This window comes from Rubripirellula amarantea, assembly GCF_007859865.1.
In the GTDB taxonomy this organism is placed as follows: domain Bacteria; phylum Planctomycetota; class Planctomycetia; order Pirellulales; family Pirellulaceae; genus Rubripirellula; species Rubripirellula amarantea.
This window is the reverse complement of record NZ_SJPI01000002.1, coordinates 346,029-516,650: the sequence shown is the minus strand read 5'-3', so window position 1 is coordinate 516,650 and position 170,622 is coordinate 346,029. Positions and strand designations below refer to the sequence as shown.

At 54.6% G+C, this 170,622-nt stretch carries 92 protein-coding genes, 2 tRNA genes and 3 pseudogenes (1 of these 97 cut by a window edge); 44 read left to right on the top strand and 53 right to left on the bottom strand.

Annotated elements, in window-relative coordinates; genetic code table 11:
- Together Pla22_RS25710 and Pla22_RS15260 are read left to right on the top strand one after the other, a co-directional pair.
- On the top strand, positions 1 to 187 hold a 187-nt coding region (locus Pla22_RS25710), incomplete at its 5' end, for a hypothetical protein (protein ID WP_456239039.1).
- A 1,176-nt stretch (positions 188 to 1,363) separates the two neighbouring features.
- A complete protein-coding gene (locus Pla22_RS15260) occupies positions 1,364 to 2,374 on the top strand; it encodes a DUF1573 domain-containing protein (RefSeq protein ID WP_146515702.1) in 1,011 nt (336 codons plus the stop codon).
- A 49-nt stretch (positions 2,375 to 2,423) separates the two neighbouring features.
- Here Pla22_RS15260 and Pla22_RS15255 read toward each other — a convergent pair whose 3' ends face one another.
- The 3 genes from Pla22_RS15255 to Pla22_RS15245 all read right to left on the bottom strand — a co-directional run bounded on the left by Pla22_RS15255 (position 2,424) and on the right by Pla22_RS15245 (position 7,150).
- Positions 2,424 to 3,557, bottom strand: a complete 1,134-nt coding sequence (locus Pla22_RS15255; RefSeq protein ID WP_146515701.1) for a hypothetical protein — start codon at positions 3,555 to 3,557, stop codon at positions 2,424 to 2,426.
- Positions 3,554 to 5,470: a hypothetical protein gene (locus tag Pla22_RS15250; protein ID WP_146515700.1), complete on the bottom strand. Its 1,917-nt coding sequence runs from the start codon at positions 5,468 to 5,470 to the stop codon at positions 3,554 to 3,556. Before Pla22_RS15250 ends, Pla22_RS15255 begins: the two co-directional genes overlap by 4 nt.
- Positions 5,471 to 5,611: 141 nt before the next feature.
- The gene (locus Pla22_RS15245) at positions 5,612 to 7,150 is read right to left on the bottom strand and encodes a carboxypeptidase M32 (RefSeq protein WP_146515699.1); all 1,539 of its coding nucleotides are present in this window, start codon (positions 7,148 to 7,150) and stop codon (positions 5,612 to 5,614) included.
- 227 nt (positions 7,151 to 7,377) lie between these two features.
- Here Pla22_RS15245 and Pla22_RS15240 point away from each other — a divergent pair, with 227 nt between their 5' ends.
- The gene (locus Pla22_RS15240) at positions 7,378 to 7,956 is read left to right on the top strand and encodes a hypothetical protein (RefSeq protein WP_146515698.1); all 579 of its coding nucleotides are present in this window, start codon (positions 7,378 to 7,380) and stop codon (positions 7,954 to 7,956) included.
- Positions 7,957 to 8,092: 136 nt separating this feature from the next.
- Here Pla22_RS15240 and Pla22_RS15235 read toward each other — a convergent pair whose 3' ends face one another.
- Both Pla22_RS15235 and Pla22_RS25540 read right to left on the bottom strand, forming a co-directional pair.
- Positions 8,093 to 8,956 carry an ATP-grasp domain-containing protein gene (locus tag Pla22_RS15235; RefSeq protein WP_146515697.1) on the bottom strand — a complete coding sequence of 288 codons (864 nt, stop codon included), beginning with the start codon at positions 8,954 to 8,956 and terminating at the stop codon, positions 8,093 to 8,095.
- Between the two features lie 47 nt (positions 8,957 to 9,003).
- Positions 9,004 to 9,954, bottom strand: coding sequence for a hypothetical protein (locus Pla22_RS25540; protein ID WP_207310390.1), 951 nt, complete (start codon positions 9,952 to 9,954; stop codon positions 9,004 to 9,006).
- A gap of 397 nt (positions 9,955 to 10,351) precedes the next feature.
- On the opposite strand from Pla22_RS25540, the gene Pla22_RS15225 reads away from it, so the two are divergent.
- From Pla22_RS15225 to Pla22_RS15215, 3 genes are all read left to right on the top strand, one after another.
- Positions 10,352 to 11,203 (top strand): RluA family pseudouridine synthase, encoded by an 852-nt coding sequence (locus tag Pla22_RS15225; RefSeq protein WP_146515696.1) that lies wholly within the window; start codon positions 10,352 to 10,354, stop codon positions 11,201 to 11,203.
- 533 nt (positions 11,204 to 11,736) lie between these two features.
- Positions 11,737 to 13,167, top strand: coding sequence for an FG-GAP repeat domain-containing protein (locus Pla22_RS15220; RefSeq protein ID WP_146515695.1), 1,431 nt, complete (start codon positions 11,737 to 11,739; stop codon positions 13,165 to 13,167).
- A 182-nt stretch (positions 13,168 to 13,349) separates the two neighbouring features.
- Complete coding sequence (locus Pla22_RS15215) at positions 13,350 to 14,663, top strand: tetratricopeptide repeat protein (protein ID WP_146515694.1); 1,314 nt, start codon at positions 13,350 to 13,352, stop codon at positions 14,661 to 14,663.
- A 53-nt stretch (positions 14,664 to 14,716) separates the two neighbouring features.
- On the opposite strand, the gene Pla22_RS15210 is transcribed toward Pla22_RS15215, so the two are convergent.
- Positions 14,717 to 15,556, bottom strand: coding sequence for an ABC transporter ATP-binding protein (locus tag Pla22_RS15210; protein WP_165440693.1), 840 nt, complete (start codon positions 15,554 to 15,556; stop codon positions 14,717 to 14,719).
- A 364-nt stretch (positions 15,557 to 15,920) separates the two neighbouring features.
- On the opposite strand from Pla22_RS15210, the gene Pla22_RS15205 reads away from it, so the two are divergent.
- From Pla22_RS15205 to Pla22_RS15195, 3 genes are read left to right on the top strand one after another with little or no spacing between them, the layout of a single operon-like run.
- Entirely contained in the window at positions 15,921 to 17,231 is a 1,311-nt protein-coding gene (locus tag Pla22_RS15205; RefSeq protein ID WP_146515692.1) for an FMN-binding protein, read from the top strand.
- A 1-nt stretch (position 17,232) separates the two neighbouring features.
- Positions 17,233 to 18,294: a non-reducing end alpha-L-arabinofuranosidase family hydrolase gene (locus tag Pla22_RS15200; protein WP_146515691.1), complete on the top strand. Its 1,062-nt coding sequence runs from the start codon at positions 17,233 to 17,235 to the stop codon at positions 18,292 to 18,294.
- Positions 18,295 to 18,296: 2 nt separating this feature from the next.
- Positions 18,297 to 20,654 carry a 4Fe-4S binding protein gene (locus Pla22_RS15195; RefSeq protein WP_146515690.1) on the top strand — a complete coding sequence of 786 codons (2,358 nt, stop codon included), beginning with the start codon at positions 18,297 to 18,299 and terminating at the stop codon, positions 20,652 to 20,654.
- Positions 20,655 to 20,768: 114 nt separating this feature from the next.
- On the opposite strand, the gene Pla22_RS15190 is transcribed toward Pla22_RS15195, so the two are convergent.
- A complete protein-coding gene (locus tag Pla22_RS15190; protein ID WP_146515689.1) occupies positions 20,769 to 22,232 on the bottom strand; it encodes a sulfatase family protein in 1,464 nt (487 codons plus the stop codon).
- Between the two features lie 198 nt (positions 22,233 to 22,430).
- Between Pla22_RS15190 and Pla22_RS15185 the strand changes: the two genes are divergently transcribed.
- Positions 22,431 to 22,646, top strand: a complete 216-nt coding sequence (locus tag Pla22_RS15185) for a hypothetical protein (protein WP_146515688.1) — start codon at positions 22,431 to 22,433, stop codon at positions 22,644 to 22,646.
- Between the two features lie 78 nt (positions 22,647 to 22,724).
- On the opposite strand, the gene Pla22_RS15180 is transcribed toward Pla22_RS15185, so the two are convergent.
- The 7 genes from Pla22_RS15180 to Pla22_RS15150 form a co-directional block, all read right to left on the bottom strand.
- Positions 22,725 to 24,230 carry a hypothetical protein gene (locus Pla22_RS15180; protein WP_146515687.1) on the bottom strand — a complete coding sequence of 502 codons (1,506 nt, stop codon included), beginning with the start codon at positions 24,228 to 24,230 and terminating at the stop codon, positions 22,725 to 22,727.
- 215 nt (positions 24,231 to 24,445) lie between these two features.
- Entirely contained in the window at positions 24,446 to 33,247 is an 8,802-nt protein-coding gene (locus Pla22_RS15175; protein WP_146515686.1) for an Ig-like domain-containing protein, read from the bottom strand.
- A gap of 310 nt (positions 33,248 to 33,557) precedes the next feature.
- Positions 33,558 to 39,995: an Ig-like domain-containing protein gene (locus Pla22_RS15170; protein ID WP_165440692.1), complete on the bottom strand. Its 6,438-nt coding sequence runs from the start codon at positions 39,993 to 39,995 to the stop codon at positions 33,558 to 33,560.
- 466 nt (positions 39,996 to 40,461) lie between these two features.
- On the bottom strand, positions 40,462 to 40,752 hold the full coding sequence (locus tag Pla22_RS15165; RefSeq protein WP_146515684.1) for a hypothetical protein: 291 nt from the start codon (positions 40,750 to 40,752) through the stop codon (positions 40,462 to 40,464).
- A gap of 579 nt (positions 40,753 to 41,331) precedes the next feature.
- Positions 41,332 to 46,017: a GEVED domain-containing protein gene (locus tag Pla22_RS15160; RefSeq protein WP_165440691.1), complete on the bottom strand. Its 4,686-nt coding sequence runs from the start codon at positions 46,015 to 46,017 to the stop codon at positions 41,332 to 41,334.
- 211 nt (positions 46,018 to 46,228) lie between these two features.
- On the bottom strand, positions 46,229 to 47,839 hold the full coding sequence (locus tag Pla22_RS15155) for a sulfatase family protein (protein WP_146515682.1): 1,611 nt from the start codon (positions 47,837 to 47,839) through the stop codon (positions 46,229 to 46,231).
- Positions 47,840 to 48,113: 274 nt separating this feature from the next.
- On the bottom strand, positions 48,114 to 48,557 hold the full coding sequence (locus tag Pla22_RS15150) for a site-specific integrase (RefSeq protein ID WP_146515681.1): 444 nt from the start codon (positions 48,555 to 48,557) through the stop codon (positions 48,114 to 48,116).
- Between the two features lie 246 nt (positions 48,558 to 48,803).
- Between Pla22_RS15150 and Pla22_RS15145 the strand changes: the two genes are divergently transcribed.
- Complete coding sequence (locus Pla22_RS15145) at positions 48,804 to 49,262, top strand: hypothetical protein (protein WP_146515680.1); 459 nt, start codon at positions 48,804 to 48,806, stop codon at positions 49,260 to 49,262.
- 310 nt (positions 49,263 to 49,572) lie between these two features.
- On the opposite strand, the gene Pla22_RS15140 is transcribed toward Pla22_RS15145, so the two are convergent.
- From Pla22_RS15140 to Pla22_RS15120, 5 genes are read right to left on the bottom strand one after another with little or no spacing between them, the layout of a single operon-like run.
- Positions 49,573 to 50,367 carry a hypothetical protein gene (locus Pla22_RS15140; protein ID WP_146515679.1) on the bottom strand — a complete coding sequence of 265 codons (795 nt, stop codon included), beginning with the start codon at positions 50,365 to 50,367 and terminating at the stop codon, positions 49,573 to 49,575.
- Positions 50,364 to 51,299 (bottom strand): ABC transporter ATP-binding protein, encoded by a 936-nt coding sequence (locus Pla22_RS15135; RefSeq protein ID WP_146515678.1) that lies wholly within the window; start codon positions 51,297 to 51,299, stop codon positions 50,364 to 50,366. Before Pla22_RS15135 ends, Pla22_RS15140 begins: the two co-directional genes overlap by 4 nt.
- 2 nt (positions 51,300 to 51,301) lie before the next feature.
- Complete coding sequence (locus Pla22_RS15130) at positions 51,302 to 52,294, bottom strand: ABC transporter permease subunit (protein ID WP_242632078.1); 993 nt, start codon at positions 52,292 to 52,294, stop codon at positions 51,302 to 51,304.
- On the bottom strand, positions 52,281 to 53,258 hold the full coding sequence (locus Pla22_RS15125; protein ID WP_146515677.1) for an ABC transporter ATP-binding protein: 978 nt from the start codon (positions 53,256 to 53,258) through the stop codon (positions 52,281 to 52,283). The genes Pla22_RS15130 and Pla22_RS15125 overlap by 14 nt, the downstream gene beginning before the upstream one ends.
- A gap of 7 nt (positions 53,259 to 53,265) precedes the next feature.
- On the bottom strand, positions 53,266 to 54,216 hold the full coding sequence (locus Pla22_RS15120) for a DUF4097 family beta strand repeat-containing protein (protein WP_146515676.1): 951 nt from the start codon (positions 54,214 to 54,216) through the stop codon (positions 53,266 to 53,268).
- Between the two features lie 311 nt (positions 54,217 to 54,527).
- Between Pla22_RS15120 and Pla22_RS15115 the strand changes: the two genes are divergently transcribed.
- A complete protein-coding gene (locus tag Pla22_RS15115) occupies positions 54,528 to 54,959 on the top strand; it encodes a hypothetical protein (protein ID WP_146515675.1) in 432 nt (143 codons plus the stop codon).
- Positions 54,960 to 54,992: 33 nt separating this feature from the next.
- Here the strand turns inward: Pla22_RS15115 and Pla22_RS15110 are convergent, their stop codons facing one another.
- The 8 genes and pseudogenes from Pla22_RS15110 to Pla22_RS15075 all read right to left on the bottom strand — a co-directional run bounded on the left by Pla22_RS15110 (position 54,993) and on the right by Pla22_RS15075 (position 72,092).
- Positions 54,993 to 57,251, bottom strand: coding sequence for a glutamine synthetase III family protein (locus Pla22_RS15110; RefSeq protein ID WP_146515674.1), 2,259 nt, complete (start codon positions 57,249 to 57,251; stop codon positions 54,993 to 54,995).
- 1,400 nt (positions 57,252 to 58,651) lie between these two features.
- Positions 58,652 to 59,926: an FHA domain-containing serine/threonine-protein kinase gene (locus Pla22_RS15105; protein WP_165440690.1), complete on the bottom strand. Its 1,275-nt coding sequence runs from the start codon at positions 59,924 to 59,926 to the stop codon at positions 58,652 to 58,654.
- Between the two features lie 83 nt (positions 59,927 to 60,009).
- Positions 60,010 to 60,801 (bottom strand): formylglycine-generating enzyme family protein, encoded by a 792-nt coding sequence (locus Pla22_RS25705; protein WP_261343155.1) that lies wholly within the window; start codon positions 60,799 to 60,801, stop codon positions 60,010 to 60,012.
- A 2,148-nt stretch (positions 60,802 to 62,949) separates the two neighbouring features.
- A pseudogene (locus Pla22_RS25700) lies at positions 62,950 to 63,828 on the bottom strand (serine/threonine-protein kinase); the annotation flags it as partial.
- Positions 63,829 to 64,058: 230 nt separating this feature from the next.
- On the bottom strand, positions 64,059 to 64,661 hold the full coding sequence (locus Pla22_RS15090; protein ID WP_146515670.1) for a sigma-70 family RNA polymerase sigma factor: 603 nt from the start codon (positions 64,659 to 64,661) through the stop codon (positions 64,059 to 64,061).
- 584 nt (positions 64,662 to 65,245) lie between these two features.
- Positions 65,246 to 66,085: an alpha/beta hydrolase gene (locus Pla22_RS15085; protein WP_146515669.1), complete on the bottom strand. Its 840-nt coding sequence runs from the start codon at positions 66,083 to 66,085 to the stop codon at positions 65,246 to 65,248.
- A gap of 367 nt (positions 66,086 to 66,452) precedes the next feature.
- Complete coding sequence (locus tag Pla22_RS15080; protein ID WP_146515668.1) at positions 66,453 to 68,768, bottom strand: endo-1,4-beta-xylanase; 2,316 nt, start codon at positions 68,766 to 68,768, stop codon at positions 66,453 to 66,455.
- A gap of 54 nt (positions 68,769 to 68,822) precedes the next feature.
- Positions 68,823 to 72,092, bottom strand: coding sequence for an alpha/beta hydrolase-fold protein (locus Pla22_RS15075; protein WP_146515667.1), 3,270 nt, complete (start codon positions 72,090 to 72,092; stop codon positions 68,823 to 68,825).
- Positions 72,093 to 72,612: 520 nt separating this feature from the next.
- Between Pla22_RS15075 and Pla22_RS15070 the strand changes: the two genes are divergently transcribed.
- Complete coding sequence (locus tag Pla22_RS15070) at positions 72,613 to 73,296, top strand: transposase (protein WP_146515666.1); 684 nt, start codon at positions 72,613 to 72,615, stop codon at positions 73,294 to 73,296.
- Positions 73,297 to 73,384: 88 nt separating this feature from the next.
- On the opposite strand, the gene Pla22_RS15065 is transcribed toward Pla22_RS15070, so the two are convergent.
- Positions 73,385 to 74,266, bottom strand: coding sequence for a helix-turn-helix domain-containing protein (locus Pla22_RS15065; protein WP_146515665.1), 882 nt, complete (start codon positions 74,264 to 74,266; stop codon positions 73,385 to 73,387).
- 423 nt (positions 74,267 to 74,689) lie between these two features.
- Here Pla22_RS15065 and Pla22_RS15060 point away from each other — a divergent pair, with 423 nt between their 5' ends.
- The 5 genes from Pla22_RS15060 to Pla22_RS15040 all read left to right on the top strand — a co-directional run bounded on the left by Pla22_RS15060 (position 74,690) and on the right by Pla22_RS15040 (position 80,014).
- The gene (locus Pla22_RS15060) at positions 74,690 to 75,376 is read left to right on the top strand and encodes a PEP-CTERM sorting domain-containing protein (protein ID WP_146515664.1); all 687 of its coding nucleotides are present in this window, start codon (positions 74,690 to 74,692) and stop codon (positions 75,374 to 75,376) included.
- Between the two features lie 372 nt (positions 75,377 to 75,748).
- On the top strand, positions 75,749 to 77,176 hold the full coding sequence (locus tag Pla22_RS15055; RefSeq protein ID WP_146515663.1) for a TonB-dependent receptor: 1,428 nt from the start codon (positions 75,749 to 75,751) through the stop codon (positions 77,174 to 77,176).
- A complete protein-coding gene (locus Pla22_RS15050) occupies positions 77,176 to 78,243 on the top strand; it encodes a potassium channel family protein (protein WP_146515662.1) in 1,068 nt (355 codons plus the stop codon). Before Pla22_RS15055 ends, Pla22_RS15050 begins: the two co-directional genes overlap by 1 nt.
- A 254-nt stretch (positions 78,244 to 78,497) precedes the next feature.
- Positions 78,498 to 78,731, top strand: a complete 234-nt coding sequence (locus Pla22_RS15045; protein WP_146515661.1) for a hypothetical protein — start codon at positions 78,498 to 78,500, stop codon at positions 78,729 to 78,731.
- Positions 78,732 to 79,336: 605 nt separating this feature from the next.
- Positions 79,337 to 80,014 (top strand): PEP-CTERM sorting domain-containing protein, encoded by a 678-nt coding sequence (locus tag Pla22_RS15040; RefSeq protein ID WP_146515660.1) that lies wholly within the window; start codon positions 79,337 to 79,339, stop codon positions 80,012 to 80,014.
- Positions 80,015 to 80,381: 367 nt separating this feature from the next.
- Here Pla22_RS15040 and Pla22_RS15035 read toward each other — a convergent pair whose 3' ends face one another.
- On the bottom strand, positions 80,382 to 82,781 hold the full coding sequence (locus Pla22_RS15035; RefSeq protein WP_146515659.1) for a mechanosensitive ion channel domain-containing protein: 2,400 nt from the start codon (positions 82,779 to 82,781) through the stop codon (positions 80,382 to 80,384).
- Positions 82,782 to 83,140: 359 nt separating this feature from the next.
- Here Pla22_RS15035 and Pla22_RS15030 point away from each other — a divergent pair, with 359 nt between their 5' ends.
- Complete coding sequence (locus Pla22_RS15030) at positions 83,141 to 83,875, top strand: CPBP family glutamic-type intramembrane protease (RefSeq protein ID WP_165440689.1); 735 nt, start codon at positions 83,141 to 83,143, stop codon at positions 83,873 to 83,875.
- Between the two features lie 58 nt (positions 83,876 to 83,933).
- Here Pla22_RS15030 and Pla22_RS15025 read toward each other — a convergent pair whose 3' ends face one another.
- The 7 genes from Pla22_RS15025 to Pla22_RS14995 all read right to left on the bottom strand — a co-directional run bounded on the left by Pla22_RS15025 (position 83,934) and on the right by Pla22_RS14995 (position 93,116).
- Complete coding sequence (locus Pla22_RS15025; protein WP_146515657.1) at positions 83,934 to 84,356, bottom strand: hypothetical protein; 423 nt, start codon at positions 84,354 to 84,356, stop codon at positions 83,934 to 83,936.
- A 40-nt stretch (positions 84,357 to 84,396) separates the two neighbouring features.
- Positions 84,397 to 85,173: a hypothetical protein gene (locus Pla22_RS15020; protein WP_146515656.1), complete on the bottom strand. Its 777-nt coding sequence runs from the start codon at positions 85,171 to 85,173 to the stop codon at positions 84,397 to 84,399.
- A 45-nt stretch (positions 85,174 to 85,218) separates the two neighbouring features.
- On the bottom strand, positions 85,219 to 86,061 hold the full coding sequence (locus Pla22_RS15015) for a hypothetical protein (protein ID WP_146515655.1): 843 nt from the start codon (positions 86,059 to 86,061) through the stop codon (positions 85,219 to 85,221).
- 354 nt (positions 86,062 to 86,415) lie between these two features.
- Positions 86,416 to 89,490 carry a dockerin type I domain-containing protein gene (locus Pla22_RS15010; RefSeq protein ID WP_165440688.1) on the bottom strand — a complete coding sequence of 1,025 codons (3,075 nt, stop codon included), beginning with the start codon at positions 89,488 to 89,490 and terminating at the stop codon, positions 86,416 to 86,418.
- A 716-nt stretch (positions 89,491 to 90,206) separates the two neighbouring features.
- Entirely contained in the window at positions 90,207 to 91,130 is a 924-nt protein-coding gene (locus Pla22_RS15005) for a hypothetical protein (RefSeq protein ID WP_146515653.1), read from the bottom strand.
- Positions 91,131 to 91,347: 217 nt separating this feature from the next.
- Entirely contained in the window at positions 91,348 to 91,548 is a 201-nt protein-coding gene (locus Pla22_RS15000; protein ID WP_146515652.1) for a hypothetical protein, read from the bottom strand.
- A complete protein-coding gene (locus Pla22_RS14995) occupies positions 91,545 to 93,116 on the bottom strand; it encodes an adenylate/guanylate cyclase domain-containing protein (RefSeq protein WP_146515651.1) in 1,572 nt (523 codons plus the stop codon). The genes Pla22_RS15000 and Pla22_RS14995 overlap by 4 nt, the downstream gene beginning before the upstream one ends.
- A gap of 290 nt (positions 93,117 to 93,406) precedes the next feature.
- On the opposite strand from Pla22_RS14995, the gene Pla22_RS14990 reads away from it, so the two are divergent.
- The 5 genes from Pla22_RS14990 (at position 93,407) to Pla22_RS14970 (ending at position 101,080) form a co-directional block, all read left to right on the top strand.
- Positions 93,407 to 94,279, top strand: coding sequence for an ABC transporter permease (locus Pla22_RS14990; RefSeq protein WP_146515650.1), 873 nt, complete (start codon positions 93,407 to 93,409; stop codon positions 94,277 to 94,279).
- Positions 94,272 to 95,012 (top strand): P-loop NTPase family protein, encoded by a 741-nt coding sequence (locus Pla22_RS14985; protein WP_146515649.1) that lies wholly within the window; start codon positions 94,272 to 94,274, stop codon positions 95,010 to 95,012. The genes Pla22_RS14990 and Pla22_RS14985 overlap by 8 nt, the downstream gene beginning before the upstream one ends.
- Entirely contained in the window at positions 95,005 to 96,108 is a 1,104-nt protein-coding gene (locus Pla22_RS14980) for an MlaD family protein (protein ID WP_146515648.1), read from the top strand. The genes Pla22_RS14985 and Pla22_RS14980 overlap by 8 nt, the downstream gene beginning before the upstream one ends.
- Positions 96,109 to 96,257: 149 nt before the next feature.
- Positions 96,258 to 97,424, top strand: coding sequence for a hypothetical protein (locus Pla22_RS14975; protein WP_146515647.1), 1,167 nt, complete (start codon positions 96,258 to 96,260; stop codon positions 97,422 to 97,424).
- Between the two features lie 299 nt (positions 97,425 to 97,723).
- Positions 97,724 to 101,080, top strand: coding sequence for a dockerin type I domain-containing protein (locus Pla22_RS14970; protein ID WP_146515646.1), 3,357 nt, complete (start codon positions 97,724 to 97,726; stop codon positions 101,078 to 101,080).
- Positions 101,081 to 101,228: 148 nt separating this feature from the next.
- On the opposite strand, the gene Pla22_RS14965 is transcribed toward Pla22_RS14970, so the two are convergent.
- Positions 101,229 to 101,843 carry an N-acetylmuramoyl-L-alanine amidase family protein gene (locus tag Pla22_RS14965; RefSeq protein ID WP_146515645.1) on the bottom strand — a complete coding sequence of 205 codons (615 nt, stop codon included), beginning with the start codon at positions 101,841 to 101,843 and terminating at the stop codon, positions 101,229 to 101,231.
- A 490-nt stretch (positions 101,844 to 102,333) separates the two neighbouring features.
- On the opposite strand from Pla22_RS14965, the gene Pla22_RS14960 reads away from it, so the two are divergent.
- The gene (locus Pla22_RS14960; protein ID WP_165440687.1) at positions 102,334 to 103,059 is read left to right on the top strand and encodes a PEP-CTERM sorting domain-containing protein; all 726 of its coding nucleotides are present in this window, start codon (positions 102,334 to 102,336) and stop codon (positions 103,057 to 103,059) included.
- 32 nt (positions 103,060 to 103,091) lie between these two features.
- A complete protein-coding gene (locus tag Pla22_RS14955; protein ID WP_146515643.1) occupies positions 103,092 to 103,616 on the top strand; it encodes a hypothetical protein in 525 nt (174 codons plus the stop codon).
- A 292-nt stretch (positions 103,617 to 103,908) separates the two neighbouring features.
- On the opposite strand, the gene Pla22_RS14950 is transcribed toward Pla22_RS14955, so the two are convergent.
- Positions 103,909 to 104,385: a hypothetical protein gene (locus Pla22_RS14950; protein ID WP_146515642.1), complete on the bottom strand. Its 477-nt coding sequence runs from the start codon at positions 104,383 to 104,385 to the stop codon at positions 103,909 to 103,911.
- 479 nt (positions 104,386 to 104,864) lie between these two features.
- Complete coding sequence (locus tag Pla22_RS14945) at positions 104,865 to 105,047, bottom strand: hypothetical protein (protein ID WP_146515641.1); 183 nt, start codon at positions 105,045 to 105,047, stop codon at positions 104,865 to 104,867.
- Between the two features lie 965 nt (positions 105,048 to 106,012).
- On the opposite strand from Pla22_RS14945, the gene Pla22_RS14940 reads away from it, so the two are divergent.
- From Pla22_RS14940 to Pla22_RS14920, 5 genes are all read left to right on the top strand, one after another.
- On the top strand, positions 106,013 to 106,246 hold the full coding sequence (locus Pla22_RS14940; protein WP_146515640.1) for a type II toxin-antitoxin system Phd/YefM family antitoxin: 234 nt from the start codon (positions 106,013 to 106,015) through the stop codon (positions 106,244 to 106,246).
- Complete coding sequence (locus Pla22_RS14935) at positions 106,243 to 106,629, top strand: type II toxin-antitoxin system VapC family toxin (protein ID WP_146515639.1); 387 nt, start codon at positions 106,243 to 106,245, stop codon at positions 106,627 to 106,629. Before Pla22_RS14940 ends, Pla22_RS14935 begins: the two co-directional genes overlap by 4 nt.
- A 610-nt stretch (positions 106,630 to 107,239) precedes the next feature.
- The gene (locus Pla22_RS25265) at positions 107,240 to 107,617 is read left to right on the top strand and encodes a type IIL restriction-modification enzyme MmeI (RefSeq protein ID WP_165440686.1); all 378 of its coding nucleotides are present in this window, start codon (positions 107,240 to 107,242) and stop codon (positions 107,615 to 107,617) included.
- Entirely contained in the window at positions 107,607 to 109,706 is a 2,100-nt protein-coding gene (locus tag Pla22_RS14925) for a GNAT family N-acetyltransferase (protein WP_146515637.1), read from the top strand. The genes Pla22_RS25265 and Pla22_RS14925 overlap by 11 nt, the downstream gene beginning before the upstream one ends.
- Positions 109,707 to 109,709: 3 nt before the next feature.
- Positions 109,710 to 110,150, top strand: coding sequence for an ASCH domain-containing protein (locus Pla22_RS14920; RefSeq protein ID WP_146515636.1), 441 nt, complete (start codon positions 109,710 to 109,712; stop codon positions 110,148 to 110,150).
- A gap of 283 nt (positions 110,151 to 110,433) precedes the next feature.
- Here Pla22_RS14920 and Pla22_RS14915 read toward each other — a convergent pair whose 3' ends face one another.
- The 4 genes and pseudogenes from Pla22_RS14915 to Pla22_RS14905 all read right to left on the bottom strand — a co-directional run.
- The gene (locus Pla22_RS14915; RefSeq protein WP_146515635.1) at positions 110,434 to 110,850 is read right to left on the bottom strand and encodes a YbbN family protein; all 417 of its coding nucleotides are present in this window, start codon (positions 110,848 to 110,850) and stop codon (positions 110,434 to 110,436) included.
- A gap of 381 nt (positions 110,851 to 111,231) precedes the next feature.
- A tRNA-Arg gene (locus Pla22_RS14910) sits at positions 111,232 to 111,305 on the bottom strand.
- 531 nt (positions 111,306 to 111,836) lie between these two features.
- A pseudogene (locus tag Pla22_RS25960) lies at positions 111,837 to 113,051 on the bottom strand (dockerin type I domain-containing protein); the annotation flags it as partial.
- A 972-nt stretch (positions 113,052 to 114,023) separates the two neighbouring features.
- A pseudogene (locus Pla22_RS14905) lies at positions 114,024 to 136,745 on the bottom strand (CARDB domain-containing protein); the annotation flags it as partial.
- Positions 136,746 to 141,224: 4,479 nt separating this feature from the next.
- Here Pla22_RS14905 and Pla22_RS14900 point away from each other — a divergent pair.
- Positions 141,225 to 143,852: a dockerin type I domain-containing protein gene (locus Pla22_RS14900; protein WP_165440685.1), complete on the top strand. Its 2,628-nt coding sequence runs from the start codon at positions 141,225 to 141,227 to the stop codon at positions 143,850 to 143,852.
- A 169-nt stretch (positions 143,853 to 144,021) separates the two neighbouring features.
- Here the strand turns inward: Pla22_RS14900 and Pla22_RS14895 are convergent, their stop codons facing one another.
- Complete coding sequence (locus Pla22_RS14895; protein WP_146515632.1) at positions 144,022 to 144,585, bottom strand: hypothetical protein; 564 nt, start codon at positions 144,583 to 144,585, stop codon at positions 144,022 to 144,024.
- Positions 144,586 to 144,727: 142 nt separating this feature from the next.
- Between Pla22_RS14895 and Pla22_RS14890 the strand changes: the two genes are divergently transcribed.
- Complete coding sequence (locus Pla22_RS14890; RefSeq protein WP_146515631.1) at positions 144,728 to 145,414, top strand: RsmE family RNA methyltransferase; 687 nt, start codon at positions 144,728 to 144,730, stop codon at positions 145,412 to 145,414.
- A 24-nt stretch (positions 145,415 to 145,438) separates the two neighbouring features.
- On the opposite strand, the gene Pla22_RS14885 is transcribed toward Pla22_RS14890, so the two are convergent.
- The 3 genes from Pla22_RS14885 to Pla22_RS14875 all read right to left on the bottom strand — a co-directional run bounded on the left by Pla22_RS14885 (position 145,439) and on the right by Pla22_RS14875 (position 146,893).
- Positions 145,439 to 145,511: transfer RNA gene (locus Pla22_RS14885), tRNA-Arg, on the bottom strand.
- 84 nt (positions 145,512 to 145,595) lie between these two features.
- A complete protein-coding gene (gene clpP / locus Pla22_RS14880) occupies positions 145,596 to 146,183 on the bottom strand; it encodes an ATP-dependent Clp endopeptidase proteolytic subunit ClpP (RefSeq protein ID WP_146515630.1) in 588 nt (195 codons plus the stop codon).
- A gap of 113 nt (positions 146,184 to 146,296) precedes the next feature.
- The gene (locus Pla22_RS14875) at positions 146,297 to 146,893 is read right to left on the bottom strand and encodes a ClpP family protease (protein WP_390620291.1); all 597 of its coding nucleotides are present in this window, start codon (positions 146,891 to 146,893) and stop codon (positions 146,297 to 146,299) included.
- 1,698 nt (positions 146,894 to 148,591) lie between these two features.
- On the opposite strand from Pla22_RS14875, the gene Pla22_RS14870 reads away from it, so the two are divergent.
- Complete coding sequence (locus Pla22_RS14870; RefSeq protein ID WP_146515629.1) at positions 148,592 to 151,435, top strand: ELWxxDGT repeat protein; 2,844 nt, start codon at positions 148,592 to 148,594, stop codon at positions 151,433 to 151,435.
- A 101-nt stretch (positions 151,436 to 151,536) separates the two neighbouring features.
- On the opposite strand, the gene glgX is transcribed toward Pla22_RS14870, so the two are convergent.
- On the bottom strand, positions 151,537 to 153,615 hold the full coding sequence (glgX, locus tag Pla22_RS14865) for a glycogen debranching protein GlgX (RefSeq protein ID WP_146515628.1): 2,079 nt from the start codon (positions 153,613 to 153,615) through the stop codon (positions 151,537 to 151,539).
- Between the two features lie 829 nt (positions 153,616 to 154,444).
- Here glgX and Pla22_RS14860 point away from each other — a divergent pair.
- Positions 154,445 to 155,065, top strand: a complete 621-nt coding sequence (locus Pla22_RS14860) for a hypothetical protein (RefSeq protein WP_242632077.1) — start codon at positions 154,445 to 154,447, stop codon at positions 155,063 to 155,065.
- 104 nt (positions 155,066 to 155,169) lie between these two features.
- Positions 155,170 to 156,141: a serine O-acetyltransferase gene (locus tag Pla22_RS14855; RefSeq protein ID WP_146515627.1), complete on the top strand. Its 972-nt coding sequence runs from the start codon at positions 155,170 to 155,172 to the stop codon at positions 156,139 to 156,141.
- A 24-nt stretch (positions 156,142 to 156,165) separates the two neighbouring features.
- Here Pla22_RS14855 and eno read toward each other — a convergent pair whose 3' ends face one another.
- Positions 156,166 to 157,449, bottom strand: a complete 1,284-nt coding sequence (gene eno / locus Pla22_RS14850) for a phosphopyruvate hydratase (protein ID WP_146515626.1) — start codon at positions 157,447 to 157,449, stop codon at positions 156,166 to 156,168.
- Positions 157,450 to 157,592: 143 nt separating this feature from the next.
- Here eno and Pla22_RS14845 point away from each other — a divergent pair, with 143 nt between their 5' ends.
- From Pla22_RS14845 to Pla22_RS14835, 3 genes are all read left to right on the top strand, one after another.
- The gene (locus Pla22_RS14845; RefSeq protein ID WP_146515625.1) at positions 157,593 to 158,183 is read left to right on the top strand and encodes a riboflavin synthase; all 591 of its coding nucleotides are present in this window, start codon (positions 157,593 to 157,595) and stop codon (positions 158,181 to 158,183) included.
- A 157-nt stretch (positions 158,184 to 158,340) separates the two neighbouring features.
- Positions 158,341 to 159,243, top strand: coding sequence for a 16S rRNA (adenine(1518)-N(6)/adenine(1519)-N(6))-dimethyltransferase RsmA (rsmA, locus tag Pla22_RS14840; RefSeq protein WP_242632076.1), 903 nt, complete (start codon positions 158,341 to 158,343; stop codon positions 159,241 to 159,243).
- Positions 159,244 to 159,319: 76 nt separating this feature from the next.
- Positions 159,320 to 159,913, top strand: a complete 594-nt coding sequence (locus Pla22_RS14835; RefSeq protein ID WP_146515624.1) for a hypothetical protein — start codon at positions 159,320 to 159,322, stop codon at positions 159,911 to 159,913.
- Between the two features lie 56 nt (positions 159,914 to 159,969).
- On the opposite strand, the gene Pla22_RS14830 is transcribed toward Pla22_RS14835, so the two are convergent.
- On the bottom strand, positions 159,970 to 161,016 hold the full coding sequence (locus Pla22_RS14830) for a DinB family protein (RefSeq protein WP_146515623.1): 1,047 nt from the start codon (positions 161,014 to 161,016) through the stop codon (positions 159,970 to 159,972).
- Between the two features lie 78 nt (positions 161,017 to 161,094).
- Here Pla22_RS14830 and queA point away from each other — a divergent pair, with 78 nt between their 5' ends.
- From queA to Pla22_RS14815, 3 genes are all read left to right on the top strand, one after another.
- Positions 161,095 to 162,180: a tRNA preQ1(34) S-adenosylmethionine ribosyltransferase-isomerase QueA gene (gene queA, locus Pla22_RS14825; protein WP_146515622.1), complete on the top strand. Its 1,086-nt coding sequence runs from the start codon at positions 161,095 to 161,097 to the stop codon at positions 162,178 to 162,180.
- Between the two features lie 472 nt (positions 162,181 to 162,652).
- On the top strand, positions 162,653 to 163,429 hold the full coding sequence (locus Pla22_RS14820; protein ID WP_146515621.1) for an outer membrane lipoprotein-sorting protein: 777 nt from the start codon (positions 162,653 to 162,655) through the stop codon (positions 163,427 to 163,429).
- A gap of 218 nt (positions 163,430 to 163,647) precedes the next feature.
- Positions 163,648 to 164,586, top strand: coding sequence for a potassium channel family protein (locus tag Pla22_RS14815; protein WP_146515620.1), 939 nt, complete (start codon positions 163,648 to 163,650; stop codon positions 164,584 to 164,586).
- A gap of 24 nt (positions 164,587 to 164,610) precedes the next feature.
- On the opposite strand, the gene Pla22_RS14810 is transcribed toward Pla22_RS14815, so the two are convergent.
- Complete coding sequence (locus Pla22_RS14810; protein WP_242632075.1) at positions 164,611 to 165,456, bottom strand: class I SAM-dependent methyltransferase; 846 nt, start codon at positions 165,454 to 165,456, stop codon at positions 164,611 to 164,613.
- Positions 165,457 to 165,764: 308 nt separating this feature from the next.
- Here Pla22_RS14810 and Pla22_RS14805 point away from each other — a divergent pair, with 308 nt between their 5' ends.
- Positions 165,765 to 167,081, top strand: a complete 1,317-nt coding sequence (locus tag Pla22_RS14805; protein WP_146515619.1) for a hypothetical protein — start codon at positions 165,765 to 165,767, stop codon at positions 167,079 to 167,081.
- 445 nt (positions 167,082 to 167,526) lie between these two features.
- On the opposite strand, the gene Pla22_RS14800 is transcribed toward Pla22_RS14805, so the two are convergent.
- Positions 167,527 to 168,405, bottom strand: coding sequence for a class II aldolase/adducin family protein (locus Pla22_RS14800; protein WP_146515618.1), 879 nt, complete (start codon positions 168,403 to 168,405; stop codon positions 167,527 to 167,529).
- A 203-nt stretch (positions 168,406 to 168,608) separates the two neighbouring features.
- Here Pla22_RS14800 and Pla22_RS14795 point away from each other — a divergent pair, with 203 nt between their 5' ends.
- Positions 168,609 to 169,877, top strand: a complete 1,269-nt coding sequence (locus Pla22_RS14795) for a DUF1559 domain-containing protein (protein ID WP_146515617.1) — start codon at positions 168,609 to 168,611, stop codon at positions 169,875 to 169,877.
- Positions 169,878 to 170,039: 162 nt separating this feature from the next.
- Here Pla22_RS14795 and Pla22_RS14790 read toward each other — a convergent pair whose 3' ends face one another.
- On the bottom strand, positions 170,040 to 170,622 hold the 3' portion of the coding sequence (locus tag Pla22_RS14790) for an ROK family protein (RefSeq protein WP_146515616.1). 479 nt of this gene lie beyond the right edge of the window; only the last 583 of its 1,062 coding nucleotides appear in the window; the start codon falls outside the window, past its right edge; the stop codon is at positions 170,040 to 170,042.

The window sequence follows — 170,622 nt, the reverse complement described above, 5'->3', positions numbered from 1 at the left end:
GACGGAGTACCGGCCCAAACCGATGGTTGAAATTGGCGGCCGACCGATTCTGTGGCACATCATGAAGATGTACGCCCGCTGGCCTTTCGAGCTCAGCGTATTCCCCACTCCGAACTCTTGTACTCGTCATTCCGCATTCACGCACCCCGCACTCCAGGGAGGAAACGCTTCGCAAGGGTCAGGCTAGCGTCAGGAAACGCTTCGCGAGGGTCAGGGAAACGCTTCGCGAGGGTCAAAACGCTTCGCGAGCAAAACGCTTCGCGAGGGTCAGGCTAGGTTTTCGGTTTTCAATCGAAAAGGACTGCCCGGCGACGACACGAAGTCGTCGCAAACTTCGGCACGATGCCGCCAAACGCAACCGACCGCGCACACTTGCACGCACCGGAGCGACCGAACGGGCGACGTAGGCACGATGCCGTCATCCGCTCATAGAGTACGGTAGCGACTGCGAACGAGCCTCAGCGAGTGAACGGGGAGGCGGCGAAACACCACTCGCGTCGGATGGTCGATTACGCAATGACAAAGCGTTTCCAAATCCGAAAGGTCGCGGAATCGCTCAAGGAGCATTCAAGCGACGCAAACGCCTTGGACTTGCTGACATTGGTGGCCGCAAGGTGGAGAGACCGCCTGAGGGCTTGGGTATCCAGGAAGAGTCGCTTGACTTTGGTGGCGACCCAAAGGCTGAACGTTTTGACGCACCCCCGCCGCACGACCTCGGTTATTGCAGAATCCCCTAACGGCACGAACGGCTTTGGTTTTGTAATTCTGTTCGTCGTAACTGCGAAGTTAGCCATGGCTATTGAGAGTACCTGTGCGTTTGCAGTAGGGACACGGGGGGCATTTGAGCAGCACGAGGGTCCCATCACGCTTTTGCTCTGATTGGAAAATCTGCTTCAATCACCTGTCCATCGATTGCGAACCAAGTAACTTGGGTGTAAATGGAGGCGGGTTAGAAGCGAGGTACGATGAATTTGGTCAAAGAAGCGAATTTGGTCAAAGAAGCGGGGAGCAACGTGCAGTTGTGGGGCGGGTGAAGTTGTACCGATATCAATGCGGTAAGAATCATGCGCAGCTCCGCTGTCAGTTTGGTCCAAAACCGGCGGGTTCTACGACCAAAGCTAAGTCGGTAACACTTACGCCCCCTCGCGGCGGCCTCGCAATACCCGACCGTTGTCACTGACTTTCCCCCCCAAGTTTGCGGTTTTTACGGTTGTTCGCATTAAAAGAATTGGTAACTTTGAATCTGGGAGAAAAAGTAGCCCGCTGCGATAATTACTTAGCAATCTTGCCTGCTTTGCTATCATAGGAGATAGCGTCTTCCCATCTTCTCTCAAAGTTGCCTCCCTTCCCACCGGGAATCCCCATGTTGAACCGCATCGGCGTTGCCTTGCTGCCCTTTGTCGTCTGCGCCCTTACGTTTGTCGTCAATCCGATCGTTGCCAGCGGCCAAAACTGGTACGACGCGGCTTTCCCTACCCAGCATCATGACTTCGGAACGGTCGCGGTGGGTGCGAAGACGGAGTTCATGTTTCCGGTAACCAACACGCTTTCGTCGACGATGCACTTCCAGTCGATTCGCGCGTCATGTGGATGCACCACTCCCACGATCTTGAACGACTACCTGGAACCAGGTCAAACGGGGTTCATTAAAGCCAAGTTCAACACGGACACCTTCCGTGGCAAGAAAGGGGCGACGCTGACGCTAGTGATGGACCAGCCGTTTTACAGCGAGATTCGCCTGAAGGTGGACGGCTACATTCGCAGCGATATGGTGTTTCACCCCGGATCCATTGACTTCGGCCAGGTTTCCCAGGGTGACGTTGCCACTAAATCGTCCAAGGTCCTGTACGCCGGGCGTTCCGATTGGCAAATCGTTGACATCCGCAGCAATCGCCCTTGGCTCATGCCGACTTTGAAAGAAACGGTACGCCGTGGCGGGACGGTCAATTACGAGATCACCGTCGACGTTCGTGAAGACGCACCGACCGGCCCGTTCCAAGACGAATTGGTCGTTGTTACGAACGATCGCAACATGCCCGAAGTACCGCTTCGGGTCACTGGCAATGTCGAGAGCGCGTTAACAATTTCGCCGGTGGCGCTTGCCCTCGGTTCGCTCAAGCCAGGCGAACAAGTCTCGGCACGGTTCGTGTTGATCGGAAAGACCGCTTTCGAGATCGACTCCATTACCGCCGAAGGTTGGGACGTGGATTTTGATCCTTCGACTGAGCCGAAGAAGATGCACGTGATTGAACCTCGATTGACCTACACCGGCAATCAAGGCGGTCCGCAAAAGGCTTCATTGGTGATCAAAACGACTGGCGAACAGTCCGTCACGGCCAAAGGCTTGATCACCGCCGACATCCGCGGCAACTAGAAACGCGACGCGGGAACGAGAAACGCGACGCGGGAACGACGTCGGAGCATCAATTCTTTGGTTCTTCACCGTCGCTTGACCACCACTCGCGTACTTGGCTCCACGCCTTGCCGAACACTCGTCCGGTAAGGATTTCCACGGTCCAAGTTTCTCGCTCCGCTTCAAAATTCTGCCACACCGCTTCGACGTAAGGAGCGGATGCATTGGACAGAGTTTCGTAGAGCCCTTGTTCGCGGATTTCCGACAACGCGTCGAAGTAATGCTGGACCAAGTGCTCGTCGAGCAGGTTCCCCGCCACCCGTACACTCGACAACGCACCGCGGGTGGTGAGTGTGACACGGTTCATGGCGAACATTGTCATCGTGGCGCTAACGTCCCACAAACTCGCGTCCGACGCGGTGGCGGCAGATTCCATTTCCAGCCACATTCGTTCTATTTCTCCTTGAGGCAGCAACGTTCGCGGATCCACTTTCGCGACTTCCTGTCTGATTTCGGCAATGGTTTGTTGCATCGCGTCGATGCTGATCGGCGGCGCCTCAAGTGCTCCGCTAGCCCGCGTGCTGGACGACCGCATCGCTTCGATCAAGTCCGCGGCATGGTGAATCGTCGATGACTCGTCGATCACCCCTTCCCGTTTTAGTTCCGCGGTCAGTTTGTTCAGGTACACGCTCGAACCGTACGCCACGTCGTTGAAAACCGCCAAGACGGTCATCGGTGATAAGTGAAGCGTCGCTCCCCCAGCAACGTCAAGCAGACTTCCAATCGCTTTTCGAGCAAGTTGCGATTCCTGGGCCGCATCGGCTTTGGTTGCGTCTGTGGTTTGTTCGGGTGTAGAGGTGGAATGCCCGTTAGAGCCGTCACCCGACTTGGCGACGCCCGGCTTGGCGACTCCGCCTACGTCGTGAATCATCACGTCAAGCGCTTGTTGGATGAAGACGTCGTAACTCTTCGACGAGCGAAAGGCAGCAGGAATCAATCTCGCCGCCGACTCACCGACGATTCCGCCAACGATCGCCGACGTGCTGCGTACGGTTCGTTCGGGAATCGACATCCCATAAAGAAGTGTGTCGATCAAAGACCCAGTCGATTCTCGATCCGCTTGCGAATCAGCTTGCGGTTGCAAACTAGCTTGCGGTTGCGAATGATGTTCTGCATCTAGTTCTCCCCCGATTTCTTCACTCACTCAGCCGACTCCACAGCTAGGATTTCGACGCGAGGTGTTTCGCTCACGTCAACGATTTTGCCCAACGCGATCACGCGTCCTTCGGGTAACACTGTATCGCCCTGGATCGACACGATGCTTCCCGAATCAAACACAATGGTCTTGCCTTGACTGTTGGCCCCCGATTTTCCAAGCAGCAGAATACCGTCAGTTTTGCGAACTTTAGCACGAATCCACGCGCCAGCATTCTTCGCGTAAAGACCCTTCGCATCAGAATTCAAAATCTTGGCAAACAATTCGCCAACCTGTTCGTTTCCTGACGGAACGAGTGGCAAGTCGCTGGCGACCTCCGCGATTTTCTTGTACGCCTCGGCAAGAGCATATCGCTGCTTCTTAGAATCGGGAACAGACAAGGCGGCGTCTAGCTGTTGCGTTGCCGATTGAAGTGCCTCGATGGACGAAGCAGAAAGCGACGAGTTCGTTGACGAAGGTTTCGGCGGAGCGTCCCCCAACACATCATCGTTCGCGAAAGCGTCATCGCCGTTTGGGTCATCGCCGTTTAGATCATCGCCCGATAGTTCGTCACCTGCCGGCATTTTGTCTGCCGCAGCCACTGATTCGTCAGCAGGATTGTCGAGACCTAACGTGGGAAAGTCTTCACCATCCTCGGCCAACTCCATCTCTTGGGGAGTTGATTCGAGCGGATCAGAGATATCGGAGCCCGCCAGATCTGGAATCTCCATCGCTGCGTTTTCACTGCCTGCTTCTGCGGCAGCCTCAAACCCCGACGTTCCCGAGTCGGGTACGTCCAACGAATCGGTTGCCAAATCGCCACTAAGTTCAAGTTCGTTGGCCGAGGGCGATCCAAGTCCACTAATTGAATTGTCCGCGGGCTCGCCAGCTTGATCCATCTCGGCATTGATGGCAGCCACTTCGGCGGGCAATTCAAGCGTCTGAGGTCCCGGTCGTTGCGATTGAGATGGCTGAGGTCTTGGTCGGTCCTGAATGGGCGAAGGCAATGCCGCACGATTGCCACCGCCAATCGAGCTAGTCTGGGAATCACCTACGAACGGCCAAAAACCTAAATCAATTGGCAACGGCTTTCCGACCGACGTCAGTATCGCAGCACCAATCGGAACCGCGATCAATCCACCACCAATCACCTTGGCAACCATAGCGATGGGCGAGTCGCCTTTCTTTTGCGGACGTGGACCTCGCGATTTGACTTTCATGGGTGCGACTTCCGACGCTCCAAAGTCATTCGTCGGTGCGGCCTGTACCTCGATGGGCCAATCATCCGAAACAGCATCGGCGGCGATCGTGGCATCGTCGGTGAAGACATCAAACTCTTCCACCATCTCAAGCTGACCATCGGCGTCCTCTTGAACCGCCGCCGCGCTCGAATCGTTTGCCTGAGCCGGATCCAACGAATCGGTTTCTGCAGGCGTTTCACCTTCTTGCCACGTGTCTTCGACCAAGGTTTCGTGAGCAATCTCGAAAGGATCCTCGATCTCATCACCGGGCAAATGTCCGACCGCGATATTGCCACCGGCTGGATTGCCGCCAGCCAGATCATCACCGGAAACGTCCAAATCGAGTTGACCTTCGTCGTCCGCTGAATACGGCGGAGTTGATTCCAAGTCTGCGATTCCGCCCAAGTCATCGCCCGGCGCACCGCTCAGCCCATTCTTCAACTTCGATGCAGCGACCGCTCCCGCGGCCGCTATGCCGGTCGCCGCGGCCGCCAATTGCTCTAGCGGAAGGACAGAACCATCAGACGCCAGGACGTCTAGCATCGGTGGCAACTTTTCGTTCAGCTCCGCTACGGCAAAGGTTTCTTGACACCAAGTGCATCGCAGCATTGCGTCATCAGGAATCTCAACCGGGGGAACTCGGACAGGGTCGCCACATCGTGGGCAGGGAATCGCGTTCATGAACTTGCTTTGGACTGGGAAAAAACGTCTGCCGCGATTGTAATCGAAAACGCGGCTTTGGCGTCCCGCATACCACCCTTGCCCCCATCACTTACATCGTCGCAATATCATCCCCGCAGCCTCCTCCCCCCGCTAGGGATTCTAGATCCCGTAGAGAGGTGCGAGCTTTCCACGCAGGTACGCAATCAAGGGCTCTGCCGACAGTGGTTTACCGGTGGCGTTTTCGACCAATTCCAACCCCGAGAAGCACCGCCCGTGACGATAGACGTGTTCATTTAGCCAACCGGCAAGCGGCGCGAATTCGCCTCTTTCGAACATCTTCGACAAATCCCCCAACGACGCTTCCGCCGCATCGTACAACTGAGCCGATGCTAGGTTGCCCAGCGTATAAGTCGGAAAATAACCAATCAGTCCCGCCGACCAATGAACGTCTTGCAGCACTCCGTTGGCGTCTGATGGTGGCGTGACGCCGAGATCGTTTTGGTAGCGAGCGTTCCAAGCTTCCGGCAATTCGTCAACGCTAAGTCCACCCTCGATTAGCTGACGCTCTAAATCGAATCGAATCAAAATGTGTAAGTTGTAGGTCGCTTCGTCGGCTTCAACTCGGATCAGGCTGGGGCGGATCGTGTTGATCGCGAAATAGAAATCATCTAAAGGCACGTCACTTAAGTTCGACGCAAACGTTTTCTGAGCATCCGCGTACAGCCAGCTCCAGAACGCCTTGCTTCGCCCCACTTGGTTTTCCCACAACCGAGACTGTGACTCGTGCATTCCCAGCGATACGTACGAACCCGGTGGCAATCCAAACCAATCATCACGCAACCCTTGTTCGTACATCCCGTGTCCTGCTTCGTGGAGCGTGCCGAACAATCCACTCGGCAACCAATTCGATTCATAGCGGGTCAGGATTCGAATATCGCGCGGCCCCAGCGTGGTACAAAACGGGTGCGAGGTTTCATCGAGGCGGCCGCGTTGGTAGTCGAACCCAATTGCCGAAGACACTCGAGTACCAAAAGCCCGCTGAGCATCAATGTCGTAGGATCTTTCCAATAGCGAGACATCAGGCTGGCGAGGTGCATCGGCGATCGCGGCGATTAATTCAACGAGGGGTCCTCGCAGCGAATCGAAGGTCGCCTGCAATTGGTCAACTTTCGCATCAGGCTCGTATTCGTCCAACAACGCTTCGTAGCAAGACCTTTGCGTTGCTGCGCCAATCAAATTGCCACTCTCTCTTTTGAGATCGACGACTCGTTGCAGCGAATCTCGGAACAACGAAAAGTCATCTGCTTTGCGAGCAGCATCCCAAGCTTGTTGTCCGCGCACCGTCGCTTCCGAAGTTGCACGCACCAGTTCCGTTGGCAAACAGCGGTCTCGCATGAAGTCTCGATGCAGGCCTCGGATGGTCGCAGTCACGTCATCGTGCGCGTCCTTGTCATCTAGAGTTTCATAAAGTTCTTCGACCAATCCGCCAAACTCAACGTCGGTGCGTCGTTTGTGCGTTTCAGCTCGCAGCAGCGAAACCTGTGACGCTCGATAGTCGCCTGCCGCTGCAGGCATCCGAGTTCGTTCGTCCCATTCGAGGGTATCTGCCGAAGTCTGAATCATCATCGCTTCACGCGCGATCGTGCAGACCCGGTCGAACTTCTGTTGGTCAATGTTTTTGAGTTGGTCAGTATTCATGAGCTCAAACCTAGCGATTTTCGAGCGGCGCGCTAAGCATCGCGCGTAATTTTGAAGCCTGACTCAGGCAGCCAATGGGCCAGTGGTAGCGAAACGAGTGCCGCTCAACAGATTCCCTGGCCGAACAGCCCGCACAACCGGTTCGATTGGATCGCGTCAAGGATCTACGATGAAATATGAACAGGTTCAGATTGAGCATAGGCTCTCGCCCGATCATCCTGGGAATCATGAATGGGCAGAATCTTATCGTTGGCGTTGGACTCGGATCTCGGTCCCGCCTCCTTTCTTTCGCAAAACTATCGCGGATTGCTGCGGCGATCACGATCGGCATGGCAACCTGCCATGGCTACGCCGACACGGCATTGCAGAAGTTCACCGTTCACGTTCCCGAGAGCGTCGCGACGACGACTCCCGCTACGGACATCGTCAACCTCGAACTCGTTGCTGGATCGAACGCCTTTCCAACCCAGCTTTGGAACGTGCACAGCAACGCCGACGATGGAGTGATCGTTGATTTCGCTCTCGTGGGAGCGTTCACGCATCAAACCCTTGCCGATGTCAACGTGGACGCCCAAATCGGTATCTCAATTCCCGCCACAACAGGGCTCGCGAACTGGGAAATCACACAAGCCAACGCGACGGCGTCGGTACGAGAGAACAACGAACATGCCTTCGTACAGGCGATGTCCGACGGCACAGGTAGCGCGGTCATAGGGCTAGACCTTAGCTTTGTCGAATCATCGCTCGACGTTGTTCCAGCGGGGACTTACAACACCGAAGTCGTCTGCACGATCACCGTACCTTGATTCGCTAGCGGTATCGTAATGCGACAGCGAAATGCCGCTTGAGCGCTGACACCTTATCGCTGGCACCTAAAGTCTGAAGATGACTTCAAGCGTCCGACGACTGGCACGCAATACCTATCGTCCAGATCTCGCGTTGTTACGCTCCGAAGCACAAAAACTTCAACATAGCGTCAGCCAGACAATTCTGACCGGCGTCATCAAACCGAACGAACATCGGAAACGAGTTCACTTCTAAGAAGACGGGATCGTCCATGCCGCTTCGACATCGAAAATCAAGCGCGCAGTAATCAAAGCCGATCTGTTTTGCTAGTTCACCCGAAAGCACACGTATTTCCTCGGGAACGTCCACCTGCACGACTCCCACGCTCGCATCGTCGCGATAATCAAGCGATTGAGTTTGCAAGTGGAAGCAAAACAATTCTCCGCCAATCGAAAAGACCCGCAAGTTCTCACCGGCAAGCTTCTCCTGAACAAACATTGGCCCGTAGCCAGCCAGCTTCTCGACGTCTTGATGAACGTCGCCAACACTGACCGTGTGAGCTCCACCGCTCAATGGCTTCATCGCACGACGATCTGGTTCGGGGATGCTCGACAATGGCGTTAGATCACCCATCACCACTGTCTCGGGAATCTGGAACCCCAGATCCAAAGCCAACCTCAGGTTCTTGGATTTGTTATTGCCGTCGGTCATCGTTCTTCGATTGAGCACTTTGATCGATCGCCACGCCAATACGTACGCCTGGATCATTTCAAATGCTGCAATGTTCCGTTTGGGATCACCTTCGAACACGTTATATCGAAGGAAGACTGACGTCGGGTCAATCGTTTGATCCCCCAGGTCCAAACGCGACGATTGGTAATCCCAAGCGATTCGATGCGCATCGTCGCGATCCGTATTCCAAAACGAATACGAAACCTCTCGCAGGTGAGCCTGATCGACGACACGCTGCGTATTGGGATCGGATTCACCACCCACGATTAATAACAGCGACTGAGACATCAATTCACATTGCCCAATGATCAGGATTCACGGTAGTAGCCCCAGGCCTACCACCGACGGAAGCTTTTCCACACTTTGGGAATCTGGTTCCGAATTGTCGATTCGATTCGCCGACCAGGGTTGATCGTGCGTCCCGAACCGTTTCCTCCTGAACCGTTTCCTCCTGAACGATGATCATCGTGATGCCCGTGATCATCGTGATGTCCGTGATCATCATGATGTGCTGGGGGAGGAAGCGTTTGGCCTTCTTCACCGTAGGCTAAGGTCGTTGCTGAATGCTCTTCACCATGAGCCTGAGTCGTCACTGGCCGTTGCGATTCTTCGCCGTAGGCCTGCGTCGTTGGATTGCGTTCGCAGTAAGGTTGCGGCGGTTGTTCTTCGCCGTATGCCTGGGTCGTATAGACAGGCGGCTGTTCTTCGCCAACCGCGTACGTTGTTGCTGTCGGAGGTGCTTCTTCGCCGATCGCGCGGGTTGTTGTCGTGATTTCCTCTTCACCTACCGCGTAGGTGGTCGGCGGATTCCCTTCTTCACCAATCGCACGAGTCGTCGCGGTTGGTGGCCCTTCGCCATACGTGTAGGTCGCGGACGTTTCCTCACCCACGCGCGCCGTTGTCGCAGGAGGTCCGGTGGTGGATTCTTCCCCCAGAGCTCGCGTGGTTACGTTGCTCGGCGGAATCGGCCTGTCTTCTTCGCCCACAGCCATCGTCGTCGGATGAGAATGTGGTGGTGAAGGCGAAGGCGAAGTATGCGGCAGGGAGGGTTGCGGCATCGAGGAATGAGGCGGCGACGCCGTTTCCTCACCCAACGCCTGGGTGGTCATGTTCTGAGCTGACGCGCTGGTTTGCCCAAGCAACGAGTAAGCCATCGCCGACGAAACGCCTGTTGCTACCGCGCGGCGAAGGAAGTCACGACGCTCTAAGTTGCCGCTACGTAACTCTTCGACCAGACCGTCAATCGGGGTTGATGGTTCTGACTGAGAGGATTGAGGAACGTTCATTGCTGGTACCAGAGAAGTGGAACGGGGCACATTTTCAATAGGCGCGCCTTTAAACCTACTTTGCTAAACGGCGGGCCGCCAACGAAACAGAGCTTGAAAGCCATGGAAAACGCCATGCCATGCACATATGCACATCAATCTGGCAAAATTGAGCGTGAACAATGGCTTCACCGGCACCTGCGAGAACTCGACCTCAATGCCTTAACTGTTTTTGGTGAATCTTGGTAATTCAACACAAATGGCGAAACGATCGGCTTCTGCGGCAATGGCTCGGCTTCCTTTGGCCAGTGGTTGCTCTGCGGTTCTAAGCGAAGTACTGTTCGCGAACCGGTCGAGTCAGACTACGACTGACGGTTTTGATTTTCCTAGTTCCTATTGATTGCTCAACGAGTCATCCATGGCCGCACGACGGTTGCCCAGTCCCAGCCAACCGACCGGTTTGCTTGTTCATTTGATCGCGGTGCAAAGCGACACCAAGCGAACGCGAGTCAAAGAGGTTCTGCGGAGCGGTCTCGTTCATGTCAACGGTGTCTCCACAACCCAGCACGACACTCAGGTCGGGCCGGACGATGCAGTAGAAATTCGCAACGAACGAGCACCGGCCGTGCGAGACCTCCCGTTCGAGGTCCTCTTTGAAGACGCGAGCATCTTTGTGCTCAACAAACCCAACGGATTGCTCACCGTCGGCCACAAGCGAGAAAAGAATCGCACGGTGGAATCCATCGTCAATCAAGCCTTATCGGAACATCGGCAGCGATGCTTCATCGTTCAGCGACTCGATCTGTATACTTCCGGCGTGTTACTGCTAGCTAAAACGGAAGCCGCGCAAAAGAAGATCAAAGATAATTGGGGCGCCTCGGAAAAGTTCTATCACGCGTTAGTGGAAGGCATTCCCGATCCACCCCATGCCACGCTAACGCACTTCCTTAGCGAAGACGAACGATTGCTCGTTCACGCTTCCGATTCCCAAAACAGCGGCGGGGTCAAGGCAACGCTTTCCTACGAAACTGTTAAGCAGCATGACGCTCATACACTGCTTCGCATTCAGCTCAAGACAGGCAAGAAGAATCAAATTCGCGCACAAATGTCAGCGATCGGACACCCGATCGCAGGCGACGCCAAGTACGGCGCGACAACCAATCCGATCGAGCGACTTTGCTTACACGCATCGAGCCTGACGCTGAAGCATCCCAAAACGAATCAACGCATGTCCTTCACGGCACCCTTGCCAGCCGGCATGGACATCTAGCAAGGGCAGTCAACCACTAGCAGCCGTGCTACGGCCATGGTTCCAAGGCAACTGCTTTCCAGCAAACTCAAAATTACCACTGCTATTTAGCGTTATTCATCACCAGTGAGCAAAGCGTGAAGTGCCAAACCTTCGCCCTCTTTTACGCACCGTGCACTTGCTTGCACCCGAGAGACGCAAGTCTTCGAAATGTTAGCGCGGGGCGGAGATGGATGCCGACCTCACGCGGGCGGTGATGCTGTCTTGAGCGACGAAACATTTTTTTACAGCAGAACATTTAGTGGTTCCTGTGGTTAGTCCATCATTGGACAAGATTTTTCGACCGTTGCGGGTTCTGTGATTGTCGCTAGACTTCGACCGGATTCCGACGTCCCATCAACGCACAGGCGACTTACTTGGAAATTTTTTTCGCAAGGGCGTCAATCCATAAGATTGATCGCTCTCATTTCGCATCGCTGTTTCTCGCACTGCACGTTTTTATCGCGCCGCTCCTGTTTATCGCACTGCTCCTTGGAATTCAATCACATTCAACCGTGGCGGCAGTCGAAGCCAACTCTGCTGCGTTGGATACGAGGGCTCCGACTTCCGATGTTGCGATTACGACGTTCTGCGGAGCGTGCCACGTCTTCCCTCAACCCGAAAGTTTCCCAGTCTCGAGATGGCGAGATGAGGTCGAACAGGGCTTTCGTATCTATGGTGACTCGGGCCGCAACGACTTAGTGCCTTCCGATGTCGAAGCAACTGTGGCGTGGTTCGAACGCCATGCGAAACCGGACTACGATTTCTCTGGTACCGCGATGCCTTCGCAGCCTGATCGTCTCTTCAAGCAAATTAAGATGGCACCGGAGCCTTCCAATGTATTCGGATGCGTCACTCATATTCGCTCACTTGCGCCAGCGAATTTCCTGAAAACGGATACGCTGATGGGTCTCGTGTGGAAGACTTCGTTCGACGGAAAAAACTTTCAACGTGAAGTGATTGGCGAGGCTGCTGACCCGGCTCACGCGGAACCTACCGACTTGGATGGCGATGGCAAGGTCGACTACGTGGTTGCCGACTTGGGAAGTTTCAATCCAGCGGAAACGTTTCGCGGGTCGTTGTGGTGGTTCCACGAAACGCCTACGGGTTGGCAACGAATAGCACTGCGATTGGGAATGTCCAGAGTGTGTGATGTTCGTCCGCTCGATTACGACGGCGATGGTGACCAGGACCTCGTCGTGGCCGAGTTTGGCTTTCGCTTCGTTGGCTCGATTCACTTGCTGACAAACCAGGGCTTGAAAAACGGCGTCCCTCAGTTCGATTGGAAGGTTATCGATGATCGAAATGGTGCTGTTCACGTTCCCGTAGTCGACATCAACCAAGACGGCAAACCCGACATCGTGACTCTGGTTGCTCAAGAACACGAGGCCATTGAAGTTCACCTGAATTCCGGTGACTCAACGATGGTGCGCAAGCAGATCTACCAAGCGCCCGATCCTTCCTATGGATCCAGCGGAATCGACATCGCGGACATGGACGGCGACGGTGACTTAGACATCCTGTATACCAATGGCGACACGATGGACGATGCGCTGGGCAAACCATTCCACGGGATTCATTGGCTCGAAAACACTGGTGAATACCCGTTCAAACATCATTCGATCATGAACATGCCGGGCGTGTATCGTGCTGTCGCCGGCGATATTGACTTGGACGGCGACATGGATATCGCTGCGGTAGCATTGCTAAGCCAACCGTTCATGGACACTTGTCCGGACGTGCAATTTGATGGCATCGTTTGGTTGGAACAAGACGCCGGAAAGTTTTCCAAACATATCATCGAATCTGACCGATGCGATTGGGGATCTTGCGTGTTGAATGATGTAGACGACGACGGTGACTTGGATCTCATCTCGGGACATTTCCCTAGTGATTCACAAATCACTCGTCCTATCACGGTGCACCGTAACCAAACAAAGCCGTAACCAAACGAAGCCGTAAGTAACGAAGCCGTAGGTAACGAAGCCGAAATCAAACTCAGACGTAATCTATAGAATTCGCGGCGACGCGATTTCGGCCGTCTTTATCCGCTGCAACCGTCAGAACATCGTCTGCGGATGCGGCGTCGCCTCTACGCTCTCCCAGCTTTCTCGAATCACCCGGATTGATGCCTAAGCCTGCCCCCCGCGTCCATCACGACCCCACCACGCCGACAAAACTTGATCGCAAGCGATGGACGTTCGTTGCTGCTGTCGCCAGCCTGATCGTGCTGGTGGTGTTTGCTGCTTGGTGGCTCATACCTCAGCGAAGCATTCGCGCGGCGGAAACAGCGATCAGGTCAAGACGCTTTGAGGAAGCGACGGTGCACGTCGAGAGCTATCCCTGGTGGGGACCTCAAATCAAACACGCGTTTTTCATGCGAGGCCGAATCGCTCGAATGAGTGGCAACTGGGTCGAAGCGAATCGGTTGCTAGGACAAGCCTTGGGGATGGGATGCGACCCCGCGTTAATTGACCGCGAACGAAAACTGGTGCTAGCGCAAGGTGGTGCCGCTCCCCAATTTCCTGATCTGTTGTACCAGTATATCAGCGATGCTCCCGACGATGCCTCAGCAAGCTTCGACGCGTTCGCGATCGGCTACCTTGCTGCGGGAATGCCGGAAAAGGCGGATCAAATCGCCGCCCGCTGGCAATCAATCGATCCTTCTGACCCGCGATCGTCTTTCTATCGAGGTATCGCTGCTCAACAAACCGGCAAACGCGAAGTTGCTCTGGATCATTTCGCTCAAGCTACCGCTCTAGAACCGCGGTTCATTGAATCGCATTTTGCCTCCGCTTCACTCCTGAAAGAACTCGGCAGAAATCAAGAAGCGTACGAAACCTATCGCACGATTCATTTGCAATTGCCAGAGCGTGTTGATGTTCGCTTGGCTTTGGGTGAGACGCTTTGGGTGCTCAACCGTCGCGATGATGCGGTCGAAGCTCTTAAACCAATTGCCAAAGCAGACCCGTCAATCTATCGAGCTGGCTACCTGATCGGCGAGCAGGGCGTTCGCACTGGCGATGCCGAAGGAATCATCGAGTTCGTAGAGCCAATGATGAAACACTTTCCCGAAAACGGCCCGTTGAACTACCAACTCGCCGTCGCGTATGCGCGACAAGGCGATGACAAACGTCACGCCAATGCGATGGCAGCGTTCATGGAAGCCAACGGAATGCTGGATCTGCTGCGGTTCCAAAGCTTCGCAGCAGAATCGAGAATGGATTTTGCTCAGCTAATGGATATCGCGGAAAAGTACTATCGGTACCAATGGCAAGGCGGTCCGGAATGGTACGCCAAAGCTATGGCAGTCAATCCCGGTCATCTTGCACCACGCCAAGCGTTGCTGCGATACATGTTGCAAAGTGGAGCTTTCGAACAGGCGAAAGTCGAACAACGCATCATCGAATCGGTATTGCAAGGCCAACCGTTGGGCGGTTAGCACCGCCTAAGTTGCCATTGCGTTTCCTCATAACGCTGAACTTCAAAACCCGTTCACCTGCTCGAAGCGATACTCGCCGAATACCATCCGCTGTCCGAATGGTTGACCTCGATGGGAACGTCGAACACACCGCTAAGTCGCGCCTCGGTGATTGCTTCGCGCTTGTTTCCATCGAACACCACTCGCCCCGACTTCAACCAAACCACGTGGTTGATTTCTGGCAATAACTCTTCGATGTGGTGGGTGACCAACAACATCGTTAAATCGGACTCCGACGCCAACTGGCGTAATTGGTCCAGCAATAAATGTTGAGCCGCGATGTCCAATCCGCTGGTTGGCTCATCTAGCACCAAGATGGAAGGTCGATGAACCATCGCTCGGGCGATCAACGCTCGCCGACGTTCACCCGTGGAAAGTGTGTGCAATTGACGCTTCTGCAGTGACGCGATTCCCAGACTTTCGGCCGCCTGATCAACCGCCTGAATGACTTCAAGTGTCATTCGCGGACCGAAATGAGAAAGTTCGTTTGCCGTAAACCCGCTGGCGATTGCTTGCGTGACCGTCATTCGTCCGGTTCGACCATGCAAAAAGTTCTGGTCCAACGCCGACGACACCACGCCCATCTTTCGACGCAGTTCATCAACGTGCCAAACTTCTTGGCCAAGAATGAATACGCGTCCTTGGTGGCCATCTTTGGTGATCGACGGATAGAACTGCCGCAGCAATAGCTTCAACAGCGACGTTTTTCCTGATCCGTTGGGACCTAACACGGCTGTATGTCGGCCCGTCGGTACGTTGAGCGAGATGCTATCGAGAATACAAGTCGATTCGCGCCAAACCGTGACCTCCTGGAGGTCCAATAACAGCGGTGCGTCGTCATTTTTCAAAGTCAAAATTTATCCATCTGAAAAGCGAGGCTTGTGGTTGAAAGCGGCTATCGATCGTTTCCATTCAAGAATCGAAATCGAGGCGGTGAAACCGTCCGTCTGCATCTCCGCGGGTTTATACATTCTGCGAGCCTTCTCGCGAACCAGCAGCACGCTATTTTGCAGGGCGACACCCCTGACCAACGTGCTTGGGAATCCTGGAAAACGACTGGTTGCAACCGGTTCAATAATCGACATCACACTGCAATCCGCTTCGCGTCTTAAGTCTGTGACGACTCGCAACGAAAACGGTGCCCCGCGTCCTACGAGATAGGTTTGATCGCATACAATCTTTGGGAACTATCAAACTTCTCTCCATGGGAACCGTTCCATGCTATGCCTTTCCGCGTCGTCTTTATCTTTTCGCGTAGCCGCCATCGTTGCCATCTGTGGCTTGACCTCTTTTGTCCAAGCCTTCGCTCAGGACACCATCGAGTTCGCCAATGGTTCGGTCATGAAGGGAGAAATCCTCGAGATTCGCAAATCCGATCGCGAGTTTGATTTCTCTTCGACAATCGGTGGAAAGACTTTCAAACGCACTTACAGCTACGACAAGGTTCAAGCCGTTACTTACAACGGAAAACGATTTGTGTTGAACGAGGCGGGCGGCTCCAATGCCGACGACTCTGCGACCGGGTCGGATGGCGAGGTCACTCGCACGAAAGAGGAAGTTCTCGCCTTCATTGAGTCCGTCGGCAGCACCGATCCAGATTGGCTAGCCTCGACGCAGCTCAATCATCCGAAGTCGCTTGAACTTGCTTGGCCCATGAAGGCAGAAGGCCCCTGGAACGAATCTAAGAACGTGGGCCAGTACATCTGGGGACGAGTGAATCCGAACGAGTCGCGTTGGAAACCGGGGGTTAAACTGATTTACGAATGCATGAAGCTGCACGAAAATGATTCAAAGTTGCTTCGTCGCGACATGGAAAAGTTGGGCGATATGTATTTCACTCTGTTTCAAGACTATCCCCGCGCCGCGTACTGGCTTCAAAAGGCGAATGTGTCCGCCACAGGCCCGCCAGGCATATTCTTGGCCGAATGCTATTGGCGACTCGGGTGCAAGCCGATGGCGATGTCTCAATTGCGTGGAAAGTCACTGCACTTCAGTGCGATCAAATTGTTTGGTGACATGGGCGAACTAAAACGGGCAACAAGCCTGACGAGAACCTACAGCAAGTCGAGCGTGTTCAACGAAGCGTTCTTGAATATGGGCGACGCGCTTCGAGGCGCCGGACAAATGGACCAAGCGGTCAACTACTACCAACAAATCATTGACCGCAACCAAGCTCGAAATGCTGAGTACTTAGCCCGGTACAAGGGGCGGGCCCAAGACGCTATCGAAGCAATTGAGTTGTCCGAAAAGGCAGACGTGCAGCGGGTTGCGGATGGATCCTACACCGCGTCAAGCATGGGTTACAACGGTCAACTCGAAGTGGAAGTTCAGGTCGCATCACACAAGATCACTCAAGTTCGAGTGACCAACCATCGAGAAAAGCAATTCTACGCCGCACTTAGCGACACTCCCAAACAAATCCTTGCTCAACAGGGCGTTCAGGATGTCGATGGCACCAGCGGCGCGACAATCACCTCCCAAGCTATCATCGCATCCACCGCGAAAGCACTAGCTCGGGGAGCGAACTGAGATGGCTTGGTTGCGAACTGAGATGGCTTGGTTGCGAACTTGGGTGTTGATGGGTGCCGTCATGGGGATGGCTTGCCCGTCATGGTCAGCCGACCCGTTTCAAACGGGCGACTTTCGCTGGACCGTCACTCGACCGTTTCTATCGGTAAATGCCCAACGCTTTCCGCCTTCGGAAGATCACCCTTGGCTAGCGATCAAAGACCCCAGCATTGTCCGGCACGACGGCCGATGGCATCTGTTTTGTACGCTGCGTAAGCAGATTGAAGGCGACGGTCGCATTCGTATTGGCTACCTGTCCTTTGAGGATTGGGACGACGCTGTCGATGCCGATTGGAGCGTGCTTGATCTGACCATGGGATACCATGGAGCTCCCCAGATCTTCTTTTTTGAACCGCACCAAACGTGGTACCTTGTCTATCAAGCGGAAGACTCGACTCGCGAATTGAAGTACGGACCGTGTTATTCAACCAATCCCGACATCACGAACCCCGCCGGCTGGACCTTGCCCGAGCCTTTGTACGTCGTGAAGGAAGGGGCCAGGGCCGGGCTCGATTATTGGGTAATATGCGATGACGCAAACGCTTATTTATTCTTCACCACACTCGACGGACACATGTGGCGATCACGAACCGCCATTGATCGCTTTCCGAGTGGTCCGTGGACAGATCCCACGGTCGCTCTAAAAGCTGACCTGTTCGAAGCAAGCCACACGTATTCGCTACACGGTCGAAACCAATTCTTGACCGTGGTCGAAGCTCAAGGCGATCAACGTCGCTACTTCAAAGGATTTCTTGCCGACTCGCTTGATGGTCCTTGGAAACCGTTGGCTGCTACGCCGAAACATCCTTTGGTTTCGCCCAAGAACGTTGTGAATCAAAGCGATTCGTGGTCGACTTCCTACAGCCACGGTGAGTTCATCCGAATGGGTATCAACGAGCATCTTGAAGTCGATCCCAACGGTTTAGAGCTTCTATTCCAAGGTGCTAACGACCAGGAATATCGACAGCCTGACTACGGCCAAATTCGGTGGCGGTTGGGTCGACTTATGTTGCAAGGAAGCTAACGATGCTCAACTCCCGAACTCTTCGACGTGCCCGATACCGCGTGCTGGCCTTTGCTATGTGCTTGCTCGGATCGGTAATCGTTGCAGCCGCTTTGACGAAGCATGACGCTTTTCACAAAGTCTTTGGTGATCGAATTGAAATTGCATTCTCGATCGCCGGCGTGCTTATCTTTTCGGCCGTTCTGATCTTCCTGACGACGTTTGAATTTGGCCGTTCGCGAGCACTGTTGCGGATGGAATGGTTTGTTCCGACCATGCGGAAACGCAAGAGCAACCTGGCACTTTCATGGACACTTCCCGGTCGAGTTCTGCGGATGATTACTCCGCGATGGGTTCAATCCGAACATGTAACTAAACGTCGAGGTCTGCTTCGAAAAACTTTGCGCCGTTTGGGACGATCTTGGTTGGCATCACCCGTGCGCCGAGTTTGCCAAAGCGTTTGCTTGGTCACTTTCTTAGCGCTGTTCTTTTATGTTTGCTGGCCCTACAGCGCCAAACCCGCGCCCCCGCCGCTCACGTCGTCGAACTGGGCATTCGAAACGATTGACGAGGACACTGGATATTTCGTTCTGGCACGGTCGCCTGAATCCAACAACGCATCAGACGATATCGAATCGTCCGAGGAAAGCTCAAGCGTGACCGACGATTGGGTTAACGATCGAAAAGGAACGCTTTACGTCGCCGATGAAGCAATCGCACGGGCTGCATCTCGCGATGAAGACGTGACGTGCATCGCTGCGTTCGAGAAGGTCGGCGGCGGACGAGAACAGGTGTGGTTGAACTTACAGGGTGAACTGACACCTGAAGTCATGGACGCGTTCTTCACCGGATCAGGATCGTTTCGCCTTTACGAACGAGAACCTCAAGCGTGGCCGTCTCACTACGCCAATAATCTCGCCGACAAAGAGATCGTCCACGCGGAAACGTTCTTGATCATCGATCCGCTGGTCAGCATCTCGACTGCGATCGCGTCACGCAGTTGGGTTTGGTCGTTGGCGTTTGCTGCGGTGATCCTTATCGTTTGCGTCTTGATCCCGCGAGGATTCTGTGGCTACCTGTGTCCGCTCGGAACGACCATTGATTTGTTTGACTGGGCAATCGGTAGTCGAACGAAACGGTTTCGAGTTCCCGGCGATGGCTGGTGGGTTCACATCAAGTACTACTTGCTCGCGGGCACGCTGGTGGCGGCCGTTTGCGGTGTTTTAGTGTCGGGTTTGTTCTCTGCGATTCCCGTAATCACTCGGGCAATGCTGTTCGCGGTGGACCCGTTGGTCAGTGGATCGACGCGTGGTTGGCACTTGGTGCCTGCGATCGGTTGGGGCCAGGTCCTGTCCTTGGTGATGTTTGCCGCCGTGTTAGGCCTCGGTTTCCTTCGTCCCCGATTTTGGTGCAAGTACGTGTGTCCAAGCGGAGCCGTTTTTTCACTAGGCAATTTGTTTCGCGTGACCGAACGAAAGGTGGAATCGTCATGCATCAACTGCAACAAGTGCGTTGAGATATGTCCCTTTGATGCGATCAAGCCCGACTTCACGACTCGGACGTCGGACTGCACGATGTGCCAATCCTGCGGCGGCGTTTGCCCCACCCATGCGATCAAGTTTGTTGAGCGATGGAACGTGGTGGAACTGAAGATCGAAGATGATCCCCCCACTCATGAAACCGCGCTGGGTCGTCGCGGATTTCTTTCGTTGGCCGCAGGCGGCACGGCCGCATCGGTCGGAGGCATCACGATTGCTGCAACGGCCAAAGCGTTTGGCGCAAGTCTCGACGATCCTGATTCGGTGCGTCCAGTTCGACCGCCGGGTAGCGTTCCAGAAAAAGAGTTCTTGGAGATGTGCATTCGTTGCGGCGAGTGTTTCAAGGCCTGCCCCAACAACGTGCTGCAGCCCGAGGGATTCGAGCAGGGACTTGAAGGGTTGTGGGCACCGTTGGTGAACGCTGACTGGGCTGGTTGTGAATCGAGCTGCAATGCGTGCGGTCAAGTTTGTCCAACCGGCGCCATTCGGCCTCTTCCCATCGAGGAAAAGAAGGTCACGCGAATGGGGCTAGCGATCGTCAACGAAGCCACCTGCTTGCCCTATGCCGGCACCGGTGATTGCGATTTGTGTGTCCAGGAGTGCAACGCCGCAGGCTACCACGCCATTGAGTACACCCAGGTGGGAACGCAGACCGACGAAAATGGTCTGCCCATCGAAGGCACCGGATTTCTAGCTCCCATCGTCCTAGAGGATGCTTGCGTCGGGTGCGGCCTTTGCCAAACACGTTGCTACGCCGTTAACGTGAAGGCCGAGAAGCTACTCGAACATTCCGCCATCGTGGTCGAAGCGGGTGAGGGCAAAGAAGACCGTCAAATGAAGTGATCACTCACTCAATTACGCTCGCTACGATGAAATTAGGTGGCGACGCGTGTCGATTGCGACCATCGTGAGCAGCGAACAAACTCGAATCACTCATCGCGACAACGACCTTCTCGACTACTCAATTACCTTATCAGCCGGCGGTAGTGTCCGGTCGAACAACACTCCATACCGTTGGTAATCGTTGTACGGAACCGCGTTGCGTTTCCACTTTTCAAGTTCAACGTCATAGCGAGCTCGCATGTCACGAAGTGAGATCTCTGCCCCCGAACTGCCGGCGAGATTAACCATCTCGTAAGGATCAGCATCAGAGCTAAACAGTTCCTCCGACGGGGGCATCTGCGGTTCCGAATACCACCAATACGTGTACTTCATCTGCTTGGTAAAAACGCTCAAGCAACTTGTCTTTAGATCAAAAACGTTAATGAACGCCAACTGTTCTCGAACGTCCGCAGTCGTGTCCTTCAGTAGCGGCAATAGACTGACACCGTCCATATTTTCGGGGACTGGCAATCCAGCAAGTTCCAGTATCGTTGGTGCGAAGTCGATGTTCCCAGTCAGTGCGGCACATCGCTGTTCTTTCCCCGAGGTGGGACTGCGAGGATCAAAAACGATCAGTGGCACACGCGAAGACTCCTCCATCGGCAATTCCTTGGATGCGTATCCGTGCGACCCGCAAATGTACCCGTTGTCGCTGGTGTAAATAATAACGGTGTTGTCAGCGATGCCTTGCCGGTCCAACTCATCGCGAATCATCCCCACGGCCACATCAATGGCGTAAACCTGTTGAAAGTACTTCGCCATTTCACCATCGTAGTCCGTGTCGTATTTCCATTCAGTGAACTGACGGAACTCACGCCCCAACTTGCTTTGTGCAGCAAGGTGTTCGCCTGCTTCGCGGCCGAAGTTCGCGGGCTTGGTGAACGACTTGCCGGCGTAAACGTGATCAAACCGTGGGTCGGGGGTGGCTGGTTTGTGAGGAGCCTTGAAGCTGATCGACAGGCATAGCGGTTTTTCTTGCTTGATCGCTTCTTTAATCGCATCTTGCCCGAACGCTCCGTAGGAAAGCGTCGAATGAGGATACTCTTTCGCGTACTTCGCCATCGATTCATTCTTCTTGGTGACGTACGACGATTGCCCGGGTGCTCCGCCCCACAGATCAAAGTCAACTTCGCAAAGACCACGACCTTCGACTTCGATCCCAAACTTGCCCGCGAAAGCGGTTAGGTAGCCTGCCTCTTTCAACAGCACCGGATAGGAACGTTCCCAAACTTCCTGCTTCATGTCGCCATGGAGAAAGTTCGTTCCCGTCTTGTACTCGTACATCCCGGTGAAAATACTTGCGCGGCTGGCCATGCAGATGGATGTTGTGTTGTAGTGCCGATCAAACACAACGCCATCTTTTGCCAACCGATCCATCTGTGGAGTTTGAACTTCCGGATTGCCGTAGCACCCCGCCGACAATGTATTCTGATCGTCCGCCAATAAGAAAACGATGTGAGGACGCTCCGCCGCATTCAATACAGGCGAAAGTGCGGCAAATGCTAACGCGACAAGGATAAATCGGTGAAGAGTTAGCATGATGTACTGACTCGAAAGAGTAGAAAGACTGCAAAAGACGCGTTCGACTGCGACCACCAATACTGGCAACGCTCGCTCATTCTAACTCACGTTTGCCACTACGTTGGCCCCGATGAGCGGCTCGTCTCTTCGGTTCGCATCCGTCAGCGTGAGTGGCTATGATTTCTGAAGACTCGCCCGCACCTCCGGATCAACCCCATGAACCGCGCAAAGAAAAGCACACTGATTGCATCCAACGCAGCTCTTTTGACCGCTGCCATGCTTGCCTCATTTGTTTTGCCGCTGATCACCGACAGCATCACCGAAGGTCGCGCCAACTTCCTTCGCATGCTCGCTCATACCTTTCCATTGTTCGTCGCCATCGCGTTCTCATCATTACTGATCAACAAAGCCGTCGGCGAACCCGTTGACTAGCCAGATTGAGATTTCGTGTCCCAAGACACATACGAGGCGCCGTGAATGACGCGATCAAACCACACGATTGGCGTGAACTCAATCCAGCTCTGGTGAAACCGAGCCATAGTCCCAAGCGCTGCTGCGAAAGGGTGGGGCAGGACTGCGTTTGGGAATTTCGCCGGGCGATAAAGCCGACGCCAGCTCGATCGCGGCATCCACCATTTGACTACCTGCGGTGATTTCCAAATTGCTGTAGCTGGTCAAGCGAGTTTCGTAGCCTCCGCCCCGTTTGCCAAAGGCCTCTTGAGTCGGCACATAGCCTACGCAGCCGTTGGCAAGCGAAACGGGAAATGTAAACGGAAAGTGACTGCGAGCTTTGATATCCAACCCAAACTGACAAAAGAACTCCGCCGGGTCCGTCAAAAACACCGCTGGGCCGATTTGAATCGCCTGCACTTCAACCTCGACTTCCGGTTCCTTCTTGAGCTTCGCATCGAGCAGCACGATCTCTTTTGCAAACGTCCAAACTGTCTTTCCAACCGCACTGGGTTCTTGCGAAACAAGTTCGTGACTACGAGCCACTCGTTCGGCACTTGGCGGGCGACGCTTTATAATCAGCAACTTCGATTGGAACGCCAAGTTCGCGTTATCGCCACGAGGTTCGCGAAGCAGCACCTTAACCGCTTCGGCACCGACACTGCCGCCGACAAAGCGAGACGAATCCGCGGGATCACGCGCCACCTGCGTGGCCATGTTGTCAACCTGAGTGACATCGCCTGAGGCACCAGCCAGGAACACGAGCACGCAATCATCGCCAAAGGTGCCGCGAATTACCTTTTCAACGAAGTAGATGTAGTTCGCGGATATTCCCGGGGGACTGGTCGTTGCATGGCAGACGAAATTGACAATACAACCCTCGAGATTGCCTTCGCGGTCCCACACGCCGATTACTCCCACTTCGGGGTCAGTCGGACCAGCGACGCCAAGAATGTCTGGGTTACCCGGCCTCGGGTGCGTTTGAGTGATCCCGTTGGCCATGAAAAAGCGACGATTAAATGCCACTTGTTCTTCATGACCGCGACCAATGCTGTAGGTGCATTCTTCGCGATTTGCATCCGCATCGACGACACAGTCGACGATTTGGTTTTCGACATGCTGAACGTAGTCCAAGTTTGCGGTGGACGATTGACGATATGCCAGATCTTGGACCATCGGCGATGCATGATCATATTCGCCCGGGTAAATCATCCCCGTTGGTCCCGACGAATGCGAATGAGTTGCATGGATCAGAATCGCTCCTGCTTCGATTCCGCACCTCGTTTGAATTCGCTCACGAGCAGCATGCACTAGCACACGATGAATTACCAACGCATCGACGCAAACGATGGCGACTCGTTTCTCGCCGTCATCAAACACTGCGGCACGAACCTTGCAAGGATCATGCAAAACCCGATGAAATGCTTTGCCATAGCCGCCGGGACATTCCATCCCAATCTCCGGCGTAATATCACGCTCCGCAAATCCAGACTTCAAAGGACTCATCGCATTAGCGACACCCACCACAACCAACCAAACCACCAAACAACTCAAAGAACGTCTCATGCATTTCACCCAGGAATACGAAAGCAAATATCGCAGAAGCCATTGTAGCGAACTTGACTTATCTGAAGTGATTGGGGACTTTGTTGCCCCGATAGCCAAACGCACCAGTCACCCAGGTTGGGTACGAGCACTGGCGACATAGAGACACGAATTGATCAGACGTTGCGAGATAACAAACGCTCAATCGGCCTATTTAATTTGTATTAGAATTGACTTTACCAAAAAAACTCTAATCCTAGCGCAACGGCACTAAGAAGGACGACATTTTCTTCTCGGGTGTCAATTGCATCCGACGTGAATAGGAAGTCGACCTGTTCTGCTTCAAGAGGTTTCATGGCTTGATGCCTCAATGGCTGGTTAGTCGCGACTGGCGACGCCTGCGCATCGGACAAGACCGACATCACCAGATCATCGCTTTCGCCACCAGCCAAATTCGACGATACGACTGATGGCACCTCAGACGGAGGTGAAGAGACGTCAACCGTGACGGTCGCGGTGTCGGTGCGAAGGTCAAACGCGTAAGCGCCACCAGAATTGTTGACCGGTCGATTGTCTAGCCACGATCCGACGATCGCCATGTCGCCGTCTAGAGCGATGCTGACACCGTACTCGTCGGCGGTCGTGACTTTGTCGTTGACCAGCACTCGCGTTTGCGACCATGTGCTAGCGACGTTTTCAAACAGGTAGGCGCTACCCGAACGGTCGCCACCGATGTCGGCTTGAATGGCGCCCGAGACGATCCGATTACCGTCAATGGCGACGGACCATCCCAAGCGATCACCGGCGACTGGGTTGGCCGTCAATAGCCGTGCCGTTTGTCCCCAGTTGTTGGTTCCGCCTTGGTTTTGACTGATCACATAGACCGATCCGGTTTGGTTCTTGCCAGGTTCGTCATCGAGCGGGGTTCCGATAGCTATCACGCCGTTTGACACGGCTACCGAATAGCCGAAGTAGTCGACTGCGCTTGCATCAACTGCGTAAACCGCCTTTTGCTCACCCCAGTTATTCGCGCCGCCAGTATCCCGGTCAAACACAAACACGGCGCCCGCGTTGTTGGCGACAACGTCATTTTGGAATGCTCCCACGACGATCGTGTTGTTGTCGATCGAAACTGATTGACCAAAGCGATCGCCAGCGGCTTGAGTGCTGCCGACCAGTTTCTTTGTCTGGCCCCAAGCATTCGTACCGCCTTGATTACGTTGGAACACATACGCAGCGCCAGCGGCTGCACCCAACGAACCACAGATACTTGCACCGACGACGATGGTATCGCCGCTGATGTCGATGGATCGACCGAAGTAGTCGTTTTTGTCTGTGTCACTACCATAAATCTTGGCAACACGGCCCCAGTTGTCTGCCCCGCCTTCGTTGCGATCAAACACGTAAACCGCACCCGCTTTGAAGCCATTGTCTCGGTCCGCTTGCGCACCAACGACCACCGTGTCGCCACTGATCGCAACACTCCAACCGAAATAGCTTTGGGCGTCATCTACGTTCAGGTCGCCGTTGAGCAGTTTGACTTGAGTCCAAGTGGTGGGACCGGTGCGACGGTAGATGAACACCGAGCCCGCGTTGGTTCGCCCGCTCGGATCGTCAAGGTAGGCTCCCACGACTGCGTAGTCGCCATCAACGTCGACGGAATACCCAAACCGATCTCCACTGCTGGCAGCCGAACTGACAAGTTCAGCGTCCTGCAAAGCCATCGTGTAGTCAAACGAATCAGTTCCAGTAAAGCCTGGGTTGGATGTGTATACGACATCGCTGCCAACGACCGTGACTGAACCATTGGCAGCGTTGGTAGCACCGATCACTTGCAGCACACCACTTGGGATATCATTGTCGAGTACCGACACGTAGGCTGGAAGTGCGGTGCCAGCAAATTCAGAGTCATTGACAGCAACAAAAGCAGACACCAGTGAGATTGACTTTGCGTTCGAATCAGTATCCGCGCCGCCGTTGGTCACTCCACCATCATCTTGAACCTGGAACATAAAGGTCGCTGAACTCGATCCTATCGAGGTGAACTTGAATTTCCCGGTAGCGATGTCGCTGACCAAGACACTAGTCCCAGGTGTGACCGCAACGTCGTTGTTGGTCAAGGCTCCTGAGCTCGGAAGCGTTGTGATCTTGACCGCCAAGAACGAGTCAGCCGGCGAATCGTTGGGATCGCTGAACCCAAAGTCGTTGGCGACGAACGTATAAACGCCAGTAGCCGACAGGTTGATGACGTTTGATGTTCCCAGCGGTGCGTCATTGACTGACGTGACGTTCAACGAAAACGCTTTAGGCGTTGAATCCAAGTCGATTCCTCCGTTGGCCGTTCCACCGTCGTCTTGCACTTGGAACGTGAAGCCTGCGTAGGACGTTCCATTGGCGTTTGGCACCGGAGTGAACTTGAGTTTACCGGATACGATGTCGCTAACTGATACATTATTACCCGCCACGACAGGAACGTTGTCGTTGGTAATGCTTCCCACAGCCGGGATCGTTGTCAACTTTACCGCGAGCAGAGCGTTGGCAGGATTGTCCGACGCTTCGGCAAAGGTGAAGTCGCTGAGACTGAAGGTGTAGCTCGTGTCCTCAGGCAATAAAACGGAGGTTGCGACGCCCATGGGTGCATCGTTGACCGATGTCACGGTGACCGGAATCGTGACCAACAGTGTATCGACACCGCCATTGGTCGTGCCGCCGTTGTCTGCAACGGAAACCACGAAATTGTCCGCACCGTTTGCATTGGAAAGTGGCAGGAACTTCATGCCTTGAATTTGCGAGATGCTATAGGTGCTATTGAGCACCACCGCCGTGGTGTTGTCGCTCAAGTAGACGCCACCGATCGACGCGGGAATTTCCGTTACTTTGTAAGTCAGCGTTTGAGTCGATTCATCGCTACCGCCACCAGCCCCAAACGTCAATCCAGTCAGTCCAAAGGTCGTGATCGGGGAATCTTCAAGCACACTTAACGGCGATACCGTACCAGCGGTTTGTACCGGTGGATCATTGACGGGTGCGACCGCGATGGACACCGTTCGAGCCGTTGGGTCCAAGTCTAGTCCGCCGCTTGCTGTTCCCCCGTTATCTTGAATTCGGAACGTAAAGCTGGCGTACGTCGGGCCACTCGCATTGATTGCGCTAGTGAACTTAAAATTGCCAGCCACAATGTCGGCCGCCGAGACACTGTCTCCAGCGACAGCGGCAACGGAGTTGTTGGTCAATACGCCTGCGGCAGGCAGCGTCGCTATCTTGACGGCTTGCAATGCGTGAGCGGGAACGTCGCCCGGGTCGGTGAAGGCAAAGTCGGCGACTGTGAACGTATAGGCAGTGTCTTCGAGTGCCGTTTTGCCAAACGAGGCACCGATCGGCGCATCACTTTGCGGACTTCCCACTACACCGGTGACGTTGGAAAACTGTGTGACGCCCGTGAGGATGCTACCGGCAAGATCCACCACCACTCCGACAGTACTTGCGGAGTAGTTGATGGTGGCACCGTTTGCGCCGCCGTCGATGCTGTAGACTGTCGCTGCGTTGCCAGGACTAAACGTATCAAGACCTGCGCCACCCAACAGCGTTAGATCGGGGTTGCTGCCTGAGTAGCTAAACGTATCTGCCCCGGATCCACCGTTAACGCTGCGGCTTTCGATGTCCGCCACCAAGTTGGAAACCGAGCCCAGGTTGACTTCCGTCGGCGTGATTGCGAAAGCATCCGCGGCGCTGGTTCCGATCACGCTAAGCGAATCCGTGTCAGCCTTGCCATCAAGCGTCAACGGTTCGACACCGTACAGCGTTCCGGCCAGATAGCCGTTCAGATAGACATCACGTGTCGTAGCACCGAGGTACTCAACCACCATCGAATCGCTTCCAGGGGTTCCCCAAAGTTGACGATCGTCATCGCTGACGCTGCGAACATTGAACGAGAAGCTCTCGGTGCCCGTCGAAAAGAGGCTTCCCTGAACCACCAACGTGTACATGCCCGTCGAATTCATGTTGATGCGACTAAGATCGTTGCTCAAGTAGCTGTTCGACGCCACAACGGCACCGAATTTGTCCACCACGATCCACGATGCGGTGTAGCCATTGGGATCATTCGTAGTGTCGCTAATCGAATCAACAAATACGCTCGTTCCGGCGGTTCCCGCGAACTGATATAGTTTGGTCACGGGACCGACTATGCTATCGGTGACGGGCAGCCCTAAGGTCAGGTTCGTTGCTGCGGCATGATCCAGCAAGTTAAACGCGAACGCTCCAAGGCTGTCGTCGGGCCTCGAGACTTCTAACACGTAGTCACCTGCTGGCATCAATCCGATGACCTGGTCATCGTAGCTAAAGTAGTTAACTGCGACGACGGTTCCTTGCGGTCCCTTAAGGCTCCAAACGATTTGGCTGGCATCGTCCGTTCGGCTATCAAACCAGAGCTGCTTCGGCGTCGAGAGCGTGAACGTGTATCGGCTGACCTGAGCAGGCTCGGTAATGCTACCCGTGACGGGAGTGCCCAACGTCAACGGTGACGTCTGGTCCGTCACCGGTTGAACTTTGAAGGCGAAGTTCGCCGTGCTTGTCGCATAGCCATTGCTTTGGATGGCAACGGTGTAGTCACCTGTCGACGGAAGTTCAAAACGGCCAAGGGCGTTGGGCATCGTCGCGTTTGACAATTGATTGCCATAAGGATCAAACAAAGCCCACTCGGTCGTAGTCGAATTCGTGGTGGAACTGAGGTAGACGTTGTCTCCTTCGGTGCCGCCGAACTTGTATAGCTTCGCCGTACGAACTGCTACCGAACTGCTGGTGGTCGCGCCAAGCGTCACGCTGGTCGCCGCACCGACATCGAGCATGTTGAATGCGAATGGGGTGCCGGAGGGTCCAGAGACTTGCAATGCATAAGTACCAGCCGGCATCAAGCCGATCGATAAATCACCTGTGCTTTCGTTGTAGGGGCCAAAGTAGTAGGAATTGACCACGGTACCTTGGGGACCAATCAAATTCCAAGTCAGATTGTTGTCAGCGGTCCGACTATCAAAGAACAGCCGAGTCGGACTCGCAACCGTGAACTTAAAAAAGCTAGTCAAACCAGCCGGAATCGTACCGGTTCTGGCGGTTCCCAACGTAATCGTCGTGCCTGGAATGGCGGGTGGGGTGACGTTGGATTCGTAGTTGATTTGGAAACTGAACGCTGGCGAAATCGTGTTGCCCAGTTGGCCAGTCATGACCAACGTGTAGGTGCCACTAGCGGTCATGATCACCGTGCTTTGATCGTTAGCAATACTGTCGTTGAAGACAACATTGTTGTACGGATCCAGCAAAATCCAGTTGGCCGGATTGCCCGAGTTGGTGATGTTGTTGAACAACAAGCGATTGCCTGCGACGCCAGTAAATTTGTAAGCCTTGGCCGATTCCGCAGGATTCAACGAACCCGATACCGTGGGTCCAGCCGGAGTGCCCGAGGTGCCGGTGGTAATCGCGGTTGCATTGGCGAAGTCAAGCATGTTGAAGGCATAATTTCCGGTGCTGTCGTCGGATCGCTCCAGCGTCAACGTGTAGTTGCCAGCAGGCACTAATCCGATCACTTGATCGTCGTAGTAGAACCATGTTTGATTGACAACTTGTCCTTGTGGTCCGGTCAAACTCCAATAAAGACTGGTGTCGTACGTCTGGACGTCAAAGTAGAGCGAGGTGGGGGCACCGAGGGTAAACGTGTACTTGTTCACTTGCCCTGGCATCGCTGTATTGCCAGTCGCAGCGCTGCCCAGTGTCAGGGGCGTCGTCGAGTCGGTGATCGATGAGACATTGAACGTGAAAGTTTCGGTTCCCGTGGAATTGTAGTTGCCCTGGATGACCACCGTGTACGTTCCCGTCGTTGGCAGGTCGATGCGGCCGATGTCGTTGGCTAGATACGATGCTTGTCCGACAAGCGTTCCGTACTGATCGTAGACTTTCCAGCCAGCAGTGTATCCATTGGGATCGTCAGTCGTATCGCTAATTGAGTTGCCAAACACGCTCGTACCAGCCGTGCCAGCAAACTGATAAAGCTTCGTCGCCGGACCAACGAGGGTGTCGCTGACGGGGGTACCCAGCGTTAGGTTCATCGCAGCGGCGTAGTCCAACAAATTGAATGCGTAAGTCCCAGTGGCTCCGCCTGATTCATTCACTTCCAGCGTGTAGTCACCCGCCGGTATGAGGCCGATGATGTGATCGTCGTAATTGAAGTAGGTGCTACTTACCACGTTGCCTTGCGGCCCGACCAACTGCCAATTGGTTTGATAGGCAGTACCCGACTGACTATCGAACCAAAGCTGAGCCGGAGCGCCGAGCGTGAACGTGTATTTGTCGATCTGACCAGGCGTTGCAATGTTTCCTGTGACCGGTGTTCCCAAAGTCAGCGCCGTGGTTGTGTCGGCGGTGCTTGAGACCTTAAATGCAATCGACTCGGTGCCGATGGAATTCAGATGCCCGATCACCGCAAGTGTGTACGGCCCGCTGGTTTCAAGATCAAAGCGTCCAAGGTCATAGATAAACGCATTTGTGACTAACTGAGTTCCATAGGGATCGTACAAACACCATGACGCCGCGTATCCGTTGGGATCATTTGTCGAATCACTGACGGAATCAACATACAGACTCGTCCCCGCTGTTCCCGTGAACTTGTAGAGCTTGGTGACGGGACCAACCAGAGTGTCGTTCTGCTGCGTTCCAATCGTAAGACTGGATGCTGTAGCGACGTCAAGCAGATTGAAGCTAAAGCTGCCGGTCGTGTTGTACGATCTCGTTAACTGCAACGTGTAGTCGCCCGCTGGTTGAAGACCGATGTCTGTGTCGTCATAGGCAAACCATGTGCCAGCGACAACGTTGCCCAGCGGTCCGATCAACTGCCAATAATTTTCAAAGCTGTCTACCGACTGAATATCAAACCACAATCGCGTGGGCTGCGTTAACGTAAAGCTATAGTCCTTCACTTGGGAAGGCACTGAAATAGTGCCGGTCACGGGAACACCCAAGGTTAACGCCGTTGTTGTGTCAACGACGTTCTCAACGTTGAAGGTAAAGTTTGATGATCCTGTCGCGTAAAGATCGCTTACCGCGGCAAGCGTGTAGTCACCAGTTGCGAGTAACTCAAAACGCCCCACCGAGGTTGCCGGTCCCTCAATCGGAACCACATTTCCAAACGGGTCGTACAACCTCCATTCGAGATTGTTTGAACTTGTTGTTACATCAACATAAACGGCGGTGCCAGCAGTGCCCGCAAATCGATAGAGCTTGGTTGCGCGTGCCGATACCGAACTACTCACTGGAGTATCAAGGGTGACGCTCGTTGCCACGCCCACATCGAGCATGTTGAATGAAAAAGCAGTCGAAGCGGGTCCAGCGATTTGCAGCGCATAGGTGCCTGCGGGCATCAGCCCGATGAAAACATCGCCGGTGTTTTCGTAATAGGCACCTAATGGGTAAGAGTTGATCACGGTTCCTTGCGGCCCGATCAAGGTCCAGCCGAGACTGGTGTTGTCGGTTCGAGCATCAAAGTACAACTGCGTGGGACTGGCTAGCGTGAACTTATAAAAACTAATGCCACCAGCAGGAATGGTTCCATTTTTGACGGTTCCGAGTGTGATGACCGTTCCGGGAATGGTTGGTGGCGTGGTGTTCGATTGATAGTTGATTTGGAAATCAAACGACGGCGCAACCGTGTTGCCAAGGTATCCCGCCATCACCAACGTGTACGTGCCACTGGCCGAGATCACAACGTTGCTTTGATCGGTGCTCGTGTAGTCATCGAACACGACGTTGTTGTATGGATCGAGCAGTATCCAGTGTGCACTGTCGCCCGAGGTGTTGATGTTGTTGAACAACAAGCGATTGCCAGCGATACCCGTGAACTTGTAAGCCTTGGCCGATTCAGCGGGGCTCAGTGTTCCCGTGACCGTCGGACCGGCCGGGGTGCCTACGCTTCCGGTCGTAATCGCGGTCGCATTTGCCAGGTCGATCAGATTGAATGCGTAGCCGCCCGTGGTTGCGTCGTTGCGATTGACGGTCAGCGTGTAAGTGCCCGCTGGCATCAGGCCGATCACATTGTCGTCGTAGTTAAACGAAGTTGGACTCACCACGTTTCCTTGTGGCCCCTTCAGACTCCAGTGAAGGCTGCCGTCATTGGTTTGGCTGTCGAAGTACAGACTGGTGGGTGAGGCGAGAGTGAACGTGTACTCATTCGCTTGGCCGGGAGCCGTCGTGTTGCCCGCTACGGCGGTGCCAAGCGTAAACGCCGTCGTTGTGTCAGCGACAGAATAAACTTTCAACGCGTAAGTTTCGGTTCCCCCTGTCGCATTGATATTGCCTTGAATGGCAATCGTGTACGTCCCCGTAATTGGCAAGTCGATGCGACCGAGGTCATTCGCGAAGTAATAGTTGGAAGCCAACTGAGTACCATAGTGATCGTAAACGTACCATGATGCCGTATAGCCATTGAGATCAGTAGTCGTGTTGCTCAGCGATTCGACGTAAACACTGGTCCCGGCCGTCCCAGCAAAACTGTAAAGATTAGCGGTGATGGTTGGGTCGACGACTCCATTGATCGTTGTATCCACGGCGATCGAAGTCGCTAAGGTTGACATTTCCAGAACACAAAACGCATAAGAACCGGTGTAGTCAGCGTTGCCCGAAACGGTGACCGTGTAATCGCCTGCTGGTTGAGTGCCAAAGACCTGGTCGTCATTCGAGAACGCATACGATGCAACTGCCCCTTGCCCACCTTCCATGGACCATGAGATGTTTGCGTCATTGGTGAGCGTATCAAACCACAACTGTTGCGGCGCGGCCAACGAAAACTCAAACGTGTCCGTTTGACCAGGATTCGCGATTGCACCAAAAAATCGGTGGTCTCCTGTCGCGGCCGTTAAAAGCTCACGAGATTCCAACATTTCGATAATCATCAATCGCTTGATGCGTTTGATAGGTTTGATCGGAACCAGTGACTTGCTAACGGAACAGAAATCTCTTTTCGAGCAAGAATTGCGCAGCGCGGATACGATCGACATGGAAAGGCCTTGGAAAAATAGGAAACGCAAAAAACGCAACCTAAGATGGACCTTGCCTACCAGCTGTTTGGCATCAACGCGGAGGAGAAGTGTTCAAGATAGGAGGTAGCCGAAACAAGTTAAACTACAACTTCGATTCGTTACGTCATCCACTCTATCGCTGGCGTTCGCCGAATCAATGGCCGACGAAACATTTTTCTCGTTTGCGAATGCTTTCCCACACAGAATCCTTCAAATGCATAAACGAGTATCCCGGCCAACGTGGTCAGACCGACAATTCCCGCCAAACTATTCGCACTGATCGACCGCCTCAATTCGCGATGCCCAGATCTCGCAACGCTTCGGCATTTATGTTGTCCGCATCCAACAGAACGTTTGGATCTGCGCTACCACTTCTTTGAACGAACTTTGTGAATACTTCGTCGACGCTATGAGAATTGAGAGCTGAACCTCTTCGCTTCCGATCGCTCCATGGTTCCCAGGCATCCTTTGATTGCACAACCAATTCGGGCGCCACGTTCCGTTCGCTCTCATCCTTCGCCAATACAATATTAGAAAAATTGAACTTCACGAGCGCGGTATCAACTTCCACCCACACTGTTGCCGTGTCGGTGCGTAGGTCAAACGCATAGGCGCCGCCAGTATTATTGCCGGGTCGATTATCTAGCCATGATCCAATCACTGCCACATCGCCGTCGATGGCGATGCTGACACCGTACTCGTCGGCCTTGGTGACTTGTTCGTTCGTCAGTACACGGGTTTGCGTCCAGGTGTTGGCCGCGTTTTCAAACAGGTAAGCGCTGCCCGAACGATCGCCACCGATGTCGGCTTGGATCGCACCGGAGACAATCCGTGAACCGTCAATGGCGACTGACATTCCCAAACGGTCGCCTGCCGCACCGTCGCTGGCGAGCAATTTGGTGGTTTGGCCCCAATTGTTGGCACCACCTTCATCCCGCGAAAACACGTAAACGCTACCGAGTTGATTCGAGCCACCGGTATCGTCCAAGGGCGCGCCCACCGCAACCAAAGTTCCATCGACGCTGACACTGAAGCCAAATTGGTCGTTTGCTGATCCGTCACCCGCTTCAAGGGCTGCGACCTCACCCCAGTTTTCAGTTCCGCCCTGGTCGCGATCAAAGACATAGACAGCACCGGTATCGCTCGCCGATCCGTTATGGCGGAATGCCCCAACCGCGATTCGGTCAGCGTCGATCGAAACCGATTGACCAAACCGATCGCCGGCCAATTGGGTACTTCCGATCAGCTTTTTGACCTCTCCCCAATTGTCCGTGCCGCCATGATCACGCTCAAACACATAGGCCGCTCCAGAGGAGATACCGACGGGATCGGCGACGCTTGCCCCGACGACGACGGTATTGCCAGAGACGTCGACCGATCGACCAAACAGGTCACGTTTGGCGGTATCGCTGCCAACAATCTTTGTGATGCGGCCCCAATTGTCGGCACCGCCGATATCGCGTCCAAAGATATAAGCGGCGCCGGAGCGGAACCCGATGTCGCGATCCGCTTGGGCCGCGACAACGACGACATCTCCATCGATCGCGACACTCCAACCAAACTGTGATTGAGCGTCGGTGGAATCCAGGTCGCCGTTTAGCTGCGCAACCTGCGTCCAACTGGCATCACCGGTTCGCTGGTAAACGAAAGCAGAACCGGCGTTGGCTAAGCCATTGGGATCGTCCAGGTAAGCGCCGACAACAGCATAGTCTCCATCAATATCGACAGAGAATCCAAACCGATCACCGCTACTTGCCTCCGATCCGATCAACTCAACGTCATTCATCGCGATCGTATAGTCGAACGAGTCAGTGCCAGTAAAGCCGACGTCCGGTGTGTAGGTGAAGGTGCCATCGCCATTGCTCACTACCGCACCATTTCCCGGTGTTGTGTACTCGATGATCTCTAGATCGCCCGCGGGTTCGTCGTTTGATAACACTGAAACGACAACAGGATTCGCTTCCGTCGTGATCGCCAGGTCATCCACTGCGATTGGCAGATCGAGCTCGAGGTGCAAGTCAAGCTGATTGCCTTCGACGACCAGGGCCCATGTTTGTCCTGCTTCTGCGAAGGGAAGATCGACGGAATTAAAGGATCCTGAAAATCCTGAGGTTGCGGTCATCAAAGTGAATGAGTCACCCACATTTGGTACGTATTGGTCAATCAAAGAAACGGACAGATTGCCGCTCAACGTGACGCTGCCGTTGTGATTGACCTGATCGTGATCGACGCCTGGTACTAAACCACCGACCTCCATCAACGTGTTGCTGGTTGCCGTGTATTCGACGCTACCATTGCTAACCTGCGCTGGACTAGCGCCGGGGCTGTACGTGCCTGTTAACCGCACATTGCTTAGTGAACCGATACCGTCCAGGAAGCCGGAAATAGTCACAGGCTCGGCAAGACTGTTCCCTACGATGGAACCATTGTTGCGTATGCGTTGACCAATCTGATCCGGGGAATCAAGAGTTCCGTATCCACTGACCGATTGTCCGGCTAACAACGCGAAACCGTTGGCTGCGACCACGGTTGCACTATTCCCTCCGCCTCCCAGCGTTGTTTGCATCCCGAGTTCGACAGCATTGGAATCCAGAAGCTCAAGGGTCGTGTTTCCCGCGACCACCAATTCCCCCAGCATCTCAAAACCATTCGGCGAAGCCGCGTCTCCGATGAAAGCATCGTCGGTGACATTCAACTGCGACCCAGCGGCGCCTTCGAACCTGGCAGATATCATGCCTCCATTTGCCGTGATCGTTTCGCCGGATTCTAACGATAAGGAAGTCGCACTTAGCGTTCCGCCCGCGTCAATCGTCGTTAGCCCCGAAAGGTTTAGCGATGTCGCTGAACTGACAACGAGTGAGTCCGATCCAACATCGAGAGTTCCGGTGACCTCAAAGGACTGCACATTGGACACCTCGATTGGCTCGATGCCAGTGAACGCGATCAGTGATTGCTGGGCCCCGTTCTGCAACACCAAACTCGCGTTGCCAAGCGTGCTGCCCGCCGATTGGTAGGTTGCCCCCGACGCACCGGTTCCCACAACGACCAGTTCATCCGTTCCACTTGGATCGTTGAACGCTATTCCATCACGAAAGCGAAAGAAGCCAGACGAAAAGTCGAAGGTAAGAGTATCGTCTTGGTTGCCACCGTTGATCACCAGGGAGTGGGCAGATGCAAGTGCGACTGAATCAAGCACGCTGCCCCCATTTGAATTGTCAAGGATCTCAACGTCGCTGCCGTTGAGTGTTACGGTAACGTCGTTGCTACTGCCGCTTGGAAGATTGACGGTTACTTCACCTGGCAACACAGGATTTGATTGCGAAAGCAACTGATAATCCCCGTCACCCCCTTCTGCTTGCACGACAATCGTATAAACACCCGCCGTGACGGCGGTGAAAACAACTTCGGCATTTCTGCCGTCCACCGTATCAGCATCATCAGCGACCACGGTGGCTTGATCCGGCGCGATGATCGTCAGTCTCGGATCCAGCGAATTGCCAACCGACTCGAACTGATCAAGTGGCGTTGCTGTCCGAACGAGCAGCGTCTCATTCGCAGCGAGCGAAACAGAATACCGGTCTTCTGCATCGGTGCTTGCACTAAGCGATCCCATCGCATGTCCATCACTCGGTACGGTTCGGAGTGCAGACACTGCGTCATTAGGCTCGGTATCGACCACCACGGACTCGGCAACCGTAATCGAATACTCCGATTGCAACGCCGCACTAAGCCGAACGTAATAAACACCATCGGCGGGAACAACAAAGTCGAAAATTGCCAAGTCATGATCCGTCGAAACGCCGGCGCTCAAACCGTCGCTCACACCCGAGGCCAATACGGTCGTGCCATCGGGACCAATGATCTGCAACTCGGCGCCTGCGTAACTCTCGGTGCCAAGTGCTTCCAAGACGACATCGACTGTCGTCCCCACCTTGCCAGTCCAATCAATAGAGTACGCATCCACATCTGGTTCTAGCGCGAACTGAACGTCCACGACGTCTCCGTCATTAAGCGACGCAGAGTTTGTACTAACTGAGACGGCTGTCGTGCTATCAGACTGAAAGCCCACCGTAGCCGAAGCTCCTTGATCAACACTTGCATTCCCAAAGAACACGTCTTGATAGGCATACTTAGCCAAGAGGGGACCGCTATCAAAGACCTGAACTTGGAACGTTACCGCGCCACCGAAACTGCGATGCGGACGATCCTGCCATTGAACCACAAACGCAGGAATTCCGTCGATTACGATCTCGTCGTAGTAAATAAGGCTTGCATCGAGATCGTCCCAAAACGGGATCATGGCAGTGTCGATCCCTGAGTTCGGAATCGCGGTGTTGTCCTGAAACAACGGGATCGTTAAGTCGGTTGTCGGAATCAAACTGCCATTGTCATACATCTTCCACACTCCCGCAGGGAAGACCTCGTTACCCACTGAAATCGAAGTCGACAACGATGAGTTGTTGTTAAGCATGAACGTGTTGGACGCGGGCAGCAACGACAGGTCAACAAACTCGGTTGGCGCGCTTCTTTGGACTAACTCAACGGTCGTTCCCGGCGCTGCCTCTGATTTGCCAATGACCCCATAGACCGCCGCATTGTTCGGGTTCACATCGACCACACCTAAGCCAGCCACAAGAGGCAAAGGGGTGGCCATACTTGAATCACTATGCAGGTCTTCTAAAACAGCATTCCGCCAAGCATCCAGAGTGAAATCGGTCGCGCCACTTCCAGTCACCTTGAGTTGCTGCACCCCCGTCGATAGCGCCACCGTCGAAGTCATGACGACGTCGGATCCTGGTGCAGGCGAACTAACCGGCGGTGATACTCCCAGCCACTCTACAATGAGCGTTTCGTTGGTGTCCGGTTGAGCCGTCACTGCGAGAGTTTCCCCCGCGTTGAGTTCAAAATTGAAAAAACGAACGTCAGTTGCATCTGAAAGCGAACCTTCATTGCCAACGCTCTTGAGAATTTGCCCCGCGTCTGGCGCTACCGGTTGCCAACTGCCCAGTTCGTTATCGTCGATGCTCACTTGCAGCGGCGCGACACTAAGTGAAAGCGGATAGTCCGTTTCATCGAAAGTGGAAGTGATTTGATGCTGGATGGTTCCGGTGTGGCTTCCTTCAAAAATGTTGTCATCGACGGCACGAACGAAGATATCGATGGGTGTTTCATCGTTCGCAATCACCGTCAATGATTGCGAGAACTCGATCGCGTCCAGGCTGATCTCGAGCTGATCATCCGCCGTCGCGGTCACTTCCACTTCGCCGTTCGGAGTCGTGCCTAAGAATAGTTGATACGACTCCACGGCCCCGCCCTCGCGCAAATTCGATCCCGCGACGTCAGGTCGAACGTTGACTGCCGGTGTCGTCACTACGTCGATCGATAGTTCATAGAACTGAGCCAGCGCGGTCTCGGTAGAAATCGCAGCATGATAGGTTCCTGCCTGAGGCAAGATTGAATTGATCGACTCAGCCCCTCCGAGACCGCTGATGTCACTACTCGAGATCACGTTTCCGCTGGCGTCGAGCAAATCGAGAATAAGATCTGCACGAGTGAGCAAATCGTAGGGTGCCTGAACACCGCCCTGCGGGCCTTCGTTGTACGTCGGTCCGACTGGCGTGACTGTCACGGTCACATCAGACGCTGCATCAATCGTGAAAGCATACATGTCGAGATCGGATTGGTCGTCGACCGTTAAGAATCCCGTATCAGAAATATCGACCACCGTATCGGTGGCATCACCCCCAAGATCGATGGAACCGCCCGTCGCTATCACTCCGAGGTCGGTGGCATCCGATAGCGAATCATTTGGTTCGAGCGCATCGCCATAAAGACGTTGGATGCCGTAGATGTCATCAAGCTGCGGACCATCAAATCCAACATTCAAAGATGGCTCCATCAGAAACGACGCGTTATTCGAAACGACGTGACTGAGCCCAAGTCCGTGGCCGTGCTCATGGGCAACAATCGTTCTTAGCCGCCGTGAGTTCAACGACGTATTGCTGTAGACCGAATCAGTGGTGTCGATGACCATGTCACCGAGATTCGGACTGCTGTTGTAGGCAAGCACATTGGAATTGCCGTCCAACGCATGGCCAGAGAGACGAATATCGGGACGAACGCCTAGCACTCCTGGTGAACCAGGGAACGACGCACCATCATCGTTCGGTTCGTAAACGTAGGTCACCCCGGAAAGTTCTTCCCAACGATCAAAGGTCGACTCAATCAGTGGAAACCATGGCTCATCCTGATAGTTCGTATCGTTCGTGGTAACTCCATAGATCCCGCCGAGAAATGCAATCAGGTCACTCGGAGCCGTGACCTCGCCTGGAACAGCCCCCCCGGGAATGCTAGTCCCGTCATTGACGAATCCCCACGTCAATGTCGCCGGGTCGCCGAAGGTTAGCCCGCTTCCGTCAGTTGCCGTGGTCGTAAAACGACCGTTGGCTCGGTAGAACTCGATGCCGTCGGACAACGCCACGGCCTCTAGATCACCGAACTCTTCGTGATGGTGTTCATCGTGATGGTGAGAATCAGGGTGGCCTTCAAAGTAGAGATCATCCTCGTCGGACGAATCAATCATCAGCTGAATACCGGCGTTCAACGAGGCTGAGTCCGCGGCAAAGTATTGAGACTCGACGGCGGATACAACGAAGGTTTCGCCGTGATCGGAATCGGGGCAAAACGACTCGAGCGATCCTGCTAAGAGATCTCGACGCTCCAGCAATTCACATTTCAGTGCGCGCCGAAATGGCAGTGCGTGACGAGCTATCAGTGCGCGGCGATATCGTTGACGCCGAACTAGTTTGATTGACCGAGGTGCCATCCCAGAGATCCCAACGTGTCTTGAAAAGGTTTTGCCCGTAAACCCGAACTACAGCTTAAAGCCCGTACACTATACCCCCCCTCCGCTAGCAATGTACCCCTGTGGGAGGCAGAAACGCGAAGCGCGTACGACAGCTGTTCAAGACGTTTTCACGAGCGAGTGCTCGCGGATTCGAAGATCGCATGGCAAGTAAAATCCGCGTGAAAGCAGCATGCAGTCAAAGCGTTTTGTCGCTCGAACTTTCAAACTTTCACTTCGGCCATGCAAACTGTGAGACCAGCCAACGAGGAAGTTTGCTTGTCGGCCTATCTCTCGGCAGTAAACCAAGAAGTCTCTTCGTTGCAACTTACCCGACGATTTCGGCAAGTTAGCCGACCATTTCGCGGACGGCTTTGCGGATTCTTGGGGGCATGATGTAGCGTGGGTTACCTGCTTGATCGTCGCCGCCTTCTTCGGCCAAGCGCAGGAAGCGGATGTCGAAGCGGTTTTCTAGCTTTGCAAAGATCGCCTTGGTGGATCGCATTTTGTTCGGCTGCAGTGACAGTGCTTCATCAAGTTCAGCAAGTGAACGAGGCGTCTCGTCGAGTCGGGCGATGCCTGAGATGAACCGCCAAACCCCGCGCTGACTGATGCGATGCAATTTTTTGTTCAGCGGCAACGCGGCCGGTCCCTGCTTGTCCGCAGATGTTTTGTTGCCGCCAACGAAAACTCAAATGTGTCGGTTTGACCAGGATTCGCGATCGCACCAAAAAACCGGTGGTCTCCTGTCGCGGCCGTTAAAAGCTCACGAGATTCCAACGTTTCGATAATCATCAATCGCTTGATGCGCTTGCTAAGCTTGGCGGGAACCAGTGACCTGCCTTGAGACTTGCTAACGGAACCAAAACTTTTTTCGAGCAAGAATTGCGCAGCGCGGATACGATCGACATGGAAAGGCCTTGGAAAAATAGGAAACGCAAAGAACGCAACCTAAGATGGACCTTGCCTACCAGCTGTTTGGCATCAACGCGGAGGAGAAGTGTTCAAGATAGGAGGTAGCCGAAACAAGTTAAACTACAACTTCGATTCGTTACGTCATCCACTCTATCGCTGGCGTTCGCCGAATCAATGGCCGACGAAACATTTTTCTCGTTTGCGAACACCTTCCCGCAAAGAATCCCTCAAAGGCCTAAACGAGTATTCCGACAACGTGGTTCGACCGACAATTCCCGCCAAACTGTTCGCACTGATCGACTGTCTAATTCGCGATGCCCAGATCTCGCAACGCTTCGGCATTTATGTTGTCCTCATCCAACAGAACGTTTGGATCTGCCCTACCACTTCTTTGAACGAACTTTGTGAATACTTCGTCGACGCTATGAGAATTGAGAGCTGAACCTCTTCGCTTCCGATCGCTCCATGGTTCCCAGGCATCCTTTGATTGCACAACCAATTCGGGCGCCACGTTCCGTTCGCTCTCATCCTTCGCCAATACAATATTAGAAAAATTGAACTTCACGGACGCGGCATCTACGTTAACCCACACTCTTGCCGTGTCGGTGCGTAGGTCAAAGGAGTACGCACCGCCGGAGTTGTTGTGGGGGCGGTTGTCGAGCCAGGAACCGACCAGGGCGATGTTGCCATCGAGCGCAACGCCAATTCCGTATTGATCCCGCAAGCTGACTTCGTCACTGCTCAGTATTCGTGACTGAGACCACACGCCATTGATCTTGCTAAACAAATACGCTCTTCCGGACGAGTCGCCAAACACGTCAGCCAGCGGAGCGCCCGTTATCACCCGCGTCCCATCAAAGTCGACGGACCAGCCCAGGCGATCGCCGGCCGTAGCATCGCTCGCGAGAAGTTTGGTAACTTGGCCCCAGTTGTTGCTGCCGCCCGTATTCTGTCCCAGCATGTAGACAGAGCCGACTTGATTTTGACCACCTTCATCATCAAGCGGCGCACCGACCGCGAGGCTCCCTCCCTTGATCGAGACGCTGTATCCAAAGTTGTCCGCAGCCGCTGCATCGGGAGCTTCGATGGCAGAAAGTTCACCCCAATTGTCTGCACCGTAGCGGTTGCGAACGAATACGTAGGCCGCCCCGCTATCTGTTCCAGCCCCATCATGCCGGAATGCACCGACTGCGACGCGATCATGGTCAATGGATACCGATTGACCGAATCGGTCACCTGCGGCTTGCGTGCTACCGAGCAGTTGCTTGGTCTGTCCCCACGCATTAGATCCACCTTGATTGCGATCAAACACGTAGGCTGAACCAGAGGCCGCGCCCAATGGTGATGCGATGCTAGCGCCAACAACAACCGTGTCACTATCGATGTCGATGGACCGACCAAAGAAGTCGCTCTTGTCGGTATCGTCGCCATAAACTTTAGCGACTCTTCCCCAATTGTCCGTCCCACCCTCGTTCCGGTCAAAGATGTAAGCGGCGCCCGAGCGAAACCCCTTGTCGCCATCGCCTTGAGCACCGACGACTACGGTGTCGCCACTGATCGCGACACTCCAACCGAAGTAACTCTGTTCATCATCGGAATTCAAGTCTCCATTGAGCTGCGCCATCTGAGTCCAGTCCGAGTTGCTTGTGCGATGGTAGACGAACGCAGTGCCCGCATTCGACAATCCATTCGGGTCATCGTAATACGCTCCCACGATGGCGTAATCTCCGTCGATACCGACCGAATAGCCGTAGCGGTCACCGCCGTTGGGCGTAGGGTTGATCAGTTCGGCATTGGTAAACGCAACCGTGTATTCGAACGAATCTGTACCAACGAAGCCCGGATTGGCTTGGTATGTAAAAGTGCCATCGCCGTTTTGAATCAAAGTTCCGTTCGTGGGTGAAGTCGCCGCCACAATCTGCAGCTGATCCGAAGGTTGGTCATTCGCCAGTGCTGAAATTTCCACGGGCGCTGTTTCGATAGTCGTGGCCACGTCATCCTTAGCGAAGAAATCCGCGATCGTGACCAGATAGTCTTCAACCTCGCCATCGGGGGCGAATCCGGTGGGTTCTAAGTCACCCGCTGAACTCACTCGCACGCGAGCGTACGTATCACCGATCAGCGCCGTTTCGGGAACCGCGAAAGTGAGCGTTTGTAATCCGTTAGAAATCTGCGTGCTGTCAAAAATTTGTTCTGAGGCATCCCAGGTTCCGTTGGAATCAAAATCGATCCAAGCATCCAGCATTGCGTTCGGCTCGCCTTGCAAGTCGATGTCGACTTCCGCATCCACATTGCCAATGCGTAGCAACCCAAAGCTCACTCCGTCTTCGTCCGCACCATCACCGTCGGCCGCGAGCGTTGGTTGACCATTCGCTTCGACGTCGCGACTAGGTCCCAAAAGGGGGCCGATGGCTAGGTGATGAGCACCGTTGTCTTGAAGAGTCGTTGGATAAACATTAGGTGCATCGCCAAAGTCGTTCTCAGTGACGGGAACGTCAGCCCGGACAACGACGTCGTCCACATACCAACCCTCGTTTGTGATGCTGAAGTCGGAGGTGAACCGAAAGGCAACCTGAATTGTTTCGCCAACGTACGCGGATATGTCAAGCGAAAGGCTCTCAAAACCCGAAGTGGCTATCGGAAGTGTCCCATCACCCGACTTAGCGATCAGGTGCTCCGTCCCGGCTTGGACAATGCTGACGGAGGCAAAGTCATAGCCGGCTTCCGATTCCAGGAAGTGATTGAAGCTCAACTCGGCTATCGTTGCTTGGGTCAGGTCGATTAGGGGCGATGTAATAGTGCCGTCTTGGTCATTGGCGTAGGAACCTCCTCCGGTCGCACCTTCGCCAGATCCGAAGTAAAAGCTGTCGTCGCTACTGTGCCCCGTGTCCGATCCACGGCCGGTCGAAAGCTCCCACTGGTTTGCACTACCCGAGATTGCAAATCCTTCGTCATCAGGATCTCCAATCTCATTGGAGAAGTCAGCGTTGAAAACAACGTCGAACTCCAAGAAGGTAGCGCTATCGTCAACCACCGCAGGGTTGCCAGTGCCGTCGTCGGCATCCGAATAGGTGACCGTGACTACATCTTCACCCGCTGCTTCCAAACTTCCATTGTCCTGGACGATTGCACCAGACGTCGAAGCTATTGTTCCAATAAATGTGCCGCCGGATTCCGTCAGAGTTATCGTTTCTGAATCGCCCGCGTCGGTTGTCACGACCACGTTGACGGTTCCGCTGCCGCTTAGATCCGTATCTGCGACTTCGATCGTTAACGTATCGCCGACGTCATAGGTGTCACGATCCAAGCTTACAATCCCGGCTGGCGTGGCTTGCAGTATCCCGCGTGATAAAAACACCTGTCGAATCACCGCTTGGTTGACGCCGCCGTTCAAGTTGGCGTCGGCTGTTAGCATCGCCTGCGCAGCAATCGGCATCGTGGCACCTGCGGGTAAAGCAAAGTGGTGCTCCAACACGAGCTGGTCGGTTATCAACGCTCCAAGGGCAGCGCGGATTTCCCAAAGCGCAGCAGACCAAATTTCACCGTCGGCGTGGACCTGGCCAACCAAGTCGTCGGGGTACATCTTGTTGCCATCGACGCGTCTTAGGCAGGGAGGGTTTGATCCACTATACGAAGTCGCGTCCCACTCGCCCACGCAGGCTTCATCACTCGACTGATAGTTGGAATCCCCCGCACCAGCATAAAAACTTGCGGCTAGATAGTCGCCGAACCCTTCCCCCATCGCCCCCATTTCGCCGCCACCCCAGTTGGAGTTTTGGTCGTGTTGAATTGCATGACCATATTCATGCGCAATGATGTCAGCATCCTCGCCATCGTCAACACCTCCATCGCCAAAGTGAACTGCATCATCCGCTGTGGAGTAAAACGATTGATCGTCGTTGTCCCAATGAGCGTTAGCCAACGTTGGAAAATCACGGATGCCGTTGGGTGTCCCGACGTCATCATCAAACCCAAGCGAGTGGATGTACGCTTGAATGGAATCAATCGCGTGATAAATCACCACTTGTTCGAAACGTGGATCATCCCGATCGTACTCGTAAACTCGCGTCGCTTCGTCGGCGTCAACATCGGCAAGTGTTGAACTATTCAACGTCGATAGGTCAACCCATTCACCTTTAAGCAATCCGGTTCCGGCATCAAGTCTTTCAAGCGTTACGGAAACAAGCTGTGATGACAACGCTGCACTATTCGCATCGCTATTGTCTGCCAGTCCGCTACCACTGCCTTGGGTTTGATACGGATTGGGTAAGAATACGTCTCCAGTCCCCGTTGCAAATACAGCTCGATTCTCTTTAAACAGCACTTCACCCGTGTCGGCGCTGACCACTGTATGGAAATCGCCTACCGGCACACTGGACGTGATTGTAGTTTCCCACGCTAACATCGCACCGCCATCCTTTGCCGGATACCACACCAAGTTGCCGGTAGTTGGTGAGCGAGTGGTGATTACGCCGTTCTTATTGATCGCGATCGCGGTCGCATTTTCAATGTCAAGCTTCGGTGTCTCTACTTTCAGGCTCGCCAACTCCGGCCGCGCATCAACATGCAGAGTTTGCACTTCTCCATCGCGCCCCAGGTGCACAGACGCAAACGAACCGTACACTGGTATGCCATCAACAACTTGTTCGAACCTTGCGTGACTGCTGGCTATTCCATGCTTGACCTCCACGAGTCGAAACTCACTGTCGGGTTGAACAATCGCCAATATCTCTATTCCCGCTTGCGCCGGTTCTTTTCGATCTCCTCGATACGAAACGTCGCTATACGTTAAGCGATCATTAGATCCGGGGATAACACTTTCGAATGCGGCGAGCGAGGGTTCGCCTGCAATGGAATCCAGAATCTCGGCAGCCAAAAGCCTCCGAGGTTCAAGCGTTTCGAACGCTGCAAGACGAATTCGCGGTGATTGCCGCGACCGTCGCGATGAATGGAGTGAGCGAGAAAACCTTCGATCGCGAGCACTATTCATGGCACACCTACGGTATACAAAGTATTTGGAAGCCAGCTCACGCATCGACGTAGGCGCGAACAACTCACCCTGGCAGGGGGATACTAACGCTCCACTACGTTCAAGGCAAGCGATTGTTGCTCAACTGACCTCGATTGAACGATAGCCTTCCACTCAGCTTGCGCAGCCTCGCCGATCTTCCCCTTATGACCTACGAGCTTCGATGCAGGATCTAATCAGCCCTCTTCGAGTGCTGCTTGACTTGAGCGGGTTCGGTTGCCTGGGGAATCCAGGTGAGTTGTGGCCAGTGCTTGAGACCGTCGTTGAGTTGAGGGCTTCCCGGTGTGCTGCGTCCGTCCCCAACAATCTGGGTGGCTATTGATGTTAGTCGCGCAACAACGTCAGGGTGCTGCGCACATACGTCGTTCGTTTCGCTGACGTCTTTTTCTAAGTCGTACAACTCAAACGGTTGTTCCCCTGGGCTGGTCTTACCAAAAACTGGCTTAAGACTTCCGCCTGAACCGCGAAACAAATTTAGCTTCCAACGCCCTTCGCGAATGGCGAAGTGGCCGCTTCCCGAGTGGTGCATCATTGGTCCACGCAGTGGTTTCGGATAGTCGTCGCTTCGCATCGCCGGTAGTAGGCTGACACTGTCTTCGCCTGCATCATCAGGCAGTTCAACGCCTAGTAAGTCGGCGCAAGTCGCTAACAAATCAATTTGCCCAACCGGTTCGTCGCAGGTTCGTCCTGCCTTGATCACGGTTGGCCAGCGCATCAAAAACGGGACACGGTGACCTCCCTCGTAGATGTCACGCTTGCCACCTCTGAAGTTTCCTTTGCTGGAATGACCGTAAGGTTTTAGCCGCTTGTCATATCCGTTTTCGGCACCATTGTCGCTGCTGAAAAATACGAGCGTGTTATCAGTCAAACCATGTTGGTCCAACGCTTCGAGCACTTCGCCTACTCGGTGATCGGTTTCCATCATGAAATCACCGTACGCTCCCACCTTGCTCTTGCCGATGAACTCCGGCGACGTGCAGTGAGGTAAGTGTGGCGAGTTCAACGCAAAGTACACAAAAAACGGGCTACCGGATTTGGCTGAGCCCGATTGTCTTTCGATGAACTCTACTGTCTTTTCAGTGCATACCTTCAAACATATGTCGTCGCGAAACGACGGAGCGACTTCGATGTCCGTTTTGCTTTGGCGGTGCGTGTCGTACGGGGGCATGAAGCGAAACGTATCTCGCCCGCGCGATGACTTCTTGTGAGTCCAAAGTGACGGTGGTTGAACCACATGACTATTCTCGACGAAGGCGAGAACACCGAAGTTCATCGAAGCAGGAATACCAAAGAAGTGGTCAAATCCGTGCTCGTTGGGCCCGTCAGTGATCGGCTGAGTCCAATCACGTTTGCCGAAGGTTCCGGGAAACTGCATCTGCAGGTGCCACTTACCAAACATCGCGGTTTGGTAGCCGTTGTCTTGAAATAGCGAAGCAACGGTCATTCGATCTTCGGCGATCAAACAATCACCATCGGAACCCAGGACACCTCGCTTCAGCGTTGTCCGCCAACTGTAACGCCCCGTTAGCAAAGAGTACCGCGACGGTGTGCAAACCGTATCGGAACTATGCCCGTCGGTGAACACCATCCCCTCCGCAGCCAAGCGATCAAGATGGGGTGTTTGAAACCGGGATCGCGGATTGGTTGCACTGATGTCCCCGTAACCTTGATCGTCCGTGTAGATCACGACAACGTTGGGCGGCGGAACCTCAGCGGCAAGCACCTTTCCTACGAAAGATGCCGACAACCCTAAACCGACAACCACTACCAACGCAAATTTCATCGTTCGTTCCGTGATGCAAAATGAATGCGGCGGGTCACGCCAGGGCTTTGAAGAACGATTTGCTTCACGCGGCGGACCGTCTTTGTGAGCGAGCGTCTATGAGAGCGAGCGCATATGTAAGCGACTGTCTATAGAAGCGACCGGCACTATTAGCTAGCGACGCAAGGAGCCAGTCGGATCCACTTGGGACATCATACACCGTCGCTAGTAGCCCATGCTGCGATCGACCTGTACTCAATCTTCAGCAACAAACTTCAACGACAACGCTTTTGAACTAACCCGCCATTTCGCGTACGGCTTTGCGAATCCGCGGGGGCATGATGTAGCGAGGATTGCCTGCTTCGTCATCGCCCGCTTCTTCAGCCAATCGCAGGAACCGGATATCGAATCGGTTCTCCAGCTTCGCGAAGATGGCTTTCGTCGACCGCATCTTGTTGGGCTGCAGCGATAGCGCCTCGTCGAGTTCAGCGAGCGAACGAGGGGATTCGTCGAGTCGGGCGATGCCAGAGATAAACCGCCAGACCCCGCGCTGACTGATGCGATGCAATTTTTGGTTTAGTGGCAACGCGGCCGGTCCCTGCTTGTCCGCAGATGTTTTGTTGCCGCCTTTGTCCCCTGGCTGTGGATCAACACCGGCACGCCGCAGTCGCTCGCGTAATTGTCGGACTCCGCGTTGGCAATCGCCAAGGTCGTCGAGGTTGATCATTAAGAATGGCATAGCGTGTTTTCCGTAAAGGCTTCGTGATGTTCTACATCAGCATATCCCCGACGTCCCCCGCACGCAAGCCGTCCGTGCTGCGTCGCTTTTGCGTGATCAATATTCTGAGCTCGGGATACTCGCCTTTCCCAATCTGTGCCAGACTGCTGCGAATCACCTCAACCGAGAGTGAATTTAGCTCCACGCAAACAACCGCATGGCTCACCTGCGCGGGGCGGCAGAATTTCACAGCGCTAAGGAACACCGATGGGACACCTCGACGAAGTAGGCGAAGCGGATGGGTGGCGATGTTGGTTGTGCGATGAACCGGTCGACCGCGACATGGCAACGAATGATCCGCGCAGTGCCACGGTAGATTCGCGACTCACCAAGGCCCGTGCCAAGAAATTGAAACAAGACAAGTCTGCTTTGCCGCCTGATCGACTCGCTCACAAGAGTTGCAATACGGGCAAAGGGACAAGCGATCCGGTCGTGAAGTGGCCTGACCACCTGATCGTCGTGGACCCAGCGTCCATCATCGCGGCTACCGACCGACTCGAACGCAAGGGCGGACGCGAAACCATGGCTCGCTGCCCGACCAAAGCCGACGCCGAAGAAACGGCTGCATGGTTGATTGATCGAATCTCAAGGTTATCACCCAACCTAAGCTTGACCCACCAAATCACGTCGAGCGGTGGCCAGTACCTCGTCGTCCTGAAAGCTTGACGCGGCGATTGTTGCGATGAATGGATTGGTCGTCCTTGCCGAGACCTTGGAACGAAAACTATCCTACGCAGCGTCGAAGTCGGTCACCGCGGGTCAGCATAAACAAGAGCGGATTGCTTCAACCCTAGTCCACCCGCACCGGTTCCCACTTTGGCAACTGCAGTCTTGCCAACAAAAGGAGCTCTTGAAAGAACGTTCGACGATCGCCGTCCCAACCGCCGTGTAGCTCGAGCTCGATTCGCTGGCTGTGTTACATCTCGCTTAAACGGTTTGCGAGTTGTCAGCCTATGACTCGCTCGCGTTTCAGCGGTCATCCTTCTTGCTGAGTCGGATACTCTGCATGTTCGACTCGATAGAGCGCAAGACCGAGCATCGTCACCGTGAAGGCGGCCAGCACTAACAAGTGAGTCGATGAAGGCTCAGTTCCAAAGATGTTCTCTGCGTTGGTACGCACATCGTCCCACTCCATTCCGTTCGCCAATAAGCCTCGCAAGCGATAGTTGATCGTGAACTTGTTGACCAGCGCGGGGACGAACGACAAGCCGTACTCGACTACCATCGTGTACACCACCGCGCTGACCATTGTGCGTCGATAAAAGAAGGTTCCGATCAGCAGAAAAATGGCGGCGTGCGAGAAACAAGAAAGCACTACCAATCCGCTCATCACCCACCACATCTTCATCATCTCGGGCGTGCCGATGATAAGGACGCAGACCGCCGTGGCGATCAATGCCGCCGACAGGGTCCAAGCCACCGCAGTTAAATACTTTCCAAACAGGACCACTCGCCGGCCGGACCGACGCATGGCGAGATAAATCCAGGTCTGGCCTTCAATCTCGGTACTGATCGCGGGAGTTGCCCACAGTAGCAACCCTAGCAAGCATGTGACTTCGGGAACCAAAAAGTAGAGCGTAAAGCCAAACGGTTCTATGAAATCAGATGGGTCGGCTCTGTCCGCTAATGCTGCGTTGGCGATCCCACGCATCGCCGCAACGATTGCGATCGGGAAAGCGACAAGCACCAACCACATCGCCATTCGTCCCGGTGTGAACGAGCGACGAAGCTCAAACCGCATGATGTCCAAAGGAAGCGTCAAACGATTCATGGAGCCTCTCCCCGATGTCGGCGCAACAGTGACTCAAAGACTGCTTCCAAGTTTCCATTGGGTGTTCGCAACTGGGAAATGGTTAACCTATCGTCACGTATCCACGTTGCGATCCGATCGTAGAACTCCATGGGCTCTCGCAGCGATACTCGCAATTCGTCCTTGGTTTGATTCCAATCCATCGCATCCACCCAATCGACGTCGGCGAAGCGGTGTATCAACTTAGCGACGTCGTTTCCGACCAGGCAAATTTCTTGAGGAGTCTCCGCCAGCAACGATTCAATCTCATCAGCCGTACCCGAAGCGAGTAGACGACCGCCGTGGATCAGCAAGAACGACGACGTCACCGATTCGATCTCTTGCAACACATGACTGGCAAAGATTAACCCGCGTCCGTTGTCGGTCCATTCCTTCAGTAACCGTGTCATGTCGTTGCGACCGACCGGATCGAGCCCGTTGTAAGGCTCATCCAGAATCAGCAAATCGGGATCATGCGCGATCGCCTGGGCAATCTTCGTTCGTTGACGCATGCCCAACGAATACGTCCCCATCGGTCGATGCATCGCGTCCGTCATACCAACAGTTTCAAGAGCCGTTTCGGCAAGCGATCGGCTTTCGGTTCGGGCAATGCCATGCAGCCTCACTTGATAGGTCACCCACTCGATTGCCGAGACGTTGGGGTACAGCACATCGGACGCCGGACACAGACCGATCCGCCTGAGCAAACGACGATCGCTGGCGGGATCGCAATCGAATACGCGAAGGGTTCCCAAGGTCGGACGGAAATGACCAATTAGTAGGTTAATCAGCGTCGTTTTGCCCGAACCGTTCGGGCCAATCAATCCGAACGCTCCCGTTGGAATCTCGAGCGTTAAGTCGTTAACTCCGACGACGTTTCCGTACATCTTGCTGACATGGTTCAACTCAATCATCACTAAACACTTAGCCTCGCGATGACTCGACGACGGACCATCCAAAACGAGATCACGGTGATCGCTACCAGCACTAGGACCGCCGGAACGACGCTCGCCGCAGACGTGTCCAGACCGAACACCCAAGATTCGACCTTCCCCAAGGTGTGGTAAGGAGATAGCAATCGGTAACGATCGGCGTCGAACTCTATGTTTTCCCACCGACGTCTTCCCCGCGTTCGATTCTGCTCCGCCGACGCTACCACGGCGGTCGTTGAAGTCAGCACCTGATAAGCAACGAACCCCATCGCCCAAGTGGCGAACCAAGCGAACGTGGCGTAACGGCTTTCCGATGTCAACGACGAATACGCGATCGCCAGCGCCGTTGTGGGAATCATCAAGACCGCCGACGCACCAAGAATGCGAAGCGGCACGTCCCATGTCTGCATCACGACCGAAAGATCGGGCGACAACAGCACTCCGAGCACATAAACCAACAACGCAGGCAACGTTGCAATCATTGCCAGCAGAAACCAAATCACCGCGGACTTACCAAGGATGTATTGCGACGGAGATAGCGGCCGCGAAAAGTACATCAAGTAAGCTTTCGTCCGTAGATCGTATGAAACCAACATCGGTGCGATCAACCCGATCAACACTACCATCGCAACCAATTGAGGATACCGAAAAAACGTCAGGATCAACGACGACCAAACTTGGTGCCTGGCCTCTTCAGGATTCTCGATGATCTGCTGAGCAAGCTCAGGTTGATTGAGCGGACCACGGGCGATCTGGAAAATCGCACGCTGCATGCCGGGATCTGTCGATGAATACTCGAACGCAAAAATTCCCAACGCGGGAAAAACCACCGGCAGCCAAGCAAGCATCAACATTGTTCGTAACCAACGACGTCGCCAAACCAATGAAATGCTGCTGCGAGCGACCACCCATGGCCTTAGCCAACGAGCCATCCGCTGGCCTCGCCACGGGCGATAACCGAGATCATGAACAGGCATCGTCGGCCTCCGCAACCATCGACGCAGGCGTCACCGAACTACCGGTCGCGACGTCCATGAAAATTTGGTCGAGCGAATTGACCGCTGGTTCGAGCCGACGAATGCCCGTGTTTGTCTCAGCCGCCAGTTCCCAAATCTTGCTGGCGTTTTTCTGCTCAATGCCTTCCACTCGCAATCCATAACTTTCGGTGTCTTGATGAACGGTGTATCCCGCAGTCTGCAATCGCGAGATGAGATCGGTTGGATCGTTGACGGTCGAAACATGCATGGTGGGTTCCGCGGGTCGACTGAGCTGTTCAAGCGAACTTTCAACGCGAACCGTTCCGCCGACCAGGATGACCACGTGATCACAAACACTTCGAACATCGGGCAAAATATGAGTGGACAGGATCACGGACTTGCAGTGCTCGGTCGCCAAGTTTCGAATCCGACGCAACATTGCGAGACGTTGATCGGGATCGAGCCCCGTCGTCGGCTCATCCAGAATTAACAGCGGCGGGTCATGAACCAACGCCTGCGCAAACTTCAATTTTTGCCGCATGCCGGTCGAATACGATTCCACTTCGCGGTAGCGTTCTTCGCCAAACCCGCAGTAGTCCATCATTTCGTGCGAACGCCGTAGGCCTTCCTTCGACGATAGCCCGGATAATCGTGCCATCAGCGTGACCGACTCAATCCCCACGAGACCCGCGACGTAGCAATCATCCTCGGGAAGATAGCCAATGTGATCGCGTATGATCCTGGCATCGCGAGGCCATTGAAAATCGAGCACCCGACCGTGGCCTGTTTGAACGTGCAACAGTCCCAGCAACGACTTGATCAACGTACTCTTGCCCGACCCGTTGGGACCAAGCAACCCTGTCACTCCCTTGGGAATGTTCAGCGACACATCACGCAGCGCGTCGATGTTGCCGTATCGTTTGCTGACGCCTTGAAGCTCAACAATTCCGCTGGATTCGCTCAATGCTGATCTATTCCGCTACAACCGAAGGAGTAGCCGGCGGCGCAGGAGCGTCGGGAGCAGGGGCGAGCGACTTCGAATGATCTGCGTTGTCAGCGTTGTCAGCGGTTTCTGAGTTTGCAAGTTCGCTCGGTACCGAGGATACATCAATCGAACCGTTGCTGGTGGTGAGCCGCAGCGTCGCAGCGGTCTTGCCTTCTGCGAGTTGATGGCTCGATCCCGATTTCACTTTCGATCCGTTAACGATAACTTTACCGTTGCTCGTCGTTGCGGTCACACTCGTCGCCCCCTCCGGCGACGCTCCTTCGAACAGTCTAACATGAATCGCTCCATTGCTTGTATTCACCGAGTGATCACCAGGCTCGAGGTTTCCCGAAACCTCCACCCTGCCATTGCTGGTTTGAACCTGCAGGTCCTTCAAATGATCTCCGTCAACGGTGATATTGCCGTTGGACGAGTTGGCATGCACGACACCTTTCGCATTCTTGATTTCGATCTTGCCGTTGCTCGTCTTGGCCGTCATTCCCCCCACGATTCCGTCTGTCCGGATCGCTCCATTGGTCGAAGTTGCCTCGACCTCTAACGACTTAGGCAACGTGACCACCAACGACGCTCCGCCACTAATCCCAATGGGAACCGCAACGCGAATGAACGCTTCGCCGTCGTTGACGCCCGTTTGCAATTCAATCAGATCAAGATTCTCTTGGGCTGCTTCGATCGTACGGCCTCGACCATGGACCACCGCCTGAACCTCGATCGCATCGACGTCTGACCAAAGGCACTCAATTCCGCCGTTGACCGTCTTGATGACGCACTTGCCAGACTCGGGCAACGGAACTTCGATTGACTCGGTCCGTTTCGCCGTTTCAGCCACCATGCTTGCTATCAGCCCACATCCCACCGAACTTAATGCCAACCAAACGGTGCCAACGTGGAGGGCAAAGACAGAGGATTTTTTCATCGGGACGCCATTCTCGGAGCAAAATCGAAGACTGATAATGTTGATCAATGTAGGTCTTTCGAGCGCCGGCCCCGTTTCTTGGTTTGCGATTAGCCTTTTCCCGATAACGGTTCGGCCGACGTGAGAATCGTATCAGAAAACTCCTGATCGAGCGTCTCAAGGGTAGAACTCGACGGTCCCGGCGTTGGGCGATTCCAAGTCGAACGCACCGCTGAAACGATGTACACACCTCATCCGTTTGCGTTCGCTTCTGGACGATTCGTGTTTGCTCACCCAGTTTTGCTCACCGGTTGCCACCTGGTTGCTACCTCATGGTTGCTAGCCCGTACTTGATCCAAGCGAACGTTCAACCCGCCAAGGCGGAGTTTTCGCTTCTATCAAGCCTTACCGGTTTCACCAGCACTGACGTGATCGACAGCATCAGCGGTACCGCGGCGGCTGCAGGATTGATCACCGGAACGGGCACCTTTGACTTCTCGGGCGCGAGCGGACTGCAAAACGTTGCCGCAGGAGACATCGCCGAATTCCGAATCTATGTTCACAACTCCGGTGCCAATCCCATGACCCGCATCGGCATCGGCCAAGCATTCGGCACCAATGGCACCGCTGACCTAACGCTCAACGGAACCATTAACGCAGCAGCAGTGCCTGAACCGAGTTTGCTGGCACTGCTCGGGTGCATGGGACTGTTCGCGATTGAGGTGCGACGACGAAAAGCCGCCGCAGCAAGTCGTGCACATTAGGCCCGTCGTGCACATCAGGCCAATTTGCGAACGCTATTTGATGAATAGCATTTCCTGGTAAGTCGGCAGCGGCCACAAATCGTCAGCCACAACGCCTTCCAAGGCATCGACACACTGACGAACGGCCAGCATCGACGGCAACACCACGTCACAGCGATGACGTACTTCGTCGGCCATCGTGCTAGCCTGCTCATCGGCTACCGCGTACTCGAGCGCCGCTACGCTGTCTTGCAACGCTTTGACGAGCGAAGTCAACGAGTCCAAGGTGTCGGTATCAAACTCGTACCCGACCAACTTCAGGTTCGCACACGTGGACGCCAATTCCGACTGGTAACGGATCGCCGCTGGGAAAATCTGGCGTTTGGCCATGCTGATTACCAGGTTGGCTTCAACGTCCACCTTTAAACAGTACTGTTCTTGATACGTCTCAAAGCGACTATGCAATTCACGCTTAGACAACACGCCGTACTTCTCGAACAAGTCTTCGACTACTGGCTTCACCAATTCGGGAAACGCATCGGCAGCGGTTGGCAGATTCTTCAACCCGCGACGAGCGGCCTCTTCGTGCCACTCTTGGGAATACCCGTCGCCATCAAACAGAACACTTGAACATTCGGTGATGATCTCAGTCAGCAGAGACTGGATCGCTTCGTTAAGAGCATCCGGATCTCCCTGCGTCGCCTCTTCGAGTTTCGTTGCGCAGTAATCCACCGACTCCGCGATGATGGTGTTCATCGCCACCAACGGACCGGCGATGGATTGCTCGGAACCGACCGCGCGAAACTCGAATCGGTTTCCGGTGAACGCAAACGGGCTAGTGCGATTTCGATCTCCCGAATCCTTTGGCAATGGAGGCAGTACATCGACTCCCACGGTCAAGGTTCCCGATTTGATCGACGAGCTTGCGCCCCCGTTCTTGATCTGGTTAAACACATCAGTCAACTGGTCACCCAAGAAAATAGAGATGATCGCCGGAGGAGCTTCGTTGGCGCCGAGTCGATGATCGTTGCCAGCGGACGCAACGACCGCTCGCAGCAATCCTTGATGTCGATAGACCGCTCGAATCACGGCAGCACAAAAAACGAGAAACTGTGCATTCTCATGAGGTGTTTCTCCGGGGTCGAGCATGTTGCCTTGCGAACTACTGCCCAACGACCAATTGACATGTTTGCCAGATCCGTTCACGCCTGCAAACGGCTTCTCATGCATCAAGCAAGCCATGCCGTATTTCTCAGCCGTCTTGGTCAACGTGCTCATCATTTGCTGCTGGTGATCGGCCGCCAAGTTCGCGGATTCAAACACCGGCGCAACTTCGAATTGCCCTGGCGCGACTTCGTTGTGCCGTGTCTTGACCGGAATCCCAAGCTTGAACAACTGCCGTTCGGCATCCAACATGAAAGCCAGCACGCGTTCAGGGATGTGGCCAAAGTAGTGATCGTCGAACTCTTGTCCCTTGGGTGGCTTACATCCAAACAGGGTTCGCCCGGCAGTGACCAGATCGGTACGAGCGAAGTAGAAGTGACGATCGATCAGGAAGTATTCCTGCTCGGGACCAGCCGTCGAGGCAACGAAGGCACCATCGGCGTGACCAAACAGCTTCAATACACGCTGAGCTTGCAAGTTAAGTGCTTGCATCGAACGAAGCACCGGCGTCTTCTTGTCCAACGCTTCGCCAGACCAAGAAACAAACGCCGTGGGAATACAAAGCGTCGTCCCGTTGGGATTTTCAAGAATGTAGGCGGGACTGGTGACGTCCCAAATCGTGTAGCCACGCGCTTGCGACGTCACACGAATTCCGCCGGTTGGAAAACTCGATCCGTCCGGTTCACCCTGCACGAGTTGTTTGCCGCTGAATTCACTCAGCGTGCTGCCGTCACTTGTCGGCGACAGAAAGCTGTCGTGCTTTTCGGCGGTTGATCCGGTGAGTGGGTAAAAGATGTGCGCGTAGTGAGTGGCACCTTTCTCGACAGCCCAATCCTTCATCGCCGAAGCGACAATGTCAGCGGATGATGGGTCAAGCTTCTCGCCTGATTCGATCGTCATCATCAACGACTTGTAGACCGACTTGGGCAACCGATCTTTCATCACTGACTTGGTAAACACGTTGGCCGCGTAGTATTCCTGCGGCGGAACGTCTTCAAAGTCTACCGGCGGCGAAGAAATCGCGTAGTTGATTGCGGCGGCCAGAGCGGATTGGCGAGGCGACCCGGCACCGTTGGCATGGTTGGTGCCGGACGCTGAACCTGAGAATGCTTGGCCAGACTTTGCCGGCGGAGTAAGTGTCGTACTCACGGGAGACTCCTGATAGAAAATGGGCGGGGAACCAGCTTCAAACTCAAGCGAGTCTCAGCTCAGGTTGACCCCGAGTGCGGGAGCCTTCTTTAAACGCAAACGTCGGGCCCGTCCCCGGATACCCAGCGACGCAAGATCCAATCCATTGCGATTCGTTGCGGTCACTCACCAACGCAACTTGAGGCATTCCGACCAAATATCGTCATAATTCCCAGGGAATTCCATGAGTGTGCCGACGGCACCCAGGAAGCCATCAAGATGAATATCTGTCGCAAAAAATCGATTGATTTCCTTCAACCGCTAGAAGCAGACACCCTCGCCCTGGCAACTGCATAGATCTTGCGCACGCGAGTGCCCACCGCAATGGCACTACAGCAAACCGCCAACCATCCGCATTTCACGTCACAACGATCCAAGCGATTACTCCACCTCCACTTAACCACGTCCACATAACCACCGCCACTTAACCACCGCGACGCAGTTCAGCGACCATTGCGAACACGCGTCAATCAAGATCGCGAGCGCCCCTCATCAAACGATGGTGAACAAACGGTACCGGACACCTTTTCTTCACCCGGTACCGGACACCTTTTCTTCACCACACCTTTTCTTCACCAATCCATTGCGATTCGTTGCGGTCACTCACCAACGCAACTTGAGGCATTCCGACCAAATATCGTCATCATTCCCAGGGAATTCCATGAGTGTGCCGACGGCACCCAGGAAGCCATCAAGATGAATATTTGTCGCAAAAAATCGCTGGATTTCCTTCAACCGCTAGAAGCAGACACCCTCGCCTTGGCAACTGCATAGATCTTGCGCACGCGAGTGCCCACCGCAATGGCACTACAGCAAACCGCCAACCATCCGCATTTCACGTCACAACGATCCAAGCGATTACTCCACTTCCACTTAACTACGTCCACATAACCACGTCCACATAACCACCGCCACATAACCACCGCCACATAACCACCGCCACATAACCACGTCCACTTAACCACCGCGACGCAGTTCAGCGACCATTGCGAACACGCGTCAATCAAGATCGCAAGCGCCCCTGATCAAACGATGGTGAACAAACGGTACCGGCCACCTTTAATTGGGCCACCTTTAATTGGGCCAACGTCCTAGCAGTTAGCTCGGGTCGAAGGCGGCTCTAACCTGCGTTCGGAGTGACACACCCAATCGCATTGATAGAGTTCCAAAGACAAGTTCGGTGCGTGCTCACCACGCATCTCCACGCTTGTTTGTGGGTATTAGGTGGATCGTGCGTGACGAGCACTCGCCCTACCCGAACTCTCCCTCAATCTTCAGTTCTCGCGGCAATATGCGAGACGAGAGAAGCTGAAAACCGAAGACCAAAACCTGACACCGGCTACAGACTCTGCAGCACTTTGCTAGACCGAGACGTTCTCGTATTGCGCCACCCGTTGAAATTCACGAAGCAATTCGGCTGCGCTGGGGTGCCGGTCGTCAGGGCGCTTCTCCAACATTCGCATCACTGCACCCTCAAAGAGCGGTGAAACAGACAGGTGATGGGTAGTTGGCGGTTGTGGTTTTTCGACTTCGATCCACTGCATCGTTTCGTTGCGGTTGCGACCTTCTAAAGGCGGTCGTCCGGTCAGCATCGCGTACAGTGACGCACCGAGACTATAGATGTCACTGCGTGCGTCGAGTGGTCGTTCACTGGTCAACTGTTCGGGCGACATGTAGAGCAGGTCGCCTAGCAATTCGCCAGCTATCGTGAGTTTTTCTCCGTGGGTTGAGTTGACTGCTTTCGCAATGACCAGATCGTTCAGTTTGACGGTGTCGTCTTGTGTGCGAATGAGCAAATTGCGGGGCGTTATATTGCGATGTAGAAGTCCATGGGCGTGAGCGGCGGTCAGTGCTTCGGCCGCATCGATTCCAATCCGCAACACGCGTCGCCAATCCAGCATGCCGCAGATGCCTATCCGCCCGATCAGAGCCGACACCGATTCACCGATGACCAATTCGCTTGCTGTGAAGCAAGTACCGCGGTGTCGGCCAGCATTGAGAACACGGACGACTTTGGGATGATTCACCTCGATCGCTGATTTCATTGCTCGTACAAAGCGTGTTCGCTCGTTCGGGCGAATGAGTAGCTGTGGCCAGAATATTTTTAACGCAACCACTTGATTGCTCACCGTGTCGAGAGCTTCAAACGTGGCTCCGGTGGCTGACGTTGCGATGAGGCGAATCAGTTCGTAGTTCAGATACGAGTTTCCCAGTAGCGCAAGAACTTGCTCGTCATCACGAAGGGCGTCTTCTGAAGCGGTTTGCGATTTCGCGACGTGATTCGTCGTCCGTGTCGCCGTGTGGTTGCGCCCTAAGGGAAAGACCGTCGACCTGTTCGCCTCGGTATCACTGTGGGTGACCAGCAATTCGGTTTCACCAACAAGCACTCGATCCCCGATGGCCAGCATCCGCTCTTCGACCTGCAATCCATTGACGAACGTCCCCCAACGGCTATCGGCATCTCGAAGCAGGGTGGTGCCATCGATGGTTTGCAAATGACAGTGCACCCGCGAAACGGCAGGATCGTGAAGTTGGAAATCGCATTCGGGCGATCTTCCAAGAGAGATGGAGTTGGAAAACCCGCCGTAGATGCAGCGCCCCGTATCACGGCCCTGACTGACAATAAGTCCAGCCATTGAAGTGTTGGAATGATGAAACATGTAGGGTTGCTGTTGCACGAGTGGTCGATTGATTCGGAATCAGATGGAAAACCTAAACCCTATTTTGGATCCTTGGGACTCGCGACGCCGTCGGATACCTTCTTGACCTCAAGAACAAGGCGAAAGCCCCTTTGGTCACCCGAGGTATAGCCACCGTTGCGCATGTAGGGGAATCCTCCGGAGAACTTCGAAGCAGCTTGGGGGCGTGTCGAACGAGCCGCGGATCGATAAGTCGATGCGTCTTTCTTTCGGTCACCTCCACGTAGAACCACGCCGCCTGTTTTCGGGCCAGAAGGATTTACCAATTCAGACTCGACGTAGTAAGTCTTGCTGTAGAGGTCACTGCAGTATTCTTGGGCGTTCCCGTACATATCAAAGATGCCAAAGGGGTTTGGTTTCTTCGTTCCAACGGGGTGTGAAAAGCTGTGGATGTATCGGTAGTCGCTGTTGTACCCGGTCGATTTTACATGCCCGTACTGATTAAGTAACGCAGGGTCGTCCCCGAAATGATAAGCCGTTGCTGTTCCCGCGCGACACGCGTACTCCCACTCTGCTTCGGTCGGCAAACGGTAACTCTCGTCCTTACGACTTAGCTTCTTACAAAACGTCAATGCGTCGTTTTTGTAGATCGTTCCTACAGCAATGTTCATCAACCCCGAAGCAAGCAAGCGTCTCTTCCAACTTGCGGTCGACATGACTTCCACCCATTGGCCCTGGGTTACTTCTGTCACACCCAAGTAAAATGGTTTGGTGATTCGAACATGATGTTGTTGCTCGTCACTTTTTCGATTGGCCTCCGATTCGGGCGATCCCATCAAGAACTCACCTGCCGGAATCAGCCGAAACTTCATCCCAATCGAATTGGTGTATTCAATAGGGATTCCAAGATCTTTAGCAGCAGCTTCCTGTCGTCGCTTCGCTTCAGTCGCATCAAACGGCCACAGATCTGGTGAGGGTTGTGTGTCTCTCGATTCAAGACTTGGGACATTTAGCGGAGGAACGCTGGGTTGTTTTGTAGAATCGCCATTCATGTCAGAGGCACTTCCTCGCTCCTCTGCCTCTAGCCACATCACACTTGGGAGCTCCCACAAGTGAACCGAACTATCAACGTTGATGTACTTCTTTTCTGGCGAATCTGGATCATCATATCCAATGCCGGTGGTGACGGCGTATCGGCCGTTTGGGGATACGGCTGTCCGCCAGCGTGGCGTAATTCCGACGGCTTCCTTAGGAAGCGGGAGAAGCGAGACGAGCTCGCTACTCTGAATGCTAAAGATGCCGAGTCCCAGTCCATCTACAACTCCAAGAAGGTGCTTCTCGTCTGGATGCAACTCGAGTCGTTCTGCATCGATTCGCAAGGTGCGAAGGATGTCACCACTCTTGACGGATCGAACGTACCATTTTTCTCCCCCCGGATGCTGGAGGAAACTCTTATGATCGGATGAAATTCGAAGATTAAAACAAAAGCTTTGCGACAACTCGGGGTGAGGCAACGTTGCCGATTTGATTTTTTCGCCCAGCGAGACAATCTCGAATGGTTTTTCTGATCCGGCGATCAGAAAACGTGGTGGATCGTGAATGTAGGCAACGGTGTGTCCATAACTCTGTCTGGGAATGATGTGAGCCAATTGATACGCGCCGTCTGCTCTCTGCGTCCAAATTCTGGCGGGCTGTCTGCTTGAAACCATTGCCAGGTAGCGTCCATCCGGTGAAACGGCAGCATTGCAATTAAAAGTCCTCGGATACTCTAATGACTCCCTGGTTTTCATTGTCGCAAGATCAATAATCTTTAACGACGCGTGTGTAGGGACGAACAGCCGATTATTTGCCGACAACGCCGTTCTTGCAGCTTGAGCATTCTCGAGACGGACGGCATGAAGCTGTTCGCCAGTCTGCGTGTCCCAAACGTAAATCTCTTGTTTGGGTTCACTCACACCCACGATCATCTTGCTATCGTGGCTAAAGGCCGGTGACCACAAGGGGCCATTCTGGCCTTTTAACACTCCCAAGTATTGCGCGTCATCGAACGAAAGGTTGCGGGAGTCGTTGGCTTCGGAATCCTCCGCGAGGAGACCTGGAGAAACGATGGGGCTAGGGGCGCTTTTCGCTTTTCCAATTTCAGCATGGGGTTCGGACGCACCATGGGAAGTCGCCTGTGACTTCTCTCGTGGCAACGGAGATTCGTTTTCCATTGCTGTTTCGGTGTCGCCACCTTCGAGCCTTTCATCAGTCCCCCTGGTCGCTACTCTCTGCTTGCCGTTTTGGTTGATGTAGATCGTGACGGCTGCGGCGGTCGCGATCGCGAAGAGGCCAAAGACGAGAGTGGCGATCCCGATCCATTTTCTTAGGAACGGTTCTTCGTAAGTAGGGCGAGTGACTTGCAATTGTGTGGGAGCGAAGGCGTCGGCGAGCCAACCAGCGGGTGCCCCGAACCGCGACTGCCATTTGTATTTGCGAAACAAGTGCTGGGCGACCAGGTCGTCAGGCTTGAGTTCGAGAAGTCGCTGCAAATGTGGAAGCGTTTCACTTAGCCGGCCGTTGCTTAGGTTACGGTAGATTTGCTTGAATAAAGCGTCGACTTGCGTTTGAGCTTCAATCGCGTTTTTCAGCAGCGTATTTGCTGCAGGCGTTCGTACTGACTTCGGTGTGCTTGAAATTAGCTCCATTGCACCAACGTAGTCGTGCCGCTTCATCCTAGACTGGGCTTGTTGGAAAGCCGCGTTTCCTTGAATCCGCTTCTGGTTCAATGTCTCACGCACCGTGACTAATTGCTCGGTCGCCCATGCCGCGTAGTTGGCCGCGATCGGTGATTCATTGGATTCCATCTGGACAAGCAATTGTTCAGCTGCAGGCCAATTCGATGCTTTGATCAAGGAGTGAACTTGGTCGGCCTGCGCCTTGAGTTGATCGCCAGTGAGCGGTGTCGTGGTGACAACGGTTTGGTCACCACCTCGCAACAAGGCCGCCAGCGTTTCTGCCACTTCGTGCATGGACTTGTATCGTTGGCCGGGTTGCTTGGCCATCATCTTCAAACAGACTTCTTCAATCGCCGGTGAAAGATCCGAGCGAATGGTCGTCGGTCGGCGTGGTGGCTTGGTTGCGATCTGGTGCATGACCGAGAGGATTGTTCCCTGGAAAGGGATTTGGCCGGTTAGCAGCTCGTAAAAGACAACACCGAGGCTATAGATATCGCTGGCGGCCTTGACTTTGCTTTGCACCCCGTCGACCTGTTCGGGTGACATGTACGTCGGAGTGCCGATGATCGTTCCGTCTTGTGTAAGCTTTTCTTCGCCGTCGTTATTGATTTCGCGAGCGAGTCCAAAGTCCATGACAATCGGCTCATTCCGCTGATTGATCATCACGTTGCTTGGCTTCAGGTCGCGGTGGATGATGCCGCGATCGTGGGCTTAGGCCAACGCCAAGGTGATCTTGCGAATGAAGTTGATCGCTACGCGAGGACTCAGTCCGTTGGTACCTCGAATCAATTCACCGAGCGGTTTGCCGGTGACCAACATCATGGCGATGAAGGATTGCCCTTCATGTTGGCCAACTTCATAAACCGGACAGATGTTAGGATGCTCGATCGCGGCGGCCGAACGAGCCTCGCGAGCGAAACGCTCCAACATGGTGCTGGAATCAGCGTCGCCGGAGAACTTGGGAATTTTGATTGCAATCTTGCGTTTCAGTTCCGGATCTTCCGCCAGATAAACACAACCCATTGCGCCGCGTCCCAGTAGTCGCTCAAGCGTGTACTTTCCGAACGGGCGAGGAAGTCGATCGTCCAGTTCCGCAGCGACCGAATGGCTCGAATCCAATGTGCGAGAAGCATCATACTCGGGTCGATTCGGACGGGTGGCGTGTGTTTCGTCGACCGCCATGGACGGCGTCGTGTCTTGTGAAGCCTCCGCTTCGGGTTGGCTCTGCTCCGTCGCGATCACATCCGCAAGTTCGGCGTTGCGCAGATAAGCATGGAATTCGTCAGCGAGCTCAGGATAAGGCTTGAGAAACTCTTTGACATTCACTTCGACACTGTCGTCGAGCTGGCTGATGTACTCAGCGATCAAGATGTCGAGCTGGCTTTGTCCAGCGGAGTCTTGCGGTGGATTGTTCATTGCGTCTTTGATGAGTTCGTGCCGTCAAAGTGTTCTCGGAGCGTTTTCAGTCCGCGTTTCAAAAGACCCGCAACGGCCGCAGGGCTTCGGTCGACAACCTCAGCGATTTCCTTCAATTTCATGCCGTCCATATGCCGCATTCGAATGACCTGTGCTTGGTTTTCAGGGAGAGCGTCGAGTGCGTCCAACACCGCTTGGCGGTCCTCTCTCTGGATCGTCCATGCTGATCCGGTTTGTTGCCGTTCATCGCGAAAGACAAGGTTGGAACCGGAGGTTTCGCGGCGGGTGGATCGCTTGTCACGGTCGATGTGATCGCGGCGAATGTCTTGCAAATTGTCGTGATGTAGCTTCGTCAGCCAAGCGATGAACTCGGCCGGATCATTTCCATCGAAATTCTTGATGCTGCGGATCGCCGATAGGCACGACACTTGGACCGCATCGGAATTTCCGACACGAGGCTGGAGGTCGTTGGGTAACTGCTGTTGGGTCATCCGGGTTAACAAAGGCCGATATTGCTCGAGAAGTTGGCCCAAAGCTGAGTCGTCACCCGCTGTGGCGAGTGCCAGAAGGCATCGGATTTCATCCTCGTTCATAGTCATCAACAATGGTCCTCATTCTTATCAATCGCTGTCACGCCGTAATTGGGGCGCGGATACTGCGTGATAACAGGAAAAAGATTCTTAGAGCAAAAGTGGGCTTAGGCCGGACAATTGTAAGGCTACTCAGCGACGGTTTGTGAAAGTGAGGACACTCCATACTGTTGTGCAACCACGAAAAGCAATGAAACCGGGATCCATTCATCGAACAACGTTGCTTCTGCTCGGGTGAGGGTCAAGTTGCCGGGACTATCGGCAGCCGATTAGTCATCGGCGATCAGAGGTTGCGAGGCGACATCAGTCGTCGCTATGGAACGGTTCCATCCTGATCGACGGAAGTAGGCGTCGATCGAATACTTGTCCCACTGGGCAATGTAGTCCGCATCATAGCGGGGAGGCAGTTGCTGTGGTCAGGTTTGTGCAGGAGGCTGTGTCCGGGTAGAAAAAAGGTGTCCGGTACCGTTTTGGGGAAGAGAAAGGGGAAGAAAAGGTGTCGCGGTGATCGTTCCAGGGGCGTCCGGGCTTCCCCAGCCACCACTCGCTATTGACTGAAGTTAAGCCAGCCGCTGGCACCTAATATCTAAGTCCTAGCTCGCCGGCTTCAGATAACCATGCATTCCGAGCCATCGTACATAGGCATCGAACCATCCGGTGCTGGTAGTGGATTTCTGGTACATGCCAAAGCCGTGCCCGCCTTGTTCGTAGTAATGCAATTCAACAGCGCGATTTGCTTTACGCCAGTTCTCAATCAGGCCAAAGCCAACAGGGAAAAGTGGGTCATCGGCTGCAATAGCAACGAATAGGGGCGGTGCATCGGCGGGAACTTCAACCGCATTCAGTCCGCCATAGATGCTGGCGATGAATGCGGGCTTGCTTTCCCCTTCGCTCAGCGTTGTTGTCATGGTGAGCATCGCGCCAGCAGAGAATCCGATCATGCCGATGCGGTCTGGATCCACATGCCATTTCTCGGAATTCTCGCGAATGAGCGCGAAAGCGGCGTTCGCATCGGCGACTTGCGGTGCAATACGAGCGGTCATCTCTGTCGGTGTCGGACGCCCTGACCGCGGCCCACTCCTAGGCCGGGGGCGAGTAGGATCTGCGAACTCATTTAGATCCGCAGCAGTCTGGTTAAGACGATACTTGAGCACAAAAGCCGCCACGCCTTTGGCGGCGAGCGCCTCGGCGACCTGCCAACCTTCATTTTCCATTGACAACGTCCTGAAACCTCCTCCTGGTGCAACAATCACAGCCGCGCCGGTCGCCTTCCCAGGATCAGGTAGAAAGGGAGTCAACGTGGCCACAGTAACGTTGCGCGCGAACTTGCTACCGTATTGACTGTGCCAGGACTCGGGCGTTTCGGCGCCGGGCAATGGACCAGTTCCCAACTCGATGGCGTTGGGCTGTGCGGGGATTTCGATCGACGTCATGGCATCTCTCGGAGTGTTTTGCTCCGGTGCATTTGGACTTGCCGCTTCCTGAGCTATTGCTGGCGCAAGTATTGAGAGAAAGCACGCTGACGATAACGACACACAGTACAAAGTTGTCTTGACCTTTCTAAACAAGCGAAAGTCTACGATTCTTGTATTTCGATTTTTCACAGATGACTCCAGTACTTAAATGGTCTATTCGAGGGAATGCCAACGTCGGATCTAGGACCGCCCAATCAGATTGTGGAGTATCCGATAAGTCGGTCGGTCTAGCAGATTCTGCAGCTGCGGCATGCCGCCTGAATAGTAATGAAGCAGGCCCAGATTCCTGCTCATAACGCTGCATGATCATTCAGATTGATGCGGGCTACTGTTCCAAGTTCTTCGTGTCGATCGTCCAATCCGGATTGCGTTTCAATTGACTATCGTCGCCAACGAACATCTTCGCGGAAGCCTTATCGTCTTTGAGCTGCCAGTTGAGCCAAGCGAGGGCAACGGAGGAGTATTCGCCGCCGTGCGGCTGACGGTAGGTTCCTTCGTGCCCGACGTCTAAGTTGGTCATTACGATGGGCACATGATCGACTCGGGAAAAATCGTCCATCGCGTTCTTGTAGGCGATGTCGGAAGGGCCGCCCATAATGTACAGGACGGGACCGTGAAACTTTTTGAGGTCTTCCTTCGTCAGGATCGGCATCGCAGCCATCGGTGAGCGAGAGGGTAATACGCCACTGTTGCAAACAACCGTCGTTGTGACTCGGGGATCGTCCGAGATTTCGATGGCTTGCAGTCCACCACATGACATTCCCATCGCGGCGACTTTGGTCGTATCAATCTTTCCGCAGTAGATGCTGTTTTCATCGGTGTCCTGTGCGATAATCCAGTCCAAGGCAGCAACCAATTGAGAAGAATTCGTCCGCTGACGAGATGTCTCGTTTCGCTGTTGCAACTGATCCAGCGGTCCAATGCCGAGAACAATGAATCCGTGCGATGCAATCTCGCTGAGAAAGTTCTTGTGTTCCTCCGTCGTGTTCGCACACGCTCCATTTCCCCATAGAAGTACTGGCAGCTTCTTTTCGCCTGCAAAAGCAGACAAATCCTCCGGGCGATAAATCGTCATTCCTGCAAGTGTTGGTGCTTCCGTTACGATCGCTGAATAATCACCCTGACCACCGTCTTCAATCTTCACGTTCTTGGGCGGTTCGGGGGCTTTCTTGGCAGCATCGTCATCGCTATCTGCCAACGCCACAATACTGGCATACGCTGGCTTAGGATTGTTGTTACCGTCAAAGAGAAGCGGATGTTGCCCCCACCGCCAAGTTCGTCGATCGTTCAAGCCCCAGAAAGTAACGCGTTCGATGACGTCTTCGTGCTTTTTGAAGATCGCAAACAGGCGGGCATAGTCATCAGCTTGGGCATTCAAATCGTTGAGTGAAGGAGGTGTAGAACTTCGAAACCGTCGTCTTCCGAATTGTCCGCCGGATTCACCACGGATTGTAACGTCGAGTTCCGTGATACTGACTTTCAGTCCAAGCGATGCATAGTCGGTGATCGCTTTTTCGATGTCTTCGAAAGGAACCCGCCCGCTTCGCCAATGCCCTTGTATGCCGACGGCATCGATGGGAGCACCATCGGCAACCAGTCGTTCAAGCAGCACCATCGAACTTGCATGCTTGGGTCCCGATTCGATGTTGTAGTCGTTGTAGTAGAGCACAGCATCGGGATCTGCCTGTCGAGCAAACTTGAATGCCAAAGTGAGAAACTCGGGGCCGAGCGTTTGCAACCAATCCGAGTTGCGTAGATTCTCTGTCTTCGCGGTTTCAGAGTTCCCACCATCGTTGATGGCTTCATTGACCACATCCCAACTCTGCAACTTCCCTTTGTACCGTCCCGCAAGCGTTTCAATATGTTGTTTCATCCGCCGCTTGACCGTCTCGGGATCACGCCCCTCGAAGAACCAATTGGGCGTCTGCGCATGCCAAACCAAGGTGTGGCCGTGGATGGTCATGTCGTTCTTTTCGGCCCACTGCACCAAAGCATCGGTCCGCTCAAAATCCCAACGATCTTCGGCCGGGTGAACTCGCTCGGGCTTCATGCAGTTTTCGGGAGTGATCGCGGCGAAATGCTCTGCCGCTAGTTTCAACTCCTCCTCTGAATAACGCGAAGGAAGGTCACCGGCCATGCCGACCAAGAACGAGTCTTTGAATGCGTCCTTGATAAGGCGATCGATTTTGACTTCGACCACCGGAGCAGGATCTTCTTTCGGTGGTGGCTTGGGAAGCTCACGCGTGGCAAGCGACTTCTGGCCGCCCCGCTCTCCAAACGACCTCGTTATCGCGAGGTCCTTTTTTTTGCGTTCGCCGCTGTACTCAATACGAAACACTTGGTCGCCGAACTGCCGTACCTCCGCAAAGCTGAGTGAATCGTTGTCGACCTTCACATTGACGAACTCGACTTTCCGCACTTCGTCGCGAGCATCTACTTCCGCGTGCGCTGTTGCATCGCCGGCGTCATTAATCGCAACATGGAGGTGGTAAGTCTGCAACCCGAACGGTGAATCGAATTGGCAATGCCACGTGCCTGTCAAACTTTCGGAGCTTTGCTTTGGCGAAGTATTTTCTTGGCCCAGCGTGAACGTGGCGGACAACGCGATGCAGCAAAAGAAAACAATCGATTGAAATAACATACGGCGATATCCGATGTGGTTTGGGAAGTTGCAGTGATCTATGGGCGAGATGGCTTATTCGGCAACAACGCTCTCTGAAGCCAACAGTGAGAGCATTGCAACAGCATATCTCTTACCAAACTCGCGAGAGCCTTCCGGGTTAAAATGCAGTTTGTCGTCGGTCGGCAAACCTGCTGACGATATCACCCGAGCACCCGAGATTGATTCCGGTAAGGTCGCGATGATCGCGTTGTGACTTGCACATCGGCCTCCCTGATCAGCGTGCACCATCTCTCCGGCCAACAGAGGCACCTCGCTTGGATCTAAATCGAGGTCCTTCATCAAGTCGTCATAGACGGACTTGACTTTCTCGGGCCACTCTTTGTCCCCGGTGTTGGATTCGCCCTGATGGAGAAGAATTCCTTTGATGACGCCGTGCTTCTTCGCCTCTCTGGCCATGTCGACAAGGTACTGATAAGGATTTCCCTCGTAGGCTTTGACGATGTTTTTCAACCAGTCTCTCTCGCCGTCGATATAAGACTGAAACGACTGCTTCTGATACATTTCGATTTTGCATCCGGGCACACAAACCTTGATGATTCCAACGCGGACGTCGTCTGGAAGCGAATGAACCATCACTTTGCCGAATGAATCGACCATGCAAATGCCTCGCCCTCGCGCGGCCAGCGGTGGAACGGCGTGGTACCAATTTCCTTTCTGCCAGCCCCTTTGATCGTTGTCAAAGTCGGCCATCACCAGCAGACGCTCGGGAACGTCACGGTCAGCGTCATTCATCCGCCCGCCGCTATCCATGTTGGATTGGCCGAAGCAGAGATAAATGTGGAAGTTTGGGTCGACCGAGTCGGCCATTGCGACGGCCTGTTGTCGCTGAGCATCGGCCCGACGCTGCATTGATTCCTTTACGTTTTCGGAGACCAAGTCGTCAACGGATTTCGATTTCTTCGCCGTTGCTTTCTCCGTTGCGAAGTCGCCTACCTTTCGCGAAAACAGGATCGTGTCGCCGTCGATCTGCCCCTCGTATTCAATACGAATTTCGTTTCCACCAAAATTCAGGTTTTCGACGAACGAGATGGTATCGCCGGTCCGTTTGACCTGCTCAAAGGTAACGTCGCGTGAGCGACCATTGACTTCAGCTCTCGCCGTTGCGGAGAGTTCGCCGCTTTCCTTGCCAAAGGTCATTGCATAGCTTTGGACGCCGATTTGAGTATCAAAGTCGACCTTCCAGTCGCCTAACAGGCTGTCCTCAGGCTGAAACAACAGAGGCGCGAATTCTTTCAAACTGCGTCGCCAAGTCTGCCATTCGTGGGCGGTTTCGGGAGACAGGTAGTAGTGGGCATCGATTCCCATCTCCTTTAATTGCTTCACTGACTCGGCGGGATTGCCACCACGACGCGTCCGCCCGCCTCCAACCTCCTTGCTTCCGTAGCTAACGAACACGAGTTCAACTTTGTCTTTGAACCCTTCCGTGTTCTCGAAAACTTGTTTTCCAATCGTGGCTCCACTAAACAGCCCGATGTGCGAAAACTTGTCAAGGTTGCGTAGCGTGATTGACTTCGTTTCCATGCTACCCATCGACAGTCCAGCCATGGCACGATTGGGTTGATCGGTCAAAGTGCGGAAGTTCTGATCGATATGGGGAACGAGTTCATCAACGAGGACCGTTTCAAAATCCTTGATGTCAAAGTTGCGAAGCCCGCCCATGCGAACTTCGTTGGTCATGCCATAGGTCATGACGATGATGAAGGGCTTTGTCTTTCCTTCCGCGATCAAATTATCGATGATCAGACCTGCGTGGCCTTGGACGCTCCAGCCGTATTCGTTTTCTCCCCAGCCGTGCTGCAAGTACAGCACTGGGTAGCGTTCGTCTTGATTGCTGTCGTAGCCCGGTGGTGTGTAAACGAAAGCTCGCCGCTCGGAATCCGTGCTCTCTGAATGGAAGTAGATCTCTCGAACCTGGCCGTGGGGAACGTTTTTCAGTGCGTAGAATTCACGATCGTGGGCAGGAATTTCGATGCCGCTCCCCCAACGCATTGCTCCGAAATAGTATTTGCTGTTGGGATCCGGTACGTGGGCACCGTCGATGATCAACTCATAGTAGTGGAAGCCTTCGTCAAGCGGACGTGAGTAGCCGACCCAAGCCCCATCTTCACCTTTTACGAACTCAGTACTGTCACGAAATGTCGTTGCCACGCTCTTCGCTTCCGGCGCGACGACGCGAAACTTGATGCGACCTTGGGAATTGACCTGCGGGTAGTCCTTTCCAGCTTGATTGGTAGGCGCCGGCTTGAAATCATCTTTGATGCCTTCAGGAACATTACTTCCAGCAGCCGCGTTCTCATCTTTGCTCGCTGAAGGTTGCTCGTTTGAATTGGTCGTCGTGTCTTCCTGTAGCTCTGAGGCCTTCGATGTTTCCTGAAATACCAATTGAGCAAAATAGTACAGATTGTTTCGCCAGTGGGTCGGATCGTGTCCGTGCGAGTCGACGTTCCAGATGTGTGGAATGTCGTGCTCATTCAAATAACGCTGCAGACGTTGACTAATTCGGATCATTCCGTCTTTGTTTCCACATGACAAGTAGAGTAGCTCGAGTTGTTCCTTCGCCTGTTCTGGGTCGGGGACCAATTCCTCTGGGGCCTTAGTATTGGGCGCGGACGAGAATCCGCCGACCCAGGCAAACGTGTCCAGGTTGGTCAGTCCGAAGTTCAGCGACTGGCCACCGCCCATCGACAAGCCGGCCAGGGCTCGATGTTCTCGATCGGCCTGAACGGAATAACGCGACTCGATGGTGGGAATGACGTCAACGAGCAAGTCTTTCTCAAAAACGGCAAATGCCGGAGCACTCGCCATTACATTGCCTTCGGCGCGGTCATTTTTCTGCGCGCGGCCGTTCGGCATCACCACAATCATCGGAACCGCTTTGCCATCCGCGATCAGGTTGTCAAACAACACATCAGGTGTCGCAAAACGCTGCCACTCGGTTTCGTCGCCGCCAATGCCGTGCAACAAATACAAGACAGGGTACTTCATCTCGCTCGAGTACCCCGGGGGCGTGTAGACGTTCATCTTGCGAGTCGTGCCGACCGTCTTCGACTCATAGTCGATCATCTCCAACTTGACGTGCGGAATGTCTTCCCGCTTTGAAACGATGCTATCGGCAGGATCGGGATAAGTTTGCTTGTCGTCGGGACCAAGTTCGATCGGGCCGCCGAATCCGCCTCCGCGACCACCTTGGCGAGGACGTTCCGGGTCTTGCTCCTGTGCTTCGGCAACGGCACTGGCAAGCTGTAGCATGCCGAGCAGGACGAGAAGAACTAATTTTCTCATGAGAGGGTCTCGATTCAGAAGAAGAGGAGAAGGAACGTCAACGAATCACCACCAGGTTTAGTTACCATCACCTGCCCGGAATCTTCAAGTAGCGGATTTGCTTGCCGTTGGCTTCAATTGCCTTCTTCAATTCCGGCACATCCTCTGACGGCACTGTTGCGTTATAGCCGCATCGAGTTCAATGAAAATGAGGAATTGCGCACCTGCACAGTGATATTTCACAAGTTCGCAGCAGATCCGCTCGGCAGAGAACCGTGCGTACATGCAAAAACCACGGGCCGGTTTGAAAGTTCTGCAAATCGGTGATCCAACTCAGATTATTCAGGTATATTTCGATCCCATCGGGGAACGACAAGTTCGAATACTTCACGCTCTAACGGGCGTTCGGTTTGCACTGATCGAGTTATGAAAAAAGGTGTCCGGATGAAAAAAGGTGTCCGGTACCGTTTTTTGGCCAGCGAGGTCGTTTCGTTTAAGCTGGGTGTTGATACATCATTTCCCTCTTGCTGGACTTTGTCTCATGGGACGCCCCAAGCGCGCCGATGCCGCTGGACACTGCTATCACATGCTCAATCGAGCGAACCTTCGGGCGACCATCTTTGAAAAAGATGCGGACTACGAAGCGTTTGAGAAGATCCTCGATGAGGCTTTGCAGCGATTCAATATTGAACTTTTTTCGTACTGCTTGATGCCAAACCACTATCACCTCTTGGTTCGCCCGGGTGAGGACGGTGAAATGGGCCGCTTCGGCCACTACATCGGATTGACTCACACTCAAAGGTATCACGCCCACTACAAGACAACCGGAATGGGGCATGTCTACCAGGGTCGGTTCAAGTCGTTCCCCGTCCAAGACGACGAACACTTTCTGACGGTCGCTCGGTACGTCGAGCGAAATGCATACGCAGCAAAACTGTGCAAGAAACCCGAAGACTGGAAATTTGGCAGCTTGCACCACTGGCAACATAAGACGAAGCCATTCTCGCAGCGGATGTCTTCCTGGCCGATCCGCCGAACGCCCAAATGGGCTCAGGTCGTTGCGACGAAATTCAGTGAACCGGAGCGAACCCAGCTAGACTGGAGTGCCAAACGGGGAGTCCCCTTCGGAACGGAAACTTGGGTCGAGCACATCGCCAGAACGTTCGATTTGGAGTCCACCATGCGTCCTCGCGGACGCCCAAGGAAGAATCCGATCAAGAAATGATGTCGCTGAAACCCAGAAACGGTACCGGACACCTTTTTCGAATCTGTCGCTGAAACCCAGAAACGGTACCGGACACCTTTTTCGAATCCTAGGTGACGACTCGAAAGTTTGATCGGTATTCTCGGGGCGTCATCGACCGCATTTGTTGAAAGCGACGATTGAAGTTGGACAGGTTCGAAAAGCCCGATTGGTGACAGATGGACAGTATCGTGTCGTCGGTATCCGTAAGAAGACGGCACGCCAAGCCAATTCGCAATTCACCGATATAGGCCGACGGTGTCCGCCCGGTCGATTGCTTGAAGAACCGTGTGAACGCCGATGAGTTCATCCCCGCCAATTCAGCAAGACTTTTTAACGTGAGTTCGGGATCGTCCAAACGGTCTCCGATGTGATCACAAACTTTCTGGATTCGTGTTTCCCTTGCACTGCCAGTCGCTGCACCCGAGCTAACCCGGAAAGCTGCCGTCGCCAAAGCTACCGCGTCAGCACAACGCGATAGTTCGTCCAAGATGCTAATCAGCAAGAGCAACCTTGCCGCACCTTCGCTGGCGATCAACTTGTCAAGCTTCTGCCCAACGGACGCCGCAACTTTGGGAGGAAACCAAATCCCCCGCTGAGATCTTTGCAGCAACCCAGCGACTTGCGTCATTTCCCCACAGGCAAAGAATTCAAAACCTAGAAATTCGGGATGGAATTGCGTCACGATCGCATGGTGTCGATCGTAGGTCTGTCCGAGGTACTCATCGGAAGTCCACGTGTGCGGAAGCTCTGATCCGAGCAGCACTAAATCACGATCGGTGTAACTGTCGATATGATCGCCCACAATTCGAGATCCCGAACCACGGGGCACGTAGGTCAATTCTATCTCGGGGTGTCGGTGCCACTTCGCAGGCGAACTCAATTCCGATCGGTCGAAGCAGCGGAATGATTCACCACTTCGTGGAACTAGTTTTTCAAACGCTGGTTTCATCAGTTCGGCTGATTCACAGAATTGGCTTGGCGATTACGCAAAAGCGACAATGCTTTCACATAAGCGTGACATAATGGGCAGCATGACGATGGGCGACTCTGTTTAGCTCGCCTGATCATTACCCTTTGCACCCTAAGAACGATATTAACTTAATAAAAATGGTTCCGCGCACAAATCGTATTGGAATCCGCCTCATTCGATGGGGACGAACCCACGAAGGCAGATAAACTAACCAAAGTGAACTGCTACGAGGCGAGTGTTTTCTAAGCACTCTGTTCTTGGTGACACTGTTCTTAGTAGTTGTTCACGAACCTGCTGCTGATTGCTTCTCGACAAAGCTTGAATCAATTTGATTAGGCCGAGTCATGAAGCGTCCATTTCTCAGTAGCCGAGAACCGAATCCTCAGATCAGATCAATAGTCCATGCTAAAAAAACTCTCTCTCTGTGCAGCACTTGCCGCCAGCGTGTTCGCGTCGAATAGCTCTTACGCTGACGTTATCTATGAACTCGATTACAACAGCGGGTCAAACGCTAACTACGACCAAGCTGACCCGGGTGGTATCTCTACTAAGTCATACACGGCTGCCACTGGACTCGATGGATCGACGGCACTGCAGGTTGATTTTGACACCACCGGCAACCCGTTTTCGGTTAGCTACTTCACAAATCTATCGTCATCGGCTGTCAATGTAGCAACCTCTGGCAATGCGGCCGATTATGACCTGTCGTTCGATATTCGCGTTGAAGGACTCGATACAGGCGTTTTCTCAGTTAGTACTCAATACGATCTCGTCCTCAACGATGTAACATTTCGAGGAACGCTGAACAGCACAACGGCTTACCAACCGTTCTCGGTTAATCTGGCCACATTGACAAACGTGGGCAGCGGAACATTTGATCTCGCTGATATTGGTAGTGGTACGCAACAATTCCGAGTTGCATTGCTCAACGCTGGTCAGAGGTTTGGCAACGACACGAATAACTCTTACTTTGTCGATAACGTACGTCTCACCGAATTGACGGCAGTCCCCGAGCCGTCTTCCCTGGCGTTCATGAGCCTGGCCATGCTCGGTGGCGTTACCTGCTGGCGAAAACGACGAAGCTCGTAATCTTTGCCCGACGGAAACCTTCCGTTTGCCACTGATCCCATCTAACTAAGCCGGTCGAGTTTCGACCGGCTTTTTTCGTGCCGCTGCTTACCAGCCTTAACCGTGCCGTCTCAAGACGCAGCATGGTAGCGACCATGACAGACCGCTCGTTCAGCAGAGTCAGCTCTCCCGCCAGCCCTTTCGTGCATAGGAATCGGGCACATTCATGCCTGAAATCTCGGCAGATCGACCATTTGCATGCTGCTCAATCGCGGCTAAACCTTGAATATCGTTACGATTGGGAATCTCCAATTTGACGGCACGATTAGTGCTATCAATTGCACGCATGCTGGCCGCCCGCTACCCAGGCAACGACACTGCGTCCCCAACGACATGCACTTTTCATCGGCAACGAGCCCCACTCCTCCCACACTAGACACGCACAAAAAGGCGCTCGACGTCAATCTGGACGCGCGGCGTTACGGCACGTTTGCCGAGATCGGCGCGGGCCAGGAGGTCGTTCGTTGGTTCTTCCGCGTCGGGGCGGGTGCCGGAACGATCGCTAAGAGCATGTCGGCTTACGACATGAAGGTCAGCGATGCGATCTACGGACGAGCCTCACGCTACGTCTGCCGCGAACGGTTGCAAGCGATGCTCGACTACGAGCATGAGCTAAACCTGGAACGACTGCGCGATGTCCGTGGCGATACGACCGCCTTCTTCGCGTTTGCGGATACGGTTTCCGCTCGCAACTATCACGGCACCAACGAGTGCCATGGCTGGATGGGCATCAAGTTCCAAGCTCACCCTCGAGACGAAGACAGCGAAATCATCATCCATGTGCGAATGCTCGATGACGAAGCTGCCTTGCAACAAGAAGCGCTCGGCATCGTTGGAGTGAACCTGATTCATGGTGCGTTCAATCTTTATCACGAACCAGAGCTTCTGGTGAACGCGTTGCTTGATGGATTGTCGACATCGCGAATCGAAATCGACATGATCGACTTCTCAGGAATCGCGTTTCGCCACGTCGACAATCGCCTGATGAGTCTCAAGCTGGTGGAACTAGGTCTGACTGGCGCGGCCATGTTTTCGGCTGCCGGTGAAGTACTTCAACCCTCTGAGTTCTTTTACCGCAAGCCAATCTTGGTCGAGCGAGGAAGTTTTCGGCCGGTGTGCAACGTCAACTTAGACATGCTGAAATGTGCCCACGATGAGTTTTCGCAGCTCCCCAATGTGAAGGACAAAGAAGTCGTTCAAGTCATGGAATTGACGATGAACAACTTGAAGTCGACCGGTTCGATTGACATGCGAGACTTCTTGGCTCGCGCCGATGTGATGGCGTCATGCGGCATGCCGGTCTTGATCTCAGACTACTTTCAGTACTTCCGCCTTGCGGCCTATCTATCGCGTTACACCAAAGAGAACATCGCGATCACGATGGGCGCCGGCAGTCTGATGGACCTCTTCGACGAACAGTATTACACGGGACTGCAGGGTGGAATCCTGGAATCGTTCGGAAGGCTATTTAAGAACGACCTGAAGATCTACGTCTACCCGCTGCTCGATTCAGAAACCGGTGAACTAATCACGTGCGACAATCTCGAGATCAAACCGGAATTGAAGAACCTGTACAACTACCTGAAAGATCGTGGCGGAATCTCGGCACTTCATAATTACGACCCCGAGTGCCTGAAAATCTTTTCTCGTGATGTGCTGCAACGAATCAAGAACGGGGATTCGACTTGGGAATCGATGGTACCGTCCTGTGTCGCCGCCGTCATTCGAGAAAAGAACTACTTTGCTTTCCGACCCGCGTGATGCACGACACGTCTTCGTTTCGCAAAATGCTTGTCGGCGCGGGCTTCTTTTGCGCAACCTGCATCGCCGCCGTGATCGGATATTCGATCGCAGGATGGTCGCTTGTCGATTCTCTGTACATGGTCGTGATCACGATCTTTGGCGTGGGCTACGGCGAGGTGCAGCCGATCAACACGCCGAGCCTAAAGTTCTTCACCGCGATCATCATCATCGCGGGCTGTTCTTCGGGAATTTACGTCGTGGGTGGGTTTGTGCAGATGATCGCCGAAGGAGAAATTCAACGTGCTTTGGGAGTCAGAAGAATGAGTCGCGGAATTGAACAAACGACCGGTCACGTCATCATCTGTGGCTTTGGAAGAGTCGGCCAAATGCTGGCGAGCGAATTGAAGGAACTCGACGAACCGTTCGTGTGTGTCGATTCGAACCCTGAGCGGATCGCGATGGCCGATGAACTCGGTTACCTCGTTGTCACCGGAAACGCCGGTGAAGAAGAAACGCTGGAACGGGCCGGCATTGAACGAGCCAGAGTGCTGGCGACCGTATTGCCCGACGACGCTGCGAACGTATTCATCACACTCACCGCTCGTGAACTGAGCGAAGAGATTGAAATCATTGCCCGAGGGGAATCCACGGCCACGCAGCGCAAACTTGTTCGCAGCGGAGCCAACCATATTGTCCTGCCTGCCGCGATTGGTGCCTCCAAGATCGCCAACATGATTTCCTGTCCTAACGCGGCTTCGTTGCTGACGGATCCTAAGCAAAGCGAACGATTGCGGTCGGACTTGCATAGCCTTGGCTTGTCGATTCACGAATACCCCATCGACTCAGCCAGCAACGTGATCGGCAGTTCGCTAAGTGAACTGCAATCCTCGTGCGAAGGAGGAATGATGGTCGTCGCCATCCAACGCGCAGACGGCACGTTGCTGCGGAATCCTGAAAGCAACCAGGATATTCGAGCGGGCGATACTCTATTCATCGTCGCGGATTACACCCAGCGAGTCACACTCACGAAAGCCACCCAAATGAAGCGTCCCGAGATGCGATACCGCGGCCAACACACTTCGTAGCCAAACGCTTCGCCGCACGACCGCCAGATCGTCTTAACCGATCAACCACAATCGAAAGAACGATTTGCCGCGTCCTCATCTAATCCGCATTACAGCTTTCCCTTTGCAACACCGGTCCTAGCAGTGTCCCTAGCAGTGCCCCTAGTCCGGCGCTGAACAGCTGAGAGTAAAACTTTGCTCACGCTCACATGGACAGGCTCGGTAGTTAGAATGTGCAGGCGTCAGATTGTTTTCGAGACACCCTCAACCGACAGATGGCGTGCGCGTGTGAACTCGCAAGTCAGGTTTGCAGCGAGGCGATGCAAGTGGAACTGCAACGGGTTGCAGCCTTGGTTCACTTGGCCAAGGGAGAACACCTTCATGCCGCGTGGCATTTCGACAAAGAAGCCAAGCACTTACGAAGAGCCGGAACTTACCGCGAAATTCCAAACACCCTGGATCTAGCAGCCGCTGCTTACGAACAAGCAGGTTTGCCGCGCTACGGCTGACTCGGGTTGCCAAGATTTGGTCGGGGCGAGGTGACACGAAACGCGCTTGGTCATACGTCCTGCAGGCCAACGTCCAAGCCGAAATCGCCTGTTGCGATTCCATCACCACTCGGCTCGCGCTTATTCCCAAACAAATCCAAGAAGCATTGCTCGCGAAAGGCGAACCTCTTTCGACCCTATCCCCGATCATTGACTCCCAAGATCAGCTAAGCGACTACGAGCCAATCGACTCCTCATTGCCGCTTGAACCGCTCACCTTTCCCCTTCTCAACGTGGTCAACGCGAACTGGCTACCGCAATAAGCAAAATTTCTCAAACTTTTTTTTCAGATGCGCATATCACATGGGAAATCGACATCGACCAGAACGTGAGTTCCATACCCTCAATCCTGCCCCGTATCTGATGGCTTGGGAAAGCGACCTTCCCTTGCCAAAGTGACTACGGCACTTCCGTACACTCCTGCACGTTCGCACCCATCGTTAAGAGTTAGTGAATAGGTAGGTTACATGCAATATAACGCTTGTTCAGCATCCTGAATCGAATATTCTGGGGGACGACGAGGAAGAATTCTTTCCTACGAGCTCGCGCACCCTAGGAGTATTGAGATGAAACGATTTTTTATGGCCATGGCGGCAATCGCCATGCTTGCCAACACCCATGCCTCAGCAGCCCTGGTTATATCAGGAGTTGTTGACGGCACCCAGTCGGGGGGAATCCCGAAAGCCATCGAATTGTATGCCACTTCCGCAATCGCGGATTTGTCGGTCTACAGCATCGTTCGTGATACGAATGGTGCCGGCCCTTTCGACAGTAATGTAGTGTTGCCATCGCTAGCCTTGGCTGCGGGAGACTACTTCTATGTGTCTGGAGGTGGTACTTCGACAACAATCCTGAACGGTTTTGGATTCACCGTCGGTCTTGAAGACGGCATTGCCAATGTCAATGGCGATGACATTCTCGGGATCGCATTCGCAGCTGACACCAGCCTCGATGACTACAGTAACATCCAGGATTCATTCGGAGTGGTCGCTCAAGGCGACACCAACTTCTATGAGAATAGCTTTGCTATTCGTACCGGTAGCAGCCCCGCTGCGAACCCCGCTGGAGTAGTTGACGCAGGTAACTTCACGATTACTCCCTACACGGACAGTGATTTCTCAGGCCCTAACGGGTTTGGCACCTTCTCCGCGGTGAGTGCTGTTCCTGAACCAAGTAGCTATGCGGTACTTGGATTGATTGGAGTTGTCGGCCTCGTCTTGCGTCGACGCAAGCAAGTCGCTTAGTTCAAGCATCAAAGCCAACTAATTTGAAAGCGGTGATCCCCAGGATCACCGCTTTTTTTTTGCTTAAGCTTCCAGGCCAAAACCAAACTCAATGAAGCTCGCTATCGATTGCTCTTTGCTAATCCTCATTGATCATCATTTCTTCGAATCGATTAATCCAGCACCAGCTCAACCGGCAAGTTCCAAGTTGGCCGAATACCGAAGTAATCGACGGGACAGGAACAGGAGTTGGACACCTTTTCTTCTTCTAAGAGAACGAACCTCACCTTGAACTGATCGTTAACACTTAGGTCCAACACCAGTCCCTTACTTAGCATACCCACGTCCAACATTGCTCGCCTTGATTCGATCACCGGACCACGACTCGTTAGGCTGCTCTTGAATGTGAATCGGCGTCGTCTGGTCCGGATGTAACCAAGCGAAAGTCGATCGGTCGTGGCGACTGAATATGCAAGTCACGTTGCGGGAACGCAATCACGATTTCAGCTTCGCGGAACATCGCGTCAATTTTTAATCGTACGCCCGTTTCGATCATACGCATCTGCGATAGGTTCTTCGCCTGAACCCAAAAGTGAACTTGAAAAACGAGCGAGTTGTCGCCGAAGTCATTGAACCAAACCATCGGCTTGGGTCGTTCCAATACGCCACTTTGTTCCGAAGCCGCTCGCGCGAGCAATCGCAGCACGGCATCCAAGTCCGATCCGTACGCCACACCAATGGTGATCGAGGTTCGTTGTCGATCGTCTCGGCGAGTCAGGTTAGTAACTTCATTTTCCAGAAAGCTACTGTTCGGAACAATGATGTCTTGATTGTCACCGGTACGAATCTGTGTGCTTCGTGCTCCGATTTTGGTGACGTTGCCGTGCGTGTCACCAATTTTGATCAGGTCACCCACTTTGATTGGGCGTTCAGCCAGCAGGATCAAGCCACTGATGAAGTTGTTTAGAATGTTCTGGCTACCAAAACCGATTCCGATTGCGATCGCACCGCCTAGAAACGTGAAAACGGTCAATGGCACATTGGCGTAGCGAAGCGCCGTTAGTCCCAGCGTGATTAACAACGCGTAAAAGCTAAGCGATTCAATAGCATCAGCAGCAGCTTCGTCGACGCCCCACTTCGGGAGCCGACCGCCCACCCAATGACTCAGCCATCGTGCCAACAGAAACCCGAAGAACAGCATCAAAATACTGCTGCATACCTTGCCCACGGTGAGCGAAGTATCTTCGATGGAGGTGAGTTCGTAATTCCAAAGGCGTTTTGCCTGAGTCCATGTATCTTCAGCGATCTCACCAACCGATCGCCCGGGCTCGCCTTCGATCTGGGTTTTCAGTCGTTCAAGGGTACGTCGAGAACTATCAAGTGCCAGCAGACTCTTGCTGTACACCTCGGCTTGTTTGTCATAGGCGTCTCGTTTGGCCCTTAACCAACGCGCCACCTCTTCATTTCCATTGGCTGCATCGATCTTCGCGTCGACCGTTGATTGGCTCACTCGCAACTCATCGAGCTTCAACCGGCGAGTTTGACGATCCTGAGCGATCTGCTCGAGTTGTTCATTCGTCTCATCCGCCCAATCATTGCGTTCCTTGCGTTGGACTTGGTTAGCCACGACAAGAAATCGGCGTTCCCAAGCCTTCTTCAATAAGGGAAGCCGCTGCAAACGTTGATTCGTCAACGACATTTCGTTCTGAATCGCCATCTGCGAAATCTTCAAAGAGTCGACCCGCTCGATCAACTCGGGGCTAAGCACGGATGAAGCGTCAGCTTCTTGGCGAGCCGCAAGCCATCGGCGCTCGGCAAACTGCAATTCGGTTTGCAGACGGGCAGCCTGTTGTTTCAGTTCTACTTCGCTCTTATCCAAATCGGCGAGCTTTGACGTCAAATCCTCTTGCGTGAAAACGATGCGATCACCAACGATCGCAATCTTTTTCTCGTCGATTTCAAGTTGCAACTTCGCGACCACTTGGTTCGCTTCGGCGATGGAGAGCTCTTGACGCCGCAAGACAAGCATCTCTTCGGCTAGCTTTTGTTCCAATTCTGCAATCTGGACCTCGGCTTCATTGGAACCATCAGCTTTTTCCCGCAGTTGTCGCAACGACGTAGCACGTTCTTCCGCCGTCGTCTTCGCCGTCTCGGCGGCGCCTCGCGCCGACACCACCGATGACTCGGCCGAAGCTAATTTCGATTTGGCGTTGCGAGCCGATTCCTTCAACCCGTCAAGCAGTATGATGGAATAGGGTGGCTTGGAATCAAGTTCACCATCGGCCAAGCGGGTCAAAGTGGACTTCAAAGCTTCCACTTGCGATGAATGATCTTCACTAGACGACGTAGCCGACTGCTGTTGAGCGATGACCACGTCGATTTGTTTGAGGAGATCCACTCGACTCGCGTCGGCGGTTGGCAACTTGGAATCGTCGCCATCGCTGGCTGCGTTTTGCTCTTCCTGCAACATTGCGATACGTAGCTCAGTCGCGACCTCAACCTGCTTCTCTTCAAGCACCTCGGCTGACGTTTCGGTTGTCAGGTCGCCTTCGCCCGACACTTGAGTGACTTGCGAAACGGACTGGCTCGGTTCGTCAAGCAAGGCCTCACTAGATCGTTGATGCTCCGCGCGTTTAATGGCATTGGCGGGCGGCTCTAATCGAACGGTCGATACAACAGTCGCTTTGGGCACCACTTGCAGTGCCGCGCCCTCCGCAACGGTAGTCGTCGCGTGAGGTTCCGAAGATTCATTTTCGACTGCAAATACAGGCGCGACCAAGAAGATCATGATCGAGCTCGCGGCGAAAATCGTGCGAGTTCTTAAGAAGGTCATTCCACGAGCCCTTGCTGCTAGATCGTTTCCTATGACAAATACGTGTTGTTGTGAACGAACGTCAAGGCAATTATCTGCGTTACAAGGAAATCGTTTTCGTCGAAGTACGCTGACCTATCGAATTGGTGAGTTTCACAACCCCAGTAGATGGTTTCCCACAGGGAACGTTTAGCCTCAGTCAAAACTGAGCTAGATTTACCGGCACACGTCATCGCAGAACGGTAGGTCGAGTTAGACTGGGTCGCGAGTCAGGTTTACGTTTCTTAAGAACCAATCAACCAACGTCGCGGAGCAATTTCAGGATGGAGAACCAAGTGAGCGAGACGAACCAGAAAGTCGAATCTAGCTATTGGCCCTACATATTGCCTTTGGTCTCGTTCCTTGCGTTAGTGGAATTAAGTAACCGAACTCCTGAAAGCTGGCAGTTCGCCATGCTGGTCGCTCGAGTCATCGTCCCGTTAAGCATGTTGACCTACTTTTGGAAACGAGGCGATTACCCCGAGTTGAAGATTCGATTCTCTGCGATGACGGTCGTCGATCTACTACTTGGTATCTCGTTGGCTGGACTTTGGATCGCACCCTACGTTTGGTTTCCAAGCTTGCGTCCCGATTCCGATAGCAGTCCGTTCGATCCTGCGATGGCGGGTGCCGCGATGATTCCGGCGGTGTTGTCCATTCGCATGGTTGGCTACGTCTTGGTCACGCCGGTGATGGAGGAGCTTTTCATGCGCAGTTTTCTGATTCGGTTCGTGGACGTCTTCGACGACCCAGCCAAAGACTTTCGCGACATCGCCATCGGCAAGTTTGGTTGGATGAGTTTCGTCGCGGTCATCTTTGTATTTCTGGCCACGCACGTTCCGTGGGAATGGTACGTCATGTTCCCGTGGGCAGTCATCACGACCCTGTGGCTCTACGTTCGCAAAGATCTGTTCGCATTGATTGTGGTGCACTCGGCCACCAACGCTGCAATTTTGTTGTCGGCCATTTTCTTTAGCGATACATTCAGCGATGGATCTGGTGGAACTCTGCCACTATGGTTCTTCGTCTAGCGTTTCTCAGCGATAGCCCTTTGCGATGATCGGCGCAAAGATGCTTAAGGAAGTCACGCTAGCTCTTGCCTGACTCTAAATCTATCAAAGGCCCCGAGCTTGAAACGACTTGCGCAAGGAACTCCGCCCCGGTTTGGGTATCGTACTCATCCCGTAGCCGTTCAATGCGACCTTCATTGAACAGGAAATGCAAGTTCACCCAGATCGGCGGGCTTGTGTAGCCGCGAGCAACGACAACCTCTTGGTAAGACACCACAACCGATTGCCCCTGGGTGAAAAGAGTGGGGTTCAATTGATGGTTAGTCGAACGAGTGAAAATCCCGAAGAAGGTATTTAACCAAGTTTGGAATCCAGACAACGATTGAAATGTTCCTGCGATCGGGTTCGCTTGAGTGCCAGCACAGACAAACACAAAATCTTCAGAAAAGAATTCCGCGCAGTGACGCAAAACGTCTTGGTGGTACTCCTCAAAGAGTCTCATGAATTCGCGACAAATCTGAAGCTGGCAAAACACCAACTCATCATCCGTGAAGCCAATCGCCAAAGAACGACTTGAGGCTTGCTCTGCCAAGGTTTCTACCAACGTCTCGATGGTCGATAAACTGATCGGTATTCAATGTGATGTTGGTCGACACACGGACCGAATGTTGCCCGACGCCAGAATCCCGATAGCTAGCTCCCCAAGATCCCGTGGCAGCAATCGTAGACGGATCAACTAACGAACCGCCGACGACACCAAAAGTTTCATTGGCCAGTGATTGCGACATCAGCGATGTTGCAACCGACGCGGCATCGACATCGCGTGCAAAATGAATGAAGCCTACTCGGCCCACCGAAGAAGCCGAGGGGACGACGTCAACCGTTGACGTCGCTTCGACTTCGACAAGACTACCGACGCTGGCCACCACTGAAGCGCTGATGCCCACGGCCGATTGAGTGTCACCTGATTGGCCCAGCCCCGATCGACCGCCATAGCTTGTTAGTGAAACATCGAGGAGGCTGTTCGTGCCTGAAGATTCAGCGAAGTTGGCGATCGCATCGCCAGCAGCGCCAGCTTGTCCATCGGTCGTATCACCGCCTGTCCCCGCGGCAATCGTCCGTCGAAGGACGGCGCTACCAACGCTGTCGAGTTGCCCTGATAGGGAAGCGACATTTACCGTTCCGCCATCGCCGCCTGTGCTACTCGAACTTGACCCACCGGTCCCACCCTGCTGAGTGAGCCGAACAACTAGATCGCCGCCACCGGTCGAGGCAACCCGAGCCGTAGCAATATCCGCAGTCCCACCGTTGCCGGTCATACTGCTGCCACCGTTTCCACCAATCGAGTAGATATCTAGAGTCAGTTAGCCTGTGTCAGCAATGTTTACCGTCGCTGAAGCTTCGGCTCCATCGGCACCATTGTTCGTAGAAGAACTTCCTCCATTGCCGCCCGTCAAAGACAAGTTGAGTCGGCCGTCACTACCAAGCTCATTTAGGTTCGAGTTATTGTGACTGATGGATGCTACGCCACCGGCCCCTGCGATGCCGCCAACCGTGTTGCCACCCGATCCACCGACTACCGATTGATCAATATAGGCGGTGTCAAATTCGACGCCTGCAACCGCGTCGGAGCCATTGGCTTGTACTGAAGCACCGTTCCCGCCGTTGCCGTTTTCATACGCGTTGCCACCATTGCCTCCTATCTTGTAGATGCTCGCGCTGACACTAGAACTGTCCGGCACGGTCCCCCGCGCACTGACCGCTCCATACAAACCGCCAGGCACCGATCCCGGGAAACCCTCTGATCCACCCGCGCCACCAGATCCATCCGCACTAGCACTGTCCCCTCCAATTGTTACGGCTGCGGTCGCATTGCCGGTGCCCCCATTCCCTCCGTTTCCCCCGTTTCCACCTGGAGCGTTTGGATTTAGAGAATTCCATCCGTTGCCACCTGCCCCACCATTTCCGCCAACGACGGTAGCTCGGTTGTTCGAGTCAAGCGGATCAACGGCGGCCCCGGTTGAGTTGCCCCTAGCGCCGGCATTCGTACCATTCGATGGCGGATCTCCATCGCTTCCATCAGAACCATTCGAACCAGGCGAGCCCAACGTTGATACGACACCCGCGTTGGCTGGAACCATGACCAACAGCGAGAGAACGACGAACAAGTGTACTAGTAGGTGGCATTGAGTTTGCTTGAGGAACACGGTGAGCGACCTTAGTGTGTGCACAAAGAGATATTCCTTCGGGCAGATCTGCCAGAAAGCAGCTCAGATCCTAATGGGTGGATCGTAAGCCGTACCGGCACGCGATCGGCACGTTCCCCGCGCGATGCCTACTTACCGATTGCAGAACGATCGCCGAACTTGGGCGAACGGGAGAGAGAGGCAAGGTGAGCATGCAGATCGGACGCCCCATTTCCGCCTGCACCGCAAGACCGCATCGCAAGACCGCATCGCGCCGCAAGACCCAGTACGAAACACCTTGCACGAAGCACCCCGCCCAAGGCGATTCGCCTGTCATCCCGGCATTGAATCGGACGCTAGCACGCGAGTCGGACGTTAGAACAGACGTGAGTCATGACTGAGTAGGGTCAATAAATCGTCGTCAGTTTCGGTGCCATTTTCGCCAACGCTATTGCCGTCGATATCTGCAACGCCCCGCTCGCGACTAAAGCGATTGATCACCACCAAGGCATCGAGTGCCGTAACCGCGCGATCACCATTGACGTCCATCGGCGAAAATCCAGCTGGATCAGTATGCATCGCATTGATAATCATCAATGCATCGACCGCTGATGTCTTGCCATCGCGATTCACATCCGTCGACTCAAACGATGCGTCTGCCGCCCAAACGACCGCTTCCGACTCACCAGACTCATCGACAAAATTTTGAGGTTCGACCTGGAACGTCGTCGCTGCGAAGTACTTGGGGTCCGACGAATGTGAACCAGACAAATTGGCGATCCGCCGCGTTCCTCGACTTGTGCCATCGGAAGTGTATAGCTCTCGTTGACCATTGCCTTGAACAGCAGAGAACACCAATCGCTCCGAGACTTCCGTCAAACCCTTTGGGTCGGAACTGACGTTGCCAGAAAGGTCTTTGACACGATACGTCTGCGAAAGCGTCGGATCCGAAGCAAGTAATTCAACTTCGCCGCTGGGGAACACTACCGTGAAGAACAATCGGTCGCCAGCTGCAGTCAATTGCTGCGGATCTGAGCTAACCGTACCGAAAAGGTCGCGTACGACTCGCGTAGAACCGCCTTCTACATCACTGACCATCAGCTCCCGATTCGCCGGTGGAATATTTGCCGTGAAGAACAATTGATCGTCTATGACGGTCAACGATTCTGGGTTGCCTCGCAACTCGGGTCCTTGAGCGACCACATTGGTCGACACCGTGCGGCCATCGTTACTTAACACCGCTCGCCGAATGGTGAGCTTGCCTTGCTCGTCCGCGGCGGTAAAAAAGAGACTGTCGTCCGAACGGACCACTGGTCCCACGACTGCGAACACATCTCGTGACTCGCGAGCGAACCTTCGTCCCGAGCCCTCATTCACCAATGCGTGAATGCGACGCCCCGCCGACGTCCGGACCACGGCGGCAACGCTACTGCCAAAGGGAATGAGCTCTTCGACAGGAGGATTGATCTTCCAAGATCCGCTTCTTACTCCATTTTCAAAAAAGGCATAAACGCGTTGCTGCGATGTATCACGCTCCCGACCTAGAAAGCAAAGCTGGTCTTCTACCGCAAACAGGTCTTGAGGTTGACCAATGCTTGTTGCCGAAACCGGCACCGTGCTGCTTCGAGATCCCGTCGTTTTGTAAACACGATCTTCGCCATTGCGTTGGGTCATCACAAAGAACAGCGTGTTTCCCACAACGGTCAATTCACGAGGATTGCTGCTTGAAGTCCCCGCGAGGTTCGATACCAGCGCCGTCGTATCCGCCGTTCCATCGCTGCGAAATAACTCGCGTTCACCACTGGGAAGCACTGCCGTGAAAAACAGCCTGCCACCTATCGAGGTCAGGTCGCGGGGATCTGATGAATGTTTGCCTGAAAGGTCTCGCAACAGCCGCGTGCCCGCATCGGTACCGTCGCTAACGAATAACTCACGCTGGCCATCGGGCAACTCCGCCGTGAACGCAAACTCAAAGGGCGGGGGAACCCGGTATTTTTCGGCCGCCTGCACCGCAACGTCGGCATTGATTACGCCATGCCCATTGACGAAGTCGAAACCGGTTGGCCCAATGTCCTTTGCAGTCTCCTCGAGAACCTGGCGCACCTGCTCAGGCGACATGCCGCCCTCGGACGCCTCAAGCATCAACGCGACCAAGCCCGCAGTCTTCGCGGCTGACGCTGAAGTGCTGTAGAATTGCTTGGAATCTGGAGCTGACGTAACGTTCCACTCCGGTCTTAATGTGAACAGCTCGTCGCCGTCGGGTGCAAGTATATTGGGCTTCGCATAGGTCGCACCGATGTAGTCAATCGTCCCATAATCACCGTGATCTGCATGAGTGGGATCGTATAGCCACTCAATTTCCCGGCCACCAATGCTTGAATAACTTCGAGCTTGAGCACTGCCGCGCGACGCTCCGACAGTAATCACCGATTCCATCGTTGATACGCCTAGTTGAGGTGACGAGTGCGTCTTGTACTCGAACGAATCAAGCGCTAGTGACTCGTTGGCGATGATGGAAATGACTGGATTCGCTAAGAACACATTCTGAGCTTCACCGACAATCAAATTCAGTGTTTGGGTACTCTGCGTTTCATTGTGATAAGAGACTTGTCCAACGAAGTAACCATTGCCGTACCAAAAAGGAAAACTCTCGTCGAGCACGTTTTGCCCCGCTTCGTCAGTTAAGAACAATTGATAGGACGTGTCGAGATACTCATCACTAGGCGATCCAGTTGGCAGATAATAGGGGCTACCATTCCAACTCAGCGTAATGGCGATGGACTGACCCGCCGGTAAAGTAAACGACTGAGTCACGTCTACGTTCGGACCGCTGTCAAAGTCATGCAACGGAATGTCGCCGATCGACGCCGGAACGTCACCAGGGCGCGACGAGAGTTCGACGGACTCGAACGGAGCAAGATATCCGGTATCACCCGCGTTACCGGCAGCGGCGATCACGGTAACGCCTGAGCTTACAATTTCTCGGATTCGTTCGTCGATGTATGACTCAAGAAACGCATCGCCCGCTGGGTATTGCATATCCGTGACAATCACATCCGCACCGGCGTGGACGAGCGCGGACATGGTGCTCGCAATCCCGTAGTAGGTACTAGGTGCCGCATGAAAAATTAGTGATGCCGCGGGTGCCACATCGTGAATCAATTCAGCGATACCGCGACCGCGGTCTTGCCTCGAGTATGTAGCTTCGCTAAGCACTTCGACCGGAGTATCGAAGCCATTGGGGTTGTCGCGGCCAGGCAACTCACCCGCCATCACTGCCGATCGAATTCCACCATGAGTGTTGAAACTATCCGAGATGATCCCCACGGTGATATCATGTCCGTCAAAGTCGATCGACTCCAACCCCGGTAACACGGCCAACAGACGTCGATCTTCTAAACCTTGAATCTTTAAACGACGCCGAAGTTTGGCGTGCCGTGATGGGAACATGTTCACGATCGTATCCAGTGGATTAGGGGGTGCCGAATTAAAAAAGATCCAGACCATCCGTCGGTTTGAAAGGACGCACGCAAGAACTCCGCTGCAACGGTGTGTATTGAACGGTTTTTGGACAACTACGAATTCGTTCCCACGCGGGAAAAAGTGGCTGTGCCATTTGCGGATTAAGTACGGCTAGACCAACTATCGAGCCGTGGCTCGGATTCATTAAATTGGACCACTTCGCTGCACTGCGACGCTGACGCGAGCCAATCAAAGGGTCCGCCTGTAAGTCTCTTGTGAGGGCGATACTTATCAGATCGGGAACAAAGTTAGCCCGAGGACGTTGTCTTGACCGAAGAGAAGCATCTCGTCGATTGACCATACCCGTGGACTGACTTCGTGCTACCCATCGCCGTGTAGCACTGCTCACAGTTATCACGCCAACGACCCCCTTGATCAAGGGGGTGCAGGGAAATTCTAGAAGTTTTGCCGACGTAGTGCGGGGAGATGCAACCTTAGTTTTGCATCACTACCGAAGGATTCTATCAAAATCAAACATTCGTCCAGCAGACTCAGCTCAGGCCCGGTATCGCCGATGCCATTAAAGCTGATCACAGTTCAATTCAGGAAGAGCTGAGCCCCATTGCTAGAGCGCGGGTGCCGGCAACCCGCTCGCGCACGAGAGATCAGTTCGTGAAAAACTATCAAGTCGCAATATTCAGCAACTAGTTTTCAGTGGGGACTACGGTTGCCTCGGGTGCAGTCTGTGTCTCACCAGACTCTGTCTCAACAGACTCTGTCTCACCAGACTGTGTATCGGCGGGTTGCGCGAGCGATGGTTGGCTTGCTACGGGTTGGGAGGTCGGGCCGACCGAAATGACAGTGGAGCCATCAGGCAATACCATCCCAGGACGCAGTTCCGAAGTCGCTGGATCAAAAGCCGGTGGCTCTAACGACGAATCGGTCTCGCCATAACGATAGCCGGCTTGATAGCGGCTTGTGGATGGCGCATAGACTGTGCTATCGGCCGGGTAAGTGGGTGATGCATAGGTCGGCGATGGGTAAACCACCGACGGGCTGGTCGCGTAAGGGGAACGCGAATAGGTCGAATAACCCGACGAGTAACCTAGTGAGTACGGATAACTATAGGTGCCATAGCCAAGCCCGCCATAACCGAGACTGTTGTAACCGAGACTGCCGTAACCGGGACCGCTCAATCCTCGCCCATAGACGCCAACCCCGCCATATCCGTACGGATAGCCGCTACCGATCGACAAACTGAATCCCGATCGTGAATAACCGAGACCAGATCCATAACCCAAAGAACCGCGTCCCGAAGACCCTGAGTATCCCGGGTGCCTTGCATAACCTGAATGTGTATTGCCTGGCGACCTGCCACCGCGATCGACGTGGCCGCCTCGATTCTGGCCGCCTCGATCTTGACCACCACTGCCAACATGGCCGCCGTGATTTCCACCACCACCGCCAACATGGCCGCTACCGCCATGTCCACCGTGACCGCCACCGTGACCTCCACCATTTCCGCCACGTCCTCCACCGCCAGGAGGTTGAGCCAGCGCGAACGGAGCCAACGAACTAGTCAATACGATACTGAACGCAAATAGGCCGAAACGAACCGATTGCAACATGACAAATCCTTCTGCGGAGTTCGCAGTGTGTTGAGGGGTTGATTGGGTGTCACCGAAAGCCTGATCTTGCTCATCAAGCAACGTCAAAGAGCTACGTCAGAAAACTTCGCTCGGGGAGAAAGAACCCAACTGAGACTAGCTTAGCTTGCCGGTGCATTCGATGTACCAATCGCCCACCAAATTGCAACAAACAATCTGGTCTCGGTATGCGCCATCGCTAGCCTTGTTGCAAACGGCTTTCCGTTGCAACCAAGCTCGCCTCAAACACCCGTTTCCAACTATTGGATTTTAAGCCACCGGTTTCCAAGCCACTACTTTCTAAACCACCGGTTTCTAAGTTGCTAAGCCACTGCGTTCGTTTGGCAATCACCATCGAACGCCCCCAGACGTTGGCAGCCGCGCGAGCAGACTGGTTCATTCAACGGCAAACACAACCAAGGGCGTTCCCTTGCCTTTGACCAATTGAGGTGGAAGCGGTTTGCACACAACGCAGTCGCCTAACGCGGCCCTGGTCGACTCAGTGATCAAGACACACTGACCCACCGCCTTTGTTAACGACTCGACTCGTGCGGCGACGTTGACGGTGTCGCCAATGGCAGTGTACTCCTGACGTTTGGGTGACCCGATACTGCCGACCACTGCGGGTCCGGTGTTAATTCCGACTCCGATTTGCAGATCATCCCAACCGGCATTCTTAAACAAGTCCGTCGACTGATCGACACAAGCTCGTAACGACAACGCTGAATCGACGGCCGCCTGCGCATGACCTTCGGCGTTCGATCCGACTCCGAAAATCGCCATGAACCCATCACCTAAGAATTTGTTGACCATCCCACCATGCTGTTCCACTCGTTCGACGGCTTCACGAAAGAACACATTCAAAGCCGTGACAACTTCGCTGGGTGAATGACTCGATGAATAGTGAGTGAAATTCCGAACGTCAACGAACATCACCGTAATCACCTGCTCACGTCCTGTCAGTTGGTCGCCCTGACTGATGATTTGGCGGGCCGCTTCTTCGCCCACATGCCGGCCAAAGGTCTGCTGCAATAACTCGCGGTGCCGCAATCCTTCCACCATCGAATTGAAACTGTTAATCAGATGCCCAAACTCGTCGGCGCAAAGCAAGTGGATGTGAGCATTGAGGTCGCCTTTGGCAACTTGAGTGGCAGCCCGGCGAAGTTGTTGCACCGGCGTAACGACCAACTTTCCAAGCATCCAACTCGTCGCCAAACCGAAAGCGATCGCAACGATGCCTACTCCTACCGCAAACCGTGGTGCCAGGTTCGCGTCGTCGGGCAACAACAGGATCAAGACCAGCGAAATCACAGGGCTAACGACTGACGACACAGTCCAAAGGACACCTCGCAACGTGATGTTCAATGGCACAATGCCAGGAACGCTTGCCGGCATGGTTTCGCCGGCCGGCATGTCACGACGAAAAAAGACGGGAAACAACGCGTGCTGGATGGCCAACTCCACCGCAAAGAAACTATGCGTTATCGCAATCATCGACGCGATCAGAAACGACGTCACAAGGTGAGCAACGATCACGCCCGAAAGTGGATCCGGTAAAACGTACAACGAGATGATGAAGACGGGAATGCAAACGAGCCAACCCGCCGAAGCAACGAGCAAGAACCACCATGGCAAATTGACGACGTATCGCTGAGCCCGTTGATGGGTCGTGACGTCGACCGGCTTTCCCGCCAACAGATCGCGATGAATCGGTCTGAGCCACAGCAGCGGGATCACGAAACACAACATCGCGATCGGATAAATCAACAAGTTGAACCACAGCACGCAATCATCGAAACGCATCCGTTGAGCGTCGGTGAACAGCGGGAAAACTTGGTTTCGATTGTAAAGAACGTTAAAGAGACTACCGATCGCGTTGGCAACAACCGGCGACGTCCCCACAAACAACAAACCATGACGCTGAAAAAATCCCCACTGGGGTGCCGTCGTTTCGTGATTCTCAGGCATCCAAATTCCTAGGGCATAGCAAACTGGTCCGCGATTCACGGGCACAGACGTTGTCCATCCGACCTGGCGAGGCGATCATTCAGCCCGGCAAAGGTTCCGATTGGTCCGATTAGTTAAAGTTAGCAGCTCATTTAACGTGCTAGCAATTCCGGTTTTAACAGTTTTGCCAAGTGTAGGGTTATGGATCGACCGATAAAAACGGCAGTGACGGTTGTCACGGCCGTCAGCCGATGCGCGGCCGAAGGGTCTTTCTGCTGACTGCCTTGAACGTTCTCGCAATCTGATTACTCGTGTCCACCGCTCGCAAACGACCGATCGTTCACCGCTTGGCTGACACCATCCTGTCAGGCGGCGTGACCGAGTACCTTGGGGCCCAGGTCCTGAGACGATGCGCGACGTTCACTTCGATCTTTGCGATCCTGTCGGCGACGGTCATGTTGGCATGTCGTCCGGGCACCTGGACGCCGCCGGTGCGTGCGATCTTTGCTCGGCAGTTACTCTTTACCAGTGTCGACGCGATTTTTCTAACCGTTCGATTTGGCGCCGCGGTTGGCATTTTGCTGATCGTCCAAGCCGCCCTCTGGATCGACACGTTGGGGGTGACCACCGACGTCATCGCACCGATGTTATGGCGAGCTATCGTTCGCGAGATCGCTCCGTTGATGGCGTGCATGGTTGTGATCGGTCGCAGCGGAATCGCGATCTCGACCGAGCTTGCGATGATGTTGGTGAACGGCGAAATCGAAGTACTGGATTCCCAAGGCATCGATCCAATGACGTGCCTGGTCATGCCGCGCATTCTGAGCATCATCATTAGTGTTTTTTGTTTGGCGGTGATCCTAGCCACCACGATGATTGTCACGGGATACGTGATTGGATGGTCCGTCGGGTCGATTCGATTGCCATGGAGCGACTTTCTTCAGGTCATCATTCGCGAGTTCACGTCCTTGGACTTGCTGTTCTTTGTGCCCAAAACTATTTTGGCGGGAGCATTCGCCGGCGCGATCTGTTGCATCGATGGGCTTAACATTCGAGGCAGCGTCTCGGATGTTCCCCGCGTTTCGAGCCGCAGTGGAATCCGTGCCTTGACCGCCGTCTTCGGAGTCTCGGCAGTATTGTCATTGTTGATCTACGGCCGCATTTTGGTGTTCAAAATTGTCTGACATCAAAGCCGAACCGAAAGCCGATGCCACGCCGACCGCAGAAGTCGTGCTGGAACTTCGTCACGTTACCTTCTCGGGACGCAGCACTGATTCGCTACGTTTGATGGATGCCGATTTGAGCGTGCATGCTGGTGAACTCGTGATGCTGCAAATTGACCGATCCGATAAGGCACGCGATACCGTTTCGATGCTTCAAGGTCTTCAGCCCATCAATCACGGCGAAGTCATCTTCAAGAACCAGGATTGGTTGGGTGAAGACTACAGCCGCCATTTTCAGATGCGCAGCCAGATTGGTCGCGTCTTTGAAGAACACGGTTGGATTCAAAACATGACCGTCTACGAAAACGTAATCATGGCCAGCCTGCATCACGGACAAACTCAATCCACCATCGAACAGCGACTCAAGCATTGGGCGAAGCACTTCGAGTTGCCATTGATTAGCCGAGAACGACCGGCCTTTGTCGAGTCATCGGTACTGCAGTTGCACCAGTGGATCAGAGCGCTCATTCATCATCCATCGTTGATCCTGCTCGAACATCCCATGCAGTCGGTGGCTGCCCACATGCGGTCTAAATTGATTGGAGCCATCAACCAGCTTCGCGATGCCGGCGCCGCGGTGATTTGGTTCACCAGCAACCCGAATGATCTTTCCACTGCGATCACCGGTCCCGTCTTTCGCATGACGATTAGCGGCGGCCAGTTCGAAATGTGCGGAGGTGACATCAGTGAATGAGCCCTATCGTCTTCGCTACGCAAATCAGATTGTCGGTCTGTTCTTGCTGGTGTTATTGCTGTTCCTGGTTTTGATCGCTGGCTTGTTCCTTCGCGCGGGCGACTTGTTCGTCAAGCAAGACAAGTACTGGATCGAAATGGCCCAGGACCAAGTCAAGGACCTACATCGTGGTGCCGAGGTTCAAATCCTCGGTGATCGCGCGGGACAGGTCGAAGACATTAGCTACATCGACGGCAGCAACATGATCCGCGTTGAGCTAGCGATCGACCCAAAGATGAGTCCGCAGATTTCCGAAGACTCGATCGTCACGCAAGAACGCAAGTACGGACTCGGTACACCTATCTTGGTGATTCGCCGAGGCAAAGCTGCTGGATCGCTCGAGCCGCTCCAGCCCGGTAATCAGTTGCTGCACGTTCAAAGTGATGCTGACCGAATCGACCAAATGGCTCGTGAGGTCGAATCAGTCGCCGATTCCGTGCGAATGATCCAACAAAAGCTCGACCCCACGCTATCCGGAGTGCGCGACGCGTCGGATCGTTTTCAAAGCAGCCTCGACAACACCGTCGATCCCGCGTTTTCGCAGGGCGAAGCGACGTTCCAAGAACTTTCTGCCACCAATGAAGTGCTTCGGCCGGAAGCACTCGACACTCTGCAGACGATCCGATCGGCAACCGAGGATCTGCAGAACCGGGTCGCCACGCTAACGGATAAGATCCAAACGCTCGTCGAAAAGGACATGCGAGAAACACTTGTGCAAGTGCAAGAGTCCACCGATGACGTCAGCGCCGCGGCCAAGAACGTGGACGCAAACTCTGATCTCGTTGCCTCGGACATCGGAAACACACTCGTCGAACTCCGCAAAGCCGCCGACCAAGTGCAAAAGCTCGCCATCGAAACTCGCGAGGTCGTGCGCATCGTTCGACGCGAAGCTGATGAGTTGCCGGGAACCACCGCTCGAGTCAACGACACGGTGAACGAAACTCAAGACTTGGTGGGGGAAATCCGTAGTCATTGGCTACTGCGACGCTACAGCAAGCAAAATACACCTTCGGATCAAATCTCACCGTCAAGTGTTCGCGGAGGCAGCGGATTTTGATCAACTTGCTGCTCAGTATCTTTTTGGCGAACGCGATGGCTATGATCGCCGTTAAGCGCGTCTTTCAACCGACGTGCACCCACGACTCGGCGAGCGTCTCACAGCGCATGGTCGATTTGTTCGCACGAACAATCAAAGCGACACTAGTCATGGCGGGTTGCGCTTTGATCGCGACCAACTCATTGGGATGCCGCAGTACGAAGGCAACCGCAAAGGCAATGGATTCGCGACTGGTTCGTTTAGCGGAAGATGGCAACACTGCTTACGACGAAGGCGATTTGAACGTAGCGGTTAAAAAGTATCGTCAAGCGATCGCGAGAGCGTGGTCGATGGACGATCCTTTTGAATCGGGGACCCATGCGTACAACTTAGCCGCCTGTTTGACGAGCCTTTCGGAGAACGCAGTCGCAACGGATTGGTTGATCGAATCACGAGCCGAACTATGCCGCGCGAACGCCTCAACGGCAAACACTTGGTTGTTGGAAGCCAAGATCGCCCAAAGCGAACTGCGATTGAGCGATGCGGATCGGATGGTCGATCGTGCCGCCTGCGCCAAGCCACCCTGCGCCGATGATGGACAAGCTTGCCAGTGCGGTCGCAATGACCCATGCCGCGAATCCTGCGTAACGAAGATTCCCTGCGTCGGTTCATGCTTTGCTGAAAACGAAGCCGAGGAAAGCTGCCGCGTCGCCTACCAAGCTCAAATTCATCTAGCCCGCGCACGAATTGCCGCCGAACGTTACGACATTCCACTTGCCAACGAACAACTCTCGTGTGCGTGCGAGCTAGCGAGTCAAGTTTGCAGCGAAGATATGCAAGCCGAATTGCAACGCGTTTCAGCGCTGGTTCACCTAGCCAAGGGCGAATACATGCAAGCCGCTTGGCACTTCGATAAAGAGGCGGATCACTTGCGACTTGCCGGCACCTACCGAGAGATCCCCAACACGCTTGAACTTGCCGCCGCCGCTTACGAACAGGCCGGGCTTCCTCGCGATGCCGCGTTACGGTTGACCCGAGTTGCCAAGATATGGTTCGGTCGCGGCGATACCACGCGTGCATGGTCGTTTGTGCAACAAGCTAGCGTGCAAGCAGAAGTCGCCGGTTGTGAATCCATCAACCGACGTCTAGCACTGATCGCGCACGAGATTCAACAAGCTGTCCTCGCGAATGGCCAACCGCTATCAAGCTTGTCCCCCGAGGTCGAACCGATGGATCAGCTAAGCGATCAACCTTCAGAGTTTGATTGGCTGAAGAACGATTCACTCAATCCGTTCCCCGATGTGGTCACTGCCACTTGGATTCCACCGACCAAGTAGCCGTTCGCTAGCTAGCAATTGCGCTCGCTCGGTCTTTGCCCCATCAGCGCAAACCGTGGGCAGCGCGTCACGCGGCTAACGCATGTCCCGCACAACGCATGTCCCGCTCAACGCAAACAGGCGGTTAAACATCCGCGGATTCCAGCCGTTGAGTTGACGCCACCACTCGCGGGGGGTACAAAGCAATCGCCGGGGGACGCAATTACCCACCCAACGGAACATGGGCTTAGATTCAACTAGCTCTTTCCCTTTGGCCACTACACCGTGCTCCGAAATGCGCTGTCCAAGGTCGAGGGATCATGTTTTTTCGTCACGATGCAAAACGAGTAAGCTCCGCGCAAAAACGTTCCACGTTCAATGGACCATCGCGGTCTGCCCCATCGCGATCAACTCGCCGCAAGTTTGAACAGCTCGAAGCGAGACAACTGTTAGCCGCGGACCTGCTGGATTTTGAATCGCTATCGGCGCTCCAGCGAAGCGAGTTGCCTGATGCCACCACAATTGTCTATTCCAAGGCAACCGGCGGAGTCCGATATCAATTGCCGTCAACTGACGCGCTGAACGAGAACATCGAGTCGGACGCTACCGTCGAATCATCATCTCTTGATGACTCCGATCGTTTTGTTGCGGGGCGAGAAGGAATTGAACTTTCGTTTCCGCCCGGCTTTTTCCCTGACCAGACGAACGAAACCGTTCACGGGGCTGACGATCGCATCCCAGTGAACAACACCCTCAACTTTCCCTTTTCCAGCATCGTTCGAATAGAAAGTTCTTACTCGGATGGAGGCGGCGGAATTTGCACCGGCGCTATCGTTGATGCCAACCATGTTTTAACCGCAGGCCACTGTGTCCACCGAGCGGGTGTTGGCTTCGCTAGCGACTTCGATATTTTCCCGGCTCAGGACGAAGACACGAAACCGTTTGGCGAAGTCGATTGGCAAACCGTTCGCAGCTATTCGGGTTGGACTAACAACCAAAACTCTGATCACGACTGGGCTTTGATTACGCTCGATCGCGATATCGGGGTGTACACAGGTTGGATGGGCCGACAAGTCCGAACGGTTTCGCAACTGGTCAACGCGAACCTTAACACGGCGGGTTATCCGGGTGACCTATCATCCAACGCCGACGAAATGTATCGCGCATTTGGGTCGACCAATGCTGCAACGGACTTCCGGTTTTTCTACAGCGGTCTCGATGGCCTGGACACCTTTGGTGGGCAATCCGGCAGCCCCATGTACCGCTATGTTTCCTCCCAGAACGAACGCTATATCGTGGGGATTCATACGACGGGCGGCCCAACCGTCAACGGTGCAACTCGGCTTAACGATGACAAGTTCGACCAGATCGATACTTGGATCGCAACCGACGTTGTTGAAAACCCATCGGATAACCGAGCCGACTTGGTCGACTTTGACGACTATTTTGACACGTCGTTGGCATCCATTTCCACGTCGTTTGTCCGGCCTGGCGAATCCTTGTCCGTGACCAGCTACTCGCGAAACAATGGTGTCGTACCGACGGGCGTGTTCGACGTGACATTCTACGCGTCTACCAACAGCACCATCACGACCGCCGATACGGAACTGGGCACGGTTCGACTCGCATCGTTGGATCCCTTCACCGGATCTGAAGCAACACTTAACGTAGCAAGCTTTCCCGACTTGCCAGCCGGTGAATACTACATCGGATGGCGAATCGACTCGACGTCGCTCGTTAGTGAGTATGACGAAGGCAACAATAGGGGAATTTTGCCGAGCCGGATTACCGTCGCCGATCCCGTCGTGGTTTTAGATCCAGTTGAGATTTACTTTAGCGCGATCACTTCCTCTGGCCAACGCGAATTGCATGTCACCGATGGAACAGCAGGCGGCACCGGCTTGTTCCGAGACCTTTCCGGCGGTGTTGCATCCCATCCTCGAGATTTTACGTGGGTCGAAGATAAGCTCTTCTTCACCGCAACCATGCCCACCGGTGAACGTGAACTGTTCAAATCGTTTGGAACACCCGCCACAACATCACTGGTCCGCAACATTAGCGGATCGCTTAGCAGTGATCCGCAGGAATTGACCGCCGTCGGAAACCGCCTGTATTTCACGGCGCTACTACCCAATGGCCAACGTGAACTCTTCCGAACTCGCGGAACGTCGTCAACGACCGTACTGGTCGATAACCTCGGTGGCACTCGCAGTGCGAATCCGACGGACCTTGTCGCGGTGGACAATGAACTGTACTTCACGGCCACCACAACAAGCGGGCAACGTGAATTGCATGTGACATCCGGTAGTCGATCCGACACGCGTATCGTCCGCGACCTTTCCGGTGGTGTTAGCAGCAATCCAACCGAGCTAACTCGCGTTGGAAACCGCGTCTTCTTTGCTGCCACGATTCCGTCGGGCGAACGCGAATTGTTCGTCACCGATGGAACGGCATCGGGTACCCGGCTCGCGCGAAACTTGTCTGGTTCGACCAGTTCCAATCCAACGAACCTAACGGCGTTTGGCAACCGAGTTTACTTTGTTGCTACGCTTCCCAACGGCGAACGAGAGATGTTCTTTAGCCGCGGTTCGACTTCCAACACGAACCTTTTGGCAAACTTGTCCGGCACACGTAGTAGTTCACCTACGGATCTAGTCGTCGCCGACGACCAATTGTTCTTTGTCGCCACTCTCGCCGATGGGCAAAAAGAATTGCACGTGACGGACGGTAACCGCTCCAACACGCAACTGGTCACAAACATCAGCGGATCAACCAACGCTCGGCCATTGGAAATGATTCCCTACGGTCGCGATGTGTTGTTCACCGCCCAAATGTCCGATGGCCAACGCGAACTTTACCGTAGCGATGGCACCGCCGCCGGAACCCGACGTTTGGCCAACGTGTCAGGCAGCACGAACTCGACTCCGCGAGATTTGGTGGTCGCGGACAACCGAGTGTTCTTCTCGGCTCGTCGCGAAGACATTCAACGAGAATTGTTCGTCTACGACTTGTTGGCCGATAACCTTGAATTGGTTCGCGACCTCAGCGGTTCCCAGTCTTCCAACCCTATCGAGTTGATTAGTCGCCAGGAACCCGATGGTGAATCATTGGGTGAGTCTACCGAGGAAACGAGTAGCTCGAACCCGGAAAACACCGAAACCAGCACCAGCCAATCAAACGCTTTAACCGATGCCACCGACGTCAATGCCGATGGCCACATCAGCGCACTTGACGCTCTGCAAATCGTCAATCGCTTGAATGTTTCGCCACGCGGAACTTCGGTTGAATCGGAGTCATCCGAGAACGATGATTTCGAAGATGATTCCGAGTGGGTCGCGGTCATGGACCTCAGCGGCGACGGACGCATCACCGCGCTCGACGCATTGATCGTAGTCAACCGACTGAGGGTTGAAGCCCCATCGTCGCCCACTACCGTGAACGCGATTCAAGCACCCAACCAATCCAGCGAATCGACTCAGACGGACGACGATGTTGAAGATCCGCCAGTGTCACTCGATAGCGACTCTGCCGAACGACAACAGGTCGCGTCCTTCCAACCTGCTTCCGATACGCCAGGGTCACCGGCTACGTCCCAGGAAACTAATTCATCAACCTCATCCGAGACGTCTACCCTCACGCTGATCGACAGTGTGTTTGACGACTGGACATTTGAGTGATCCCACGATTTGTCCTTGCAGCCAGCAAGAAACCGTCGCGTTAACCAAGACGCCTGCGGCTTCAATTACTACCGCAACCTTAGAATCTTGCGACGCTCGCCACCACGCCCAAAATGCGTAGGTGTTCCGAGGACTTCAGTCCCCCATCCTATTGCGTCGCATGTTCGGTGAGATAGCGTGTAATTCCATCGACGACTGCGGATGCGATTTTCACCTGGTATCGCTCATCTTGCAGTCGTTTTTCTTCGTCAGCATTGGTCAAGAAACTCGGTTCGACCAAACATGCGGCGGTTTGCGAATGATGGTTCTCAGGACGAAGAACTCCGAGCGTTTGAGGTTTGACGCCTCGATCGCGATGCCCCAACGCGGAAACGATTGCCGCTTGGATATTTTGGGCGAGCTTGCGACTGGCTTCGCTCGCATCAGGGGCATGCAACGTTTCGCTACCCTGAACGCTGCGATCATGAAAACCGTTGAAGTGAATCGAAACAAACACCTCGGCACCCCAACGTTTCGCGACGTCCGCTCGCTCCTTCAGTCCGAGGTTAACGTCGGTCGATCGTGTGAGTCGAACGTCGTGCCCTAGATTTGCAAGTAACCCGCTGACCATCAACCCGACCGATAAAGTTAAATCGCACTCCCGCGTCCCTTCGAGTCCGACTGCATTGTTCGGACTCGAACCACCGACTCGTTCCGTTCCCCCATGTCCCGGATCAACCACCACTGTCGCCATATTGCACCGATGCACCAAGTTGATTGCCATTCGAAATCGTCGCTCGCCCCTCACCCGCTACTCGAACGACAATAGCGGGGAATCACCACCCTTCACTTTACCACGATAGAACCTTCACGATGCTCGGACGACATGAATACCCTGTGAGGCTCCAATATCCTCGCCGATCATCTGCTCACGCGAACGAACCGCCTTGCGTCATCTCGTTGCACTAGAGTCGACCTCATCATGACGCAGGCTGATTGCACTCGCCTGTGCCGAGCGATTTCAATCAAGGCCCGTCCCCAAAGCGAATGCAGAACACTCGATTCAGGGATGGTCTGGACTTTCAGCCATGTACGACGTCGTCGACGCGAAACGCAGCGTTCGCCCCAAGTTTCAGCTCGTGGACATCCGTTCCAACCCCGCCAAATTTGTTTCGCTCGATGGATTGCGTGAGGAACCTGGCAGCACTAAATTGGCAAAATTGAGGTACCCCACGCCCCCCTCCCGCACCATTTCAAATGCAAAGCCCCCAATAATGCTCCACACCGTTGTCGCCCGCGCTGCTTTCGTAGCGTCGTTCTGCGTCTTGGCACCCATTGCGAACACCTGTCATGCCGCCATCGTGACGATCCTTCCTATCCAGGTTGGCAACGGATCGGGCGATTTTGGCAACCCAGGCCAGGAGCTTTTCTTGCAAGCAACCAACAAGATTTGGTCGCAAGCAGGGATCACATTCAACTATCTGCCATTCACGTCGATTATCTCGGCGGACTACTACGATTTGGATGACCAAAACGAAGTGGATTCATTGTTTGCCAATGCTCCCGGGGCGTCGTTGGACGCGAAGACCATTTCGATGTGGTTCGTCAATGATCACTACGATGCCTACGGCGAGGTCAATGAAGTCGGTGGACTCAACGCTAATAAGATTGTCATATCTAACTTCGTCTTCGACGAAACGAGGCTTGATACGATTGCCCACGAAGTCGGTCACCTGCTCGGCCTGAACCACGATGACCCAGGCGTCGAAACGAACTTCTTGATGCGAAGTGGTGACGACCGAATTGCCCCGACTGTGATTGGCAACATCTTCCCTGATGGCACGGGCTTGGATCGCATGACGGCTGGTCAAGTTGCCATCGCTCTTGCCGACGCCAAAGTGTCCGCAGTCCCCGAACCATCGTCAGTTATCTTGGTCGCTGGTTGCGTCGGATTCGCTTTCCTGCGTCGCCGACAAATGCAAACGTCATGTCGCGGCTAAACGCTTTCGTTACGTTAGTATTGTTGGCCTGTATGAATATCTCTACGGCCAAGGCGGATCAACGAAGAACTCCCGAGCTAGTTCGGGAGTTTACTTCGCCCAGTGGTGAGTATCGCTTGTTGATCACCGGACACGATGACTGGCGAAACCCCAGACCCTCGGCCGAATTGTCACGTTTGGCGAAACGTGCTCAACCAATCAACGATGCTTGGAAGATCGATGAACTTCCTCATCGACTCGGCCCCGCCGCCGCCCTGGTCTTCGACGACGGCACGGTCGTTCTCATTGATGAATGGGTCAGAACGCCCAGCCCCATTTCACTCATGGTTATCGACAAACAGGGCATCATTAAGGCCACTCATTCGTTCGACGACCTCGCCAAAGTCTCGGGCAAATCACCGGCGCAAATGGTCGAGTCTGCAAAACAAGGTGCCTGGCAATCAAGCCCACCCATCGCAAACCATGACGCGATGAGCATCCGCTTTTTCACAGACAACATCCCCATCCTGCTCAACGTAAAGACAGGCAAGATCTCCACGGTGCCAAGTTCCGATTGATCGTCTTCCGATCATCAGGACTCAATCGGCGATCCAGTGTTTCGATGATCTTCTCGTTGACATTCTAACATTGCTTCGCGACATCAAACTGGCTCCGGCTTGGATCGGAGGAATCATTCGCCAGCTTGCAGCGAAAGAAGAATGATCGTGGATTCCCTCGCCAACCAATCTGCCGAAGAACGACAAACGTATTTTCAACAGGCGGCGATTCAGCATGGTCGCCTGAGCGCTCAGCCAAACCGCTTGGGGCACGGCAGTCGCGTCACTTCTACGACCTCGCCCAGCTAGCCGATCACCCAATAGTAAGTGAAGTATTGGAGCGTCTGGAACTTCTCAATCGAGTGGCAGAACATACCCTGCCGTCCGCGTTGATATCGGCCGGGTCATACACTGCGTCGGTACCATCCGCGAACGAGAGATCCGTTAGCAGAGCTTCGCTATGAGAACTTTCGAAGGCTTCGTATTCCAAGCTCGGACGACTGGTCAGTTCCTCGGGGCTGGAGGATACGCTTCCGCTAAGATTGCGAATCAAGAACGTCTGGTTCTCTTCCAAGTTGTAGACGAATAGTTCCCGTTGATCGTCTGAGCGTCGTGCTGAGAAGAACAGTCGATCGTTCGTGATCACCAAGTCACGGGGCGTTGCACTGGTGGTGCCAGAAATATCGTCAACTTGCTGAGTCCCCAAGAACGTACCGTCACTTCGGAACAATTCACGCTCGCCGCTAGGCAGCAAGACGGTGAAAAAGACGTCGCGTCCGTAAGGGATCATTTGCAGCGGTCGTGACGTGAGCCGACGGTCTGATGCTCTGCCTCAATCGTTCGAGAGGTTCTGGGCAAGCGGGAGTCGTGTTTTGCACACGCGAAAACAAACAATCAAAGTGGACCCAACCCAAGCCTCTTGCAATACAACCAAGCAACATGGAAGGTTTTCTCACTTGGCCGTCATTGACGTTAGATCAAAAAACGCTGCTTCTCACTCATGAGGGTACGGAGGGAGAAACTGGTGCAGGCAACCTTTTGATTTGGCGACGCACGTCAACCGCGGAACCATTCAGGAAGTTTTCGCTTGCAAGCGTCGAGGGAATTCCACCATTGAAAGTGAGGGCACCACGCTTGGTTGAGACTACCGGCGAACTCTTCTTTTCAGCGCAGCCAAAGTCAGAGGAGCTTACTGGGAATGCGGTAATCAAGAATTTCCCGCTGCCATGATGCCGCATGCCTCATGATTGTTGCTCCAGCACACCACGTTCATTCCTCTGGCTGGCGATTCTCCACGGCAGTTTCGTAGACCGTGACCGCGGCCTTCGACATCAAGTGCATGGTCTGTGGACTTGGAGAAAGTGGCAATCGCTTCAAGCCGATTTTCATAATGACTTCAGCGATGGCCTCCTCAATCTCGTTTTCGAGCTTCTTGACGATCTTCTGATCCATTGGAAATTTCCTCATTTGAACTCATTTGCCAATAGCGTTCATGATTAGAAACCAACGCCGACCAGACAACCCCGGCCGACTACCGTGGATTCGCAATCACCGAGAGACTTTCACCTAATCCTAGGTGAAGGAACTTTCGCGTGTCGAGTCAAAAGTGATTTCGCACCAAACAATCTCGGCGACCAATCTCGGCGACTGGATGGATAGACAAGTCAGTCGTTGGTCGAAGGACCAGCCGAATGGATCGGCCCAGCGTTCGCGTTTTTCGAAAGACAAGCTAGCAGTGCGCAAGGGGTGGAGAGAATTTCAATCGACGTTGAGCGAGTGATGCGAGCCTCACCACGGCGGTGATGATGGCGAGCTACGCGGGCAAGGACGAAGAAAAACTCAGGCACATGAGCAATCGCACCTACCGTCGAATTCTCAAGAGCCTACCCGTGATGTTGCATGCCGTACGACTACGAAGAGAAGCCTTCGGATTGGCTGATTCGGATCGGCTGATAGTAAAGCTCAACCTTGCGCGACCTTCCACGATCTTGCTTGGTCTCAAGAACAATGCAACGAATTCATCAAACAAGCAGACGCCCTAGGAAAGCTCCCTGCTCATGAACCGACCTCTTCGAGTCCAAGTACACAAGGAACCGTTTTTGTGAAATCGACTTTCGGTCGATTCCGGGCTACGCACGGAAAAAGTCAGAAACCATTATTGCTAGTGGCTTTAGAAGTACACCCCAGAGGATGTGAAACATCGTCGAAAACGCCAGCGTTTAGCGAGGTTTTCGGTGTACCCGAAGCAGAAGGCGAAGCACTCAACTCGGACCCCTCGCTACGCCGCCTAATTCAATCCTAGTCCACTCTGGACCAAGCGAACCGAGACATCCTAATCGCGATCGTTGAAAGCCGATCTTCTTGATTTGGGTTGTTGTCGGTTACAATGGAAATTCACTGAAACAATGGAGAACTCGATGGCCGAGAAAATTTCGATCGACGACGCTCAAGGGCATTTGAAAGACCTGATCGCAGGCTTGGCTCCCGGTGCGGAGTTAGTGATAACTGATGGCGACAAACCCGTCGCGAAGTTAGTTTCCGAGCAAAAAAAGCCGGGCGAGTTTCGCAAGCCAGGCCTTGGCAAAGGCATGATCTCGATTGTCAGTGACGATGACACGCATCTGGACGACTTCGCCGAGTATATGCAGTGAGAGTCTTGCTCGACACTCACGCATTGTATTGGTTCATCGAAGGCGACGTGAAGCTGAGCAAAACAGCCGCTGCTGTGATCGGTGATCCGAACAACACGATTCTTTTCAGCCCAGCCTCGTACTGGGAAATGGCAATCAAGATAAGCCTTGGTAAGTGGCAGTTGAATCAGCCCTATGCTGATTTCATCGACATTGCACTGGTAGACTACGGCTTCGAGATTCTCAACATCAGTCCTGGCCACACGGCAGAATTGCTAAATTTGCCCTTCCACCATCGCGACCCATTTGATCGCCTCCTCGTCGCCCAAGCGATAGCCGAAGGCATCGAAATCGTTTCGGCGGATACGCAGTTCGATGCGTATCCCGTTCAGCGAACTTGGTGAAACGTCGGTCCGCGTAGCGATCGCGTTGCTTGCCCGACAGGGCAGGTAATGTCCAGCGGCAAGACGCCGCCGTATATCGGGCACGACGCATGCCACGCTGAACTCCCGGCGGCGAAGCTGACGGCACGATGCCATCGCTCTATTTGGGCAGGATGCCCGCACGCACTGCGACGGGAGCGAAGCGACCGACTGAGCCTCGCCGCTGTTGATCGATGTTGCAGAACGACAGCGAGAAGGCGAGGCGAACCCATTCGGGATTCGCCGAAGGCACGGCGAGCATTGACGATCGCTGTGGAATGGGCCAGTGACAGCGGCATGGATGCCGCCGTAGCGCAGGGCATGGAAGCGGACCAACGGGTAAGTTTGAAGGGTGAATTTTGAAATTTAAAAGAGCGTTGAATCGCCGAACGATGAGCGAGGCCCGGAGCGGAGGCCGACCGATCGACGTGGACCCTCGGAAGAAGTCGGCTAACAGCTTGCGGACAGCCTTCACTGGGCTTAGAAGCCCGGCGGTGAAGAAGTCGCTCCAAAGCGGTGTCACGCTAGGTTTGCAGGCGGCTTCCGGTTGCTTTGTGTCAATCGGTACAATGCCGTTTCGAACATCCCAACGTTGACTGATGGAAGCCTGTGCAAGATGCCTTTAAGCTTTAATGAAATACGCAGCAACTCGATCGAGTTTGCGAAAGAATGGGCGGGCGAGAGTCGAGAAAACGGCGAAGTGAAAAACTTCTGGGATCAGTTTCTTCGCATCTTTGGACTCAATCGCCATCTGATCGCAAGCCTTGAGGAAACTGTCAAAAAGATAAAAGTCCCTTCCGGTTTCATTGATGTTTTCATGGAAGCGGTACTGCTGGCCGGTCACAGGAGTGCCGGGAAGGACTTGACCAAGGCCGCCTCGCAAGCATTCGAGTGTACGAACGTATTTCCGCCCCGCTGGTCGCGAAGAAGAAATCACGCCGGAAGAAGTCGGGGACAGCATGAGCGGTGATATTGAAATTCGTGCAGTTGCATCCGAGGAAGAGCTCGATGCTGTCAAAGGGCTTTACCGAACACAGAAAGCCTTCTTGGGTTTCTTTCCCGATGGAGCGTTTGAGCAACGAGCGGCGTCGAACCAAATTTATGTTGCATGGCTCGATGGAAGCGCTGTCGGATACGTCGCTTTCTCGACGAACGGGCGTTACGAGGTCCGAATCGCTCACCTTTGTGTTTCGCCCGCATTTCGGCAACGTGGTTTTGCAAAGCAGCTAGTTGCAGCCCTTGTGAAATCCCATCCCGGTCATGCGCGGATTCGATTGAATTGCAGATCAGACTACCCAGCGGCGGACGCTTGGCGGCGGCTGAAATTTTCGGAGGTCCGTCGCTTCCCTGGTAAGAAGCTTGATGGTAGTGAGCTGATTGCCTTTAGCTTCCCGATCGACGAAACGCCACTGTTTGATCAGATCGAGAGCGATCCATTGCCGGTCGTCGTTTGCGATGCCAATGTGGTGATCGACATCGAGGATGATAGCAGGCCGCACCACGGATCTAGCATTGGGTTGTTGGTGGATTGGTTATTCGATGAAATTGACCTCAGTGTTACGTCGGAAATCTTCGCTGACTTTGACCGACAGAACGAACCGCTGCGAAGCGACATGACATCAGTGGTGAAAGAGAAGTGGACGCAGGTTTCCGCAAACGAACCTGACATCGCAGAGACGTTGCGAGAAGTTCAGCGAATCATGGGGCCGCCTGATGACGACTCAAGCGTTTCGGATCAAATGCACATCGCGATCGCGGCAACCGTCGAGGCTGCTGCCTTTGTAACTCGGGACGAGGGAGTATTGGAGTTTCGCGACGAGATTCAAAGCTCTCTCGGGTTGCGAGTGCTTTCTCCACCGGAGTTCATCACTAACTACGATTCGGTGTTGAATTCACATCGCTATCAATACCGTGAACTGTCTCGCTCAGGGATCGAACGCAGTCACGTCCTCAGAGTTGACGAGTTTGATTTGGAATTGTTCATTGACCAAGCCGGTGGCGAGCGTTTGAGGACATTCAAAGCGGAACTGAATGAAATGCTCGCGAATCCCCGTGAGTGGGAAATCTATCGGGTCAGTTCTAAAAGTAATCCGAATATTGCCTTGATTGCGATTCACGTTTTGAAAGACGGTGGACGGGAAGTTTTCCGATTGCGTTTGAACCGCAAGTTGATTCACCGTCGATTCGGCCGGGTTCTCGCCTATTACTTTGCCGATCAACCGCTTGGTGCTTGGCGAAGTGGGGAGCGGCGGACGGTGGCAATAACTGACCCACTTGCGTCGCCGACGATTTTGGATGCCCTGTCACGTCGTGGCTGGATTCAAGCGGATAACCAGTGGTGGCGGCTATCGCTGCCAGGTTCTTGGAAGCAGCACGACTTGAGTAGCGAGTTGAACAGCCTGAAGGATTCTGGGATGTTGCCGGGAATGGTCGTCAGTCAGCTTTCGCACGCAGTTCAAGCGGACCATAGCGTGATCGGCAACGAGCATGAGACCCAGCAGCTCGAACAACTAATCCACCCTGGCAAGGTTACGTTCGGTAAACTCCCGACGTGGGTGATCCCAATTCAAGCTCGATGGGCACAAGAATTGTTCGATTTTCGGCTGTGGGATCGCGGGTTGTTCGATCCGGACACCTCGCTAGTCATCAATCCTGACTCAGCGTACTACAAACGCCCTCGAAACAGCCCAACATCGTCGCATGGTAGGGTTCTTTGGTACGTCAGCGGGGATCGCAGCAAAGGCGGGGGCTGCATCCGAGCATGTTCGGCTTTGACCAGAGTTGTCACAGGGACCGCCAAAAATCTATTCCGTGAATTCCAACGGTTTGGCGTCTACGAATGGCATCATGTCTTGGACTTTTTCAAGCAAGCTGACGCCGCTGGCGTTGCGATTCAATTCACAAGTACAGAGTTGTTGGAGAACCCGATGGCCCTTGGGGACGTAAATAGCGTACTATCGTCACATGGCATGGGAAAACAGACATTTCCATCCGCCGTCAAAATCCCCGACGCGGCTTTTCACGAAATTTATTCGCAATCCATGAAGGGAAAGTCGTAAATCATGCTTTTTCTCTCGATCCATCCCGAACATGTTCAGTCGATCGTCAAAGGGCGAAAGACCGTCGAACTTCGCAAGCGAACGCCAAGCATTCAGCCGGGTTTCAAAGTCGTCATCTACGCTACGACGCCGAAATGTGAAGTGGTCGCAGTCGCAACCGTGGACAATATTCAGGTTGGCGAACCCAACGAAATCTGGCGAGACTGCGGTAGGTTGGCGGCGGTATCCGAGGAGGCGTTTGACGCTTACTACGAGGGTGCTACTAAGGCGGTTGGCATCCACCTATCGGACATCGCCGTGTTCAAGAAGCCGGTGTCACTGCGAGAACTGCGGCGACGCTGGGAAGGTTTTCAGCCGCCACAGCAATACCGGTACCTCGACTCGGCACAACAGAAGTTCATCACGACAAGAGAAACGAGACTCGGTGGTTGCGTGAGTTCTTAGTTGATTTCCGCCGCCGATTCTGACGCGGCTTTTCCAGAGATTCAGTGCTACGCAACTTGCGTAACGCCCGAAAGATCAGAATCAACCAAGGAGCGACGATCGCCGCCCCGCCGCCGGTGAAGCCGAGCCACTTTCCGATGAGCCACCACGCGAAGCGGTCTTTCGCGTTGTCGATGCGATCGCGGATCGGGCCGCGATTCCAGCGTCTGGGATTGATCCACGGGTTGAAATCGTCCTCGGTTCGGTCGGCGTCGTCGGGCCGGGTTTCATTGTCAGTGAAGCCTCAGCGGTCCAAGAATGCTCGCAAGCGGTCGCCGCGAAGCAGCCCGCTTGATGTGTCTTCTAAATTTCCATCTACGAATACAATCAGCGTTGCCGTCGTGCGGACGTTGTAGTCCTTCGCGTTGACAGATTGGATGTCAACGGTTTCATAGCGAACGTCGCTCGGCATGGATTGCTTTTGCAGTTCGCACGGTTGGCATCTTTCCGACGTGACGAGAACCAAACGAACGCGAGATTGCCAATGGGGAATCGCGTTGTCGGGAAGTACACTTTCGACTTCGGCGACTTCGCCGCGAACGAATGAACCAACGGCGGCGTTCATCGCCAGTCCGTGACCGTCGCTGTTTCGCCATGCGACGAGGCCGATCACGCAAGAGCCGTCGTCGTTGAATAACGGCGAACCAGAACGACTGGGCAATGCTTAGGGCTTGTAGTAGATCAAGCTTCGCATTTGCCTGACAACGTGACCGCGTTGCAGGCTGACGGCGGAACAGCGTTCCCGTTGCGATGTTGCACTACGCAATGGCAACCGGCGAGAGCTTTGAGCGAGCGATTACAGAACGCTCGACGCTAGAGCGTAAAACATTCAATGGCGTTGATTCTCACGGAGCCCAAAAAGGCGAAGCAGAACCCGAAGCAGTGACTAGGCAAAATGCGAAGCATAAGCCGAAGCAGCAGGCGGCGGCGCTGGATTGAGGCCCGGCGAAGCAAACACTGCAGAAACGAAAAAAGCCCAGCAAAAACCGGGCTAATTCGCATGTCGTCGCATCTGCGTGCCATTGCACGCCAGATGAAGGAGTACACCCCAGAGGATTCGAACCTCTAACCTTCGGTTCCGTAGACCGATGCTCTATCCAATTGAGCTAGGGGTGCGGGTGGTCGGGAGATTTCACTCTCGATCACTCATGGGCGTAATTTACGTACTGGACTGCGTTTCGCCAAGGCGGGTTCACCTCGCTTTTCGGTGCTTCCTGGTTTTGTCCGGTGAATAAGCCCATTTCCCCGTTTACCTTGGATAATCGTTACCCCTGATGCCCCCAAACCACCAGCCTCCTCGCCTCGCACCGCCCCTTCTCCACTGACCCGCGTTTGGCAAATACTTCCCGCTCGCTTTGCCAGATTCCACCGCTGGGCGTCCCAGATTTCACTGCTCGACGTCCCGGATTTCACCGCTGGCCTTGCCGGATTTCTCTGCTCGCCATCCCGCATGGCCCTTCTACTTTACCAGATCCCTCCGCTCTATCCGACACGTTCGCACCACCGGGCCCGTATGATCGACAAGGGTTGATTCTTGTCGATCGTGGAGGGACCGGCGAAACGTTGCGGTCATTCGTTTTCCTGGTCCGCCATCAGTTGCAACACGGCGTCATCCACCGATTCAGGATCGAATGAGGTTTCGATGGCCATATGGTTGATGATTTGCAACGCGTCGAGGGCACTGATCCGACCGTCGCCCGTGACGTCGTAATACGGCGGTGGACCGACTTCATCGGTGATTTCGTCGAGCCGCCCGGTTTCCGGATCATGTACACGGCCGATCGCGAGCTCGTTGATGATCGCAAGCGCATCGGACGCGGTCGCACTTCCGTTATCGTTGACGTCGAAACGGTTCGATGAGTTGGTCCAGGTTGGTCTTTCGAACGTTCCCTCACGCGCTAGTTCGTTGATAATCTGCAAGGCATCCAGCGCCGAGATTCGGCCGTCGCCAGAGACATCATAAAACGGTGGCGGTCCAACTTGGCCGGCGATCGCAAACAGGACACCCGTTTCCGGATTATGAACGGTGGGTATCCCGATTTGATTGATGATCACCAATGCATCGAGCGCCGTGACGGATCCATTGGCATTGACGTCGAAGCGATTGGTAGGATTGGTCCACGTTTGAACTTCGTCACCGGCGTCGAGGGACACGGCGGTGACTTGTGCGGTGCTACTTGCTTCCCCAAAGCCAACTAAGTCAAAGAACAACGTCGCCGTTTGGCCACCGACACCATCGGGGATCGCCACGACCACGTCGAAGGTTTGTGACAAGTCGATCACGCCGCCACTTTGCGAGAGCCCTTCAACCGTGACGCCCGGAGCAGTGTAGACCGTTCCGTCAGCTTGGATGTTCAGGATCGCATCGCCACCGAACAATCCGTTTAAGCCACCGAGCAATGAAGCCGCCTCGTCACCGGCGGATAGCAGCGACACCTCAAAGGCTTCCGAGGGGAACGGCCCTGACGCGACGTCCAGATTGATACCGCCGAGTGTGAATTTCAACGTCGTCGTTCCGTTGGGAACCACAAACGTTTGGGACAAGTCACCGATCAATCCCACCGTCTCGCTAATGGTCGCCACACCTTCGCTGATTTGAACATCGCCAACGGTCCGCCATCCGAACCCGTCGGCGGCAGGATCACTGACGAGAAGATCTTCATTGGTCAGACCAATCGCGGGACCGGTTGCCACCGTCAAGACTTCGCCGCTGGTGATCGACACGAACCCACTTCCGGCGGTCAACGCGAGTCGTTGTTCCTCGGTATAGCCGCTGGTGTCAGCCGCGTAGGCGAGTGAAAGAATTTCAGCGTCGATGGACGTTGGCAGCTTTCGCAGTCCCGGTCGCAAAGACGCATTCATCAGATCAAACGGTTGCCCGCCGGTCGCGATGTGATCGAGGTCACTCTGCAGGATCACATTGCCTTGGCTCGTGGAGATCGACGCCACTCCGTTTTCCATGTTCACCAGCGAAGCGAATCCCGCGAATGAATCAGTGAAGCCAGCGAGGTGCCCCACTTCGTGCATCAACATTGTCAGCAGATCGTAACGAGATTCACCGGGACGTCCGAGCGCATCGCCGCCAGCGTACTGGCGTGTGAACTCACTATCATCCAAAGGCGTGTCGTCGATGAACCAACCCTGCCCATCGGCATCAATGTCAACAGTGATCGTTCCAGCCAGCGGACGACCATCGGCGGACCAGGACGTAATGTCGGCCAAGCCGAGGTAGCCCGGAGGCAAATCCGCCAATTGAACCTTGACGGTTGGTAGGTTAGCGTCAGAGAGTGTGGCTTCCCAGCGACTCGTTGCGGCCTCCAGCAGCGACTCGATCGTGGATTGAATGAGAGATGATGACGGTGTTACGACCTCCATTGGACGCGGCACGGAGCCTGGCATGACTGGGTCCGACTGTAGCGAAGTCGAAGCCACAATTTGTCGCTCGATCGTGATGTCGTAGCCGTCGCTATAGACATATCCGTTGGTCGAATAGACTCCCGCGTAGTAGGTCCCCGGCATTAGACCAGCCAGGGACATTCCGACCTGTCCACCGAATGCGCCACCTAACCGAATGCCTTGCCCCAGTCGGTCGTAGAGGAATAACTCAAGGTCACCTTGCGTATCATCGTAGTCGAGGACGATGCGGTCACGGAACGTTCCAATGGAGATCAAATCGAAGCGAAACAAGTCCGTATCAGCATAATCAACGGTGAGATTCGAATACGTCGCGACTGACTGATCACCTAGGACGACGATCGCATCCGCAAGTTCGTTGTTGGGTTCGAGCAGATCGTCTGGAGGACTGACAATCAACTCGTTGGTGCTCGACACGTTGTCCGTTTCCGCTGATTCAGCGACCAGAGAGTCAGGGTCGACCACAACCGCCAAGAATTGTTTGCCTGTCGCTGCGTTAGCGGGAATCGTAAACGTGACGGGCACATCGACAAAACTGCCTGCTGAAATCACGGGAACGTCGACGGACACCAGCACCGTATCGGTGGAGGTATCGATCACGGAGTCAACTGAGAACAGCACATTGGCGGTCGTTTCAGTCGATGCGGTGTCGCCATTGTTGTGGACACGGATCGACGACAAGATGGATTCACTGCGGCGAGCAACGGGCGACAGCAATGCGGGAGAGAGCGGTACCAAGTTCGCTCCGCTCGCGCTGGGAATGTCGTAAGCGATCGAGTAATTCACGGGAGCAACAAAAGTCGACAGTACCGGCGAGATTTGCAGCGTGTAGGTTCCTGCGCGTCTTCCGGCCAGCGAGATTTTTCGCGGATCACCGTTGCTGATGCGTTCAACCACATCGCCGTTGTTATCGAACAACTCCATGACGACGGACGCAAGGCCCGTACCCGTTAGTTCGACGAAGCTTGCTGCGATGGGATCCGCGATTACATCGAACGAATACAGGTCGAAATCGAGACTCGAATCGATGACGGCTCCGGTGACTTGGCCTGTTCCCTGGATGATGCCTAATTGGTTGATCGTGGATGTCCGCTCGATTGCTTCTAGGGGATCGGCCACAGGGTAACCGCTTGCCATGAACGAACGATCGGTGCCGACCTGGTCGCCTAAATCGTTGATTGAGCTGACAGCGATCGTGACTTGGAATTCCTGGCCAGCAACCTCAGCGGGCACGCTGATCGGAATGACGAAGTCACGAACCTCTCGAGCTGCGAACGGTGCGATTGAGACGGTGCTATAGATCGGACTCTGGCCCGCGATGATGAATGTCGCCGTCACGGTGACGTTGTCCGATTCGGTGCCGAAGTTTTGCACTTGCATGGGCAAGTTGAATGCCGCGTCGGGATACAGCCTCGCTCCATCGGGTAACGGACCAACTGCGAAGATCGGCTCAGTAGCTTTTCGGCCTCCAGCAAACTGCAGTTCGTACTCACTAGGAACTTCGCCGTAGACGTGCAGCAGGTACTCCCCGACCTCCAAATCGGAAAGCTCAAGCCGCGTGACCTCCGCTTGGTCGGACTCCGAGGCTGACGCTTGTCTAATAACTTCGCCGGCAGGTGAAATCAATTGCAAGCTGGGCGACGTTCCCGATGAAGTCACACTGGCCAAAACAGCATCAAAATTTCCATCGTTGTAAAACCGGAAGAAGTCATCGTCGCCAAACCGGCTGAGCGTTAAGTCGCTGTAAGTCTGGCCGGGCTGAGGCAACAACAAATTGTTCGCATCACGAGGAAAGTCATTGGGTTCGGCGGCATCTTCGATCAGCCCGACTTCCGTCAAACGAAAGCTCGTGTTGTTGTCGCGAGCAGCATCAGGGACCTGTCCAAACGGATCTACCCAAACGCCCAAGCCAGCGGTTTGACCAGCCTTCGATGGCATTTGCGCAACCACAGTGATTGTGTGCCGCTCGCCGGGTGCCAGCGCGGGGATACTTGCAGGTGAACCGATCAACGCATCACTCAGGTCGATCTGCGTGTCGCGAGAAGAAACCAAGCGAGCAGAGGTGGGCAACGAAGGCGTCGTGCCAGCATTGGTGATCGTGTACGTGAGGATCGTTTTGGAATCGGCGTAAACAAATTCTTCGATGTCATGCAAATCTGCAACCAAGTCAGGGCCGACCACCGGTGGTCCTGAGATGCTGAGGTTGAATGCACCGGCGGGTACCACAACCGCAGCGGGATCATCGGCTTCGCCTGTCACGACGACTGCGTAGGACCCTGCGGGTAACGATTCGAGGTCGATGGTTAGCGGGCCGGTACCGATTTCTCGTCGCAAAACTTGATCGTTGGACCCGATCAGAGCCACGGACCACAGGATGTTGCTGTGGGTTGGCGTCAGCGTGATGGCATCGCCTGACCGCCCGTTACCCGACTGATGAAACCGCGTCAAATCATAGGCTGCATCGTCCGTCGTATCACTCACATCGATGGCGGAATCGTAGTCGATGCCAGCACCGGACGAACCGAGGTACAGAAATTCGTCTTCGATCGCCGTCAGTGCCAGCGGATCAATCCACAGGTCATCGAAGCGTGTGACTTGATCGATTTGCGTCGTTTGAACCGGTGCAAAGAAACCTGGGCCGATGGATTCCGTTCCATCCGTTCGCAGCGTCGGGGAGATCGGTGCCGATCGTTTGTGGAGCGCATCGAAGTTATACGAATCGTTGTCGAAGATGTCCGTCGCTGACACAATCGGTTCATCGAGGAACGGAATGGAACCCAATGGTCCCGGCAAATCCAGGGTTCCCGTCGCGTTGATCGTAAAGTTTGTCTTCGTCCTTTCGGCAGGTTCGGGGAACTCGAAGATGTCGCCGCGGATCGAACCCGTCAGGGCCAGTTCGGCGTTGCCCAAAAGCCCGAATGCAGCTTGACCAAACACACCCGAAACAAACTGGAATTCAAGGCCGAGTTTCGCGCGAACATCTTCACCCTTGGGAACTCCGCCAATGACCGTGTACTTGTACGAAAGCTGCGGCGCTAAGCTGGCACCAACGCGAGTGAACACGCCTGCGGTCACGGGGACAGGCCCCCACAAAGCACCAGCGAGTACCTGACGCCATTGGTACGTGAATTGAATGCCGGGCAGCGTCAAATCAAGCTGAAGCCCTCCGCCTGGCCCCAGGGTGAGATCCTTCTTGACGTCGAACGGACTGATCAACAACTCGGTTCGCGGCGCGGTCAGTCCGGCTTTGAACTTCGAGGGACGTTTTCCCGTCAGGCCGTTGAAGAACTTGAAGGCGTCGCCGAACGGAGAAGCCTCGCCGGCGCGAGAGAGCAATCCACTTGGCCCTTTGGAGCCAAAGAACTTGCTATTGTCTTGCACTTTGGGCGACGAACCTGGTCGGAAACCGCGATCAACGTTGCCGTTGGTCAATTGATTGAACGACGCCACCGACGGCTTCTTTACCGCGTTGACGGTATCATCGAACTTGCTGCGACCGCGCCGCAGAATGTTATTGCTTCCCGACTTCAGAATATCGAGCGAAGAACCATCGGTCGGGTTATCGGAATTGGCGCGAATCGTTTGCGCCACCGCCCGAATTCCACCACCGCCGGGTCGGATGGGGTGAGTCGCGTTGAGACCGTCTTCGAGCGTGCCAACTTCGAGAATAGATCCGAACACTGCCAATCCACCGTTAATCACGGTGGCGGACGTGCCATCGACCAAAGAGGTCGGAATAGTCAGGTCCAAGCTGGCGGGGACCGGCAAATCGTAACCGAACGCATTCGAATCCCAGTATGGCCCGATGCGCTGATCGCTTGTCACACCCTTCAAGTCAAAGTGCAACGAAACCGCTGCGCCAACGGAAAAGCCCAACGACTCGCCGCCAACGATCGGGACGTTTGACGGAATCGTAATCGAATCGCCGTACAGTTCCTCATGCCGTGCCACCTCGTATTGGTCCGTGCCTGGATTGAACTCGATTAACGACGAAACGTCTTCGGAGTCGCTCAACCAATTGGGCCTTGGAATCGTCACCGACGTGTAACGCTCGTCACGTTGGCCACCACCGACCAATTCCACGCGAACGACTACGTCCGGATCATCCACCCACAGTCCGACGTCGTAGGTAACTTCCCAGATCCGTTGAGATTGCTGAGTCATAAGCAACTGTGCGAATACCTCGCTGGCGTTTTCAGGTGTCGCACCCTGAGGCAGGACATACCAAGTCACACTCTCGATCGGATCGGCTACGCGCCGCGTATCAATGGTGAATGTATTGAGCAGTTCAACACCCTCGATGTATTGACCAAATACGCGCTCGTCGTCATCACCATCGTGTCGCGCGACCATCTCAAAGATCGTCGGCTTGAGCGATATAAAGTTGTTTGCTTCGCTACGCTCTTTGTCATTCGTGTCTGATGCATCCAAGTGCGCGATCAAGAAAGGGCGATCGTCGTCGCCTTCAAGCGGATCAAGCCGCAAGGTGACCACATGACTGGTTCCGCCAACGAGATCGCGAGGATTCGAAATCGTGAATGCCTGTCGGAACAAATCGGGAACTGGTCCCAATCCATCACGCTGGATTGTTGCATCGGCGGAACGGAACAACTCGATCGTGAACGGCTTCGCATTCTCACCCAGAATGGTGTAGTGCAATTCCAGCAGATCATTGCGATCATCATCCAAACCGGGGCGAACGTAACCGTACAAACCGACAATGTCAGCCGGGATCGTCGGCCCAGGGTCAATCCCTGACGGTAACGATCCAGTGGGAATCGCCCCTCGAAAGATATTCCCATCACGCACATACAGACGATTTCTTAAGTAGGCTTCTTGGTTGTACGGATCGGTCGGGCCATCTTGATTCGCTTCAGCCGCAGCCTGTAGGTAAGCCTGGCGATTGTCCGATTGCGGATCCGTGATACTGGCGATCAAGTTCTCAATTGGCTCGATCGGGAAAGTCAGCGAACCGGGGTTGCTGACCGCCAGGATTCGGAGTCCCGCCACGAGTACGCTGTAATCGTAAACCAGAGTGCGATTGATGCCCTTGAACGAAGCCAGAATGGAATCATTGTCAGGGCCAATGTCGATCTGATCTGGCCAGGAATAGGGGATCTTCTGCGTTGCACCAATGAAGACCGGGTTCTCACTGCGAGGATTGGCCAGGATGCCAATGTTGCCTCCACCACCAAACTCTGGCGAGCTAGCGATTGCACCGGGGCCGTTGTAGGTTTGATTCATCAACACAAACGCGAGTTCGCGAATGACGATGTCGGTCCCCAAAATAGGAATCGGCTCGGTCAGCGGCTGAGCAAGCGCGATGTCCTCGGGCGAGTCGATTGAGAACAAGTTCTTTTGAATGAACCGAAACGCTGCAGCGGTGCCTGCGCTCAAGGACACCTCGCTGGGCAGTTGACCCTCGTCGCTTCGTAAGTTGGTCGGCACACGCACCGGCAAGTTGGCTCGCTGCGCGTCGATCACGCGATACGCTTCGCCGCCTCGCACCGCTGCCGCCACTCGCCCGTTGCCCAAGTCCTTCAAGCCAAACGGTTTGTAGCCTGTCGAAACGATGTTGATGCTCTCTTGACGCACCGGCAAGTCTCGCGTGACTCCAAAGACGAATTCCAAGTCCGTGCCTAAATCAATGATGATCGTTCCGCCCACCGTCGGTGAATTGTCAGCACCCGACCACGATGACGAACCCGTTGTGTTGACTAACAAGTAACGCCCATCGTCGGTGAACTCGACATCGGTCAACGATCGAATCGCTCCGCGTCCTCCGATGCGACCTAGCAATTCGTTGCTCGGATCGAGATTGATCAGTCGGATGAACTCGCCTTGTCGTGGCGTGTCGGTATAGAACCATCCGATCGTGCCGCTGTTACGATCCGTCGTCACACCGATCGGTAGCGTAGGGTGAATCGCAAGGTAGTAAGGCTGGAATGTCGGTAAGCCGACAGGTCCGCCACCAGACAACCCTGTGTCGATCCGCTGCAACCCACTCAGATCGGGATCCAGGTCCACTTCTTGCAGAGTCAACAAGTCGATTACCGAAACTGTACCCTCACCTGTATTGGTCACATAAGCTCGCAAACCATCGGGTGTGATACCGACGTCAGATGGGTTTCTGCCCACCGGAATCTGCGCGACCACGGACTGAAGCAAGTCAATCGGCTGAGTGAAAATCGGTTGGCTACGCTGGTCGAAATCGGCAACGGTTCCCGGTGCTGTGGCCTGGCCAGCACGAATGGCAATCAACTCGCGACGATAGTTCGCGATCGACTCGGGTTGAATATTCGTTTGCTCACTCGAGAACAGAACGTCGATTAAGCTGACCGTGTTGTCTCCCTGGTTCACCACGGCGCTGTAGTACGGCGACTCAAGCAAAACTTCAGCCACCCCGCCGTCAACAAATCGAAGTTCTCGAACCATATCGCCGCCCGGCGTCGCAGACAAGAACTCACGTTCCACATCCACGCGAAGGAACGCACCACCGATCGCAACCCCCTTGGGCGGGACGATTCGCAGCTGAGTCGGCGTCGAAGAAAGAACCTGCGAGGGCCTTAGCCGCGCATCGTCCTCGTCAAGCGGACTGATGCTTTGATCGGCAAAGAACAGAACCTGATTTCGTTCGGAATCAGGCTCAAAACCCTCACCCGCCAAGGTCAGCACGGGCGCAAAAACGCCCCCGCCGATGTCTTCGACCGCGTATGCGATCGATGTCACCGTCGCACCGTTCTCGAATGTCGGTAGCGACGAGACTGTCACTAACTGCTCTCGAGATCCACCGGCTGAGTACTGGGTGTCAAATACGGTACGGCTGAAGATAAGCGGCGACTCAAAATTGGTCACCGTCACAGAATAGTCGGGTCCGGGGATTGGGAGTGCCGCATCGAGAAACTGCCCAGGCAAGTAGAAGAACGGCCGACCACTCTGCGGTTCGACGTCGATCGAAACCGTGCGACTGCGTGCTGCTTGAATCGTGGCATCAAGCGCCATGCCCACGGTCAAGCCGAAGAGCGAACCCGTCGTCGCGCCCAGCGCCATCGCGAACGATCCACTGGCGTTGATGGCTGGGTTGGGTGGCGATGTACTACGGGCGACTGCGTCGATGCCGACGACCATCGAATCGACCAATTGCCACGCCGTTTCAAACTCTTGAGTTTCAAAATTGAAACGTTGGCTCTCGCGGAAAATGAACATCGGGTCGCCGGCTGACAGGCTCGCATCGGCTGGCGCGATCAGCGAAAGACCGCCATCGGGATTCGCATCGCCGATATCCAGACTGAAACCAGTGCTGAAGGTGAAGCCAGTTGGCAACTCGTTTACGAAAGCAGTCTCGGCGATCTCTGTGACCGTCACGGTGGTCGCATCTTCGAAGGTGCCGGGGCCGATGCCGATGATGATCGAGCCGTCGTCGGTGGCGACGAGGCCGCCTTCTTCCCCAACGGTCGTCGCGCCGAGTGACGGGGCGGCGATGAGGATCTCGGCCACTTCGCTGACGCCTTCGCGGATCACGGTGACTTGCGTTGTCCCAAGCGCTATCGGCGTGAACAGACCGTCTTGGGTGATCGTTCCGATCGTGGGATCGGCAATAACGTAGAAGGTGTCTGGGTCGCTCGCTCGATCAGTGACACTGCCGTCTTCGTTTCGTTCGCGAACAAAGAACTGGCGAGTTTGCCCCAGTTCCAATGCATAGTTGGTCGGGTAGATGTCGAACGTGGTTCTTTCGGTATCTTCGCCGACTCGCAAACTGGTGGCGGCCGTCAGACCGAACGCGGTTGCGGTGATTAAGCCGTTCCCTTGGGCGATACCGCCAACGGTGCCCGTTGGGGTAACCACGGCGATCGAATCAGTGACATCGAACGTGACAGCACTGTTTGGCAAATCGAAGGTGGTGCCGTCTGCCAGCACCGCATCGACATCCACCGACGCTGCGCCGCCAACACCGATTTGAATGTCGGTCGTTGTGATTTGCAGCGACGAAACCGTGCGTGACTCGATGTCGATCGTGAACTGAGCCGTATTGGATTGACCGACTAGGTCTGACGCGGTGAACTCGATCAATCCGCCCGCTGCGGAACTTGGAGTGAAGCGAACGGTGCGGCCATCGGCAAGCAGTCGCGCGGTGCCGCCGGTGGTCGACACGACTTGGAAGTCGAGCGGTGATCCTTCAGGGTCGATTGCGTTTTCGGAAAGATCAATATCAACCGGCAGGCCCGGCAGCGTGATACCGGAACCGTCAGTCGCAACCGGTGATAGATCAGCAACGAAGCCAAAATTGATCGCTTGCAGTTCGACGTCGGTACTATCAATCACGCCATCGCGATTCACATCGGCGGCCGGGTTGTACCCACCATCGCCGGGCACCAAACCAAACTGAGCCGTAATGTTGCTGCGATCAATTCCATCGACGTCACCGTCGCCATCGAGGTCACCCGCAATGTAAACGTCGACGGAATAGTTGCCGGTCGAAGCACCAGCACCCGCGATCGCGGCCGCGACTCCGCCACTTGCTGAAACGGGGAATAGCGCCGATGCGAAACCGGATCGAACTTGCACCGACGTTCCTGCCAAACCGTCAATCGTGGGTACGGCTGGATCAAAGCCACCGCTTCCGGTAACCGAAATGCCAACGAGTGCGACGCCATTGTTTCCCGTCGTCAGTTCCTCCGCGGTCAAAGCGAAGGCAATGGACGAGCTTTCCCCAGAACCAAGCGAGCCGGTGACCGTCGATGCCGCGGCGTCGCGAAGCCCGCCGAGGAATTCATCAATCGAAACGGTCGAATTGAGTGATCCATCTTCGTTGTAGCTAACACCGACGCTTTGTCCGGCTTGACTGGACAATGCCTGGGTCAACCTTCCGGCCGAGTACGAGAACAACGCACGATCACTGCCATCGGTCAAACTGCTAAGCAGATCACCGTCGTATCTAAGACGAGTCGCCACACCGCTCAATCCCGTCAAACTGGTAATTCGTCCGTCGTCGTTGCGACGAATCGTCAGGCGAGAACCGTTATCCGCGATCGCTTCGCCGCCGTACCAATCGATCGTTGATACGCCCGATGTCACCTTTGTCAGATCACCTTGGCTGTTGTAGTGATACGTTTGACCGAGAGCATCAGTCAATTGAATTAGCTCGGGTTGGTAAGGCAGACCATCGGCGACTCGATAGAACGAACCGTCGGCTTCTTGCAAAGTGACATCGTCAGTGGCAAGCGTCCAATCGGACGTTCCAAACGCGGTCCAGCCCGGAACATAAACACTTCCCGCGCCCGAGGTCCCGGCCAAACGTTGAGGTCCGAAGCGATAGACCACATCCGTTCCATCGGGTGCAACCAGGTGCAAGAAACTGCCGTCTCGCAATGCCTCATCGTCGCCACCCTCAGGAACATCGGTCAGGGTGATTGGCGATGCGTTAACGGCAGCCCACGACCAACCATCGCCCAGTCCCGTGTCGATCCCCGCATCGCTGCTTCGGTATCGAAGCGTCAGCGGTACTTGAATGTCGCCGAAGTCAAGTGACCGGTCGATGGCGGTTTGCACGTAGACACCGGTATTGCTGGTGGCGCGAACCTGGAATGTCTCGCTGGTCGTCGACGTTCGACCGCTAATGTCGGTCGCCGATAACACGAGCTCGTAAACGCCGTCGGAAAGATTCGCAGCATCAAGATTCGTCGCAACCATGTTGCTGCCGGTGGACGTTCCGGTCGCGATTGTCCGGGCTTCACCACCGCGCAAATTACGTAGCGTCAGTGTCCACGTATCTAGGTTGCGATCTTGCACATTGATCTCGATCGCCTTGCCTACTTGCACCGTCGTCGCAGGTGCCAAGTTGATACCCACGTTTGGTGGGGCAACGTCAGCAGGATCTCGCACCAACACGGCGGTGACTGATGTCCCGACGATTCCTTGAACGTCAGTTGCAGTCGCCACGACTTCGTAGCGTCCCGGACGCGTCGGCGTGAACGTGGCTCGACCGAGGGCATCAAGGGGCAACACATTTCCACGCACCGATACCGAGACCGACTCGATAGGCGCGATGCCGGAACCGACCGGTTGCAGGGTAACCGTTTGACCGGGCAGGGCCGGGAAGCTTGGCGTCAATTCGACGCGAACCGCGGGTTCAATGGGCGCATCGGCCACCACAATGCGAAGCACTTCAAGCTGAGTCACCGAACCATCGGACACTTCGACAACGACGTTGTATTCGCCCAGGTCAAGCGAACTTGGAGTCCAGCGGAAAACTCCGTTGGTGGGATTGAGCACCGCGCCGGCGGGAAGATTGCGAGGGATGAATGTGAGCCCATCGTTATCAGCGTCCGTGACAACGATCGCGACACGTAGTTCTTCGCCCACCACAGCGACACGTCCACCGGTTGGCGAAATGACGGGCCGTTGATTGATGGGTGAAACGTTGATCGTCAACGGTGTGGACGCGGATAGTCCGCTGGCGTCGGTTGCCACCACGGTTAAGTCGTATTGTCCAGCGTCACCAAAGTCAGTGGGCCAGCGAAGACTGATCAAACCACTTTGAGAGGTTTCCAAGAACGCTCCGTCGGGCAGACCAGGAATCGTCACGATCGGCGTTCCCCCGTCGAGGTCAAAAGCTGCGATCGAAACAACGATCTCACTTCCTTCAAAACCCGCGACCGGTGGAATCACGCTCAAGCTCGGCGGCCGATTCGTTTGGGTGACGGTGAAACTAAACTCGCTCGATGAAGTCGCGTTGCCATCCGAAGCCGTTGCTGTGAAGGTGTAGTTCCCCGCTGACTCGAATCCCGGTGAATAGGTCACTTCACCTGTGATCGAATTCAGCTTCGCACCGGCCGGTAGTCCGGTGGCGGTGAAGAACACATCGTCACCATCGGAATCACTTGCGGCCAACGTGAACGCCAACGAATTGCCTTCGGCAACCGACGGAATTGCAATTGGGGTAAGACTAGGCGCCGTGTTCGAAGCACGCACCGCGATCGTGATATTTTGACGATCTTCCAACGGCAAGGTCTGACCCAGGTTACCGCTATCACTCACCACGATTTCAACCGGGTGTTCCCCCACATCACCAGCCGTCGGAGTCCACGACAAGATCGCTTCGCCATACCGTGGACTGGCCACCAAGCTTGCTCCGGCTGGCAAGCCCACGTGATCGAACAACAACGGATCTTGATCTAAGTCATCGACGTCGATCGTAAAGCTAAGCGGTTGCCCCACGACGGCGACAAGGTTGGGAATGGGGGTGAGAACCGGCGGCGCGTTCACGACATCCACCGAGACATTGAACGTGTACTCGCCCGTGGCGATGTTGGCACTGTTTCCGTTGCCGTCGTCAGTCGCCTGGATTGTGATCGCATAGTCACCTCGATCGGTGAGCGACGGTGTGACCGTCAGTGATGCGGTTCCGTCACCGTTGTCGACAATCGACATGAAATCGGGCAGCGGTGAAAGTTGTCCCACGATCAAGTCTGCATATCCAGCCGAGATCGCTACCGGATTGCCTTCGGGATCAATTGCTTCGATCGGAATCACAAGCGACTCGTCACCATTGACATTCTGGAAAGCGATCGGCGTTACGACGGGCGGCGAGTTCACGTCGAGCACGTCAATGATCAACGTTCGCGTTGCACTTGTTGCTCCGAAGTTGCCATCCCCATCATCCATCACGGTGATGCCGATTTCGTAGCGCCCAGCGGCATCGAACGATGGCGTCCAGCGAATCAATTGAGCCTCGCTGATGAACTCGGCATCAATTGGAAAATCAGTTAGCGTGAAATTGATCGGAGGCGCATCGAAGCCCGCGACGTCAAACGTTCCATCGGGTGCGAGCGTCGGTGGCGCGTAAGGATTATCAGGATCCACCGCGTCGATATAGATCTCTAGTGGTTGTCCTTCATAGATCACGCGGCGAGGAATGTCAGCGATTGTGACTGGACCGTTCACGTTGTCGACCACGATTGTCAGCGAGGTCGTCGCCGTCAATTCACCATCGGACACCTGGAACTTCAACCCGTAGGTTCCGTGTTGATTGAAACGCGGTGTCCATTCAAAACGACCGGTGACGGGATTAATGGTGGCACCGATTGGCAACGCGACCGCCGAGTAACGCAGCGAATCGCCCTCGGGATCACTCGCACTAAGGGTAAACGACAACTTGTCGCCTTCGCGAACACTGCGATCCACCAGACTAGATATGACTGGCGATTGGTTCTTGTTGAGAACCACGATTTCAATGTCCATCGTCGATGCCGACGTGCCATCGTCAGCCATGATCCGCACATTGCGATAACGCCCTGACGATTCCGAAGTCGTTTGCCAAACCAGCACGCTACGATCGCCATCAAAGTACGCACCCGGTGGCAGGTTCTGGACAGACAGGGTTACTGCATCGCCATCGGTATCAAAGGCAGCGATCGGTAGTTCCAACAGATCGCCTTCGACCAATCGGACGTCATCGGTTGCAACAATCACCGGCCGAGCGTTCCCACCGGCGACGTTGACCGTGAATACCTGCTCGACAAAACCACCCAAGGAATCCACGGCGCGAATTCGGAAACTTTCCGAAGCCGAAGCATTGGACGTGTTCCAAACCAGTTGTGAAGTCCCCGGCGAAATCGAAGCGCCCGCGGGGCCTTCAACCAGGAATACGGCCGGAGTCGGGCCGTCTGCGTCCGTCGCGATAACATCGTATGTCAGCGTTACACCCAGTGATGCGTTGGTCGGTGCTACGGATGTGATTTCCGGTCGCTCGTTCTCTAGTGCACTGGCTAACAATCGAGTTCTAAACGAGAGATCCTCGTTGAGCGGGTTCGCGATCGCAATCGTTCGCGTGATCGACGCGCCCACCGCCAACGTTCCGCCGCCCAAGTCGAAAGCAATCGCCTCGGGATCACCGGCCGCTGCGTCAATGAGACGAGCGTTGCCGGACGTGGTTAGTCCGTCCAGCATCAATCGGACATCACCCGCCAAAGCGGTTGGCGACATGTTCGTGACCGTGGCTTCAAACAGAACCAATCCATCGACGCGATTGAGTTGCGTGCGAGTAACGACCAAATCGGTCGATGTCGTTAGGTCCGCGAGCACACCAAAGTCCGCGTCAAAAGGCGCTCCCAACGAATCACCATCGACGCTCTTAAGTTGTCCAACGATCGAAAGCTCAAAGCTTCCCGTTGAAAGCGGCGAATGGACCAGCGTCACGCGACGGCGAGTGACATCGTAAGTTGCCGATCCGATAGGAATGTTTTGGCCATTGGATGTGTCGATCAAACGATAGCTAGCAGGATCATCAACGCCTCCGTCACCAACCGCCATGTCGACGTTAAACGTAATGGTTGATCGACGAGTCGCGGGCGCGGCGACTCCACCGTCCACGGGGCTACTTCCCACCACCAACGGAACCGCGGTGGGAGCAAGCGAATCTATTTGGCCGGTTTGAGTGAGGAACAACCGACCGTCGGGATGCACAGCCAGGAACTCGCCTCGGGCGCCATCGACAGCCATCGGCGTTTGCTGGCGTGACGCCAGGTCAATCGCGATCAAGTCGCCCGGTTCACCCTCAACGCTTGCTTCGGTACTGACAATCATCAGTCCATCAAGCGAAGTTCCAGCGGGTCCAAAGACGATGTCTTCGGCGGGGGTGTCCAAAACGATCGTTTCGACCACGATACCGCGGTTGCTGAATCGCAGCACTTCGCCACCACCCGGCCAACGAGTCGCCCACAAACGACCTTCGTTGTCGAATCGCATTCCATCAACGCGAACGCCAGTGAACGTTGACGTGGTGCCGGCGACGGTGTCAAAGACATTGATGCCGTCGTGAGTCGCAAAGTACAGCTTTGATCCATCAGGCGACACTTCTAAACCTAGCGTCGCAGTAACCGGGACGCTTCGCGTGATCGCACCTGTTGACTTATCGATCGAGATTAACTGACCACCGCCCGTGGTTGCCCATAAGGTTCCATCACCGGTGAAGGCGATGTCGTAGACCGGTGTCGACAACGTGAACCGTTTCAGCGCATCCGTTAACGTGCCGCCGCGAACATCAAACTGGTACAACTCGTTGCGACCAGCACCGCCAGTCACCCAAATCGAATTGCCCGACGGATCGACGACCACACCAAGCGGTCCAATTCCCGCTCCCGAGTCGGCGAATCCGGTCACCAAAGCTTCGGCGACAAACGGTTCGTAGAACGTTTCGAACTGACTCGGCCGCAAAGGAGTTCGCGAACTCGCGATTTGATCTTTCAACGCGACGAACACCAAACTACCGGGAGTGTCCGACGGCGGTGTGGGTGCCGGCAAGGGCTGCTCGTTTGTCGACGAGACCTCGGGTGGTGATCCGAGATTGATCGACGGGTTGTAGGCGGGAACATAAACGCCAGCGGGAGCCCGTTCGACGTTCCCCGCCAAGTCGGACGACAGCACGATGAAGACCAGCGATTCACCGGGATCCGATTCAAACACTAGTTGCGTTTCTGATGTACGGCGTTCGATCGCCAAGAACGATCCCCCATCACGCGACACATAGACGCTGTGGTCGGCAACACCGGAACCACCTACGTCGTCCGTGGCAGACCACGAGACTTGCGTTTGAGTCGCCGATAGTGGCGTGACCGTGAAGGTCGTCGTTGGTGCGATGGTGTCAAACGTTGCCTGAACGACTCGAGTGTCAATCGGATCGGTCTGACCCACGAACACTCGCGCGCTCGTTTCAAGCAGAGTGCCACTGTCGACATCTCGATCGGTCAACATCCAATAGCCAACCGACGCGGTTTGACCCGGTCGCAGGAATCCACGATTGATGTCTTCGATCAACAATCCCGTTTCAGGATCGATCGCTCGCAACAGCCATGTTGCCGTCCGAGTATTGACGTCGACACCGGCGGCCACCTGCAAAATGAACCCGCCCGCTGCCGTGAAATCAAGTTCGCCCGAATACGCGGCACGTCCGGCCGGAACATCAATCTTCAAATCGCCGAGTGTAAAATCACTTAGCTGGAACGTTCGCACGTCAAGCGATGGATCAATTTGCTGAACGATGCGTAACTCGCGCACCGCTTCACCACTGCTGATCGGTTGATCAACAGTGATCTCGAACGGCAGCATCGTATTGGAAGGCAAGAAATTCTGCTCGCCAAAACCGGTCGGTCCCAAGAGAGTCGCTGTTTCGTTGCTGGTTCCGGTACCGACAAAGAAGCGATCAAAATCGGGAGCATCCACTTCGAGCACACCGAAGACTTCCTCGGGAACACCCGCGCGGATCTCAAACGCGATTTGCCGAGTTCCTAAACGACTGCCCAAATCAAACATGGAATCCGCAGGGACATCCCTCCCACCGTAGGCATCGGGAGTTTCGCCGGCCAACTCACGGATGAGCTTGACAACGCTTGTTGCCAATGCTTCTTGCTCAGTCACGCTGCCGTTACTTTGCGCTGCATCGAAGATGTTGGCGAACGCACCGGTTTCGAACGAGTGATAAAGACTGACAAGATGTCCAACCAAACGTCTGTCCGTAGTCGCTTGCGGAGGAACATCTTCGGCTCGCAGCAACCCGGTTTCCGCCAGTGCCGTCAAGTAGGTGGCAACCCAAGTCGCTTCATCGGTCGTCGCGTTGTCGATCGCCTGCAGGAACGCCTCGGTGTACTCCGGCGGATCCGTGAGTGGCGGATCGAATGCGAGCAAGCGATTGCGAGCATCGATTGCGATCTGGGTTTGATACGCGATGTAGTCCTCGGCCGACATCGGAGTCACGGACGAATGCACGAAGAAGTCGAACGAAAGCTGTTCGATTTGCCCCGGCAATAGGTCCTTCAGGAAGTTCGGATCCTCTTCCAACAACGCGGGAAGCTCGGGATAAACCTCCACCTGGAAACTCGTCGAAGCGATCGCAGCGGCTGGCAAATCAAAGATGAACGCACCGCCGGCATAGATTCCGTCGATGTTCAAAAGCGTATCGATGCTTTGTCCGGTAGCGTCTTCACCAGCGTCTATGCCCAAGTTCGATGTGACGCGCAAGGCCTCGCCGGGAATCAACGCTGGATCGGGATTCTTGATCCGCGGCACGTTGATCGACCAATGCACGTAAGGCGTGTCGATATTGGTCAACGAAGCAGCCGTGACGTTGTAGATTCCCGATTCACCCAGTCCGATCAAATTTGGCCCGCCCATTCCAACGTCGGTATCCAGCTCGGACGCCGGTTCCACCAACAAGCGATGCGGCACGATCGCCGCCTTGCCATCCGGATTCGTGACGACAACGTCGTAGAGTCCAAGCTCGGCTTCGCTCAAATCAAACACGGCCACAATTCGAGTGGCATCGACGATGAGGTAATCGACCGGAATGTGTTCATCGAATTGGGGACGCACCAACTTCAAGGTCGCCAATGGATCAAAGTCGGCGCCTCGCACTTCGACGGTCGCATAGGAAGCGTCACCAAGGCGGTCTGGTGTGACCGACGTGATCTGCAAAGGCAACAGCGTTGCGTTGAGTTCGATCGGGTTCCGGGCCGTTCCTCGAATCAGGATGTAATAACGTCCGCTCTGGGTCCGCGGCACCAATGCTCGCTGCGAACCACCCAGCGCGCCTTCAAATGCAGCGTCAAAGTCACCTGAATAGGGAACACGTTCGTAAGCTGCATACATCTCTAGCGAAGCATCCTCGCTATCGGCAGTGATCTGCAGCGTTTCACCAGCGGGAACATCGATCGAGTACACCAGAGTGTTGCCAACGTCCAATGAAGTCGACGTCGGGACGTCTAACAACAATTGGGGCGTCGAAATCTCGATCTGGTTGGCTGACGCGAAGTCGTTGTTAAGCCGCAATGGACCTTCGAAGATGTCGTCGAACACATCGACTCGGCCGATCACGTTGTACGGACCGGGTAGCGTTGCAGGCAGCGAGACAGTGACACTGCCGGAATAGGTGCCCCCGGGCGCAAGCGTCCGTGATGGTGTTTCCGATAGCATCCCGGTTTGAGTAATCAGCCGATCGTCATAGGTATAAATCGCGTCTCGGGAAAGATAGAATGCATCGTCCCAAATGCCAGTTGCCGGCGTATCCCCGGCGTTGCGAACGACGTAACTAATCGTGACAACACCGTTGTTACCAACCGTGGTTTTGTCAAACGTTAGGGAGTCAATGACCAAATCCGTGGGCGGTGGCAATTCGATCAAGATCGGGTCGACACTAACGCTACGGTTATCGGCCTCATTCGACTCGATCACTTGGCCGAGTGGACGGTTGCCCCGAACTGGATCAATAACGGTAATCACATAGTACGGGCCCGTAATTCCCGACGGCATTCGTGCGGTTAGGTCCGACGTAACAACGCCGCCGGACTCGATCACCGAATCGTATCCTACGGTCGCCAGCAGGCGGTCGCTTCGCGGGTCGAGTGTATTGTCACGTGACAGGTAAACCTGAACGTCGAACGGCAATTGACGTGACGGAACGTCGCCGCCGCCGATGTTGGACAAGTCAAACGAAATCGGAATCCCTTGTCCCGTTTCTAAACGATCCGGCACATCAATCTGCGTCACCTTTAAATTGGGACGCTCAGCCAGGTTCACTACGATCGAAGTCGAAACCACGTTGTCGATTTCGTCGTCAAATTCTGCAATCCGCCCCATTGTCGAATTCTGACTGATCCGCGGCCATCCAGTTGCAGCAGGATACGGCAGTGCCCATCCGCTGCGTTGATTGTAATTTTCGGTGAATACCGAGTCGGTGGCAACCAAAATATAGAACGTGCCGTTAATGTTTTCGGGTAATAAGACCTGTTCGTTAACGTCATAGAACTGGCCGACCGACAGCACGCCGCTGTGTCGCAAACTCGCAATCGGCAAATCGTAAGGGTCCAACGACGGATCGGTCGAAATATAGACGACGTCGTTCCAGATCCCTTCGCGGGTCGCCCGAGTACCGTTGTTGGTCACTCGGAACTGAACCGTTGTCAGTCCACCGGAATCGACCGGCGAATCGACTTCCAAGTTTGAAATTTCGAGGTCCGCTTCGCGATAGGTGACATCAACCGGCACTCCGTCGGAAATGTTATTCGACTTATCACGACGTTCCCAATTCGTTCGCTCGTACGCTTCGGGCCACTTAGGGAACGACCCTTCGCCTGGACTGCTAAGCGACGGCCCATAACGCCCAACACTTAAGTCAGTCAGCACGTGAACATAGAACACGTCGTCGCCACCGATTGGCATCGGAACGTTAACGGTTCGGGTATACGACGCCCCCGGTTGCAATGGATTGCCACCGGTTTGGTAAGTCACGCGAGTGGCAAGCTTGGACGTCGAAACATTGAAGGTTGGCGAAGATGAGACGTAAATCTTATCTTCCCACAACAACGTACTCTTGTGTGTTGCTTCAGTGCCCTCGTTCGTGACCGTGTAGGTCACCGATACATTCTCGCCACTGAACGTCGCACCAGGGTCGACGGCCAGCGACGTTACTCGCAAATCAATGTACGCGTCCGTGATCGTCGATGCGGCAGCCCCGACGTTGTTATCGGTGAAAGGACCTTCAAACACAGTCTCAAGGACGTTAGTCGGACCGGCAAGAATAGCGCGAAGTTCACTAGCGGTAAACTGGTTCAAATCAGCCAGAGAAACTTCGAGCAGCGGTTTTCCGGTAGCAGCCTCAACTCGCTTTAAAACGGCCTCCACTTCTTCCAACAACGATGGTTCGCTCGTGATTGCAACTCTAGGATCCAAGTTGGTGCGAACAAGGAAATAGCTACCCGATGCCGAAGGAGGCAATGTGAATGTCGCAGTTTCGTCGTAATCTTCACCAACGTCGATTGCTCCATCGTGTGGTAACGCAAACACAAGCGTGTCGCCATTATCCAGGAACTCGTCGTCGGAAATGTAGATCGCATCCGCCCATCGCTCTCGGTCCGTTGGCGCCGTCCCGCGGTTTTCAACTCGCCACGACACCGTGACCTGCTCGCCACCGGTCGCGACGGAGTCCGCCGTGACATCGGTAACCTGCAGGTCGGCCGGTGGAGTCAGAAGTACCGTGATCGGTGTCGCTTTGAAATTATTGCCGTCGATGTCGTTGGGGGCATCGGGATTCAGATTGGTCGCGAATTGATTTTCGAAGACACGGTTGTACGGGTCACTGAAGACCGTGATGTAGAATTGGCCTTCGGTGAACGCAGGCAAATTGACGGTGACTACGTTTTCGTAAAACTCACCGACTTCCAATTCGCCTCGATGCGTCACGCTCTTGAGCAACCGATCGCCCCGCGCACTGTTGGGCCGGTCGACATCGCGGGTGAGCCAAATTTGGTCAGTCCAAGAATTGGGAATCGTGACACCGACACCTTGGTTGGTCACGCGGTATCGAATCACCACTGGCGAATCGTCAAACGATTCCACTGGCGCGACAACGTTGGAGGTCACCAAGTCAGGCGGGGGAACTGGAATGGCGTCAATGCTGATCGGAATCGCCAGCGTATTGTTTTGTTCGCCAGGAAGCGAATTGTTAGGGGCTTCGGAAACCTGGTTGCGATCATCTGTCTTGACGATGATGAACGCGTTGGCACCGGCGGCCCCGCGCGGTAACTCGAACGCGAATGTTGACGTGTACGTTTCGCCGACGCCAAGCTTTGATCCATTGTTGACATAGGTGCTTGAGGTACCGAGCGGAGTCAACGCAATGTCGCCGCCGCCGAGGATGTTATCGTTGAGTGATAAGTACACACGATCGGACCATCGTGATCCGCCCGTTGGCGTCTCAACGGCGCCAAAGTTTTCCACGATCCAACTGACGTCGATCACCGTTCCGGCAGTCACCGAAGTTGCCGTCGGAACGAGCGGATTTTGTCGGACTTGCAAATCAGGTCGCGGTTGAGCCGAAATCGTGATCGGTGCTGCGCTGCCAACATTGGACTCGTCCGATTCATCCGTCTCACCGATTCGACGACCGTTGTCGGTCTTCACACTGACCACGTAACCGCCCAGGACGCCGGGCAACTGCACCAGTTCGGTTCGGGTATAAGATTGGCCGGGCGCCAGTGGATCGATGCGGCTAAAACTGCCAAGGGTGATGCGAGTTCCTGGCGACCCAACGGGCGACAGATAGACATAGTCAATCCAGCTTCCCTCGGCCGGATCGACGCCCACGTTCTCAACGGTCCAGCTCACTTCAATACTGCGAGAATCCTGAGCTGCTGTTGGCGACGTGACGCTGGTCACTTCCAGGTCGATGTCCAACGGCGGAAGGCCCGTTAGTTCAATCGGTGCCGAAACTTTTCGGTTACCGTTTTCGTTGTACAGGAACTCATACGGACCGCTCGTTTCGACCACGATGTACTTCGTACCGTCGGCGGTCCGCGGGATCTGGACCAACCCCGTGCGGTCGTAAGATCCGCCAACCGGCAGCGCACCAAAACGGCTGAACGATCCCAGGAGCACACGTCCGGTGGTGCCTTCCGGATTATCCGCCAAGTAAACGCGGTCGGACCAACTTGTTTTGTCAGTCGTCGCGATGCCGACGTTGCTAACGGTCCAGTTCACCGCGATCGTATCGAGACCACCCGCTTCGGACTCAGTCGTGACGCTGTCGATGAACAGGTCCGAATACTCACGCGGCGCAATGACGACCTCGGAAGTTGGCGAAGCAGAATTGGTTGCTGTGCCAACTTCGAACACCTGGTCGTCGACGTCCGTGTTCACAAACAACGTGAACCGCCCGCTCGTGCCCGCAGCGACCGGGACAATTTCGGTTCGCGTGTAAGTGGCTCCGGCGCCTAAACCGATCGAGCGAGAAAATCTTCCCAGCTCGCGATCGTCGGAATTGCCCAGGATGCTGTCCCTAGACAAGATGATCGAGTCAAACCATTGGTTCGTTCGACCGGCACCCTGACCCACGTTTTGGACGGTCCAGGTGACGGTTAGTTCGACTGGGTTCCCGACCAACAAATCTTGTCCGATCACATTGGTGACCGTCAAATCGGCGTAAGGAAACGAGGTAACGGTAAACTCAGCAGAACCTAACGGACCCGCGGGTTCACCATCACCTTCCGAAACGTCGTTATTCGAATCCGGAACAACGATGATGTAGTACGGACCAGAAATTCCGTCGGCAAGGTTCACCGATACGGATCGGTCGTAGTCTTCCCCAATTCCGAGCGACAAGGATTCGTTGACGGTCTGCAGCAACACATCGGAAGAATCAAACACGGCGTTAGTCGATAAATAAATCGAGTCGGTCCACGAATCCGATACGCTAAGCGTTCCGTTATTCGTGATCGTGTAATCCACCGTCAATACACCACCGCTAACGGCCGAACCCGGGTTGTTGACCGTAACCACCGTGGTCACCAAATCGGGCAGCGGAAACGCAGTGATCGAAAACTCGGAACTAACGCCGGTATTGTTATCTTCGGCCACTGGTTCAACGACACGGTTGGTCGCATCGACCACCACTAGCAGTTGGTAGTCATCATCCGCAAGCGAACTCGGGATCGTAATTCTCTGGCTCGCGGTATAGGCATCGCCGGCGCCCAGCACTCCACCACGCGTGAAGGTTCCCACCAAGACGTCGCCACCTCCGAACTCACCATCAAGGCTAATGTAGATTCGGTCAGTCCAACTGCTGACGGGAGTCGGCGCGGTTCCGACGTTCCGAACCTTGTAGCTAATGTCGTACGAAGCACCACGCCCCATCGTGTCGGGAACCACAATTTGCTCAACAACCAAATCCACCGGACTGGTCACAAAGGTGACGGCAAAGGGTTGCGATTCTGAATTGTTGTCTTCGTTGAATTCGAAGACTTGGTTGTACGCGTCCGAAACCACGAACAACGTATAACTGCCCACGATGCCGTAGGGAATCTCGACGTCGGCCGAACGATCGTAGGTTTCACCCAGATTCAAGTCGTCGGTGATTTGAACCGAAGCCAGCACAATGTCGTCGGCGTTTCCGAACACCGAATCCGACGACAAGATCACCTGATCGGTCCATGTCGTTTCAACCAATGCACCGGAGTTCACCCCGGTCCATTCGACTGTGATGGTTTCGCCATTTCCCGCTGTAGCCGGAGCGGTGAATTCATCAATTTGCAGGTCAGGTGTATCCAGCGTGAACATTCCGGTGAATCGATCGTCGCCCGCTTCGCCTCCGGTTCCGTCACCGTCCTGATCCATCAAGTTGCCGGAAGTATCTTCGATATTGGGACCGACGACGAACGAGTAGGCCCCGGGCGTCGATTGAAAGTCAAACCGAAAACGGAACCGAGTGCTGCTGAGAGCCTGGGCTGCGAATACGTTGATCGGACCATCGGGCCCGGAAAATTGGATGTCAGCCGATGTCACGGTGCTGCTGTTAACCGGCTCGTCAAACTCAACTTCAATTTGCGAGAAACCCGAATTAGGAGCCATCGGCTCGAAGTTGATCAGTCGGGGACCACCATTGTCTAAGGTGAAAGTGCGAACGTACGCGTCTTCGATCGCCTCGCCCGGCGTCGCATCACGGTCTTGATTGAGCGGCGTTCCCCCAATGTCACTCACCGACGGGTCGATGGTCAGGACATAGTCGCCCGCCTCGGTTTGCGCATCGAAGTTGATGCGGTAGCGACGGTCGGTCTCTTGGCTGATCGTGGTGACGGGTACGGCGCCACTGGGGCCAACGATCGAAACCGTGCTTGGCGAAAACGTTTCGTAGTTGATGGTTTCGCTGAATGTGACGGTGACAAATTCTAGCGGCGGAGCGGACACGCCCGAGGGTGACGAACTGGTCACGTACGGCGCCGTTCCCGCGATCGCAACGGTCGTTTGAAACGAAGCGATCATTGGATTGCCCACCAGATCGGTGATCGCGGGCCCCACGGTCACTTGGTAATCGCCAGGCGTAATTTGCGAGTCGAAACTGATGCGGATCTCACGATCGTTCAGCGGTTCCACTTCCGTGATGCTGACGACACCAGTGGGTCCGTTGATCGTGAAGTCGACCGTGCTGGCGGAGTTCAAGTTCAAGTCTTCGTCGAATTCAATGTCGAAGAACGAGAACGGTTCCGAGGATGATCCCGGCGTGACGCTGATCACCGATGGACCGCTGGCGTCAACGGTGAACGACGCGGTGAATACATCGTCGGTTGCTTCGCCAGGATTCTCGTCACCGTCTTGATCCATCAAGTTACCGGCAAGGTCGGTGATGTTTGGGCCAATCGAAAACGTGAACTCTTCCGGCAAGTTGATCAGGGAGAACTCCAACCGATAGGTTTGGTTGCCCATGTTGGTGATGGAATCAATGTCGAAGGGGCCAAACGGACCACTGGCAACAATGTCATCCGGGGTGAACGAGGATGCCAAGATCGCTTCACTAAACGTCACGTCCACATACGACACCGGCGCTGCAACCAGTCCCGTGGGCGTCATATTCGTCACTTGCGGCCCGACGGAATCATTGCCGAGCGTCAGCCTAGTCGAATAAACATCGTCATCCGCTTCACCCGCATTCGCATCACCGTCCAAGTTCAGCGGCGTGCCAGCCAAGTCGGTGATGTTGGGCCCGATCGTGATATCGTAGTCCCCACCCTCGGTGACTCGTGGCACGTTGATGCGATAACGCGTATCGCTGAGCTTCGTGATGCTAGTCGGCTGCAACGAACCCGACGGGCCCGTGATCGAAACGTCAGCGGTCGAGAATGAACCGTGAGCAATGGGCGTATTGAATTCAATGTCGATTTGTTGCAATGCCCCGGTGATCACTCCTTGGGGTTCATGCGAAAGAATGGTCAGGGCTTTGGGTTCAACCGTGATCGGCACCAAAAACGAGTAGAAGGAATTAACAATCCCGTCGTCGTTGATATCGAAATAGTTGTAGTACGGATCGGTAATCGCGCTGACGAGTAGTTCATAACCGCCCACTTCGGTTTGCACGGGAAACAACAGATCAAACGAAGTGCCGGTGTCATCCGTGGGGATCGCATCGAGTCGGTTGACGCGAACGACGTCGGGGCCTGATGCGTTTTCAAGTAGCCCAATGATCGTGAATTCGTTGTAGTCAATCTCCGTGTACTCACCTTCCGCTAAGTACATGCTGAAGTAGAACGATGAGTCTTCGGTGTAAGCGAAGATATCCAGGTCGTAGTCACCGGCCGCGGGAAAATCAATAGCGTAGACCTGATCTTCGTAGGCAAGTTCAGTGTCCGCCGATCCGGTGAATCCGTTGATCGAAAACTCGAATCCACCCGAGGACTGCACACCAAAGGTGTAAACACCGGCCGAGGGAATCGTCAGTGTTTGAGATCCCTGGCCAGCGATATAGCCTTCGAGATAAAGCTCTTCGTCGGGTTCAGCATCAGGAAAGAAGTCGGGGTAGTCTCCGGCAAGAGCATAGTAGTTCGGATACATTTCCAACTCGGAATAGTACTCGAACGATGAAAAGAGCTGTTGACCGATTCTGCCCTCGTAAAAGTCTTTTGCTTCATCGAGCCCATAGAATCCAGCCCCCGATCCATCGTAGGCGTAGAACAGACTATCGATCGAAACGGCAAACTCCATCTCCAGATCATTTACAAAACCGGCTGGCTGAAAGTTGTCGCGCTTTTCAATTTCGGATGGCGATAACACCGACGCAAAGGGTTTGCCGCGGACGGGTTCGCTGAAGGTGACCGGGATGCGAGTCAAAACCTCGTCGTAGGTCGTGTACCGTTCTGGCGAAATCAAGTCCGGTCCCGTTTTATCAACGGCGACTACGACATCGACCGCTGATGACATCGGTAAGCCCGAAGCACCCAAAATATTGGGACCAATCGTAAATGTGTAATCACCATCCGTGCTAAGAGAACTCAACGAGACTTCGACATTGGTTTGGTCACGCGGCGTGACCGAGACGATTGACACCGCGTCAGGACCACTGACCGAAAGGTCATCCGCCGTGAACGTGGTTCCGTCGATAGGACTGTCGAAGGTGACTAAGAATGTCGTGTTCGACTGATTGAAGTTGGGTTTGACCTGAGTCACGCTAACCACTTGGTGCTCGATTGAGCGTGGGGCGGTACCCAAGAACGAACCGTACTGCACGTAATCGCTAACCGGCGTTCCGGTGGGATTGTTGTTTACGACTCCATCGGCATTGGATGGATCGAAGGGACCGTTGACGTCACCCCAATAGTTGCCCGTGAAGTTAGCGGTGGACGCCACGGTGCGCAGGTTCTCGACACCGAGCGATGATTGCCCCACGAAACTGCTGCCGGAAACGGTTGCGACCGACGTTGCATCGACGCGCACACCGATCTGACCGCCTAAGAAATCCGAGTCCGTTACCGTGACGCTAGAAGAATTGGATAAGTCCAAGCCGACGTTGGAAACCGATTGCGTGGTCAATCGCGTAATCGTCGGTGATCCGCCGACTACCCCCACACCGTCGTCTTCGGCATTAGAAACCTTGATGTCGGATAACGATGCGTCGGAAGTAACGAGGATCGAAGGCGTGGGAGACGACGAGGAAAACTGACGTCCGGCATAACGAACTTCGACGTGAGACAACTCGCTGGCGTCACTACCGACGATCAGGCCTTCCCAATGTCCCGGTGCAGGTTTGGTCGCCGATCCGTTGCTGTTGGAATCTCCACCCACCGAATCGTCGTGCCTGGATGTGAACACAATCGGTTCCGCAGCCGTGCCGATCGCTTTCAAAATCCCCTGGTTCGCCGTCAATTCATAGCCCGCACCGCTTTGCACTTTGATCACGCTACCGGGCGCAACCGTCAATGTCGCCGGGACACCGGCACTGATGTTGCCGACTTGGATTGATTGCACCATGAAAATGGTGACGCCATAATCCCAAGTTCGATCTTGGGTGAGCGTTCCACCATACATGAAGATGAAGTCGCCTTGATCGTTGTCAACGAAGTTCACGTTGTCGTAAATCGGATCGGCCACCAATCGTTGCACGATCGCATAGGTGTCGTTTCCTTGCATCGTCACGTTACGCAGCGTCGGACTGCCATTGTCCATTCGGATTCCTTCGAATCGCGAATCTCGGACCGTCACGTCTTGCAACAACGGGCTGGCGTTGTTGTAAATGGTCACACCGCCCAACGGAGTCGACGATTGTCCGTAACCTGCGTACCGCACTTCCACGTTCTGCAGCACGCTGTCATCGCTACCAAGATAAATGCTGCCCCAAGAACCCGTGGATGAAAACGACGTTCCATTTCCATTCGAATCACTCCCTGCTGAATCGTCGGTGGTGGCCGTAAAGATGATCGGCAACTCTTCGGTACCCACGGCCGACAGAACCCCTGGCTGGGCTTGGATGCTATCGCCGCGATCCTGCATCTTGATCACGCTGCCCGGCGCGATCGTTAGTGTCGCGGGCTCGGCCGGACTAGTGCCAGCGATGTTGCCGATGGATACCGTGTCAACAACGTGAACGGGAATCGAATCGAAATCCCAAGTTCGATTCTCGGTGATCGTGCCGCCGGTGAGTCGAACATGGTCACCCAAACTGTTGCCCTTCACCTGCACACCGTCGTAGTCAGGATTCGCGGCAATGAATTGATTGATCGGCGAGGTCCCGCTGCGTTGGATCAACAGATCGCGCAATATCGGGCGGCCATCTTCAATCTGCATCCCATACGATTGGCTATCACTGATCGTGACACTCTCGAGCAGTGGGTCAGCGTCAGCGTCGATCAACACAGCTGGAACGTTAGTCGCGCCGCGCCCCGCGAACCTGACTTCCGCATTCCCGAGCCGTGACGTGTCAGTTCGCAAGATCAGCGATTCCCAATCTCCGGGCGCACCAACCGTTGCGCCAGAGGTCAGATCTTCGCCGACGCTATCGTCTTGACTACTGGTGAAGATGATCGGACTTGCGATGGTGCCGAAGGCGTCGATCGTGCCTGCACCGGTCAGCGAGGTCGTTGCATCGAACTTGATCACCGTCCCCGGATCGATGTTCAACGTCACGCTATCAGGAACCGTTACATCGCCGGTCACATGGATCGTGCCGGACCATGTATCGTCCGCCGCAAGGATGCCCGAAACGTCGCGCGCTAGAAGCCGACGGTCTTCAAGACGCTCGGCGAAAACACGGCGCTTCTTACGCTTTATTTTCTGCCGCTGCCGTTCGGTTCGTTCAGGTTTCTGGATACCAAAACCAAACCAGTTCTTCGTACGAACCATCGCTAGCTCTATCGTTTTATCTGAGGGAAACACTCATGGCTGAAACTCCGACGCACGCATCCAAAAGAGGTACCGCAGGAATCTCCCCATTAAGGGTAACCCACGCAGCCACGGGAGTGCTATCATGTCGTAGCCAGCTTAACTGATTATTCCCTGAATCCAATTGTTTTTATTAGTTTGACAGAAGCTACGCAGACAAATACAGTCAACAATGGTCGGGTGTGTGGAAATCCAATCGCGAGTGCCTTTGGGCGACCATTCTTCCACTTGGGTGCCCCTTTCTCAACCAACCGACATTGGCCTCCCGCCAAAAGAGACTGGGCTACAGCCAGCCAAAATGGGCTAACGCCAACCGAGAAGCGGTCACATCGCTGAGGTGACGTTCCCGCACCCCGATCTGCTTCGGCCTGTCACAGGACAACCAAAATGCTCCATCGCGCGAAACGAAAAGCTACCTCACCGCGGTCACGTCGAATGCGAGCCTTTGAGCCACTCGAAACCAGGCGGCTGTTAGCTGGCGAGATCCTTTCGTTTCACCTCAACGCCCGCACCGCCGATGACGTCACTGCGCTGACGGATACTTCAACTCGCCACACGGAAGTCGAAGTCGGCCAGATCTTCCACCTGGAAATCAGCTATCAAGATTTGCGGGAACCAGGACTTGGCGAGACACCTGAATTCGGTGCTTATTCCATCGGCGTGGATGTGCTTGCGAGCCTACCCGACGCGATCGTTCCGGTACTCACCGAAACGCAACGGATTCTTATCGGCCCCAGCATCAAGAATGCGGTCGAAGGAACGATCGACGTTTCTTTGGTGGGGATTGCTCGAACAACGACAATCGACCTGATTGACTTCGCCAACAGCCCCAATTTGACCATCAAAGATGCCGTCGTGGCACTAGGCTATAGCCCCGAACATATTGATGTTTCGTTCCGATCCAACGAAGAAGGGTTCATGCTGCTCGAGGTGCGTTACAACGACGTCTCTTTCGCCGGCATCAACCTTCCCGATCTTGCCTTTGATTTCGATGTTACCGACGCCGGTGGCGATAACGTCGCGGTCAACCTCGAATTGGAGTCCGTGCCACCGGTGCTCAACGATGGTTCCATCAATGGTCAAGCACTCAAATACAATTACGACACTCACTCGCGAACCTATCGGGACAATCAATCGTTTTACGATGCCATCAATCGCGGCGTTTACAATCCGCAGCTCGGGTTTGATGAAGTCAATGGCGTCGGCGAGTTGTTGTACTTGCCCACCGAGTACGGTGTCGATCGTTCGCAACCCTTTGATGTGCTAAGCATTCCCGTTTACATCAACCGCGAGGTTTCCAATTTAGAACTGTCGTTGAACCCGGCCGAGCGTTTCCATTCGAATTTAGTGTTCGGTTCAGACGCTGCACTGACCAACGACCAATTGGAATTCGATCCTGCTAATTCGACAATGACCGTTTCCGCGAAGGGATCGATCGTCGATAGCCCCCTGAGAAACTTTTACTTCACCGCAGTTACCGAGCACGGCGGACACGGGCTGTATATGTCCGATGGGAACACAACTCGCTTAATTCGCGAACGATTTGACGGTCCTGACTTTGCACCCCAAGACTTGCTTTACGCTGCCAATCGCTTGTTCTTCACCGCAACGACCAATACCGGTGAACGAGAGATCTATGTCACCGATGGCAGCGAAGTTGGCACACGGTTGCTGACCAATATCAGCGGTGCCACCGGCAGCGAACCGATGAACCTTACCGATGCCGGTGATCGCGTCTACTTCACGTCGGTCCGTGCCGACGGACAACGCGAACTTTACGTTACCGAGGGCGACTTCACATCGGCTCGCGCGGTTGCAAATTTGTCAGGTGCGATCTCCAGCGAACCTGAGGACCTTACTGTCATTGGGAACAAGCTTTACTTCACGGCAATCAACACGCGATCCGAACGTGAACTGTACGTTACCGATGGCACACGCGAGAACACTCGCCCGCTGTTGAATCTCCACAGCCGATTCAGTAGCGAACCGGCGGATATCACAATTCTAGGCGACAAGATTGTCTTCTCGGCCAACGCTCGAACTGGCGGCACGCGGCAGCTTTACATCAGCGATGGCACTTTGGGCGGAACGGTCGCCATTGCCTCGACCAATCCCGAAGACCTTGTTGTTTTGGACGGAAAGCTATTCTTCACCCAGGAAACCACCAATGGGTCAAGAGTGTTGTCCCGAACCGATGGGACCACTGCCGGTACCGTTCAAATCATGACGCCTAACGGCACCGCGTTTACTCACGTGCTCGAATCGGTACCCTTCGCCGGTGAACTTTACTTCGTCGGCCAGGACGCAAACGGATCAGAGCTTTACTCGGTAACGAGCACAAGCACGACCTCCCGCGTGGTTCGCAACATTGCGGGTCGAGCGAACGGTCAACCGCGAGACTTAACGGTCGTCAACCAACGTCTCGCGTTCACGGCCTTGCTTCCCGATGGCACGCGAGAACTGTTCCGCACCACCGGAACAGAAGAAACTACCACGTTGGTCGCCAATCTGTACGGCGCTACGTCGGCGAGCCCAGAATCGTTAACCAAGATCGGCAACCGCTTGGCGTTCATTGCGACTTCGCCGACCGGTGCAAAGGATCTGTATTTCACAGACCTGTCGCGCTCGGGCACGTTCCTGATCGACGCAGCACTCAACGACGACTTCGAAATGCCTTCGGACATCACCGAGGCGAACGTTTCGAAGTTCCAAATCTTCAAGAACGGCACTGGGTCGCTGAATCCTTCGACCGTCATCCCCCTAGACGCCAACCTTGACGGCGAGGTTTCGGCTCGCGATGCACTAGTGATCGTGAACTACCTTGCCCAGATCAATGGCGGTGAATCGGAACTGATTTCCGACTTGATCGATGGGACACCACTTGAGGCATCGCCGCTTGATGTCAATCGCGACGGCTCGATTACCGCTCGAGACGCGTTGGCGGTGATCAATTACTTGAGTGTCCAATCGACCCAGCAAACGGCCCTGTCAATCGATGATGACGACGAGTTCGTTGCCAGTGACGACGTCACGCCCGCCGCCGACGAACCAACGCTGTTCTAGTAGTCACTACACGACGCATCACGCCACACGTCACGTCTCGCCAATCGGCACCATGCACGACGATCGTGGTCATTCAAGCGAGAGCGGTGATGACCACGCTTTAGGCGAACTCGCCAGCGTGATCTAAGGTCGATGAGAGAGCGATCAAACGGCGATGGGAGGGCAATCACTATGCCGCTCGGCGGGCTTCGCCTTGGCAGGCAGTGACAAGCGCCGTGTCAACTTGGGATTCACCAAGATGACTGAGTGTCTGCAGAACCCTGGCCATCTGAGGCATCAGGAGTGCGACTCGTCCAGCGGTCTGACGATGCAGTTCGCGCACGGCGGTATCGGTGTAAGTCACCATGCGGCCGTTCAATGTCGCTTGCTGCCGCCGGAGAAAATCGGCGAGTTCGTCGCATGTCATTGGCTGCAGATCAATCACACAGCGGGACTGCGGACGCACTGCGGAGATGACCGTACCGTGTTGCATCGCCGCCTCGCTGCAATCGGTTGCACGATCGACAAGCCACACCGTCCTGCAAACGGAATTCGCACTGACTTCGATTGGCGAATTTTGAGCGATCACAAAGTCAGTTGGCACGGCTCCCATCCCGTTAATATCAACGAGGTATTGCAGCAACGCCGTTAGCCCGCAGCCCCTTTCCGCTCGAAAGTTTGCTCGCGTTTCACCGCTGGCAAGGAACGTGTCAATTGCAACGAGGGCTCGTCGCTGAGGAGAAGTAAGGATCATAAAGTGTGATAACGTTGATTCGGGTGGCTCAAAGAAGGACCTCGCAGGCGACTGCCAAGGAAGCGGATTCCGCTTTACAATTCATCGGCGATTCACGTGGATCGCTTGATCTTGTTCGACCCTCTGTTCGTGAAACTGGTCCATGACGCGGCGTTACTACGTGGAATCTTTGCCCGAAAACGGCGGCGTGGTCAACTTGTCCAAGGACGAAGCCGGACACGCGATCCGAGTCATGCGGGTTCAAATCGGTGACGCCATCGAATTGTTCGATGGAAAGGGTTACGAAGCGGCCGCGACGATCGAATCAGTCACGCGCAAAGAATGCGTTTGCATCAGCCAGGCCAAGCTTCATGTGCCTCGGATGCCCGAGCGTGTTACGGAGTTGGCGGTCGCGATGCCCAAACCCGAACGAGCGAAGGAAATGGTAGAGCGGATTACCGAGCTTGGCGTATCAAAGCTAATCCCGATCATTGCCGATCGCACTCAGCGAGCGCCCACGGAATCGGTCATGTCCAAACTTGAACGAGTGGTGATCGAGGCCTGCAAGCAGTGCGGTCGAAACACACTGATGCAGATCGAGTCGCCAATAAAATCAAGCGACTACTTTTTGCAATCGCACGACGGCCGACTCGTCATCGCTCACCAAGGCGACGGTGCACTATCGATGCGAGATTTGCTTGTAGAACCTAAGATCGTCGCCGCGGTTGGTCCCGAAGGCGGTTGGACGATCGAAGAAGTCGAATTGGCGGAATCGCGAGGCTTCCAACGGATCAGCCTCGGCGAGCGAATCTACCGAATCGAAACTGCCGCCACCGTGCTAAGCACTTAGACGGCCTCGATTTTCATTCCCAAGTACCCCCTGCCCGATTCGAACGAGCGTTCCGGGCTGAGAAGCCCGACGTCCTGGGCCACTAGACGAAGGGGGCGGGGGAAGGCGATTGGATGAAGCGAGCAGCTCAGAGAAAGACAACGTCCTTTCGAACCCATCGCTTCAACAATTCTACTTCGAATCAGGCTTCGCCCGCTTTGGCAACGACCTTGTCGATCAAACCGTACTCGGTTGCCTCGGCGGCGCTCATGAAGCGGTCGCGATCAGTGTCGCTTTCGATCTTTTCAAGCGAATGACCAGTGTGTTCGATCATGATCTCGTTCATCCGCGTCTTGATGCGTCGGAGTTCCTCGACGTGAATTTCAACTTCACGAGCGGTACCCTGCATGCCGGCCAACGGTTGGTGAATCATGATGCGAGCGTTGGGAAGAGCGTAGCGTTTGCCCTTTGCACCAGCGGTCAACAATACCGCGCCCATCGAAGCGGCTTGACCGATGCAATAGGTTGCTACGTCACACGAAACGAATTGCATCGTATCGTAGATCGCCATCCCCGCGGTGATCGAGCCACCGGGGCTGTTGATGTAAAGGTGAATGTCCGCCTTGGGGTCGTCCGAATGAAGGAACAACATTTGCGCGACCAAGGCATTGGAAATGTGATCGTCGACTTGTTGACCCAAGAAGATGATGCGGTCCTTGAGCAACCGGCTGTAGATATCGTAGGTGCGTTCTTCGCGTCCCGACTTTTCGATGACGTAAGGGATAGGCATAGGAAAGAGTCCAATAAAGTTTGAATGGTTGGTTGGTTGAGACAATCGCTGGCTCGACAGGCGAACCGTTTGACATGACCGGACTTAGCAAGCTCGATCACGAACAGCAACGATCAATCGTCTTCGGACGGGTCGCCTGGTGGCTTCGCCAAAATGTCGTCGACCAATCCGTACTCGACGGACTCTTTTGCACTCAGGAAAAAATCGCGATCGGTATCGCCAGCAATCTTTTCGACACTCTGTCCACTGTGCTTGGACAGGATCTCGTTGAGCACGTCGCGGTAGCGGAACATTTCAGCCGCTTGAATTTCAATGTCACTGACTTGTCCGCTAACGCCACCGAGTGGTTGGTGCATCATCACGCGAGCGTTCGGCAAACAGTATCGCTTACCCTTGGTGCCACCGACCAACAATACCGCTGCACCACTACAGGCCTGGCCGACGCAGTAAGTCGCGACCGAGCACGACAACATTTGCATGGTGTCATAGATGGCCAGCGTCGACGTGACACTGCCACCGGGGCTATTGATGTAGAAGTGAATGTCTTTGCGGCGATTTTCGCTCTGCAAGTACAGCAACTTCATGACAATCTCATTGGCATTGCCATCATAGATTTCGCCTTGCAGGAAAACGATGCGGTTTTCCATCAGCAAGTCGCCAAGCGTCAATTGACGTTGGCGTTGGTAGCTCTGGTAAGAACTGGCGGCCATAAGTTCGTTGGGGTTGAAGTCGTGCGGCATAGATTGAGAAGCCATATTTCCCAGCGTTGAGTTCATTGGGGTAAGGGAGCGTGCGTGATTCGGTGCTGCAACCGAAACGAATTTCGTGTTACTGGCCTGCGAGTGATCGTCAGACCTCAGCTAATGTTCGCCATTGTTCCAAAATTGACAAGACGGGTTCTCGTTGAGAGTACCGTTTTCGCCGGACTGGCAAAAGGGAAGCCAGTTTGAAAAGCAAACCAGCACTCCGGCGAACGATCGTAGGATTCCACAAAATTCGCCCATCTTCACAATCATGCAGCTTTCAAACGATCTAACCGCCGATTGGGGAACCCAAGCAATATAGGCATTTCCACCCGTTCTAGGTCCTTCGGAAAACAAAGCCCATCCTTCAAACCTATGCCTTGTCTTTTCGAAAACGGAGTTAAACGCTCAACGGAAAGCGGAGAACACAAATCCTGGCAACAACGGCGGGCATTTGAGCGTGTTCGTTTGAGTTTGACATAAGCTATTGATGCACTGCAGCGGCGGCAATTGCACCTTTTCAACTTCTATGGGAAGCAGCGCCTAATTGGCTTCGTTAGATAGAGAGCCAGAGCTAATGATCGACGCGAAGCCGTCTAAGCACGACACCCAAACACAAACCTAAAGGCCGATTTTGACGCACGCCTGCACGACTCCCGCGAGAGCTCAAACGGAGTGCACGCAAATGCTTTCTGATTGAGGTGATCCCGATACATCCGTCGCGGGCATTTGATGCCGAAGTTCCAGGAGATATCCAATCGTTCTTCCAATTGGCAGGACTCGAAATCAACCAACGTCGTTAAGTTCCGGTCAAGCGTGTTCATCACAGCATCGAATTGCAAGGATGGAAACTAACTGTGGAAAGCTGAGGGCACCGAAGACGACACGTCACAAGACTCCCAGAATCGCTTCATGCTCTAATGCTTCGCGAAGACAGGTTGGATTCTAGTCCAGATCGTGGCTCGCCAATCATCGAGCGAACAACTTGGCGAAGCCCAATTCCCACGATGTCTCTATCACCGCCAATTTCTAAGCCAACGCACTGAAGATCGACTCAGTGATGGGAACCAGTAAGGCCAAATCACCGTCCACAGATTTTCCGTTGCGTCGATGCGAAATGCCGTGCACAACATTATTGCACCAGAGACGAGCGAGACCAAAATATTGGTGCAAAACCGACGAGTAGATTGTGTGCCAGTGACAACATTGAAGGCAACACAGGTTCACGTATTCAACACAATTTTCGCTCAGGTATGTCTAGGAGAAAGCGGCATAGGTGTCAGCGTTACTCAACAAGATCTGGCAAACCTATCGTTAGAAGGCAACGAATTTGATTTGCTAGCAAGATTAGAAGGTAGCCTGGCACATGCCGGTTCGCTGGCGGCTTTATCCTGGAAAGGAGAGTCGTAATTTACATTTGACGTCATTAAACTACGGATGACCCCTTCACCTTTACATCCGCTAACAATTTGCTATTCAACGCTATCACGTTGATCACCAATGCCAAGCTCCTACCATCGACGTATCCCAATACACAAGTCGCGAGCATCGCTGAGTATTGAGTTTCTTGAACAGCGCCGAATGTTAGCCGCAAACTTCAATCTGCTGGGCGACGTCAATTAGGAACCAACAGGAATAGACGTCAATATAAGCAGAATAACCGAAGTGGGATCGACGGCATTTTTCACTGCCAACCTAGGAGAAAGCGGTAGTGAACTCTGGAAGTCAGACGGGACCGAAGCTGGCACGACCCTGGTTCGAGATATTCGCGTCGGCCGCGATAGTTCCCGCGTTGGAAGCCTAACCAACGTCGGCGGCATGTTGTACTTCACTGCTAATGACGGAACTACTGGACCTGAACTTTGGACTAGCGATGGAACCGCTGCTGGCACCACCTTGGTCACCGACATTTTCTCTGGAATCTGGAGTTCTCGCCCCTCTTACCTGACCAACGTCGGAGGCACGCTGTACTTCCGTGCCGATGACCGCATCAACGGAAGCGAACTGTGGACCAGCGATGGAACCGCTGCCGGAACCACCTTTGTCAGCGACATTCGCGTCGGAAGAGGCGGTTCAAATTCCAGGTATCTGACCAACGTCGGGGGCACACTGTACTTCACTGCCAATGACGGAACCAACGGGTACGAACTTTGGACCAGCGATGGCACCGCTGCCGGAACCACCCTGGTCAGCGATATCAACGCTGGTAGCGCCGACTCTTCTCCCTCGTATCTGACAAACGTCGGGGGCGTGCTGTATTTTCGGGCCAAAGACAACGATTTTGGGAACGGCCTGTGGCGAGTCGACCAGAGCGATCAGACCGCCGAACGGATTTCGGATCTCAGCAATGACTCTCCCCAAGTAGACTCGGTCTTTGGCGACGGCGAAATGTTATTCGTGGTGGGTATCACCGATGAGTTCGGAACCGAGCTGTACTTCCCCACCGAATCCGATGACGACGACCAGATTGTCGAATCGATCCCGCTTGCAGAGGGCACAGTCTCTGGCGAACTCGAAACCCTGCTTGGTGGGGAAACGGACGTCGACATGTACAGCTTCAGCGGCTCGGCAGGCGAGGTCTTTGACATCGATGTTGATCGACCGTCCGGTGAGCTCGATTCGGCGCTGAGGATTTTCGATGCGGCCGGGACACAAGTTGCCTTCAGTGACAACGACGTCGGTTTGGGTCCAGAGTTCAGTAGTCTTGAGGCTTACCTACGTTTCACCGCGCCTTCGACGGGAACTTATTACGTTGCCGTCACACGTTCGTCCAACCTGACTTTCAACGCCAATGACGGCAGCGGGGATCAGATCCAAGACGCATCGACGGATGAAGCGTACGACTTGGTCTTTGAGAGGCTCGGACTCACCGCAGTGGATGATACTGCCCTGACTCCCGAAAATACTGCCACCGTGATTTCGGTATCGGCCAACGATTTTCCGAATGGCCACACGGTCTTGGTGGGCTTCGAAGATGGAACCGATGGGACGGTGACCGACAACGGAAACGGCACGTTGACGTACACGCCCGATTCCGGTTTTATCCGAATCGATACGTTCGATTACTCGATCGCACTGGCGTCGGCGGAACTGGTCAGCAGCCGACCCAGTAACGGTGATCGGATCGGCTACTCCGTCGACATCGACGGTGACTACGCCATCTTGGGCGCTTATCTGGATGATCGCAGCCGAGCCACCGACGCTGGGTCAACGTTCCTTTACCGCCGCATCGGTGCAACGGGTTGGCAACAAATTGACCAACTCGTTGGCGACTCAGACCCCCGAACACATTTCGGCTGGAGTGTCGCCATCGATGGCGACACCGTCGTCGTTGGTGCTCAACAAGACGAGGACAACGGTTTCCAAGCTGGCGCAATCTACGTTTATGACTTCGACGTAACTGGCGCTACATTCCAAGCCAAACTCACCGGTAGCGACACCATCAAACGTGACAAGTTCGGTCGCTCGGTTGATATCTCGGGTGACACCATCGTGGTCGGTGCCAGCACCGCTGATCCAGTCGGTTCGGCCTCCGGTGCAGCTTATGTGTTCAACCGTGATGGTCTTGGCGTTTGGACGCAAGCCAAGAAGCTAACTGGCAGCACGCAGGGTGCCGGTGACCGCTTTGGGCAATCGGTTTCGATTTCTGGCGACATGGTTGCCGTGGGCGCGTTCCGGCACGATGGCACGGGCAATGACAGCGGGGCAGTTTATCTCTTTGAACGCAATCAACTTGGCACCGAGAACTGGGGTGAAATCAAGGCCATCACGGCTTCCGATGCGGCGGCGGGCGACCAGTTCGGATACAGCGTCAGCGTTGACGGCACCACCGTCGCCGTGGGCGCACCACTCGATGACACCGGATCGTCCAACCAGCTTGGCTCGGTGTACGTGCTTTCGCAAAACGAAGGCGGCAGTAACAACTGGGGCCAAGTCGCCAAGCTACTTGCCGACGACGGTGTCGCCGGTGATCGCTTGGGAACGTCGGTCGCGTTCGATGGCAACCGCCTTGTCGCGGGTTCACCTCAAGCCGATGGCGGTGGGAACGCATCGGGTCGTGCTTACTTGTTCGAAAAGACTGGCGGCGTCTGGGACCAAACACGAGTCCTGGTCAATGACGAAGTCACCACCGCCGACCAGTACGGCATTGCCGTCGGACTCAGTGGCGACGTTGCCGTGATTGGATCGTGGCTCGACAATCGCCCGGCGAATAATTCCGGTGGAGCCTACGTGTTCGACTTGCAAACCGACACCGCGACCGTGACCGTCACAGTTGCTTCGGCACCGCCCGAGTTACCGCTGCGTCAACACCGCTCTGACATGCTCAGTCTTTCTTCCGAAGCGGCCGAGCCGATAGTGCTCGCCCAACGTCAACGTCAACCGCTTACGGCTGTGCAGTTCCATGCTCGCGATCGAGTCTTCGCGGCGAGCTTGAATGCAGCGGATGATGAAGAGCTCGAAAGCTACCTCATCGACATCGCCACCCAACGTTTGCATGCGAGCTTTTGATCTGTTCGACGAATGGGAAACCGTTCGCTGCAAGTTCAAAAGCGTCGGCTGCCTGTGCCATAGGGCGGGCAGCCGACGCCGTCATTGGTTCAAGCTTGAAACTACTCGCCCACGTACACCTTCATCGAATGGCAGGGCATTTCGATGTGGCGGCCGTCTTTGGGCATGGGGCCATCGATGTCAGGGAAAATGTCGTTGGGCGAGTCGGCTGCGGTGTCAAGGAATAGGTTCCATTGAGCTCCGCGTCCAATTTCTGGCAGCAAGAATTCTCGGTCTTGGCCAGTACTGTTGAACATCAACACCAAGTCTCGTCCTAATCCTTCGATGTCATCCTGCCGTGCCGGTGCCGCGATGTAGGCGACCATGGCGAGGTCTTGTTGCCCCCAATCTAGTGGCGTACCAGCAGCCGAGTACCAGGAGACATCGGGAACGTTGCGACCATCCACAGGCTGGCCCGTCAGGTAAGTCTTGCGACGCACGGTCGGCTGAGCAAGACGAAACTTAATCAACGATTGCACAAAGCGGTGCATGTCCGCGTTCTTGTTGACCAATCGCCAATCGAAGTAATTCAGCTCATTATCTTGGCAATAAGCATTGTTGTTACCCTTTTGAGTGCGTTGAATTTCGTCGCCGCTGACCATCATCGGCACGCCCTGCGACAGCATCAACGTGCTCATCATGTTCTTGATCTGACGCGTGCGGATTGTGTTGATGCCCTTCTTTCGAGTTGGGCCTTCCGCACCGTAGTTGTCACTGATGTTGTGGTTGTCGCCATCGCGATTGTCTTCGCCATTGGCGAGGTTATGTTTTTCCTTGTAGGAAACCAAGTCATTCATCGTAAAGCCGTCGTGCGACGTCACGAAGTTGATGCTGCAGAACGGAGGACGCCCATCGTGCTCGTACAAGTCGCTTGATCCGGCCAACCGAGTCGCCAGGGCACCGAGTGTGCCACCGTCGCCTCGCCAGAAGCCACGCACGTCGTCGCGAAAACGTCCGTTCCATTCGGCCCAGCGATGGTTACCGAACGAACCGACTTGGTAAGCACCCGCGGCGTCCCATGCTTCGGCAATAATCTTCGTATCAGCCAGCAATGGGTCTTCAGCGATCAGTTCCACCATCGGTGGATTCGGTACCAGGTTGCCCTTGCGGTCGCGACTGAGAATGCTGGCCAAATCGAAACGGAATCCATCGATGTGGTAGTTGTGAACCCAGTGGCGAAGGCAATGGAAAATCATCTCGCGAACGACGGGGTGGTTGCCGTTGACGGTGTTTCCACAACCAGAATAGTTGCAGTAATGCTTGCCTTCGGAAAGGATGTAATAGACTTGGTTTTCGAGGCCCTTGAACGATAGCGTTGGGCCTTGTTCGTTGCCTTCGCACGTGTGATTGAAAACGACGTCGAGGATGACTTCGATGCCCGCGGCGTGAAGTGCCTTGACCATTTGCTTGAACTCAACCACTTGAGCCCCAGGCGTTTTGTCGTGAGCGTATCCGCGGTGAGGCGAGAAGAACGCCATCGAATCGTAACCCCAATAGTTGGGCGTCGCGATCTTGTTGCCATAGATGTCGTTGATCGGAAATTCGTTGATCGGCATCAACTCAACCGCCGTAATGCCAAGCGACTTCAAGTATGGAATCTTGTCGATCACACCAAGGTACGATCCGCCCGTTTTCAGTTTAGCGGTGCGTGACTTGGTGAATCCTTTGACGTGCATTTCATAGATCACCGTTTCGCTCATGTCGTGGCGAAGATGGCGATCGCCTTCCCAGTCGAACTTGTCATCGATGACGACGCACTTCGGTGGGCGGATGACTCCGTCGGTGGACTTTTGGAATTCACCGGCAAGCGCTTGAGCGTAGGGGTCGATCAGGCGAGCGGTCGAATCGAATCGCTGACCATTATCGGGATCCCAAGGACCACTGGCTTGAAAATGATACAGTTGGCCTGCGTCGAGGTTAGGAACCGTCAAGCTCCAAACGTCGCCCCAACGATCTTTATCTCGGTCGAAGTCGATGACTTCAGCCGGTTCGCGGTCGCTGACCTTGTTGTACAGCAGCAATCGCATGGCCGTCGCCGAGCGAGAGAATACCGAGAATTGAACGCCGGTGTCCTGAAGCGTAGCGCCGAAGGGTGGCGAGTAAGCGAATTGCAAAGAAGGGCACGGTTGACGCATAAGCATAAGGCTGGAATCTCCGTAAATATTGGTCTCGTGCAGAACCAGTTTCGGCGTGCTTGCCGGAAACGGGATGGTGGTGCACGTTTGGGGTCGAACTCGTAGTGTCGATCAAGCTGACAATCGAACCCTACCACGGCCCCATGACCGCGCCGGAAACATCGCTGCAGCAGCCAGCAAAATTACTTGCTGGGCAACCAAGACGACGTTTGGCGATGCTTTGACGAAGACTCCTCGCAATCTCGTTGGCGAACTTAATGGGCTAAGGAAACAACTCACGCTGAGAGAACTTTTGACGGTTGACGTGAGCGTTGACCGTTTCTTTATCTCCCAAATGAACTGTCGCAGGATAGCCGATTTGCAAGTGGATAAGGACACCGACAGAACTATGCCGGTTTGCGGACCATAAACAGACGTTGAACGGAACGATTGCACAGTACTTTGGTAGCGAAAATCTGCGGTTGCTTTGTCTGGCTGCGTTTTGTTGCACCGAATGGAGGGCGTCACACGACTGTGCAGCGACGCACCACAGCTTCTGGCTTAGACCGAATGCGGCTGATCCTCATCCTGAGCCTTCCGTATCCTGAGCCTTCCGTATCCTGAGCGTTCCGTATCCTGAGTCTTCCTTCGGTGATCGCCGATGACCGGGCACAGTGCCGATGCGGTCGTGGTGCAATTTTTGGGTCGTCGCATCCATTACCGCCGCCCCCAAATGGGAAGCTAGGCAATTTGAGGATTCTTTACTGCCAGGGTTTCGTTCAGCTTGGTGCGGTTAAGCGGATTGTCTGTTTTCACGTGAGGGTGGCTGCCGAACAAAACCTCAAGCGGACCGTGAATGAATCACGATTCGCCTAGAAACATACAACCGGTGTGCCGAGATATTGGCACGACGCTCGACAAGGATTCGGCGATGCAACGTTGGCAAAATCAAAAATGGTTCGGATTAGGAATCTTGGCATTGGCCGTGATCGTGTCGAGCGGATGTGCTAGCACCCGCGGCAGCAATTCATGCTCAACTGGAGCGTGCGGCAGCGATTACCCGATGGGTGACTGCGACTGTGCTTCGTGCGAAAGCGGTTCCTCAGGAATCCTGACCAAAGCACGATGCCAGGCCAAGAATCGTCGCGCCATGAACGGTTGCCAAAGCTGTGGCAACGGAATTCTCGGTCGCCTGGGCGGACTTGCTGGTGTTCAGTGCAAGGGCGGAAACTGCGGATGTGGCAGTTGCGGTTGTGGCGGCACTGGCTGTGTTGCTGGTCCCCTGGGTTGGCAACAGGGCGGACTGGACTACAGTTCGCACTTGAACCCTGGGTTGCTTGGCCACCACGCCGGCCAACAACTCAATAACCGTCCGTTCACCCCCGGACCACCGTCCGCTCAAGTTGCTTACCCGTACTATACCGTGCGTGGTCCTCGCGACTTCTTGATGGCAGACCCACCGACGATTGGCCGATAGTCGCCTCCTCGGCTACAATGAGATCACACGACGTGACCAGCAGGGCGAGCCTTGCTGGTCATTTTTTTTAACTCCGATGCAGTTTCTCACGAGCAGCTCCCATCATGGCATCCGATTTTCGACTCAAAGAACAGCTTCCACGTTTGACGGAAGCTATCGTTGCCACATACACGCCTGAAGATTCAATCAACCATCTCGGGCATTGCGCCTTGCCCAGCTACACCGGCGTGGTGGAGATCCTGAACAATTTGAAGGACATCCTGTACCCGGGATACCGTCGCAAAGTCGGACTTCATTCGGGCAACATCCACTACCACGTGGGCGGCTTGGTCGATTCACTGCACGATCAGCTAACCACCGAGATCGCTCGAGCGCTTCGCCACGAACAACGCGTGCATCACAATCATACCGATTGCGAAAGTGACATCGACTTTGAAGCCAAGGGGCAAGCGATGGCCATCGAACTGCTCAAGCGGATTCCCGATCTTCGCAAGACGCTCAACACCGACGTCCAAGCCGCCTACGAAGGCGACCCTGCGGTTCACACGACCGACGAAATTGTGTTTTGCTACCCCGGCTTCGAGGCAACGACGGTTTACCGGATCGCTCATGAGTTGGTCGAACTGGACGTACCGTTCATCCCTCGCATGATGACCGAGTGGGCTCACAAAGAAACCGGCATCGACATTCACCCCGGCGCAACGATCGGTGATTACTTCTTCATCGACCACGGAACAGGTGTGGTGATCGGTGAGACGTGCGAGATTGGCGAGCACGTCAAGCTTTACCAAGGGGTGACGCTCGGTGCACTCAGCTTTCCGACTGACTCGGATGGTCAATTGATTCGCGGTCAAAAGCGGCACCCGACGATCGAAGATCGCGTGGTGGTCTATGCCAACGCGACGATTCTGGGTGGGCGAACGGTCGTGGGGCACGACAGTGTGATCGGTTCGAGTGTTTGGATCACACGGTCGGTGTCACCTCGAACAACCGTGGTGCTCGAGAAGCCTCAATTGAAAGTTCGCGGTGCGGCCGAAGAGAGCTTCGCCGACACCGACCTGAACTTTCAAATCTAAATACGTATCCGGTGTAAACCGGAACTACTTAAGCTTCGCTGCGAAAACAGGTCCGCCGTACTGGGCGGTATCGCCCAACATTTCTTCGATGCGAAGCAATTGATTGTACTTCGCCATGCGGTCACTTCGACTGGCCGAGCCCGTCTTGATCTGGCCGGTCGAAAGAGCAACCGCCAAGTCAGCGATGGTCGAATCTTCGGTTTCACCACTGCGGTGGCTCGAGATCGAAGTGTAGTTGTTGCGATGAGCCAATTGAATCGCGTCGATCGTTTCGGTCATGGTTCCGATTTGGTTGACCTTGATCAAGATGCTGTTTGCGATTCCTTCGTCGATGCCGCGTTGCAGACGCTCGACGTTGGTGACGAACAAGTCATCGCCAACCAGTTGAACCTTGTCGCCGATCTTGTCGGTCAACTTTTTCCAGGTGTCCCAGTCATCTTCGTCGCATCCGTCTTCGATGCTGCAGATCGGGTACTTGCTGCACCAATCCGCCAAGAAGTCGACCATTTCATCGCCGGAAAGTTCGTTGCCGTCGATCTTGTACTTGCCCTTCGAACGATCGTAGAACTCAGTCGACGCCGCATCGAGTGCGATCCAAACTTGTTCGCCAGCTTTGTAGCCAGCCTTGTCGATGGCGGTCATGATCACGTCGAGAGCTTCTTGATTGCTCTTCAAGTCAGGTGCAAACCCACCTTCGTCGCCAACCGCGGTGTTGTAACCCTTCTCGGATAGAACCTTCTTAAGGTTGTGGAAGATTTCGGTGCCACAGCGAAGTGCGTCACTGAATCGTTCGAAGCCAAGCGGCATGACCATGAACTCTTGCACGTCGACATTGTTGTCCGCGTGCTCGCCACCGTTGATGATGTTCATCATGGGAGCCGGCAACATGCGAGCACCAGCACCACCGAGATAACGGAACAAAGGTTGGCCGGTGCAGTTGGCCGCTGCGTGTGCGGTGGCAAGCGAAACACCGAGAATCGCGTTGGCACCTAGGTTCTTCTTGTTCGCGGAACCGTCAAGGTCGCACATTGCCTTGTCGATACCGGCTTGGTCGGTCGCGTCCATGCCCTGCAAAGCGTCAGCGATCTTCTCGTTGACGTTGTTGACCGCAGTGGTGACGCCCTTGCCCATGAAGACACTCTTGTCGCCATCGCGAAGTTCCCATGCTTCGTGAGCACCGGTACTGGCACCACTAGGAACAGCGGCGCGTCCGTAGGATCCGTCCGTCAACAGAACTTCGCACTCAACAGTAGGATTACCGCGGCTATCGAGAATTTGGCGTGCGTGGATGGATTCGATCAGCGTCATGAGTGCCTCAAAGAGCGAGGGGGAATGAAATAGAGTGAGCCAGTGGGCGGCATTTTGGTGCAAGTTCGCCATAGTGGCTAGTGGCCTGCAAAAGCCGTCGTGTTAACATCTGGGCTTTGAACCACTCATTTGGATTGTCCCGCATGTTCACTGGCCTCGTCGAAACGATGGGCACCGTTGTCGAAGTGATCGACCAACCACCCGGCAAACGGTTTCGTGTCTCCGCCGGAATCGTCGCTCAAGGGGCCGCGATCGGCGATAGCATCTGCAACAACGGGTGCTGTCTCACCGTTGTCGCAATCGATGGCGACATCTTGGATTTTGAAGCAGGCGAGGAAACGCTTTCGCGAACCAATTTGGGCGGCTTCGAAAAAGGATCAAGCGTCAATCTGGAACGCTCCCTGCAGTCGGGTGACCGATTAGGTGGACATTACGTGACCGGCCACATCGATGGATTAGGCGAATTGATCGAGCGTCGAGACGACCCGCCATGGGCTCATTTGAGGTTTCGGATGCCCGCTAGTATCGCCAGCCAAGTCGCTTCCAAGGGCAGCATCGCGATCGACGGAATTAGCCTGACGGTGGTCGACGTCGATCAGGACTCGTTCACGGTGGCATTGATTCCGCATACACTCGACGTCACAACGCTGGGTCAATGCCGCGTCGGTGATGCGGTTAATCTAGAATCCGATGTGCTCGCCAAGTACGTCGAACGAAGCCTCTCGATGAGATAACGCATTCAGCAAACTGGTTTCGTTCGTAGTGAGCCCCGCGTACTTAGAACCCGCGTACTCAAACAACGACCGTCCGCGTTGCTGAAGCCGGATTGCCCGAGCCATCATCGCCGACGCAAGTGCCGCCCCTCCTCTTCTCCTTACCCCGATTGATCCTGTGTCTGAACGTCAAACCGCAACCTATCTATCTCAACGTCTCGCCGCGGCCGGTTTGCGTCCGGTGCCTCGGTTTGGCCAGAACTTTTTGATCGATTTGAATTTGGTGGATTTGATCGCTCGATCAGCGGAACTGACCAAGAAAGACGTGGTCCTAGAAATTGGAACGGGCGTCGGTTCACTCACCTCGCGTTTGTCCGATCAGGCGGGTGCCGTGTTGACGGTCGAAATCGACAACAACCTTTTCCAGATGGCCAGCGAAGAACTCGAAGGCCGCATGAACGTGAAAATGATTCACGGCGATGCTTTGCGAAACAAGAACTCTTTGCGTCCTGAAATCATGGAGAATATTCGCGACGCCATGTCTCGCATTGGCGACGACGCTCGATTCTTGCTGGTTGCAAACCTGCCTTATAATGTGGCGACGCCCATCATCAGCAACCTGCTTCACGAAACACCAACGCCCGATGTGATGGTTGCAACGATTCAAAAAGAACTTGGTGAGCGAATGATCGCTCAACCGCGAACGAAGGACTACAGTTCGCTCAGCGTTTGGGTCCAATCGTTGTGTGATGTTGAAATCGTTCGAGTGTTGCCCCCGACCGTGTTCTGGCCTCGCCCAAAGGTTCACTCGGCGATCGTGAAGTTGACCCACGTTCCCGAGCGAAGGTCAAAGTTTGTCGACATCAAGTACTTCCACGAAATGGTGCGAGCGCTGTTCTTTCACCGCCGAAAGTACCTTCGCAGCGTCGTGGTCAGCGCGATGAAAGGACGCATGGAAAAAGCGGAAGTCGACGAAGTGTTGTCGGCGCTGGGACATGGCGAACAGGCTCGTGCCGAGGAGTTGTCGATTGGCGAAATCCAAGATCTGATCGAAGCACTACGGATCGCCGAGGCGAAGTAGAGCTTGCAGACGTCGCGGCATGTTGCGTAAGAACCATAGCAACAGAGGTCCAAACCTGCCGCATGGGAACAAGCTGATGAATGCCGAAAGTCTGCGAGAGTATCTTGCGTTGGTCGGGTCTGCCTTGGCGTTAATATCAACCGCCTATTTCTGGATCGTCCGGGCCAACCGCGAACGGATGTGCTTGGCGGCTCATCCCGTAATGTCGATGGAAGGCTGCGTTCTTTTTAACGAAGACTATGAAACCACAAGACGCGTGAAACCCGGCGATGGCGAAGTGTGCGTGAAATACCTCATGCACCTTGCGGCGATCAACTACAGTTCACTGCCCAATTCAATTCTCGGCATTCGAGTTTGGCTGCGTTTCAATGATGGTGGTTGGAAAGAAATGGACGTTCGGGGTCAGTTGCCCGACCAACGATTGTTTCCCGCCAACGTGGCTCCGTTGTCGACAACTGAACTTCCGCTAGCGCTTGCGACCGCGATCCCGGGAACGCTAAGCGGCGGTTTCGCCGACCGCGCCGCTGCTGCTGGCGATGCGCTGCCCCCCACGGTCGACGTCCGCGTTGAACTCCATACGATCGCAAAGAAGTCTTTCCAATGTCAGTTCGAAGACGATGGCAAAGGCTTAGTGCGATCAGAACACTCGTCCGTCCGTCTGGCGGGTTAGCCCCGCATCGAACTTTGGCTTGAGCCTAGCCAATCTTGTCACCTGACCAGCAACAATCAGTGAGCTTCGGGCCAATCAGCGAGCTCGAACTTTTTGACGACGTTAGCGGTGTGTTCGCCGTAGTGTCGATCCATTTGCTTGAGCAACCGGTCGAGAGTCCAAGAGCTACCAGGGGCTTTTTGGTCGAGCGGAATTCCGTCGAGCAGGTACGCAAAGCGTCGACAGAAATCATTCACCCGTTTGGTTTCAAGCGATTCACGCGCGCCATCCCAATCGGGTTGATGCGGCGTATAGTCGTCTGGCATTTGCTTTGGGTTTCTGTCCATCACAGGGATCGTCGGGTCGATCGCATAATAAATTTGCGAGAAGAACTGCAATTGCCGACCACGCATGTGCTCGCTGTTCCATCGCGGTGTGTGCGTACCATTGGACGGACGAAAATTCATCTGCTCGACCGACAACTTCGCAAACACAGCCTGCGACGCTTCGCATGATTTCGTCATCGCTTGGAACAGATCCTTCAGCTCTTCATCGAGTTGATCGAATCCGTCTGCGTCCGCGAGCGTCACGATTTTCGTTGGCGCGGTGGCTTTGTTGTCAGTCGCACACAACGCCATGGCATTGTGACCAATCGCTTGATGCTCGCGAGTTTCCGCTAGATTGCCGCTGGAACTTGCCACCACGACTTTCGAGGGCATCAGCTTGGCTACCAGGTCGCCGAGCGACGATTCGTCACCTGAGACTAGCGGCATCGAAGCGGCAATGATCACATCCGGATGAACGGACGGTTGCAGATCGGCGGCAATTGATTCGCCGAGGGATTGTTTCGTCACGTACAACACGGACACTCCGTCGGCGATGACTTCGATCGCCGAGGACGCCTTATCAGAAAGCTGGTGAGCATTGATTGCGAAGCCCGGCGGTGTCGGCGAATCGGCTTTGGTTTTCGAGTCAATGCTCAACGCTTCGCCGGTATGCAGTTCAATCTGAAACGTCTGATCATCGATCTTGCGCAGCACCATCGGCTGGCCCTCATCGGCGACGGCAGGACGGACAAGCGCCAACGAGAGTAGAGCGATAAGAAGGAATGTTGTGCGTTGCATCGAATTGGCTTTGGGTTACTGGAAACCGGATCGGGTCCACGTATCGTAGTATGTTTGCCGGCAAGTTACACTTCCGCCATGAGCGAAATCGACCAATACAACTATCACCTGCCCAAAGAGTTAATTGCGCAGGATCCTCTCGCCAATCGCACCGACGCGCGATTGATGGTGATCGATCGAGCGGCACAGACGATCGACCATTATCACGTTCGCGACCTTCCGGAATTGCTCACCCCCGGCGACACGCTGGTGATGAACAATAGTCGCGTCATTCCGGCTCGATTGGCGGGCTACCGTTCGCAAACCAATGGCAAATGGCAAGGGCTGTTTTTGCGAGCAGACGCGAACACCGGGCTGTGGGAAGTTCTAACCAAAACGCGAGGTACGCTGAAAGTCGGCGAGGTCATCACCACGCGAGATCGCGATGCCCGCGACGGCATGTTGTTGACGGTGGTGGCACGGACCGACGACGGCAAATTGATTGTCCAGCCGAGCTTGCCCACGGATTGGCCTAGCGCTGACGAACGAGCCTTCGATACTCCGGTCCAATGGCTAACACGATTCGGACGCATCCCGCTGCCGCCGTACATTCGCGATGGGCAAATGGTGGATTCCGACGTGACGGATTACCAAACCGTCTACGCCAAGGAAGCGGGTTCCGTGGCCGCTCCCACCGCTGGCTTGCACTTCACCCAATCGTTGCTGGAAAAGATCCGAGCTGCTGGTGTCGAGACGGCCGAAGTGACCTTGCATGTTGGCATCGGAACCTTCCGGCCAATTTCCGTTGAAACACTTGATCAACACCAGATGCATAGCGAGTGGGGCAGCGTTGACGAACCAACGTCGGATCAAATCAATACTCGTCGCCATCGTGGTCGAACCATTGCCGTGGGTACCACCAGTGTACGAGTGCTTGAGAGCGCCGCCCGAGCTCGCGGTGGGAAGGTCGGTGAGTGGTCGGGTGATACCGACATCTTCATCCGACCGGGACACGAGTTCCTAGCGATCGACGGATTGATGACCAATTTCCACCTGCCAAAGAGTTCACTGCTTGTGTTGGTTAGTGCTTTGATCAGCCGCGAGTTTGCCATGCGTGCTTATCAGGTCGCAATCGAAAATGAGTATCGTTTCTACAGCTACGGCGATGCGATGTTGATTCTCTAGCAACCGCTCGACTTGCATCGCTGATCGCGGCCTTTCACATTCTTGAAAAGCGACAACATCAAACGCAGACCGCCACTTTCAATCGTGCTGAACTCTGTTGATGGAGTAGCTGATGGAATGAACTCTGCTGATGGAACTCAGCTGATGGAAAACTGGTGCCTGAAACACGGTGCCAGAAATCGGGTGCCTGAAAATTGCCCGCTAGAGTCGACTGGTTCAATCAGGCTCACTTGCAATTTCTTCTCATGGCTTGATTGCTTTGGGGGAAAGACTCCTCGCAATATACGAAACCCGATGTATTTTCGGTTGAATCGACTTCCGGTGCAGGCCTTTAAGCGGGCCGACCGGCGGAGATCACCCCGGAATGGGTGCTCCTCGATCGTGCCTCTTGCGAGCACCAATGTGATCGGTTTGAATACGAACCTCTTCTTTCGCCTTCCTCAGCTAACTCCGAGAGTTTTCGTTTATGTGGATGCCTGCTCAACCCCAGCAATTGCAAGCCTGCTTTGCCGTGCTTGCCGTAACAGCGTCGATCTATGCGTTGCCGGCGCTGTCTGACGAACCGGTTGGTTTTGATGTGGCAAAACGGTGTGTGGAAGCATCGGGTGGTAAAGAGGCGTTCGATGCTGTGAAGTCGATCGTCATGAAGGGGACCATTGTTGTGACCGCCAACAACGCTTCGGACGCCCCTGTCGCAACTGGGACGCTGACGACTTACTTCGCATCGCCCGATCGAGCCAAGGTGGTCGTGGACTTAAAACCATTCGGCAAAACCGAACAGGGCGTTCGCGGCAAGATCGGTTGGGAAAAAGGCCACGCAGGCGTTCGCCGACTTAGTGACACCGAACGAACCCGCATGATCGATTCGATCAGCTTGCGAGAATCGTTCGCTCCGACATCAGTGTTTGCCTCGATCACCAATCGCGGAACAGAGATTATCGAAGGCGAGCCTTGTTATCGAGTCGAAGTGAAGCGTCACGGGCGAACCGACTCGGATCAAATTTTCTACAACATCAAGTCAGGGCTACCCGCACGAACGATGGCGACTCGGTCGATCGTTGGCGGAAGCCAAGTGATTGAATCGACGATCTTAGAATACAAGTCGTTCGAAGGTTTGCAGATCGCTTCTCGCGTTCGACAGATCATGAATGCGATGGGAGTCACTCACGATGTGACGATTGAAACGGTAGAGCTCAATACCGACATCGCCGACTCGGTATTTGACGTTCCTGAATTTCCCAGCAAGTAAACTGTTGCTGAGGGTTCGGGTTGTCATGATTGCGTAGCTTGAATGGTTACGTCATCCGAAGTTTGTCGCATTGCGCGATGTTGATCTCTCATGCCTGAGTCGAAGTGTCACACTTCAACGTAGGGCCGAATTCCTTTCGTTTGCACCCCGGTCGCGTTGCGCGCCCCGGATGTGAAGGAAACGGATTCCGCTCTTCGATTCTCACACACTTGGGTCTCATGAGCACCTCTACCCCTAAGACGATCGAGCATCGCTCGCGGCAAACGCTGCGTCGGGGAGTAACGTTCTTCATGGGGACCTGCGTTGTCGCTACCACCGGTTATGTGATTGCGGGCTGGTCTTGGATCGACGCGATCTACATGGTGGTAATCACGGTGTTCGGCGTGGGTTTTGGCGAGGTTCGCCCCGTCGAGAATCCAGTGCTCAAGCTGTTCACGGTGGGAGTGATCATGGCGGGCTGTTCGTCGCTGATCTACGTGGCCGGTGGCCTAGTTCAAATGCTGACCGAAGGAGAGATTGAAACGATGCTAGGAATTCGACAAAGGTCGCGCGAGATCGATACGCTTCAAGATCACACGATCATCTGCGGGTATGGCCGAGTCGGTCAAATGCTTGCAGCGGAGCTTGGGGCTCATGGCAGCAAGCTCGTCGTGCTGGACAATAACTCCGAGCGAGTTGAAAAAGCGATCAACGACGGCTACTTGGCTGTGGAAGGAAATGCGGTCGATGACGAAACACTACACGACGTTGGTCTGTTTCGCGCTCGAGCGATCGCCAGTGTCTTGCCCGACGACGCCACGAACGTCTTCATCACGCTAACGGCTCGTGACCTGTCCGATTCCATTCGCATCATCGCTCGCGCCGAAAACCCTGCGACCGAGCGCAAGCTTATTCGTGGTGGCGCTTCGCACGTGGTCATGCCCGCCGCGATCGGCGCCATACGCATCGCTCAACTGGCGGTGGCCGATGAGGTCCCGGCCGAGACTTTGCCCGAAAGTCGATTCCGAATCCTTGGCAACCAAGACGCGGTCGGCAACACCGGCGATGCCGACGATGCCATTCAACACGAAGTCGAAGAACTCGCTGCCTTGGCAGCGGACCTGACCCATTCGATGGAAGACCATCGTATCGAAGCGTTCTCGAAAGAACCGCACTGAGTTTTAAGGCATGCGGGCCGGTTGCTAGAAGTTTTGCGGCGTCCACAATCCGGACGTGTTTGCTGAAGCGGCGACTTCTCCGTTTCGTCTTGCCTTGATGCGAACGTACGGCGCGATGTAGCAGGCTCGATCGCCAAACGACCCGTGTTCAGATTTGGGAACCGCGTGCAGTGGTTCGCTTAAGTCTTCAATAACGAATCCGGCATGGCACATACCACCGATGATTTGTTCCCAGCGATGCAAGTATTCGACTGCGCCGGTTTCTCTTAATCGCTTGGAAGCTCGATTGGTCACACGTGGTGCGGGCACCGGTACCGGTTCGGGTGAATCGCGATAGTAAACGTGCTCAATCGCGTAGTGACCTTCGCGATTGCGCTCGAGCGACGATTGCAGACTCGCGGGAGTTTTGTGCTGGGAGACATAAATTCCCCGAGGCGACGTGACCCGCGCCACTTGCTGGTAGACCTTGGTGATCGACGGCACGTAGCAGGTGCTAACCGGTTGAATCACGATGTCGAACTCTCCGACGCCAAACATGCCAAGATCTTCCATCGTTGTTTCAAAAACTCTCAGCGAAAAACCGCGTTCGGCCGCGGCACGTCGATCGAGCTCTAACATCGAACCGCTGATATCAACGACGGTGACATCAGCCCCTGCGGCGGCGTAAAGTGAACTTTGTCGCCCTCCGCCAGCAGCCAAGCAAAGCACTCGCTTGCCAGCGATGGATTTCCCCAACCAACCCGCGCCGTCGACGGTCTTGAGAGGATTGGCCAGTTCGTCGTCGGACGCCACGCGGCACAGTGGATCACCCGCGGCGGCCATTTGGTTGTACACGTCGCGGTTTCGACGGAGGTAATCAGAGGGATTCATGAGCTAAAGACCGACCAAAGAGCAAAGTTTCACGCCGTTTCCCAGCTTTTCCGGCGATAAATGAGCTGAACTTGCCCTGAACCGGGGAACTTTGCAAGCCTTCTAGTCATCCCAACCCCTGAAGGCCAAAGTAGCGCTGCCCGGTGGCAGCCACAGCCGGTCCTGAATCCAGACTATCATGCAGCGACCCTGAATGACCGCGTCTTTCGAGTGGCGGGCTTAGAATGAGGGTGTCGTGATAAGTGGATTGTTTTGGCGGAGAGCTACCAAGCTTGGGTCTGCGTCTCGCCCCTTACGGTTCCTGTTTAATGTCCCTTTCTGATGAACTCGTCGATTCGTTGCTAAGTGGGTATCTCGATGATGCCCTCGAAGATCACGAACGCGCGCAAATCGAAACACTCTTACACGACGATTCCGACCTCATGGCTCGGCTCAACCAAATGCGTCTTATCCAAGACGCCCTCAAACGAGTTGCTTCACAAGATTCCGGTATCAAGCTTGATGCGGGATTCTCGGATCGCGTGATGCAAGCCGCCGTTGCTCGTGCTCGCGAAGTAGGACTGGCTGACGATCATCCGTTGGTCAAAGTATCCGAGCAACCGATGATCTCGCTTTCGCAAGCGCAAGGTTCATCCATTCAACGAATCGCTGCCGTGCTTGTCGGTCTAGCCGCCACGATCGGTTTGGCGATTTTTATCGGGTCACGTACTGAACCAAACGCGTTGCATAACAGCGTTGCGATCGCACCATCGGCACCGGGATCGGCTGCACTCGACCCTTCCGCCCTAACCGTTACACCGGAGCTCCCCTCACCGGACTCGCTTGTCACATCGGAAGACATGGGTCCCCAACGATCGCCTGCGACTGATAGTGCCTTGGCACGGGTGCCCAGCGTGGACAAGGTGGAAACCCCCGATTCGAACAGTGCCGTGGTTCCGCAGATCGAGACTGCAAAGTTAGATCGGCTGGCCGGATCAGCAATGCCGAGCGTATCAGAGCCTGGGATCGCGAACCGCAACTTGGCGACCCCTAACCCAGCAAACACAACGCCAAGGTCGACTTCACCGGTCAACGAGGCTGCCCCATTGGTCGTGATGTCTCGGAGTGAAGCATCCGGAAAGCTCGCCGCCGTATTGGTGCTTGATGTTCGTCAGACGGAAGAAGGTCGTCGTGCGAAGGCTGTTTCTCGAGCACTTCGCGAAGCTGCAATTAGCTCACTCGATAACCAACCCATCACGCAAGCCATTGCCGGAACGGCGACCCAAGCCGTGGGCGTAGGCGTCGATGAAGCGGTTTCTCTGATGTACCTTGAAGCCCCCGCGAAAAGCCTCGATCAGTTCTACATGAACTTGCTGTCGGACCAGGCCGGCATTGATTCGGTCTCGATGACACTTGCCACGAACGCCCCGATCTTGCAAACGATCGAAGGCGCCGAGCTCGATCCGACTGCCATTCATCACTCCGGCAGTGCCGTCGAGTTGGTGAGCCAGGATGGTTCCGTGGAAAACCTAGTTGAGCAACTTGACCAGTTGGACTTCGCTCAACTGAATCGCGAAATGGCGACGATGATGAACGTCAGCAACGGTCCAGATATCACTGCCAAAATCTTGGTCGTGATTCGCTGAATTTGAGAACCCTGGTGGCCCGATGGCGAGGGTTCCAATCGCAGCGATCTGAATCGCTGGGTTTCGAATCATTGGTCCCCGAATCGCAAGGTCACCGAGCGCGGGTCTTCGACCTGGCGAGTCCGATTGGGTGACGTTCCACCAGATGACGTTCCACCGAATGTTGTTCTTAACGAAGTGATTGGCACTGACCCAACGCGCCGGGAGCCTGCCCCTTAGAGCGCAAACTCAGCCCCCATTGCGGGTCAGCCGCCTTCTGAACTGAACATCTGGCAACCCGATCGTTCGATCGGTCGCCGATGGTGAAACCGTTAGTGCCTCGTGAGGGAGTGACAGGACACGAATCTGCAGCCGTTAAAATGCGTCCTCTAAACTTCCTGTCCACCCCATCACGAGGCACTGCTTCGATAGTGAGTCAGTCACGGATAGCGCAACTTCACTCCTTCTATCCCGTTGGTTTGTCGCAGTTCTCCGAAGCTTTCATCTGTCGCACGACTTCCGCGGCGATCTTTCGAATGAACTCTTCATTCTGTGGATCGACGGGTTCGCCGCTTGATTGAGCCGACGATTCCTCGGTGTATTTGAAGACGCGTTGTTCAACGCCAGACACCGCCCATGTTTGTCGAAAAATTGCATGACGGCGTATATCGCAATCTTTCATCGACTCTGAATTGCGTGGATCACTGAATCCCCACGCTTTCTTGGCTTCAAGCAACTCGCGAGTTTCCGCTTCGCTAAGGTACGCCACCCGGCCAAGTTGATTGGCAAGAATCAACATTCGGCAATAGGCATCGAGGATCTCCGTCCACCAATACGCCCGCTCGACTGTTTCGCCGTAGCTGACGGTTCCGTGATTCGCCAAGACGATCACGTTGGTTCGATCGACAAACGGCAGGATTGTGTCGGCGAACTGCTGGCTGCCCGGCGTTTCGTACTTTGTGATGGGCACTTCCCCCAAAAACATTTCGATTTCGGGCAGAACGGCTTGGGGGATGGGTTCGCGAGCGATGCCGAACGCGGTTGCGTGGGGCGGGTGGCAGTGAACGACGCTGTTGATGTCCGATCGCTTTTTGTAGATCTCCAAGTGCAGCAAAGCTTCGGAGGATCGCTTCTTTTCACCAGCGATTTGTTTTCCTGACATATCAATCGTTGCGATATCGTCCGGTTTCATGAACCCTTTGCAGTGCAAGGTTGGTGTACAAAGCACTTCATTGGGCGCCACCCGGACCGAGATGTTGCCATCGTTTCCCGCGGCAAACCGGCGGTCGTAAATGCGTCGCCCGATTTCGCACATTTCTTGTTTAACGGTAAGCCACTGGGACATCAATAAAACCTGTGATTTTGGAAACTACGGTACATCAGACCGCCGCTATGTTCGCCAATTCGGGTGCGCATTCACACCCCTGGCTTTGCGAACCTTGCGGACTAAGTGGGTGAAAGTTACGCTTCCAATGTAGACTCGGATGCATTGGAACCGGTCGGGATGGATAGCCTTGTAAACAGTTGAACAAAGTTTGAAATCTCACCATGAATGTTCGTACTTCTCGTCTCGCTTTTACTCTGATCGAACTCCTCGTCGTGATCGCTATCATCGGCGTCTTGGTAGGCCTGCTGTTGCCCGCGGTGCAAGCGGCTCGTGAGGCTGCGCGGCGAATGAGCTGCAGTAACAATGTCAAACAACTTGGCATTGGGATCCACAACTATCACGCAGCATTCAAACGGCTGCCCACCCATGGCACGGGAACTCGCATCGGAGGGAACGGTAGCCCTGGCATGAGTCCCGCCAATGGAATTCGCGCAAACAATGGCTTGCGTTTGAGTTTTCTTGTCGGGCTGTTGCCTTTCATCGAACAGCAAGGCTTATGGGAAACGATTTCCAAACCCTACGTCACAACGCCGACAGTGACGTTTCAGCCGATGGGTCCGCGTCCCGATCGGACGTTGCTGAACGAGGAAGCTGAACCGTATCAACCGTTCATGACCGAGATTCCTATGCTGCGATGTCCCAGTGATCCAGGAGTCGGATTGCCGGCTCAAGGGCGGACCAACTACGCCGCATGCGTTGGCGATGCGATGCACTACGTCAACCAAGGATTGGTCGAGTGGGACAGTAGTGCGTCGCAATGGAGTGATGCGATGGGCCCAGATGCAACTCGAGAGGCTCGCGTTCGGCAGATGTGCCGAGGCATGTTTGTGAATCGCAAAGTGATGAGGTTTCGTGATTGCCTCGACGGTTTGTCCAACACCATCATGTGTGGCGAGATTGCGACCGATTTGGGCGACTTGGATGTGCGAACGACGGGTAAGGTCGGGCCGAGCGGCACGGCTGCACCGGCGGTGGCCGACAATCCCAAAGCGTGCATTGACGCGAACCTGAATCACCCCGACCGACCGACGTTTTGGCTTGACGACACCAATGTCCATGATGTGGAACGTCGAAGGGGTTACAAATGGGCGAACCACTTCATGAGCCACACCTCGTTTCAAACGATCTTGCCACCCAACAGTGAAATTTGCACGGTGACGACCAACGACAACAGCGCCGGCACCTACTCGGCCAGCAGCCGACATGCTGGTGGTGCCCACGTGTTGATGGGCGACGGCGCGGTCACTTACATCACGGACTCCATCGACGCGGGCGATTCGCGGGGCGTGTCCCTTTATGTCGAGTGGGGAACGGGCAACAACAGCAGCTCGATCAACCCGAAATCAGTTCCCGGAATGGCCAGCGCGTTTGGCCTGTGGGGCGCTCTGGGAACACGAGCCAACGGTGAAGTCATCGACGAGGCACTGTAGCGAGCTCTCCGATACGCGTTGCCGGACAACGTTTCGAGTCCGCCGGTCCGCCCTCAATTCGTAAAGTAACTTGCGTTGGCAACAACTCTCGCATAGCGAACCACTCGCACGCAAAGAGTTGCTTTCAGTGAACATGCAAACCAAAGTGAACCTCGGTCGCGATCAAACTCCGTAGGATTGTGCCAGCGCGCCGATCACTGACGCATTGTCACCGCATACGGAAAATCCAATGTGCTCGTATTTGCGGAATCCATCGAGCGCGTGTTTTTCGTAGCTCTCACGAACCAAGTCGAGGTACCTTGCTCGCATGCCACGGCTCATCTCGCAGACACCGCCGCCAATCACGAGGCAATCGTAGTCGCCCATGTAGTTGATTGTTAACATGACCAGCCCCAGAGCTTTGGCCTGATCTTCGAATAGTTCTACTGCCAGCGGATCACTTTCAGCGGCTAGCTCTCGCAATTGCTTCGCCTTGTCTCGCAACGAACAGTCCTGCTGGTTGAGTGGGTGATCAGCCCAATGTGGCAACGTCAGTCGGTACCCAAGTTGATGCGTTAGTGCCGTGAGTGAAATCGCTGACTCAGCGGTGCACATCGAATTGCCAACCAACAATTGTTGATCGTGGGGATAACGAAACGCGAATGGCGGCAACAGCATGTGGCCGGCGTGGCCTGCTCTGCCCTGGGCACCCTGAACGCCCAAACCGGCACGAACTTCACCGCCTCCGAGTCCAGTACCCACCGCT

Excerpts from the sequence above, each read along its gene's own strand:
- Pla22_RS25705 (WP_261343155.1), bottom strand. The coding sequence starts at position 60,801 with ATGAAGTTTCGGCTGATTCCGGCAGGTGAGTTCTTGATGGGATCGCCC.
- Pla22_RS25540 (WP_207310390.1), bottom strand. The coding sequence starts at position 9,954 with ATGAACGTTCCTCAATCCTCTCAGTCAGAACCATCAACCCCGATTGAC.
- Pla22_RS15160 (WP_165440691.1), bottom strand. The coding sequence starts at position 46,017 with ATGAATAGTGCTCGCGATCGAAGGTTTTCTCGCTCACTCCATTCATCG.
- Pla22_RS14810 (WP_242632075.1), bottom strand. The coding sequence starts at position 165,456 with ATGAATCCCTCTGATTACCTCCGTCGAAACCGCGACGTGTACAACCAA.
- Pla22_RS15115 (WP_146515675.1), top strand. The coding sequence starts at position 54,528 with ATGGTTGCTAGCCCGTACTTGATCCAAGCGAACGTTCAACCCGCCAAG.
- Pla22_RS15120 (WP_146515676.1), bottom strand. The coding sequence starts at position 54,216 with ATGAAAAAATCCTCTGTCTTTGCCCTCCACGTTGGCACCGTTTGGTTG.
- Pla22_RS15050 (WP_146515662.1), top strand. The coding sequence starts at position 77,176 with ATGCACGACACGTCTTCGTTTCGCAAAATGCTTGTCGGCGCGGGCTTC.
- Pla22_RS14945 (WP_146515641.1), bottom strand. The coding sequence starts at position 105,047 with ATGGATCAGAAGATCGTCAAGAAGCTCGAAAACGAGATTGAGGAGGCC.
- Pla22_RS15105 (WP_165440690.1), bottom strand. The coding sequence starts at position 59,926 with ATGGCTGGACTTATTGTCAGTCAGGGCCGTGATACGGGGCGCTGCATC.
- Pla22_RS15200 (WP_146515691.1), top strand. The coding sequence starts at position 17,233 with ATGGCTTGGTTGCGAACTGAGATGGCTTGGTTGCGAACTTGGGTGTTG.
- Pla22_RS15060 (WP_146515664.1), top strand. The coding sequence starts at position 74,690 with ATGCTAAAAAAACTCTCTCTCTGTGCAGCACTTGCCGCCAGCGTGTTC.
- Pla22_RS14995 (WP_146515651.1), bottom strand. The coding sequence starts at position 93,116 with ATGCCTGAGAATCACGAAACGACGGCACCCCAGTGGGGATTTTTTCAG.
- Pla22_RS15245 (WP_146515699.1), bottom strand. The coding sequence starts at position 7,150 with ATGAATACTGACCAACTCAAAAACATTGACCAACAGAAGTTCGACCGG.
- Pla22_RS14925 (WP_146515637.1), top strand. The coding sequence starts at position 107,607 with ATGAGCGGTGATATTGAAATTCGTGCAGTTGCATCCGAGGAAGAGCTC.
- Pla22_RS14890 (WP_146515631.1), top strand. The coding sequence starts at position 144,728 with ATGACGCGGCGTTACTACGTGGAATCTTTGCCCGAAAACGGCGGCGTG.
- Pla22_RS14895 (WP_146515632.1), bottom strand. The coding sequence starts at position 144,585 with ATGATCCTTACTTCTCCTCAGCGACGAGCCCTCGTTGCAATTGACACG.
- Pla22_RS14830 (WP_146515623.1), bottom strand. The coding sequence starts at position 161,016 with ATGCAACGCACAACATTCCTTCTTATCGCTCTACTCTCGTTGGCGCTT.
- Pla22_RS14835 (WP_146515624.1), top strand. The coding sequence starts at position 159,320 with ATGAATGCCGAAAGTCTGCGAGAGTATCTTGCGTTGGTCGGGTCTGCC.
- Pla22_RS15185 (WP_146515688.1), top strand. The coding sequence starts at position 22,431 with ATGAACCGCGCAAAGAAAAGCACACTGATTGCATCCAACGCAGCTCTT.
- Pla22_RS14855 (WP_146515627.1), top strand. The coding sequence starts at position 155,170 with ATGGCATCCGATTTTCGACTCAAAGAACAGCTTCCACGTTTGACGGAA.
- Pla22_RS14820 (WP_146515621.1), top strand. The coding sequence starts at position 162,653 with ATGCCTGCTCAACCCCAGCAATTGCAAGCCTGCTTTGCCGTGCTTGCC.
- Pla22_RS15025 (WP_146515657.1), bottom strand. The coding sequence starts at position 84,356 with ATGAGACTCTTTGAGGAGTACCACCAAGACGTTTTGCGTCACTGCGCG.
- Pla22_RS15000 (WP_146515652.1), bottom strand. The coding sequence starts at position 91,548 with ATGAACCAGTCTGCTCGCGCGGCTGCCAACGTCTGGGGGCGTTCGATG.
- glgX (WP_146515628.1), bottom strand. The coding sequence starts at position 153,615 with ATGCTTATGCGTCAACCGTGCCCTTCTTTGCAATTCGCTTACTCGCCA.
- Pla22_RS14955 (WP_146515643.1), top strand. The coding sequence starts at position 103,092 with ATGAATATCTCTACGGCCAAGGCGGATCAACGAAGAACTCCCGAGCTA.
- Pla22_RS15135 (WP_146515678.1), bottom strand. The coding sequence starts at position 51,299 with ATGATTGAGTTGAACCATGTCAGCAAGATGTACGGAAACGTCGTCGGA.
- Pla22_RS15190 (WP_146515689.1), bottom strand. The coding sequence starts at position 22,232 with ATGCTAACTCTTCACCGATTTATCCTTGTCGCGTTAGCATTTGCCGCA.
- Pla22_RS14815 (WP_146515620.1), top strand. The coding sequence starts at position 163,648 with ATGAGCACCTCTACCCCTAAGACGATCGAGCATCGCTCGCGGCAAACG.
- Pla22_RS15155 (WP_146515682.1), bottom strand. The coding sequence starts at position 47,839 with ATGAAATTTGCGTTGGTAGTGGTTGTCGGTTTAGGGTTGTCGGCATCT.
- Pla22_RS15055 (WP_146515663.1), top strand. The coding sequence starts at position 75,749 with ATGCACTTTTCATCGGCAACGAGCCCCACTCCTCCCACACTAGACACG.
- Pla22_RS15195 (WP_146515690.1), top strand. The coding sequence starts at position 18,297 with ATGCTCAACTCCCGAACTCTTCGACGTGCCCGATACCGCGTGCTGGCC.
- Pla22_RS14900 (WP_165440685.1), top strand. The coding sequence starts at position 141,225 with ATGCGAGCCTTTGAGCCACTCGAAACCAGGCGGCTGTTAGCTGGCGAG.
- Pla22_RS14805 (WP_146515619.1), top strand. The coding sequence starts at position 165,765 with ATGTCCCTTTCTGATGAACTCGTCGATTCGTTGCTAAGTGGGTATCTC.
- Pla22_RS15225 (WP_146515696.1), top strand. The coding sequence starts at position 10,352 with ATGGCCGCACGACGGTTGCCCAGTCCCAGCCAACCGACCGGTTTGCTT.
- Pla22_RS15085 (WP_146515669.1), bottom strand. The coding sequence starts at position 66,085 with ATGACGTCGATCGAAATCCCCGCACAGCCCAACGCCATCGAGTTGGGA.
- Pla22_RS15075 (WP_146515667.1), bottom strand. The coding sequence starts at position 72,092 with ATGAGAAAATTAGTTCTTCTCGTCCTGCTCGGCATGCTACAGCTTGCC.
- Pla22_RS14860 (WP_242632077.1), top strand. The coding sequence starts at position 154,445 with ATGAATCACGATTCGCCTAGAAACATACAACCGGTGTGCCGAGATATT.
- Pla22_RS15250 (WP_146515700.1), bottom strand. The coding sequence starts at position 5,470 with ATGAACGCGATTCCCTGCCCACGATGTGGCGACCCTGTCCGAGTTCCC.
- Pla22_RS15070 (WP_146515666.1), top strand. The coding sequence starts at position 72,613 with ATGGGACGCCCCAAGCGCGCCGATGCCGCTGGACACTGCTATCACATG.
- Pla22_RS15010 (WP_165440688.1), bottom strand. The coding sequence starts at position 89,490 with ATGTTCCCATCACGGCACGCCAAACTTCGGCGTCGTTTAAAGATTCAA.
- queA (WP_146515622.1), top strand. The coding sequence starts at position 161,095 with ATGAGCGAAATCGACCAATACAACTATCACCTGCCCAAAGAGTTAATT.
- clpP (WP_146515630.1), bottom strand. The coding sequence starts at position 146,183 with ATGCCTATCCCTTACGTCATCGAAAAGTCGGGACGCGAAGAACGCACC.
- Pla22_RS14800 (WP_146515618.1), bottom strand. The coding sequence starts at position 168,405 with ATGTCCCAGTGGCTTACCGTTAAACAAGAAATGTGCGAAATCGGGCGA.
- Pla22_RS14975 (WP_146515647.1), top strand. The coding sequence starts at position 96,258 with ATGGCGGGTTGCGCTTTGATCGCGACCAACTCATTGGGATGCCGCAGT.
- Pla22_RS14970 (WP_146515646.1), top strand. The coding sequence starts at position 97,724 with ATGTTTTTTCGTCACGATGCAAAACGAGTAAGCTCCGCGCAAAAACGT.
- Pla22_RS15130 (WP_242632078.1), bottom strand. The coding sequence starts at position 52,294 with ATGCCTGTTCATGATCTCGGTTATCGCCCGTGGCGAGGCCAGCGGATG.
- Pla22_RS15040 (WP_146515660.1), top strand. The coding sequence starts at position 79,337 with ATGAAACGATTTTTTATGGCCATGGCGGCAATCGCCATGCTTGCCAAC.
- Pla22_RS14965 (WP_146515645.1), bottom strand. The coding sequence starts at position 101,843 with ATGGCAATCAACTTGGTGCATCGGTGCAATATGGCGACAGTGGTGGTT.
- Pla22_RS15205 (WP_146515692.1), top strand. The coding sequence starts at position 15,921 with ATGCTATGCCTTTCCGCGTCGTCTTTATCTTTTCGCGTAGCCGCCATC.
- Pla22_RS14960 (WP_165440687.1), top strand. The coding sequence starts at position 102,334 with ATGCTCCACACCGTTGTCGCCCGCGCTGCTTTCGTAGCGTCGTTCTGC.
- Pla22_RS15080 (WP_146515668.1), bottom strand. The coding sequence starts at position 68,768 with ATGTTATTTCAATCGATTGTTTTCTTTTGCTGCATCGCGTTGTCCGCC.
- Pla22_RS14845 (WP_146515625.1), top strand. The coding sequence starts at position 157,593 with ATGTTCACTGGCCTCGTCGAAACGATGGGCACCGTTGTCGAAGTGATC.
- Pla22_RS15215 (WP_146515694.1), top strand. The coding sequence starts at position 13,350 with ATGCCTAAGCCTGCCCCCCGCGTCCATCACGACCCCACCACGCCGACA.
- Pla22_RS15235 (WP_146515697.1), bottom strand. The coding sequence starts at position 8,956 with ATGTCTCAGTCGCTGTTATTAATCGTGGGTGGTGAATCCGATCCCAAT.
- Pla22_RS15180 (WP_146515687.1), bottom strand. The coding sequence starts at position 24,230 with ATGAGACGTTCTTTGAGTTGTTTGGTGGTTTGGTTGGTTGTGGTGGGT.
- Pla22_RS15005 (WP_146515653.1), bottom strand. The coding sequence starts at position 91,130 with ATGTTGCAATCGGTTCGTTTCGGCCTATTTGCGTTCAGTATCGTATTG.
- Pla22_RS15150 (WP_146515681.1), bottom strand. The coding sequence starts at position 48,557 with ATGCCATTCTTAATGATCAACCTCGACGACCTTGGCGATTGCCAACGC.
- Pla22_RS14920 (WP_146515636.1), top strand. The coding sequence starts at position 109,710 with ATGCTTTTTCTCTCGATCCATCCCGAACATGTTCAGTCGATCGTCAAA.
- Pla22_RS15260 (WP_146515702.1), top strand. The coding sequence starts at position 1,364 with ATGTTGAACCGCATCGGCGTTGCCTTGCTGCCCTTTGTCGTCTGCGCC.
- Pla22_RS14875 (WP_390620291.1), bottom strand. The coding sequence starts at position 146,893 with ATGGCCGCCAGTTCTTACCAGAGCTACCAACGCCAACGTCAATTGACG.
- Pla22_RS15035 (WP_146515659.1), bottom strand. The coding sequence starts at position 82,781 with ATGATCTTCTTGGTCGCGCCTGTATTTGCAGTCGAAAATGAATCTTCG.
- Pla22_RS14795 (WP_146515617.1), top strand. The coding sequence starts at position 168,609 with ATGAATGTTCGTACTTCTCGTCTCGCTTTTACTCTGATCGAACTCCTC.
- Pla22_RS15240 (WP_146515698.1), top strand. The coding sequence starts at position 7,378 with ATGAATGGGCAGAATCTTATCGTTGGCGTTGGACTCGGATCTCGGTCC.
- Pla22_RS15175 (WP_146515686.1), bottom strand. The coding sequence starts at position 33,247 with ATGTCGATCGTATCCGCGCTGCGCAATTCTTGCTCGAAAAGAGATTTC.
- Pla22_RS15090 (WP_146515670.1), bottom strand. The coding sequence starts at position 64,661 with ATGACTATGAACGAGGATGAAATCCGATGCCTTCTGGCACTCGCCACA.
- Pla22_RS15065 (WP_146515665.1), bottom strand. The coding sequence starts at position 74,266 with ATGAAACCAGCGTTTGAAAAACTAGTTCCACGAAGTGGTGAATCATTC.
- Pla22_RS15045 (WP_146515661.1), top strand. The coding sequence starts at position 78,498 with ATGGCGTGCGCGTGTGAACTCGCAAGTCAGGTTTGCAGCGAGGCGATG.
- Pla22_RS15020 (WP_146515656.1), bottom strand. The coding sequence starts at position 85,173 with ATGACCGGCAACGGTGGGACTGCGGATATTGCTACGGCTCGGGTTGCC.
- Pla22_RS14950 (WP_146515642.1), bottom strand. The coding sequence starts at position 104,385 with ATGATCCCTTACGGACGCGACGTCTTTTTCACCGTCTTGCTGCCTAGC.
- Pla22_RS15145 (WP_146515680.1), top strand. The coding sequence starts at position 48,804 with ATGGGACACCTCGACGAAGTAGGCGAAGCGGATGGGTGGCGATGTTGG.
- eno (WP_146515626.1), bottom strand. The coding sequence starts at position 157,449 with ATGACGCTGATCGAATCCATCCACGCACGCCAAATTCTCGATAGCCGC.
- Pla22_RS15140 (WP_146515679.1), bottom strand. The coding sequence starts at position 50,367 with ATGAATCGTTTGACGCTTCCTTTGGACATCATGCGGTTTGAGCTTCGT.
- Pla22_RS14940 (WP_146515640.1), top strand. The coding sequence starts at position 106,013 with ATGGCCGAGAAAATTTCGATCGACGACGCTCAAGGGCATTTGAAAGAC.